Here is a 230,686-nt window from a genome sequence, read left to right on the forward strand (position 1 = left end):
CCGCAGCGGGACTTATGAATTATGCCAAATATAACACTCCCATATACTATGTAGATTTAAACCCTCAAATTCAAAGTAATGAAAATTTGATTGTAATCAAAGAAAGGGCTTCTATTGGTATGCAGCAAATAGCTGATTTATTAAAAAAAAATCAGTAATGATTTACCGATGATGATAAGGTTCGTTTTTTAATATTGTAAAAGCTCTGTAGATTTGTTCAACAAAAAACAAACGTATCATTTGATGAGAAAATGTTAATTTTGAGAGAGATAATTTGCCATTAGCTCTTTGATAAACTTCCTCTGAAAAACCATAAGGTCCTCCTATTACAAATACAATTTGCTTTGTGCCTGTATTCATTTGCTTTTGTAAAAATTCAGAAAAACCAACCGAAGTATACTCTTTACCTCGTTCATCTAATAAAATTAAATGATGAGAATTTTCTATGTTTTTCAAAATTAACTCTCCCTCTTTCGCCTTTTGTTGCTCTTCACTAAGTGATTTGCTATTTTTTATATCCAGAATGATTTGCATCTGAAAGTTTACATAATGCGAGAGTCTTTTTTCGTAATCTGCTATAAGTTGTTGTAATGCAGAATTATCCGTTTTACCTATGGCTATTAGCTTGATATTCATCTAAAAACAATAAAATTTAGGGACTGATATTCTCTCTTACAAAAACATCAATCCCTAAAAAAATTTAACTATTTATAACTAAAAGAAAAATCTTTCTTTTTCTCCTTTTTCATTTAATAATTCTAATGAATTTCGTGTATTTGATGATAAGTTCGACATTATTTCCTTCAATTCATCAACATCTTTTATTGATTTTCCATTTACAGAAAGTAATACTTTACCCACTACCCCAATATTGTTGTGTTCATAAAACTGAGAAGCTCCTGTAATTTTCACTCCTGATTTAGTTTTGAATTTTTTGTAATCATTTTCCGATAAGTTTTTCACTTCCAGACCAAGAGCATTAATTACATACATAGTGTTTTTCTTAAGAGTAATATTTGTCGTTTTTTCTTTTCCTTCACGTACATACAACACTTTCAACGCATCTCCAGGTCGTTTAGAAGCAATGTATCCACTAAGGTCAGAATACTTTTGAATACGCACATTATCAATCTTTTTGATAACATCTCCTTTTTTAATTCCTGCAGAAGCAGCTCCTGAATCTTCATCGACAGCATCTACGTAAAAGCCCTCTGTTTCTTTTATTTTAAGTTTCTCCGCATAGGTTGAATTTAATTCTGTACCTCTAACACCCAAAATTCCTTTTTGAACATTTCCAAACTCTATCAAATCCTCAACTACTTTTTTGGCTATGTTACTTGGAACTGCGAAAGAGTATCCAACATAAGTACCTGTTGTTGAAGTTATTGCAGTATTAATTCCTATCAAATCTCCTTTCAAATTCACCAAAGCTCCACCACTATTTCCTCTGTTTACAGCTGCATCTGTTTGAATAAAGGACTCCACTTTATCACTTGAACGTTCGCTAATATTACGAGCTTTTGCACTTATAATCCCCGCTGTAACGGTTGAATTCAAATTAAACGGATTCCCTACAGCAAGTACCCATTCACCTATTTGCGTATTATCTGAATCAGCGAAGGTTAAGAAAGGTAACTGCTCCCCTGCATCAATTTTAAGCAAGGCTATATCTGATGAAACGTCCGTTCCTACAAGTTTGGCTGTATATGTTTTGTTATTATTCAAAGTAACTTCCAAACTCGTAGCATCAGCAATTACGTGATTGTTTGTAACTATGTAACCATCAGGTGTTATGATAACTCCAGAGCCAGTTCCAATTTGTGTTTGATTACCTCCTCCATTTCCGTAAAGTAAATCAAAAATAGACATTGCTCCACCTTGTACCTTTGCTACATTTTTGATGTGAACAACGCTATTTACCGTTTTATTTGCTGCTTCAACAAAACTATTTTCATTGAATTGAAACTTTGCCTCTGTTATATAATTTGCCTGAACAAAGTTAGGTTTTCCCGCTTCAGCAATAATCGCCTGATTTATCTCTTTTTTGTCAAAAAACAACTTGTATCCACCTAAGGTCAGCATTCCGCCTAAAAAAGCTGCCGAAATTGCACTTACATAATTTTTCATACTGTTTTTCTTAAAATAGTTATACTTAATATATTTTTTTAACATACTATTTTTACAATCATCAATAATTATGCCAAAAAAGAATGAAAATATCTACAAAATAATATTTTAATAAAATATTATTATACCTGATTTTGTATCCTTTAAAAATTTATTGCTCTAAAGAATTGATTATTGCCTTTTTCATCTGTGTATGAACATAATCCTTTACTTCTGCGTATGAAATATTATACTTTCTGTCGATATTTTTCATTTTGTCAGGAAAAGGTTCTAACATTTTATCATAATAGCTATCCAGTCGCTCTTTTGTTGGGAGTTGAAACTCCAATTTGAGCTGAAAACGACGAAGTAAGGCAAAGTCTATAAAATCAATATGATTTGTAGCACAAATAAGCACTCCATCTTTAGGAAAATAATCAAATAACTGAATGATTGTATTTACCAAACGTCGCATTTCCCCTACATCACGCTCATCATCGGTTCGAGTTTTTCCTATTTGGTCAAATTCATCTAAAAACAAAACTGCTTTTTCTCTTTGGGCTTTATCAAAAACGGCTTTCAAGTTTTTGGAAGTTTCTCCTATTCTTGAATTTACTAAATTACTCAAATTCAGAACAAAAGAAGGTTTATTCAATACTTTGGCAATTGCCTTTGCTGTTGTGGTCTTTCCACAACCTGAAGCTCCATAAAACAAGATTTTATTATCAGGATATAATCCATATTTTGAAAGTTCTACAAAATACTTATGTTCTTTAATTACCTGACTTAAAGCACTTTTGTTCTCTTCGGATAAAAAAATATCTTCAAAAGAAATGGATTCTTTATCTTGAATTACAAAATCTGTCGTAATCATAAATCTCTCTGTATTATTTTAATTTTTTTTGTAATCATCCCAATATCACATCTAATGACATCATTATAACAAAGCCTATAAGAAACCCAATTGTGGAAACATCTGTATTCTTATTTTGCTGTGACTCAGGAATTACCTCCTCAACAACAACATAAATCATCGCTCCTGCCGCAAAAGACAACGCATAAGGCAAAATTGGCGTGAAAAACAACACAGCAACTGCCCCTAAAACTCCCGCAATAGGCTCTACTACAGCAGACAATTGCCCATAAAAGAAACTTTTTCTTCGGCTTAATCCCATTGCTCGTAATGGCACAGAAACCGCGATACCCTCAGGGAAGTTTTGTAAACCAATTCCTATTGCCAAAACTACCGCACCTGCAATGGAGGCTTCAGGAACTCCAGCCGCAACACCTCCAAAAAGCACACCCACTGCCAACCCTTCAGGAATATTATGCAAAGTTATTGCTAAAATCAATAAGGTGGTTTTTCTAAATCTTGATTTTATGCCCTCTGTTTGCTTAAAGTTTGCGTGAAAGTGAGGCAACAACTTATCCAAAACGAAAAGAAAAAACGCTCCTAATAAGAACCCCAAAACAGCTGGTATCACTTTGTAAATCCCTTCTCCTGAAGTCATTTCCATAGAAGGAATTAATAAACTCCAAATACTTGCCGCTACCATCACTCCTCCCGTAAATCCGAGCATTCCATCCATAAAAGTTTTATTCATCTGCTTGAAGAAAAAAACTACAGAAGCCCCTAAAGCCGTCACAAACCAAGTAAACAAAGTTGCACAAAGTGCTGCATTCACAGGGTCAATACTCTCTAAATAAGCAATTATTGATTCAACCATAAATTAAAATCTAAAATTATGAAATGCAAAAATAATCATTTATTTTAGATTAATCTAAAAATATTTTTAATCCATCAATAATATTATTTAGATTCATTTTACAAACCTTTATTTTTTCCTGTAATAATCATACATTGCTTCTTGTGACCTTATTATTTGATTATCATTAGTTCGATAGGCGTTATCTTGTTTTTCTGAAATAATCCTTGCTTTCACGTTATCTGCCCAACCAATTTCGAACGTATCAATCAGTTCTTTTTTGATATCAGGGTCGTAAATTGGGCAACCAACTTCTACTCGGTACGATATATTTCTTGTCATAAAATCTGCTGAAGAAATGTAAACTTTCGGATCTCCATCATTTCCGAAAATAAACAAACGAGGATGCTCCAAAAATTTATCCACAATACTGATAACTTCAATGTTCTCACTCATTCCTTTAACGCCAGGTATCAGACAGCAAATTCCACGCACAATCATTTGAATCTTAACTCCTGCCCTACTAGCTTCGTACAATTTATCAATCATTTTATAGCTAGTCAAGCTATTCATTTTCAATTTTATACAAGCCTCTTTACCAGCTTTTGCATTTTGTATCTCTTTATCAATGAGCTTAGTAAGTACTTTCTTCGTATAATGAGGTGAAACTATCAAATGTTTGTAACGCTGAATTACATAACTCGTTTCCAGGAAGTTAAATACTTTATTAACTTCTTTTAGAATGTCCTGATTTGCTGTGAATAAGGTATAGTCAGTATAGATTCTAGCAGTTGATTCATTAAAATTTCCTGTACTAATGAAACCATAACGTTTGATTTCCTTTCCTTCTTCTCGTTCAATCACACATATTTTACTATGCACTTTTAGCCCACGAACACCAAAAATAAGTTTTACTCCTTCTGCCTTTAATAGCTCTGCATATTTTATGTTCGACTCTTCATCAAAACGTGCCTGAAGCTCTATCTGAACCGTAACTTTCTTACCATTTTTGACTGCATTTATCAGTGAATTAACCACTTGTGAATTTTTTGCTAAACGATAAATTGTAATTTTAACAGATTTCACTTTGGGGTCTAATGCAGCTTCACGCAGAAACCAAACAATATTAGAAAATGTATGATATGGAGTGAATTGCAAGTAGTCTTTTTCAGCTATTTTTTTAAGGAGACTGCCTCCTGTGGCAAGTCCTTTAACAGGAAGTGGTTGAATGGGTTGATAGGTTAAATCGTGACGTCCCATACTTGGAAAACTCATATAATCACGACGATTATGATATCTTCCTCCAGGTATAATACTATCTGTTTCAACTATTTCCATTTTATCAAACAGAAATTGCAACGTATCTTTCCCTATTTCTTTATCATATACCAAACGTACGGGTTCTCCACTACGTCTTCCTTCCACGCTTGAAGATATTTTCTCCACAAAACTCTTGCTTAAATCGTCATCAATATCAAGCTCTGCATCACGAGTAATTTTTATCATATGAGCAGTAAGAGACTCATAATCAAATATATTAAAAATTTGATGCATACAAAACCTAATAATATCATCTATCATTATTATGTAGTGCTTGTTGCCAATTTGCGGAAGCTCAACAAAACGATTTAAAGTTGTAGGAAGCTCAATAAGAGCATATTGTATTTTCTCTTTGTAGGCTTTTGATGAAAAAAACTTTTGAACTCCTTTTGTCTTTGTCTCATTTTTGAGTGTCATTTTTATTGCTAAATACGCAACATCATCTTTCAGTTGAGGAAAAGCCTCTAAATCATTTAAGATGATTGTAAACAAAGCTGGACGTACCTTCGACAAGAAGTATGAATTTACAAACTGCTCGTGCTCAGCAAGTAATGTTTTTTCATTTACAATGAAAATATTTTCTTTTTCAAGTTGTTTGGTTACAGAATTAATTATCTGAAGGCTTTTTTCCTGTAAATGAATAACTTCTTTCGTAATTTCTTCAAGTAATTCTTTAGCGTGTACACCAAGTTCATCGTGTGCGTGGTCATTCATCGCTACACGCTTTACTGTCGCATAACGAACTTTAAAAAATTCATCCAAATTGTTTGAAAAAATTCCAGCAAAACGGAGCCTTTCCAATAAGGGGACATTTTCATCAGCAGCTTCTTGAAGAACTCGAGCATTGAATTTCAACCAACTAAGCTCTCTGTTTATATATTTATTTTTATATTTTGTCATTTTTAAATATTCTTTAAGAAATTTCGTGTAAAGGTATGATTTTTTTCTGATAGAAACAAGAGCAGAATAAAGAATATAACATTATATAGTTCTTTGAAAATGTGACAATAAGGTTTCATAATGACTATCAAATTGAGGAATATTATTTTTATTCAAAAATGAAAACTTTTTACAAATAAATTCCATTTTTATTAATTTAAAGAATTTGAATTTCTTTTTTTCTTAAAAATATTTGCTTATTACCAGTATATATTGTAATATTGCAGCAGCTTTTCAGTTCCTTCTATTAAAAACATTCTCTAAACAATTCTTAATGAAGGAAATACCTATCTCAACAACATTCTAAAAACTGAAAAAATCATCATTTTTTTATTTTAATAACAAAAAATTACCAATGTTTGACATTACTGATTTAAAATCTATGAAGCTTCCTGAGTTACAGGAAATAGCTCAGGAGATGAAGGTGCCTAAATTTCGCAGCTTTAACAAAAGTGATTTAATTTATCAAATACTTGACCTTCAAGCATCAAATCCTCCATTACCACAAAAACAAGAAAAAGAGAAAGAAACTTCTGAAAAAAAAGCAAATTCTGTAAAAACTAAAAATAAGAAAAAGGAAACTGTTCAAAAAGTACCTTCTGAAACTAAAGCTCAACAAGCTGATAAAGAGAATACTAATTCAAAAGAGAAAAAACAGGAGCCTACACAAAAACAAGTTGTAAAAAAAGAAAATCCTGTTACAAATAAAGAAAACAAAAAAACAGAAGTTAAAGAAACCTCACCTCAAGATTCTGACGAAGTAAGCAGAGAACCAAAACAATTTAAAAAACAGCAAAACTTCCAGAAGAAAAACAACCAACAAAACACACAAAATCAGCAAAATACACAAAATAACAAATCCAACTTCAATAAGAATGGTAATGGGAATAATCAAAACCATTCAAATAACAACCATTCCGAAAATTTTGACAAGGAAAAGAAAAATCGTTATCGATCACCTGAATTTGAATTTGACGGAATTGTAGAATGTGAAGGAGTTTTGGATATAATGCAAGACGGGTATGGTTTTCTTCGTTCTTCCGATTACAATTATTTAGCCTCACCTGATGATATTTATGTGTCACAATCTCAAATTAGGCTTTTTGGATTACAAACGGGTGATACAGTATTGGGAGCGGTACGTCCTCCGAAAGAAGGAGAAAAATATTTTCCTCTTCTTAAAGTACTGAAAATAAACGGACTTGACCCTCAAATTGTACGTGATCGCGTTTCTTTCGAACATTTAACGCCTCTTTTCCCAGATGAAAAATTTAAGTTAGCAGAAAAGGGAAGTACCATTTCTACCCGAATAATTGACTTGTTCTCACCTATTGGGAAAGGACAAAGAGGAATGATTGTTGCTCAGCCTAAAACTGGTAAAACAATGTTACTCAAAGATATAGCAAATGCTATTTCTAAAAATCATCCCGAAGTATACTTAATGGTATTACTCATTGATGAGCGTCCTGAGGAAGTGACTGATATGCAACGAAGTGTGAAAGGTGAAATTATTGCTTCCACTTTTGACAAAGAGGCTTCAGAGCACGTTCGAATTGCAAATATTGTTTTGGAAAAAGCCAAACGACTCGTAGAATGCGGACACGATGTAGTAATTCTGTTAGATTCAATTACACGATTAGCCAGAGCCTATAATACGGTTCAACCTGCTTCAGGTAAAGTACTTACAGGAGGAGTTGATGCGAATGCACTTCACAAACCAAAACGTTTTTTCGGTGCGGCTCGAAATATTGAAAATGGAGGTTCTCTCTCAATCATTGCTACCGCACTTACTGAAACTGGCTCAAAAATGGATGAAGTTATCTTCGAGGAATTCAAAGGAACAGGAAATATGGAATTACAATTAGATAGACGTATTTCGAACCGCCGTATCTTCCCTGCCATTGACCTTATTTCATCTTCAACACGTCGTGATGATTTGCTACTCGATGAAAAAACACTTCAACGTACTTGGATATTGCGTAAATATTTGGCAGATATGAATCCTGTAGAAGCAATGGAATTTATGGAAACACAAATGAAACAAACTCGTAATAACGAAGAATTTCTTATCACTATGAATAATTAGATTTTAACAATACGAAAAAAGCTATTTCTTTTGGGAAATAGCTTTTTTATTTTAAAAATAGATAAAAATTAATTTTCTTCAATCATATCTAACTCCACACGGAGGTTATTTATGATAAATTCCTGACGATCTGGCGTATTTTTTCCCATATAAAATTCCAAAAGTTGTTCTGTATGAATAGTTTTATCCATCATCACGGGGTCCAAACGCATATCTTCACCAATAAAATATTTAAATTCATCGGGTGAAATTTCTCCCAATCCTTTAAATCGGGTAATTTCAGGTTTTCCCTTAAGTTTCTTAATTGCATTTTGTTTTTCCTCTTCGCTATAACAATAAATAGTTTCCTGTTTATCTCTCACTCGAAAAAGAGGTGTTTGCAAAATGTATACGTGACCTTCCTTTATCAATTCAGGGAAAAATTGTAAAAAGAAAGTAATCAAAAGTAAGCGAATGTGCATTCCGTCCACATCGGCATCTGTTGCGATGACAATATTGTTGTATCGCAAGTCAGAAATAGAATCTTCTATGTTTAATGCGGCTTGTAATAGGTTAAATTCTTCGTTTTCATAAACGATTTTTTTAGTCATTCCGAATGTATTCAGAGGCTTTCCCTTAAGACTGAAAACTGCCTGTGTTTCCACATCACGCGACTTGGTGATAGAACCTGAAGCCGAATCTCCCTCAGTGATAAAAAGCGTAGTCTCCAAATTTCGTTCCTTTTTAGTATCTGTTAAATGAATACGACAATCACGAAGCTTTTTGTTATGCAGACTTACTTTTTTTGCTGCTTCTCTGGCTGATTTTCTGATACCTGCGAGTTCCTTACGTTCACGTTCCGCTTGTTCTATTTTCTTTTTTATTTCATCGGCAACAGCCAAATTTTTATGGAGAAAATCATCTAAATGTTTACCAATGAACTCATTAATATAAGAACGTACCGAAGGCATTCCCTCTCCCATTTCAGTAGAACCCAACTTAGTTTTTGTCTGACTTTCAAAAACAGGTTCCATCACTTTAATGGATATTCCACCAATAATTGACTTACGGATATCGGAAGCATCATACGATTTGTTAAAAAAATCTCGAATAGTTTTCACATAAGCCTCTCTGAAAGCCAACAGATGTGTCCCTCCCTGAGTTGTATTTTGCCCATTGACAAAGGAATAATATTCCTCACTATACTGAGTTCGACTGTGTGTTACTGCTACCTCAATATCCGTTCCTTTCAGATGAATGATAGGATAGAGAAAATCCTCTTCATTGTTATTCTCTGTTAATAAATCTTTCAGACCATTTTCGGAATAATATTTCTCTCCGTTGTAGTGTATCGTAAGTCCAGGGTTCAAGTACACGTAGTTTTTCAACATCCGCTCAATGTACTCATTTCTAAACTTATAATTTTTAAAAATGCTCTCATCAGGAATAAAAACCACATTTGTCCCTCTTCGTTTGGAAGATTCCTCAATAGGAGATTCCTCCAACAAAATACCTTTTTCAAATACAGCAGACTTCGACTGATTATCTCTCACAGATTCTACCTTAAAATACACAGATAACGCATTGACGGCTTTTGTACCTACACCATTGAGTCCCACCGATTTTTTAAATGCTCGAGAATCATACTTTCCTCCCGTATTCATTTTTGAAACCACATCTACCACCTTTCCCAAAGGAATTCCTCGCCCGTAATCCCTTACATCTACTCGATTTTCCGTGATTTTAACTTCAATGGTTTTTCCTGCACCCATAACAAACTCATCAATGCAGTTATCCAAAACCTCTTTCAGAAGAATATAAATTCCATCATCGGGGGAAGAACCGTCACCCAACTTACCAATGTACATTCCTGGTCGCATACGAATATGCTCCCGCCAATCTAATGACTTAATATTATCTTCTGTATATTGTGTATTTTCCATCACTTAAAACATTTTCAAAACTCTGCGAAGATACTAATTTTTTAAAATTTATTTATTTTCGATTTGCTTTTTTATTTCTATCAGACTCTTAAATAACTTTCCGTCAGACACTTGAAGTCCTTGACAGATTAGATTGAATATTTCTAATTTACGATCTTCTACTAATTTCTTTTTCCCTGTGTAAAACTGAACTTTATCGGAATGTATATTTTTCTCAAGCCATTGAAATCCATTTGGAGTTGTCAAATCAACAATTTTATCTGAAACCAACACAGAAATCATCTGGGCATCATTTTCTTGGAAAGAGAAGCAATTAATCGAATCACTATCAATTCTTTCCAAAAACTCAACTTTTTCTAAACTTTTCTCCCAAACCAAATCGCTGAAAATATCAATTTCCTCTTCCGCTATATGAGGTTTTTCCCTTTTTATGGTTTCCCATTCATCAAAAGTAATTTGTTGCGAGGCTAAAAAACGAGCAAAATCATAGTGGAGTTCTTCCAGTTGCTCCTTAGTTAAGCGTGTGTATTTCATTTATTTACAAAAACTAAAAGTTGAGAGTTAAATTGTTTTCACGCTTTAATTCTCAACTGATAAACATATTTTTAATAATGATAATAAAGACAGAAGAATTAACCTTCTAACTACAAGTTTTTCAAAACTTCAATAGCATCATCATACTGACTTTCAAAAACATACATTTCCACCTGCATCGGAATTTCACTTGCAAATCCTGCTAATCTTCCTGATTCTGTGCGGTCTTTTATAATAGGTTCAATTCCAATCTGTTCCAAAGCTAACCTTATAAGATTTGCTTGAATTGAAGAACCTTCGAATATTTTTTCTAATTCTGGCATATTGATTTGTTTTTGATTATTCTAAAAAAGACCATAGAGTAAACCATCAACCTTATTTATTATTTCGCCCAAATCCTCTGGATTATCCACAAAATTGATATTATCTACATCAATAATCAATAACTTTCCTTTGTCGTAATTTTTAATCCATTTTTCGTAGCGTTCATTCAAACGATTGAGATAATCTATTGAAATAGAGCTTTCATAATCTCTGCCTCGTTTATGAATTTGTTTCACCAAATTTGAAATTGTACTTCGTAAATAAATTAACAAATCGGGCGGTTGCACCAGCTTTTCCATCAAAACGAAAAGCGATTTATAATTCTGAAAATCTCTCCCACTCATAAGTCCCATTTCGTGCAAATTGGGGGCAAAAATATGAGCGTCTTCATAAATTGTTCGGTCTTGGATTATATTATTTCCTCTCTCACGAAAATCCAAAACTTGACGAAAACGGCTATTCAAGAAATAGATTTGTAAATTGAAGCTCCAACGTTCCATCTGATGATAAAAATCATCTAAATACGGGTTATCTACAACATCTTCATAATGAGCTTCCCAACCATAATGCTTTGCTAACAAAGCTGTTAATGTTGTTTTCCCTGCTCCAATATTTCCTGCAACGGCTATATGCATTGGTCTTAACTATTTTAGTACTATGTGTTTTATATTTCGTTATTATTTTTCAGTGTGTTGTTGTATTCAAACTCTGCTTCATCACGCAAACATTTTATCATAGATGTATTTTTTATTTCCTTGATTACAAACGAGCTTTGAATATTTGCAATTATTTCCAATTTTGAAATTTTATGTACTACAAATCTTTGGTATTCCTCCATATCGTTCAACACCAACTTGAGCAGAAAATCATAGCCTCCCGCCATATACGAAGCTTCAAGAACCTCATCTAACGTGCTGATATATTGTTCAAACTCTTCAAAAAGTTCTCCCTGATGTCGAAGTAATTTTACTTGACAATATGCTACGAGCTTTTTCCCTAACTGCTTTGGATTCACAACCGCAACATAATTTTCTATTACTCCGCTGGTTTCCATTTTTTTTATCCGCTCGTGAACGGGCGTGATGGAAAGCCCCACTTTTTCTGCTAACTTCTTGATAGATTGCTTACCATCTTGTTGCAATTCATCAAGTAACATAAAATCTATATGGTCTAACATTTGCATAATTATTCAATTATTTTAAAATTATGTGGGTAAAAATATTTTATTTTTTTGAAAAACACAAAAAACAGAAAAAAATTCTGTTTTTTTCTTGAATCAAAATCTTTAAAAAACATTTTGTATCACGTAATTATATTTATCCTAAATGTTTTCCAAATTTATTTTTAACCTCATTTGCTATTTCCTTGATGTCTTGCTCGTTTTGGCGTGGGCAAATCAATAGTACTTCTTCTTTATCTACAACGATATAATCGTTAAGTCCCTCAATTACTACTATTTTCCCTTTTTTAGAACGTATGATATTATTGTTTGAATTTCTCAAAAGAGTTTGAGCATTTATCACTACATTTTGCTTTTCATCTTTTGGAAGTTTTTCATACAAAGAACCCCACGTTCCCAAATCGTTCCAATCAAAACTAGCTGGAAGTACATATATATTGGAAGAAGGCTCTAAAATAGCATAATCAACCGAAATATTATCTGCTTGAGGATAATTCTTTTTAATAAAATCGGATTCTTTTCCTGTGTTATAGAATTCACTTCCTTTATTAAACAACTCATACATAGCAGGTTGGAATATTTTAAAAGCTTTCAATACACTATGTACACTCCAAACAAAAATCCCTGCATTCCATAGAAAATTCCCTGATCGTAGAAATTTTTTAGCAGTTTCATAATCAGGCTTTTCACGAAACTGACTTACTTTTTTTATCTCTTCAGAAGCATTTTTATCATACTGAATATATCCATATCCTGTATTAGGAAATGTAGGAACAATTCCTAAAGTCATCAAAATATCAGCATTTTGAGAAGTACCAAAACATTTCTTCACATTTTCAGAAAAAGCATTTTCATCTTCAATCCAATGGTCACTTGGAGCAACTATCATCAATGCATCAGGATTTCTTTGTTTTATTTTCATTGATACATACAATATACACGGAGCTGTATTTCTCATACAAGGCTCTAAAACAATATTTTGATAATCTATTTCAGGAATTTGCTCTTTAACCAACTCACCATATATTTCATTAGTCAGAACCAAAATATTCTCTTTCTTAATGAATTTATTAAGTCGAGAAAATGTCTTTTGGAGTAACGTTTGTCCCGTTCCTAACATATCGTGAAATTGTTTTGGATAGTTTTCTGTACTAATAGGCCAAAAACGAGAACCAATCCCTCCAGCCATAATTACTGCATAATAGTTATGATTCATAAATGAAATATGATAGTTTTTCGCAAAGATAGAAAATATTTAAATTAAAATCAATCTGAAAAATATATGAAAACCCGTATTAAACCAAATATTGATAAATAATACCTCAAAATAATCTGTAATATATTTTTTTTTAGTATGTTTGTGGGCATTTTCAATTGCATCAAATGTAAAATATTTTTTATAGTACTTAATTTGAGAATCATTACATTAACTACGGATTTTGGAGAGAGAGATTACTCCGTTGGAGCTGTGAAAGGAGCTATTTATAGTAATTTTCCACAGGCTCACGTTGTTGATATTTCACATTTGATTACACCTTTTGATATCTTACAAACAGCTTATATTCTCAAAAATTCTTATGTACATTTTCCAAAAGACACTATTCACATTATTGGGGTAGATTCGGAACGGACACCCGAGAAAAAACATTTGATGATGCATCTAAACGGGCATTATTTTATTGGTGCCGATAACGGAATTTTTCATTTATTATCTGAAAATGAGAAAGATGTTGAAGTTTATGAAATTGGAGAAAATGAACCTGTTACATTGTTTCCTGTACTCGACTTTTTTCCAAAAATAGTATCCAAGATTGGAAATAATATTCCTCTTGATAAAATCGGAAAAAAAACAGATAATTACTTAAAAATAAGCTACTTAAAACCAGAAATTTCAAAAGATAAGTCTTTCATTTATGGAAGCATCATTTACATCGATCACTACGGAAATGCTGTAAGCAACATCAATCGTTCATTGTTTGATGAAATTAGACAAAATCGCACTTTTGAAGTAATTTTCAAAATGTATTCATCTCACAAAATACACAACTTATATACGGACATTATTGACTTTAAAGTTCCAAAAGAAAACAGAGCTCCAGAAGGAAGAAATCTACTTTTATTCAATAGTATTGATTTACTGCAAATTAGTATCTACAAAAGTGACTTAAGCTCTTCAGGAGGAGCTTCAACTCTTTTGGGGATAGAATGTTCTGACAACGTCACTATACATTTCTTACAAGAATAGAACAAACATATTTAATCAGAAAAACATAAGAATATGACATTAATTAAATCTATTTCAGGAATTCGGGGTACTATCGGTGGAAAACCCGAAGACAATTTAACTCCAATTGATGCTGTAAAATTTGCAGCCGCTTACGGAACTTGGTTAAAAACCAATCTTAAAAAAGAAAATATCCGCGTGGTTGTGGGACGTGATGCTCGAATTTCAGGCGAGATGATACAAAATTTAGTAGCTTATACACTCGTAGGCTTAGGCATTGAAGTGATTGATACTGGTTTAAGTACCACTCCTACTGTGGAAGTTGCCGTACCGATAGAAAAAGCTGACGGAGGTATCATTCTGACTGCCAGTCATAATCCAAAACAATGGAACGCATTAAAACTTCTGAACAATAAAGGAGAATTTTTGAGTGGAAAAGATGGTGAAGAAATTCTGAAAATTGCCGAAAAAAATGATTTTGTTTTCTCTCCAGTTGATGATTTAGGAAAAATAATCAAAAACGATACTTATATTGACAAACACATTGACGCTGTCCTAAATTTAAAAGTGCTGGATATTGAGGCAATCAAAAAGAAAAAATTTAAAGTTGTAGTTGATGCCGTAAATTCTACAGGCGGAATAGCCATTCCTAAGCTTTTGAAAAAATTAGGTGTTGAAGTTGTAGAACTTTATTGTGAGCCTACAGGGCATTTCCCTCACAATCCAGAACCTTTAAAAGAACATTTGGGAGATATTTCTGCAAAAGTTATCGCTGAAAAAGCCGATTTTGGAATCGTAGTTGACCCCGATGTAGACAGATTGGCACTCGTTTGTGAAGATGGAGAAATGTTCGGGGAAGAATACACTCTGGTTGCTTGTGCTGATTATATTTTAGGAAAAACGCCTGGAAACACAGCTTCTAATCTTTCCTCATCAAGGGCCTTACGTGATGTTACCGAAAAACACGGAGGGAAATACTTTGCCTCTGCCGTAGGAGAAGTAAATGTGGTTGAGATGATGAAAAAACATAATGTTGTTATTGGTGGTGAAGGAAATGGTGGAGTAATCTATCCTGAATTACACTACGGACGTGATGCTTTAGTAGGCGTTGCAGTATTTTTATCTCTCTTAGCTACAAAAGATTACTCTGTAAAACAACTTCGTGAAAGTTATCCTGCTTATTTTATGAGTAAAAATAAAATTGAGCTTACTCCAGATGTAAATGTAGATAATATTTTGAAAAAAATGGCTGAAAAATATAGTAATGAAAATGTAAATACTATTGATGGAGTAAAAATTGATTTTGCCGAGAGTTGGGCTCACTTAAGAAAATCAAATACAGAACCTATCATTCGTATTTATACAGAAGCTAAAACTCAAAAAGACGCTGATAATTTGGCTTTAAAAATTATTGATGATATTAAAAATATATAAATCATAATATAAAAAATTTATATCTATTAAATAAACTTCACTAAAACAGATTTTAGTGAAGTTTATTTTGCAAAAATCATAATTTCATACAAAAACTTTCAAAATAGAATTTTAAACTTTAACATTTTATTTATATTCATATTTCTTATAAAGTTTACTTTTGCATTATTAACAATTTAATTTATTTAAAAAAGATGAAAAAAATTATTTTATTATTCGGATTGTTTGTGTCTTTTATGACAACGATGTCAGCTCAGGGCTCATTGGAAGTTAATAATTTCCAGGTAAATGGAGGTTTTGGATTTTCAGGCTGGGGCGTTCCTGTTTACGTAGGTATTGATTATGGTGTAGTGGATGATTTCACTGTAGGAGGCGAAATTTCGTTCCGTTCTAGTTCTAAAGAAAACGTAAAATATTCAGGATTAGGAATTATGGCAAATGGCAACTATCACTTCAACAGAATTTTGAGAATTCCCTCAGAATTCGACGTTTACGCTGGTGCAACTATTGGTTATTATCATTGGTCACACAATTACAAACATCCGTATTTAGAACCATATTACTCTTCTGGATTAGGATGGGGATTGCAAGTAGGTGGACGCTACTTTTTTAACGATAACTTCGGGGTAAACCTTGAATTAGGAGGAGGACACGTTGTTAACGGGAAATTCGGAATCACATACATTTTTTAACAAATTAATAAAGGTTCCAAGCTGATGTACATTGAAAATGCATATCGTGGAAAAAGCCCAAAATGGCTGTATATAATCTGTCCTACACTATTTTTTGGTTTAACTGGACTAAGTTTTTTAGCTTTGTCGGTTGTCGACACTAGCGAACTCATCAAAATATCTATTGAAAAGAAAGGAGAATTGCGTTTTTTTGCAGAAAATTTAGCATCTTTCGCTTTTTTCTGTGTAGCTTTACTACTTTGGGTTCGTTATGTACACCAACAACCACTATTGCATTTTCACACATCACGAAGTAAAGTAGATTGGAAACGTTTTTTCTTTTCTTTTTTTCTGTGGGGAGGTATTGTAACAGCGGTTACTTTTGGTAATTATATGGTATATCCACAAGATTTTGAATGGAATTTTCAACTTGAACCGTTCTTGATATTGTGTGCAATTTCCATATTACTCATACCCTTTCAGGCAGGATTTGAGGAATATTTTTTTAGAGGATATTTAATGCAAAGCATAGGTATTTTCGTTAAAAATCGTTGGTTTCCTTTGTTATTTACTTCTGTAACCTTTGGATTAGTCCACGCTGCTAATCCTGAAGTATTCAAATTAGGATACTGGTTGTTAGCGTATTATATCGGAACAGGTTTTTTCCTCGGGATAATTGTTCTGATGGATGAAGGGTTGGAATTGGCATTAGGTTTTCATATTGCGAACAATCTTTTTTCTGCTATTTTAATGACGAGTAGCTGGTCTGTTTTTCAGACCCCCTCACTTTTAAAAGATGTATCAGAACCATCACTCATAGCAACGATGCTATTTCCTTTATTGTTCTATTTTCCGTTAATGCTGTTTATTTTTGCAAAAAAATATGGTTGGAACAATTGGAAAGAAAAATTATTCGGTCGGGTATTATCTGAAAAAGAATTCCTTGAAAATCAACAATAAAAGAGAGCTAAAAGCTCTCTTTTTCCTTTTAAAGATAGCAATAAATATCGTATCCAATTAAAACTTTCAATTCGTACAAATATATCAAAAAAAATTGTAACTTTGTCCTTTGATAACACAAAATAGTTATGACAAATACTACCCAAGAAAATCTAGAAATTGTTAAAAAAGTTTTTACCAAATACTTGGAAGAAAACGGGCACCGAAAAACTCCTGAACGTTACGCAATCGTTCGAGAAATTTATGAAAGTGGTGAGCATTTTGATATTGAAACTCTCTACATCAAAATGAAAAATAAAAAATATCGTGTGAGCCGTGCTACACTCTATAATACTATTGAACTTTTATTGGAATGCGGCTTGGTTCGTAAACATCAGTTTGGACAAAATCAAGCACATTATGAAAAAGCGTATTTTGACCGCCAACACGACCACGTAATTCTTACCGACACTGGTGAAATTATGGAGTTTTGCGACCCTCGTATTCAAGGAATTAAGCAAACTATAGAAGAAATTTTTGATATAAAAATTGACAATCATTCACTATATTTTTACGGAGTGAAAAACAAAAAAGAAAATACAAATAACTCAGAAACAAACAAATAGCTAAAAATGGCAGTAGATTTACTTCTCGGGCTTCAATGGGGCGATGAGGGAAAAGGAAAAATAGTTGATGTTCTAACTCAAAAGTATGATATAATCGCTCGTTTTCAAGGAGGACCAAACGCTGGACACACTCTTGAATTTAATGGAATTAAGCACGTTTTACATACAATTCCTTCTGGAATTTTCCACGAAAGTGCAATAAATATTGTAGGAAATGGCGTTGTTATCGACCCTGTAATCTTCAAAAAGGAAATTGACGCTCTAGAGAAATTCAATATTGACCTGAAGAACAAATTGTTAATATCAAGAAAAGCCCATCTGATTTTACCAACACATCGCTTATTAGATGCAGCTTCTGAAGCTTCAAAAGGAAAAGCTAAAATAGGTTCTACTTTGAAAGGAATAGGTCCTACATATATGGACAAAACAGGAAGAAATGGGCTTCGTGTAGGTGATATTGAGTTAGATGACTTTGAAACCAGATATAAAAGTCTGAGAGACAAACACGAAGAAATGATTTCTCACTATAATATTGAAATTCAATACAACTTATCAGAATTAGAAGCTGAATTTTTTGAGGCTATAAAAACACTAAAGTCTCTACAATTTATTGATAGCGAAGAGTATATACACCAAGCTATCAAAAATGGTAAAAAAATACTAGCTGAAGGAGCTCAAGGTTCATTATTAGATATTGATTTTGGAACGTATCCTTTTGTAACTTCCTCAAATACAACCGCTGCCGGAGCTTGTACAGGATTAGGAGTGGCTCCGACAAAAATTGGTGAAGTTCTTGGGATTTTCAAAGCTTATACAACTCGCGTTGGAAGCGGTCCTTTCCCTACTGAGCTATTTGACGAAGATGGGGAAACAATGGGGCGTGTTGGACGAGAATTTGGTGCAACTACAGGGCGAAAACGCCGTTGTGGTTGGCTTGATTTAGTTGCATTGAAGTATGCTGTTCAAATAAATGGAGTTACACAACTTATGATGATGAAAGCCGATGTGCTTAGCGGTTTTGAAACTCTAAAAGTGTGTACCGCTTATAATTACAAAGGTAAAGAAATTAGTCATTTACCTTATAACATTGAAGAAAAGAATGTAACTCCCATCTACACAAAACTTAAAGGTTGGGCTCAAGATTTAACCTCTATAAAAGATGATAGTCAGTTACCGCAAGAATTACTGAATTACATCGCGTTTTTGGAAAAAGAATTAGAGACTCCCATAACTTTGGTTTCCGTAGGTCCTGACCGAACGCAAACCATTATGAGAAATTAAAAAAATTTGAAAGGAAAGAAATATGTCTGTTGCAAAGAAAGAATACAAACGCGTAACAACAAAGTCGTTGATTGATATGAAATCTCGTGGAGAGAAAATTTCAATGCTAACGGCTTACGATTATACATTTAGCAGAATTATAGACGGAGCAGGAATTGATGTAATTCTTGTTGGTGATTCGGCAAGTAACGTGATGGCTGGACACGAAACAACTCTTCCAATTACTTTAGACCAAATGATTTACCACGCCTCATCGGTAGTTAGAGGTGCAGGGCGTTCCTTGGTTGTAGTTGATTTACCTTTTGGTTCATATCAATCAAATCCGAAAGAAGCTTTGCGTTCGGCTATCCGAATTATGAAGGAAAGTGGTGGACACGCTGTAAAATTAGAAGGAGGAAAAGAAATAAAAGAAAGTATCAAACGCATTTTGAATGCAGGAATTCCCGTTATGGGACACTTGGGTTTAACTCCGCAATCTATTTACAAATTTGGTTCATACACAGTACGAGCTAAAGAAGAAACCGAGGCTCAAAAGCTAAAAGAAGACGCTATTATGTTAGAGAAAATGGGATGTTTTTCTATTGTTTTAGAAAAAGTTCCTGCAACTCTGGCTGAAGAAGTAGCAAAGAGTGTCAGCATTCCAGTTATAGGAATTGGAGCAGGAAGTGGCGTTGATGGTCAAGTTCTTGTACTCCACGATATTTTAGGAATGACAAACGAATTTCATCCAAGATTTTTACGTCGGTACGCGAACTTGTATGATGAAATTACATCGGCAGTTTCCCGTTATGTAGAAGATGTTAAGAACGTTGAGTTCCCTAATAAAGAGGAATCTTATTAAAAAGTAAAAAATCAGATTCAGGAATTTATTTTCTGAATCTGATTTTTTTATAATCAGGTTCATTATAATGTTTCGGCATCAGGGAAAAAATAGAACAGCAAAGAATAATTTACAAATTGCTGTAGTGTTATCATTTGTTGCGGGTATTGTTAATGTTGTTGGTTTTTTGTTCTTAGGAAAGTTAACTACCAATGTAACAGGGCATTTTGCACTTTTCATTTACGATGTTTCCATAATGGAATTTTGGAAAGGTACTATCTATTTTCTATATATTTTCTCATTTCTGGTAGGTTCTTTTACTTCAGGTTGGCTCATCGAAACGGCAAATTATTACAAAAAACACAATATTTTTGTAGCACCTACATTGGTTGAGTGTTTTCTACTATTTAGTGCGATTGTTTTAAATTATTTTTTCACAGACTTCCCAACAGATATTACTGCTTGTATATTACTTTTCGCGATGGGAGTTCAAAATTCTTTTGTGACAAAAATCTCTAATTCTGTGGTAAGAACCACGCACCTTACAGGGCTATTTACCGATTTAGGCATTGAACTTTCCCAATGGATTTACTTAAAAAAGAACAACTTAGAAGTTCTGTTAAAGAAAACTAAATCAAATATCAAGCTACGATTATTTATTATTATTTTCTTCTTTTTAGGAGGATTAAGTGGTGGTTTTTTCTTCATTAAAATGGAAATGGCTTTAAAAACCTTGTTTATTCCTATTATTGTTTTACTTTTGGGGCTATTTTATGACGATTTCCGTTTTGTATATCTTACCAAAAAAAGAAAATATGAAAGTAAAATCCAGCGTAGAAAATCTGCAAATACTTTACGAAGACAATCATCTGATAATCATAAACAAAAGAGCAGGAGATATCGTTCAGGGCGACAAAACAGGCGACTCCCCGCTCAGTGAAATACTAAAAACATACCTAAAACAGAAATACAACAAAGCAGGGGAAGCCTTTCTGGGAGTGGTACATCGTTTGGACCGCCCGACTACAGGTATTGTAGTTTTTGCCAAAACATCGAAGGCTTTATCTCGAATGAATACATTATTTTCTGACAAACAAAATGTTGAAAAAATTTATTGGGCAATTACGGAAAATAGCCCCTCTCCTACCGAAGGCTCTTTAACACATTGGCTGACCAGAAATCAAGAAAAAAATAAATCAACAGCTCATAAAAAAGAAGTGAAAAATAGCAAAAAAGCCATTCTAAACTACAAATTGCTAAAAAAATTGGACAATTACTATCTATTGGAAATTCAGTTAATTACAGGACGACATCATCAAATTAGGTCACAACTCTCTGCCATAGGTTGTGTTATAAAAGGAGATTTAAAATATGGTGCAAAACGTTCCAATCCAGATGGAAGTATTCATCTTCACGCACGAAAATTAAGTTTTACCCACCCTGTTAAAAAAGAAAAAATTGAAATTACAGCTCCCGTTCCGAATGATAAATTATGGAACGCTTCTAATGATTTATCTTGATAGTTTTGTACTAATTTTAACTTCTTTCTAAAAAATAGCTCCAACTCCAAAACTTATACCCGATGCTTTGCTTCCTGCCAGATTAACATACTGATACTTAACTCCTATGTTATAATTTCGGAAATAGAATTTAGGTCCGATTGAAAAATGGTAAACATCGCTATTTCTGAAAGAACTATATTTCAAATCCGTGTATAAAGAAAATGGCTTGATGAAAATTTCATTTCCTAACTCAGTTGCAAAACCAAACTGATTGATTCCGTTAGCAATATAACTTGCTCCAAGCCCCCAATGAAGAGAAACTATCGGAGTTCGTACACGGAAATATTGACCCGTTAATGTGAATATATCCAATTTACTATTCTTGCTTATCAACAATTTTTCCCAAAAATGTAAATATTCAGTTTTTATAGCAAAACGACTCCCTAACCTGATTCTTAAATTCAAGTCATTCATAAAAAATCTACCTTTTTCAGAGAAATAATAATTAGAACCTTCTAATCTCCAAAAAACATAATCGCCTGACTTTATGTACTTATAGTCTCCCTTAGCTCCTGCATAAAACGGATAATGATTTAACGTGGCGTTATACATTCTACCTTGTTGTTCCAGGGGAGTTTCGAAAGCTACATAATATGCTAAAAACACGGTCAAATCTAACAAAATCCCCGCAAACATCTCTCTTCCAAAGGAATATGAGTCGGAGGAAGATGTATAGCTTCCGTCAGAATTTGAAGCTGCTCTACCTTGAATTGGTAATTCTTTAGATAAATTTTCTTTTGCCTCTTCTATTTTACTTTGAGCTGAAATAGAGAAAGTTATCATTGAAAAAAGAATTATATAAACAAATTTCATCGTAGCTAATTTTATTCATTATTTAAAAACGTTACAAAAATACTAAAATTACCTTATCACAGCAGAATATCACTTTTTTTGATTATAAAATTATTCTACCAGAAAAAAACCTACTCCATTATGAAAAAAGTTTGCTCCATCAGAAAAAGCCTTTCCAATGTTTTATAAAAGTATAAATATAGGTAAGTTATTAATAACTATAAATTTTAACACGAATACGCAATTAATATTTTGTCCTATCTCTTTTTTATTGTACATTTGTAACCGAATTAAAAGGAAATAAATATGGCGAGTATCAGAAATTTAAAGAAAGAGATTAATTACGTTTTCGGAGATATTATAGATAGCGTGTTTCATTGGGAATACACAAGCGGAAATACGGGCAAAGGTTCAGAACTTATTCAAGAAATCTTGGTTACTTATGACGATTTGATTGAAAAAATTTATCACCGAGATGTAGAGAAAAGAGGTGCTCATTTAAAACAAGTTAGAAAAGATTTTGAGCAAAAAGCAGGAACTTTTATCGGGAAATTAAATAAATTGGGATAATTTTTTTCATTAAAAGATTTGCAAATTAAAAAAAAGTTGCTACATTTGCACCCGCAATAACGCCGATATAGCTCAGTTGGCCAGAGCACGTGATTTGTAATCTCGGGGTCGTGGGTTCGAATCCCTCTATCGGCTCAAGAACAAAGCCATCTTTATTGAGATGGCTTTTTTTATTGAATTTATCTACAAATTTCATAACTTCATAATGACAAATATTCAGTATATTCAAAATCAGAATAATACCTTTCAGAAAAATCAAATTGAAAACACCCTATTATTGCTTTCCGAAGGTTGTACAATTCCGTTTATTGCCCGTTACAGAAAAGATAAAACGCAAAACTTGGACGAAATAGCCATTGAGCAAATTTCAAAATGGCAAACCGAATATGAAAACATTCTTAAAAGGAAAGAAACCATCTTGGCTGCCATCGAAGAGCAAGGAAAATTATCCGATGATTTGAAACAAAAAATCGAATCCTGTTTTGTTCTAAATGAACTGGAAGACCTTTACTTACCCTACAAAAAGAGAAAGAAAACACGTGCCGACATCGCTAAAGAAAAAGGCTTGGAACCTTTAGCTAAAATCATTATGTCGCAAAAAGTAGGTGATTTAGAGTTTACTGCATCAAAATATATCAGCAAAGAAATTCCCACAGAAAAAGAAGCCTTACAGGGAGCTTCCGACATCATCGCCGAATGGATTAGTGAAAATATTTTTATTCGGAAAACTTTAAGGCGTATGTTTCAACGCAATGCAAACATAACTTCGCAGGTGGTTAAAACGAAATCTGAGGAAGAAGAAGCTCAAAAATTTTCGATGTATTTTGATTGGGAAGAAAATCTTTTAAAAACGCCTTCTCATCGTATTTTAGCAATGCTTCGGGCCGAAAGTGAAGGTTTTGTTCGTTTGAAAATTGAAATTGATCCCCAAGAAGCAATTGATTTTATAGGAAAAACCATAATTAAAACTAAAGGAGAAGTAGCTGGTTTTTTATACGACACGATTGCGGATAGTTACAAACGCCTTTTAGCACCTTCCATATCAAATGAAACTTTACAAGAAGCTAAAGAACAAGCTGATAACAAGGCTATTCAAATATTCGCTGAAAATTTAAAACAATTGCTATTGGCAGATCCTCTGGGAGAAAAAAGAATTTTAGCCATCGACCCTGGATTTAAAACAGGCTGTAAGGTTGTGTGTCTGGACGAAAAAGGAGACTTGTTGTACAATGAAACTATCTTTCCACACCCTCCGCAAAAAGATATTGCTATGGCAACAAAAAAAATTAAATCGATGGTTAATTCCTACAAAATTGAAGCCATTGCTATTGGAAACGGAACTGCTTCACGCGAAACGGAATTGTTCATTAAAAACATAGCTTTTAGCTCTCCTTTACAAGTTTTTGTAGTAAATGAAGCGGGAGCATCGGTGTATTCAGCCTCGAAAATAGCTCGGGAGGAATTTCCAAACTATGATGTTACAGTGCGAGGAGCCGTGTCGATAGGTAGACGCCTTTCAGACCCGTTAGCAGAATTAGTAAAGATTGACCCAAAAGCAATCGGAGTGGGACAATATCAGCACGATGTAAATCAAACAAAACTAAAAGAAAATCTTGATTCTGTAGTAATTAGATGCGTAAACTCGGTAGGAGTAAATCTCAACACTGCAGGAAAATCTCTTCTTTCGTATGTCTCTGGAATTGGGGAAAAAACGGCAGAAAATATTGTAAAATATCGCTCTGAAAAAGGAGCTTTTACAAAAAGAGAAGAACTTTTGAACGTTCCCAGATTGGGTTCCAAAGCCTACCAACAAGCAGTAGCATTTTTGCGTATTCACGAAGGAAAAAATCCTTTAGATAACTCAGCTGTTCACCCAGAGGCTTATCCAATTGTTGAAAAAATGGCAAGTGATTTGGGGATTTCAGCTGAAAAGCTCATCGGTAATAAAGAGGCTATAAACAAAATAAATATCGATAAATACATTAATGATAATATAGGAGTTATCTATTTAAAAGATGTACTTAAAGAATTAGAAAAACCTGGATTAGACCCACGAAAATCTGCTAAAATTTTTGAATTTGACCCTAATGTAAAAACATTTGATGATGTAAAAATTGGAATGATTTTACCTGGGATTGTAAATAACATTACGGCTTTTGGTTGTTTTGTTGATATCGGAATAAAAGAAAGCGGACTTATTCATATCTCTCAACTAAAAGATGGTTACGTAGCTGATGTAAACGATGTGGTAAAAATACACCAACACATAACCGTAAAAGTAATTGATGTTGATAATCAGCGAAGAAGAATTGGATTAAGTTTAGTGAGTTAAGAAAAAATCTGAGAGAAATCATAATTTCTCTCAGATTTTTTATCATTTAGCATTCTTATAATGGTTCATTAATTTTCTGTGAAATTCCTTTTCAGCTTCTTTTAACGAAAGTAATTTTTTTGCTGAAATTATCTTCAAAAGTTCTTTATCTTTTTCCTTAATTACTTGTCGTATTTCATCGCTAAGTTCACTATCTTTTCTTAGAATCTCCAGAGCCTCTTTTTCCGTCAAATTACTCTTTTTATCACAACCTTCCTTTCTGCAAGTTTTTATTTGGCTATGCAAATTATGTAATTTTTCGTTATATTTTTCGTAAACAGGCCAGAAAACTTTTGCTTCATCTGGTGTAAGATTTATTTTGTCAGTAATATATCCTATTTTTAAAGTTTTTATTCTCTCATAATTATCCTCTTTTTGAGAAAAAACAGAAAAACTGACAAAAAAGAACAAAATAATAGTAAAAAATGCTCTCATAATTTTATCTTTTAATAATTTTCATCTAATTTATAATCATATTCTTGTAAATAATCATCAAGATTTTCCATATTCTGACTTTCATTTACAATGGAATTTAAACTTACTGCTTCCAACTCTTCCAAAATTAAATATGTTTTATCTTCTAAATAACTGTCATTCAGATAATCTTGTATCTCTGCTGAAGTTAAATCCGAAAAATAAACATTTTTCGAGGCTTGAGAAGTATATTTCCAAACTACAGAAACAAACAACAAAACCAAAACAGAAGCGACAGCATACCTAACCATTGAGAAATGAAATATTTTTGTTCTTTCTGCAGTTGATTTCAAAATAGATTCCTTTGATTGTTCAAAATAATTCTCTGGAACTTTGAAGCCTTGTTTCTTTTCTATAAACAATTCAGCATCAATAGTTTTTTTCAGATTTTTTTTGAAATCATCAAAGTACGTTTCTGGAACTTTCATTCCTGATTTTATATTTAATTCACTTTGTTTCATACTTCCTCGTTATAAGACGACAAAATCAGTAAAAAGTTTAATGCGTTTCCAAATAATTTTTGATTTTTTGCACTGCGTGATGATATGACGCCTTTAAAGCACCTACCGAAGTATCCAATATTTGAGATATTTGCTCATATTTAAGCTCTTCAAAATATTTCATATTAAATACAAGTTGCTGTTTTTCAGGAAGAGTTGCAATAGCTTTTTGAAATTTGATTTGTATTTCATCTCCTTCAAAGTAAACGTCAGTTTCTAAATGTATACTTCTGTCATATTGCAAATCCTCAATTGAACAGTTCCGCTCGTTGGCTTTTTTCTTCAAAAAATCAAGGGCTTGATTGGTGGCTATTCGGTAAACCCACGAGAATAAAGAACTCTCACCTCTGAATTTATCAATGTTTCGAAAAATTTTAATGAAAGTTTCTTGTAACACGTCATCAGTATCTTCGTGTGAAATAACTATTCTTCGGATATGCCAATAAAGCCTTTTTTGGTAGGTGTCTACCAGATTTTCAAATGCTTTTGAACGTGTTTTTGAATTTTGAAGTAATGTTATGATTTCTTTTTCTTCCAAATTTATGATTCAAAAGATTGCATTTCAACTAATTTTTTATACATACCTTGCTTTAACAAAAGCTCATTGTGTGTTCCTTGCTCCACAATGCGTCCCTTCTGCATAACTACTATCAAATCAGCTTTTTGAATTGTTGAAAGACGATGAGCAATCACAATGGAAGTTCTGTTTTTCATCATATTTTCCAGAGCATTTTGAACCAAACGTTCACTTTCAGTGTCAAGTGCGGAAGTTGCTTCGTCCAAAATCATAATTGGGGGATTTTTTAAAACCGCACGAGCAATACTTAGACGTTGTTTTTGTCCACCACTTAGCTTACTACCTGAATCTCCGATATTTGTATTAAATTGTTCGGGTAAATCCTTGATGAATTCATAAGCATTTGCTACTTTGGTTGCTTCCAAAAGTTCTTGCTCACTCGCATTTGGTTTTCCTATCAGAAGGTTATTTTTAATAGTATCATTAAAGAGAATTGAGTCCTGTGAAACTACTCCTATCAAACGACGTAAAGAGCTTATTGTTAAATCTTTGATATCAATTCCATCAACTTGAATTGTCCCTTTATTTACATCATAAAAACGCGTAATTAGGTTTGCTATAGTACTTTTTCCGCTTCCTGATTGCCCTACTAAGGCAATAGTTTTTCCTTTAGGAATTTCTAAAGAGAAATCTGTTAAAACCTCATTATCACTATATCCAAATGTAATATTTTTCAACACAATTGAAGACTTAAATTCCTGTATATCAACAGCATTTTCCTTTTCTTGAATAGGGCTTTCATAATCCAATATTTCAAATACACGTTCGGCTGCGGCATTTCCTCTTTTTAAGTCATAAGAAGCTTTACTAATAGCTTTCGCTGGAGTTAAAATATTGTAAGCCAACCCCATAAAGGCAATAAAAGCAGCTCCGTCCAAAGTTTTATTAACTAAAACCATTGTTCCACCAAACCAAAGTAGAACAGCAATCATCAGAATTCCAAGAAATTCACTCATTGGTGAAGCTAGATTTTGTCTGTTTGCCAAATTGTTAGCTAATTTAAAAAAACGTGAAGTAGAATCTTCAAATTTGTTTTGAAAAATCTTTTCAGAATTAAAAGCCTTAACAACTCGCAGTCCACCAACAGTTTCTTCTATAAGAGATAAAAATCGCCCTTGTTCTTGCTGTACTTTAGTGGATTGCTTTTTCAAAGATTTTCCAATTTTGGAGATAATCCAACCCGATATTGGAATAAAAACAAAAGTAAAAACGGTTAATTTTACGCTAATTCCCAACATCATAACAATTGAGAAAATAATTGTAAGAGGCTCTCTAACAATCAATTCCAATATTGAAAGAAAAGAATGTTGCACCTCTCCTACATCACCCGCCACACGAGCAATTATATCTCCTTTTCTTTGTTCAGAAAGATAAGAAAGAGGCAAATTCGTTATTTTTTTATAAAGTGCATTTCGTAAGTCTTTCAGTACGCCATTACGCAAATGTGTGATAAAAAATACAGCAGTATAATTGAACGCATTTTTAAGCAAAAAAAGTACAATAACAAGAGTAATGACAATTGTTAAAGCGGCAACGGAATCTTCTCCAACAATATTTGATATTCTATAATTTAGTACATTTTTACCATAACTTACCAAATCTGAAATTTTTCCTGAAAAAACAGGCTCCTCAACGATTTTTTTGGTATCTTTTCCGAATAAAATGTCCAACATCGGGATAAGTGCTACAAACGAAATAGCACTAAATAAAGCATACAAAATATTGAAAAAAATATTCAAAAAAGCATATTTCTTGTAAGGAATTATATAGGGTATAAATTTCTTTAAATACGGACTCATCGGGTTATTAAAATTGAATAAAGCTCAAAATCTTTATTTATATTATTGATTTTGAGCTTTTATGTTTATCCTTTGTATTTCTTTACAGTTTCTTTACGTTGAATTTTTCCGTTACCAGTAAGTTCAAATTTTGGCATAAAATAAATAACTCTGGGAACCTCATATTTTAAAATTTCTTTGTCCACATATAAATCGTGAGATAGACTTGGATAATCTTCTTTATTGCCCTCTACGTAAAGAACAGCCCTTTGTCCAAGTTCCTCATCTTCTTCACCTATAATAAAATAATTATTTTTAATATACTTCTTAATTTTACGTTCAACACTTTCAGGGAATACTTTAAATCCTCCTGAATTGATTACATTGTCCAAGCGACCTAACCAAATAAATTCAGTATCAGAAATTAACTTTACAATATCATTAGTAATAACCTCGTGATCAGATATTTGAGGAGCATTGATTACCAAACACTTTCTTTCATCTTGGCGGAATGTCACACCTGGCAACGCTTTGTAACTATCTTCGTGCGATTCCGTATGATTAACGTGTCTCATTGCAATATGCGAAATAGTTTCCGTCATTCCGTAAGAAGAATACACCTCTGTTGAAACATTTTGTAGTTTGGCTTCCAAATCGTTATCAATTGCAGCTCCTCCGAGAATTAATTTTTTTACACGATGCAAATCATACAATGATTTTGATGCCTGAAGCGGAATCATTGCTGTGAAATCATAGTCTCTGTTCGTTAAAGCCAGTGGCATTGATGAAGGCTGAATGATATCCAAATGCAATCCTAATACAATAGCACGGATTATCATCATTTTTCCAGCAATAAAATCAGCTGGTAAACATAACAATGCTGTGTTTTTAGGGGATAAATTTAAGTATTTTCCCGTAGCCAAAGCCGAATTTACCATATGTTGCTTTTTCAAGCGAATTACTTTGGGAATTCCTGTTGAGCCTGAAGTAACTGCCTCAACATAATCATTATCATCGAGCCAATTCAGTAAAAAATTTCCAATAGATTTTCGGTAAGGTTCACCATCTTTGATGTATTCCATCGCCAAAATAACCAAATTCTCTCTATCAATAGAAAAACCATTGATTTTTAAATGCCTATGTACGAAAGTATAATCTACTTTATCCATTTCTTTTTCTATCATTTTTCCTAAAACTAAAACAAGTCGCAAATGTACAAAAAAGATTTGAAGTCTAATAAAAATTTATATTTTCAAAAACAGAGTTTAATGAATTGTTAGTAATCTTCCGTTAGTTAATTTCTTTGTAGTAGAATTTAATCAATTTTAAAAATCACAAATTTTTGAATAATCAATTAAAAATCAAATGAAAAAATATTGATTCAAAAAAAACACATTGTTTTCTTTTAAATTTAAAAAGAAATTTAGTAGATTCGCAAAAAAAATAAAATTATGGGAAATTTAGATTTTAATTTAACTATAGAAAAAATAAAAGAGAGTCGCATAAATCAAGTAAACTTTTCAAACTTAGCATTTGGTCAAACTTTTTCTGACCATATGTTTGTTTGTCATTACAAAAATGGAAGTTGGCAACAACCTCAAATCAAGCCTTATGCACCTATTTCGTTAGAACCTTCAGCAAGTGTTTTTCATTACGGACAGGCAATTTTTGAGGGAATGAAAGCATACAAAGACGACAATGATAATATTTTTCTTTTCCGTCCGCAGGAAAATTACAAACGTATGAATAAATCAGCTGTGCGTTTAGCTATTCCTGAGTTTCCTGAGATTTGGTTTGACGAAGGGCTAAAAGCATTGTTAAAAGTTGATAGAGATTGGATTAAGAAAGGAGTTGGAAATTCATTGTATATTCGTCCGTTTATTATAGGAACTTCAACAGGAATAATGGCTTCTCCTTCAAAGGAATACATTTTTTTCATTATCACTTCTCCTGTACAGGCTTATTACGGAGGTGATGTGAAAGTGAAAATTGCCGATTATTATAGCCGTGCCGCTAACGGAGGTTTTGGAGCAGCAAAAGCGGCAGGAAACTATGCAGGACAATTCTATCCAACGCAACTAGCTATTCAAGAGGGATATCAGCAAGTTATTTGGACAGACGATACAACTCACGAATTTTTGGAAGAAGCAGGAATGATGAATTTGTTCTTTCGAATAGATGATACGTTAATTACTTGTCCCACTAGCGACCGTATTTTAGATGGTGTTACACGAAAAAGTGTACTTGCTATTGCAGAAAAATTAGGCATCAAAACAGAGGTCCGACCTATAAAAGTACAAGAATTATTACTGGCTACAGAAAACGGTTCTCTTCAAGAAATCTTTGGAAGTGGTACAGCAGCAGTTATCAGTCCAATTTCAGGATTTGGCTACAAAGGAAAAGACTATAAGATTAATCGTCCTGCAGATTTATACGCTTCGAAAATTAAAGAAACCATCTTAAATATTCAATATAACAAATCAGAAGATCCTTTTGGTTGGAGAGTTGAAGTTATTTAGCATACTGAAAATAAGCTATTAGCAAAAAAGTTTATTATTTTTTATAAAAAATATTTGGAGATTTAAAATAAGTTTGTATCTTTGCAACCGATTTAAAAATCAGGCCTCGTAGCTCAACTGAATAGAGCACTTGATTACGGCTCAAGAGGTTTCAGGTTTGAATCCTGACGAGGTCACAAAATACAAAATAACTCTCTGTTTTACAGAGAGTTATTTTTTTGGGGGTAAGCAAAAGGGTAAGTTTTAAATTTCGTAATTAGCTGTTAGCACTTCAATACGTTTTTTACCTGCTGTTTTGCTTGTGCCTAAATGCAAAGTAATTTCCTTTTGATACCAGCCAAACTCGTTTACATATTTCAAAAGGTATTCATTTTGGTAGGAACTCAATAAAAACTTACCTTTAATTTTTGATAACGAACTTAATAATTCGTTAAAATATTCTTGTGTGTAACCGCCGTAATGCCCTTGGTTAGCTCCTACATACGGAGGATCACAATAGATAAACGTATATTCAGTGTCGTGTGAGGCAATCACTGCGCTAGCATCGTTATTTTCAATTTGGACGTATTTTAGCCTTTCGGAATAACTCTCTGAAAATTCTAAAATCTTATTTACTAATAATTTTGAATTTTTGCTTGTTTTGTCGAAACGACAACTCAAAATTTGATTGGAAAAACCGCAATTTGTAGCGTACCAAAATGCCCACGCACGTTGCACTGGTGTAAATACAAAAGGCGAATGATACATTACTAACGCCGATTTATAGGTTTCACGGCTCACGATCGTTTTTTCTACCAATATTTTAAGAGCTTCAAAATCTGTTTTTAATACCTCATAAAAATTGACTACATTCGCATTAAAATCATTGATAATTTCAGATTTTGCGGGTGCTTTTGCCCAAAAAACCGCCCCACCGCCGAAAAATGGTTCTACATATATTTGATGCTCGGGTATCAATGGTAAAATATGCGGAAGCATCGTTTGTTTGCCTCCGTAATAAGATATTGGCGTTCTTTGCCAACTTTTAGACAATCCTTGTTTCATATTTTTAATTATATTTCATATATTTGCATTACCACACCATAAAATAAAAACGCCACAAGGAACAGAAGACATAAGTCCTCCGTAGCCTTGTGGGTTTATTTTAAATGGTGTGGTAACTTTTTAAAAGCGGAGGACATTTTTAACGTCTTGCCTCCTAAAAGACGTTGAATACTACCGTTTACCAGCTTTAACAGCTCCTTTCTTCTTAGTAGCGGATTTTGCTTTCACGATACGTCCGTTTTCGTTGTAGCGGAAGCCTTTTTTCAGTTTGCCGTTGGCTTTCAAGCCCTCTTTTTTTGTTGCCATATTTATAAATATTTAATTGTTACTAATTCTGTTTTACTTGATTGTGAGTAAAATACATTACTTCGTGATATTTAACCACGTGCTTTGATTGGTTTTTCCCTTTCATTTTTGTTTTGCCTTCTACTTTAACAGCGTCCATAAAAATATGCTCGTGATAAATAGGGAAGCCCAACACATCAACTCCTATCTGAAAGGAAACTTTTTCAACATTTGTGATAAATACTTTTGCCATATTTATATTTAATTGAGACGTTTCTTTAAAATATCCTCATAAGTTAACATTACCTTTAATTGTTTTTTTAGTAATGGTTGTTGTGTCTTGTCGATTTCTTTGAATTTTGAACTTTTGACAAAAATTTTTAGTTTCCCAATTCTTTCTGAAAGTTCAGACAATTCTGTTTGAACTCTTTTTTTTACTTCTTTATCCATATTTCAATTTTAAAAATTATCTAAATTTGTTGTTCAATCTCATCAAGTTCTCGTCTAAGAGAATTAATTCTTTCGATTTCTTTTTTTGCTCTTTCAGAAATTATTACTCCACTTATAGCACTGGAAAGTATTGCACCTCCTAATACTCCCGCTATCATAACGCCTTTTTTTTGTTTAGTAGCAAAGGTCAATACACCTCCTACAACTGCCCCTACGAGGCTAAAAACAATTATTCTTTTTTTATCATTTTTAGGGATGACGGTTTTTGTGTGAACTTTCAACTCTAATTCTCTTAAAATTTCTGACTTTCGTTGTTCTAATTGTTGTTTGTTCATATTCTTAATAAATTACATCATATGCTTGTTTTTCAATTACTTGTTCTTCTGTTTCAACAGGTAACAGCCTTTGCTGGAAAATGTTATATTTCAGTTGGTCGGCTGGGATAGGGTTATACCTATTTTTGTCTGGATACACATAATTTTCCTGATAATTCGGAAATTTTTCGGTGAAAAGAATGATGTCTCCATCGTATTGAGAACTACTCCCCCCTTTCATTTTTCCATCTGTTGTCTGTTGATAAATCACTAAAAACAGCTTGCCGTCATATTTTTTTCGTAAGTCTTTATCTACTTCAAATTTTCGGTCTAATTCCCGAAGTTTTTGAAAACTATCTATCACAATTACTTCATTTTCCCGAATGATTTTATCCAATTCAGATATAGAACGAACATCAAAAGCCAATGTATTTCCTTGTGCTTGGCGGTTTAAATATTGATGAATTTTCTCATCGTATAGAAAACTTTCGGGATGTTCCTCGATAGAAATATGCCCTACCTTGTATCGTTGCCCTAAAGCGTTGATAAACTGAAAAGCAAACCGCGTTTTTCCCGAACCTTGCCCTCCCGTGAGCGTAATTACAAGGCTATCTTTTGTTTTTCGCTCTACTTTGCCCAAAAACTGCGACATTTGAGGCTCGTCGATTTGGAAAAAATCCCAATCAGTAGGCTGTGTTGCCAATTTGTCAATTAAAGATCCTTTACGATGATGTGCTACCGCTGGTAATGAATTTACGATTTCGGGTTGTACCTGGCTGGTTTCCGTAAATTCTTCAACAAAAACCTCTGGGTGGTGAGCCACCGCTGGCGTTACCTCTTGGGGAGTTTCTATAAACGAAATAGGAGCCGATAAACCATATTTTTGTTTGATTTTTTGGTTGTTACCTTCTACTTTTTCGACCATTTCATCTATCTTATTTTTGTATTCTAAAATAATTTCCTTACCCTTCGGAGTTAAAGAATACGTAAAATTGTATTTGTCCTTATTATCAATTTTGACCAAATCTTTAAAAGACATTACTTTTTTGTTAGTAGCTCCTCTATTTACAGAAATATGCTCATATAGTTGACCATTTCTTACAAATGCTTCTAAAATATTATACTGAAAATCAAGTCTTTTTTCAATTTTATATTTATCAACCAAACAATCTATAATCTTGCCTTGTTCTTTTCTATATGTTTCATAGTCTCTCTCTTGCCTATCGTATAACATTTTTTGAAGGTCTTGCCTTTTCTTTTGGGTTTTACGGTCTAAGCGATTGATAATAGCACTATACTCTCCTGCATATCTATCCGAAATATAAAACTCCTTGCCATCGGTCAAAAGTCCGTTTTCTTCATAATACCAACCTTTACGTAACTTTCTTTTGTCGGTAAAGGCTTTTTTACGGATTTCATTGGTTAAGGGTAAGCCTAAACCAAAATTTTCAGCTGTTTTTTTGCCAGAAACAGATTTTTTTGTATTTTTGTCTTGTGATTTGGAGTCAAGGTTGGGAATTGTACCCATCGTCTTGAACGCTAAATCACTTTTTTTGTTTATGTACAACAATAAATCTTCTTTTACCCAGTTTTGATAGGTGCTATCATTTTTTCGGCTGTACAAACTCTTTACCTCTATATAATTTCCTTTTGTTACAATATGTAACGGAGCTATTACAGGCTTGTTTTTGGCGTTTATAATTTCGGTAAGCACCACAAAACCTGCCGTTTTACTTTTGAAAATAGCTAACGGATTATTTAGATAATCAGGCAAATTGATAAGATTTTCCCAAGTGATGATATGGCTGTCATCTTTGGTCATCGCTTTTTTTATTGTCGCTTGTGAAATTCTCATTTCTTTATCGCCAACTATTTTTTTTAATTCGCCTTTTGCTTTTCCTAATTTTAAAACTTTATCAGTATTAAAGCCCTCTCTTTTAGCCTTTAAAATTTCTTTATTAAAAGCAATAGTTTCGGAACTTTGAGCGGTTGGAGCTGCTAAACCCGACAAACACGGAGCTGCCAAACCTTGACTTTCTTTAAAATCTTTGTTTTCGGTAGCAGAAATTTGTACCTCATTTACGTTTAATTCCGTTTTTTTCGTCTCAAAAACAGGCATTAGCAAAGCCACATTTTTGTTTTCTTTACTTTTGATTGCCATTATTCTATTATATGCAACACATTCAAAGCTCACTTGTTTTGTGCCATTTACATACAAGCATTGCAAGGACTCAAATAATTTAAGGGTGTTAATATATATTTCCATATTTCCTATGCGGAAAGGAATCGTATAATTATCATTTTTTTGAACATCGAATTTCAGTAAATAGTATGCCTTATAGGCGTGATTTAAAATCGGTTCTATATCTACAAATGGTGTTTTATATTTGTATTGCTTTGGAAAAATATTTTGATAATTAGGAAATACTTCATCAATGTACCTTTTTTTGTCGTTCCATTCTTTCTCAGGCAAGGCATCATCAATATTGTTAAAATTACTCAGATATTTGCTATATTTGGCATTGACATCGTAAATTTTGCCTGTTTTAAGTCCGTCATTTTTAGTTCTTTCAATAACAAGCAATTTATGAGCGTCTGTACCCACATAAAAATCTTTTTCAATAAGCACCCCCGTCAGAGCAGGACGAAGTTCATCTTTTGTTACAATTCTTTCAAAACTCTCAATCCCTTTTTTGCTTGTTTTGGGTGCTTTAAAATCAAACTCGTTGGTATTGATAAAACCGCTTTGAAGACGTAGCATTTTTGAAAGTTTTTTGTCAAAAATATCTTGAATATCCTTTGCCGATTGGTTTTCTTTTTCGGTAGAACTCAAAATAATATTCAATTTTGTAGCACTATCACCAGCAACGGTAAGGGCGTTTGATGATTTTTCAACTATTGAATTTTGTTTACTTTCCGTATTACCACAGGTTTTACACGCAGTTTTTTTTATTTTATCACGGAATTTATCCATTTTTTTCATTGATGCGATAATATCGGCATCGGTATAACTTTTAGGATATTGGAGGCGTATCTCGTGAGTTATTTTATACTCTTTTTCAGTTTCTGTTGCTTTTTTCTCGGTTTTTGTTACTTGTTTCTTGGGTTTTGAAACTTCTTTCTTCTCTTTTTTCTCAACCTTTACTACATTGCCTTTCACGAATTTCCAGCCTTTACGCAAACGTCCGCAGTCGTCTAAGGCTTCACGGTAATCACCCGTGTGCATTGCTCCAGCAAGTCCTTGCGGTGCTGGATATTGCACGATATTTATATCAAAATGCTGAACATTGGGATAATCGTTCAAAATTTTTGAGACACGATACACTATATCGGTTTGATTTTCCGTTTTTGCCTGTTGTAAAATTTCTTCTAAATAGTTACGGCTTACCTCTTTGCCGTTCAAGTTATTAAAGAGTTGTATGCTGGTCATTACAATAAATATTTTAGTCAATAATAATTATTAATTGCTAATCTTTCGATTATTAATCGTTTATTACCATTTTGAGCAAATTTTATCGTTTTGGCGTGTCAGTGCTGAAAGTGGGCAACCACATAATCCACAAACACTTATCTTTGCTCTTATTTTTTTCATAGGACAGATGGCACACACTCTCAAACGTTGTTGTGCTTTTTTTTCAATTATCTCATCTTGACGAAATAATGCATTTTTATAACCTGTGTATATTGGCTTTAGTTTCATTTTTTCAATTTTTTATAGATAAAATAACCTCCCATACTCAAAATCAGGACGACAAAAAAACTACCTGTTACTCTGATTACTTTTTTTTTACGGGAGTAGGTAAACTTGGGTCTATCTGCTTCATAACTAATTGCAATGTGTAAGCATAGTTAGGAGCTGTAGCATAACCCGCTTTTGCAATTTCTTCTGCAAAACGATAGGGATTAGATTTTACCGCCATTGCCTTTGCATATCGGCTTAATTTGCTAAAAAAATCAGCTTGGTACATAAAACTTTCTTCCGGAGATGAAAATTTTCGGAACCAATCTTTCACTTTATACAGAAATTTGCCGTCAGAACGCTTGGTGATAGAAATAATTTGTGGAAATTTTGCGTTTGGATGACTTAAAACTTCCGTTGTAGTTAGCAATTGTTTTTGATGTTCGGGTGTGTTTTTGCTTGCTTTCACACCAAAAAACATATTTCCTGGAGCATTCTTTCCCCAACCACTTTCTAATGCAGCTTGGGCTAAAATAAAACGATAATCAATTCCCGTTTTTTTCTGTACATTTTTTGCAAATACTTGATATTTAGCTATGAATTCTTGTCTTGTCATCTTTTTTGTTTTTAAAATTCTACATTTCCGTTAAACGTAAAAATATTACCAAGTCCTTCAATATCAACTTCATATCTTAGGGTACGAGCAAAAGCAAACCAATCCGTATTTTTTAGTGAATTAAAGGCAACTGCCGGCTTTGTAAAATTTCCAAAACCTCCTGCTTTTTCTGCCAAAATACTGATGAGTGCCGATATAGGAATTTCAACCTGAATGTTTTTGAAAGTATGAAATCCTCCCGCAGGTAAATTCACGCTACTGATGTCATTCAACGCTCCCGAAACCAACAATTCATTATCACGGTACACTCGATACACCTTTCCTTTAATGATACCAGCCAATGAAACTGTAAAATCTTGTGCAGTAGTGTTTTGCATTGTCAAATCTACGTAGAAACGCAACCGACTGAAATTGATACTTGGTTTCCGTATATCACTGATTTTGAGTAACATTTTTTCAAATACTTCTACTGCTTGTGATTTTTTAGCACTGGCAAAACTCATCATAAAAACTGCCAACACGCCAACAGCTCCAATAACTCCATATTTTTTATTGATTTTCATAATTTTTCATTTTATATGAAAGGAATAAATCTTCTGATTATTCTATAATTTTTAATTCCGAAGTAGGTAACGGAAATCCCTCCTATCCAAGCCAATATTTTTACCCAAAAAGGCACGTATTTTTCTGTTTTGTAAATGGTTTTCGTTTCTGATTTTGAACTTTGATTATCCGTATGTTTGCTTTTATATTCGGTAAAAGTGCTGTCTAACTGAGCGTAAGCTACTAACACATTTTTGTAAGCATCGTAATGAAACCCATATTCATTATTGCCCGATTTCTTTTTCGTATTTAGCTGCTTTAATAAGCGTTGTACTTCTCTTTGGCACAGGCTGTCGCATTTTTTATCGTTGGTTTTTGGTGCAGGTACAGACACAAAAACAGTATCTGTTATTTTCTGATTTTTAACGATGTAAATCGTGTCGTTTATTCTAATGATTTGTTTTTCTGTATTTTGTGAGGTTTGCTGAGTACTTTTACAAGATAACAAGCCTATTGCCCACACTGCCAGTAACAATACAATCAAAAAACGATTATCAAAGAGTATTTTTTTCATTGTTTGGCGTATTTTCTTTTTTCTCATTCATATAATCAACCACAGATTTGACAATTTCTCCTAAATCATCACGATTGGTAATAATTTTTCCAACAACCTGTCCGGCACTATCCAAACGAACTTTGTCTTCTGCTTTCTCGTAAATTGATTTTACCTCAATGAGGCATAACATTAAAGCACCTAACAAGGTTACAAACGGAAAGAAAATTATTTTATATTCATAATATTGCTCTGAATACCATACAGCAGACATTTGTAGAGCATCTGCTACTGTTAGAGCAATCAGCAAATTATAATATTGTGATATTTTTGTGATGGTCCTTCTGTATCCATATGAAGTACGAGTTACGTTCATTAATTTTGCCTTACGAATACCACTCCATAAATCTGCTAAAATGGCTATCATTACCAAAAGATAGATACCAAAAACAATCCAAAGTGTTACAAATATTTTTTCCATGAATTAAGTTTATTAAATACCAAGAGAAAATTTCCGAAGCCACAAAAATTCTTGCGGAAATTCATCTCTCTCATAAGTTATTAGTAGATTATATGTTTTTCCTGATTCAATGTATTGATTTTCAGGAAACATAATTTCATTTGTTTGCTTGTTATACTCCCAAAAACCAGAAATCAAGATATTCTTTTTTACAATAGATTGATTTTCATCTATATATCCTTTTATAGAAAAATCTGTTACTTCTCCTAAGTGACGTGGAGGATTTTTAATTCTAAGTGCTGATTTTGAGACTGCTAAAGCGGTAACCATTTCCACATTTTGAGGCAAAATATTTTTTGTATCCCCCACTAATCGACACGTTCCTTTTTCATCAGCAACAAAAAGGCTTGAATTTCGTATTCCATCAGAATATACATAGAATGAACACGGACGTACAATTTTACCCTCATCTTTTAGAAATTCGGTTACATTTTTGTTTATGTTATGCTCATCTTCAAACAGATGAGCGTATTCCTCTACATTTCTATTATCACGGATAAAATCAGTTATCAGTTCATTAGCTTCGTCTAAAGGAATAGGCATTGTTCTGACTATAAATGTTTTGAGTAGCTTTTCCATTTTATGTTATAAGAGAATGAACTCCTTTAAAGTTTGGTTTTTCTTTTGTTTGAATTTGTTTTTCAAGCGTTGCAATTTTTTCAATTTGCTGTTTTTCAGTAGGAGTTAATCCAGATGAACTGCCTCCTTTAACTTCTACCAAAATTTTTTTCTTATTACTTTTTTTCCCTATCATTATACTATTTTATAACATAATTTACATTTGTATCTTTTACCCATTTGTTTATTTTATTCATTTGTTCTTGTGATGCATAGATAGTTGTTAGATTTGGGCATCCTATTATTTTTAACTTTATTAAATTAGGATGTGTTGATACATCAATACTACTACCGAAATTAATACAATTAACAAGCTCAAACTCATATAATCTATTAATTCGACTTAAATTTAAAGATGTTAACTTCTTACAATTATTTAACTTGAAAGTAGTTAAGTTCCAAAAAGTATCATTAAATATATTGGACAAATTCACTAATTCATTGTTATTGTGAATTATTAATTCATTAATACTATTGCAATCTGTTAATCCCTCTAAATTCGATATTTTTAAAGCATTATTGAGGATTAATCTCTTTAATGTTTTTAAGCCACTGACATTTAAAGAAGATAGATTATTCATTTGGAATAACAATAATGCTTCAATTCCATTCGCTTGAGAAAAATCCAGTTCTTTTACTTTATGAGAAGTAGTGGTTGGAATTTCATAAGTGCTAAAGTACTTCATTCCTCTCTGTCTAATAGTTATTGTGCTATCACCAACACTTCCTGTTAAATCAACAGTCTTTTTATCTACTTTTTGTGATAAAAATTTTGGAATGCTTTTACCACCTTCAACCTTAATAACATCAATGTTATTATTTGTCTTATATTCAAATAATCCTGTTGAATCTGTTATTATTTTGATAATAGAATCAGGTTGAATAATTTTCACATTTTCAACTACCATTTTAAAAGGCGAAGTTATCCCGTTAGCTTGTTTTACTTCTTTTAAAAAGGCATTAACAAAATCTGTGTTGTGATTTTCAATGTGAAAATTCACATTGAAAATCTCCACAATCCCAAAAATATTATGCTTATAAAATTGCTTAATTCCTCCTGTCATTTTAAAGCCTAACATATTAAAACCTAAACCGTTGTAGGAGTAATAATTATCCCAATTCTCTAATTTTATTGAGAATTGATATGGATGTTTTTCATTCGTGTCAGACCCGTTTACACGAGTGTAAATATTAAACCCGTTTAGACCGCTTTGCCAAGTTCCGAGATTTTTAAAATGAATATTTTGGAATATTTCATAATAAGATGAAGGTTCTATATCCACTCCACATTTAGGGTCGGTTCTGAATGTGTTTGCCAACAAAACACTCTCAATTTTAGCACCAATACAGGAAGTTATAGAGATTGTATTTCTCCCACAATGGTCTAGAAATGCGTTTTTTAAAATGATGTTTTTGCAAAAACCAACATCTCTTGTACCAATATAAAATCCATCTCCGTAACATTCCCAAACCTTCATTGTGTCTATGGTGATGTTTTCAGAATCGTAGATTCTAAAACCGTGAGCATACTCACCTGTTTGTCCGATTGCGTGAATATTACCCTTCACTTGAACATTATAAAAATTGATGTTTTTACAACTCCAAACGGTGATACCACCTCCACTCAAATCATTTGTATTGTTATCAGATACTTTATTTTTTCCTAAACCTTTGACTCTAATAATTGTGTTTTCTGAAAAATAAATATTTTTATTTTTCAAATCTTTAATTTCCCAACCATTGTTATCAACAGGAATTTCAATGTTAGGCAGCAAGATATTATCATATTGACGTATCTTTGATTGAAGAAATTGAACACAATCATCTAAACCTTGAATTTCTGAAGCTTGAATAATATGAATGTTTTGAGGTAAAACGATTTGTTTATACCCTGTGTAATATTTATTTATTATATCCTGTGGCACAGGTCTATACACCTGATAATTGGTAGGGGTTATAGTACTATTCATAATTAATAATTGTATATGTATATTTTAACATCTTGTTCTCCTCCAATAATTTTAGCATAAGAACCAACTACACCAGTTATTCCTGTAACTTCTTGATTCGGATTAAATCCGTTAAAAAGTTTTATTGATTTAGAATTTGTTTTTGTAAAAATTATTGCACCTCCATCTTGAAAAGTTTTATAAACAAATGTTTCCTCTCCAAAATGTATGTTATCAACATTTAATTCAATATTTGTTCGATAAGCATTGTAGGTAGTATTCCCAAATAAATTAGCATTAGTGAATAAATTTGTAAGACGCTCCGCATTTTGAGGAGTTTCTCCTATACTTTCTCCTATTTTATTAAAAAGAACTGGTAATGCTAACTTCTTGATAGACAAATGCAACATACTTATATCTCCTGCTATAAAATCATCAAAACATATTACAAAACGAGCGTAACGTGTTGATATTGGCGGTTTTGTAACACAATAGGTTATTCCTTTATATTGTGAAGAACTTATATATTGTTTATCATCATCATACCATAATATCTTAAAAAATAAAGTATGTTCTGTGTTGAAGTTAATTTCATACTGAAACTTGTCGGAAAACTCAATTAGCTCAGCAAATTTAGTCCTCCAAAACTTGAAGCCTTCTAATCCTGTGCTGTCATTTTCAAGTTCAGACGCATTCGATGTGTTTACGTTTCCAAGTTCAAATATTTGGTTGTCAATAGTTTGAATAGTATCTTTTATTTCAGAATGTGCTAAATTTGGCGGGATATTTTTTATATCTGAAAAAGAAATGTTGTTAAGTTTCTCTTTTTGTTTATCAATCTCTGTTTTCAAAGATTTAGCTTCGTCAAGAGCTTGTTTTTCTTCTTCGGAAAGTCCTTCTCCTTGCAGTGATTTCAAAAAATCTTGCTCACTTCCTTGATTTCCAGTGTCAAGCCAAACCTGATAAGCTGACTTTCCAACAGCTCCTTGTTCGCCTGGTTGCCCTTGCACGCCTTGAAGTCCCTGTTCACCTCTTTCGCCTTTGAGTTCTGATTTAGAAATAGTTTCGCCGTTAGCAAGTAACACCTTATCTGCGGCTTCGGGGTTCTTTTCGATAAAATTTTCTAACGGAAAGACTTTACTTGGGTCTAATTCAATTGTTATTTTATTTGCACTTCCTATTGCCATTACCGTTTTTTTTCTTTATTCTTGTCTTCTTTTAAAAAATGATATGTGCCGAATGCTGCAAGCCCAAGTATTACCAACCATATCCACGTTTTGTTTCTGCTAACTTTTTGATTTAATGAAGGTTTAACAAGAACTTTCTTTTTAGGGATTACCGTAACCCCTTCAAGTTCGGTAATTTCCTCAATCATATAAACAATTGAAGGAATATCCTTTGCTTTTGCCTTTACTGTTTTAAAACCAATATGAGTTATTTCAATATCATCATTTGGCGATGCTTCAAGCTGATAATAACCATTATCAGCTGCCGTTGTGCCTGTATTTCTCGTTCTGTTAATAATGTGTGTTCCAGGTAATGGAAGTTTTTTGTCGTCGAAAATTTTACCTCTCATTGTGTTATTTTTTTTTGCAAATGGGCAGTGCGAAACGGCACCAGGAGTAACATCCTGTGCAGTTCCTGAAAAACCTAAACCAATAATTCCAGATTTATATTTTTTTAATATTTTACTCATAATTCTTTGTTTTTATAATAATCTTGGAAATTTGTCTTTTAACTCCTGATACTGAGAAGCTGACAATTCTTTTTCAAACCATTCTCTAAGATTCTTTTTTGTACCAGAACCCCACATCGGTTGCCCGTAATAACCATACGGACGCATTCCAAAACGCTTATAAACAATCTCAAATCTTGGCTCATCAAGGTAGGACAATGTTTCTTTTATCTTTTTGAAATCCGTTCCGTTATTTTTCATTGCATCGTGCAAATCCTGAGCTATTTTACTGACCAAAACCCTATCATTAGCAAACGCAGCCAAATCCTTTCCGTACACATCTTTTGGATTTATGGAGTAATTATTTACGGCATCGTTAAAATCTTTGTGATTCTGTGCAGTTTGGTCAGTAGATTGGTTTTTCGTTAGGAAATAAATAATAGTTCCCAACCCAACGACAGCAACCGAACCGATTATGATGTACTTCTTTTTCATAATTCTTTTTCTTTAAAATAGACCTTGACCACCTCCTTGAATAAGAAAACGTAAGTTTTGAAGCTCTGAATTACTGAACTGGTCAGCCATCCATTCTGTAAGCGTCATATGGCTTTTATTACCAAATCCCAATACATCTGTTGCAGGTTTTCTTTTGCCGAAAGCATTGTAAACCAGAACAAAAGCATTTCTATTTAATCCTTTGAGTGCCTCATATACTTGCTTATATCCGTTTCCGACACCTACCATTGCATTGTATAATTTTTGAGCTCTTAGATTTGCCTCAGAAGGCGTTATGTTAGAAGCCCTGTCGTTAGGATTTGTTTTGATTGGAATGAATCTGTTTTTCCAGTATAAATTGTAAAAAGCAAAACCGCCAATACTTGCAATCGTGAGTCCAACAAGCACAAAACCCACATTAACAGCCCTATTTACCATTTTGGGATTTTTGGCAGCGTAACTCGTTACAGCTGCCACAGCTGCCGGATTTCCTAATTTATTAGAACTTCTTTTTTTCATAATTTTTTGTTTTTAGCTCAAATCCCAAAGAATTTTTTAACCGTTACCCATAACAACGGATTGGTTAAATAGTCTTTTGCTTTTTTGCTTTTTGAAAGTGCTACTAATTTTTCAAGTATTTTTTGATCCAAATTTTCAAGTTCTTTGATATATTTTTCTTTCATAGTGTTTTATTGATTTTGTGCAAAAATTAAATTATACCAATGCGTAACTTGTTCATCGGTTACATTGGGGTCAGAAATAATATTGATGAATTGTTGTTTTATTTCTGAAACACTTGGCATAGCCAAAGCAGGAACCATTCCTGTTGCAGGGTTTTGCATCATTCTTTCGGCTACCATTGGCAACACTTGTCCTAATGCTCCCACAATATTGCTACCTGCCTCACTTTCCCAAAAACCTTTTTTATCCAACTCCTGACGCTTTAAATCAACCTGATGCTTTTCTTCCGAAGTATCTAATTTTAAACGCAACGAAAAATTTTCGTCTTTCAGTTGGCGAATTTCACTTTTGGCGTCTTTAAGTTCTTCATCCAGCCTTGCATTTTCCTTTTTCAAATCTTCAAAACGTTCACGAATCACCTCGTTACGCACCAAGTCATTTTGTGTTACCTGAACAAACCCCATAGCCGGAGCCGCCAACATAGGAGGTTGATAAACGGGAGGTGCCGGTTGCTGTGGAATATCTTGTGAAATAGGCATTGTAGGTATGTTTTGTTGTGTTTCTTCTTTTGGTGTAAAATTCAAAGTGATTTCTTCAATGTTTTTGTAAGTTGCAGAAGCTCCAAAACCGTACATTTTACGCAGAGTAATGGTTGTGCCGTTTTGAAAACCTTGCTTGGGCAACTCTTTTAAAAAGTTGTCCAATCCGCCGAAAATATTTTGAATATCAGCAAGAGTAAAAGCATATTTCGGAGCCGTATTTTTAGAAAGCCGGCGGCTTCCTTGCGTAACACTCACTACATTTTGCTTATTTTCAGTTAAAAAACCTTGAAGTTTATCAATCAATGCTGTCATTTTTATTCATTTTTTGTAAAACATTGTTTTTCAACAATGTACCTTATTATTGCTTTGTTAGTGTGATGATTTTCATCCTTTTTGAATCTAATACGAAACATATCATTGACAATCGCAACAGGACTTTCAATAACGAATGTTTCTCCGGGAAGAATTTCTTCCTGAGTAGAGTCATCTAAAACCAAAATCGTATTTCCGGCATTAACCAAAGTGAAATGGATAATCCCTTCTCCATCTGACATTTGTAAAAAGTCAAGATTCGTATTTTTAGTTACCGTTATTGCGTTATAAAGCCCTTTGCGTGTCATATTTATGTTTTTATTGTTCTTCTTTCTCCTCTCTTTTGATAGCAAAAATGAGTTGTCCGTTAAAATCGTTTACTAATTGATTTTCAGAATTAACTGAAATAAAGAAACGATTGTTATTTGTAGGGAAATTTACTTGTTTCATTCCGTTGAAAAATCCTCCTCCTTTGTGGGTATAATCCCTATAATCAGTAGGATTTAATAGCACACCGCCTTGTGGTAATCTGATTTCAATATCAACGGCAAATTCAGGTTCTTCTTTCTTAAAAGGAATGAATACAACCCCAATACAAGTTCCTCTTTCCAAGGAAATGTCTTCTGAAAAAGCAGTATCACCCGATTTCATTTTAACATTCAATCTGCTGTATATTATGCTACTTGTCATATTAAAAATTTTAAGATTTTAAAAAAAGCCCCACCCTCTTAAAAGGTATAGGGCTTTTTAGAATAAAAATGAACGAATTGATTTTAACGAATTTGCGTTTCAAACCCTTTTAACATCACTTTTACAAACGAAGTATCTCCAGAGCTTGGCGTGATAGTACTTCCTACGGGAGATTCTATCAAAATTTCAATTGGCTGATTGGGTTCAAGAAATACCAAAGAATCCAAATCTCTATAAAAACTTTCCAATTGCTTAGCGTTTTCAATAGCTTGAATAGGTAAGTTCACTAAAACCATATTATTTTGACGAATCAACAAGTTTGAAGATTTCAAAATTGCAGGAAGTTTCGTGTCATAAGCAATTTCATATACTTTTTTAGAAGATTCTCCTTCACCGTACATCAATGTTACCCCCTCAATTACAAAGCAACGGTCATTTTCCAATTTGTTACCATCGAAATTAGTAACTCCTACCTCACGGGTAACATTCCCCGTTAAGATATTAGACAAACCTCCAGCAGAGTATTTCGATTGAGCAAACAATTCACTTGCAGTAGGTTTCATTCGGTGAGTAGGAATTTGTATTCCTTTTCTACTGGTTACCTCTCTGATGAAATTTTCAATCAATAGGTATTTTTCTGAGTTTTTGAATGGATAGTTATTCATTTTATTATAATTTTAAAAGTTTGTTATTAATTTTTTTAAGTTACAGCAAATTCCTCTGGAGCCGCTAAGAATTGTTGCTGTTCCTCATACGGATTATCCAAGGTTTCATAATCGTAATAATCTACATCCGAAGGATAAATAGCGATTGGGTTTTCTGGCGTTCCTAATGCAGTTTTCAAAATACCTTCTTGAGGATTAACCATCTCTTTTACAAGCTCCCCTAATTGGGTCGCTGCCATTCCCGCTGCTGCTCCTTGAAGTACTTTTCCAGCGTTATCCTTACCACTAATCATTGCGGCTCCTGCCACTCCGACAACAGCAAGTAATCCACGTTTCAATTTTGAGTTCTTGAGCGGAATTTTGTCCGCTAAAACTCTTGATGTTGCTGAACCGACAACGGCACCTCCAGCAAAAGCCACCGCTTCGGTTACTGTCTCTGAATTTAGTTTATTTGTTTTCATACTGTTTATTTACTTTTTTTTATTATTTGTTACCATAAAAATTAATCCTCCAAGAACCAAAACACCTACTCCTAAACTAACATATAATGCTGTATTATTTTTGGGTTGTTCGGCATTACGTTGATTCATCAAAGCGATGAGCGTAGCCATATCAATATTACTTCCACTTTGTTGTGCTGCCAATGCTTGACTTTCCATAAATGCCATATCTTCAGCCGTAGCACGACGTTGTTCACCAGTGGTTGAATCCTGAATGTAAACCGTTCGACCACCTTTAAATTCATTTACTAATGCCGCTATCCCTGCAACAGTATTGATAACCTGCCCAGAGGCGTTCATTATCGTATCAAAACGTGTCTGCCCGTGTCGCTCTCTGTAAGAGAGTTTTTTAGGAGCAGTTGTTGCTATTACTGGCTTCTTGGCTTCTATATACTTTCTTGAGTTAATGGTATTTCCAGGTATATTATACCCCCTTGTTATTGTAGGTACTACCGTTGTAGGACCTGCCAAACCCATTATTGGTAATATTGCCTCCATAATTTCTTGTTTTTCAATTTATTTTTTTACTAATAATACTATCAATCCCAAAGCGATAACTCCACCCGTGATATACAATATGGTATTATCTTTTTCAGGTTTCGCACCGAAATTGCCAGTTATCACACGTCGCATATCGGCGGCTTCCTGCATCTTCATCGCTCGGTTGTATTGTTGTTGTTTTAACCACTCAGCGTGTTGCTCTTGCTTGATTTTGATTTCTTCAGGTGTAAGTTGGCGTTCTACCACAGTAGTATGATTTACCGTTTGACCGCCTGATGAGTTGTTTTCACCTGATTTTATGGAACTATATACATTCGCTCCAGTATTAACCACATCAAGAGCAGTACTTACCCAACCTAAACCATATTTTCTGTATTTGCTAAGCATTTACTTTCGTTGGTTTATCTTTTCCTTTAAAAAAGTACGCTCCTGCACCTATGGCTGCCAGTACAAGCAATAATGTTGTCATATTACCTTGTGAGGCTTCCTGTTTTGGAGCATTTTTGAGTCTTTCAGCTTCTCGTGCCTGTTGTTCTAATGCCAAACGTTCGGCTTCTTTTCGGGCGTTATAGGTTGCTTTTAAGTTTTCAATTTCAGCTAAAATACTTGCCAATTTTTGCTCTCGTACTTTTACTTCCTGCTCTAACTTTTGAGCTTCTGCACGAATGAGTTGCATATTAGACGGCGAAAACTTCGTTTGTAAAACTGCTAATCTTTCTGTTACAGCGGAAAGCTCTTTTTCCAAAGGCAACGCCCTTTCTTTGTACTCTTTTTCTCTATTGGTATAAGTATCGCAAGAAAAAGCCTTATTCCACAAACGCTTTCCGAACCAGCCTAAGCCAGAACCTGCTGCTACTTCCGGGTTTTGTAACCACATATCACGAGTTATTGTAGCCTTATTGATTTCATTATCAAGTTCCGCAATACGCTTTCTTCTATTGGCTTGTAATTCTTCAAGAGATACATATTCGGCTTGAAGTGTACCTGTTTCCAATGCAGAAATTTTGCTTCTTACTTCACCAATACGCCCTGGCAGAGAATTAAAGTGAGCTTCTGCCTGTCCCGCTCTTGCTCTATGGTTGTCACAACCTCCTAAGCCTACACAGCCATTTAATCCTGTGTTATTAACGTTGTATTGTGTATCAAACATAATTTTTTGTTTTATTTTAATTGCCAAATCATTACACCGCCCAATACGGCTAAAATTCCTAAACTCATATTTTTTTTGTTCAAAATACCTGCTTCAATTTGAGCTTTTTTTCGTTCGATAGTTTGCACATTTTCAAGCCTTCTTTTTTCGTCGGAAAGGCGTTGAGCTCGTATTTTTTTCATTTCTTCCCAAAACGAAACTTGTGTTTTCGCATACGCCTCCAACTTATTTTTTGAGGCCCTAAGAATTTCGTTTTTGTAATTTTGATCATATTTGAGCCATATTTCGTATTGCTCTTTTCTCAACTTGTCTTCTAGGGAAACCCGCGTAAGTACTGGCAGATAAATATTTTTACGAATTGCTGCGATTTTTTCTTTAAATGGCAACATTTCAGCCTTGTACTTTTGTCCTACCTGTGTGCCATATTGCCCTGAAAGAACAGCTACATTGTTGTTAAGCCAGTTGTCAAAACTTTCTTCTGTTCCGTAAGGATAAACGCCTTTTTTCTTATCACGACTTTCAATGCTTAAAACTCGATGTGTAGCTTTAATCGTATTTTTGGCAGCAGGGACGATAAAATACCACATTCTACTGCTGGTACTGCTTTCCCTTTCAATTATGGAAACATTAAAATCTTCACCCAAAGCCACTTTAAGCCCTTCAAGCATCGCATCAATCGATTGCTTTATATTTACAGCAAAATTTTGATACCCTTGTAAAGCGTTTCTACTACATTCATTTTCAAAATGTGTGTTCAGTTCGTGCTGAAAATGTTTGAAACCTAAATCAATTTCTTTCAAAAGTGTATTCAAATCATTGACTGCCAACGGCTGTGTGCTTCCGTCAATGTTTTTCTGCACTCTATCCATTGTTGCTTTGAACTTTTTATAAAAATCCGATTGCAGATTGTTATTTATATAATCTGAAGTGTAAAAAGCTCCTGCACAAGGGTCATAACCAAACATTACCGCCAAAGAAACCAATGCCGTTACTGCTGCTACACAAATACCAACAATCTGACCAGCACCAGGAAATAACGACGCAACTGAAGCTACTGTATTTCCTATTGTATTTACATTACTTGATAATTTTTGCTTTCCTTGTTGTTTTCCTATTTCTGAAAAATAAGTAGCTTCGTTATAGCTGTCGCTTATCAAAGCATCAATATCCAAGGTAGGGGCTGACATTCCTTTAGATGTCTTTATCAAATCGTAACGTTCGCCGTCCAACAGAATAGTAAAGCCGTCAATAAAAAAATGAACATCTGTTCTTTGTTGTTTTGCAAGCAAATACACTTTTCTTTTCAAACGAAGCAAATCCGGATTATCAGGCATCAAACCCTCAAAAACTTCTATTGCCGATACAAACGATTGCCAAGCTCCGTGCTTTCCGCTTTTCATTGTTTCGATTTTCGGAAGTTCGGTAAGTTTGGTTTTATTTTCGGTTTTTTCGGGAACGCCCAAGCCTTTTGCTTTTGGAATAAAAACATCATCTTTAGCTAAAAAAGGAAGTTCGCCAAATTGCCTAATCGTGCCGTCAACAGTGTAATACCCTTCTGATAAATCATTTGTTTTCTGATTTTTAGGAACTACAATATACACGTGTGTAAACGCATCAGGATACACTCCTTGTTGTTTAATTCGCCTCATAAAGTGAGAAATACCTGCATTTTGTAATATGGTACTGGCAAAAATGGAGTAACTTTTACAATCAATACCTTCATTTCGAGTACTCCACGCACAAGCCGGAGAACGCAACATTTGATTAGTACCGTCCAGCTTGTATTGAATATGATTAAACAAAAAGCTATGTATTTCCTTACATAAGTCATTTAATTTCAAAGAACTAAAAAATCGCTTGGTTAATCTTTCGGTATGATGGCGATATTTTAACGCCCATTCCTTCATTTTTGCAATGGAAAAAGACGTATCTCCCTCACCAAGTTTCACAGAGGAGCAGTCGCTGAAAGGCATATAAGCATTGTACCTTATTCCAGAGAGTAAAGGACGATAAAGGAACTTATTTATGCTTTCAGCGTTGCTCATTGCTATTATGCCGTTGTTTTTAAAAATTTTTACACCACAAAGTTACTGTCAAAAAAAAGGGAGGTCGGCAAAATTGGGCGTAATTGGGCATTTTTGGTCATAATTGGGCAAAACTGACCATAATTGGGCGTAATTGGACAAAAAAATAACCGCCCGAAGGGGGCGGTTGCGTTAGGAAAGAAAGGTTATTTTATTTTTTTAGCAGTGTGTAATTTTACGCCTTTAATTTGTTTGAAATGTTATACAGAAAATCAATAAATATAGTGGGTTGATTTTTGAGGTAAGGACTATCAAAATTTATATGTAAACCGTAATCAATAATTCCTGATTTTGGAATGAGTGTGCCATCTATAAATATGTGTCTTATATCGTGTAAATTATCATTCAGAAATAGCCATTGAAAAACATCATTCAACATAATGTCGTGTCCAATAAATTTACATTCTTTTAAATCTTCATCTGTTAAATACCAAAATATCTCTGTATTTACAAACAAATGAACAATACATTCTTCATCAAACTCATAGTTTGATGATAACAATTTAACTTGAGTGTTATTGTTTTCAATGATAAACCCCTCTTTAAATTCCATTAAACGAGGTATATCTTTTCTTATTTGAGCTTCTACGGAAGCTAACATTTCTTGTTTTGCCATCTTCTATTTCGTTTTTTCTGTTTGTATTTCGGTTTGTTTTTTTTGCGGTATTACTCCTCTTTTTGGAAAGTAATCATCTGAAACATATTTGCTTATGTTTGTTATTTCTAAACTGCATCGAAACGGGTCTAAATATTTCATTATTTAATTATCATTTGTTAATTATTCATTTTCAATCGTTTTGCTATTTCTTCTACAACGGGTACGCTTACAGCGTTGCCTAACATTTTATAGCGTTGTGTTTTGGCTATTTCCTTTATTGTGCCGTCGTAATTGCCGTATTTCGTCCAATCATCGGGGAAGCCCTGCAAACGCTCACATTCAATCTCGGTAAGTCTGCGGATGCCCGAAACGAAATTATTTTGCTCGAATGTGTTACTCGATATTGTCGGGCAAATCTCAAAATCATTGCCTTTGTTTTTGCCTCGTGGGAGTTGTTGGATGACTGTCATATCCGAATGCAACCCGCCCGAATGCCCACCGCCAGTTAAACAATTTGCTACTTTGGGAACTTTTATATAAGTATCTTCTGCTCTCATTTTGGCTGATGAAACGGAGATTGTAGAACATACTTGGGCTTGTATTTTCCTTCCTTTTCTTTGTGGTCTAAATAGTTCGTCATTTTCTCCAACAGGAAATATTGGCTTGAAACCTCCTCCATTGGTTGCAAGATGTCCAACAAGGTATATCCGCTCTCTATTTTGGGGGAGAAACCACTTAGTATTGACCACTTGGAACTCAACGGTATAGCCAAGGTCAATAAGTGATTGGTAGATGACGCTAATAGTTCGCCCACCATCGTGGTTAAGTAAGCCTTTAACATTTTCGAGTAGTATGTATTTGGGTTGTAAGTACTTGCAAATCCGTGCGATTTCAAAAAATAATGTGCCTCGTGCGTCTTCAAATCCGCGTCTTTTTCCAGCAATGCTGAAAGCTTGGCACGGAAAACCTGCGGTGAAAATGTCAATTGCTCCAATGTCTTGGGGTCGAATAGTGGTAATATCTCCATAGTTTTTATGATTTGGAAAATGATATTGATAACAAGCTGCTGCATACTTATTTATTTCGGAAAAGCCTACGTTTTTATAATCGTTTCCAAAAATATTTTTAAAGGCACGAGTAAAACCGCCAATTCCCGCAAATGCGTCAAAATGTTTTATTTTCATAACTTTAGGTATTTTTTCAAATGAACCGAAGTAACTCTTTTAGGAGTAATACGGTACTCATCTGCAATTTCATTTCTGAGCTTACTGGCTTCGTGCTTACTGCAATTAAGTAGTTTCATAATGTCTTTAACCGATAAAAACTTTAAATCATCCATAGAGTTCGTTTAGTTTTGGTTGTTTTTTTCGTAAATAGTTCGGTACATTTCGTTTATTTTATCATATATGGCTTGACCGTTATCGTATATATCCTTGCCGATGGTTTCTTTACCTTTTTTGTTTAAACATATTTTTAGCCGACTACCATTGCTCACGTACGGAACAGGATAAATACTTATGCCGTGCTCCCAACACCAGGAACGTATTTTGTGTATCGGCATTTCGGTTATTTCGGTTGTTTTTTTGGCGGTTTTCATACTTAAAAATCTATTCCATCAACATCAATATCTTTGTTTTGGTTACTTGTAACTTGATTACTTGGATTTTGGTTATTTGTAACTTGTGTTTTTACGTTTGCAGGTTGTGTTTTTATGTAAATGCACTCTACAGACCTTCGTTTCATTCCTGTTTCTGTACTTATGTATTCATTTATCAATATACGCCCATCTATACCGCATTTTTCTTTCGGATTCAGCTCATAGCCTTTGTATTTGCAGTAATTCTCCAAATTTTTGCGGAAACGTTGTGCCGTGGTATGCATTCGACCCATAACCCGCTTATAATCTTCATACACGTCTTTTTTGTTCAGATTTGTGTTAAGTTTGTCATCCAAAAAGTAACCATCTGCCCATTCCATAAAGTTATCACCCATTGAAGCCTTGATACTGTTTATCTCCAAGTTGCCCGTTGGCGATAGTAATGGAGTACGTATGTTATTCAGGTACAATTGCAAACACTGCAACATAAAATTGAAAAATAAATACCATTGTGCTTCGTCCCAATCCCTGAATAACTGCCCACCAAAATCATATTCAGGTAAATAGCTTTCTTTGTGTACATCGCTGGTGTAGTGATAGTAATCAGAGAATAAAACAAACAAAATACGCCCCAGGGTACTGTTAGAAGGGTTACGCAATGCGTGGTTATAAGTACCGACCAACTTAGGAGCACGCTCGTAAGGAATATGGTACGAACCTACATTCTTTTGATTGACAACAATACCTTCGGTAATCATTGAATACAAAAAGTCAAAGCCGTGTGTGGTATCGTTATTCAGCATATCATCAAAAAAGATGAGTTTTTGATTTTTGTAGGACCCTAAAAGGTGCGGATCATCAAACATACGTTTGGATTTTCCGTTCACATAAAAGTAAGGAGCCAACATTGAAACGCCTTGAATTAAAAGTCCTTTACCACTTCGCCCGTTGTTTTCGCCCGTTTCTTCCTTTACCTTGTCATCAATCATATACACAAACTTTTCAAAACCACGACGTTTGTAATTATGAAGCAGATAACCAATAGCAAAGCATTTTCCTAAAAAGTGCGATTCTTGCGTAATTTGTTCATCCTCCGATAAAACAGCACTGTTAAGAATGAATTTTTTACGGAACACATCGCCTTGAGCCAAATACTCCTTATCCCAGTGCATACGGCAAGTATTTATAACAAAATTCATAAAATCACAGCCGTTTTCAAGAATATTCACTCGTTTTTGTCCGGTTTCGGTTTCGTAAACCTCAAAGAAAGGCTTAGCCATACGAAACTGATGCGGAATGATATTTTTTTGCCAAACATAATTCTGTAACTCCCTTGAAGGAATGACCTTAATGGCTTCGTCCGTTACTTTTACGGCTGTGTTTTCAAAGAAAAACAATTGATTATTTTCCGTTGCATCTGTGAAGTCTAATTTTTCTTCTAACAATGGAACCGTAGCTAAGTCGGAATTTCGTAGTGCATTACAACCCTTTACCAGCTCCAAAACTTGGGTATTTGTCCCTTTACGTATCAAATAATCCACGCAAAATTCCCTAACTTGCTTTGAGGTAGGTTCTTCTACTTTGAAGCCGTCAATGCGTATTAGGTAATCAGCGGTTTCATTGTGTTTGTCCGAAGCAAAAAATTCAGGAGTGTAGCCAAAAAAGCCTTCGGAGTTTAAAAAATAATGCAAACTCCGAACGTTTACCCGATACTTTTTGTCCTTTTGCGAAACAAAATCACACGAAACAGGAACGTTTATCAGCTTTTTAAATTCCGATGCAATAACCTCTTTCGGAGTGTTTTTCTTGGTAAAATATGATACGTAATCGCGGAAATCCTTGCCTTTTTCGCCCAAGAAATACTTAGGGAGAAAAACAATATCTAGTTTCCAATATTTTTGCGAATATTTGTAGGCGAAGTTTATGCCCGAAGTGTCCACATCCGGCAAATAAAACAACTGTTTGCAATTGGCTTTCAGGTATTCATAAGTCTGATAATCAATAATATCATTCTCTGAATTACCCCAAACCGGAAAGAAATCATCGGAAAGACTGGCAATAGTTAGCCCGTCAGAACCTCCGGAACACAAAACAATGTAAGGGAGTTTATTTTTATCCTTATCTTCCTTTAAATAGTCGCTTTGAGGGGCTGTTTCATCAACAATTAAAAAATCGTATGAATCTTGATTACTTTCCTGCAAAAACGCAATCTGTTTTTTTATGCGTGACAAGCCGTGATAATATTTTTCGGGCTTTTTACCTAAATATCCGTGCTTGAAATTAATTTCCTTGCTTTTTCCGTTTTCATCGGTGATTCTTCGCTTTTTTTCAGCCGGACAATAGATTTTTGCCCATTTTTCCAAATCATCGGAGTAACAAAATATCGGATAATCAGGCGTTGCATTAACACGCATTAGCACCTTTTTCTCTGAGGTTACTTTCTCATAGTATTCTACCTCGTAAACATTGTATTCTTCGCATATTTGTGCCGTTACGAAGTTGGAAAAACGTGTAGGATTTTCGACCTTGTCTTTTACCTTTATGGAGAAATAATCATCGGATTTGTCGCCTTTGTCTGAAAACGTTTTGTTAGGAGCAAAAAAAGTGCTGTTTACCATTACGTTGAACTCATCATACAAGCGTTGCAGTACTTCATAATACTCCAGCCCCGTTTTTTGCATTACAATATCAATGGGGGAAAACGTTTCTTTGCTTCCGTGATCATACACCAACCAGCATTCAGACCCCTTAAAAATACCAGCAGAACCAGTACGTTCATTGCGGAGCTTGAATTTTTTGCCTTTATTTCTTTCGCAACCAACACTATCAGGCAAGTATTTATGTAAAATATCTAATCCGTTATCAGTGGCTTCGTATAGTTTTTCAGGTGTATATTTGTATTCGCTCATAACTTAGGGTAAAAGTTAGTATAGTACTTAGTGATTTTATAAAGTAGCGGGACAAATTCAGGACCGGCATTGCCCCTGCTACTCTACATCCCTAAGTTATTTTTTTCGTGTTCAGCAATGATTTTTTCAATGAATTGAATTTTTGGGATGCTATATGTAGCACCCACGGGATAAGCAATAATTTGCTTGTTTTTTATGGCTGTACGTACTGTATTGATGTGCTTTCCTAAGTATTTGGCACATTCTTCAGGAGTGAAGCATATATCGTGAGTTTTTAAACTATAAAGCAGATTTACAGCCTCTTGTACTACATTAACAGTTTGTGGCTGCACTCCCATCAATTTATGCAAACGTTCTACTTCAAAATGAGGCATTTGCTCTATGATTTGTTTGGCTATTTCGGCAGTCATAATGGCTATTTTTGTTTTTTTGTCAGATATTGTTCTATCAATATCTCATTTAGTTCTTGTGAGATATTGTATTTTAAAACTACGATTTTGTCACGTTGCGTGAAGCTCACATACCAATTAGGAGGTAGGTTTTCTTCTATCTCGTTGAAAACCTCATAATCCTCAAACCAAAACGAAAAGTGAATAGCAAAATTGGTATTGTAATTAAGGATATTCTTAATGCCTACTATATTTTTTAAGGCTTTTTCTATTTCTTGGGCATATGATTCTAAGTGTTTCATAATGTTTCGGTTTTTTATGAAAAGCCCCGCCGAAATGTGAAATAATTGTCTATGCTTATGGTAAAAGAGAAACGGGGCTTTTTGGTTTTATTTTTCGGTTTTTGATTTTCTTTTTGCATAAATAATCGTTACAAATACATATAGTAACGATGTTAGCAAATTAGAAAATATTAAATGATGCCTATCTTCAAGGATGTTAATTACCAAAACGGCAATATTCATAATTAACAGTACAGAAAGTACCGAGATTTTAAATGTAGTATTCATTGTTTTTGCGTTTTTTCGTTATTTTTGTGGGTTAATTAAATTTTGTTATCTATGGAAAATCAACAGAAAAATATAAAACAAAACGATGATAACCATTACATTAATGAATTGCTGAATACGGAAAACATCCGTAATATCCTCGACACTATCAATGCGTTTTCGGAAAAGTGGGAAAAAGTGCAAACCAAAAAAGCTGAAAACATACACGGATATTGGACTAAAATAAGGTTGATTCATTACTTTTTGGTCGCTTTGTTCTTCATTGGTTTGAGTTTTTTGCTCTACTGCGGAAAAATCTCCGATACCATTTTCGCAACACTTATCAGTAGTATTATTGGCTACGTTTTGGGCAATACCGCGAGCCGCACCAAGCAATAACGAAGGTGCTTCGCTTTTGTGGTTCAATGCTTTAACGATTACTGCCGATAGCAATAAGGCTACTGAAATTTCTATTTGGGTTTGCTCTTTCATTGTTTTTTTGGTTTTTGCGGTTTTTGGAATTTATCTTCTTTTGTAGCAATTTTTTCTTCTCTTGATAATTTCCGTTTTTTATCTCTAAGTAATTTTAGCGTTCTATAAACACCTATTGTTATATTTGTAACATATTCATCCATACCCTTCTCATTTTTTTAATTATTAACTTTCTTCAATTTCCACGATTTCGCTTATTGCGGTTTGTGTGATTTCCGAAATGGGTTATTTTAACCCTATGTAATAGTATGTTTTCTTTTTCTTACGAAAGGTTTTTACTTTATATTTTTCAAATAAAAGATTGTCATTTTCTTTTAGAAAATCAAAAAATCGTTTTGCCTCTTTTTTGGTTTTGTATTTTTTGAAAATCTTTTCTTTATTATTTCTCATAAATAAAAAACTATCCCGTAAGTTGGTAATATGTTCAATAAGGGTATTTAGTTTATGCAAATCATTTTCATCATCAGATATTGTTGAATACAATGCTATTGAACTATCATCACCATCAAAAATTTTTATTGAATATGTAATAAATTTGTGATATATATCTAAATCTGTAACAATACACGAATTATTATTGTATCTATCCGTATTTAAAAAGGCTTTTTGTATCATTTTTTTCAATTATTTTAATTATTAATTCTCTTCAATTTCCACGATTGCGGTTATTGCGGTTTGTGTGATTTCCGAAATGGCAAGTAAGATGCCGTACATCGTGAGTTTTTCATCGTTGGCGGTTATCCAACGCTTGAGCGTAGTGATAGGAACGTTTGTTTTTAAAAACAAATGGGCTATCGCTCGTTCGTCTTCTTTGAGCTTTTCCAGCACTTCATTTTTGATTTTTACGACTCTCATTTTTCGTTTGGCTTTAATTTTGATTTCAGATGATTGTTTTTTTTGGTTTCATTTCTGATTGCAAATGTAAGATAAATTCTTGAAATCAAGAAATTTTCTTATAAAAATCAAGAATTTTTCTTTGATAAATATTTTAAAATAATCATAAGTGTTTGTAAATTAGTGTATTATGAGAATAGAAGAAAACAAAGATTTTGATATCATTGCTAAGATAAAAGAAGTCGCAGAATCAGAATGTAAGACAGATGCTGAGTTTGCTAAAAGATGGGGAAAAAGTCCTCAGAATGTTTACGACTTATATAAGAGAAAAAGTATAGATGTAAAAACTCTTCTTGAAATAAGTAAAGTACTTTCTTATAATTTTTTTGAGGATTTGCAACAGCAACTGCCTTTTTATAAGAAAAAAGATGATGTAAAAGAGCCTATCAAGGCTACTTTACAAATAGAACTTAGTCAAGACAAAAAAGACCAAGTTCTAAGGATTGTTTTTGGTGATAATAATTTAAAGATATTAAATGAGTGATAAGAATGATACCCTACAAACATTTAAATAACTTGCTACAATCAGAATTTAGTGGGGTTTTAGGTAATTTGCTGAAATGCACTATTGTTATGCTTATCGCAGCCATTTTATCCTCTGTTTTTATAAATAAAGAATGGATTTTGATTGTAATTTGGATATTTTTTGGAATATCGTTTATAGTGTACATCTCTTTATATATTTACTTTTCTCTAAAAAAACCAGATTATTTAAGGAGCGAAAAACATCAGATTATGACTCAAGCTATTCAGGTTCTCGGCGATAATGAGAAGGCTTTTAATCCTAATATGGAACACATCGCAAATATAATGAGTCCTTATAGCAAATTAAAAGATAAAGAGCAAAATCCTCTACTAAAATGAAAAGATATAAGTTTTACATTATAATCGTGGATAATTCGTATAATTTCGACCATAAAAAATTTAAAAATCAAATTGGAGAAGTTAATGGAATATTAGCTTGGTGGCATTATATGCCAACTGCATACATAGTTAAGGTAAATAGCGGGATAAGTTCGTCAGATATAGCACAATTTCTAAATACATTAGATACTGTTTTTGAAAGCAAATTTTTTGTATCAGAAGTAATACTTGAAAACTCAAATGGTATTTTACCTCCCCAAGCTTGGGAATGGATACAAAAGCAAGTTAAAGATAATAGTCAATTGTTTCATCCTTAATGAAAATGAAGCATAGGAGTTAGTTTAAAAATTTTGAATGTTTAAATAATTGAAGATATGGCAGAATTCTGTAAAAAATGTGCATCCAATTTTGGCTTTGAGCCTGATGCCCCTCCTTTGCTTTGCGAGGGGTGCGGAAGATACATACCCAAGCCACTGCCTTTTTGGAAAAAAGTTTTGCGGTTTTTTATGAAAAAACAAAAAAACAACACGGATTAGAAGAACCTGCCATTAATAGAAGTTGAATTGAAAATTTTGAATGTTTAAATAGTTTAAAGATATGGAGGGGGATTTTTTTAAAAAAGTTGATGAAATTAGATCAAAAACTATCGAAGAAGAGGTAAAAAAGGAAAGAGAGATATTGTCCGCAGAAAATTATGCTGATTATATTTTCTTTAATGAAGTTGTAATCCCTGTTTTTCAAGAAACCTTTGAAAATTATAAAATAGTAAAACAAGAAAGGGGTGTTTTAGAAATAGGCACAACTCGTTTTTTCGGAGAGTATGGCGAATATGACATTGAATATATTTTGAAATTTGAAAGAGATAAAACCATTGTTTTAGAGAACTATACAGCAGGAAAATGCATCAGCCGAAATGTTCCTTTTGATTTTGAATTTTATAGAAATCATCGTGAAAACTCAAAAGAATACTTTAAAGATTATTTAGAAGGTCTGTTTATTGAATTAGCAAAAAGAGGTTATTAGAAAAACGGGGAAAAATTTTGTGTTCACTTTTTTCAAGCTTTTTATCAAAAAAGTGAACACAAAAATACGACTGAACACAAATTTTTTCATTAAAAATATTTTTGTGTTCAGTTTTGTGTTCAATATATTTCATTGATTTTCTTTATATTATATTTATTTTTTATTACTGAACACAAAGAACACAAAAAAAATATAATAAAAAGAGTGTGAAAAAAATATACCAAAAACCCTCCCAAAAGTGTTAAAATTAGCGTTTTCCACACCTCACAGACATCAAGCATAAATAAATGGGAAATTTTTGTGTTCTTTGTGTTCTTTGTGTTCATCAGTACTCAATCATCTGTAAAACAGCGTGTTACATATGAACACAAAACGAACACAAATTTTTGTTCGTAATTTTATATTTTCTTTAGGGGGCGGGGTTTTCTTATATAAGGAAAGTAATCCTTTACCTAATTTGCTTTGAAAATGGCACCGGAAAATGAGGCTGAAAGTTTCTCGGCGTAAAATGCTGAAGATGGAAAGTAAATGAGTTTTATACTCCTAAATTGTCTTTTAAAATATCTATATCGATATTTTCGTATTCTGATTTGTCATAAATAGACACAAAAGAAACGAGCATTTCTTCAATATTCACAATGGTTTCGTAAGTAATGACCCTTGCACCGCCACTCTTACCTTTGTTTTTTGCGGTTATTTTCATTCGTATTTTTTTAAACCCTCCGCCTAAATCAATACCTCCGTCTTTTCCGTTTTCAATGGCAGACATTAATTTTTTCAAATCATCGTTGAGGGTTTTGTATTTTTTTCGCAAAGATTTAAATTCCTTATCGAAATCATCGGTTGTCGTAAATTCATATTTCATTGAGTAAGGCATTTACAGAGTTCCCTTTTCTTTTTCCTTCGGCAATTTCTTTTGCGTGTGTAGCAGAACGGTTAAGTCTTTTCAAAAAGTTTTTTTCCTTTGCAGTCAAAACCTTTTTAGGCTTTGTCTTTACTTTTGTTATTTCAGTAAAATCAAATGTTTTAGCAATTTCCAAAAGAGCCAATGCCTGTTTGCTTTCGCTGTTTATTGTAATGATGTATCCCATAATTGTATAGATTTTCTGCAAAGATATAAAATTATTTCTGACTATAATACGCCTCCCAGTGAGCTAAAAGTTTCTCGGCGTGTTCGGTAGGCGTTACTTTAATGTAGCTCAAAAATGTTTTCTCGCTGGTGTGTCCTGTGATTTTCATTATTGAAATTGTTGGGAAATTCATCTTATATAAATTGGTTGCGAACGAACGCCGGCAAGTGTGTGAGCTTACCAATTGCCATTTCGGATACATAGCCGTCTCCTTACGCTTGGTAAAAGCATTCATCAATGAGCCACGAATAGGCTCTACCAATCCTACAATTTGGCAAACTTCTTTAATGTATAAATTGAACTTAACATCTGAAATACTTTTAGGCATACCACGCTTAGAAATCATTTCTTTGATATGATGATGTAACGGAATAATCACTTTTATTCCGGAACTGTTTTTTGTTTTCTGCGGTTGTACGGTAATGAATTTATCTTCGGGCTTTATTTCTGGTAAGGAAAGGAAGTCAGAAACTCGTAAGCCAGTCCAAAAACCAATAATTGCCAAATCACGGCAATTTTCGAGCCTGGGATTATTGGAAAAATCATAATCGAAGATACGTTGTATTTCATCTTCACTGAGTGCAATACTCACGCTTTCTTCTTTCAGTACGGAAAATTCTTTGTAGTCAGGCAGAACGTTGTACTTCATTTCTTCTGCTTTTTTAAGCAATACTTTTACGTTTTTAACTAAATCACCAACAGTATTTGTAGCATATCGCTTAGAATACAAATAATTGACAAATTTTTCGTAATCGTCAGCAGTGAAATTGTTTATTTTTAATCTTCCGTGCTTTGCTTCATATTCACGCAATCGGTTAGCTGTTTTTTTATAGTGCTTGATTTTTGAAGGTTCGTAATGTTTTTTAGTGCTTTTATTGATAAGGTTAGGAGCTTTCTCGCAAAAATCATCAATGAAGTCTGTAAAATATTCAAATTCCTTTGTCTCCATCGTCTTGTTTTTGAAATGCAAATCAAAAGCATTTTTAAGCCCTTGCACGGTAACGGCAATTCCATTTAGCTCCATATTGTTTATGGTTGTAATTAAAAAATCATTGTAAACGGAAATTTTTGTTTTGATATGGGAATTTGTTAACCCGACCGCACCACGTTTTACCTTAGGGCTTCGAGCATCAAAATCCCATTCTTCCGGAGATATTTTTACGCCAGTAGTGTACTTAAATATTTTTTTATCTACCTTTGAATAATATTGTATAATGATAGGCGTTGGCTTGTCTGACTTTGGTTCTTTTAAATAAAAATACATTGCATAAACGTTTATGCAAATATATAAAAAGGGTAAGAAAAAGGGTAAGTTATTTTGTTATTGTAGTTTATTTTTAATCACACGTACAAACAATCGTTTTATATAAATAACTGAAAATGTTTTCATAACTATACAAATAGTTTAAGTAAATAACTATCCATATAATCCTGACGAGGTCACAAAATAAAAAACAACTCCTTGTTTTACAAGGAGTTGTTTTTTACAAATAAGTATAAAGGAAAATGACATTTTCATTAAGAAAATCCATTTTCAAAAATCGTACTGAATTTTTATACAGATTGCAATAAATTGCTCATCAGCATTACACAATGCCTAATATGTGAAAAATAACTTACTAAAACACAGAAAATAAATCCGTAAAATTTCACATTTTTGGATTGTTTTTTATCAAAAATCAACTGAAAATTCTACTAACGTTTTTCTTTCTTCTTGAAATAATTTTCCCTGAAATTTCTCCCTTGTCGTTTGTACAATTTATCCCGATTCCTTCTATCATTCCAAAAAATAAGTAAAAAAAATACAGGAATAGCCAATAATCCCCATAACCACCACATACATCTATTTTTAAAATTGTTCTTTCCTAAAATCACTATCTATTAATCCGTCACGCAAACGAATAATGCGATGTGCGTGTTGTGCAATATCTTCCTCGTGCGTCACTAATATAACCGTATTTCCTTTCTGATAAATTTCATTAAAAAGAGCCATAATTTCGTATGAAGTTTTCGAATCCAAATTTCCAGTAGGTTCATCTGCCAAAATGATAGAAGGGTGATTCACCAAAGCCCTTGCCACAGCCACTCTCTGCCTTTGACCTCCCGATAACTCGTTAGGTTTATGCATCATTCGATCGCCAAGTCCCACAAGTTCAAGCACTTCTGTAGCTCGTTCTCTTCGTTTACTTCTTTCTATTCCTGCATAAATCATCGGTAAAGCTACATTATCCAATGCTGTAGTTCTGGGCATAAGGTTAAACGTCTGGAAAACAAATCCAATTTCCTTATTACGAATGTCAGCAAGTTCACCATCAGAAAGTTTACTAACATCTCTTCCGTTAAGAATATATTCTCCCGAAGTAGGCGTATCCAAACATCCTAAAATATTCATCAAAGTAGATTTTCCCGAACCCGAAGGTCCCATAAGTGCCACATATTCTCCCTTTTCGATTGATAGCCAAATACCTTTCAAAACGTGAAGAACCTCATTCCCTAATTTAAAATCACGTTTGATATCTCTAATCTCTAACAAACTCATATTTTCACAAATTAAACAGCTGATACTCTCACAAGTTTCCAGCAGATAAAATTCTAACTATTTTTTGCGAATGTACTAAAAATCACTATAACTTGATGTAAAAAACTTCTTTTTTTTGCTCCTTTCGTATAAAAATGTAGCCTTGTGTAAACGTGTTTATACAAGCAGTTGTTTTTGAATGTTTTACCAAGTTTTCCCAATAATTTTTATTCTTCTTTTTATGTATATCATTAATTATCAATGCACTATCATTATGCATTTTTTCTAAGAACGATATAATATTCAAATTTTTAGCATTCTTGTTTATGAAAATGAGGTCGTATTTTTCTGTTACGGAATCGGATAGTTTCTCTGTTTCAACAAAAATATTTTCTTTTGAAAGTTGCAAGATTTTTTTTAACTTCTCATCATCTACAAAAACATATTTTGCATCAAAATATTGAACAAATTGTAACAACAATTGCAATTTTCTTTCAGAAATTTCTATTTCTCTGAAGTTGCATATTTCCTCAATTTGAATTTTATTTTTAGAGCGCAAACAACTGTTAATCAAACTAAAAACAAAAGGAGAATGCACTCCGTGAAGGTGAATTGATTTTACAAAAAATAAAATATAGTCGAATATGAATTTCATTCGTTTTTTGGCAAAAATAGAAAAAACAATTTACAAATTTCTTGTATTCAAAAAAAGTTATATATTGCGAAACTAATTAAAAGTAAAACAATTATTTTCCATTTTTGGTTTATGAAGAAAAATATAAAAATTGCGTTACACTGGCAAATCATTATTGGTATGCTTGCAGGGAGCTTATTAGCCCTGCTGATGTTACAATTTTCGTGGGGGAAAAACTTTGTGTTAGATTATATAAAGCCTTTCGGAAATATTTTCATTAAACTACTTAAAATCATAGCAATACCTCTAATTTTAGCCTCTCTCATCAAGGGAATTTCCGATTTGAAAGATATTTCTAAATTCTCCCGAATTGGTACTCGAACAATTGTTATATATATGTTAACAACCGTTTTAGCTGTTTCCATCGGATTGACAGTCGCAAATATCGTTCAACCAGGAAAAATGCTAAAAGAAGAAACGCGTGTTGAGTTGATGCAAAGCTTTAAATCACAAGCAGATATAAGCATAAGTATTGCCCAAAAACAGAAAGAAGCTCGTCCCTTAGATGCTATCGAAAACTTGGTACCAGATAATCTCATTTTATCAGCAACAAACAATGCGAATATGCTTCAAATTATTTTCTGTGCAATATTATTTGGATTTGCAATGATTTTAATTCCTGAAGAAAAAACTAAACCTGTTAAAGATTTTTTCAATAGTCTTAATGATATTATATTGAAAATCATTGATATGATTATGAAATTTGCTCCCTATGGGGTTTTTGCTCTCATCGCTGGATTAATTGTAGAAGTTCCCAATTCTGAAGTACTTTCTGCTCTGTTAATCTACGCTTTATGTGTGTTTGGTGGTTTAACAATACTGATGTTAGTGTATTGCATTTTGGTGTGGACTTTTACCAAAAGGACTCCCAAATTTTTTCTTGAAAAAATGGCTCCCGTACAGCTACTAGCTTTCTCAACAAGTTCAAGTTCAGCGACAATGCCTTTAACTATGGAACGAGTAGAAGATGAACTAGGTGTGGACGAGGAAGTCGCTAGTTTTGTAATTCCGCTGGGAGCAACCATAAATATGGATGGAACAAGTCTGTATCTGGGAATTGCAACAATTTTCATTGCACAGGCTTCAGGAATGGACCTAAGCTTTGTAGCTCAGCTCGGGATTGTTGTAACGGCAACGTTAGCTTCTATAGGAACGGCTGGTGTTCCTGGTGCTAGTATTTCTATGCTTGTCATTATCTTGGAACAAGCAGGTATTCCCGAAGCAGGATTAGCATTAATTTTCGCCGTCGACCGCCCATTGGATATGATGCGAACTGTTGCAAACGTTACAGGAGATGCTTGTGTGGCAATGATAGTGGGAAAATCAGTCGGAAAACTACACGAGGTGAAAGAAAAAGAATAACCAATATCTATTTTAATTTTATTTATGAGAAATACTATTTCCAGAAGAGTACACGATTTTTTAAAAAAATATCCTCCTTTTGATATTATTGATGAAAATAACTTACTCAATTTATCAAAGGAAGTTGTTGTCATTTATTTAGAAAAGGGTAAAATCCTCTTCAAAGAACACGAAGAAGCTCACCAATATCTCTACATTGTTAAGGAAGGAGCTATCGAAATGAAGCAAACGATAAATGATAATTCAGAAATGGTTGATATTTGTGACGAAGGTGATGTTTTTGGTGTTCGACCGATGATTACAAACACACCTTACCAAATGACTGCCATCGCTCAAGAAGAATCTATCATTTACGGAATTCCAGCAAATGAATTTCGCCCACTTATTGAAAGTGATACAAAAATAGGCTTATATCTTATTGAAATTTTTGCATCGAAAACAAGAAATCCATATTCTGTTGACTATACCAAATTTTTGTATCAAAATTTCGACAGAAATATGCTTCAAAAAGATTTCTTTGAGCTACAACCTGCAATTTATGTTCGGAAAGTAGTGAAAACCAATCCAGATGAAAATATTCAACAAGCTGCTTTTTTAATGACCGAAAAACGTGTTAGTAGTATTGTCGTGGTAGATTCAGAAAAAAAACCTTTAGGTATTGTTACTGATAAAGATTTACGAAAACAGATAGCAACGGGTTGTTTTTCATTAGATATGAAAGTATCGCAGGTAATGAGCAGCCCTGTTAAAACGTATCCGAAAAAGATGACAATCGCACAAGCTCAGTTCGAAATGATTAAAAGTAATATCAATCACCTAATAATCACAGAAGATGGTAGCAATAAAACTCCTGTATGTGGCATAATGACACAACACGATATTGAAACGGTGAAAGGCGATAGCATTCCTGAGCTAATGAAGGCTGTTAAACGTTCGAAAAAATCAAAACACTTAAAGAGAATCCGAAAACAATCACTTAACTTACTGAAAGGATATGTATTACAAAATATTCCATTGGGATTAATTACCGATTCATTCCATCAACTATTCGAAGCAATCATCTCCAAAGCCATTGAAATATGTATCAAACGAATGCCTACTCCTCCACCCGTTCGGTTTGCGTGGGTCAGTTTGGGAAGCCACGCTCGAAAAGAGCAATTTTTGGTAACTGACCAAGATAATGCAATTGTTTTTGAAAATGTTACAGATGAAAATTACGAAAAAACACAGCAATATTTTTTACAATTAGCTGATAAAATCAACACAATGCTCAACAAAATTGGGTATGAGTATTGCCCTGCAGATATGATGGCAAGAAACCCAAATTGGTGCTTGAGTTTAGAAAGATGGGAAGAACAATTTCAGAAATGGATTTCTAACGCTAATGATGCTGACCTTTTGATGTTTTCAATCTTCTATGATATGGCTTTTTCATTTGGAGAACCCACTTTGGTTGATAAATTAAGTGATAAAGTATTTGAATTAACACAGAATAACGAGCGTTTTATGGCTTTGTTAGCAAAAAGTGCATTAGAAAATCCATCTCCTCTTGGTTTCTTCAGAAACTTTATCGTAGAACACGATGGAAAGTATAAAGACCAATTCGATTTAAAAGCCAGAGCTTTGACAACAATTAATGATAGTGCAAGATTGCTTTCATTATCTTACAAAATCAAAGAAATAACCAATACTTCTGAGCGTTTTGAAAAACTGGCTGAATTGGAACCTCAAAATAAAGACATATACTTGGCCGGAGCCTATGCCGCCAAAGCATTGTTAAAATTCCGTATAAAAAGTGGATTAAAAAATGATAACAATGGTAGATATCTGGATTTAAACAGCTTAAGCAAAGAAGAAAAAACAAAATTAAAACGTTGTTTTAAAGCTATTGCAGGAGTACAAGAATTAATAAAGCTACGTTTTAAAGTAAGCCTTACTTACGTTTAAAATTATTGAAATTGATTTTATAAAAACAAAAGAGAGAAAACATTAGATGTTTTCTCTCTTTTTCAGTTTAATATAAACCTCTATTATGAACGTTCTTATTTAAGTGAGAATTCTGTCTCGCCTATAGATTTCAATTTATCATCAAAAACAACAACTCTGTAAGTTCCCTTTTCGAATCTATCACCTGATTTTGAAACGAAATCACACACATCTATATTTTTATTTTCATAGATAAACCTAGTAGCAACACTATAATTAACAGTGTTATCACCTACTGAAGTGGTGCCATTTTCTCCTAAAGTAATACCGTTAGGGTCTACTAATTGTATGTAAAAATGTCTTGTTCCTGATTTAGCAATTCTGTTTGCAGCAACAGTAAAACACACACGAATTTTGTCAGCGGCTTTTGATCTACTTGTTCCAACTAATCTGCCACTTGAACGCTCCTTAACAGCCTCAGTAGTTAATTTATTGATTTGTAGCTCTTCTCCACTTTCAACTACTTTTCTAAGTTTTGTATTTTGCTGTACCAGTGAGTCCGCATATGAAACTGTCGTTTGCAGAGCTCCAGCAACACTATCACGTTCCTGACGAATTAAAGCGTTAGACCTTCTCAATGAATCGTTAATTGCTAATAAACGCTCACGTTCCTTAGTTAAGGTAAAAACTTGATTTCTGTACTTTGTCAGTGATGCCATTGACATTTTCATTGTTTTTAAGGAATCAATGTACATACTTACCTTGTTACGAGCATCAATAAGATCCTGATTAGTAGTTTTGTTCTCTTCAACAGCTTTATCATAGCTTGTTTTCAAAGCACTTAACTCCTTAATTATCTGCTCTTTTTGCTCATTTAACTCAATCTCATTTTTATCCTTCTGCTCACGAAGCGAATAAGCGTGATAGCCAACAAAACCCGTTGTAATAGCCAAGACTCCTATCAAAATCTTAGAAACTATTCCGCCTCCTCTTCTGGGTTCATTTGCGTACCCTTCATCGAATGTAAATTCTTCTTTTTGAGAAGAATCATCAAATTTTTCTGAATTTATCATAGCTTTTTTCTTTTTGTTTGCTGGGCAAATATATATAAAACTTTATTATTCTCATAATATTTTACATTTTTTTATGTTTTTATCACATATTTCATTTTTCTTAAACTATCATAATATACCTTTAACCAAATACTTATAAGAAACATAATTAAATACAGCTTTTCATTTTTTAAATTAGAAAAAATAAATATATTTTCAAAAGCTTCTTCATTTTTGTAAAACGAAGTACCTTTGCAACAAATTTTTTAATATGCTAGTTCGATATTGTGCTATAATTTTTGGTTGTTTAGCCTTGGGAGAACTGATTGTATTTATTACTGAAATACAATTTCCTTCAAGCATCATTGGTATGTTTCTTTTGACATTTTTTTTACAATTAGGTTGGATTAAATTACACTGGGTGAAAGCCATTTCGGATTTGTTATTGGCAAATTTGGGACTTTTTTTTGTTCCTCCAGGTGTCGCAATTTTGGCTCATTTTAACCTAATAGCTACCAACTTTTGGTCTATCGCTGTCACAGTGATTATCAGTACAATTATTGTGATTGTTGTAACAGGACATAGTTATCAAATTTTACGAAAAAAGATTAAAAAACAATGAACACATATTTAGAAAATCCTTTACTACTTTTGGGACTCACTTTCGTTATTTACTATTCGACTCAAATGTTGCAAAAAAGATATAAATCTGCTTTTCTGAGTCCTGTTCTGGTAACAACTGCTATTCTTATAGGATATTTATCTATTTTCAACATATCATATAATAAATATGAAGAAGCGGGAACTTATATTGAATTTTGGCTCAAACCCTCTATCGTTGCACTTGGTGTACCTCTATATTTACAAATTTCGAAAATAAAAAGACAATTAATTCCATTGTTTGTATCTCAGTTTTTTGGTAGTTTAGCGGGTATTTTTTCTGTCTGTTTGGTTGCAAAATTGTTCGGAACGGATAAAGAAATTATATTGTCATTAGTTCCAAAATCAGTAACAACACCTATTGCTATTGAAATTTCAAAAGTTCTTGGAGGAATTCCTCCTCTTACTGTAGCCTCAGTGATAATTACAGGAATACTTGGCAGTATTTTTGGGTTTAAAATTCTTGATTTTTTCAGAGTTAAAAGCCCTATGGGCAAGGCGATTGCTGTAGGAACTGCTTCCCACGGATTAGGTGTGATGGCTGCTTTCGAACTTAGTGAAAAACACGCCGTTTATGCCAGTTTAGGAATGATACTTAATGGTGTTTTTACAGCGATTTTAGCTCCTCCAATAATTCAATTAATTGAACCTTGGTTATAAAAAGCCTTGTAATTTACAAGGCTTTTTTTATTTTATATTCAAAATTTTTAGTCTGCAAAAGCGTGTCTGTATTCTTTAACTTTATTCCAAGCTCCACGTGTAAAATCAGGAATTTCAACTGGTGCACTTCCATTTTCAAGTGAAATTTTTGAAAGAGGTACTAAGCAAGACCATTCTGCCAAATCGTACACATCCATATCCAACGGAAGCCCATTTCTTAAACAATAAACTAATCGGTAATCCATTATGAAATCCATTCCGCCGTGTCCACCTACTTGTTTAGCTTTCTCTTCCAACTCAATATGAATTCGATGTTTGTATTTTTTCATAAGAGCTTCTTTGGCTTCTTTCGGAACAAACCCGTGAGAACTTAAATTCTCGTGATTGGGAACATCATCTTTTGAAACATTCTCAGGTTCTACCGTGTAACCTTCTGTTGGGTATTTATTAGCAAATCCTTTTGTTCCAGTAAGTTGATACATACGTGAATACGGACGAGGAGTCATTACATTATGCTGAATTTGCATTGTTTTTCCCTTCTCTGTTTTAATCATTGTCATCGTATGGTCTCCATTTTGGAAGTTATCTCCGCTCTTGCCTGTAACTTTTTCGTAAAGTTTTTTACCTTTGAAAGGTTTTGTATCGAATGAAACCAAGTAATTCATTTTATCGCCTCGGTGAATATCAAGTGCTTGACAGGCAGGTCCCATTCCGTGTGTTGGATACACATCTCCACGATGTTTAGCGTTATAGTCCAATCTCCAGTTATTCCAATAAGCTGTCCAAAAATCGTCCAATGCGTGTATGTACGAACCTTCAGCGTGAATAATCTCACCAAACAATCCTTGTTGAGCCATATTTAGTGAAGTTAATTCAAAATAATCATATACACAATTTTCAAGCATCATACAATGCAAACGTTTTTTCTCAGCCATATCAATTAACGACCAGATTTCTTCCATAGTCATTGCCCCAGGCACTTCAATAGCTACGTGTTTACCTTTTTCCATAGCATACAAAGCCATAGGAACGTGTGATTTCCAATCAGTTACAATATACACCAAATCTACATCATCGCGTTCACAAAGAGCTTTCCAAGCATCTTCCGAACCACTATAAGTCGCCGCTTTTTCAACTCCTGCTTTTTCCAAAATTGTTTGAGCTTTCTCAACTCGTTCTGGACGGATATCACAAAGAGCTGTTACTTTAGCTCCTGGAATGTGCATAAAACGTTGCACTGCACTAGGGCCACGCATTCCTAATCCGATAAATCCTACTCGAACTGTTTCTAACTTTGGAGTTACTAAGTTTACTACGTCCTTCTGACCAGCGGCACGTTTTGGCGTATGAACCTTAATCGGCTGATACATCGTTGTTTTTTCAGTAACGGGATTATTTGCTTTTTGTACAGAATTACAAGCTGCAAAGCTCAAGCACAATATCCCGCCTAAAAGTACTTGGTTAATTTTTCTTAACATATTATTTATTTGTTTAGAGGTTAATTACAAAATTCCGAGCAAAGGTACTTATTTTAAGATTAATTACAAAAGTATTTATGTTCGAATATTTTAAAAATTTTCACATTATGAAAAGCATTCGTTTAATTTCCTAATCACAAACATTAAAATCTGAAATACTTTTCATAAATTTGCAACTTTGACAAAATTACGAGAATAGCAATTTTACGAGATTAATAAAAATGAGTAAAAACTTAACAAAACGCGGAGAAGATTATTCAAAATGGTATAATGAATTGGTGGTAAAAGCCGAATTAGCAGAAAATTCTGGTGTTCGTGGCTGTATGGTTATAAAACCCTATGGATATGCTATTTGGGAGAAAATGCAAGCAGAACTCGACCAAATGTTCAAAGAAACAGGACACGTTAATGCCTATTTTCCACTTTTCGTACCAAGAAGTTTTTTTGAAGCAGAAGAAAAAAATGCTGAAGGATTTGCCAAAGAATGTGCTGTGGTAACACATTATCGTTTGAAAGCTGACCCTAATGAAAAAGGGAAATTAATGGTTGACCCAGAAGCAAAATTGGAAGAAGAATTGGTTGTTCGACCCACTTCGGAGGCAATCATCTGGAATACATACAAAAATTGGATTCAATCATATCGTGATTTGCCTATTTTGATTAATCAATGGGCAAACGTGGTTCGTTGGGAAATGCGTACTCGTTTGTTTTTACGTACAGCAGAATTTTTATGGCAAGAAGGGCATACCGCACACGCAACCAAAGCAGAAGCCATTGAAGAAGCTGAAAAAATGATGCACGTTTATGCAGAATTTGCTGAAAATTTTATGTGTGTACCTGTCATTAAAGGATTTAAAACTGAATCTGAGCGTTTTGCAGGAGCCGATGAAACCTATTGTATTGAAGCTTTGATGCAAGACGGAAAGGCTCTACAAGCAGGGACTTCACACTTTTTAGGACAGAATTTTGCTAAAGCCTTTGATGTGAAATTTGCTTCAAAAGAGGGAACACTTGACTATGTTTGGGCTACTTCTTGGGGAGTTTCAACCCGACTGATGGGAGCCTTAATTATGACTCACAGCGATGACAATGGATTGGTTCTTCCCCCAAAATTAGCTCCTATTCAAGTAGTTATAATCCCTATTTACAAGGGAGAAGAACAATTAGAAGCCGTAAGACAACGTGTATTACCTTTGATGGATGAACTGAAAAAACAAGGAATTTCGGTAAAATTTGATGACCGAGACACACAAAAACCTGGTTTTAAGTTCAATGAATATGAATTGAAAGGTGTTCCTGTGCGTTTGGCTGTAGGACAACGTGATTTAGAAAATAATACCTTTGAAGTGGCTCGACGTGATACACTTACCAAAGAAACCATTTCAGGAGAAGTGATTGTTGAACATATCGAAAAATTATTGATTGAAATTCAGGAAAATATCTACAAAAAAGCTCTTGATTACCGAAATACACACATTACCGAAGTAAATTCGTACGAGGAGTTTAAAGATGTTTTGGAAAATAAAGGAGGATTTATATCCGCACACTGGGACGGAACTGCTGAAACTGAAGCAAAAATTCAAGAAGAAACCAAAGCAACTATCCGTTGTATTCCGTTGGACTCTAAGGAAGAGCAAGGTGTATGTATTTTTTCAGGAAAGCCTTCAACCAAACGCGTTTTATTTGCTAAAGCGTATTAATATTAATTGATTAACTAGAAATTATGTAAATTGAGACTTGGAACTTCCGTGTGATTTTCAAGTCTCAATTTTTTTATGATAAAAAAGACAAAAAAATATCAAAAAACTATTTTATGTCTACTAAATTTAGTAATTTTGTAGGGCTTAAAAACTTGGAAAAAATTGTTTAATAACATAAAAATAGAATAAAATGAGTTACAGAATTGAAAAAGACACTATGGGCGAAGTGAAAGTTCCTGCCGACAAATATTGGGGGGCTCAAACTGAGCGTTCACGTAACAATTTTAAAATTGGAGCTCCTGCTTCAATGCCAATTGAAATCGTAAGAGGTTTCGCTTATTTGAAAAAAGCAGCTGCGTATGCCAACTGTGATTTGGGTGTACTTTCAACTGAAAAAAGAGATGCAATCGCACAGGTTTGTGATGAAATCTTGGCAGGAAAATTAGATGACCAATTTCCGCTTGTAATTTGGCAAACAGGTTCAGGCACACAATCAAATATGAACGTTAATGAAGTGATTGCCAATCGTGCTCAAGTACTTGCTGGTGGAAAAATAGGTGAAGGAGAACCTGTTTTAAAAGCAAATGATGACGTAAACAAATCGCAATCTTCAAACGATACTTTCCCAACAGGAATGCATATTGCTTGTTATAAAATGGTGGTTGAAAAAACTATTCCAGGAGTAGAGCAGCTTCGTAATACTTTAAAAGCCAAAGCAGAAGCCTTCAAAGATGTAGTAAAAATTGGACGTACTCACCTTATGGACGCCACACCACTTACCTTAGGACAAGAAATTTCAGGATATGCAGCTCAATTAGATTATGGACTCAAAGCCTTGAAAAATACATTGGCTCATCTTTCTGAATTAGCCTTAGGTGGAACTGCTGTAGGAACAGGACTTAACACTCCAAAAGGATATGATGTGAAAGTAGCTGAATACATTGCTAAATTCACTGGACATCCATTTGTTACAGCTCCTAATAAATTCGAAGCATTAGCCTCACACGACGCAATTGTGGAAGCACACGGGGCTCTAAAACAATTAGCAGTTTCATTGAACAAAATTGCGAATGACATTCGTATGTTAGCTTCTGGTCCACGTTCAGGAATTGGAGAAATTTTAATTCCTGAGAATGAGCCAGGTAGTTCAATTATGCCTGGAAAAGTAAATCCTACACAGTGTGAAGCACTTACAATGGTTGCTGCTCAAGTTATGGGTAATGACGTTGCTATTTCCGTTGGAGGAGCTCAAGGTCACTACGAGTTGAATGTCTTCAAACCTTTGATGGCATCAAACTTCTTGCGTTCAGCAGAATTATTAGGAGATGCTTGTGTGTCATTTGACGAACATTGTGCACAAGGAATTGAACCTAATCACAGACGTATCAAAGAGTTAGTCGATAATTCTTTAATGTTGGTTACCGCTTTAAATACAAAAATAGGATATTACAAAGCTGCTGAAATTGCTCAAACAGCACACCGAAACGGAACTACTCTGAAAGAGGAAGCCGTTAGATTAGGTTACGTAGCTCCTGAAGATTTCGATGCTTGGGTAAAACCAGAAGATATGGTTGGAAGTCTAAAATAATGATGTATAATAAAAAAGGCTGTTTTAAAACAGCCTTTTTATTTTTCTATCCTCGAAATGATTATTTTTTCTACTTCTGCAATTTGATTCTGAATATTTTCTGCTTCAATTTTTATTGGCTTGTGAACATAAAAGCTGATTTTATTACCTATGCCTACAGGAAAAGAACCATATTTCAAAATCTTCCAAGAATTGTTTATTGTAATTGGTACAACATAACCACCTGGCATATTTTTTATAATGGCTTCCAATCCCTTTGTTTTAAATGGTTTAGGCGTATTCCCTCTACTTCGAGTTCCTTCCGGAAAAATTAATCCCGAGTCTTTATTCTGTTGCAATGATTTTCCAAATTCTTCTAATTGAGGAATTGCATCTTGAGGTCTGCTACGATCAATCAGAACTGAACCATTATGTCGTAAATTGATGGTTATACTCGGCGTTCCATTTCCCAATTCTTTCTTTCCAACAAAACGAACACTATACTTTCTTAAATACCAAATAAGAGGAGGAATATCATAGATACTTTGATGATTTGCTGCAAAAATCAGAGGAGTGTTTTTAGGAAGAGGAACCTCAAAACTAAACTTCACTCGATTACCCGTAATTAGTAATGATTTAATGATTAAGATATTCAAAAAATCAACTAAATTCTTATGCGTTTTTCTACCCAAAAAATGAATGGAAATCCACTGTAAAGGATGAAAAATCAATAACAAAGAACTCAAAACAACATAGTGAAGTATGCTCAGAGGGTATGCGAGTACTTTCATTGCGATATTTCGTGTGATTAAAAATTTGCCAAAGTATGTGTACTTTGGCAAATTAAAATATTTTAGCAAAATTCGTCATAAGCCTGTTGAAGATTTTCAGCAATAGTTTCTGCGTATCTTCCTTCAATATGATGACGTTCAAGCATATGGACTAACTCTCCATCTTTAAAAAGAGCGATACTAGGAGAAGACGGCGGGAAAGGCAACATAAAACTTCTTGCTTCTTCAGTAGCCTCTCTATCCACACCAGCAAATACCGTTGTTAAATAATCTGGTTTTTTTGCATTTTGAAGGCTCATCAGTACTGCAGGACGTGCATTTCTTGCTGCACAACCACAAACAGAATTCACAACGACTAATGTTGTTCCCGATTTTTTCAGTGCTTCTTGAACTTCTTCAATTGTTTTTAATTCTTGGAAACCAACCTCAGTTAGTTCCTCTATCATAGGTTTTACCAAATCTGGTGGATACATAATATTTTGCGTTTTTAGTTAAGCCACAAAGATAGAAAAAATAATTTAATGAAAAGTAAAATTAGAACTAAACCAATCTTTTTAGAAATTTACAAATATCATTTTTAGTGATAAGAGCCTGAAAATTTGAATTTTCGAAAAAAAAATGTAACTTTGAAACCTATTAAATGCATTCTACAATAATAACTAAATTTTTGAGCATATATGGCTATATACACAACCGCAGAAGAAGCTCTAAAAGTAGTAAAGAGCAACGATTTTATATATATACAGGGAGGGGCTGCAGTTCCAACACATTTAGTAGAAAGCTTAGTTGTACGAGCTCCCGAGCTGAGAAATGTAACTATTGGACATATTCACGTCGAAGGAGATGCTCCTTACGCCGATATTAAATATAAAGATAGTTTTTTCACAAATTCTTTTTTCCTATCGAAAAATGTCCGACACGTAATTTCGGCTGGAAATGGAACTTTCACGCCCGTTTTCCTAAGTGACGTGCCTTTGTTATTTGACAGAAAACACGTATCTGTTGATGTTGCATTAATTCAAGTTTCACCTCCAGACAAAAATGGATGTTGCTCTATGGGGGTATCAGTAGAAGCCTGTAAAGCAGCAATGAGAAATGCAAAATACGTTATAGCACAAGTTAATAAATATATGCCTCGTGTTTTTGGAGATGCAATGCTTCATATAAATGAAATTGATTATTTGGTAGAATATGATAAGCCTCTATTCTCCGTAAACGCGATTACAACCAATGAAACAGAAAATCAAATAGGAAAACACATTGCAGGATTAATCGAAGATGGCAGCACAATACAATTAGGAATAGGTAGTATTCCTGATGCGACCCTCTCACAGATGTTTCATTTAAAAAACTTAGGCGTTCATACAGAGTTACTTACTGATGGCGTTCTGAAATTAATTCAAAAAGGTGTTGTAAATGGTTCTCAAAAAGGAATAGACAAGGGTAAAATTGTTGCTTCTTTTATGATGGGGTCGCAAGAGTTTTACGACTTTGTTAATGATAATCCGTTTGTAGAACTCAGAGAGTGTTCCTACACAAATGAGGTGTCTGTCATACGGCAAAATCCAAAAATGATTTCCATCAACTCGGCTATTGAGGTTGATTTGACGGGACAGGTTTGTGCAGATTCCATTGGAACTCAAATATATTCAGGAGTTGGAGGTCAAGTAGATTTTGTAAGAGGAGCTTCATTAAGCGAAGGAGGAAAATCTATCATTGCTCTTCCTTCTGTAACTAAAAGAGGTGAAAGCAGAATTGTTCCTTTCCTAAAAAAAGGAGGAGGAGTTGTAACAACTCGTTCGCACGTACAATATGTCGTTACGGAATATGGTGTAGCTCAACTACATAGCAAAAATATTCATCAACGAATCAAATCAATGATTGAAATTGCCCACCCTGACCACAGAGAAAACTTGGAAAGGCAATATTTTGAAGAATTTCATAAAAATAGGATTTAATTTTTTAATAAAACCAAGCTAAAAAATGGGAATACAGAAGATTATAGCATACATTTTGGTTTTGATTGCTGTTTCTTTTTTAATTAAAAAGTTTTTTCTAAAAAATAACAAGAAAAAAACCTGCGGAAAGGACGATAACCAATGTAAATGCGGATAAAATAAGAAAAGAGTATTGCAATAACAATACTCTTTTTATTTTATTAACCTGGCAAATATTCAGTATAAAATTTATTGATAAAACTTATTTTACAACCATTCCGTTGGCAATACTTTCATTATCAGGATTCAAGAAAACAAATTTCCCTTCTGAATTTTCAGTCATCAGAATCATTCCGTGACTTTCAACACCTCTCAATTTTCGTGGAGCAAGATTCGCCAGTACAGTAACTTGCTTTCCTACAATATCTTGCGGATTAAAACTTTCTGCAATTCCTGAAACTATGGTTCGAACATCAATTCCCGTATCTACTTTTAAGATAAGTAATTTATCCGCTTTTGGCATTTTTTCGGCTTCCAGAATAGTTCCAATACGAATATCCATTTTCGTAAAATCATCATACAAAATTAGTTCTTTTTGTGGCTTTACCGACATTTTTTCTTCTTTTTTATTCTGAATTTTAGTATTTTCCAATCGTTCTAATTGTTTTTCGATTGCTTTATCTTCTATTTTTTGAAAAAGAAGCTCTGATTTACCTATAATATGCCCTATTGGAAGAATTTCATAACTTTTTTCTATATCATCCCATAGTTTTTTGACTTTTAAATCATCAAACTGAAGCATTTTCTTTAATTTTTCAGAAGTAAAAGGTAAAAAAGGTTCACTAAATATGGCTAATGCTGCTGCAATTTGCAAAGCTACATACATTTGTGTTTTTACTCGTTCAGGGTTTTCTTTGACAATTTTCCAAGGTTCTTCATCAGCCAAATATTTATTACCCAAACGAGCCAAATTCATCAATTCTTGTGAAGCTTCACGGAATCGGTAACGCTCTATTGAATTGGAAATCAATTCAGGAAAAGTTTTCATTTGAGCCAAAGTTTGCAAATCTGTTTCTGTAAACTCGTTAGGCTCTGGAATAACACCATTGTAATATTTATGAGTCAGAACCATTACCCGATTGATAAAATTTCCGAAAATAGCTACCAATTCGTTGTTATTTCGAGCTTGAAAATCTTTCCAAGTGAAGTCATTATCTTTGGTTTCAGGAGCATTCGCTGTCAGAACGTAACGCAATACATCTTGCTGATTTGGAAAATCTTGCAAATATTCGTGCAACCAAACTGCCCAATTTTTGGAGGTTGAAAGTTTATTCCCTTCCAAATTTAAAAATTCATTAGCGGGAACATTATCTGGCAAGATATAACTTCCTTCGGCTTTAAGCATCGACGGAAATATAATGCAATGAAATACAATATTATCCTTTCCTATAAAGTGTACCAATTTGGTATCTTTATCCTTCCAATATGGCTTCCAATCTTTACCTTCACGCTCCGCCCATTCAATAGTTGACGAAATATAACCAATGGGTGCATCGAACCAAACATAAAGTACCTTACCTTCAGCATTTTCCACAGGAACAGGAATTCCCCAATCTAAGTCACGTGTAACAGCACGAGGTTTCAATTCATCATCAAGCCACGATTTTACCTGCCCATAAACATTTGGTTTCCAATCTTTTTTATGTCCTTCTAAAATCCATTCTTCGATAAATTTTTGGTAGCGATTCAAAGGTAAAAACCAATGTTTAGTTTCTTTAAGTGTAGGTTTAGTTCCTGTGATAGTTGATTTTGGATTTACTAAGTCAGTAGCATTCAATGAAGTACCACATTTTTCGCATTGGTCACCATAAGCCTCTGGATTAGAACATTTTGGACAAGTTCCCGTAACAAATCGGTCTGCTAAAAATTGCTGAGCCTGTTCATCATATAATTGCTCAGAAACTTCCTCGATAAAATCACCTTGCTCGTACAATTTTCGGAAGAAATCAGAAGCCGTTTTATGGTGAACAGGAAGTGAAGTTCTCGAATAGTTATCAAACGAAACCCCAAAATCTTCAAATGATTTTTTAATGATTTGGTGATATTTATCAATAATCTCCTGTGGGGTAACTCCTTCTTTTTTAGCCTTTATGGAAATAGCAACACCGTGTTCATCGCTTCCACAGATAAAAGCTACATCGTTGTTTTTCAATCGTTGATAACGAGCATAAATATCCGATGGCACATAAACTCCTGCTAAATGACCAATATGTATGGGTCCGTTAGTATATGGCAAAGCTGCCGTAATGGTATATCTTTTTGACATTTTATGAAAAATAAATGAGTCGCAAAGATAAGGTCTTCTTAGGAAATTTAAAAATTATAAAAGTTGTTTTCCTTTTTAAAAAATCAACAATTTTGTAATCAATACTCTTTTTGATTGAATAATCTCTTCAATAAAAAAACTTAAAATTCTAATAAACAGCAACATAACAATCATAAAACATACTTTTTTAATATAACTCAGTTAAAGTGATACGGAGAAACGTTTACGAATTCTTCTTATCACAAACAATTATATAGATTGACAGACATTGTTTGGCATAAATATTGTGACTTAAAATGTGAGAAGTTTATGGTTAAGAATTTCTCAATTGTGTCATTCTCAAATTTTACAAAAGAGTGAATGCATCTTGAAAAATTAAATTTGAATTTTTAGAATTAAAAAATTATTAGCTATGAAAACGAATAACAAACTCCAACGAAATCTGGCAAAATTTTTAGGAATATTTGCCTTGGTAGCTTTACTTACTTCTTGTGGGTCATACTATGTTTATTATAATGACGGAATTTATGGAGAATTGCCTCCTGAACGTGTCACTATAGTTGAACGTTATGACAATTATCCTTCAAGAAATACTTCCGTTCCACAAAGTAAATACAGAGACTATTTTAGAGAAAAAGCACTACAATATAGTGACACACAAGAGAGTTTTACTCACTTTACTGATGTAGATTCTTACACTTCTGACTTTTACACAAATCCTGAAAGAAAGGCTTATGCTGGTTGGGGTAACAACCCTACTCAAGTAACTGTAAATGTTTACGATAACAATTGGGGATATCCATATCACAGATATAATTCATACTGGGGTTATGGAGCTTGGTATCCTTATGACAACTATTACTATGATTATTATCCTTACCACAGAAATCACTTTAACTGGGGATTTTCAATAGGTTGGGGAAATTACTACAATCCTTACTGGAATTGGTATGACCGTTATGGATATTATGACAGAGGTTATTATCCTTATTATGGATATGGATATTATCCTTACTATGGCTATGGTAGAAGATATTATTCCAGAGATTATTACTATTCTCCCAACAATTCATACAATCGTGGTTACAACAATCAATACTATGACAGAAGGGGTCGTGCAATAGTGAGAGATAATTCAAGAAGGGGTGACGCAAATCGTTACTACAACTATGAAAATTCAAGAAATTCACAAGGATATTATAACCGTGAAACAGCTCCTTCAGGAAGATATGAAAATCGTTCAGGAAACTATAATAATCGCAATAATAACTATAATAACTCAAGAAACGACCTACCTACACGCGGATATGAAAACCGAAATTATAACAACTCTTCAAGAAGTTACGAAAACAGCTCCTCAAGAGGGTATAATAATTCAGGAAGCAGCGGAAATTCGGGAAGTTCAGGAAGCGGAGGAAGTCATCGAAGCTCTAACCGCAGATAATATAAAATATCTATATAAATTGTTGAAAAAAATATGAATAAGTTAATATACTCGTTGATTTTAGGTACTCTGTTAACAACAGGAGTTCAGGCACAAAATTACACTGATGCTTTACGTTATTCTACCGAAGATTTAAATGGTAGTGCTCGTTTTAAGGGAATGAGTGGTGCTTTCGGAGCTTTGGGAGGTGATATGTCTGCAATGAACATAAACCCAGCAGGGAGTGCTATTTTTTCAGGTACGGAATTTTCTTTCTCTGTAAGAGATGACAGACATAAAAAAAATGTTTCGTTTCTAAATCAAGAAACAATCAACAAAGATTCTGATTTTGATTTGAACCAGTTTGGAATTGCTTTTGTTATACCTAATGTTTCAGATAATTGGAAGAAAATAAGTTTTGGATTTAATTTTCAGCAAACTAAAAATCTTGGCAATTCAGGATTCACATACTTTGGAAATAACAATATTGGTATAGATGATTATTTCCGTCACTTTGCACATAATGGAAATGTTAATGGAAGTGGTTTTCCTTTATCTACATTCGCTGACGGAAACCTTCCGATTGTTAATCAAAATGCCATTGGAGAGTTTTACTTAGGATTGAATGATTGGAACGCAAGACGTGCCTATCTTGGGATAAAAACTGAATTAGTTATTCCTGAGTCGCCCAATGCCTCGGAGACAAATTACATAGCAAATGCTGACAGAACTCTGCGACGACAAAAATATGAAGTGATTCAGGATGGACAAATCAATAAATACAACTTCAATTTTGCTTCACAATTCGGGAATAATATTTATTTAGGTGTAAACTTCAATTCACATCCAGTTAATTCTAACTCTCTGTATAGTTTGCGTGATGACAATTTTGAAAGTAGCTCACTGGTAAGATATGCTAATCACCAAGTGAGAGTCAATACCACTGGAAACGGATTTTCTTTTCAGTTAGGAGGTATTGCGAAGATTGGTAATCAGGTTCGTTTAGGATTAAGCTATCAGTCACCAACGTGGTACAAACTTGAAGAACAATCACGAGAGGTTTTGTATTCAACAATTTTCAATAAACAAACAAATAGAAATGAAGATAAAGATGTTGATTTACTAAATCAATATGGTGACGAGATTTGGTTCGAACGAAACTATAAATTCCGAACACCAAGTTCTTGGGTTGGAAGTGTTGCTTATGTTTTTGGTAAAAAAGGTCTAATTAGCTTTGACTACATATACAAGGACTACGAAAATATTTATTTTACTAGTGATAATTTGAAAGGTGAAAATACCATTATTCAAAACACATTGAGTGGTACTTCTTCGATACGTGTAGGTGGAGAATATCGTATAAACGCACTGAGTTTACGGGCTGGTATGCGTTATGAACAAAGTCCCTACAAAGGAAGTTCTAAATACATTGGAGACCTTAACGGATATTCTTTCGGAGCGGGTTATTCTTTTGGAAGTATACGCTTAGATGTATCTTACGATATTGCTAAACAAGATAATATGTTCCAAATGTATGAATCTGTTTTGACAACTCCTGCGAAAATTTCATCTACAAGAAGTAATTTGTTGTTTACTTTATCAGCGAAATTATTCTGACAAATTCTATCTACTAACCTGTACAATTTAGGCTATCCGCTTTAGGGTAGCCTATTTTTTTAGATTTTTATAAAATAATCCGCTATATTTGCAACAATTCTTCTTAACTAAAATTTTTATTCTAATGAAATACAATTCTTTCTACAAAAAGATAGTAAAAGGGAAAACAATAGTTCTATTACACGGATTTTTAGAAAGTTGCGAGGTATGGAATGACGTAGCTCAAGAACTCAAAAAAGATTGCCTATGCATTATTCCTGACCTTCTCGGACACGGAAAAACTCCCGTAATTTCCAAAATTCATACAATGGAAACTATGGCGGAACACATCAATTCCATTCTCGAAACTGAAAAAATTGAGGAATGCATCTTGGTTGGGCATTCAATGGGAGGGTATGTAAGTTTGGCTTTTACAGAAAAATATCCGCAGAAAGTAAAGGGGATTATATTAATGAATTCAACTCCCCTACCCGATTCTGACGAAAAAAAAGCCAATCGGGAACGAGTTGCCAATGCAGTTGATAACGACAAAACGTTTTTTATTCGTAATTCTGTAACTAACTTGTTTAGTGAAGAAAATAAAATATTGATGAAAGAAAAAATTGAAGATGTTATCAAAATTGCCGCTCAAACTCCTAATGAAGGTATCAAAGCAGCCTCTTTAGGAATGAAAGAAAGACCCGACAGAACTCTCATTCTGAAGTCATTATCAGTTCCGAAACACTTCATTCTTGGCAAGAAAGATGCGTTAATACCTTACGAAGAATTAGCTACTTTAGCAAAAGAAATCGGGGCGACATATTCTTTGCTTGAAGGAGGACATATGTCGTACATCGAAAATAAAACAGAAACTATAGCTATCTTAAAGAATTTTTTTGATGAAATTTAAATGTTTTCTTCCTCTATTTCTCTTCTTTCTTACTACTGGTTGTGGTGAAACTCCTTCAAAATCAGAAAAGAAGGAAAACGCTATTCAATCGACTGAAACTCAGAAAAAAATATCTGAAAAAGAAGAAAAGAATGAAAAACCCATTGAAACGCTGAACACGCAAAGCGTCATTCCTTTCTTGTTTGATTATGAAAAAGAAAATAAAGAGCGATACGTTCGTATCATTACTGATTACGGAAATATTGATATTGAACTATTTAACGAAACTCCTTATCATCGGGCAAATTTCATTTTCCTAACGAAACAAAACTATTTTGATGGTTCTGTTTTTCATAGAATTGTTAAAGATTTTATAATTCAAGGAGGTAATTCCGATGGTTGGGATATTCGCAAAAAACGCCAAAAGATTGGCTATTACTTACTTCCTCCCGACACTAAAAAAGGATTTAAACATCATCGAGGGATTGTTTCGATGCCAAGCAGTGATATTGACAACCCACATCAGTTTGCCTCCCCTTATGAGTTTTTTATCGTGGTGCAAAGCCCTGGTGCCTATCATCTGGACGGAAATTATACCGCTTTCGGGAAAGTTATTGCAGGAATGGAGGTCGTCGATAAAATAAATCAGGTAGAAACTGATGAAAAGAGCGAGTGGCCTAAGCGTGATGTAAAGATGAAAGTTGTTCTTCTTGATAGATAATCTTCAAGGCAAAAAGTGACTTTCAACAGAAGTTTAATAACGAAAAAGTTTTTCTCCCAAACACATTATAAAAAAACTGACGTCAAGCCGAAAATTTCTTGACGTCAAGAAATTTATTTTCTCACGGGAAGAAATTATTTTTCTCCCGTCAAGAAATTTTTATACTTCCCTATGAAATTGATTAATCGTTATTACAAATTTTTTGAAGACTACTTATAGCAATTTTTACCACTTGAATTGTATCAAAAATTCGTGTGAATTTCGTGCATACAAATTCAATTGTGATTTTGTAACTCCTTCATAGCCGTACCCCACTCTCACAAAGTATTTCGGAATGGAGAACAACACATACCCTCCCAGAGCATTATCAGTACGATATGTTAATCCTATTTCGCTATTTTTCAGATATACTCCAGCCAAAGTAAAATTAAACGACGGACTTATGTCTTTTGCGAAGCGTACTTGCATCATTGGCTTTAATTCAAATTCGTTGGATAAGCTCCAATGATATCCGCCAAAAGCATAAAAATGAAGCCTTTCAGCCACCGAAGTTACCACATCATCTTTCAGTTTAACCTCTTTGGAAGCCAATAAATTAGGAACGGATATTCCTACATAAAATTTAGGATGCTCGTAAAAAATCCCAGTTCCTATATTTATTTGAAATTTTCCTGAAATTGTTTGCAAATAAGGGTCGTAACGGGTATTATGTGGGGTTGTATAAGTATGAATACGGCTTCCATCTATGTTGAAAAAATCTCCCCCAAATTTTAGTCCCGTATAAATTTTCGTACTATCACTTATCTGTAAGGAATATGAAAAATCGGCATAGATACCCGCTTGTTTCTGTATAAAAACTTTATTGTTAGCTATGGAAAATCCCAAACCGATACGCTCATTAATTTTATGTGTGGTAAAGAACGTTTGAGTTTGAGGAGCGTCAACAACTCCCTGCCACTGATTGCGAATATCCACAGAAATTGTATGTCCTTTTTCTGTTCCTACTGCAGCCGGATTTACTAAGTTTTTATGTTGATTATAAAAGATATAGCTTGGCTCCTGTGCCTTTAATTGACTAAACATCAACAATGCTATTCCTACAAATAAAGTATTATGAATATATTTTTTCATCTCTAATAATTGATAAATATCCAACCTTGTCGTTTGTAAATGTCTGTATTGTCTAATGTAAAAATATAGTAGTAAGACCCCTGTGGAACCTTATTTCCGTTAGAACCTGTTCCGTTCCACTGATTTTTGTATCCTTTCACTTCATAAACCAATTGTCCCAAATGATTAAATACCCGAAATGTGTTTTGGGAATAATTTTCAGCTCGTAAAATTGTAAAATAATCATTTACTCCATCATTATTTGGACTAAAGGCATTGGAAATCAACACATAATCCAATGAATTATCAATTGAATTTTCAATTCCATCGCCATCAATATCATTATCACAAGCATCGCCTATTCCGTCACCATCTAAATTCTCCTGATTAGGATTGTAAACCATTGGGCAATTGTCGTTTTCATTCAAAAGTCCATCTCCGTCCATATCATCATCGCAAACATCTCCTATACCATCTTTATCTATATCAGCTTGGTCAGGATTAGAAATTTTAGGACAATTATCTTTTGTATTAGGTACTCCATCTCCATCTAAATCATCATCACACACATCACCTATACCATCTTTGTCTAAATCAGCTTGGTCAGGATTATGAATTTCAGGACAATTATCATCACTCGATGGAATCCCGTCTCCATCGGTATCCTCATCTTCTTTGATTGTAATTGTACCAGAATTTACGGCTAAAAATATATTTTCATCAGCCTTAACCATATATCTTCCTTGTGTAGTACGAAGTGTTTTAGGAATTGTTATTCTCGCTCTCCCATTGTTATCTATACCTTTTGCTAATACGTGCGGAAAAGTAATTCCTCCATCTGTTGAAAGCAAAACAGTGATTTTCTTAACGTTGATACTTCCTGTGTTGGTATTTGCTGTATCCCAAGTAATTGTTTGTTTTTGACCTGCAAACCAACTGGAATTTTCGGTATGTGATGTTATTTGAAAAGGTCCTGCAGAAGCATCTACAACCACTTGAATTGTTTTGTAAACAGTGCTTCCCATAGCATTTGTTGCTGGTTTCTTATCTAACACCATAAACGACCAATTAAGTGTCCGCCCTATCGTCAGAACAGTTTCCCATTCCGAACCAATGGGAGGGTTACTCTGTGTAAGTTTTCCCGAAACGATACGGCTCAATCTGGGAATATAGCGTTTTGATGAAGTTGAAGGAGGAAGAGAACGTGCTGTAGCTCCGCTTTTTAAGGTGGGTGAAAATAAATAATTTCCCCTTGCCCTGCTATCGGATTGTTCCCAAGTGTACAGTAAATTATCTCCATCAGCATCAGTAGCCGAACCTTCCAACAAATAAGCTGTACTATGTGGAATGGTATAACTTTTCAAATTGTCTATTTCAGGAGGATTATTCGAAGAAGGAAGCATTGTTGCAGGTCTTTTTCCTTTAACTGACTGCATAATATCATACACACTTCTGTGATGAAAATACGGGTCTGTTTTCTTCTGTACATTCTGATTATCAATAACTCCTGCGTATCCCATTATGGTGGAGCCACTACCTGGTTCTACCTGAGAATTTGTTCCCTCATATTCATATGAAAATGTGTGGTATGCCCCCATTTGATGACCAATTTCGTGAGCTAATATGTCTATATCAAAAAAGTCCATATCCATACCTCTTCTAAAACGAACCGAAGAAAAGGCTTTCCCTTTACGTCCTGCCTCGCATACACAGCCTATGCAACCTGCATTTCCTCCTAAATTTCTGTTATGAAATAGATGCCCTATATCATAATTATCTGAACCAACTTTCCTATCCAATGTTCCTTGTAATACACCGGATTCTGACTGAAGCCAATTTTCATAGTTAACATTCGCAAAAGGGTCATCTTTTACATTATCAAATAAAATAGATTTATCTGAAACTATCTGGAACTGAATTGATAATTGAGCTCCATAAACTTGGTTTACCCGATTTATGGTACTAACAACTTGAACGAAAGCCCTATCCTTACCTCCAAAGTATTGTGTATATTGATATGTTGTGGCAATGGCAATTCTGAATGTTCGAACTTGATTATCAGTCTGGTAAGTAGCTCTACGAGTTTTATTATCTTTCTCTGACTTTAATTCTTCTAATGTTTTACATTCAAAATGCTCATTTTCTGAAGATTTGCGTTGATAAACTTTGTACTCCGTTCCTTCATCATTAATCGATTCTATAAAAGAAAGTTCGAAATTTTCTCCCATAATCGCATTCAAACCAAAAGGTGACCACGTAAAACGAATTGTCTTTGAGGGATTTTTAGTTGAAAAACCCACATAGGTTTTTATATCTGTATATTTTTCGGACAAATCTTCTGAAAGTACTTGTATTGGTTCAATCCGATAGTTTTCAATATTTCCCTCACTATCAGGAATTTGAATTGTAGTTTCTCTTTTAGCTACCAAATTTTTTGTAGCCCCCAAAGCCTTTCCAAAAGCTTCTTTATCCAACGTATAGTACTGATAACCTGATTTTTGTTCCTTTTTTTCTGTGAGTTGCGTTTGTTTCCAATAGGTTTGTGCAGATAAAATCCCAAAACTGAAAACAAAAAGCAAAACGTATAACTTTTTCATAGTATTTTTATGCCATATAGTAATTAAAAGCCTTGTAAATCAATTCTTCTTCTATTAAACAATCTAATTTTGGTTTAGCAATATCTTCCAAAAGCACAAAATTAATATTTCCGTGTGAATTTTTTTTATCAAATTTCATCAAATTGATAATTTCCTCTATTTCTTCTTTTTTAAAAGTTTGTTTTTCAAAATATTGAGATAAATTTTCTTTTATTTCAAAGCATTTTTCTTCTGGAAAATCTAATTTTTCAACGGAAAGAAATCCCGCTAAAATCATTCCAATAGCAATTGCTTCTCCGTGTAATAATGTTTGTCTATCAGTATTTTGCAAACAATATGATTCAATGGCGTGACCTAAAGTATGACCGAAATTAAGTGTTTTTCGCAAACCTTTTTCCGTAGGGTCTTGTTCCACTATACGATTTTTAATCAATACTGATTCATAAATCAATTCATCTAAATCATTTAGTGTTAAACTACTCAAATTAAGCATTTTATTCCAATACTCTTCAGACTGAATAATTCCGTGTTTGAACATTTCTGCCATTCCACTACGCAGTTGCTCGGGGGGAAGTGTAGCCAAAAAACGACTATCGATAATTACGCCTAACGGATTGTTAATCAACCCTATTTGGTTTTTCAAAACACCCAAATCTACTCCTGTTTTTCCTCCAACTGATGCGTCGACCATAGCTAAAAGTGTTGTTGGAACATTCACAAAATCAATACCTCGCATATATGTTGAAGCAACAAACCCACCCAAATCAGTCACAACGCCACCTCCCAAATTGATTAACAAACTTTTACGGTCGGCTCCCAATTCTGACAAAGCATACCAAACCTGTGTACAAGTTTCTATGGTTTTAAACTCTTCTCCCACCTCAATTTCAATGATTTCAATAGGAGTTTCTGTCTCTAATTCTGATAAAAATAACGGCAAACAAAGCTGATTGGTATTTTCATCTACCAAAATGAAAATCTTCGAATATTTCTTCTCTCGTAACAAATCGTTAAGAAACGAAAATCCAAATTCCTTGAAATGCACTTGCTTTATACTTTTCATTTATGCTGATTTTGTGTGTGTTTGATTTTGATGTTCATTCTATAAAATTCTCTTCTGAAAAATTCGGGTAAAAATAATTATAAAAAATGAAATACAGACAAAAAAATCTATATATTTGCGAAACCGAAGAACTTATCAAAACTTTCTTTACTTTTCGGTTGTTATAAAAATACTCAGGTTTAACGCTTAATTTTTTTAAAATGGCTACACGATTTAGTGATACAAAAACTGCTTTCGCATTAAAAGACAATTTCGAATTAGGAAGGGCTTATTGGCTTTTCCGCTTCATTGGAAATAATAGTTTAATTAGCATTGGAACTGCACTGACTAACTTTTCCCTAAAACTGCATTTGCCGGTGGAATGGCTCATCAGAAAGACTGTTTTTAATCAATTTTGCGGAGGCGTTTCAGAAGAGGATTGTAAGCCTGTTATTAAAAAAATGTACGAAAAAGGTGTGAGTTCCGTTTTGGATTATTCTGTGGAAGGAAAGGAAGATGAAGCATCATTCGAGGCAACTTTTAGGAAAACGATGGAAATCATTGACTTTGTACATCAAAATCGAAACATCGGAACTCCGTTTGCTGTTTTCAAACCTACAGGATTTGGAAAAATTTCCATATATCAAAAAATTTCTGAGAAACAACCACTTACCGAAGAAGAGCAAAAAGCGTGGGAACGAATCGTTGAACGCTTCGACCAAACCTGTGGCAAAGCAGCTGCCTATAAGCTCCCCATTATGATTGATGCTGAAGAAAGTTGGATGCAGACCGCAGCCGATGATTTAATCGAAAAAATGATGGAAAAATATAACCGAGAAGAAGCCATCGTTTACAATACTTTACAAATGTATCGTCACGACCGATTACCTTACCTAAAAGAACTTCACCAACGTGCCATTATTAACGGATTTTATATCGGAGTAAAAGTTGTTCGTGGAGCATATATGGAAAAAGAAAACAAAAGAGCTATAGAAAAAGGGTATCCTACCCCAATCTGTGCGTCAAAACAGGCAACCGATGATAATTACAATGCTGCAATCAAATACATTCTTGAACATACCGACCGTATTTCACTCTTTGCTGGAACTCATAACGAGAAAAGTTCGGCTTTGGTAATGGACTTAATGAATGAGAAGGGATTGAACCACAATGATAAACGCGTATGGATTGCTCAACTCTATGGAATGAGCGACCATATCAGTTTCAATGCAGCAAAATTGGGATACAACGTAGCTAAATATCTTCCCTTTGGTCCAGTGCGTGAAGTAATGCCTTATCTAATACGCAGAGCTCAAGAAAATACTTCTGTTGCAGGACAAATGGGACGTGAACTTTCCCTGTTGATGCAAGAACACAACAGACGAAAAAAAGAAAAATAACTATCTAATTGATACTGAATTCTAAACACCAGATATTTTACAATCCAAAATATCTGGTTTATTTTTAGCAAAAAGTAAATCTTCAGTTATATTGAGAGTCAAACATTAAAACACAGCATACACAAAACAAATCACACCAAATAGAAACATAGATATCACAAAAAACAAGTGTAATAAAGTCAGGAAGTGGAGCAATTAAACCAATTTCTGATTTATTTTTTGGTACCACTCACTGCTCAAACTCATTAAGTTCCGAACGACAATATATTTTTATATTTTTCGTAAATATATAGCATTAATTTAAGAAATATTCATTATCTTAGCACACAAAAGAACTTAATTTATGGAACTGTTAATTTACATCGAACTTCTCGTGGTATTAGCTGCCATATTTATTGGTGCTAGAGTTGGAGGTATCGGGCTGGGTATCTTCGGTATGATGGGGTTAGCCATTTTAGTTTTTGTCTTCGGGCTGAAACCTGGCAGTGCTCCTATTGATGTTATGCTTATGATTGTTGCCGTAATCACCGCAGCATCAGCGTTACAATCGGCAGGAGGGTTAGATTATTTAGTACAAGTAGCAGAAAAAATCCTGCGAAAAAATCCTTCAATGGTTACTTTCCTCGCCCCTGTGGTATGTTATTTCTTCACATTCTTCTCAGGTACAGGGCACGTGGCATACTCCCTCCTACCTATTATTGCCGAGATTGCTACTGAGAGCAAGGTACGTCCAGAGCGTCCTTTGAGTATATCGGTAATCGCTTCACAACAAGCTATCACTGCAAGTCCCATTTCGGCGGCTACAGCAGCTTTGTTAAGCAAAGACTTACTCGGCTCACACGGAATAGAACTCAGCAATATATTAATGGTGTGTATCCCAGCAACATTAATAGGTGTTATCGTAGGTGCAATTGCTGTTAATTTTGTTGGAGTACCTCTTGAGAAAGACCCTGAATACCAACGTCGGTTAGCAGAGGGATTAATTGGCAATTCGCAAGATGCTAAAAAGGCTCTTACGTCACAGCAACAACGCAAAGCACAAACAGCCGTATGGATTTTCCTATGTGGGGTGCTATCTATCGTACTATTTGGGTCAGTTTCTTCGTTGCGTCCTGTCTTTGCTGATGGCACACAACTGGGAATGCCTGAGATTATAGAAATTGTGATGATGACGGTGGCAGGGCTTATCTTTATCATCACTAAGGCTGATGTTACTAAAGCCGTAAAAGGAAGTGTTTTCTTAGCGGGAATGCAAGCCGTTATCGCTATATTTGGGATTGCTTGGATGGGCGACACCTTCTTTCAAGGCAACTTAGAGTTCTTCAAATCAAGCATTGAGCATATTGTAACTGAATATCCGTTCTTGTTCTCATTGGCTTTGTTTGTGATGTCAATTTTGCTTTTCAGTCAAGCGGCAACTGTACGGACGTTATATCCTCTGGGGATAGCGTTAGGGATTCCTCCTATGACAATGGTTGCAATGTTCCCTGCTGTAAACGGATACTTTTTCATTCCTAACTATCCAACGGTAGTAGCTGCGATAAACTTTGACCGCACTGGAACTACCCGCATCGGGAAGTATGTCTTGAATCACTCGTTTCAAGTACCAGGCTTTGTTGCCACGATTGTTGCTCTCGCTGTAGGATACATTATTGTACTGACAATGGGATAACGTAAGTTCTGGTGTTTATCACTTTATCAATCGAAATAACTTTTAAATAATTAATATATGCAAAAAGCTATTAGCAAAATTGCTTTGACATTGTGCTTATTGATGTCATTAGCAGTCTTCGGGCAGAAACCGAAGATACGTATTATCGCAACGGGAGGTACCATTGCAGGTGTAAGTAAATCATCTACCGAGAGTAACTACAAGGCAGGTGAATTAGGTATTTACCAACTATTACAAGCTGTACCTGAGGTAAAGAACCTCGCAGAGGTAAGCGGAGAGCAACTCGTTAAAATCGGGTCGCAAGATATGAACGATGATGTATGGCTCAAACTGGCAAAACGCATCAACGAACTGCTTAACAAGGAAGGCTACGACGGGGTAGTCATCACACACGGCACTGATACAATGGAGGAAACTGCGTACTTTCTGAACCTTACCGTTCATAGCAACAAGCCTGTGGTGATGGTCGGAGCAATGCGTCCGGCTACGGGAATGAGTGCTGATGGTCCTGCGAACCTCTACAATGCTGTGGCAGTAGCTGCAAGTCCTAATGCTGTAGGCAAAGGAGTGATGGTATGTATGAACGATGTGGTTGTAGGTGCTAAAGATGTGGTTAAAACTAACACTACCGCAGTAGAAACCTTCCAAGGAGCGAACTATGGCAAATTGGCCTACATACATAATGGCAAACCTTACTTCGGTATAGCTCCACAAAGCAAACACACCACGCAATCCGTGTTCAATGTGGATAACCTAAAATCGCTACCGAAAGTAGGCATCGTGTACGGATATGCCAATATGTCCGAGCTACCAATGAAAGCCTTTATGGATGCTAAGTTTGATGGTATCGTATATGCTGGAGTGGGTAATGGTAACTTCTACCACACTTTATTCGATTTAGCTATTAAAGCTCAGGAAAAAGGTATTCAAGTGGTGCGTTCATCTCGTGTACCATTCGGAGCAACCACATTAGATGCAGAGGTAGATGATGCTAAGTATCATTTCGTAGCAGCACAAAACCTCAACCCACAAAAAGCCCGTGTGTTACTGTTACTTGCTCTTACCAAAACAAAAGACTGGAAACAGATACAACAGTACTTTAATGAATATTAGTTCAAAGCAATATATTCAATAGGATATTATTACCAACGTACAGCTGAGAAAGACATCTTTGCACCATACAAACACTATACCTATATAATATATATGGTGTAAACTAATTTCAAACAACAATATTCTAACACTGCAAAGTGTCTTTCACAGAAGTACGACGTGCAAAAAGAAATTATTAACTATTAAAAATACTATGATTATGGGAAAGATGAAAGCTTGGCTTAAGCCTAACCTTTTAACAAAAGGCGATACGACTGATTTTATCGCAGTACCAGTAACAATAGGGAGCGTTTCGATGCAAGACATTATCCAAAGCCTGAAGGAAGAGGGTATGGAGATACGCACAGAAACAGCTCAGGACATTATTAGCCGTTTCAATCGTAAAGTAGCAGAAATGGTCTTAGAGGGTTACAATGTGAATACTGGATTGGTGTATATGCGTCCTACCATACGTGGCGTGTTCCGTGAAAAAGCGTGGAACCCAGAAATACATAATGTGCAGATTAGTATAACACAAGGTGCTGAACTACGCAAGGAAGTAGCACAAACCGCTGTGGAAATACTTGGTGTACAGGCAGACCCAATGACCATACTAAGCATTACCGATAGTGCGACTAAGAAGACTGATGGTTCTATAACGAAAGGAAAGAATGTTGAAATCAAAGGTGCATATCTTAAAATTGCAGGTAGTTCGCCGAACAATGGCGTATACCTACGAAACATCGACACAGGTAAGGAAACAAAACTTCCTGAGGAAGACATAGTGTTCAATGAGCCTTCGAGATTGCTTATTCTTGTCCCTGCAGATTTAGAATCAGGGTCATACGAACTAAGTATAGTCACTCAATTTAGTCAAGGAAAATCACTCCTTAAAGAACCAAGAAAGACTACTTTTGAAGGAACTATCACAGTCGGATAAAGCAAGTAACTCACACTCGTCCGTGTGTTATGCAAACACACAACCAAGCAAGAGCATCACACACAACCGAGTGTAGTTATCTATAATTAATGTTCTACGTTATTTATTTAAGTAGAATAAAAATTAAACACTCTAATAAGCAATATAATATATATGTAAAACCAATCTAATGCACACATATGTAGAATAGCTTTAGGAGTACAACAAACCAATATCATATTTAATTATACTAATTATGAAACATTTATGTACAGCAATGGCTTTCTTGATAGGAAGTGTTGCAATAGCACAACAAGGCTTTCAGGAGCAAATTGATGAGCTGAAAACCAAGTCAGATAAGTTTAATGTGTATTTGAATTTTCAGTCGAGTTTTGATGCTACGACTGCAAAAGATGCAGACACACACTTTAATTTTATGGCACGACAACTTCGGTTGGAGTTTCGAGGAAACATTAACGAACGCATATTCTATCGTCTTCGTCACCGATTAAATCGCTCGAACGGAGGAGCTTCTCTTGATAATCTTGCACGTGCTACCGATATGATGTACGCAGGTTTCCGTTTGAATGAGAAGTGGACACTTACTGCAGGTAAGATGTGTCAAGCGTGGGGCGGATTTGAGTTTGACCTCAACCCGATGAACATCTATGAGTACTCTGACTTTGTAGAGCATATGGATAACTTTATGGTGGGTGGTATGCTTACGTACGCCCCTAATGAAAACCACGAGTTGAACTTTCAGATAACGAACAGCCGAACAAACAAGTTTGATGACCTCTACCCTGAGAATAAGGATGTAAAAGCAACTACCGCACCACTTGCTTATATCTTCAATTGGAACGGCTCAATGTGGGACGGACTCATCAAAACGCGTTGGAGTGTTGGGTACGAGCAAGAAGCTAAAAACCACAGCGGAACTATGGTGATGCTTGGTACGATGTTAAACTTGCCTAAGTTCCAGATGTTCTTCGACTATATGATGGCTAATCAAGACCTCGACCGATTTGGGTATGCTTCTATCTATCCCGAAGCTCTTGGAATAGAACACAAGGGGGCTCTTAAAGGAACCACTTATAATTCCTTTGTTACCAAAGCCGAGTATCAGCCACACGAACACTGGAACATATTTGGAAAGTTTATGTATGAGACAGCTCGTGTAGGTAAGAGCGACCTTCCTGCCAACTTCAAAGACGGTGAACGTAATTCTTTCGGGTATTTCGTAGGGGTTGAGTACCTGCCGTTTAAAGATCAAGACTTACGCTTCTTCGCAACTTATGTCGGTCGTAAGTATACTTATGTAACAGACGCACTGAATACGCACACCAATCGCTTCAGTATTGGAATGATGTACCGAATTAAAGCATTTTAATCGGAGCTTATGAATAAAAAACCTTTACTTTACAACTTTAAAGTGAAGGTTTTTTATCTTTATGCTTGTCAGTTTGAATGGCATACACATTTAGCTTCGGTATAATGATTCTATTTCGTATATTTTTTTATACCTTTGACACCCAAAAAATAATATGTATTATGAATAAGATAATATTCCTTGCTACTTGCTTCCTTGCTGCCTGTAGTTCCAAATCAACAGATACCAACAATCGGCCACCTAATAATTTTGCTGTTCGGGTAATGAACGTCACTACCGATACAGCAACAATTGCTTGGACAGAAGCCACTGACCCAGACGGTGACTATGTTACATATTCTATTTCAGGGGATAATATTGATGTTAGAAACATACAAGCAACTCATTATACGCTCATTAACCTAAAGCCTAACACCACTTATAACATTACTATCACCGCACGTGATGGCAAAGGAGGAGCAACAGACCTTAAGCACCACTTCACCACCGAAAAAGAACCTAATAACAATACGTCCTTTACTATTCCACCCGTGTTGAAGGATTACTATAAGTCAGTAGATTTTACCAAAGCAGGACAAGCTTTATTCAATGAATTGGCTACACTAACCATTGAGAAACACTCTACTTTTCTGGAATATAGTAGCCGACACAAATATTTACCCACAGCAGACCGCTCAGCAAACGATGCTAACAAAGTAGTGTTAATCTACACTGGTGAAGTACGCAGCTCCCGAAGCAATAATGTGAATACGGAACACGTTTACCCACAATCTAAAATTGGTAATACTGCCAAAGGAGACTTGCATCACCTAAGGTATTGCGACTCTAACGTAAACTCAAGACGTGCTAACTATCCGTTCATTAGTGGCAGTGGCGGTGCAAGGTTAGTAAACGGCAACAGCTGGTACCCTGGTGATGAGTGGAAGGGTGATGTAGCCCGAATGGTACTATATCTGAACTTACGCTACAACGAGGATTTAGGAGAAGATATCTCGAGAGAGGGAATTAATTTGTTCCTGAAATGGAATGCCGAAGACCCTGTGTCCGCTATTGAAATCAATCGTAATGAGGTAATTCAACAAGCTCAAGGCAATCGCAATCCGTTTATTGATAATCCTTATTTGGCTACCCTAATATGGGGAAAGGATAAAGCTCAGAATCGTTGGTAGCTATTTCTCAAACAAAGAGTTAGATGAAATGTTTTAAATTTTGGTACAAAGTAGTATCTTTGCCCAACTATTTCCAATAACAAATGAATAGAACTATAGAACAATATAATAATGTTGTCAACACTTGCAAGAGTATGTTTGTCAATAAGATGAAAGATTATGGGAGTGCTTGGCGTATCCTGAGGTTACCCTCACTTACCGACCAAATTTTCATCAAAGCACAACGTATCCGTAGTTTGCAACAAAATGGTATTCGCAAGGTAGATGAAGATGAAATATCCGAATTTATTGGTATTATAAACTACTCTGCCATTGCTTTAATCCAACTTGAATGTGGCGTTGCTCAACAACCTGACTTGGACACAGAACAAGCCGTAGCCCTTTATGAGCAGAAAATTAAAGAAGCTCGTTCGCTAATGGAAAGCAAAAATCACGATTATGGTGAGGCGTGGCGAGATATGCGAGTAAGTTCACTAACTGACCTTATATTACAGAAAGTGTTGCGAGTGAAGCAAATAGAAGATAATCAAGGTAGAACACTCGTTAGTGAAGGCATCGAAGCAAACTACCAAGATATGCTTAATTATGCTGTTTTTGCATTAATCCACTTAACTGAATCATAAAATCACACACACAATCACTATCATTAATTACCATCTGAATATGAGATATATTACACATTTTGTCCGTTTTATCGTAGGCGTACTATTTATCATTAGCGGACTTATCAAACTCAATGACCCTATCGGGTTTTCATTTAAGTTAGAAGAATACTTTAGCGAACCCGTACTAAATTTGCCTTTCTTAGAACCTTTCGCTCTTTGGTTAGCAATTGCTGTTTGTATAATAGAAGTACTTTTAGGGGTGATGTTACTTGTTGGCTACAAAACAAAATTCACACTGTGGTCACTACTTGCTATGCTAATATTCTTTGGTTTCCTCACCTTCTACTCTGCTTATTTTAATAAAGTTACAGATTGTGGCTGCTTTGGCGATGTTATCAAATTCACTCCTTGGCAATCCTTCGGAAAAGATGTGTTTCTATTGGTATTAACTTTAATCCTCTTTATTGGTCAAAAGTATATTACGCCCATCATAAAAGGGAACACTCCTTTGGTTATCAGTGTATTATCTTTAATAGGTTGTATTGCTTTTGTACACCACGTTTATAATCATTTGCCTGTGGGAGACTTCAGAGCTTACAAGATAGGTACAAACATTCCCGAGGGGATGATTGTTCCTGAAGGGGCTCCCCTACCAAAGTATGATTATCACTGGAAATTCAACGTAAACGGAAAAGAGGAAGTATTTATAACGCAAGGTGATTACCCAAAAGTAGATGGGGAGTTCGTTTCTTTTGATACAAAATTAATAGATCCTGGCTATACGCCTCCCATTCACGATTTCTTCATAGAAAAAAATGGTGAAAGTTACTTTGACGAAATGATGGATAAAGAAAAGCTACTTGTAGTGACTTCATATCGTATTGATAAATCTGACAAAGAAGCATTTAAAGCCATCAAAAAAGTAACGGATAAAGCTTTAAAACAGGGATACACCGTAATCGGCTTAACTTCTATCATTGAACAAGCTGAACAAATTAAAAAAGATTACGAGCTAAATTTCGACTTTTATTTTAACGACGAAACTACTTTAAAAACAATGATTCGTTCTAATCCTGGAGTTATTACGCTCAAAAAAGGGAACATCACGGACAAAAAGCACTTTAATGATGTAGATAAATTGCAGTTACATTAATATTTTTGCAAATCACAAACATACAATTTAACACATAAAGGGAAGCAATACAAAATTGTTTCCCTTTCTTATTTTGACCCAAAACACTAATTATAAGATTTTTACACATCAGTCATAACAATCTATTTTAACATATTCGAAAGAAATTTTGTTTATTTTATTTTTAATTCTTAATTTGCGTTGTAATTTTAAATGAAAAGCTATGAATGCTGTTACACGTTTGTTTGACATTCCTTATCACCAATTGAAAAATTCTCCATCAGAAGCGGCTTTCGTTACAAAATACAACGGAAAATGGGAAAAAACTTCAACTCAGGAATATATCGATAAATTCAATAAAATTAGTCGTGGGTTGTTACGTCTGGGTGTCGAAAAAAACGATAAAATTGCTGTCATTTCGTCAAATAATCGTACAGAATGGCACGTTATTGATATGGGAATTCTGCAAATTGGAGCTCAAAATGTTCCTGTTTATCCTACCATTTCTTTAGAAGATTATGAGTATATATTCAATCACGCTGAATGCAAATATTGCTTTGTTTCAGATAAAGAATTGCTTGACAAAATAACTTCAATTCAAGATAAACTTCCAAATCTTAAAGGTATATATACATTTGATGATGTTCCTTATGCTCATAGTTGGAGAGAAATATTAGATTTGGGAGAAGATAGCAGTAATCAAGAGGAAGTAGAAAGACTTAAAACCAGCATTCAACCCAATGATTTAGCGACAATTATTTACACTTCAGGAACTACTGCTCGTCCAAAAGGAGTGATGCTTTCACATAATAATATCATCTCAAATGTAATTGATTGCCAGGATAGACTACCCGTTGCCCAAGGTTCTCGTTGCTTGAGCTTTCTTCCTGTATGTCACATATTTGAGAGAATGCTTACGTACTTCTACCAATACAACTTTATGCGAATTTATTTTGCTGAATCTATTGACAAAATGGGTGAAAATATCAAAGAAGTTAAGCCTCACTTAATGACCGTTGTACCCAGAGTAGTTGAAAAAGTGTATGATAAGATTTACGCTAAGGGAGCAGAATTAAAAGGAATATCTAAACGTTTGTTTTTTTGGGCATTAGAATTAGGGTTGAAATATGAACCATACGGAGTTAATGGCTGGTGGTACAATTTCCAATTAGGAATCGCAAGAAAATTAATTTTCAAAAAATGGAAAGAAGCCCTTGGCGGAGAACTCGAAATGATGGTATCAGGCAGTGCCGCCTTACAACCTCGACTAGCAAGAGTGTTTTCGGCTGCGGAGCTCAATATAATGGAAGGTTACGGGCTTACAGAAACTTCTCCCGTTATCGCTGTTAACAGAAAATCAGGTAAATACTGGAAAATAGGAACTGTTGGCAAACCTATCAATAATATCGAAGTGAAAATAGCTGAAGATGGCGAAATACTATGTAAAGGAGCAAATGTTATGTTAGGGTATTACAAAGACCCTGAGCTCACAAAGGACTCTATTACAGATGGTTTCTTCCATACAGGAGACATAGGCGAACTCGACAGCGACGGGTTTTTAAAAATCACGGATAGAAAAAAAGAAATTTTCAAAACATCAGGAGGAAAATACATTGCCCCACAAACAATTGAAAATCTACTAAAACAATCTCGATTTATTGAACAAGCAATGGTGGTAGGCGAAGGAGAAAAAATGCCAGCAGCCATCATACAACTAAATTTTTCTTTTGTTAAAGAATGGGCAAAAAGACGTAACATCAATTTGGGAGAATCAAACGAAGAAGTCATCAAAAACCCAGAACTTTTCAAAAGAATTGAAAAGGAAGTAGAAAAGGTAAACAATAATTTAGGAAAATGGGAAAAGATAAAACTCTTTGCCTTCACACCTGATGAATGGAGCATTGATACGGGAGAACTTACCCCAACATTAAAGCTTAAACGCCGTAATATCAAGGAAAAATATATTCATATTTATAACTCGTTTTACAATCAGTAGTCGAAACCTTAAACAAAAATTGATTGAGAATTCAACTTTAAAAACGCTTTATTTCATAAATGAAAGAAATTACAGACATCTCTAATTTTACGGCAGAAAAAGGCAGTGTTGTTACTATCGGTACGTTCGATGGAATTCATTTAGGACATCAAAAAATTATAAAGAAACTTATAGAAAATGCAAAAAAACAGGATTTATTAGCTACTATTTTTACTTTTTTTCCACATCCAAGAACGATTATCCAAAAAGATGACAGCTTAAAGTTAATTCACACACTTGAAGAAAAAAAACAAATATTAGAGTCATTAGGAGTTGACCAGTTGATAATTTGTCCTTTCAATGAATCGTTCTCAAAAATGTCTGCAGAAAAGTTTGTAGAAGAACTTTTAGTTAACAGGCTGAAAGCGAAGAAAGTTATTATTGGATATGACCACCGATTTGGAAAAAACAGAAACGCTGACATCAATGATATGAAGCTGTTCGGAAAAAAATTTGGCTTTGAAGTAGAAGAAATTCCTGCACAAGAAATCAACGAAGTATCAGTAAGTTCTACAAAAATAAGACAAGCATTACACAAAGGAGATGTTAAAAAAGCTTGGGAATATCTAGGAACTCCTTTTTGCATCAAAGGAAAAGTGGTACACGGATTGAAAATAGGCAGAACCATCGGATTTCCAACAGCTAATATTCAAGTCAAAGAATCTTACAAAATCATTCCAAAAGATGGGATTTACCTAGTTTATAGCATCTTTAACGAAAAGAAAATTTATGGAATGATGAGCATTGGGAAAAACCCAACCATTGAAGGAAAGGGAGCGACCATAGAAGTATACTACTTTGATTTTAAACAAGATATATACGAAAACAACATAACAATATATTTTTTGGAACATCTTCGTGATGAGCAAAAGTTTGAATCGGTTGAAAAACTTAAAGAACAATTACAAATTGATGAAATCACTTCAAGAAAACTTATAAAAGAAAATTTCTTGAATTAATATAATTCTTTGTAAAAATATCTTTTTGAAAATAAAAAAATAGTTAATAACCCTTTGAATAGTAAGTATTTTTCTATTCGCTAAAAACAAAAGCCTATGAAAACAACTTATGTAGTAAAAGCATATCGCACGGCCGTGGGGAAAGCTCCTCGTGGATTGTTGCGTTTCAAACGCCCCGATGAATTAGCAGCTGAAACCATTGCATATATGATGGCACAACTACCCAATTTCGATAAAACTCTGATTGATGATGTTATCGTAGGAAATGCTATGCCCGAAGCCGAACAAGGATTGAACATTGGTCGTATCATTTCACTTATGGGACTCCAAACTGACCAAGTTCCTGGAGTAACTGTAAACAGGTATTGTGCTTCAGGGTTGGAAACCATTGCTATGGGAATGGCTAAAATCCAATCAGGAATGGCAGATTGCATAATTGCTGGTGGAGTGGAAAGTATGAGTTACATTCCTTTCGGAGGATATCGACCGTCTCCAGATTACAAAGCTGTTAAAGAAGGTAACGAAGATTTTTATTGGGGAATGGGACTTACTGCTGAAAAAGTCGCCAATCAGTTCAAGATTTCACGTGAGGATCAAGATTTTTTTGCCTTTCAGTCACATCAAAAAGCTTTGAAAGCCTTAGCAGAAAATAGATTTGAAAAACAAATTGTTCCCATCGAAATAGAAGAAATATTACTCGAAAACGGAAAACGCACAACCAAAAAGTACACTTTCAAAGTTGATGAAGGTCCTCGTATTGACACTTCACTGGAAGCGTTAGCCAAACTCAAGCCCGTTTTTGCTCAGAACGGAACGGTTACTGCTGGAAATTCATCACAAACTAGCGACGGAGCAGCTTTTTTGCTATTAATGAGTGAAAAAATGGTAAAGAAATTGAATCTTGAACCCATCGCACGACTGATTACTTATGCAGTAGCTGGAGTTCCGCCAAGTATAATGGGCATTGGACCTGTAAAAGCTGTACCTAAAGCATTAAAACAAGCAGGAATGAGCATTAATGACCTCCAACTTATTGAATTAAACGAAGCTTTCGCCTCACAATCCTTAGCTGTTATTCGAGAATTAGACTTAAATTCCGAAATAATCAACGTAAATGGAGGAGCGATAGCTTTGGGACATCCTTTGGGATGCACCGGAGCAAAATTATCAGTACAACTTTTCGATGAGTTAAAGCAGCGTAACCAAAAGTATGGAATGGTAACAATGTGTGTAGGAACGGGACAAGGAGCTGCAGGGATTTACGAAGTGTTCTGACAAAACCAAAATATTACAATACAAAATAGACTCTCGCGGTCTATTTTTTTTACCAAATCAGCAAATGTAAATTTCTCTCTTTAATTGTTAAAAAGATAATAAAAATCATACAATTAAATATTTTTATTTTCAGTATAAAATTTGCTGAAACATATATTGCACAATATTTTTTACGATTTACTCCCTTTTTATCATTAATTTTTTTACTTTTGTTTTTTGAAAATAATTTAATCGTAAAAATATAAAAATGAGGAAACAATTAGTTGTAGGAGCGTTAACAGTTTTCTTTTCGTTTACATCTGCAATAAATGCTCAAGAGCAAAGTTTAGATAGTGTAAATGTTCAAGTTAAGAAAAAACAAAACACACTTAATGAGCAATTTGAAACTTTGGTTGAAAAAGCAAACTCTTGGCAAAGTTACAAAATTATTGACCGAGCTAAATTAGGTAGTTATCAAAGGAATGTTATCGACAGCCTACAAAGTATCAAGTCTAAAATACAAGCTCAACAAGATATTATAAACGGGCACGAAGAAGAAGTCAAAAAGTTAAATGAAAAAATATCTGAATTAGAAAACAACCTTGAAAAAACTCAAAATGAGAAAGATAGTGTAAACTTTTTAGGCTTTTTACTTCCAAAATCAACTTATTCTTTAATGATGTGGAGCTTTTTGTTAGTATTGGCTTGCTTGTTATTCTTCTATGTATATAAATATGTAAACGGAAGTGCAATTACTAAAAAATCACTTCAGGACTTACGTGAACTTCAGGAAGAGTACGAAAATTATAGAAAATCAGCTATAGAAAGAGAGCAAAAAGTACGTCGCCAACTTCAGGACGAAATCAACAAACATAGGTAATTGATGCGTATTGATATTATTTCAGTAGTTCCTGAACTTTTGGAAAGCCCTTTCAATGCTTCAATTATGAAAAGAGCCATTGAAAAAGGATTAGTTGAGGTTCATTTTCATAATTTAAGAGATTATAGTACAGGAAATTATCGACAAGTTGATGATTATCAGTTTGGTGGAGGAGCTGGAATGGTTTTGATGATTGAACCTATTGATAAGTGCATTTCCGAACTAAAGTCGCAACGCCATTATGATGAAATCATTTATATGACACCTGATGGAGAAACTTTCAACCAAAAAACGGCAAATAAAATGTCTCTTCAGGAAAACATAATAATTCTTTGCGGACACTACAAGGGAGTTGATCAGCGCGTCCGTGACCACTTCATTACCAAAGAAATATCAATAGGTGATTATGTTCTTTCAGGAGGCGAATTGGGAGCCTTGATTGTTTGTGATGCAATTATTCGCCTAATCCCTGGAGTTTTAGGAGATGAAACTTCTGCATTGACTGATTCTTTTCAGGATAACTTATTAGCACCTCCCGTTTATACACGCCCTGCTTCCTATAAAGGTTGGGAAGTGCCTGAAATATTACTCAGCGGAAACTTTCCTGAAATAGAACAATGGCGAGAAGATGAAGCCTACAAACATACTAAAAATAGAAGACCCGATTTACTCGAAAATTAATCATATAAAAAGGCTACCTTTTGGTAGCCTTTTCACTTTCTTACTTCGTATTTACTGCATCAGATAACTCAGAACCAGGTTTGAATTTAACCACATTTTTAGCGGCTACTTTAATAATTTCATTGGTACGAGGGTTTCTTGCCTCACGAGCTTCTTTTTTAGCAACTGACCAAGAACCAAAGCCTACAATTGAAACCTTGTCCCCTTTTTTCAGAGTTTTTTCTACATTCGCAAAAAAAGATTCCAATGCTTTCTTTGCATCTACTTTTGTGATTCCTGCATCAGCAGCAATAGCATCAATTAATTCTGTTTTATTCATAGTATTGACCTTAATACAATTAATAAGGACAAAGATAATAATATATTTAAACCACGCAATATACTTTTTAATAAAAAGACTATATTTTAAATAAAAATTAACATATTAATTGTATTTCACTAAAAGATTCATAAAAAACTTCATTTCTCTTTAATACTCATAGCAAATCCTCCGCTAGGGGCTAACCAAATTTTCATCTTTTTCAAATTATTAACCTTCTTTTTACTAATAACATAACTTTGAGGATTGGTTTGCCAATGGGCATCCTTCGCATCGGCATAAATTATTACTTCATACGTTTTACCTGAAGGAAGAAAGCTAAAATCAACGTGTGCTTCACGTGAATTTTCATCAGTGATTCCTCCTACAAACCATTCATTCTTATTTTTAGCTTTCCGAGCAATAGTTACATAATCGCCTGGTTCTGCTTCTAAAATATACGTTTTATCCCAATCTACTGCTACATCTTTTATAAACTGAAAGGCATCAGGAAAACGCTCATAATTCTCAATTAAATCTGCTGCCATTTGCAACGGACTATACATTGTCACATAAAGAGCCAATTGTTTGGTGAGTGTAGTACTCAATTTAGCTTTATTAGAACCATATACGGACAAATCCCCTTGAAAAATTCCTGGTGTATAGTCCATTGGGCCTCCTTTCAGTCGGGTGAAAGGTAATATGGTTGTATGGTCAGGATGATTTCCGTTGAAGGACTCAAATTCTGTACCTCGAGCCGACTCTTGAGCAATCCAATTTGGAAAAGTACGACAAAGCCCCGTCGGACGAACTGCTTCGTGTGAATTGACCATAATTTTATATTCCGAAGCCGTTTTTACGACATAATTATAATGATTCACCATCCATTGTCCATCGTGATATTCGCTTCGTGGAATAATAGGTCCCACATATCCTGTTTTTACTGAATTGTATCCATTGTCTACCATAAACTTGAAAGCCTTATGCAACTGACGTTCATAATCTATTGCAGATGAAGTAGTTTCGTGATGCATTATGATTTTCACTCCTTTACCTTGTGCATAATTTTGCAGTTCCTTAACATCAAAATCAGGATATGGTTTGGTGAAACTATAAATTTTCTCTTTATGATATGCTACATTATCCTCCCAACCTTCATTCCAACCTTCAACTAATACAGCATCAAATCCATTTTTAGAAGCAAAATCAATGTACTTTTTAACGTGACTGGTATTTGCTCCGTGATGCCCATTTGATAGAAGTTTTGAATAATCAGTTTTACCAATAATAATATCTTTAAAATCAGTATAAGCCCAAGAAGACCCACCCCCGATGAAATATTCCCACCAAACACCCAGATATTTCATTGGTTTTATCCAAGAAGTATCTTCAAAATCGCAAGGTTCGTTAAGATTTAGTATCAAGTTAGAAGCTAAAATATCACGAGCATCATCACTGACAATAATTGTACGCCAAGGAGTTGTGTTTCCTGTTTGAAAATAAACTTTATTGCCGTTTTTGTCTGGAGCCAAGTGTGCACTTAAAGAAAAAGATTTTCCGTCAACATTTAAAAACATAGCAGAGTAATTTATCAAAGCTGCTTCGTGAATATTGATATATAAATTATCCTTAGTTTTTAGCATCAGAGGTGTTTGTACAGCTACATTTGGCGAAGGTGCTTTGGCGGCTAATGGTTCCTTACGAACATTTTCTATCAAAGCATCAATTTCGGACAAGTGAGATGTAGTAATTGGAAATTCGTTTGTATCATAATCAGCAGGAATCCAGAAAGTTTTATGATTACCTGTAAGATTGAATTCCGTTAGTTCCTCTTTTATTATGAAATGTCGAAGTTCTTTTTGTGTTGGAAATTCGTAGCGAAACCCAAGTCCGTCATTAAACAATCGAAAACGAATATTTACCTTCCAATTAGTAGTTTTATGTACTAAAAACAACAGTATTTCATTATAATTATCTCGTATTTCACTATTTTCTCCCCATACGGGCTTCCAAATAGTATCCGAAGACGTATTTTCTGTTCTGATTACCGAAAAATTTTCTGAAAAAGACAAAAAATCATTTAGGATAAAGCCCATTTTACTTTCTTCAATTACTTTTTTACCCTTATAATTGAGTTCGTATACTGGCTTTCCTCCTTCTTTTAACACAAAAGAAAGTCTTAAATGTTTATCTGGAGAATAAACTACTTGTGCAAATGCTATTTTTACAAATAAAAAAAGCATAAAAAATATTAATACCCTTTTCATATTTATACATTTATTAAAATCATTCTTCTATTTTTTAATTATATACAAAATTACGATTTTATGTACATTCGCTTACCTCCATTTATAAAAAATTAGGAGAAATGAAATTGTTCATTTCTCCTGCAATATATTAATTTTTGTAGGTACGTATCAAAACAATTATTACCTCACTAATTTTTTATACTTAATTCTGGTTGGGGTAACTTCTTTGCCAAGACGTTTACGCTTATTTTCCTCGTATTCAGAGAAACTTCCTTCAAAGAAATATACTTGGGAATCTCCTTCAAAAGCTAAAATATGCGTACAAATTCTGTCCAAGAACCATCGGTCGTGTGAGATGACCACCGCACAACCTGCAAAGTTTTCCAAGCCTTCCTCCAAAGCGCGTAATGTATTCACATCTAAATCGTTGGTTGGCTCGTCGAGTAAAAGTACGTTACCCTCTTCTTTAAGTGTCATTGCTAAATGCAATCGGTTACGTTCTCCACCTGAAAGCGTAGCTACTTTTTTGTTTTGGTCACTTCCGCTGAAGTTAAAACGACTCAGATAAGCTCTGGAATTCACTTGATGTCCTCCCATCATAATTAAGTCTTGCCCTTCAGAGAAATTCTCCCAAATGGATTTGTTAGGGTCGATATTTTTATGCGTTTGGTCAACATACGCAATTTTAACCGTATCCCCGATGATAAACTCCCCAGCATCAGGTTTTTCCTCTCCCATAATCATACGGAAAATGGTCGATTTACCGGCTCCGTTAGGTCCAATCACTCCGACAATTCCCGCTTGTGGCAATACAAAATTCAAATTATCATACAAGAGTTTATCTCCGAAAGCTTTGGCAACTCCTTTTGCTTCAATTACGTTGGTTCCTAAACGAGGTCCGTTCGGGATATAAATTTCTAACTTTTCATCCAATTGTTTTTGATCTTCATTCAAAAGTCGGTCGTAATTTTGCAAACGTGCTTTTTGCTTGGTTTGACGTCCTTTTGCTCCCTGACGCACCCATTCCAACTCTCTTTCAAGAATTTTACGTCGTTTGGAAGCCGTTTTTTCCTCTTGCTCCAATCGTTTTGCCTTTTGGTCAAGCCAAGAAGAGTAATTTCCTTTCCAAGGAATTCCTTCTCCCCTGTCCAATTCCAAAATCCAACCCGCAACATTATCCAAAAAATATCGGTCGTGAGTGACAGCGATTACAGTTCCTGCGTATTGTTGTAAATGTTGTTCTAACCATAATACAGACTCAGCATCGAGGTGGTTGGTTGGCTCATCAAGTAACAGAACATCAGGTTGTTGCAGAAGTAAACGACACAACGCCACACGACGACGCTCTCCCCCTGATAAAACCTTGATAGGCGTATCTGGTTCTGGCGTTCTGAGGGCGTCCATTGCTATTTCCAGCTTATTGTCTATCTCCCAACCGCCACAAGCATCAATTTTATCTTGTAATTCAGCCTGTTTGTCCATCAATTTTTGCATTTTATCGGGGTCGGAATAAACTTCTTCAAGCCCAAACATATCATTTATCTTGTTGAACTCTTCCAAAATGGCAATTGTTTCAGCAGCTCCCTGGCGAACCACTTCAATTACCGTTTTGTTTTCGTCCAATTGAGGTTCTTGTTTCAGATAACCAACCGTATAGCCAGGAGCGAACACCACATCTCCTTGATGATTTTTATCAACTCCTGCAATTATTTTCAAAAGAGAAGATTTTCCAGAGCCATTAAGCCCTAAAATACCTATTTTAGCCCCATAAAAGAAACTCAAATAAATATCCTTAAGCACTTGTTTATTCGTCGAAGCATAGGTTTTACTCACCTTCGACATCGAAAAAATTACTTTCTTATCGTCTGACATATTTTTAAAACTTTAAGGCTCAAATTTACAGCTAAATATTGAAAAAGAAAAATATAATTTATTTCATAACAGATTATAAAATGTATTTTTATACGAATCAATGATAAATGATAGTTATTAGACCACAAACATTAATAAAATCATTATCTTTGTCATATCAACACAAAATCAAATTACAATGAGATTCTTTTTTATTACAGTACTTTTGGTATTTTCAATTAATATAAACGCTCAGAAAATTAAGGAAATAGCTAACCACACAGCTATAAGTGTAGGATATGATTATCAGGGAAGAAATAGTCTCACCGCTGGGCTTGAATACAACCTACCAATTGATAGTAATAATTGGCACGGATATAACTTCGGCTTGACTGTTCGTTATTTTAAAGGAAAAGATGGTCATCAATATTTTGTCCCAGAAGTGAAATTGACTTATCGGAAAAGTGGACTTATATTTGGTTTTCAGTCTTCTACAAAGAATTTTTCACCCATTGTTGGGTTTAATTTTATGAATGTTTTACACCTTTATAGTGGATATAGCTTTCCTTTTGATAAAACTAATACAAACTTAAAAGGTATAGTTTTTGGGGTTAGAATTTTTATATCTCCTTTTGGGGAAGAATTCTATGATAAGTTAAAAATTGGATTTTGATAATAATGCAATAAAAAAACAGCCAACTTTTAAAAGTTTGGCTGTTTTTTTTATTAACTCTTAACCAATCAATTCTACTACTTCATTGGCTATCTGTAACTCTTCATTGGTAGGAATGATAAGAATTTTCACACGACTTTTATCCCTTTGAATTTCAACAACTCCTTTAGGACGGTTAAGTTCTTTGTTTTTATTCTCATCAATTTCTATTCCTAAAAAATCCATTTCTTGACACGCAAGTAAGCGAATTAAATCATCGTTTTCGCCTAAACCTGCTGTAAAAGTAATACTATCTAATCCGTTCAAAATAGCGGCATATGCACCAATAAATTTCTTAATTCGGTAGGCATACATCTCATAACAAAGGATTGCATTTGCATCTCCTGCAAAATATTTATCTGATACATCTCGTGCATCGGAACTACCTGTAAGTCCGAGCATTCCACTTTTCTTGTTAAGAATTGTACTAATTTCATCGGAAGTTAGGTTCAATCGGTCAGCAAGATAAAAAATTACTCCTGCATCAATATTTCCACAACGTGTTCCCATTACTAATCCGTCAAGAGGTGTAAGCCCCATTGTTGTATCCATACAATTACCTTTCTCATTTACAGCAGCCATACTTGAACCATTTCCTAAATGTATCGTGATATTTTTTATATTTTCATTCAAATATTTACGTGCTTGTGAATCAACATACTTGTGGCTGGTTCCGTGAAATCCGTACGCTCTTACACCATAATCCTTATAATATTCATTAGGAATTGCATAACGGAATGCTTTAGAAGGCATAGTTTGATGAAAAGCAGTATCGAAGACAGCTACGTGATTCGCCTTTTTAAAAATCTTTTCTGCACTACGAATACCTTCCAGACAAGCTGGATTGTGCAAAGGCGACAAAGGAATAAGTTTCTCAATCTCCTTTTTAACTTCTTCATTTATAAGTGTTGGCTGTACAAATTTCTCTCCTCCGTGAACCACACGATGCCCCACAGCTTTAATATCATCTGGGTTACTGATAACTCCAACCTCTACGTCTGTAAGCAAATCGGTCACTTGTTTCATCGCTTCCTCGTGATTACGAATAGGTAATTGTTTCTTTATTTCTGTTTCTTTACCATTTTTCAATGCAACATATTTGATTGTACTTCCATCAATCCCGATTCTATCAACAAGTCCTTTTACTTTTGAAACTCCTTCTTTTGAATCAATTAGTTGATACTTTAATGAAGAGCTTCCTGAGTTTATTATTAATATTTCCATATGTATTTTTATTAAAACGATTACATAAATTAATTCAAAAATTTTTCAGATATTCTTTCTTTCCGTAAACAATCTCTTAGTAAAAGAAAATTCGAAAATAAATCGCAAAGCTACGGAAACTTTTTCATTTAATTACAAATATATTTTTACTTTACAATTAAAAATCATCAACTGAAATCATAGCAAATGCTTCATTGCTGCCTCTTCCTGTCGAATCCGAATCGTTAAAATTACCGCATAAATAGGCAACATAACACAAAGTGTTATATAGGCTTTACACAGAAGAGCGATTCCCACGAGCTCAGGCAGAATGTTTAAAAAATAATTAGGATGTTTTATCCATTTGAATAAGAAAGACTTATTGATTTTATGATTAGGCAATATGTATATTTTTAGCGTCCAAATTTCTTTGAGCTGGTAAATCACATAAAACAACATTAAATAAGCAAAAACAAGTAAAGCAACTCCCATTTTTGAGGTAGAATCCAAAGAAAAATGCTCTTTCCGAATGGCTTCAAACAAACATAGAAAATAAAAGGAAACGTGAGCTAATGTGAGTAACATCGAATTAAATTTTCCGTATTGAATTCCTCCCATTTCCTTAATTCTTTTTTCGTTTCTAATTGAAATCGCCAAGGAAACTAATCTTAATGCAAAAAAACAAACAAAAATAATAATAACTTCTTTCATACAATGAATTATAATTTAAAATTTAAAAATAGTAATTGGTCAAAAAATTTGCCAAAGCTTTTGGACTTTGGCAAAAAACATATTTTTCAAAATTAATTCTATTCCTCCATAACTGACTGAATAGCTGTAATTAACACTGTATTATAAATATCAGGAATGGTCGCCCCTCTACTCAAATCGTTCACAGGTTTTTTAAGCCCTTGTAACATCGGACCAATAGCTAATGCTCCTGTTTCACGTTGTACTGCTTTGTACGTGTTATTTCCAGTATTCAAATCAGGGAAAATAAGTACATTTGCCTGTCCAGCTACTTTTGAATTAGGCATTTTGCTTTTTCCTACTTTAGGGTCAACCGCAGCATCGTACTGAATAGGTCCTTCAACAAGTAATTCAGGATGTTGTGATTTGACAATTTCAGTAGCTTCACGCACTTTATCCACATCAGCACCGCTTCCAGAACTTCCTGATGAATACGAAAGTAGAGCAACTTTTGGCTCAATTCCGAATGCTTTCGCTGACTCAGCTGACGAAATGGCTATTTCAGCCAATTGTGCTGCCGTTGGATTCGGAACAATTGCACAATCTCCATAAACAAGAACTCTGTCATTGAGCAACATAAAGAATACTGAAGAAACTGTATTAACGTTGGGTTTCGTTTTTACAAATTGTAATGAAGGTCGAATTGTGTGTGCCGTTGTGTTTACAGCTCCTGAAACCATTCCGTCTGCATCACCTAAAAAAACCATCATTGTTCCAAAATATGAAACATCAAGCATTAAATCACGTGCTTGTGAAAGTTCCATCCCTTTGGATTTACGAAGTTCGTACAATTTTTCGGCATACAAACTATACTTAGGACTTTCTATTGGGTTGACAATTGATATGCGATTTTCGTCCCAACGCAAACCAAGCTCATTGGCTCGTGCGACTATTTTCTCTGGCTCTCCAAGAATAGTCAGGTAAACCAATTCATCAGAAGCTAATTGTGACGCTGCTGTAAGAATACGATCGTCTGTTCCTTCAGGTAAAACAATGTGTTTTTGTGCATTACGAGCTTTTTGAACCATATTGTATTGGAACATACGCGGCGTGATGGTTTCTGACTTGAAAGAAGAAATTCTTTTGTTTAAATCCTCTACATCAGCGTATTTTTCAAATAATTGCATACACAATTTGATTTTCTCAAAACTTTCAGGATAGATTTTCGATTTAATATTCCCAATACGATTAGCTGTCTCAAAAGTACCTAACTTCGAAACCATAATAGGAATCATCTTTTGTGTTCCATCAAGGATTTTTACAATAGATTTTTCAGGTGTAAGAGCTCCTGAAAGCACTATTCCCGCCACACGTGGATAGTTGGACGAAATATGAGCAGCCAACGTTCCAACAATCAAATCGGAGCGGTCAGCAGGTATTACAGCTAAGCAACTCTCTGACAAATGATTAAGAAAATTATGCAACTGCATTCCACCCACAATAGTTTTTTTGGTAATTATATCCACTTCATCTCCTTTGTAAAGAAAACGAGCTCCTAATTCATCGGCAACCTCCTTCACTGTTGGACGACTCAAATCACCTTCTTTTGGAATAAATGTGAAATGAATATCTTTGTATTCTTGTTGAAGTTTTTGTTTTATTCCATCAACGTAATACTTTGCTTTATTGATAAATACACCCAAGATTTGGACTTCTTGTTCAAGTAAAGAATTTACCTCTATTTGTATGTGATTAATCAGCTCATCTTCCGAAGAGAAATTATCTTTCAACACAATAAGTGCTGGAATATTCAAACTTTGAGCTAAAGAAGCATTGAAATTAATATCAAATACATTGCTTTCCTCCAATAAATCTGTTCCTTCCACAAGTACAAAGTCATACTTGCTTTCCAATGCTTTGTATCTTTTGATAATTGTATCGTAAACCTCGCCTATCTTTCCCTTATTTTTAAGACTTGCCACCTCACTGCGTGAAAAAACATACGCATCATCATATTCCATATCCAACTGAAAATGAGAAAGAATCGTCATTATATGATTATCTTTCTGAGTTTTACTTTCCAAAATTGGTTTGAAATATGCTACTTTGGTTGTGTTTCGCATAATCATCTGCATTACTCCTAAAGTGACTAATGACTTTCCGCTATAGGTGTCAGATGTAATGATATATACCGATTTGTTCATATTTAATTTGTTTATTGATTGAGAAGTTATTATCTAAAAATCATCAGAATTTCTCAAATTCGACCGCACAAAGGTAGGGATTTTTGAAAAAAGAACACAAATTTTCTATTATAAAAAAGGTAAAAATCTCTGGTAGAAATTAATTATAGAAAATCAAATCGTACTATTCCGTCCGAATCAATTTTAGTGAGTTTTACTTTATGCAGTGTATTAACTAATTCAGGGTTCCAAGGGGTTTTTACCTTTACGTAATTTTCTGTAAATCCGTGAATGTATCCTTGTTTGTTTTCACCTTCAAAAAGAACAATTCGTTCTGTTCCCAACTGACTTTGATAAAACGCATTTCTCTTTTTGGCAGAAAGCCCACGCAGCATTTTACTTCGTTTGGCACGAACCACATCAGGCACAACACCTTCCATCAAAACAGCCTCAGTGTTATCCCTTTCCGAATATGTAAAAACGTGCAAATAAGACACCTCCAACTCACTCAAAAAATGATATGTTTCCAAAAAAAGTTCGTCAGTTTCACCAGGAAATCCTACAATAACATCTACACCAATACAAGCGTGAGGCATTGCTTCTTTTATTTTTTCAACCCTACCAACATAAACTTCTCGCAAATAACGACGCTTCATTTTCTTGAGAATTTCATTACTTCCACTTTGCAAAGGCACGTGAAAATGAGGAACAAACGCATTACTTTTTGACACAAAATCAATAATTTCATCTTTTAACAGATTAGGTTCAATAGAAGAAATACGCAAACGCTCAATACCTTCTACCCTATCCAGAGCTTTCACCAAATCAAGGAAAGTATGTTCGTGTTTTTTATTACCAAACTCACCTTTGCCGTAATCACCTATATTTACACCCGTTAAAACAATTTCTTTTATACCCTGTTCCGAAATTTTTTGTGCATTTTTGAGAATATTATCAATCGTATCACTACGTGAAATACCACGAGCCATAGGAATTGTACAGTACGTACATTTATAATCACAACCATCTTGAACCTTCAAAAAGGCACGTGTACGATCACCAATTGAATAACTCCCTACATAAAAATCTGTTTCCGAAATTTCGCAAGAATGTACCTGACCTTCATTATTTTTGGTCAAATCATCAATGTATTGTGTTATATCGAACTTTTCCTTTGCTCCCAATACCAAATCTACACCATCAACAGAAGCCAATTCTTCTGGCTTAAGCTGAGCGTAACACCCCACCGCTGCAATGAAAGCCTTGTCATTGGTTTTCAGAGCTTTGCGAACTATTTGTTTAAACTGCCTATCTGCATTTTCTGTTACAGAACAGGTGTTTATCACGTATATATCAGCAGGTTGCTCAAAATCAACTCGTTCAAATCCTTCCGTTTCAAAACTACGAGCTATGGTTGAAGTTTCTGAAAAATTTAACTTACAACCCAGTGTGTAGAATGCAACCTTTTTTCTTTCTTCTGATGAAGTCATTTTTATCTTTAGTTTTTTGGGTGGCAAAGATATGCTTTTTTTCACAATCTCGGAGAGATAAGCCTCATTACAAGTATTATTCTTCCTGAAAAAAGCCCATATTGTCAAAATACTGAACAATTGCTTCTTTCATTAAAATGGATTGCTCCCCCGCTTTCAAAGCTGGAAGTTGTTCTACCAAAGAATAATGAGGCCAACCATCAGAATCGGTATAATCAAATTTGTAATAACCGTAAGGCTCAAGAAGTTTGCAAATAGCAATGTGCATCAAATTTACCTTTTCGTCCTTCTTATATTTTGATTTTATTTGTCCCAATTCCTGAATACCAACAAGATATATAATCGCTTCCAAATCAAGTTTCTCCCCATCGGCAAAGGTTTTTGATAGTTCTTCCACGACTTTTTCCCACCGAGCTTTTAACACTTCATCTCTTGCCATATTTTTATATTTTAGTCGCAAAAGTATGAAGATTTTTTTATTAATTCTTGGTTAAACTACTCTTTCAGTTTTGTTTAAAGAAATTGAAAGCATTTATCATTTTGTCCGTTATAATCAAAAAAGAACTGAAGAAATACGTATATAAAAATTTTTAGCCTTTATTTTTTTCAACTCAATGAAATTCTTTTAAAATTTAACATAAAAAATTATCTTCTTTGCTTTTATTTTTGTAGCTTTGGCGGAAGTTTTAACCATCTTTTAAATTATAAACTATGGCAGATTCTAGACATTATTCGTTTCAAATCTTGTCGCGTATTCAAAAAGTAGTTGACATACAGCGCAGAATTATTTACTTTTTGCTAAGTGCGATACTGGCTTTTGGGCTTACGTATTGGCTGTACGAACCAGAGCTTAACAGAGCTCAAATTTATGTTCTATTCATTTTGTTTTTAGCCATTGGGCTATGGGTAACGGAGGCAATCCCGCCATTTGCTACGGGACTTTTTATCTTCGGGTTTCTTATTTTTGCCACCAATAGTTATTACTCGGAATTAGACCCTGAAAATGCTAAATCGTACTATCAAGAATACGTAAATACGTGGTCAAATAGTGTGATTTGGTTAATGTTAGGAGGTTTTTTCATTGCCTATGCTATGCAGAAAACACATCTGGACAGAATCGTATTTAAAATGTCCATCTCACGATTTGGAAAAACTCCAGATAAAATCCTTTTAGGGCTGATGCTTACTACGGCTACTTTTTCAATGATTATGTCCAACACGGCAACTACGGCTATGATGGTAGCTTCAGTGGCGGCTTTCCTTAAAACGCTTCCGAAAGATTCTACCTTAAGCAAAGCATTGTTGATTGGTATTGCTGCTGCGGCTTCTTTTGGAGGTATGGGAACGTTAATTGGTTCACCACCAAATGCTATCGCCGTTGATGCTCTTTCTGACAAAGGTATCGGATTTCTTGAGTGGATGTACGTAGGAATGCCTGTTTCCATTATTTTAACAGTAACTTCGTGGTATTTATTAAAAATCAAATACATTAAAGTAAATACGCCTATCCACATACAACTGGACGATGAACTAACTGAAGAGGAAAAACAGGAAAGTCCAGCCATTTTGAAAATGAAAAAAAATGTGGTTCTGGCAATTCTTTCAGTTACGCTTTTGTTGTGGCTTACCGAGAAATTACACAATATACCTGCCGCTATCGTTTCTTTCATTCCTATTATGTTATTAACGATGTTAGGAATTGTTAACGGACACGACGTTCGCAAATTACCTTGGGATACACTGATGCTCGTAGCAGGAGGTTTAGCCTTAGGTATGGCGATTAAAGAAACCGGACTGGCACAGCATTATGTAGATAAACTTCAGCAAGTTAATCTGAATTTTTATGTATTAGTGATTGTTTTTGCTCTACTGACGGTTTTGATGTCAAACGTGATGAGTAATACGGCTACAGCTACCATTTTAATTCCGATTGCGGCTATCTTGACACATCAACATCCTATTGTTTTACCTATCGTTATTGGGCTTAGTGCGTCTACTGCGTTATTTTTACCAATATCCACGCCACCCAATGCCATTGTTTATAGTACGGGTTACTTACAACAGAAAGATTTCAGATATATTGGATTAATTGCTGGAGTTGTAGGTCCTTTGGTTACCTGTCTTATCACGATATTGATATTTATGGTAATTTTCTAACTATCCTTGTAATAAAACAAATCCTCAGGAATGTTAATCATTTGATTTTATTCCTGAGGTTTTGTTTTTTGTTTACCATTATTTAAAAAAAATTTCATCAATATACCGAATGAAAAACACTATCGAAAAATATTTTTTAATGAAATCTCGTTGGGGAAAGTAATCTGAAAATATTTTTAAGTAAAATCTCATTAGGCAAATTAATCGGAAAATATTTTTTTACTAAATCTCGTTGGGCAAAGCAACCAGAAAATATTTTTTAATAAAATCTCGTTGGCGGAAGCAACCAGAAAATATTTTTTAATAAAATCTCGTTGGGCGAAGCAATCGGAAAATATTTTTTAATAAAATCTCATTGGGCGAAGCAATCGGAAAATATTTTCAGCAAAATTTTAAGGCAAAAGAACTGAATAAAAATCTTCGGTATTTATTCAACATTGAAAATTACTCGAACAGACCTAAAATTAGCAATAGACTGAAAGCTGATTTCTGTCCTCAAAATATATTTTTTTACACTTTCAACGGAAATTTCTGGCGGAATTTTCACTAAAATATCCTTTATATACTCATTTCGAATGCGAGAAACTAACGGAAATTCAGGTCCCAACACTTGCAAAAGTTGTTGCTGCGAGAACCCTTGACGTAGTGCCTCTGCAAACCACTGCGCTCCTTCATTTACTTTATTAAAGTCAGAATGTTTGAACGTTATTTTAATTAATCGAACGAAAGGAGGATAATGAAATTCTTTACGTTCCTTAATTTGACTTTGGAACATTTCCTTAAAATTATTGTGTAAAACTTGTTGCAAAACAGGATGTTTCGGACTATACGTCTGAATTAAAACTTTTCCTTTTTTGGAACTACGCCCTGCCCTACCCGATATTTGTACCAATAACTGAAAACTACGCTCATAAGCTCTGAAATCTGGAAAATGAATAAATGAATCGGCATTCATAACACCTACCAACCCAACATTTTCAAAATCTAAACCTTTGCTAATCATTTGTGTTCCTACCAAAATTTGTGTTTCTCGCTGTTCAAACTTTGATAATATTTTTTCATAGCCGTATTTTCCGCTGGTAGTATCTTGATCCATTCTATCAATGGTCACATCAGGGAATAATTCTGTAAGTTCTTTTGCAATTTGCTCTGTTCCAACGCCTTTTGTTATTAAATCTGTACTTCCACAAGCTATACAAACCTCAGGTTTTGCTATAGCATAACCGCAGTAGTGGCATCGCAATTGATTTCTTCCTTGATGATACGTTAAACTAACATCACAATGAGGACATTGAGGTACTGTCGCACACGATCTACATTGAATTACAGGAGCATAGCCTCTCTGATTTTGAAATAATATAACTTGATTTCCCTGTTGAAGTGTCTTCCCAATTTCTTCGATAAGCACATCAGAAAAATGCCCTGTCATTTGTTTTCTAAAATGCTTATCTTTAATATCAATTATTTCGATATCAGGAACTTGAAAGTCACCAAAACGCTTTGAAAGATATACATATCCGTATTTTTCTCGCTTTGCATTGTAAAGACTCTCCAATGAAGGAGTTGCTGACCCCAATAACACGTTGGCTTTATGTATTTTAGACAGAACTATTGCCGCATCACGAGTATGAAAACGCGGAGCTGGTTCAAATTGGCGGTAAGAAGTATCGTGTTCTTCATCAACAATAACTAATCCTAAGTTTGAAAAAGGCAAAAAGACAGATGAACGAACTCCCACAACAAGCTGATTTTTAGTATTTCCGTTCAGGACATTATTCCAGACTTCAACCCGCTCATTAGTTGTATATTTGGAATGATAAACCCCCATTTTATCTCCAAAATATTTCTTTAATCTATTGATTAAATGCACCGTAAGCCCTATTTCAGGAAGCAAGTAAAGAACTTGTTTTCCTGATTTTAACACTTGGTCAATAAGCTCAATGTAAATTTCTGTTTTTCCTGAAGCTGTAACTCCTTGAAAAAGAACAACCTCTTTTTCCTGAAACTGATTTTGAATTTCAAGAAAAGATTCTTGTTGAGCATCACTCAATATTTTTTTTTCGTACAAATCTCCAGTGAAATTGATGCGGTCTTTTTGAATAAAATATTCTTCAAAAATTCCTTTTTCAACCACAGACTTTAAAACACTCGCAGAAACATTTGCTTGTGAAAGTAATTTTTCAGCTTTTAAAACTCCTTTTTCTTTATTAATACAATTGAAATACGCAACGATAAGTTGTTTTTGTTTCGTTGCTTTCGAGAGAATGTCAAAAGCTTTTTTTATTCCTTCATCAGATTGATATTCAGAAGATAATCTAATATACTTCACTAACTTTGGGACATACTTTTCAAATATTTTTTCGGAAATTTTTATTGCATTTTTGTCCACTAGCCCTTTCAGAACTTTCAAGGCTTTTTTATTTCCTACTATCTTAGCAACTTCATTTCCTGTTAATGCAGTTTTAAAATTCAGAGCTTCATAAACCAACAATTCATCATCTGTTAATTCATTAATTTCCAATTCTCTGGAACTCTTTTCGATGATTGTTTCACTTTCCAACAAAAAAGAAGAAGGCATTGCCATTTTAAAAACCTCGCCCAGTGAACACATATAAAATTCGGAAATCCATTGCCAATGCTGTAATTGCAACTGATTTACAACAGGAGTTTCATCTAAGATATATTCAATATCCTTAGTTTGATATGTTGGCTGATTAGTATGTACTTGAAAAACTAAAGCAGTATAAACCTTTGATTTACCGAAAGATACAGCAACTCGCATTCCTGATTTTAAAAAATGTGCCTCATCTTGATTCACACCATAGGTAAACAATTTCCGAAGAGGAATTGGAAGAATTACATCAACAAAATAAGACATTTAGTTTGATTTTTTTAATTGTAATAAAGCAGCATTTAGTTCAAATCCCAACAATAAAATGTTTGAATTAAGCCAAATATAAAACAAAAAAATCAATAAAGCCCCAATAGAACCATAAAGTTGATTGTATTGAGAAAAATTTTCAATGTAAATACCGAAGAAATAAGTAGTTAAACCAAAAAGCAACACCGTAAAGATAGAACCTACTGAGAAAAACCTGCTTTTCTTTCCTTCGTGAGTACCAAAAAAGAAAAGAATTGATGTTCCAAAATACGTTATTATAGAAATAAATCCTATTTTCGACCATTTGATTAGTGTTTCATAATCGTACAAAAGTCCCCATTCTTCCAAATAAGGAAGAAAATAAATTTCATACGAAATGAACATTGCAACAACTACTAATATCAACAATCCCAACACGATAGCTACAATTAAGGATACAATATACTGCTTTATAAAAGTTCGGGTAATTTTAACGTGATATGAAAATTCAAAACCTCCGAAAATAGCTACAACCCCATTGGTCATCAGGAAGATAGACAACAAAAAAACTGAAGAAAGAAGTCCCCCTCTGGGAGTGTCAGCAATATCAAAGAAAATATCTGCAAAAAACTCATTCGTACCAGGAGGCAACAAACTATTTATGAAATTCCAAACATCTATTTGAAAATTATCAATAGGAATATAAGGAATCAAATTCAAAATGAATAACAAAAAAGGGAACATAGCAATGAAAAAACTATAAGAAATAGCACTTGCCCTATGTGTTAAAGCACCTTTTATAATTCCAACAATATAAAGCTCAAGCAAATCATATAAAGAAAAAGCATTACTTGATAATGGAATTTTTTTCAGGAAAGAAACTCCATTACGAATGATAGGAATTTTCTGTAATTTTTCTTCTATAACCGCTGACATAAGCAAAATATTAAAACAAGAAAAGGACCTCTACAAAAGATTTTCTTTCATAGAGACCTAATCAAAATATATTTTTAAAAAGCTACCTGGTATTATTGGCGTTTTGCCTTTCTAGCTTCTCTTTTTTCTTTAAGGGCTTCCATAATAGCTCCACCAACCCAATAAGGAACTACGAAGGTAAGCAAAAAAGCCATCAACCAGAAGCCAATCATCGCAATACCTAAAAATACTAAAAATCCTAAATATTGATCAAATTCAAACATAACTTAAATTTTGCCCAAAGATATATCTTTTTTCTATACTTCTGATTTTCAAAATTATTTTTTTACAACCAGCAAGTTTAATTTATATTCAATTTAAATAACAATTTCCTATTTTTCGACAGGTTTACCCGCCTCCAACCAACGTAAAATTCCTCCATCTAAGTGAATTAAATTCTTATATCCCTTACCTTCAAGTATTTGAACCGCCTTTGTACTTCTCCCTCCACTTTTACAATGGATATAGATGGTATCATTTTTATCAAACTCCTTTTCAAAATTTGAGACAAAATCCTCATCAAAGAAATTTATATTTACAGCATTTTCTAAATGCCCTTCAGAAAATTCCTCAGGAGTTCGGATATCTACAAGAATACCTTCTGAGCTAGGTTCATATTTTTCCATAGCAATATGTTTAGAAGAATCTCCTGATTGACAAGAAGATAACCCCATCATTAAAATAAATACACGCTTCATATTAAATTACATTTTTTATATATCATATTCAATTTTCAATTTGTCTGTCACAGCATACGCCTGACAGGTAAGTATCAATCCTTCCGAGATTTCCTTTTCAACCAAAGTTTCATTTTTCGCCATTCTTGCTTCCCCTTCTGTAATTTTGCCTATACAACTACTACAAACACCATTTAAGCACGAATATGGTACATCTATTCCCTGTGAACGTATTCCTTCTAAAAGTGATTGATTTTTAGGAATTTGAAATACTTTCTCTTCCCCTTTTAAAACACAAGAGACAACAACTTCTCCTTGCAAATGAGAAAAGTTAGTGCTTTCAGATGATGTTACTTCAAAAAGTTCAGTGAAAATATAATCTTGATGTATCCCCTTATTGATAATGTGTTCTTTTACATTGGAAACCATCTGGTTAGGACCACAAAGATAATAATATCCTAAATCAAAGTTACTATATTTTTGAAAAATAAAGTCAACTACTTTATTATCAATTCTTCCCGAAATATGTTCACCCAACACTTGCTGACTAAAAACGTAATGTACCCAAAATCTATTAGGATATCTTTCTCTAAGTTGCTCAATTTCATCAAAAAATAATGAATCTTCTTTCGTTTTATTTCCATAAACGAACACAACATTCACATTTGTTTTGGTCAACGCTGTTTTAGCTATACTCATCATCGGAGTTACACCACTCCCTGCACAAAAAAGTACAATATCCTTATTTTCAAATATATCGTACAGAAAAACGAACCTTCCTTCTGGAGGCATTACTTCGAGGATATCTCCTTTCTTAAGTTTCGTAGTTGCATACGTAGAAAAAATCCCATTCGGAATCTGCTTTACAGCGACACTCAACTCACTTTCATTTACACCTGAACAAATTGAATACGCTCTTCTTATTTTCTGATTATCAATATCTTGTTGTAAGGTAAGATATTGACCCGCTTCATACGAAAATATTTTTTTCAGAAATTCGGGCAAGGCAAAAGTAATCTTAACGGAATCTTCTGTCAATTTTTTTACGTCTGAAACTACTAACCTATAGAACTTACTCATTTCTAAGGACATAGAAAATTATCAACTATTTATACATTTCATTGGCTGCAAAATTGAATGATTTTGAGTGAATGAAACCTTTTGCAGATATTTCCGGTTCGCTCGGCAAACGTTTGTCTGTTATTCCCGTAATAGTTTGAATTGCTTTTGCCAACAAAGGTTCTTTTTCATCACCCAAAACCCCGTAGTTTGCTAAATCTTCCTCCATTTGGAATGTTGGACGTAAGCCACTTGTGTAGTCTCCTTCTCCTTTTGCATTTTCAATTTTCAAAACCAATGGCTGCATTGCCCATTTATGTTTTGGATTTCTATTACTATTATCATCAATCCAATCATAAACCGTTATAGAGCCTTGATTTTTCCCCACAGTTACATCACCAATCTGAACTACATCAATATAGGCTTTTAAACCATTGATTACCAACTCACTTGCCGATGCAGTTCTTTGTGAGGTTAGTATATATATCTTACTCAAATTCAAACTATTAATCGTTAATTTTTCTTTACTTTCTGTAACCATTTCATCTGTAAAGAAATTATCTACACCTCCTCTTTTTTCAGCAATAGGCTGTAGCTTTCTGTTCCAACGTTCTTTAGCAAAAATTTGCCCTTTAAACTGCCCTGTAATCATTGAGGCTAAGTAAATTGCGGAAGAAATACGCCCTCCTCCATTGTAACGTAAGTCCAAAACAAAATCAGTAACTCCCTGACTTTTAAACTCTCCAAATGCTTCGTTGAGTTGTTTGTCAAAATTAGCAACGAATCCGTTGTACATCAAATAACCTATTTTGTGGTTGCCTTTTTCAATTACCTTTTTCACAAGTATCGGATTTTCAGTAATTTCTTTTTTCGCCATCACAACTGATTTATCGGTTTTTTGAATCGTTTTTTGTCCGTTTACATTCTCTAATCTGTAAATATCAATAGCCATTGATGTTTTATCATTGAACAATAAAGTTCTGTAATTGCTGACTGTCAAAGGAGTACCATCTACAGCTAAGAATAAATCTCCTCTTTGTACACCTTTTTGTTCCGCTTCAGAGCCAGGAAGTACATACTGAACAAATCCTAAAACGCCTCCTTCTCTCCCGTACGGTGTCAATTCAAATACCATTCCTGTACTAAGCAAAACTCCTTGAAAACTACGCTCCAATTTAGTGTAATCATCTGTAATGTAACTAAATCGGTCAATAGCTCCTTCTCTTCCGTGTATTCTTTGAGACTTATTCAATAAATTATAAAATAATTCTTCAGGCGTTTTATAATTGCTCAAAAAATTAGTATAAGCAACACTTGTAAAATTGGTCTGTTGCAAACTTGATGCAAAACGTGTATCTGCCAAATTCGGCACATCTGACTGCCACAAGTAGAATGTGTTAAGCCCTTTCCAGACGAAGTCTTTGATTTGTAAATTTAACAATTCTCTATCCTTTACATTGTCTGGTTTTGGAGTGTCATTATTATCTTTTTTACAAGATAAAAAACTAAAAATCAACAAAGTAGGTAATAATATTCTTTTCATAAAATAAAATTTTTCCTACAAATGTAACATTTTTTTCATATATTCGTCTTTTGTATGAAGAAAATTATGATTTTTGTATGACACACAAAGCTTTTTTAGAACATATTCGTCCGTTTCAGGATAAGATTTATCGTTTCGCAAAGCGGTTGCTTATCTCAAAAGATGAAGCTGAAGATACATCGCAAGAAATTCTGCTAAAATTGTGGCAACAAAACCAAAAGATAAAGGATATACAAAATTTAGAAGCCTACACAATGACACTAACCAAAAATCTGTGTTATGATAAATTAAAAGCAAAAAGTTCTGAAAATGTGTCTCTTACGAATATAAAATATGAAACTAAAAATCATATCTCATTACAAAAAGAAATAGAAACAACCGATATGCTGGAAAAAGTAAAAAATATAATCAATGAACTGACTGATCAACAGCGTATGGTTATGCAACTACGTGATATAGAACAATATGAATTTGAAGAAATTGAAAAAATAACTGGAATAAAAGAGGCTACCATTCGAGTAATTCTGTTAAGAGCTAGGAAAGCAGTGCGTGAAAAATTATTAACATTTGAATATTAAAAATAAAAATATGACAAAAAAGATTGAATTATTATTAGAAAAATATTTTGAGGGAGAAACTTCTCTGCAAGAAGAAAAAGAATTGCAAGAATATTTCAATTCCGAAAATGTAGATGCTTCTTTAGAAAAATATAGACCAATGTTTTCATACTTTCAAAAAGCTGGATTAGAAGAATTTAAGCGGAAAGAATTCCCTATAAAAGTTTCTAAAAAAAGAAAATTATTTTGGAAAATTGGAATTGCAGCAACATTTTTGAGTATTTTCTTCGGAGTCAGTTACTATCTCAAGCAACAAAAACAACAACAAGAAGCCGAAGTTGCCTTTGAACAAGTGAAAGAAGCCTTACAAATGATTTCTTTCAATTACAATAAAGGAACAAAAAAAATAGAATACTTAAAAGATTTTGAAACAACAACAAACAAAATAATAAATTTAAACGAATTTTAATAAATAATAATCACAATAAAAGTAAATCATATGAAGACAAAATTAATTCTTTTAGTAAATATCTTTTTGATATCAATGAGTGTAGTCGGACAATCTGCGTTTGACAAATTTGAAGAAAATGATGAGGTAACGACTGTAGTGGTTTCTCAGAAAATGTTTCAAATGCTTTCCAAAATTGACAGCAAAGATTCTGAAGCAAAGGAATTTATGGAAATTGCCAATAAATTAACAGGTTTAAAAGTATTCACTACAGAAAATAAAACCGTAGCTCAGAGTATGAAAAAAGAAGTTCAAAACTATCTGAGTAAATCTACATTAACGGAATTGATGCGAGTGAAAGACAAAGCTACCAACGTTAAGTTTTACGTAAAGCAAGGAAAAAATGCTGATCACGTTTCTGAACTATTAATGTTTATTGAAGATGGAAGAAGTTCAAATAAAGCAGTGATTTTAAGCTTAGTAGGAGACATTGACCTTAATAAAATAGGCGTTTTGACAAAAAATATGAACTTGCCAGAAGAAATTAAAGAAGTAAAAACAAAATAATAATTATTAAAATGCGAATCTTGATTTTATTCGGATTGCTACTTACGTTTGCTTCTTGTCAGCAGGAAAGTATACAGCAGTACATCGTTAAAAATTCAGAAAATCCAAACTTTGTTTCAATGAACATCGCTCCAAAGGATTTTTTAGGAAATGTTCCTACTGAAAAAGAGAACATATTCAACATTATTAACAGAGTTAACTTCCTAATATTTAACAAAAATGATAGTTTAGAGCTTAAAAAAGAATACAAAAAGGTGACTTCAATTTTAAAAGATGGGAAGTATCAAGATTTAATCCGAACTACTAATAAAGGTACTAAATTTCAAATTGATTATGTTGGTACAGAAGAAAATATAAAAGAAGTAATCGTTCTGATAGTTGAAAAAAAGGAAAAAATGGCTCTTATGAGAATTCTTGCTAATGGCTTAGATGTGACTCAACTTTCAAAAATTTCAACTGCTTTGAATGACAATTCTGTTGATGAAGAAGGTTTAAAAAATTTATTAGAAAAAATTTCAACTACTTTAAAACAATAACATACAAGAATGAAAATAGGTATCATAGGATGTGGCTGGTTGGGTTTTCGATTAGCAAACCATTTAAAAACAAACAATACAATCTACGCAACAACTCGAAGTACAGACAAAAACAAGTTTTTAAGCTCCTATTTTCATTCTTTTATTATAGATTTTGATGATTCTAAAGTAAAAAAATGGGAAATTCTCACCGAATTGAACTGTATCATCATAGCAATTCCATTTGGAAGACATCTCGATAGCAATATTTTAAATAAAAGACTAAAAAATATTTGTATTTTCATTGAAAACTTTGAAAAACAATTATTTTTGACCAGTTCCGTAGGAATTTATCCACAAATTAAACAAGAAATAAATGAAAATTTCCCTTGCGAACTATTAGACTCAAAATTACTATCTGTTGAAAATTTTCTGAAAAATCAATTTCCTCAAACGAATATTTTACGATTAGGTGGACTGATGGGAGATGACCGCATATTTAGCAAATACAACGTTTCAGAAACCAGTCAGGTAGTAAATCACATTCATTATCAGGATATTTGTTTGATAATTGAAAAAATGATTTCATTAAATTTACAATCAAAATTGTATAATGTAGTAGCTCCAAAGCACCCTACCAAGCAAGAAATCATTAATCATCAAAAAGGAACAAAAATTGCGATTGATAGAACTCCCTCTGGAAAGATAGTACTTTCAGACAGACTAAAAACAGAATTAAACTACCAATTTCTATATCCTAATCCTATTTACTTCAATTAAAATCAAGCATTTATATATTTTTAGTCATCAATTCAACTAATTTATTATTAGGTAAAAACTCTTTCAAAACCACTTTCAAAACTGTATAGGCTGGTACTGCTATTACCATTCCAACAATTCCTAAAAGACTTCCCGTAATCAATATCACCAAAAATATCTCTAAAGGACTTGATTTCACAGAATTAGAGAATATAAGAGGTTGAGAAAAAACATTATCAATGAATTGCCCTATCAGAAATCCTATCAGAACATAAATCGTAGTAGGAAGCGTAACAGCCATAAAATCACTACTTATATTACTACTCATCGTTAAAAAAGTCATCAAAACAAATCCTATAATAGGTCCTATGTAAGGAATTATGTTCAAAAATGCACATAAAAAAGCAATAATGAAGGCATTTTGTACTCCAAAAATGAGCAATGTAGTTGTATATATTACAAATAAAATGGTAAGTTGTAAAACGAGTCCAACAAAATAACGAGATAGCAAGTCATTGATTTTGTGAACTGAAACTCTTGTTTTTCGAGCATTTTTTGCAGAAACCAATGAAAGTATTGAACCAAACATACTACTTCCATCTTTTATAAAAAAGAATGAAATAAATAAAACCGAAAAAACTCCTGCTCCAAAACTACCTATGAAAGAAATAAACGTATTCAAAAAGTTGGGAATATCAATAAAATTAAGCACTTCGGAAGCACTCATTTCATAATTTTCTTTGTTAATTCCCAAAGTATCAAAAAACTGTGAAGTTAAGCCGTCCAAATTCGCACGTAAAAGTTCTATGTTCAACCCTGATAAATTTTTTCCTTGTGAAATTAGCAATGGAACAAACAAACTAAATGTTCCCAAACTCAAAATAACAAAAATACCCATCGTTATCAAAATTCTGACGGTTTGATTCCTTATTTTCAGTTTTTTTGCAAAAAAATAATTTAATGGTTTGGCTATCAGAGCAACAACTAACGCTAATACTATATAAACTATTATTGACCTTACCAAATATAAGGCATACAGCAACAAAACTACCAACACCATTACCCCAACGGCTCGTAGTATTCCATTGGCTATCATTTTAGAATTCATATTCTTCAATTTCTTGTTGTAATTTTATTTCAAATTGGAACAAATCGCCACAAAATCACAAGCTACAATTCCCGCAGTTTCAGTTCGTAATCGATTGTCTCCAAGTGAAATTGGTTGAAAGTTTTTTTGCAAAGCTACTTTTATCTCTTCTGATGAAAAATCGCCTTCGGGTCCTATCAAAACCATTATTTTTTTAGGAAATGGACTAAGTTTTTCCGAAAACAAATATTTAGTATCCTCCTGACAATGAGCTATAAATTTCACCGAATCATCATTTAATTGCTTAAAAAAATCCATTGAAGATATGGCAGGATTCAACTTGGGTAAATAACATTGTAATGATTGCTTCATTGCTGAATGTATAATTTTTTCAAAACGTTCAGCCTTAATCACAGTTCTTTCGGAATGATGGCAAATTATTGGAGTGATTTCATCTACTCCAATTTCAACTGCTTTCTCCAAAAACCACTCATACCGCTCATTCATTTTTGTTGGAGCTACTACCAAGTGCAAATGGTAAGAACGAGGTGATTTGTGTTCATATTTCAATATCGAAACTTCACACTGCTTTGGAGAAGCAAAAGTGATTTCCGTTTGAAAAAGCAAACCCTTTCCGTTTGTAACATACAGAAAATCACCTTGTTTCTTACGGAGAACTTTTACAATGTGCTGACTCTCCTCCTTATCGAAAAAGAAAGATTTTGAGTTCTCGTCTATCTCAGAATAATAAAAAAGTTGCATTACAGAAAAACGTCAAAAAGCCACAAATTTCCCTACAAGTAATACTATTTTTTTAACCAATTGTTAGAAAATTCACATTTTTTGTACTCTCCATTAACCATAATGTGTGTTTTTTCAATATTTTCACTTATCCACTTGGCTATAACTTTGAGTTGTTTTTCTTTTAAGGCTAAATCCTGAATTTTTACATAATCTTTCACAAAATCGGCTTTATGCTCCTCGTGGCGATTTGTTACTTGATAGATTTTATAGCTCTTTTTCCCTGTTTCATCTTCATCAAGATACGGAACAGAAACCTCTCCATCTTGCAATTTTGCAACTTTGTTATACATAGCTGGTTCCAATCGTGTAAGTTCAAAACGTGAAGAAAGATCTTCTGGATTAACAAGCTGACCTCCATCACCTCGAGTTTCTTTTTCATCAGATAAGCTACGTGCAGCTTCATCAAAAGTAAGTTCGTTATTGACTATTCTTTCACGGATTTTATCAATCTTTTCTCTGGCTTCTACTAATGACTCGCGGGGTACATTAGGCATTAATAAGATATGTCGCACTGTTACTTCTTTCCCCCTAATATCAACCATTTCTATGATATGCCAACCAAAACTTGATTCAAAAGGTTTAGAAATTTCGCCTTCTTGCAAACTGAAAGCTACATCTTTAAATGCTTTATCAAAAAGTGAAGAACGATTGAAAGTAAGCGTTTGCCCACCAGTTGCACGGTCTTTTGAGTAAAGTATTGCTTTAGTAGCAAAACTTACTCCATTTTGCTCCACATCGGCTTTTATTTCATTTAACTGGTCTATTACTTTCTGAATTTCCTCCTTAGGAGCCACAGGATTTATAACAATTTGAGCTATCTCAAGTTCTGTATTAAAAACTGGACGTTCTTCTTCAGGAATAGCATTAAAAAATTGACGCACCTCTTCTGGAGTGACTTCCACTTTTTCAACTACTTTCGAACGCATTTGTTGGGAAAGCATATTCAGTTTAAAAATATCAAAAAGTTCCTCACGCATTGATTGCTCATCTTCTTTCTTATAGAATTCAAGCAACTTTTTCATATCGCCTCCCAGTCTTGATAACAAACCTTCAATTCGCTGATTTACAGCCTCTCGAACTCTACTATCCGCAACCGAAATACTATCTTGAACTGCCTGATGAGCATACAATCTATCCTCCATCAATTTACCTAAAACTTGACAACGAGTGAAGTTCTTTGTATCTACCTCCTGATTTTGCAGCTCAATAAAAGTCTTGTCTATATCCGATTCTAAAATTAAATGGTCGCCAACTACAGCCGCAACTCCATCAACTTTCAAGCGTTTTTGAACTACTTCTTTGCTAGCAACTGTATCATTTTGAGCATATATCCCAAAAGTTAAAAATAACATTCCGACAACGGATACAATTTTTCTATTCATAAATAATTTCAAATTGTTTTTTCTTTATACCTGTGTTTATAATATCTGTTTCGAGTTTTTTAACAAACTCTAATTTCCTCTGATTCAATATAATTTGTTGTAAAGTAGGCAAAACATATTCCATAGGAGCCTGTTCATTTCTTCGCAAAACATCGCAAATCTGCACGAAATAAATTCCAGAAGAATCTCTATGACTGACAAATGATTGCCTGTTATTTTCCATCTCTTTTTCCAAAAAAGGAAGCTTTTTCAATACACTTTCAGCCTTAACCCAAGTGGAATCGTTCAAGTAAACAGACGTAAAATGTAATGATAGAGAATCTAACTCTCTTTTATCAGAATTTTCAAAACGCTTTAATTTTTCTTCAAAAGTATTTATTTTTTTCTTCTTTTCATTCAATGAAACTTGAATATATCTCAATTTCATCAGAATTTCATTCAATTTAAAAACTTCCTTGTTTTTCTCATAAAAGAATTGCATTTCTTTCTCATTAACAACAGTATCTATCGCATTGTTAATCAACCCTTCTTTATAAAAATTAATATACAAATCTGCTCGATAATCACTCACTAAACGTTCAAAATTTTCTTTTTCTTGATCGTTTATGTTCCGTTCAGCGTTTACAAGCATCAGTTCTTTTATAGCCCAGTTATTGATGTATTTTTCAGCTATACTTATGCTATCTTCCTTTGTGTAATCGACTGGCATAATGGCAGCTATATCTTCCTTATAGAGATATTTTTCGCCAACTCGGGCAATGGCATACTGAGGCACTTCCTTTGAAAAATATTCACAAGAAGATATCAAAACCATTATAAAAGATAGATACAAACTATTTTTAATCTGCCTAAGCATTTCTATAACAACATAAATATCAGAAATATAGCACTAAAGAACCTTTCTCCAAAAGAGAAAAATAACAAAAGAGGTGCAATTTACAGATTATTTTTGAATTAAACCGAAAAAATCTTAACTAAACAAAAAAATTGAATATGACATACAACATTTAATTATCTTTTCGCATTCTTGCCATATAAAATCCGTCGTACCCCAATTGACTGGCAAAAATTTTATCTTCCTCCTCAAAAACAAATCCTCTCCCCGCTTCTGATTTTAAAAAATCTTCTATTTGTTTTTGGTTTTCAGACGGAAGAATGGAACAAGTAGCGTATACTAATTTTCCTCCTGATTTCACCAATTTGCTGTAATTTTGCAAAATTTCCTGTTGAGTTTTGCGTATTTGTTCTAAAAATTCGGGTTTTAGTTTCCATTTTGCATCAGGATTTCTCCTCAAAACTCCCAAACCACTACAAGGGGCATCAATTAAAACTCTATCAGCAGTATTTTGCATACGTTTCAGCTGTTTGGAATCAATGACTTTTGTTTCTATATTAAAAACTTCATTACGTCGAGCTCTTCTTTTAAGTTCTTGCAACTTATTTTCATAAATATCCATTGCAATTATCTGTCCTTTGTTCTTCATTAAAGAAGCCAAATGCAGGGTTTTTCCTCCAGCTCCAGCACAAGTGTCCACTACACGCATACCTGAAACCACCTGCAAAAATGGAGCCACTTTTTGCGATGAAGCGTCTTGCACCTCGAAAAAACCATTTGAAAATGCTTTTGTGGAAAAAACATTAACCCGTTCGGAAAGTACCAAAGCATCAGGATAATTTTTTAACAAATTTGCCTCTACACCTTCATCTTCTAACACACTTTTTAATTGTTGTGCAGATATCTTCAGTATGTTAGCTCGTAAAACCACAGGAGCTAATGTATTGAGTGCGTGAATTTCGTCATTCCAAAAAAGTTCTCCTAATTCTTCAACTCCAAGATTATCAAGCCAATCAGGTATAGATTCTCTAAATTTTCTAACTTTTGAAAGTTCATCAAATTTTCCTTTTATACGACGTTGAGGAGTGTTTTCAAAGTATGACCAATTGGGTAAAGAAATGCCTTTCAAAACCGCCCAAACGGCAAACATTCGGCGTAAATCTTGAACAGAAAAAGGTTGTTTTACTTCAGCAATCTCAGCATACAAACGCTTCCAACGGACAATTTCATAAGTAGTTTCGGCGATAAAAGCCCTATCACGAGCTCCCCAACGTTTATCCTTTTTCAGTTGTCTTTCAACTACTTTATCAGCATAATGATTCTCATTGAAAATAAAACTCAATCCTTCAATTACTGCTTCTGTCAAATTTTTATGTAGTCGCATTTTTGCCTTTTCTAAATTTAATCGTTAAACAATTACCCTCCATATCGGAAACCCGCCGCAAAGTAAGAAGAAAGTTTATTATCTCCTATTACGTTATAATAAAATTTGAATGTTTTTTCGTCAAAATATGTATTTCTTGAAAAAGAAACCCCTAATGTAATAGGAATATAAAAATTTTTCCCAACTTTAAATTCAGAACGAACCCCTCCGTGACCAAATTGGGTAACAAAAGAGGCTTCTTTTTCATCTTTATTATAGAGCCCTAAAAGTACTTCTCCCTCAGCTACCAAACTCAATTTGAAGTTTTCAGAGATTTTTCTACTGAATTCAAAATCAAAATAATTATAATAAAAGACACTCAATTTATGTCTGTCATCAATCTTCCAATTTAGCAAAAAGGCGGGTGTAATCATTGCATAATCATACGAATTATTGATAGAAGCCCCTACTCCCCAATCAAACTTTGAGCTTTCTTTCCTCAACATCATCGCTCCTCCTTGTAAAAAAGCAGATTTTCGAGAAAATTTCGGAAAATTCGTTGTAAAAATTCCTCCTCCTGCCATTGCCAGAAGCGACCATTTTTTAGTTATTGGTAATAATTGTCCGAAAGTTAATGAAACATTTGAGATGTCCGAAATAGAATATTCTTTTGATAAAAGCTTGTTATTCAATGATGCATATGTTCCCCAGAGCGATACAAATGTAGCTTTAATAGCCTCATCATTTTCATTTTTTTGCATTGCTAACGGAACACGAATCATTACATCTGCGATTTTTAAGTCTCCACCTTGTTCCAGATTATTACCTTGATTATCTTTCACTTGTGAAACTCCAATATATTCCGACTTAATCTGAATTTGTGCCTTCATCAATCCCGACACTGAAAAAAACAATAAACACAAAGCAATTTTTATCTGATTTAAAAAATAATTTTCTCCCATAATTTATAAGCCAAGTAGTTAGTTCGCAAACCTATACATTTTTAAGCACATACACAAATAAAAATAAATGTTAAGTACGAGAATGACAAAAAAATTAAATTTTCACTTACATACATAAGAATTTTATGTATATTTGCAACATAAATATATAAGATAATGAAAAAACAGAACTCAACTCTTTATAAAGGAAGTCTTAGTACAATAGTAATGAAGCTATTACAAGACAACGGGCGAATGTATGGCTATGAAATTACACAAAAAGTAAAACAACTAACGCAGGGTGAAATTTCCATAACGGAAGGAGCTTTATATCCTACACTTCACAAATTGGAAGCCCAAGGATTGCTCACTCCCGAAATAGAGCAAGTGGATAACCGAATACGAAAATATTACAAAATCACAGAAAGTGGCATTAAAGAGACTGAAAAGCAGATATCTGAAATACAAACTTTTATAGAATCTTTACAACGAATTATAACACCAGAAATAAAATTAACCTAAAACCATTCCTTATATGAAAACCGTAACCCCAAAACAAATCGAACGTCTGTATGAATTTACGCGTCAGCATTACGTGGAATATTACGACGTACAAACTGAACTGGTTGACCATCTGGCAAACGCTATCGAAACGCATTGGCAAGAATTTTCTGACGACGATTTTGAAACGGCTTTGCAAAAAGAATTCCGTAAATTCGGGGTGTTTGGGTTTAATGATATTGTGGAGGAGAAAACAAAACAGATGGAAAAATTGTACAAAAGGGTGCTTTGGAAGAAAAAAATTGAGTTCTTCTCCTTTCCTAAAATACTACTTACTCTTTTTATATCAGCTGTAATACATACATTACTTTCCGCTTTCAATACTATGTGGATACCTTTCTTAGGAATTATCATTGCGTTTTATATTTTCAAAGGTGTCATTTTTATGAAAACTAAATCTATTTACAAAAGAAAATCAAACAAACGATGGCTTTTCAAAAACATCTTTCTGTATCAGGATAATTATCCTTTATTGTTACACTCTTCTATGCACATCATATCTTATTATTGGCTGTTCGTTCAAAAGCAGCATATCCCTATTTTATTTATTGTTGTTGGCTTTACGCTTCAATTTATATACACATACATTATAAGCTATCATATTCCGAAAAATAGTGACCGCTACTTTCTGGAAATGTTCCCCGAATACAAATTTGAACTCTCAAACTAAGTTTCTACTATGAAAAAAGTAACCCCAAAACAAATCGAACGTCTGTACGAATTTACGCGTAAGCATTACGTGGAATATTACGACGTACAAACTGAACTGGTTGACCATCTGGCAAATGCCATCGAAACGCATTGGCAAAAATTTCCTGATGACGATTTTGAAACGGCCTTGCAGAAAGAATTCCGAAAATTCGGGGTGTTTGGATTTATGGATATATTAGAAGAAAAAACCAAACAAATGAGTAAACGTTACAATCGTATTCTTTGGCAAAAAACTAAAGAGTTCTTCACTATCCCAAAAGTACTACTAATCTTGTGCATCGGACTTGCTTTCTATACACTGCTTTCTTTGTTAGGACACGTAAAAATACTTATTCCGTTGATTTTATGTACTATTTTCATTGTTTATGTTATTAGCTTTATCAGAAACAAACGTCTTTTTAAGAAAAGTACCTATAAGAGATGGCTTTTTGAAGATATCATTATACAATCAAACGGATATGGTTTTATAATGTTTTTGCCTTTGCAAATGAGTGTCCAATTTGCAGAGCATCTTCCTGAAAATCAAACGTTCATCGCGTTTTGTTCTGCCTTTTTTGCTTTTTACATTGTCTTGATGTATGTGTCAGCCGTGTACTTACCAAAAAACAGAGATAAATACCTTTCAGAAATTTATCCCCAGTACAATCAGTTCTTACAAGCGTGATATTACAAGTTGTTTGCCTGACGGAAATATAAAAACTTCCTGATTACGAAAAACAAAAAAACTTGCCCAAACTCAAATGTTACAGGCAAGGTTTTTTTATATTTATAGCGATTGACTAATAGTTTATCTGGTAATTTGTAACCATATGCTCTCGGAAAAATACTTTTAATTCAAATTCTTTATAAGTTCGTGTACCATTATTTTCGGTGTAATTAATGGTATGTTTATACACTTTATCCACTAATAAATTTATAAGTTTACCATTAACGTCTTTGGTTACTTTAATAGGTTGTACGATTTCAAATACTTCTTTTCCGTTGGTATCACTTACAAGTTTATACGTGTATCCCTTTTCCGTACCTTGCTGTACACGTTCAGCAAAGCCTTTAAATAACTGCAATTGCGGTTCTCCTTCAGGATAAGAAATTGTATATGAGCCTACATTACTTCCATATGCTTCTTCTTTAATAGCTATTACGTAACCTTCATTATCATAAGTGTAACTGTAATCATTTCTAAAACTCTCTGCCCCATCTGAGAAAAAGACAAGTGATTTTACCAAATTTTTAGTAGCAGTTCCGTAAGGTATCGCTATACGATCACCGAAATATAATCCGTAATTTGCATGTACCAAACCCTCTACATCCCAAAGGAAAAAGTTATTTTTGTTAGGCTTGTCGGTATAATAGGAAAAATGATGCTCTATAATTTGTTTTTCTCCAAATATAAGTTGTTCTCGTTTTACCTTCTGTAAATTTCCATTTTCCCAAGTAAGTTTTTCATCTCGGTGTTCAATCATTTGTCCTTCATCATTAAAGACATATCCTTTTAGTATAGGGTTTCCATTCTTATCGAGTTGAACTTTTTGAGACTCTAACTTTCCTTCGTCATTCTTAAAAGTTAAAGTCATTTCATTTCCTACATATGAAAACTGTTTTACACGGTCTTCTCTACCTTCATATGATTCGGTAAGTTTTGTAATTTTACCTGCTTCGTTGTATTCATAACTTACTTTCGCCGTTTTTAATGTATAGCTTTTGTTTATTTTTTCATTATAGATATCGCTCCAATTTTGAGTGGTGTGCATATTGGTTATCAAGTCAATATTAAGAACATTTTCATCATCTATATAAGCGAAATTCACCTCTTTAATTCTCTTCATTGGCGTTTTATCCTCTGGTGTGATAGGAGCATCGCTATCGCTTTTACCGCACGAAGCTACCCACAAAGTGAGCAATGCTGTCATTGTTAATAGTACATTTCTTTTCATTTTACAATCTTATTATAATTAAACGTTGCAAAGAAACGAAAAATAATTATGCTCCAAATTTTTTAACTTTTACTCTGCTCTAAACTAACAAAACGTTAATTATTTTGCTTTGTTACAGAAAATGAGTACATTTGGTAGCGAAAAGTTACTTTTCAAACAATATTGTTTCACTTAAAAAACATACAACTATGAAGTATCATTTAGTACAGAAAGTAAATCCGCAAGACCGCTCCAAAAAGAAATGGTACGCCAATGCGGTAAACAGCTCCAAGATTGGGCAAAAAGAAATTGCTAAGAACATTTCGTCCAAATCGTCACTCACGGCTGGGGACATCGCCAATGTAATTCAGAATTTACTTGAAGAATTGCCCAAAGAATTGGTAAAAGGAAACAGCGTAAAGCTGGGCGATTTCGGAACATTCCGCATCTCCATTAGCAGTGAAGGTGTGGAAAATGAAAAGGACTTCAACGCCTCGATGATTAAAGATGTACGTATTATCTTTACCCCTGGCGTAGAAATGAAAAAGGCTATTGAAGGAATTTCTTTTGAAAAATCATAAAACAAACTTTGAACCTTACGGCTGTATTTGTTATACAGCCGTTTTTTTTATAGCTTTTGGTACAAAAAATATTTTCTTTCAGTAGAGAGGAAAAAAACTGACGTGAGAAAAAAAATTTCTTGACGTCAAGAAATTTTTTTTCTCACGTCAAGAAATTTTTAAATTGACGGAAATAACAATATTGCAATACTATTCCTCTTAAAAACCAAACAAAAAACAACTATAAATCAATCATTTATAAACAAAAGATAGCACTGAAAACACATTACTTAAAAAAAGGGTTATATTTGCCATACACTTAATAAAAAAAGTATTTTTTAAATATGAAAAAATTACAATTTACCCTATCGAAAAAAAATTATCTAATAGGAGTTATTTTTTGGGGATTACCTTTCTTTACGTACGCTCAATCTGATTTGCAAAGGCAGTTCAGTTTGGAAGCCTCAATAATATCGTTAGGCATTGCCTATGAACAACCTCTTTTAAAAAATACTGAAGCTGAATTGTCCGCAGGAATTATTGATTTTTTTAAATCAGAAATGGGATACTCAATAAATTCACTAACTGAAAAATTTTCACCCTATACCAAAGTTGCTCTTCGTCATTATTACAATCGTAATCATCGTGAACGTAAAGGAAAAGATAATTCCTTTAATAAAGGAAATTTCATTGCCTTTCAAAATAAAATACTATACGGAGCTACTCGTGATAATGACATAAGAATGATTAACGAAGTACATTGGGGCGTACAAACACAACTCATTAAAAAATTACTTTTTACCTTTCATATCGGTATAGGGCATTACTATCGCAAATCGTACATTAAGCAAGAAAGTAATAGTAAATACTGGCTTTTCGCTCCTACTTTGGGGTTAAAATTAAAATATGTTTTGTTTTAAAAAAGTTTTTTAATACTACATAAATTAAAAATACATAGTTAAACATAAAGATTAAAAACTACAAACACACATCACACACACCTATAAAATAAAAACAAAAAAACGATGAAAAAACTCAGTTTAATTGTTACCTTTGTGGCTCTGATAGCGTGTAAACAATCCTATGAACGTAAACAAGCGATGAGTAATAGGTCAGAAAATGAAACCCAAAGCGTAGAAAATGACAGCTTGGCACTGCTTAATCTCACGCGTAATGCCTACAAATGGTTGGAAAAAGAATATTCTTATGAAGATTTTGTGCCTGTTGCCAACCCTAATGATACCTTATATAATGGTATAGATTTCGCTATCCACGATGCACAGATACGCAAACTTGAAAAATCGGGCTTCTTCGGAAGAGATTTTATCAACCTATATAATGAAATAGGTCACAATATAGATTTTGCTTTGCGAGAGCATCACGTAAAATGGGCAGTGGGTGATATTTCTCCGTTTGACAAGGAAACGAACGATTGGTGCCTGTGTCGGGATATTCCTTCATACGATTATTATGAGCGAATGACCATTGAAAACATAAAGATTGAAGAGGATACTGCCAGTTTTCAGTGGCGATGGGCTGAACGTTTTTGGGATACATCTGTTTACAAAGTCCGAGCAAAAAAAGAAGACAGACAATGGAAAATTGCTTGGCTTGAAGGCTTTGATGAAACGAATCAATGGGTTCGCACCTTAGTTCTGAATAGTGAAAATGACGATTTATAAATAATCTGTTATAATTTTCCTACTGAAGTAATAAAAATGAAATGAAGCAATAAATTATTTTGCTCACTAGTAAGAAAGACATTAATTACATAACCAAATACAAAAAATAACTATAAGAGAGAAATTTTTTATTGGGAAGTCATCAAAAAATATAACGTATCAGTATGCTTTATCTATGAGATAAATATATAAAAAATGCTGTGAAAAGTATCGTAACCATTGCAGTTGTCAGACTTCGACTTCGCTCAGTCTGACAATCCTAAAACTTCGATATTACTCAGCTTTACACGGAATTCTTTTCTGTTTCACAGCACATTTTTGTATATATTTACTACCCAATTACTAATTTCTACTGCTTAAATAAAACATTCATATGGAACTAAAACTATCAAAACCGATTTGTTTCTTCGATTTGGAAACCACTGGAACTGACATTACTAAAGACCGCATTGTTGAAATCTCTATACTAAAAGTATATCCCAATGGGAATAAAGAAAGTAAAACGTGGTTGGTAAATCCTACAATTCCGATACCCAAAGGAGCAAGTGATGTACACGGAATTACCAACGAACGCGTAGCCAACGAACCCACTTTCAAGGAACTTGCCAAAACCATTCATAATATGATTAAAGATTCGGACTTGGCGGGTTACAATTCCGACCGCTTCGATATTCCTCTTTTAGCGGAAGAAATGCTCCGTGCCGACGTCGATTTCGATTTAGGAAACCGCGTAACGGTAGATGTACAAACCATCTTCCACAAAATGGAACAACGTACTCTTAGTGCTGCTTATAAGTTCTACTGCGGAAAAACGCTGGACAATGCGCACTCGGCAGCAGCGGACACTAATGCCACCTATGAGATACTAAAATCACAACTCGACCGATACGGCGAACTCGAAAACGATATGAAAAAACTCAGCGAGTTCACCACTCGAAAACAAGCGGTGGACTTTGCCGGATTTATTGCCCTGAACGACAAAAACGAAACCATTTTCACCTTCGGAAAGCACAAAGGCAGAAAAGTAGAAGAAATACTGGAAGAAGAACCTGGTTACTTCGGCTGGATTTTAAATGCTGACTTTCCGCTGTACACCAAAAAGGTACTAACTGCCATCAAACTAAAAGGATTTTCAAAATAATTTAACTGAAATCTTTTCCAAATAAAACGCAAAAATCATTGCGTACGTCCTATAAAAAACCTAAAAATAAACCTACTATGAAAAAATTTATCTTTGGAATGCTCACCGCTGTAGCCGTATTGCTACTTGTTAAGTTCTTTTGGGACAGAAAGGAAGCAAGGGAAACATTGGAGGCAGATTCGGCTCTGATTCAAACACAAATAGCCAATGTTAGCAAACTTGTAGTAACAGAAGGGCATTTTGCTGAGGTGATTTCTTACACTGATAGCCAGAAGTATTTTATGGACTTGCTTTCATTCGATAAAAAGATTCTAATCGTTGTCAATGCAGATGTTACCGTTTCTTACGATTTGCATAAGATAGTTTACGACATTGATGAGGTCAATAAAAAAGTGATTATCAAGTCTATCCCTGATGCCGAACTTAAGATTTATCCCAAGATGAAGTACTACGATGTTAGTCAGAACCCAGTAAATCCGTTCGGAACTGATGATGTTAATAAAATCCAACGCCGAGTGAACGCCGAATTGGAGAAGAAGATTGCACAATCCAACTTAAAGAAAAATGCAGAAAATCGCCTAATTTCAGAATTAGCAAACATTATTTTCTTAACAAAATCTATCGGTTGGACGTTGGAATACAACAGTTTGCCTATCGAAAACGCAAGCGATTTAAAAGTCATCGAAAAGAACTAAACAAAATAAATATCGTAACAAAAACACACATATTAACCTGATAGTATATGAAAATCATCTGTGTAGGAAAAAATTACATCGACCATATTAAAGAATTTGATGGGAAACAACCCGATAATATGGTATTATTCCTAAAACCCGATACTGCTATTCATAATCCTGAAATGCCGTATTACATTCCCGATTTCACCAACGATTTACATCACGAAATTGAGGTAATCCTGAAAATTAATCAGAACGGGAAGCACATTTCGGAGAAGTTCGCACACAAATATTACGATGAAATTGGTTTAGGAATTGACTTTACAGCTCGTGATGTACAAGCACAACTGCGAAAAGAAGGACTTTCGTGGGAAAAAGCCAAAGCATTTGATGGCTCGGCGATTATAGGGAATTTTATCGAAAAGTCACGCTTTCCTGATTTAAATTCACTTGCTTTCCGATTGGAAAAGAACGGACAAAAAGTTCAAGAAAGCAGTACAAATTTAATGATTTGGAAGTTTGACCAAATCATTTCTGAAGCATCAAAATTTTTCACTCTACGCAAAGGTGACATCATCTTCACAGGAACACCCGCTGGAGTGGGCAGTGTAGCTCCCAACGATGTACTTGAAGGATTTTTGGAAAATCAGAAGATGTTTGAAGTTAATATCAAGTAACTTAATAATTAAAAAACCTCGAAACAAAATTTTTCTTCTTAAGAAAAAACTTCATTTCGAGGTTTTCTATATAAAAGACGTACGTCAGAAAATTCCTAACAGAACTTAAAGCTACGTCGCTCAACACTCAATCTTTTTCGTACCATTGAGTCTAATTTTACGAATTTCACTTGCTTTTTGTTCAGATATTTTTGGATTTCCTTATAACGCAAACAGCGATAAAGCGAAAATGGTGTTACCAGCTTCCACTGGCTCCTCCGCCTCCGCCCATTCCACCGCCGAAGCCTCCAAAACCTCCTGAACTTCCTCCACCACCGAAGCCTCCGCCAAAACCGCCAGAGTTTCGCCCCATACTGGAAAGGATTATCATATCAAAAAGGTCAAAACCACCGCCTCCTCGACTATTATTTCCGCCTTTACCTCCTTTTGACAAGGCTATAATCAGTAAAAGCATTGCAATTCCAAAAATAACTATCACCGAGAAGGGTATGCCCTGCGTTGAGGTAACGTCATTCTTGTACGTACCTGAAAGCACCTGCATTATCGAAGTTGTGGCACTATCAAAACCTGCATAATAATTCCCTTGCCTGAAATGAGGAATCATATCTTGCGTAATGATTTGCTTACTCAGTGCATCGGTTAGGTATTCTTCTACCCCATAACCTGTTGATATTGCTACCTTTCGTTGCTCAGAAGCCATTAATATCAGTACGCCATTATCCTTTCCTTTTTGTCCTATTTTCCATTCGGAAAGAATTTCAGCTGCCTGAAAATTAATATCATCATTAGTTGTTGGAACAATTGCAATGACAATTCCTGTGGAAGTAGAATCCGCATAATGAGCTAATTTTGCATTAAGAAGCATTCTTTCTTGGTCGGAAAGTACGTTGGCATAATCCTGCACTGCTTCATTCGGATTCTTTAACTTAGGAACTTGTGCCAAAAGCAATGGCTGAATGGCAAAAAGCAATATGATACAATAATATAATTTCTTCATCAAATTTCTCCTTTTGAAATATCATCAGGAAGCTCATTAACATCTTCTTTCTGATATGGAAAATAACGTTTTAACTCTTCACCAGCTTTAAGAATGCCCTCAATAATTCCCTGACAGAATTGTCCTTTCTGGAAATGCAACCTCATTTGATTTTTTGTAGTCTCCCAAAAATCTGCTGGAACTAATTTGTTAATACCTTCATCTCCATAGATGGCAAATTTCTTATCCTGAACAGCAAAATAGAACAGCACTCCATTACGCTGGGTTGTAGTGTCCATTTTCAATAAATGAAAAACCTCCACAGCTCTTTCGAGAGGTTCTGTGGAAGTTTTAGCTTCTAAATGCACACGTATTTCACCCGAAGTAGTTTTTTCGGCAACACGAATGGCTTCTATAATTTCTTTTTCTTCTTGCGAAGTTAAAAAATCTTCAATTCTTGGCATTTATTTAAAATCAAAGTTAACTTCTGGTGCGTTTTCAGCTCCTTCTTTTGCTTTGAACAAAGGCATTTTTGAACGACCTGTAAATCCTGCAATCAAGCTGTTAGGGAATAACTCAATGTACACATTGTACTCTTTAGCTGAAGCATTAAAACGATTACGAGCCACATTAATTCTGTTCTCAGTACCTTCAATTTGTGATTGTAATTGTAAAAAATTCTGGTTTGCTTTCAAATCAGGATAGCGTTCCACAGTTACTAACAATCGAGACAAAGCTGAAGTAAGCCCCGCTTGTGCTTCCTGAAACTGATTGATGGCTTCAGGAGTTAAATTAGAGGCATCTACATTTACAGAAGTAGCTTTAGAACGAGCTTCAATAACTTGTGTTAATGTTCCTCTTTCAAAATCGGCAGCTCCCTGAACTGTTTTTACCAAATTACCAATAAGGTCAGAACGACGTTGGTATGAACTTTCCACATCTGCCCACTCTTTTTCGGCTTCTCCTTTAAGACGCACCATTTGGTTATTTTTACTAACACCCCAAAATCCCACAATGGCAAGCACTGCCACAATAATAATCCACTTTTTCATATGTTTACAATTTTAAAAGGCAAATCTAATAAATATAATTTACAATCCTAATGATATTCTGTATTTTATTTTAAATTTTCAAAAGAAAATAAACAAAAAACAAATCAGCTCAAAGAATTGATTTATCATTGTTTTATCTTATTTTCATTTGGGCGATAACCTTCTAACAAATCATCGTTTTCAAATATAAATGGAATTGACGTGGGTTGATTCCATTCTACATCGTAACGATGCATCAAAAAATCGTTTAGCTCAGTACGATTGTTAAATTTCACTGCTTGATAAGGCTCTTGGAAAGATAATTTTTCGATAAAAATAAGTTTATTATCCGTTGTTGGAACTAAAACCCCCACGTGACCTACAAATAATTCACTTTCCTCAGGAGTAATCGCCGAATGAAAAAAAACTGAAATGAGTGACGCTTTGGCTCTATCATTTTTATGAGGAAACGTTATGCCTTTCTCTTTCCAAGTTTTTCGTGCATTTTCAATATGCTTTTGAGTATCAGAAACGTACGGAGTCGGGAAATTGGTGTATAAATTCATAAAAACTTCCTTTTCCCTCTCAGAAAATACCCTTTTAGGATTGTTCTCCAGCGCATCATTATCCACAAATAGATTTAAACCAACATCAGTTTTAGGTTCTTTAACCTCCACAAAATCACGTAATAAATCCAAAGAAGTAATTCTGCAGTTGTAGCCAGGGAAATTAGGGTGTTTTTTATCCCAACGTTCTATAACACTAACTTGGTCATACTTAGGAGTTAAGTTATCCGAAGTAGAAAACCCTTGCTGAACCAATCCTACATCGCCCACCAAATTATTAAAATAGTTTACATTTTCAAAGAAAGCTTCAATATTAGCTTGAGCAATTCCAGCATTAGCAAGTGCCTGTTTTACTTCTTCCTGACTGGCTTTATCCACCAAATTGGAATACTCCATTTGCTTTAAAAAAGGCTGATTTTCAACATTTTCTTGTTTGGTGACTGAATTTGTGTTTGTTGTCTGTTTATTTTGTTGATTACAAGCTACAAAAGCAACTGCCAACCCCATAATTAAAATACTTTTTCCTTTCATAATGATTTCCTTAAGATTTAAAGTGCTAATGTAAATTATTTTTTTGATTTTCAAAGCAATGTTTTTGTTATTTCTCACAGATTTCTTAGATATTCACTAATTCCTATTTCATTCAAAACACTACAAAATATACTAATGACAATATTTTAGCTTTCGATGACTATTTTTTAGATTCAGGAAGCAATAATTTAGATTCTGATTAGTATTTTTATTCTTTAATAAAAATATTCCATATCAATTGAAGTCTAATAAATTAATTTGATTGTTTTATTATACTATTTTTTTCATTTCGATTCTTGAAAGTAGAAGGGAAAATTAAAAAAGATTCTATACATTTGTGCTTTCAACAGATAAAAATTGAGTAAAATGAAAAAAAGTGTTTTAAAAATGATTCTTTTAGTAGTGTCATTAGCTACTATTTCTTGTGGAAAGGATACCGATAGTCCAAAACCTAATGAAAATGATTCAACTCCCGTAAAACTTATTAAGTCAATAAAAATCAACGGCGGAGAAGAGAATTTAAAAGATGCTATAATTCATTATACATACAATAATGAAAATAAAATTACTAAAATAGGTGATGTAATTGATATATCTTACTCAAAAAATAAGATTGAGGTTGAAACATTTAAGATATCAGCTACAACTAACGAAAAAGAAAATGTCGTTTCTTTAATAAAAAAAGAAACTTACGATAAAAAATATGAATATAAATACAATGCTGAGAATCAATTGATTCAAGAAATCAACAAAGCAGCCGAAGGAACCATCGATAAAGATGAAATATATAATTATCATTGGGAAAATGGTAATTTTGTAGCTTTAGGGGACAAAAATAATCCTGCTGTAAGAATTGAATATGGAAAAAATGTCAATAAAAACAATTTTTCATTAATTTTAAGTCGTTCCCATTATTATAAAATGTTTTTAATTTATTTACCTTTTCCTGTAGGAAAAAACTCAAAAATGCTTCCTACTAAAGTTTCTTCAGATGTATATACTTACACTTATGAATACGAATTCGATAAGGAAGGCTATGTTACCAAAATTACTGAAAATTACGAAAATACTCGGAATAAAGAAAAATACGTAACTACAATCGAAATCAATTACTAAATAAAATATCAAAGTAGAGAAAAGGTTATCAATTCAGAAAGAATGATAACCTTTTTTCTTTTAGCTTTTTTTAAAATAAAATTGTTTTTAAAGCAATGTTTTAGCTTCCGATGACTAAAATTTAGATTCCAAAGACAATATTTTAGATTCCAGAAGCAATATTTTAGATTCCAGAAGCAATATTTTAGATTCCGATGACTAAATTTTAGGCTCCAGAACCTATTTTTTAGCTTCTTTAAATTCTTTTTTTGCTTTTTTTGACTTTCTTTTAATTTATAAAAAAACTCCGAACACAAAATATGCATTCGGAGTCGTTCATTGTAATTATTTTTTAGCTTCTGAAAGCGTTTATTTTCTTTCGTACATCGTTTTGCGAAGCTCTTGAATGTTTTTATCGTCCATATATTCGTCAAAAGTCATATAACGGTCGATAACTCCGTTGGGAGTAAGCTCAATAATTCGGTTTGCAACGGTTTGAGCAAATTCGTGGTCGTGTGTGGTAAACAAAACATTTCCTTTAAAATTCTTCAACGAGTTGTTGAAAGCCGTGATACTCTCCAAATCCAAATGGTTCGTTGGTTCGTTAAGCATCAGTACGTTAGCACGAAGCATCATCATACGGCTAAGCATACAACGTACCTTTTCTCCTCCCGATAACACCGATGATTTTTTCAAGGCTTCCTCACCGCTGAACAACATTTTACCCAAAAATCCACGTATATAGACTTCCTCGCGTTCCTCTTCCGTTTTTGCCCACTGACGAAGCCAATCCACCAGCGAATAATCGTTATTGAAATATTCCGAATTGTCCACAGGAAGATACGATTGCGATGTGGTTACTCCCCATTGGAATTTTCCGCTATCGGGTTGTTGTTTTTCATTCAGAATTTGATAAAAAGCCGTTGTAGCTCGTGAATCTTTTGAAATAACAGCCACTTTATCGTCTTTTGCCAAGTTAATATCCACTTTTTGGAACAAAATTTCACCATCAATAGAAGCTGAAAGGTTTTCCACGTGCAAAATTTGGTCACCTGCTTCTCGTTCTTTATCAAAAATAATAGCAGGATAACGACGCGATGAAGGTCGAATTTCTTCAATATTCAATTTTTCCAACATCTTTTTACGAGAAGTTGCCTGTTTTGATTTTGCCACATTGGCACTAAAACGAGCAATAAATTCTTGCAACTCTTTGGCTTTTTCCTCTGCCTTTTTGTTTTGTTGTGCACGTTGACGGGCAGCTAATTGGCTACTTTCGTACCAGAAAGTATAGTTTCCGGAATAGTGGTTAATTTTCCCGAAATCAATGTCAGAAATGTGGGTACACACAGCATCTAAAAAGTGTCGGTCGTGCGAAACGACAATTACCGTGTTATCGTAATTTGCCAAGAAGTTTTCCAGCCAACCGATAGTTTCAAAATCGAGGTCGTTGGTAGGCTCGTCCATAATAAGCACGTCAGGATTTCCGAAAAGAGCCTGAGCCAAGAGTACACGAACCTTTAATTTCCCGTCCATTTCGCCCATCAAAGTATAGTGCATATCTTCGGAAATTCCTAAGTTGGAAAGCAAGGCAGCAGCATCACTTTCGGCATTCCAGCCGTTCATTTCATCGAATTGTAGTTGTAGTTCGCCAATTCGGTCGGCATTTTCATCGGAATAATCGGCATAAAGCTCGTCCATTTCTTTTTTTATGGCAGAAAGCACTTTGTTCCCCATAATAACGGTTTCCAAAACCGTAAATTCATCATAAGCATAGTGGTCTTGCTCCAAAACGGACATTCGTTTGCCAGGTTCAAGGATAACACGCCCACTGGTAGGCTCTATTTTTCCAGAAAGGATTTTTAAAAAAGTGGATTTTCCTGCTCCGTTTGCTCCGATAATTCCGTAGCAATTGCCCTGTGTAAAGGTTACATTTACCTCATCGAACAAAACTCTTTTCCCAAACTGAACCGATAAATTTGAAACTGTTAGCATTGTCTTTAAAAATTAAATCGGGGCAAAGATATCATTATTAAATGAAAGAGAAAAGTTTGTACACAAAAAAGCCGACTTACGTAATTGTAAATCGGCTAAAAAGAACGTTTTCATACGTAAATAACCTTTTTTCCTCAAAACTCCATCTCTGTATCCTCCATTGTGTTATCACGTTGATTTTTACGTTCTTTTTGTTGCCCTTTGATATTTCCAAATCGGTACGTAAAATTAAGCATTATTTGACGCTCACGCCATTGCATTTCGGAATGGGTGATGACTCTTGCTGTTTGGGTATCTGCAATCATCTTACGTGAATTAAATAAATCAGTTACATTCAATGAAATATTTCCTTTCTTATTGAATATTTCCTTACTTAAAGCTAAATTTGCTGATAAATTTCCTTCAATTTCAGATTGAGCTGATTTTCTGGGAGCATTGTATGTAACATTTGTTTGAAAATCAATATTATATATCAAAGGTAACTTCGCTGTAAAACGACTTGACCACGAATTAGCTTCCGTATCAAAATTCTGTGTAGTTGTAATATTCTTATAGTTGGTATACGTATAGGAACCACTTGATTTATAATGATAAAAATTCATATTTAGCGAAAAACGCCAATTCTTTTTTGGTGTATAATTAGTGGTAAACTCAACCCCTACCCTATCTTCATCTGAAAGATTAATTGGGCGACGCATCATAACTGGAACCGAAAGCCCGTTTACCGTAATAAAATCACCTGTTTCCAAAGAAATCATTTCAAAAACTTCTGTGGAATGATTGTAATACACAGAAGTATTCAAACTAACTTTATCCCATCTTTTTAAATATGCAACATCAAAGGCATTTGTGTACGTTGGGTCCAAATCGGGATTTCCGCTAAATAAATTTGTATTACTTGAACGAGATACAAACGGATTGATAAAACGTGACCAAGGACGACGCAACCGACGACTATAACTTACACTAAGTTGCTGTTCTTGAGAAAATTCATATCCTAAATAAACCGATGGAAATAAACCAGAATATTTTTTGGAATAGTTTTCATTTGTATCTTTCAACAACGAAATAACTTTAGTATGTTCAAAACGCAAACCTCCCATAAAATTCCATTTGCCTAATTTTGTACCCAATTGCGAATAAAAAGCATTGATGTATTGTTCATAAAAGAAATGATTACTAAAATTTGGATTTCGAATTAAATTTCCTGCAGCATCAAAAATTCCTGCGGTAAAATCAATATCGGTTTCATCAAGTGTTCCTCGATAACCTGCCTCGAACTGCGATTTATTATTTTTACCAAACGGAAATACATAATCTATTTGTGCTAAATGTTTTACACCTTTCTCTTTTCCAATGGTTTGTTCAGTTTCTAAATCTGTATTTGTTGTCAAATTTCTCTCCTTAATAATGGCATTTTCATCTTCTTTTGATGAAGAAAATTGATAATCAGCTGTTAATTTATGTCCATCATTATTGAACTTGTGCTCAAAATTGAGTGAATACTGAAAACGAAAATCATCATCTGATTCTGTATTATTTCTGTAACGTTTTGCTGTAAGTACACGATTAGCATCGTAATTAAAAAAATCAGTATCTGTTGTATTTTTTCCTTTACTTGAGCCTAAAATAAAGCTATTTGTAATTGAAGATTGCTCATTAATACGATATTCTGCTCCAAAATTGAAGTTATAACCATCTCTAAAACGATTTGTTTTACGATTTTCATCTTGAAAATTAGCTATTTTTCCCAAATCATTCAAATTTTGCTGACTAAACTTCGTGTTTCCAGGAGAATTTCTATCGCGATATGATAGATTTGTGAAAAAAGTCCAATCTTTTTTACGCAAACTCAAATTTGTACCAACTTCATACGCTTCCGGATTTCCTACCGAAGCTGTTACCGACCCCATAAATCCTACTGCACTTCCTTTTTTAAGGATAATATTGATGATTCCCGCTGTTCCTTCCGCATCGTATCTCGAAGAAGGATTTGAAATAACTTCCACTCTTTCAATAGATTCTGCAGGAAGCTGACGCAATGCTTCATCATTCACTCCCGACAAGGCAGAAGGCTTTCCGTTAATCAAAATTTGGACACTTTCATTACCTCGAAAACTTACTTTCCCCTCAGTATCAACCGAAACGGAAGGCACATTGTCCAAAACATCAGAAACTGAACCTCCTTTCACGGTCATATCCTGCCCTACATTGTACACTTTTTTATCCAAATGCAACTCCACTGTAGTTCGCTCAACAACAACCTCAACTCCACTTAGTTCCTCCACATCAATCTTTAAAATAATATTTCCTAACTTTTTGTTTTCGTTTAGGTTAAAGTTTTTCACTTCATACGTTTTGAATGAAAAAAACTGAACTTTTAAATGATACATTCCTTTGGGAGCTTTTACATTAAATTCTCCTTTTTCATTAGTTACACCTCCCGTTATTTTGCTGGGATTGTTCAACGACTCCAATACAATGGTAGCATACTCCAAAGGTGTTTTAGTCTCATTATCAATCACTTTTCCTGATATGGAAAACTCTTGTCCCCAAACCGAAAGAGTAATAAAAGTAAATAGAAATACCAATTTCTTCATAATAAATAATTTCACTTTATAAAAATACAACTCATTAGACATCAAAAAAAATAAATGGTTTAATGAAAACAAAAACAATAATTTTTATTTTTTTAAACATTAAATTTAAAGTATTAAAAATCATATATTTATAAATGATTAAATTTTTTAAATAATTTTCATCTATAACTATTTTTTATAAAACTTATTGTTTATTACATTTTTTCATTAGTTTTGCTCAGCAAAATAAAGAAGAAAACTATGGTTACATTTTTAACAAAAGAGCTCATTACTCCTGTAATTGAGCAAGATGCTCGTGATTTATTCTCCCTACTTAGCAAAAGAAAACAACTTCCTCTTTCTGAAGTTTTTAACAATGAAAAAGAAGCTCCTTTTATTGCCTGTTACATTGAAAATGGAAGGCTTTTAGGAATGGCTTCAATGGCAGTTTACAAAGTTATTTCTGGACATAAGGGTTGGATTGAGGACGTGGTTGTCAGTGAATCGCAACGCGGAAAAAAGATAGGCAAACAACTTATTCAAGCTCTTATTGAAAAAGGGAAATCTTTAGATTTAGGAGAAATTCTTCTTTTCACTTCTGCTGATAAAGTTGGAGCTATAAAGCTCTATGAGCAAGAAAAATTCAAAGACAAAGGTGTTTTGGTATATGTGAAAGCACTAAAAGAAATTTATCCAAAACAATAAAAAAAAGCATAGTTAGAATATTTAATTCTAACTATGCTTTTTCTAAATTCTTAACTTTCAAAAACGATTCGTGTTGCTCAATTGCCATTTCTATTTTCTCAACAATTTGTTCAACACTTTCATTCTCATAATCAATCTGTAAGGGTGCCTTTATAACCATTGATTGTTGTACACCTTTCTTTTTAATATTAATCCCTTTCTTATCAAACGAACGGCGAAAACCATCAATAACAATAGGTACAACAACGGGTTTGTATTGTTTTATTAAGTGAGCCGTCCCTTTACGAATGGGTTTCCAAGGTGAAGTTGTTCCTTGCGGAAAAGTAATTACCCAACCATCATTCAGGGCAATGCCTATGTTTTCAACATCGCTTTGTTTGACTTCACGCTGGATTTCTTTGCCTTTTTCACGCCAAGTTCTATCCACAGGAATAGCCCCAACGTAACTCAAAATTTTCGGAAGCAAACCCGACTTCATCGTTTCGGAAGCCGCTATGTAATAAATGTTTAGCTTCGGATTCCACAAATAATCTATGTTCTTAATCGTATTTACTCTCCCTTTCAAACTTGCATTAAAAACGTGAAGCATTGCAGCCACATCAGCAAAGTAAGTTTGATGATTTGAAATAAACAAAACATTTGCCTCAGGAAGATTTCTAATAACGTCCGAACCTTCTATCTTGAGCTGATTAAATCCATTATAACGGCTATGTGTAACAACTCCAAAAATCCTTATTAACCAGCGTTTTATCCACAATATCTGTCCGAAAGGACTTCTTTTAAACAATTTCATCTTTTAATAAATCTTCAATCAAAATAGAAAATACAATTTGAAAGTTTTTCTTATTTAATTCTCTTTTTTAAGATTCTTATAAAATATTTTCTTTTTTCTAAGCAATTACTCCACTGCCAACAAGTTCATCATTATCATACCAAACAGCAAATTGCCCTTCGGTAACAGCACTTTGAGGCTCTTCAAAATGAACAAAAAGCCCATTTTCCGTTTTGTACAAAATAGCTTTTTGCAAAGGCTGACGATAACGAATCCTTACCATAAAGTCCCTCTTTTCACCTACTTGCAAAGCTAAATCTTCACGAACCCAATGTACATCACACTCCTTTATGAAGAGAGCTTTACGAAAGAGACCTCTGTGATTATGCCCCTGTCCTACATAAATAACATTTTGATTTACATCGGTTTCTATTACAAAAAGTGGCTCAGGTGTACCTCCTACGTGCAGTCCTTTTCGTTGTCCTTTTGTAAAGTAATGTGCTCCCTGATGTGTACCTACTTTTTTCCCATCAGAAAACTGATATTTGAATCGTTTTGAAAGATATTTTAATTCATCTTCATAAGTTTCAAAGAGTTTTAAACTATCAAACGAATTGTATCCCTCCCAATCATTTGAAATTTCGATAATATCTCCCATTTTAGGTTGCAATTGTTGTTGTAAAAATTCAGGCAAACGCACTTTCCCTACAAAACAAAGTCCTTGAGAATCTTTCTTTTCAGCAGTAACCAAATTTTGTTGTGCTGCAATGGCTCTAACCTCTGATTTTTGCAGTTCACCTATCGGAAAAAGAGCTTTACTCAATTGTTTTTGTGACAATTGACATAAAAAATAAGATTGGTCTTTATTTGTGTCTTTTCCTGAAAGTAAACGATAGATTTTTTTGCCGTCAACAACAATTTCCTCTTTCCTACAATAATGACCAGTTGCCACGTAATCAGCCCCAAGTGAAAGGGCCAAATTCATAAACACATCAAACTTTATCTCTCTGTTACACAACACATCAGGATTAGGAGTACGACCATTTTCATACTCGCGAAACATATAATCCACAATGCGTTGCTTGTACGGTTCACTCATATCAATAGTTTGAAAAGGAATTCCTAATTTTTCAGCCACCAAAAGAGCGTCATTACTATCTTCCAGCCACGGACATTCATTGGAAATGGTAACCGAATCATCGTGCCAATTCTTCATAAACAAGCCAATTACCTCATAACCTTGTTGTTGCAAAAGATATGCAGCAACACTGCTATCCACACCGCCTGAAAGTCCTACTACTACTTTTTTCATTTTCTCTACGATACTACTTCGTTTATTGAAATAATTAAAGTGCAAAGCTACTATTTTTTTATGATTTATCTGTATTAATAAAATATGTGATTCTCCATTGGGTTAAAATTCATACCTTTGCACACATTTTTTCTTAATTTAACTCACAATAAATTTTTGTGTAAAAGAATATCTAAATCAAAAAATTATGAAAGCAAAATTACTAAAACAAAAACAAGCTATCATTAAGCAGATGGAAGCTGAATTTGAGGCTACTTCCGAAGAAAACAGATATTTTTCAATTGAAAATATTCAAAAATGTGATGATGATTTAACTCAATTTATTGAAAGACTAAGCAATTTAGACAGAAACAAACTTTCACAAACCGATTTTGAACCTATCATATATGAAATCTGTAAAAATTTAGCAACTTTCAACCAAAATTATGAAGAAATCGAGTATTTACACGGATTTTTGTACAACGGTTACACACAAGAACTTAGCAATTTCATTCGTAAAGCCATTTTTAGTTTTGGATATCAGTTGCCTACTCCCATAAGTATTCCAACCAAAGTGTTTTCACTGAAACATTCACCTAAATTTCAATTTGAATATTTTTCGGTATACATTGGAAATGACAGCAAGGAAAGTGTAAGTTTAATCTATAACAATAACAATCAATGTTTTGAGTACGACGAAAATCCGTATGGAGATTGTCATCCTTTGCCTATTTATAATTTCCAAATAAATTCTCAACACACTGAAATTTCTTTCGAAGTACTTTCAGAAGGGCAATACAAAGTTATAAAACTAATCTCCCAACACCCAAAAGATGCAATTTGGTTTAAAACATTAGCTTATTTACATCAAAATAAAATTTTTACGGGAGAAATCCCTCCTTACTTATCCCAAATCACTTTAATAACAAGGCTTGGTAAATTGTACGAATTTTGTAGTTCAAACTACACTGCTGAAGGAGAAATTATTTCGATGTACACAGAAGGTACTGGAACTGATATTTTTGCAGGAAATCTTGATGAAAAAGGAAATGCAAAACACTTCTCATCAATTGAAGAAAATACACCGCAGCGACTTTTTCTGATTCACGCCGTTCCTACTTGGAAACGCTTTGAAGTTGATAATCTGTATTTTAAAGACGATAAACTCGTAGTTATTACCCAAAATAATTATCATTTTTATAAAGAAGAATGGAAACTTGACATACAACTTTCTAAGCCACAAACATTTGAATTTCCAGTAAAAACACTCCCTTTTATGCTTACATTTTTACAGGAAATATTTGCGGAAAAACCTTTTGTAAAAGAAGAAGAATTCACAAATTAATTTATAAATTTAATCAACGAAAAAATTACTATTTTTGCCAAAGTTTGCTTTTTCGGCAAAGATTCGATAACAACGTATGGAAAACAAAATTGAAGTTCAAGGGGCAAGAGCTCACAACCTTAAAAATATAGACATTGACATTCCCAGAGAGCAACTTGTAGTAATTACAGGGCTTTCAGGAAGCGGGAAATCATCACTTGCTTTTGACACCATTTATGCCGAAGGACAACGACGCTATATCGAAACTTTTTCAGCATACGCAAGGCAGTTCTTAGGAGGGCTTGAACGACCTGATGTTGATAAAATCGACGGACTTTCGCCAGTTATCGCCATCGAACAGAAAACAACTTCCAAATCGCCCCGCTCTACTGTGGGAACAATAACCGAAATTTACGACTTTTTGAGGCTTCTTTTTGCTCGTGCATCCGATGCGTACAGCTACAAGACGGGCGAAAAAATGGTAAGTTACAGCGATGCTCAAATTCAAGAACTTATCACAGAAAAATATCACGAAAAGAGGATAAATATTCTCGCTCCAGTGGTGCAATCACGTAAAGGACATTATCGCGAACTTTTCGAACAAATTGCTAAACAAGGATTTGTAAAAGTGCGTACCAATGGCGAAATTCGGGATATTGAAAAAGGAATGAAACTCGACCGCTACAAAACGCACGATATTGAAATAGTGGTCGATAGACTTCTTATCGATTCAAATAAAGACACCCAAAGCCGATTACAGGAATCCATAAAAGTTGCAATGCAATACGGCGACGGAGTGCTGATGGTTTTAGATCAAGAAACGGAAAAAGTTCAGTTTTTCAGTCGTAATTTGATGTGTCCAAGCACGGGAATTTCATATCCGATGCCCGAACCCAACACATTTTCGTTCAATTCACCCAAAGGAATGTGTCCGCATTGCAACGGATTAGGAGAAGTGCAGGAAGTCAATCTTTCTAAAATCATTCCTAATTCAAAAATGTCTATAAAAAATGGGGCTATCGTTGCCATAGGTGAACAAAAAAACACTTGGATATTTAAGCAACTTGAAATTATCCTTCACAAATTCGGTGCAAAACTATCTGATAATGTGGAAGACCTTCCGCAAGAAGCCATCGATATCATTCTATACGGAGCAAAAGAAAAATATGCCGTAAAATCAGACGTTTTAGGAATAACAAGAGAATATGAAATTGATTTTGAAGGAATTGTAAACTTCATAAAGAATCAGCACGACAATTCCGATTCTGTTTCCATCAAAAGATGGGCTTCCGACTTTATGGACACGCTTCCTTGTCCTGAATGTGAAGGAACTCGCATTCGCAAAGAGGCTCTTTTCTTCAAAATAAACGAGAAAAACATCGCCGAGCTTTCCAAAATGGATATTTTAGAGCTTTCGGACTGGTTTGCTGTTCTTCCTGAAAAAATCTCGGAGAAACAACAGAAAATTGCATCGGAAATTATCAAAGAAATAAGCACACGATTGCAATTTCTGATAGATGTAGGTTTGACATATCTTTCCCTTAGCCGAAGTTCAAAATCGTTATCAGGCGGGGAGGCTCAGCGGATTCGTTTGGCTACCCAAATCGGTTCACAACTGACGGGCGTACTTTACATCTTGGACGAACCCAGCATTGGGTTACATCAACGAGATAACAAACGACTTATCAATTCATTAAAAGCTCTTCGAGACATCGGAAACTCAGTTATTGTAGTGGAACACGACGAAGAAATGATTCTGGAAGCTGATTATGTTATTGATATAGGACCAAAAGCGGGAAAAAATGGTGGTGAAATTATCTTTCAAGGCACTCCAAAGCAAATGATGGCTTCAAACACCATTACTGCCGACTATATTAGTGGTCGTAAGCAAATAAATACGTCCAATGAACGCAGAAAAGGTAACGGCAAGGAAATTATTTTGCGTGGCTGTACGGGAAATAACCTCAAAAATGTGTCGGTAACTTTTCCTTTGGGAAAAATGATTGGCGTAACGGGGGTTTCGGGCAGCGGAAAGTCCACTTTGATTAATGAAACACTTTATCCGATTTTAAACGCTCATTTTTTCAATGCGGTAAAGAAACCTATGCCTTATGAAAGTATCGAAGGGCTTGAAAACATTGATAAGGTAATCGCCATAGACCAGTCGCCCATCGGAAGAACACCTCGTTCCAACCCTGCAACCTATACGGGAGTTTTTAGTGAAATCCGCACTCTTTTTACACAGACGCCAGAGGCTATGATACGCGGATACAAACCAGGTAGATTCAGCTTTAACGTGAAAGGCGGTAGATGTGAAACGTGTGAAGGTTCAGGACTGAAAGTTATCGAAATGAACTTTTTACCAGACGTTTATGTGGAGTGCGAAACTTGCAAAGGAAAACGTTTTAACCGAGAAACGCTCGAAGTTCGTTACAAAGGAAAATCTATAGCCGATATTTTGGATATGACTATCTCGGAAAGTGTTGTTTTTTTTGAAAATATTCCTAAAATACATCGAAAATTAAAAACTATTGAAGAAGTAGGACTCGGATACATCACTTTGGGACAACAATCAACCACGCTTTCGGGTGGAGAAGCTCAACGAGTGAAATTAGCCACAGAGCTTTCAAAAAAGGATACTGGAAATACGTTTTATATTCTTGATGAACCTACTACGGGCTTACATTTTGAAGATGTAAAAGTACTTTTAGATGTTTTGGATAAGTTGGTCGATAAAGGAAATACCGTGCTTGTCATCGAACATAATATTGACGTTATTAAAAAAGTAGACTACATCATCGATATAGGCTATGAAGGCGGAAAAGGTGGCGGTGAAGTTGTCGCTTTTGGAACACCTGAAGAAGTAGCAAAAGACAAAAAAAGTTTTACAGCTGAATTTTTGAAAGAAACGAAGATACAGAAATGAACTCTTTGTTCAACAATTCTTAAAAAGAAGAATATCGGTTCTTGTTTTTATATCTTTTTATTTGTACGTTTGCGATATTAATCATAAAATTTAAGTATTAAGTTATGAAAACATATGATGTTGTTGTAATAGGCTCAGGACCTGGAGGATATGTAGCTGCCATTCGTTCAGCACAGTTAGGATTCAAAACGGCTATTATCGAAAAATACGACACTTTGGGCGGCACTTGTTTGAATGTGGGTTGCGTTCCTTCAAAAGCTTTATTAGATTCTTCTCATCATTACGAAGATGCTTTAAAACACTTTGAAACACACGGAATTGAAATTACTGGTGAAGTAAAAGTTAGTCTTAAAAAAATGATTGACCGAAAAAATTCCGTCGTAGAGCAAACTTGTTCAGGAATTAAATTCTTGATGGATAAAAACAAAATTGATGTTTTTCACGGATTGGGAAGTTTCGTAAATTCAACTCGAATCAAAATCACTTCAAAAGATGGTTCTTCTGAAGAAATTGAAGCTCAAAAAACAATCATCGCTACGGGTTCTAAACCTTCCTCTTTACCATTCATAACTATTGATAAAGAACGTATTATAACTTCTACTGAAGCTCTGAAATTGACCGAAATACCAAAACATTTAATCGTTATTGGCGGTGGCGTCATTGGCTTGGAACTTGGGCAAGTTTACAAGCGATTGGGAGCTTCTGTTTCTGTTGTTGAATATATGGACAGCATTCTTCCTACTATGGATAAAGGTTTAGGGAAGGAACTTACAAAAGTGCTTAAAAAACAAGGTTTTAAGTTCTATACAAGTCATCAAGTAAAAGAAGTTTCCCGTAATGGAAATATGGTAATTGTAAAAGCCACTACTCAAAAAGGAGAAGAAGTTGTGCTTGAAGGTGATTATTGCTTGGTTGCCGTAGGAAGAAAACCTTATACTGATGGACTAAATTTGGAAGCTGTTGGCATCAAAACAGATGAACGTGGCAGAATTGAAGTAAACTCACATTTACAAACCAATGTATCAAACATTTATGCAATTGGCGATGTGGTTCGTGGTGCAATGTTAGCTCACAAAGCAGAGGAAGAAGGCGTTTTAATTGCTGAGCAATTAGCTGGACAAAAACCTCATATTGATTACAATCTAATACCTGGAGTTGTCTACACTTGGCCTGAAGTTGCTTCGGTAGGAAAAACAGAAGAACAACTTAAAGAAGAAGGTGTTACGTTCAAATCGGGACAATTCCCAATGCGTGCTTTAGGGCGTTCGAGGGCAAGTATGGATACGGACGGATTTGTAAAAATATTGGCTGATGCTTCTACCGATGAAATCTTAGGAGTTCATATGATTGGTGCCAGAGCTGCTGATATGATAGCCGAAGCCGTAACAGCTATGGAATTCAGAGCAAGTGCTGAGGATATTTCACGTATCAGTCACGCACATCCAACCTTTACCGAAGCCATCAAAGAAGCAGCTTTGGCTGCCACAGATAATCGGGCTTTACATATATAATCTTCACTATCTGGTGATTGTCAAAAATAAAATTTACTTGAATATAAAAAAGGTGATAATTTTTTTAGAATTATCACCTTTTCCTTTTTACAATATTATTTTATATACGCTTGAGTTGTTGTTGCATCATTTTGATTTGTTCTGTCATCATATTCTGTTTATCCAGCTTTTTAGCTTCAGCAAGTAATTCTTGAGCCTCACGCTTTCTGCGTTTTTGTAACATAATACCTGCCAAACTCAACTTTGCCATAGCAACATCGTAGCTCATATTTAACCCTAACTGCAAAGCTTTTCTAAAATATTTCTCAGCTTGAGTAAGATTTATTTGCGAATAAATAATTCCGTGCAAATAATTATAATACCCTTGTTGTTTTTTAATCAATGCCGTTTCAGGTTCAACTATTTTACTCAGCCATTTTTGAGTACCTTCAAAATCTTGTTTTCTCAATCTTAGGAAAGCCAACAAAATAAACTCGTTTCTGAAATACAATATTATGGGAATTGCTGATAATAACATCAAAGCAATTCCATTACCGATATTGCCTTCTGTGAATTGATATATGGCATAAACATTAATCAATACGGCAAGAACAATTTTTACATATTTATTTTGTAAATATTTCATTTTCTTGATTTTTTTTAAAGAAACGCAAAGATAATAAATTAAGTTCTAACTACAAAAAATTATTTCCCGTCTCTATCTACTTTTATACGTTCCGAACGATTAGCAAGTTCCCACGCCAAAGCAAAGATTAATTTGGTACGTTTTGTCATTGCTTCGAAATCTATTTTGTCGTGAGTATCTGTTGGTTGATGATAGTCAGAATGTAATCCATTGAAAAAGAAAACTGAAGGAATTCCGTGTTTTGCAAAATTGTAATGGTCAGAACGATAATAAATTTGCCAAGGGTCATTGCGGTCGTCATATTTATAATCCAATTTTAAATTGACATATTTTCTATTCATTTCTTCATTAATTGTATGCAACTCCGAACTTAATCGGTCTGCACCAATAACATACACATAATTATTGTCCTTATGCAAATTATCAACTCGTCCTATCATATCAATATTTATGTTAGCGACAGTATTTTTTAAAGGATATAACGGATTTTTAGAATAATAATCCGAACCATAAAGTCCTCTTTCTTCACCTGTTACAAGTAAAAACATCACTGAACGTTTAGGAGCGTGTCCTTTTTTCTTCGCTAAATTGAACACTCGTGCCAATTCCATAACAGCAACCGTTCCTGAACCATTGTCATCTGCACCATTGTACACTTCTTCACCTTCCATTCCTACGTGGTCATAATGTGCTGATACTACGATAACTTCCTCTGGTTTTTCACTTCCTTGAACAAAAGCCCAAATATTATCAGAATCATTGAATTTATTTCTGAAAAAAGATTTTGGCACAGTCTGAAACCACCCCGAAGCTTTTGGCGGATACATAATGCCTTCTTTTGTGTATTGCTTCACGATATAATCTGCTGCTTTTTTGATGCCTTCACTTCCTGTGTTTCGTCCTTCCATTTCATCAGAAGCAATTACTTTTAGTGTTTCGTTTAGCCTTTGTTCAGAAATTTCATTCAAAAAAACTGGAAGTACCTTATCTTCAGTTTGAATATCATTCTTTTGAACACTACAACCAAAGGCAAAAATTGTAATTAGGGATAAAAATATTCTTTTCATTTATTATTTCTTTTTATTTTGGCAAATTTAATAAAGAATATTGAATTCGCTCAACCCGAAAAAATTAAATTTTATTTATATATTTGCAACTTGAAAACATTTCAATTAAAATGTTACGCGAACAGCTAAAAAATTTATTTCCCGACCATATTGAAGAAGAAACTCCTGTGGAAAATATTTCAAATATTTGGCTTCAGGACGAGCCCTTGATTTGTAAATATGAAAAACGCAAAGGAAAGCCTGTAACCATCATTGAAGGATATTCAGGAGCAGATAATGATTTCAAAATTCTAGCAAAGGAAATCAAAACTCTTTTAGGCGTTGGGGGTTCTTTCAAAGATGAAAGCATCTTAATTCAAGGGGATTATCGTGATAAAATTATGAAGTTCCTCAAAGAAAAAGGATTCAAAGTAAAGCGTGTTGGCGGATAACATACATTGGGAATATCTTAAAAACATCCAGATAAAATAATAATTTTCAACAATAAAATTTAAACAAAATATGAGACTATTAGAAGGAAAAACTGCAATCATCACAGGAGCAAGTAGAGGAATTGGACGAGGAATTGCCGAAGTTTTCGCTTCGTATGGTGCCAATGTTGCTTTTACGTATAGCTCATCGGTAGAAGCTGCACAAAAATTAGAAGACGAATTAAAAGCTAAAGGAATAAAAGCTAAAGGATATCAAAGTAACGCTGCCGATTATGAGGCTGCCCAGCAATTGGCTGAAGATGTAGTTAAAGAGTTCGGAAGTATTGATATTCTGGTAAATAACGCAGGGATTACAAAAGACAACCTGTTAATGCGAATTTCAGAAGAAGATTTTGATAAAGTAATTGAGGTAAATTTAAAATCTGTCTTCAATATGACAAAAGCCGTGCAACGTACTATGTTAAAACAACGTAGCGGGTCTATCATCAACATTAGTAGTGTTGTGGGAGTAAAGGGAAATGCAGGTCAGTCCAACTATGCAGCTTCAAAAGCAGGTATGTTAGGTTTCACAAAATCTGTAGCTTTGGAATTAGGTTCCAGAAATATCCGTTGCAATGCAATAGCTCCAGGATTTATTGAAACTGAAATGACAGCAATTTTAGATGAAAAAGTAGTACAAGGTTGGCGAGATAATATTCCTTTAAAAAGAGGAGGTCAACCAGAAGATGTCGCCAATGCTTGTGTATTCTTAGCCTCGGATATGGCTGCTTATATCACAGGACAAGTGCTTAATGTAGATGGCGGAATGCTCACATAATTTTGATAAATCATAAAAACTATTTACTTTTGCCGAATGCAAATTAAGAAATACATCGTAATAGGTTTATTTAGTGCAAGTTTATTGAGTTCTTGTGGTGAATATCAGAAAGTGTTAAAGTCTGATGATGCTACACTTAAGTACAATATGGCTGAGCAACTATACAAACGAGGAAAATACAAAAGGTCGATACAATTGTTTGAAAACATTGTAAACCAATACGCAGGAAAACCTCAAGGGGAGCGAGTACTTTATATGTACGCAGATGCCTTTTATAAAACTAAGCAATATAACAAGGCTTCATACCAATTTGAACGTTTCTATAAGTTATACCCAAAAAGTGAAAAAGTAGCTGAAGCTGCTTTTTTAGCAGCCAAATCAATCTATTTAGAAGCTCCTAAGTATAGTGTTGACCAAACACCTACACATCAGGCACTTGAAAAATTGCAACTATTCTTGGACAGATATACCAACACAGAATATGCAAATGAAGCTAATGAGATGACACTGGATTTGCTAACACGGCTTCAGAAAAAAGAGTTTGAAATAGCAAAACAATATAACTTGATTCGTGATTATCAGGCTGCTATGAAGTCTTTAGATAATTTCTTAGCACACAATCCTGGAACTATTTTCAAGGAGGAAGCTCTTTTTGTACGTTTGCATTCGGCTTACGAATGGGCAATCAATAGTGTGGAGCATAAAAAGGAAGAGCGTTTAAGAATTGCCAAAGAAGCATACGAAACTTTGGTAAAATCGTTTCCTGAAACATCATACAAAAAAGAAGCTGAAAGAATGCTTCAAAAAATTGAAACATCATTGAAAATTTACTCATAAAAATTTTATAAAAAAGAACAGAAATATGGATTTTAAAAAGATTGATGCTCCAACTTCTACAATTACCTATAACAGAAGTGCTATTGAAGCTCCCACCGAAAATATTTATGAAGCTATTTCAATTATTGCAAAACGTGCCGTACAGATAAATTCCGAAATTAAAAAAGAATTAATTGAAAAATTGGACGAATTTGCAACTAATAATGATAATTTGGAAGAAATTTTTGAGAATAAAGAACAAATTGAAGTTTCTAAATTCTATGAGAAACTTCCAAAACCACAAGCCATTGCCATTAAAGAATGGTTAGAGAATAAGGTTTATTATCGGGAAGCTTAACAATCAAGTTGTTATATCATTTGTAAAATATAGGTTTTGAGCAGTGAACTTAATGGTTTATTACTTAAAACCTTTTCTAATTTGATACAATCTTATGAACATAATTTTAGGAATTACAGGAGGAATTGCTGCCTACAAAACGCCCCATTTGGTGCGTTTGTTAGTAAAAAAAGGGCATAATGTAAAAGTAATTTTAACAGAAAGTGCCAAAGAGTTTGTTACGCCTTTAACATTGGCTACAGTTTCCAAAAATGAAGTAATTTCTTCTTTTAAAACAACGGATAACAACTGGAACAACCACGTAGAACTGGCTCTTTGGGCAGACCTACTCCTCATAGCTCCTGCAACAGCAAACACTTTAGCAAAAATGGCTAATGGATTGTGTGACAACGTATTATTAGCAACTTATTTTTCTGCAAAAGCTCCTACATTTATAGCTCCAGCTATGGATTTGGATATGTACGCTCACCCAACCGTGAATAATAACTTGGATAGGTTAAAATCATTTGGTAATCAGATAATTCCTGCCGCTTATGGAGAATTAGCAAGTGGACTAGTTGGACAAGGCAGAATGGCAGAACCTGAGGACATTATAAACTTTATAGAAACTAACATTTCTCACAATCTTCCTTTGAAAGGAAAGAAAGTACTAATAACTGCTGGACCTACTTACGAAGCTATTGACCCCGTGCGATTTATAGGCAACTTTTCCACAGGAAAAATGGGAATTGCCTTAGCGAACGAGGCTGTAAAACAAGGTGCCGAAGTACATTTGATTTTAGGACCTTCTGCGGAAACGAATATTCACAATAAAATACATCTACAACGTGTGATTAGTGCATCAGATATGTATGAAGCTACTGTAAATCAATTCAAAACGTCAGATATTGCTATTTTATCAGCGGCTGTAGCTGACTATACTCCAAAAATAAAAGCCCCAGAAAAAATCAAAAAGAAAGAAACTTCATTGAATTTAGAATTGGTTTCTACAATTGATATTCTTGCCTCATTAGGCAAACAAAAGCAACAACAACTTCTCATAGGATTTGCCTTAGAAACTGAAAATGAATCAGAAAATGCAAGAATAAAACTAAACAACAAGAACTTAGATGCTATCGTACTTAATTCACTGAAAGACAAAGGTGCTGGATTTGGAACTGACACCAATAAAATAACACTCATTACTCAAAATAAAGAAACTTCGTTTCCTTTAAAAGATAAAACCGAAGTAGCTAAAGACATCTTAAATGAAATCCTGAAGCTCAAATAACAAATAAGGGCAAAAGTTTTATTTTGCCCTTATTTATTTTCAATATTTAAGCCATTTCCAAATCTCTTTGTAAGTTGCCTTTTTGCCATACATCAAAATTCCTATACGATAAATTTTTGAGGCAAATTTTATCACTAAAAAGAATGTTCCGTAGAGTAATAATATGGAAATGAGTACTTCCCACCAAGGAACACCAAAAGGAATTCTCATTAACATTACCACGGGAGATGTGAGTGGAACATACGAAAGTACGACAGAAACCGTTCCGTGAGGTTCTTCTATCACCGTGAAAAAACCAACATAAACTGCTAAAATCAAAGGCATTAAAATTGGCATTAAGAATTGTTGTGTATCTGTTTCATTATCAACCATCGCTCCAATGGTCGCATAAAAAGAGCTATACAACAAGTATCCTCCCACAAAATACAACAAAAAAGAAGTAAACATTTCCATAAACGGAAACTTGAAAAATGCTAACAAAACCTCTGAAGTGAGCTTATCCATTCCTGATTTATTCATCAAAACTTCATTTGTTGATGAAGGATTTACATCTAAAAAAGAAGTGAGAATTGTCATCAGAAAGCCACCAAAAACCATCCAAATTAAAAACTGAGTAATTCCCGCTAATGAAGTGCCAAAAATTTTACCCAACATTAACTCAAAAGGCTTCACCGATGAAATGATAATTTCGATAATACGATTGGTTTTTTCCTCAATTACACTGCGCATAATTGAATTTCCATAAATGATAATGAACATAAAAATGAGATAACCAGCCATTCCTCCAAGAGCTATTTTGATGATGCTATCCAATTCTGAGCTTTTTTCTCCGCTAAAATTCTGCAAAGAAATATTTACCTTCACTTTGGAATCGTCAATTTGCTTTTTGTCTATCCCTTTTGATGTCAAATTATTCTGAAAAAGAGTTGTTTCTATATTATCCGAAAGTTGATTCAGTAAGGAAATATTGGGCGATTCTTCACTAAAAAATTCAATCCGTTGATGCCAATTTTCATCCTTCACTGGAGGAATATACAATAACCCGTACATACTTTCAGCCAGAATTATCGTTTTTGCTTCGTTCAATGAAGCTTCCTTTAGAAAGAAATATTCCACTGCTGAAGTATTCTCAAAACTATTTGAAAAACGATGACTTTCGTCCAAAACAGCTATTTTTTTTACGCTTCCTGTATTGTTAATATTAGTTAAATACCCTATCAACAAACCAAATATTATTACAACCAGCGGACTCACAAAAGTCATAATAATAAAAGATTTGTTTCGTACTTTATTCAAATATTCCCGTTTTGTTATTATTCCTAAATGTTTCATTATCTATAATAGCTAAAAGTAAAAATGTGAAAAAAATATTGCATTTTAGTTCTTTTTTTCAACAGAACGCATAAATATTTCATCAACAGTAGGTATTTTTTCAACAAAATGTGTGACTTCTGCTTTAGAATTCAAGTATTGCAACAATTCATTAGCTGTTTGATGTTCTTTTTTGTAAATATTGAGTTTTAAACTATCATATAAGCTTTTAAAATTTGCCTTATCTACTGAAAAATGTTCTTGTAATTCAGTCAAAAGCTCCGTTTGCTTGTCTTCGTTTACTTTTAATCCTACTTCAAAAATATTACTTTTAAAAGAGCGTTTAATATCTAACAAATTACCTTCCAGAATTTTTTCCGACTTATTAATCAATGCTATATGGTCACAAAGCTCTTCCACTGATTCCATTCGGTGTGTTGAAAATATAATCGTAGCTCCTTGCTCCCGAAGGTATAAAATCTCATCTTTAATAACATTGGCATTAATAGGGTCAAAACCACTAAAAGGCTCATCAAAAATAAGCAACTTGGGTTCGTGAAGTACCGTTACTACAAACTGAATTTTCTGAGCCATTCCTTTGGAAAGCTCCTGTATTTTCTTATTCCACCAACTGCCAATATCCAAACGTTCAAACCAGAACTTCAAACGTTCCTTTGCTTTTTCCTTTGAAAGTCCCTTAAGCTGAGCCAAATAAATTGCCTGTTCACCTACTTTCATTGTTTTGTAGAGTCCACGTTCTTCCGGCAGATATCCTATCTGTGAAATATGTTGTTGATTAAGAGGCTCTCCGTCGAAAAATATCCTTCCTGAATCAGGATATGTTATTTGGTTAAGTATTCTTATAAAAGAAGTTTTACCTGCTCCGTTAGGTCCTAAAAGTCCAAAAATACTTCCCTTAGGAACTGTGATTGAAACATTATTTAAAGCTGTATAGTTTCCGTATTTCTTGCAAATATTTTCTGTGAGAACCATTATAAAAATTAAATGTTTGAGGGCAAATATAAACAAAAAGGCATTACCCCAAAAAGTTTATTTTGATTATTTTCAGAAACCAAAATCGAAATAATTTCTTAACTTTGCCGCCGAGAGTAAATCGGCTTATCGCTATTTTATAGAGGAAAGTCCGGACACCAAAGAGCAGCATAACGGGTAACGCCCGTCCATCGTGAGATGAGGACAAGTGCAACAGAAAGCAAGTACAGTTCGGCTGTAGTGAAATCAGGTAAACTCTATGTGGTGCAACGCTATGTAAACCAGCTTTTTAGGGTTGCTCGTCCGATGTTGGAGGGTAAGCGGTTCGAATTTGTAAGTAATTACAAATCAAGATAAATGATAAGCATCTTGTTCATCAAGAAACAGAATCCGGCTTATGATTTGCTCTCTTTTTATTTTCTAAACCTTATCTTTCAGCAGAGGAACAAATTGAAAATCACCATATTCTGTTTTGTGAAATTCGCTTTGAGATATTCTTTCAAAGAGTGTCATTACTTGTGTTTCTTCTCCCACAGGAATAACCAACCTTCCTCCCACTGCTAATTGAGCTAGTAAAGCAATTGGTACTTCTGGAGCTCCAGCTGTCACTAAAATGCGGTCGAAAGGTGCTTCATTGGGTAACCCCTTGTAACCATCTCCAAAATACATTTTTGCAAGACGAGGCATTAATTTAGGAAGTAATAATTGTGTTTGTTTGAAGAGTTTTTGTTGTCGTTCTATTGTAAATAAATTCACCCCCAAAAAAAGTAATACACTTGACTGATAGCCACTTCCTGTTCCTATTTCGAGTACTTTTTGTCCAGCAGAAACTTGCAATAGTTGCGTTTGAAAAGCTACAGTATAAGGCTGAGAAATGGTCTGACCTGCCCCAATAGGAAATGCTTTGTCTTGATAGGCGTGAGCCTCAAAACTACTATCCATAAACAAATGTCTGGGAATTGTTCGAATAGCATTCAAAACGTTTGTATCCGTAATTCCTTTTTCTCTTAACAAATCAGCTAATTGATTACGCAATCCTTTGTGTTTCAATGTATCCTTTAGTAGAAGCATTCTTTTCTTTAGAATTTTAAATCATATAAACGGGCACAAAGTTCATCATTTTTTTTGAATTTTAAAAGAGAAAAATTACTTCCATACCCTCATTATTAAGAATCATTTTAAAACACATTTCATATTAGCTATTTTTCGTATACTTTTGAGAGAACTTCTCAAAAATCAATAAAAATATATTTTGTTACAAATTGAACAATTTGGCACAATAGATTCCACAATTAAAATATAATATGTAAATTTGCTGGTCATTTTTTTATTTTAAACATTTATGAGAGTAGCTATTGTGGGTGTTACTGGTATGGTTGGTAACGTAATGCTGGAAGTTTTAAACGAACGAAATTTCCCTGTAACTGAGTTAATTCCTGTTGCTTCAGAAAAGTCTGTAGGAAAGAAAATAACTTTTCAAGGGAAAGAATATTCGGTGGTCGGGTTGCAACAAGCAGTTTCATTAAAACCTGACATTGCATTATTTTCAGCTGGTGGAAGTGTCTCTTTGGAATGGGCTCCAAAATTTGCACAAGTGGGCACGACTGTAGTTGATAATTCTTCCGCTTGGCGTATGGATACAACTAAAAAACTTGTAATTCCTGAAATCAACGCTGATGTTCTCACAAAAGAAGATAAAATCATCGCCAACCCAAATTGCTCTACAATTCAGATGCTAATTGCTTTGGCTCCATTACAAAAAAAATATGGAATCAAACGGGTTGTGGTTTCTACCTATCAATCCATCACTGGTACTGGAGTAAAAGCAGTGAAACAACTTGAAAACGAGTACAAAGGAGAAAAAGGAGATATGGCTTATCACTATCAAATACACCGAAATGCTATTCCACAATGTGATGTATTCGAGGATAATGGCTACACCAAAGAAGAAATGAAACTGGTTCGTGAAACCAAAAAAATTCTCCGCGACGATAGCATTGCTGTCACGGCTACTGCTGTTCGTATTCCTGTTGTTGGCGGACATAGTGAATCCATAAATGTTGAACTTATTAATGATTTCAATTTAGATGAAGTTAGGGATATCTTTTCAAAAACCTCAGGATTAGTCCTTCAAGATGATACCAACACAAATACCTACCCTATGCCTTTATATGCACAAGGGAAAGACGATGTTTTTGTGGGACGTCTACGAAAAGATGAATCTCAACCTAATTCGCTGAATATGTGGGTTGTTTCGGATAATTTAAGAAAAGGAGCTGCAACAAACACAATCCAAATTGCTGAATATTTGATTACAAACAATCTGTTATAATAAAATTTGGTTTAAAACAAAAAGGCTGAAGAATGTAACTATTCTTCAGCCTTTTTACTTATATTAATCTCATTTGTTTAGCTTTATCAAACATAAATTTTTTGGCAGCCTCATAATCATTTGATATCTTTCCGTCCAAAATAGCTTCTTTTATGGCATCTTTTAGCGTTCCTATTTCACGAGAAGGTTTCAAATTAAATGTTTTCATAATTTCTTCTCCCGAAATGGGAGGTTGAAAATTACGAATGTGGTCTTTCTCCTCTACCTCTACTACTTTTTGGCGTACCAGCTGAAAATTATCGTGATATTGTTTGAACTTCTTTGAATTTTTTGTTGTAATATCTGCTTCACAGAGCGTCATCAAATCCTCAAAATCATCTCCAGCATCAAAAACCAAACGCCTTACTGCAGAATCTGTAACGATATCCTCTGCAATAATAATGGGACGAGAACTCATACGAACCATTTTCTGAACATATTTCATTTTATCATTTAAAGGCATTCGCAATCGCTTAAAAATATGAAAAACCATTTTGCTTCCTAAAAATTCGTGTCCGTGAAATGTCCAGCCATTTTTTTTGTCAAAACGCTTTGTCGGAGCTTTTCCAATATCGTGCAACAAAGCTGACCAACGTAGCCACAAATCATCTGTATTCTGAGCGATATTATCAACAACCTCCAATGTATGCCAAAAATTATCTTTATGTCGTTGCCCTTCGTGCTCCTCTACTCCTTGTAATTCAACAAGTTCTGGAAGAATATAATGAAGAAGTTTCGTTTCATACAATAGTTTCAATCCAATGGAAGGTTTGGGTGAAGAAAGTATCTTATTCAGCTCATCTACAATACGTTCGTTCGAAATAATTTTTAATCGGTCTTTATTTTTGGCAATTGCTTGTAATGATTTTTTCTCAATTTCAAAATTCAATTGGGTAGCAAATCGGATAGCCCTCATCATACGCAAAGGATCATCCGAATAGGTTATATCTGGGTCAAGTGGCGTACGTATGATTTTATTTTTGAGGTCAGAAAGTCCATCAAAAGGGTCGATTAATTCTCCGAAATTGTATTCTGAAAGAGATAACGCCATTGCATTGATTGTGAAATCTCTACGATTTTGGTCATCTTGAAGTGTTCCGCTTTCCACATAAGGTTTACGAGAATTGGATTCATAACTTTCTTTCCTTGCTCCCACGAATTCAATATCCAAATTATCTGCTTTTATCATTGCGGTTCCAAAATTCTTAAAAACAGACACTTTAGGATTATTAGGCAATTTTTCAGCTACTTTTTCTGCCAAAGCAATTCCGCTCCCAATAGAAACAATATCAATGTCTTTCGGAAGTTTTTTCTTCAGAAGATAATCCCTGACAAATCCACCAATTACATAACTTTCTAATGAAATTTCATTTGAAACTTTACTTATTAACGAAAAAATTGGATTTGAAAGAGCTTCTTTATGATACATATTATTTTATAAAAGTTTGAAATAATTAGAAAATTAGTAAACTCAAATAAATACTAATTCTCAAATGATAAAATTGTTTGTCTGATTGCTGTTAATCTTGTTAAAAGACCTTCAAGCAAATCAAGATGAAGCATATTAGCCCCATCACTTTTTGCATTTGCAGGGTCAAAATGAGTTTCGATAAACAATCCATCTACGTTATTAACAACAGCTGCACGAGCAATAGTTTCAATCATTTCTGGGCGTCCTCCAGTCACTCCGCTTGTTTGATTGGGTTGTTGTAAAGAATGCGTAACATCCATAATAACAGGAGCATACGAACGCATCACAGGAATTCCTCTAAAATCAACAATTAAATCCTGATAGCCAAACATAGTTCCTCTGTCAGTGATTAAAGCACTATTGTTCCCGCTATCAATCACTTTCTGAACGGCGTGTTTCATACTTTCAGGACTCATAAATTGTCCTTTCTTTAAATTGATTACCTTACCTGTTTTGGCCGCTGCAACTACCAAATCGGTTTGGCGTACTAAAAAAGCTGGAATTTGCAGTACATCAACATATTGAGCAGCCATATCAGCATCACTAACTTCGTGAATATCAGTAACTGTGGGCACACCGAATGTTTTACCTACTTTTTCAAGAATTTTCAAAGCTTTTTCGTCTCCAATACCTGTAAAAGAATCTATCCGACTACGATTTGCCTTCTTAAAACTACCTTTAAAAACATACGGAATGTTTAGTTTATCCGTGATAGAAACTATTCTTTCGGCAATTTGCATCGCCATTTCCTCTCCTTCAATAGCACAAGGACCTGCCAAAAGGAAAAAATTACTTTCTTTGTTAGACACAAGCATAACTCCAGATATTTTTATTTCAATTTTTCTTTAATTCGCCTTGAAAGATAAAAAGCTAAAAGCAACAACAAAGCAATTCCTGCCACACCTGCCGAAATCAAAGCTACAAAACTTCTCCCTTCAAACGGATTTGAAAAATCTATCAAATAGATATTAAATCCGATTATAACTAAAGATAAAACAAATAATATTATAATAAATATTTTCATAAAAAACTAATTTTTAAGCAAATAGACCTTTAGCATTCGTAGCAAATAACTTCACAGCAATGGCAAGTAAAATAACCCCAAATATCTTACGAATTACATTTATTCCTTGTTTGCCCAATATTTTTTCTATTTTCTTGGAAGATTTCAATACGATGTATACAAATATGATATTTATAACAATCCCAACAATGATGTTTTCAAGGTGATATTCTGCTCGTAAAGAAAGGACAGTAGTCATCGAACCTGCTCCCGCAACTAAAGGAAACGCCAACGGAACGATGGAAGCCGTTTGAGGCTCCTCATCTCGATAAAGAGTAATTCCTAAAATCATTTCCAATGCTAAAAAAAATAAAATAAATGCCCCTGCAACTGCAAACGATTCTACCGTCACTCCAAATAGATTAAGAATTTCTTTCCCCAGAAATAAAAACAAGATGAGCAACATTGCCGATACAATAGCTGTTTTCTCGGACTGAATATGCCCCACCTTTTGCCGTAAGTTAATGATTATAGGGATACTACCAACGATATCAATTACAGCAAAAAGTACCATTGTTGTGGATATAATTTCCTTAATGTCAAAATTCATTTTCTGAAAAATTTTTGCAAAAATAGAAAAAAAGTCGGATATAGAAACCAATTTAAGAAATTGCTTGAGTGACCAACTATGTAGAATTTTATTTGCTTTACACTTCTTTTTATTCCGTGTAGAATTTAACTATTTTACGAATAGCACGTTCACAAACAGGACAAAATCCCTTCGGATCGTTGGACTTCATTCGGCAATCCTGTACTGGACTATAAATTCCTTTCGAAACATAGCCTCCTCCTTCAAATACACCAACTTGTTTTTCATATTTTGGAGTTCTTGGTGTAGGAATTGGAGTTGATTTTTTCAGCATATCTTTCCATTTTATATCAAAATTAGCCAAAGAAGTGATATTTTCTTCCCAAGGTTCCACCGAAACGTTGTAAAACGAGTCAAAAGCAGTAGAAGAATCATAGTATTCATCAGCAAGTCCAGCAAAACCGTGTCCAAATTCATGAATAAATACTTTATCGGATAAAAAATGATCAGAAGTTGCCAAATTTAAGTGATTATAAAATCCTCCGCCTCCATAATTTGATGTATTTACCAAAATATAAATTTGATCGTAGGGTACTAATGAAGCTGCGTCAGCGATTGCTTTCATATTATTGGTTGTCAAATATCTATCCATATCAAATGTATAGAAAGAAGCATCAAAAGCGGTTTTCTTATAAATATTCTGACCTGGAACGTCTGTACCTGATTCTTCGGAAGTTACACCAACTGCATATACATTAAAATCTTTTTTAAGGCTATCGAAAGGAGGAATTGTAAACATATAATCAACCATTTTCTTAGCATCTGTATAGAATTTTTCAATCTCACACTCAGTATAACCTTCTGCCAAAATAGCAATATCTACTTTTTGAGAAGAACTACCATTTTCAAGTATTTTCTGTACAGGATAAGACGAAACAGTCTCTTCTTTTATGAAATAATCATTAGGATTAATTTTTTTTTCAAATATTTTCTCGAATTTTCCACTTTTATTACGCTTTGCTATCTGCATTTGTAGCTCTTTAACAGGAAAAGGCACTTGAATTGCGTGAGAAAACAGTCTTTTCTCGGATTTTGCTTGTTCAATATGCTGCCATTCACTCAAAAGAGAATTAAATCCTTTTGAAAAAACAACTTTTTGTGTATTTTCGTCAATCATTTGTAAACGAAATTCACCATAATTCGGAAAAATTAAATTCGTCCTTGAACCTCCCCAGTATGGTTCCTTTTTCATTTGTGTAAGAATTACCTCCGAGGTGTGAGTATCTCCATTCAAATAAAAATCAAATCGGAGGCTTTTGTCAAAATCAAAGATTGCCTCTTGCGAATAAAATGTTCCAGAAACAAAAAAACTAAAAAAAACTAATAAAATACGGTTCATTTTTTGAAAATTTCAATATATTTGTAATCACTTTTTATTATCTATCAAATAGATAGGATAATAAGGAGCCAAAGATAATGAATAAATTTTAACAAATCAATAAAATGAATTTCAAACATATCGCGGTATTTCGCACATCGGCTATGGGTGACGTTGCCATTAGCGTTCCTATTTTAACGGCTTTTGCAGAGCAATACCCCGATGTTAAAATTACCTTAGTAACGAAACCGATGTTTGCTCCAATGTTTTTACATATACCTAATTGTGAAATACTTAAGATTGATTTAAAAGGTAAGCACAAAGGAATTTTAGGATTATACCAATTGTTCAAAGAGCTCAAAAAATTAGAAGTTGAAGCTGTTGCTGATATTCACAACGTATTAAGAACCAACATTATAAAGATTTTTTTTAAATTTTCAAGAATTCCTTTCATTCAAATTGATAAAGGAAGAAAAGAAAAAAAAGATTTAACAAAGGATAAAAATAAGATTTTCAAGCAATTAAAAACATCATATCAACGTTATGCTGATGTTTTCAAAAAATTAGGTTTTCCTATTTCGTTGAATAAAAATTATTTTGCTCCAAAACCTAAATTGTCAAAAGAAATAAAGAATTTACTTTCAGAAGAAAAAAACATTGGAATTGCCCCATTTGCTTCTCATTTGGGAAAGCAATATCCATTCCATAATCTTAAAGAACTAATTTATATATTATCAAATAATTACCCAAAAAATAAAATTTACATTTTTGGCGGCGGAGAACATCAACAAAAAATTGTTGAGGAAGTTGCTCATTTGTCAAACGTAGAAAATATGATTGATCGGTTTTCTTTTGAGGAAGAATTACAACTCATTGCAAATCTTGATGTTATGTTATCTATGGATAGTGGAAATGCTCATTTGGCTGCGATGTATGGAATCCCAACTATTACCATTTGGGGAGTAACGCACCCTTTTGCAGGATTTTATCCTTACGGGCAACCTTTTGAAAATGCTTTATTGGCAGATCGAAACCAATTTCCTCTTATTCCTACATCAGTATACGGAAATAAATACCCAAAAGGCTACGAGAGAGCTATAAAAACCATAAAAATAGAAGAAATTTTAATTAAAATAGAAGAAATCATTATCCCAAACAACAGAAATAATGAAAATAGCAATTATTAACGGACCTAATCTTAATCTTTTAGGTAAAAGAGAGCCAGAAATATACGGAAATCAAACTTTTGAACATTTTTTTTATAATCTACAGAGAAAATACCCAGAAGTTGAACTAATTTATTTCCAAAGTAATATAGAAGGTGAAATTATCAACAAAATTCATGAAATAGGTTTTGATTTTGATGGAATAATCCTCAATGCAGGGGCTTATACACATACATCTATCGCTATTGCTGATGCTATAAAATCAATACAATCACCTGTAATCGAAGTACATATCTCAAACACATTCGCTCGGGAAACTTTCCGACATCAATCCTACATTTCACCTGTTTCTAGTGGCATCATTTTAGGGTTTGGTATAAAAAGTTATGAATTAGCATTGTTGAGCTTTTTGAGGAACTAAATTTTTAAGTCACAAATTTCTTTATTTATCATATTTTCTACAAATTTCTTTCAAAGAATCATCTATGCTTTTATATTGAAAATCAATAAATTCACTTATCTTACTTCCATCGTATGTAATTATACGACCCAATGAGTCTGCACTTCTTGGAGTTAATGTTCTCTTTTTCAGGCAAAGGAAACTCAAAAAACCATCTAAATAGGCAAGTAAGCGAAGTGTTCTGTGACTTATTTTCTTTCGGGGAGATTTCACCGCTAAATAATTAGCAATTTTCTTTAAAATATACTCGTATGTTTGGTTCGAACCACTAAGTACAAATCTCTGATTTTCAACTCCTGAAAATTGAAGAGCAATCATCGATTTGGCTACATCTTCAACATCAACAAAACCTGTTCCACCTGAGGGATAGAAGGTAAGTCCTTTTGCAACTTTTTCAAACAAAAGTCCCGAACCTGAATTCCAAAAATAAGCTCCCAAAACCACAGATGGATTCACTATCACAACCTTTAAACCTTCCTGTGAACCTCGCCAAACCTCCATTTCAGCTCCGTGCTTACTAATCGCGTAATCGTGATTATTATCCTCTGGATTCCAATCACTTGACTCATTTGTAATTTTACCAACTGCCGAAGACAAAGCTGATACAGAACTTACGTGACATAACTTCTTTACTTTAAAATCAATACAGAGATTTACTATGTTAACTGTACCTTCTACATTAATTTTTATAAGTTTTTCAAAATCATTTGGTTGAAATGAGATAAACCCAGCTGCGTGAAACACATAAGAAACATCCCGAAAAACTGTTTCCAGACTCGGGATGTCATTAATATCAGCCTTAACCCATTCTATTTGAGAAAATTGCTTTTCTCCTGTGTGGGATAATTTTTTAAATATATTTTTAATTTTTTCAAACGAACTTGCAGAACGATAAATTGCCCGTATCTTTCTATCCTCTTTTTGAGTAAGATAGAATAATAAATGGCCTCCTATCAGTCCGGTTCCGCCAGTAACTAAAATCATTATGCGTCTTCTAACGGGATGCGTTCATCAATTAATTTTAGAGCCAACGGATTGTCTTTTCCTTCCATAAACTGGAACATATCAAGAATGCTATGTACCAAACGCTCCTCCTCAAGTTGCTCTTCTACAAACCATTGCAAGAAGTTTTCACTCGCATAATCAGCCTCTTGTCGTGCTTTTTGGAAAATAGAAAAAATGGATTTTGTCACTTCAATTTCGTGCTCTAATGTTTTTTCATATACTTCCCTAAGCGACTTGAAATCTTGTTGTACTTTGCCTACTTCAGGAGCGAAAGCCCTTGCCCCATTTTCATTTAAAAAACGGAAAATTTTCATCATATGGTCTCTCTCTTCCACAGCGTGGCAGTAAAAAAATTCAGCACTTCGCGGAAATCCATTGACCTCACACCAAGATGCCATTGCCAAATAAATAGAACTCGCTTCCGCTTCTTTGCTAACTTGCTGATTTAACAAATCAATAATTTCAGGATGTAGACTTGTTTGTAATCGGGTGTATTTTTGCTTTGCCATAGTAATTTTTTATTAATCAGTTCCGCAAATCTATGCTTTTTTTTGTAATAATGCTTTTATATTTTGTTAAAATTATTTTTTTGATAAATAAAAAACTGCCCACAAAAGGCAGTTTTTTACATACTTAATAAGTATTTTAATATTCCTTGTATATAATATTTTTTACGTCATAAATAACAACAGAACCATCTACATTATTGATTGCAAATAACTTATCTTCAGAAAAAGTTAAACAAGTAACATTAATTGGTTTGGATTGAAAACCTGTATATTTTCGTCCTATCATTCCCTTTTCAGTATCAATTCTGGCAAATCCTAATTCACCAAAACTAGCATAAAGATGCCCTCTAAAATGAACCAATTGGTATATTCTCGTTCCAAAATTTATATTTCTAGAGACAGTTTGTTCGTTATTTATGAGCATATTTTCCTGCAAATCATACGTTTCTATCGAAGTACCATTTGATAAATATAACTTTTTACCAATATGAGCCAGTGAAGCATTACTTCTCTGGTAAAAAGCACTTCTTACAGGAGCAGAAATTCTCTTTGAATTTTCTGGTGTAATGTCTGAATTTCTGTAAAAAAGAAGTCTCCGCAAGTCACGAACCAAAAAATAATCTTCCATCGGTAGTAATGCCAAAGCCTGAAACATTCCGTTATTTCTGTAACCCTCTGTACCTGAACCAATAACCGTATGCAGCGAATACGTTTTTCTGTTGAATACCTGTATTGTATTTAATTGTGTAACAAATAAATAATCGTTATTGATTGCCACATCTTTTATTTCTTTCAGATTGGAAATCAATTCCGTAAGTTGTCCCGTTTGTAAATCTAACTTTTGGATAGAATATGTTTTATTTTTTCCATTAATAGCTTCCACTCCCAAAAAAAGCTCATTTTCATACCAATCAATTGTAATGAAACTTTGATTTTGCTTTTTGTTGGTTAAAATTGACTTTTGCTCTTCAAAATAGTATGCAATGGTTGATTCCGACTTAACTTTAGGGTCTACTTTTACTATTTTTTCAACTTTTTTCTCTACAATAACTTCTTCTATCTGCTTTCCACACGAAAACGAAATGATTAATAGAATAAATGCAAATATTTTCTTCATCTGTTGTATAATTTTATTTTTCATAAGGATATTTTAAGAAAGGAAGTTGCCCTTCCAATAATAGTTTCTGATAAACAGCCATTCCTACAGGAACTAATCCTTTGGCGTCTTTTCCTTTATCGTAGAAATATGTCATATTTCCATCGTGACCATAACCTGCTACGTGACCAAATTCGTGAATCCAAACGTTCATAACCAAAGAACTATGCCAAGGAGAATTCAAATCTGATTTTGTATAGTAAGCACTTTTAGGATTATTAATGTACTCACGACGAACCCCAAAGGTAGTGCCTCCGCCTAAGCCCCCCAAACCAGGTTCTACAATTATTCCTAAATTCTGACGAGGAATATTTATAAAACTTTTCATTACGTGTTCCCTATTCAAAGGAACTCCTTTTTTATTCTCAAATTCATACGGGGTTTCTTTAATTGCTTTTTCAAAATCTTCTGAACTAAGCATATACGCCATATTCAACACAACTGGCAGATAATTTCTAGCATCTTCAGCCGTTAATCTCCCCCATTTTGTATCTTTTTCGTAAGGTCTGAAGCAGTAGAAAGTGTTAAGCTTAATTTTTTTCATTTTTTCAAGCATTGGGTCATTGCTTATCAAAGAAAATTTTAAATCAGAAGTAGAAAGATTGTTTATATTTTCTACAGAAATTTTTTGTCCATTGACATCTTCGAAAAATATTTCTCGTGCAGAAAAAGGTAATTCACCAACATACTCGTACAAAGGAGGAAATTCCTCAAAAAAAGCAATTTTCACAGGTGCTTTAAATCCTTCAATATACATTTGAAGTTCAACATTAGTGAAAGTGTGAGGCAAAAAGTTACGAATTCGATACTTATTCCCTTCAATGGCACGTACTTCCAACATTTCATTTACACGGAAAGCTCTTAAATCGTCATCATAAAGAATTACCTTTCCGTCTATTTCTTTATTGTCCTCATCTGTAAACATCTCTTTTCCAGATTCTTGAACTTGTAAAGCTGTCATTGTTGGAACTTTAACTAAGTCAAAATCTTTAACGACTTGTTTTTCAACTTCAACCTCAACGATTTTCTCTTCTTGCTCAGTTTTCGTACACGCAAGGGCAAGTAGCCCTGCTAAAGCAAATAACTTTACTTTCAATCTCTTAGTAGGTATTTTCATTGTTATTCATTATTTTAAGGGGGCAAAAATAGTACTTTTTTAAAACTACAAAAAAATAAAGGTTGTTTTTTCTTTTGAAAACAACCTTTATGGCTAGAATATTTTCCTAAAAAATTTAATTACAACTGATTTGATTTCCTCCAAAGCTGTCGCGCTTTCTGTAAATCTTCTTCAGTGTCAATTCCTATAGTTGGAATATTGGTTTCTGCCAAACGAATTTTAAATCCATTTTCCAAATAACGAAGTTGCTCTAATTTTTCTGTCTTTTCCAAAATAGATTCCCCTAATTGTGTAAACTGCATCAGGGCTTCTTTTCTGTAGGCATAAATACCAATGTGTTTGAAATAAATTCCTTCTGAATTTTCATCTCTTGGGAAAGGAATGAAAGCTCTTGAAAAATAAAGTGCATCGCCTTTTTTGTTAACCACAACTTTTACATTATTAGGATTTGAAATATCTTCAGGATTGTTCAGCCGTTCCATTAAACTAAAAACGCTTATCTGTTTTTCAATGTCTTCCGCAAACGTTTTGAGTAATATTTCAAGATTTTTTCTCTCTGTAAAAGGTTCATCTCCTTGAATATTTACGATTAAGTCTGCTTCGAGATTTTCACAAGCCTCTGCAATTCGGTCACTTCCGCTCTGATGTTCCTTTTTACTGCGAATTACCTTTCCTCCCACCTCTGTAATTGCTTTTTCAATTCGGTCGTCATCAGTAACTACATACACTTGTTCAAAAAGTTTTGTATTAAGAACCGCCTCAAAAGTCCTAACAATCACAGGTTTTCCTTCTAAATCTTTCATCAATTTTCCCGAAAAACGAGAAGCCTCATAACGAGCAGGAATCATTGCTATTATTTTCATAGATAACTTCTTTTTGTAGCAAAGATATATTTTTTAGAAGAAAAATAAAAAATATTAACAGATTTTGAAAAAATAGCTTTTTTCAGGACAAATATAAGCTCTTTTTTTGCTATTTTTGAAAATAAAGCTACCTTTGCATACGTAAAAAGCAATGCTATGTTAGATGCCTATAACCTATCCATCGGGCTACTTCTTCCTATAGAGGCTTACGAGGGAAGCGTTCCAAAAATGGAAAATCAGATACATTTGATACAACTGGCTGAATCTTATGGTTTTGATACCATTTGGGTACGTGATATTCCCCTAAAAGACCCTGATTTTAGAGATGTAGGACAGATTTTTGACCCTTGGGTATATCTTTCGCACATAGCATCTCTCACAAAAACCATCAAAATAGGAATAGCCAGTTTGGTGTTGCCTTTACGTCACCCTCTTCACGTTGCAAAAGCTTCGGCAAGTTTGGACGTACTTTTTCCGAATCGCTTTCATATGGGAGTAGCTTCAGGCGACCGTCCAATAGAGTATCCTGCTTTTAATCAGCCTTTTGGATTGAGAAGTACCCGAGTATTTGAACATATGAAAATGCTTAGAAATATTTGGTCAAAAGAATTTCCTCACTATGACAATGATTATGGCATTCTTATGAACAAATCGGGCGATGTGATTCCAAAACCACTAAAGGGAAATATTCCTATGTACGTTACAGGGCATATTGGCGGAGTTAACTTGGAATGGATTTCAAAAAATTCTGACGGATGGATTTATTATCCTCGTGACTTTGCCCTCACAAAAAAAGTTGTTAAAAATTGGATAGAAACACTAGAGCAGGGAGGAGAAGCTCGAAAACCTTACATTCAACCCATATACATTGACCTTATGGAAGACCCAAACTTTAAACCTGTAAATATTGATTTGGGATTTCGCTTAGGAAGAAACTATTTAATTGATATGTTCTTGACTTTGAGAAAGATAGGTGTTAATCATATAATACTAGTCTTGAAGCATAGTTCACGTCCAGTTGATGTTATTTTGAATGAAATTGGAAGAGAAGTACTTCCTCAATTAAGAAGAGCTTTTTAAAAAATAAAAATTTTCTAACTTAAATAAAAAACTATGACTATTACCCAATTTCAGTACGTTTTAGCCGTTGCAAAATATAAGAATTTTACCACCGCAGCCGAAAATAGCTTTGTTACCCAACCCACTTTGAGTATGCAAATTCAAAAATTGGAGGAAGAATTGGGGGTAATCATTTTCGACAGAAGTAAAAAACCATTACAAATTACTGAAATTGGAGAACAAATCATTAAACAAGCTCAAGTCATTGTTAATGAATCCGATAGAATGAACGATATTGTCGCTCAACAAAAGGGAATCGTTGGAGGAGAATTTCGTATGGGAATTATTTCCACAGTTTCTCCTACATTATTACCTATGTTTTTGGCTAATTTTATTCATAAATACCCAAAAGTTTCTTTAAAAATAGAAGAACAAAATACTGAAAATATCTTACAAAAGATTGAAGAAGGCTCTTATGATGCAGCTATTTTAGCAACTCCTCTAAATCACCCAAATATTATTGAGAAACCACTTTATTATGAGCCTTTTGTAGCATATATTCCTGATAATCATAGGCTACAAGCCAATAAAACCATCTATTCAGAAGACTTGGATATAAACGATATTCTAATGTTAGAAGACGGACATTGTTTCAAAGAAAGCGTTTTAAACATTTGTAATCAAGATATTATCGAATCAAAAAAGTATTTCCAACTAAAAAGTGGAAGTTTTGAAACACTAATCCGATTAGCGAATGAAGGTTTGGGAATGACCCTAATTCCGTACCTGCATTCTTTGGAGTTGAAAGAAAACGAAAAAAAACATATACACCTCTTCGCCGAGCCTTATCCCGCAAGAGAAATCAGCTTAATTTATCATAAAAATGAATTAAAACTACAAACTATAAAAGCTTTATATGAAGTAATTTCAGGTGTTATTCGTGGTGCAATTGCTTTTCAGAACGTGAAAATTATCAGTCCCACCCGACAAAAATAGCAAAGTTTCTTAGCTTTAATTCGTTCTTCTTTTTTATACTTTAAAGAAAAATTTATTTGTAAAAATTTTATTTTTAAGATATTTGATTAAAGCCTGTCTAAACTTTTACTTTTCTAAAAGTTTAAACAGGTTAGCTGTTCTATTCCTCCTACCAAAATTTTAACAATTAAGGAAATATTAATAAGTCAACCGTTTGTACTTGAAACAGAATTTTCGGTCGTGAAATTTATGTATCACTTTCATTTAAAAAAAACGCCTGTGCTGTAATTTCGCATATATAAAAACTATTTTTGCCAGAAAATACAAAAATTGCAATATGAATAAGATTAAAAAAGAAATCCGAAAAACCTATTTTCTAAACGGTAACACCTCCGAAATTACCTATCAAAAACCCAAAAGAATAATCACAGAAGAATACGACCCGCACGGAAACATCACCCTGCACCGTATTGAAGAAGTCATTGACGGAAAGTTCGTTGTCTCTCCAAAAAGCAAATTTTTTGAAAATCAGTACAATATATGGAACAAATTATCCAATGTAAAAGTTTTTCAAAATCATAAAATGATACGACAAGAATCTTTTTTCTATCATCATTTTAGCCAAAAATACATCTCCATCATTTCGGAAGACAATTGTATAGAAAAAGAAGTTTACTGCGACTCAGGAAAAATTATCCGAAAAGAATCCTATACTTTGGGAGAAACAAATGAAGCTAAAATAGTCGAGTATAAATACGATGAGTTACACGATACACTAATAGCTATTGATTACTCTAATAATGGAAATTTAATTGGTTATGAAAACTTTGAGTATGATGACAACAAAAAACTTATTTCGTGGAAAAAAGAATATCGTTCTGCCGAAGATATTACAAAAGAGTTTGCTTATTACGAACAAGGGCAAAAAATAATGCACAAAATAGAGTGTTTGGACAAGGAAAATCACACTCTCTATAAAAAGAGTTTTCACTACTTTAAAAGAGAAGAAAATATTATGGAATGCGTTGAATATGACGACGGAGAAGTGACAAAATATGAACGTACCAAAAATAAAAAAGGAAAAAAAGAAATTAAAAACCGAACCGTTTATATGTGTGTTTCGGATAACGATAATACAAACGAATTTTTCTATTTTTTAGAAAACGTTGACTATGAAAATGGAGTTGTATTTAGACAATGTACTCAAAAATTCGATACTGAAAACCGCCTTGTAGAACGCAAAATTACTGAGCAAAACGGAGATTACTACTTGAAAACCTATCAATACAATAACCCCAGCGGAAATCCGTCGGAACATAAAAGAGCCACCTACAATTCAGACAGACAAATAATTAGCAGCGAAATGATTGAAAAATATCTGGAAACCTACGATGATACAGGAAACTTGATTAAAAAAACGCATATCAAAACCGATGGCATCACCACTTCTATTGAAGAAGAACATATCCAATATTATCCGTAGGAATTGTAATTTTGTTCCACAATCTATATATGTTTTAACATATCTTTAATATTCCTACTATTTTTTATATTTTAGTCCCGTAGAATTATTTTTTTACCTATTTTGATTTGAGGTTTACTAGAATCCAACCAAATGGATAGAGTAAAACAAGATCTGTATTCTTTTTATTTCCAAAAATTCAAAAAGAAATAAATCTATGCCGTGATTTAGCATAACCGCAATTTAATTTTGTACCGAAAAACAACAATAATTTATAACATATAAAATATGAAAGTTTACGCACATTTTTTTAAAGAAAAAGGAGAAAAAGAAGTTCAATATCGTTGGAGAACACTATTGCAATTCGGTGATTCTTGGGAAGTTATCGGGTCGGTGGTGATGAAAAACCCAGGTAGTGCCAAATCAAAGTTAGTAGTCAGCGATGAGAAAATCCTTGAGCAACTAAATAAATTTGACGCCTCCGAAAAATGGCACGAATTTACGGCAGATAACACGATGCAAAACATTGAAAAGTTGTTTAGAGAATATTCAAAGTTCAACAATTCTGATTTTAAAGGTGTTATCCAAATTTTTAATCTGTTTAATGTTAGAGAAGCCGATTTAGATGAAGCCTTAAAAATTGCTCAAAATGTTAAAAATCAACTGTTTTACCAAACTACCGATGACGATTTGAACAACTTAAAAACTCCCATTTATTTGGGCTGGGGAGGTTTAGGAAACGATGAACAATTCAAACCCGTTGCCTTGAAATTCTTTGAAAAAGCAAAGTCATTGAATCAGAATTATTTATATAATGATTTTAATGAAAATAGTTTTTATCATCCGCAATATTTAATGATGTATGGAACAAACGAAGAATATGTTTACAATTTTAAGCAAATGTTTTTCCAAAATACAACAACCCCAACATATATCAGTAAATTTTCAATCAAAAAGAAACTTGAAGAAGCCTTAAAATTAGAAAAATACGAAAATGGTAAAATTACAAATCGATATATTTTTGTTGGAGGTTTACAATTGACAATAACTGCTGAGGGAGATGGTTATGTGGCTATTCGTCATCAGAATTTCGTAGGAGATTACGCCAGAAAAGAATACGCTAATGAGAGTCAATTTGCTGAAATACTGAAAAATAAAGACTATGGTCGTCCATATCCAAAATATTGGCTCGGACAAAAAAATTTCAAAGAATACGGAAAAACAGAAGACCAAATCGTTAAAAGTATTATTTCAGAAATAGAAAGTTTAAAAACTGATTTTGATAAGGTTAAATAACATAAATTAAAAGGCAGAAAAACCAAAATTTCTGTCTTTATTTTTCTAAACCCTAACAATATGCTTTTTGAGTATAAAAACCATAAAATATTTGCTTTTTCCGACACACACGGAATGCATCACAAGTTAGAAATTCCAGAAAACATCGATATTCTGATTTGTGCAGGAGATGGCATCCAAGGATTTTCCGAGAAAGAATTTCCGTATTTTTTAAGATGGTACGCTTCTATTCCTGCCAAATTACGATTGTTTGTAGCTGTAAATCACGAAATTTTCTTCGATTTGTACCCGCAACGAGCCAAAAGTTTTATTCCGCCCGAAATCACATTACTTGAAAATCAAGAAATGGATTTTGATGAAATTCGCTTTTGTTCGGTGGTGGCACGTCCGTATCTGAAAAATGAGATACAAATCTCTGAAAATGTAGATTTTTTAATCACACACGCTCCCGTAAAAGGAATTTTAGATGATGGTATTGGTTGTCCTAATTTGCGTACACTCGTTACTGAATCCGCCCCTAAATATCACATTTCCGGGCATATACATCAACAAGGATTACAACAATGGCAAAGCGAAAAAACAACTTTTTGTAATGTTTCATATTTTAATCATCTGCAAAATTCTTATACTCAATATTTAAAATAAAATGCATTTAATTTCTTTAAAAAATAATTTGCATATGCAATGATTTAGCATAACACAAATGTAATTTTGCCTTTGAAAAAAGAAACAATATGATTACAAACGTATTACAAAATAACAAAATCTTATACATTTATGATGAAGACGACCAAATATCGGCAAAAATAATGCTTGACGAAAATGATTTTTTGGGTGCAGGTGCGAATTTTTTTGTGTTAAAAAAGACCTACGCAATGCTTACCGAAGACAATCAAGTTTACGAAATGTACGACAAATTTGGAAAAACACTTGGTTCGATTCTTTATGAAAAAGCTATTGTTTTCAAATCGGTTGTCGGTACAAACATCAATTTCCAAAGAGCAAATAAAGTGGAAAGTTACGACAAATTTGGAACTTTAAAAAGTGTTAAATATTTTAGCTATATCGAATAATTTTTTTAATCAATTTTAAATTCGATGAAAATAAAATCAGTAAAAGAAATGTTCTACAAAGGCATTGAGAATCAAAGTAAAGTAGAAAAAGGCGAATATACAGGAAGTCAAGAAAGACTTTACAATGAGCAAGGAAATTTGCTCAAAGAGACCTACTATTACCCCCAAAGAAATTATCATTGCGGAATTTATCAGAGAATATTACTAAAAACTACATAAAATGAAAGAAAAAGCAACAGAAAATCAATCAATTGTAAAAGTAATCAGTGTAGGCAATGCAGGCGGTAACATTATTGATTATTTATACAAGCAACAACAAATAAAAGCCCATTTTATAGCTTGTGATACAAATACTGATGACCTTAAAAAGAGAATAATTCCTCACAAGTTTTTGTTAGATAATAACGATTTAAGTGAACTTTTTCAAGGAAATGAAAAAGCTATTATTTTGATTGCAGAATTAGGAGGTAAAGCTAGCTCTAATTATGCTACAAAAATTGCTCAATGCAGTGAAAATAAAAAAATTCCGTTTTATGCAATAGTTAATACTCCTTTTGCTTTTGAGGGGGAAAACGTATATAAAAAAAGTCAAGAAACAATCAATGAGTTAGAAAAATATACACAAAACATTTTTATTATCGATTTAGAGAAAGCAAAACAAGAAAATAAAAATTTATTTATGTCAAGTTTTTTTCATAAAATCAGTGAAGAATTTGGACAAAAAATTCAAGAATTTTTGGAAAATATTTTACCTTCACACGAAAATTAAAATCTTATGAATATACACAAAAATTATTTTGATGTGATTGATTTTGGTAAAATTATCAATTAGCATCAACAATATAAAGAAGAACAAAACAAACGCCAAAAAGAAGGATTAAACTTCAATATATTTGATGTGCTTTGGCGTTCAGGAATTGGTATTGGCGAAACCACTCAAAGTAAATTGCTGAAATTTTTACTCGACCCAACAGAAACTCACGGCTGTGGCAACTTATTTTTGTTAGAATTTTTGAAAATGCTCAACATCGAACAACCTGAAAAAGGAACTTGGGAAATTTCTGCTGAAAAAGGACGAGTAGATATTTTGCTTAAAAGAAATTTTCCGCAATCAGTAATTGTTATAGAAAACAAATCGAACTGGGCTGTTAATCAATGGAATCAATTGTACAGATATTGGTATCAAGAAATATTTTCAAAAACTAAACAAACTGAAAAAACCTTCTATTTAGAGAATAAAAATTGCTATATGGTTGTTTATTTAGCTCCAACTTCTAAAAAAGAGCCCACAGAACAAACTTTAACAAAACCTGAAGATTTTCCTTCTGATTTACCGAAAAAAATCCCTATGGAAATTACTTTAAAAACATTTTATGACGATATTTATCAATGGTTGGAAAATTGCAAATCCAAAATACCCACACATAATCAGAGGGTTATCCAGTATGTAAACCAATATCAAGAATTGTGTAAAAACCTTTAAATAAATAGAATAATGAATAATAATATACTAAAACAAGCCGCAGAATTGTTCGATACTGCTGAAAAATGGAATGCTTTTGTTGAATTAGTTAATCAGCAAGAAAATGTTAAAGAATTATGGTGGAACAAGTTACAAGAATCTGTTTGTAAAAGAGGTACACAACCTAAATGGACAGTTTACAAGTACGATGGGACAGAAAAACTAATCTGGTATTTATCAGATGCCGAGCAAGGAAAGAGTTCAACCTCTATTTATTTCGATGGGCAGTATATTTGCGTTTACTTTTATAGCGGAATTGATCATCAAAAAGCACAAGAATTAGTAAAAAATGTAAAATTTGATAAAATTCTCAATTGCTTTGACAATCCAGAGAAAGGTTCAGGACAATATTTCCTTTGGGAAAATTTCAAATTAAAAATAGACGGCGAAGAAATTTCAAAGCTAGATAAACTCGCTTGGTATACAGGTAACAAAACCGAAGAATTTGCTAATCAACTTCTTGAAAAAATCCAAAAATTACAAACTGTTGAAATAACAGAATTATTTGAAGAAATCAATAAAGAATGTAAAGCACAGTAAATCAAACAAAAAAACTACTCCAATTTTGAAGTAGTTTTTTTGTTTTTATTCTATGCTATAATTTTGCATAGGTTTTTCATACCTTTGTCAAAAAGAAATATGAAACGAACAACAGCAAAAGAGAGTACCTCTCGTCTATTCAAGCGTTATATTTGGCTAATCGACTTAATCGCTCGAAAACAAGGAATTACCTACGAAGAAATCAATAATCGTTGGTTGCATTCTTCTCTTAACGAAGACGAAAAAGAATTTCCGTTGCGTACCTTTCACAATCACCGCGAAGCCATTGCTCAAATGTTTGACATTGATATTGAGTGCGATACCAGAAACGGCTATAAGTATTACATTTCTAATATCACTGATATTAAACAAAATACGCTTCAAAATTGGTTGTTAAATTCCTTCACAGTCGGAAATTTATTACAAGAGCAAAAAAACTTGCATCATCGTATCTTGCTCGAAAATGTGCCTTTAGGACGAGAATTTTTGGGGCAAATCGTTGAAGCAATGAAAGAAAATCTAAAATTGATTATCCATTACCAAGGATTTTTTCACGATTTTGCCACCGAAGCTCAAATACATCCATATTGCCTTAAAATTTTCAAACAACGATGGTATCTTATTGCTTTTAAAGAAGATAGCCACGCAATGCGGATTTACGCCCTTGACCGTATTAAAGATTTGAAAATCGTAAATGAATCTTTTTCATTAGATAACGATTTTGATGCCAAAGACTATTTTGAAAACAGTTTTGGTATTATCGTTGATGAATCTATTTCAGCCGAAAAAGTAACAATTAAGGTTGAAAAATCAAAATCTAATTTTTTGAAATCCCTCCCCTTACATCATTCTCAAAAAGAAATTGAAACGGAAGATAATTACACTTTTTTTGAATATTTTTTGCGTCCGACCTACGATTTCCGTCAAGAAATTCTCTCTCACGGAGCTGAGATTGAAGTGCTTTCACCCAATTGGTTTCGCGAGGAAATGAAAGAAATCGTAAACCAAATGCAGGAGGGGTATAAATAGTTTTTGGGTGTGTTGTAGTTTGGCACAGCGTAGGTTTAATTTTGCCCTTGAAAATAATTAGGGTAAAAATATGACACAAGAATTTAAAGACACCAATTTTGTAAGCATATCGGACATTGGGTTCAAAAAAGCCTTAGTAGCGTTGGGAATTATTGCCGATGAAAAAAGCGAAATCACTCATCTTGAAGCCAAAGCCTATACAGGGAAAATGAATATCAGCGGATTTGACATTGAAAATCTTTCTGAAATAGCGATTTTTGAAAATATAACGGAATTGGATTGCTCTAATAACGCACTCAAAGCGTTGGATTTAAGTCGGAATAAGGCACTGAAAAACTTAGATGTTTCGGATAATGATTTGGAAATGTTAGATTTAACCAATAATCCATTTTTAGAGCGATTGGATTGTTTCGGAAATCTACTGAAAGGCTTGGATTTAAGTCAAAATACCGTCTTAAAGCATTTAGACTGCAGCAATAACAGACTAGAAATATTAGACTTATCAAAAAACACACAATTAGAAAGTTTAGAATGCAGGTGGAACGTATTAAAATACTTGGACTGGAAACACATTCACAGGTTGCAAAATTTTAATTTCGACATCAACCTCCAACGCAAAACAGAGAAACGTAAAGCGAGAATTGGTGAAAGCAAAGTACTTCAATCAGAGGAATTTAGCATCTTTTTAGAAAGTTTGCTAAAAAGCATTAAGCGGATAGACAAAAAAAGCTCGTTATCGTATAATCCCCAAAAAATGATGATTTACAGAGGAGAAATCGCTTGGCTCAATCTAAAAGATACATTTTTTGTCAGATTACTAAACGATGTTTTAAAACGCGATAAGCTAGAAAAACATCTCAAAAAAGTGATAGCTTATACCTTTGAGCAGATGGAAAAATATGAGGTTGATTATACCTTATTTTTTACGAAATCTCGCCGTTATAAGGGGTGTTGTTTTGGTGCAACTAAAAAAATAGCACTTGTATTAACCTACGGAAGGAGTAATTTTTATTACAATTTGGCAGATGTGAAAAATACCATTTTACACGAGATTGCCCACGCTGTTGTAGGGGTCAGATACGGACATCGAAAGGAATGGCAGGACAAAGCACGAGAAATGGGCGTTACTTGGACAAAAAAATATCGTAGGTAACTTTCGGAAGTACTTCCCAAAAAATGGTTCCGCAACGAAATCAAAAAAATTGTAACCCAAATACAAGAGATTTATAAATAATTTTCATCTGTATCACAATTTAATACAACTGTATTTTAATTTTGCTTTCGTTAATGCAGTCTGCGGATTTTTTGAGTGTTATTTTTGATAGTTCTGTTGTTTTTTAGTATTTTAGCCACCACTAACAAGAACGAAAAGCATAAGAAATACAACACATTAAAAATATCGCATAACTTACTGACAATTATTTTATTCGGTTAAATTCGGCAAAAATTAAAACGAGATGAAAAGTAATTGGTAAGTGGTGTTTGCTCCCTTCAAGGGACGCAGGCTGTTTTACCTATTTTCATCTCAGGCTTTTGCCGAAGCCCAACCGAAAAATACGGAAGACAAGTGCTGTGTCCTTTTTTTTGGTGAATCATAAATGAATAACGATTAAAAATAATACGATATGAACGGAACTAAAAGATTAATTGATTTATTTGAAAATGAAGAAAAATTCATTGAATTTTTTATCAAAAATTGTTACTTTATGCCTGTAAAATCAGTGCAGGATAGAGCAACAGAGATGTTAGAAACCATAAAATCGGGAGGTAAATTACCTATTCGATATGGGAAAAAGTTAAATACCAACTACAAAGTAGATGGTGCAAAAGCCTTGGATAAAAAAGATAAAAAAGCTATCACCGAGTTTGCTGATAAGGGAAATCTACGTTTTAATGAGAAAAACATTTTTGTTAGTATAGACCCAACTGGTAATCAAGCTGTTGTAAATGCTATTCACCAAGCAACAAAACAATGAGGATATACAAGAAACAATGAAAGCGATTTGTTACAGATTGTATAATCCAAACGATATTATGAAATCCTATGTTCAAATTAAACAGCCCAAAGAAGAATTTTTAAAACGAGCAGATGAAGCCATCAAGAGGAATTGGATTAACTATCTACCTGAAAATTCAGAAGTTATCTCTGAAACAGAAGAAATCGTAGAGGAAGAAAAAGAACTTACCACTGTTAAAGATTTAAACATTTTTGATGATAACGATTTTGAAAAGAAACTTGATGTAATTAACAATCTGAACAATAAGGAGTTTATTTTCAATCTTTTAAATCTTTCTGTTGAATATGAAATTTTTGATAAATTGTTCCCTATTTTGATTGATGAATATTTGTGTAAGGAATATTTTATGCAAAATTATCCTGTTTTAGTGGATTCTAAAAAGAATATTGATAAACTTCGATATTATAACAAAAACCTATTTGAATATAAAGGAAAAAGCTATTATGTAACGAATGACTGGTACAAAAATACGAGCAAAAATACACGAAAAAACAGAACCCCATTTATTTCAATGATTCGAGAAATGATACAAGAATCTTAATCATATTCACCCCAAAAAACACGGACTTCCCTCCGTGTTTTTTTGTACAAATTCAATATCTGTGTCACAATCTGACACACCTACCTTTTAATTTTGCTCTTGAAATAAAAAGTAACGTATGAAAAAATATGTATTAAACCAAGAGCGAAATACTTTGCTAAAATGGCTTGACCATTCGTCAAATATTGTTGATATGCAAAAAGATACATTCTTGAAAGATATCACTATCATTGGGGAATGTGCCTTTTTAGATTGCATTACATTAGAAGAAGTCATCTTACCCAACAAACTTACCACCATCAAACACGGAGCATTTTTAGGATGCCAAAAACTGACTAAAATTCACATTCCTGATAGCGTTACTCAGTGGGAATTTTCGGCTTTTTTATGTTGTGAAAGTTTAGATTTTTCTACACTTCCTAAGCGAATTATCGAAACAAAATTAAATCAAACTATTGATATGCCTGATTTTATAGAGCGTTTATTATATGAACGAATCAATTTCTAAAAAAAACTTTTTTATGTATCACAATCTGATACACTTGTCCATTAATTTTGCATTTGAAAATAGTAAAAAAATATTTTATGAAATACAAATCGTTAAAAATCAAAATATTATTAAATCATTTGAATTCAAGTAATCAAATGACATTACCTAACTTAATGTTGCAAATCTATATGAAATCAAAAAACTCTGAGTTAAGCGATAAGTTTTTTGAAGAACAAGCTTCTTACATCGATTTTGTATGCAAAAAACTTACTATTTCTCCTGTACAGGCCGTTCTCCTATCCATTTTTATGATAGAGAAAGATAAGGTTAAACTCACTGATATAAGAAATTTTTTAGGATTTTATTTATTTTTTTTCGATGAATTAGATGATTTAATAAATCGAAAATTCATACGTTGCCACAAAACAAATGATGAATATATAGGTATTATCAATTCACAGGCTGAAAAGGCAATCGCTAACGATGAAGCTTTCTCCCCAACAGATTATTCAAATAGTTCATTGCACGACTTTTTCGAACTTCTGAAAATGATATTTACCGAAAGTTACACTTTTGACGAAGCAAACGAAGAAGTAAAACTTTTTATAGAAAACAATTCGCAACTGAATTCTATACAATACCTTAAAAATCAGAATCTTTCAGAAGCGGAACAAATGTTATTCTTGTATTTTGCATATTTTTATCTTACCGAAGACAAAGCTGTTTTTGTTTTGTCTGAGGTGAAAAATCACGAAATTTTTAATTCTTCAATAGATACAATTCTTTTGCTTAGCAATCTTGAAGCAAGCAAATTTGTTAAGAATGAAATGGTTGAAAGAATAGTAGAAAAGCAAATTTACAAAATTAAAAAATCAGTGTTGAAACAGTTTTTGGCGTAATTTTTAACTTGCAAAAGCCAACGAAAGTAGGGATAATTTCCATACTTTTGTTTTTTTTGGGTAAACTCGATTTTTTTTATGAAACAAGATGCATTAAATAAGCAAATTTGGCTGATTGAAACTATTTTACAACAAGATGGAATTACACTCAAAGAGATAAAAGAAAAATGGCTGAAAAGTTATTTAAACGATGAACAAAAAGATTTTGATAGAAGTACTTTCAACCGATACAGAAATACTATTCAAGATATTTTCGGAATTTCAATTATATGTCAAAACAGCAAATATTATATTGATAACAAGGAAGATATACAAAATAATATATTAAAAAAATGGATACTCAACAGCTTCACTATTAGTAACTTTTTACAAGAATGGAAACCTTTATATCATCGAATTTCATTAGAAGATATTCCTTCGGGGCGTGAATATTTAAGGGACATAATGGAGGCGATGAGACAAAATAGGCAAATTTCTATCTCATATCAGCGTTTTCAAAATGATATTGAAAAGCATTATGTATTAGCTCCTTATGGGGTGAAGATTTTTAAGCAACGCTGGTATGTAGTTGGCTTTTGTAGTGAATTAAAAGACATTCGTATCTTTGGTCTTGATCGGATTTTAAAACTACAACGTACTACCGAAAAATTTAAGTTCCCAACAGATTTCAATCTTGAACTTTTTTTCAGTTCAAGTTTTGGCGTCTTTACCGACAAGCAAATTGAAAGAGTTGTCCTAAAAACAAATGAGGAAAAAATGAAATACCTCCAATCCCTCCCCTTACATCATTCTCAAAAAGAAATCAAAACGGAAGATAATTACACCTTTTTTGAATATTTTTTACGACCAACGTATGATTTCCGACAAGAAATTCTCTCTCACGGAGCTGAAATTGAAGTGCTTTCACCCAATTGGTTTCGTGAAGAAATTCAGCAAATTGTAGCTGAAATGCATAAGTTTTACTCATAGTCTATTTCTTAAAAAAAATCGTATTTTTGCAGTTCAGATTTTTACGATTATGTACTTAATTTTCGATACCGAAACCACAGGTTTACCAAAACGTTGGGACGCACCTATCACAGATTCAGATAATTGGCCTCGTGCCGTACAGATTGCTTGGCAGTTGCACGACCGACATGGAAAACTCATCGAACATAAAGATTTTCTCATCACACCTGATGATTTTAACATTCCGTACGATGCTGAAAAAGTACACGGAATATCCACCGAATTAGCTCAACAACAAGGAGTTTCAATTCAAAAAGTATTCGAAGAGTTTAATGAAGCTCTAAAAAAATCAACTTATGTGGTGGGGCAAAATATTGGGTTTGATATCAATATTATGGGTGCCGAATTTCATCGCTATGGTGTTGATAGTCCACTTGTTAATATGCCCGTTTTGGATACTTGTACCGAAATCACAGCAGAACTCTGCAAGATACCTGGGGGACGTGGTGGTCGTTATAAATTACCTACACTCACCGAGTTACACGAATTTCTGTTCAATGTTCCTTTTGCAGAAGCACATAATGCCACTGCCGACGTGGAAGCAACTACCCGTTGTTTCTTTGAATTGATACGCATCGGACAAGGATTTGAAACAAAAGATATTTCAGCTGAATACATTACTGAATTTCAACAACATAACACAACCGAAATTCAACCCTTTGGGCTAAAACACATCAACCTGAAAAAGGCTTCGGAAGAAATTCGTAAAGAAATTCAAAAGCAATCAAGAAGCGGATTAAGTCAGCAAGAGCTTAATGCAAATATCGCCTTGTTGGAAAAAGCTCCGTTTGCTCATTTGCACAATCATACACAATTCTCTGTACTACAAGCCACTACATCTATACAAAGTTTGGTAAAGAAAACCATTCAGGAGAAAATGCCTGCAGTAGCAATGACCGATAGCGGAAATATGATGGGGGCCTTTCATTTCATCAAGGAAGTTTTGGGGCACAACAAATCCGCCAAAGCCAAAAATGATGAAGCTATCGAAAAGGGCGAAACTCCTTCCGAAATCGAAATTAAACCCATTGTAGGTTGCGAATTTAATGTCTGTGAAAATCATTTAGACAAAAGCCATCAAGACAATGGTTACCAAGTTGTTATGTTAGCTAAAAATAAAAATGGCTATCACAATTTGGCAAAAATGGCTTCCATTGCTTATACCGATGGCTATTATTACGTACCGAGAATTGACAGAAATATCATTGAAAAATATAAAAAAAACCTCATCGTATTAACTGGTGGAATGAATGGCGAAGTTCCGTCCAAAGTACTGAATATCGGAGAGAAACAAGCCGAAACAGCATTACTTTGGTGGAAAAATCTTTTCGGTGAAGACCTTTACATCGAACTGATGCGACACAATCAAGAAGATGAAAATCGTGTCAATCAAGTACTTATAGAACTATCCAAAAAACATCAAGTAAAGCTCGTAGCCACGAATAACACATTCTATATCAACCAGAAAGATGCCAACGCACACGATATTTTGCTGTGTGTAAAGGACGGAGAAAAACAGGCAACTCCCATCGGAAGAGGTCGCGGATATCGCTTCGGAATGCCCAATCAGGAATATTATTACAAGTCCGCCGAGCAAATGAAAACTTTGTTTAAGGACGTTCCTGAAGCCATTTTAAATATTCAAGAAATCATCGATAAAATTGAGATTTATAACTTGGCTCGAGAGGTTTTGTTGCCAAAATTTCAAATTCCAGACGAGTTTCTGGTAGAAGATGACCCTGACGGAAAAAAAGGAGAAAACAAATATCTCCGACATCTGACTTATCTCGGAGCAGAAAAACGTTACAAACTTCCTCTTTCTGAAGAAGTTATTGAGCGATTGGATTTTGAATTGATGATTATTGAAAAAACAGGATATCCTGGGTATTTTCTTATTGTTCAGGACTTTATCGCAGCAGCTCGTGAAATGGGTGTTTCTGTAGGACCAGGAAGGGGTTCAGCGGCAGGTTCGGCAGTAGCTTATTGCCTCGGAATCACGAATATAGACCCAATCAAATACGATTTACTTTTTGAGCGTTTTCTCAACCCCGACCGCGTAAGTATGCCCGATATTGATATTGACTTCGATGACGAAGGACGCTCATTAGTAATGGATTATGTTATCAACAAGTACGGAAAAAATCAGGTGGCTCAAATCATAACCTACGGAACGATGGCGGCGAAATCTTCCATTCGGGATACCGCTCGTGTACTGGATTTACCTTTGCACGAGTCCGACAGAATTGCCAAGCTCGTGCCAAATATGAAATTGGCAAAGATTTTCAGTATGGACGACAAACAGCTGAAAGAAAAGCTACGTTCCGACGAGCTACCAAAAGTAAACGAACTCAAACAAATAGCCGAAGGTACGGATTTGGCTGCCGAAACGCTGCAACAAGCTCAAGTTCTGGAAGGTTCTGTTCGCAATACGGGAATTCACGCCTGTGGCGTTATTATCACTCCTGATGATATTACCAATTTTGTGCCTGTTTCAGTCGCTAAAGATTCGGATTTATTTGTTACTCAGTTTGATAACTCCGTTGTGGAAAGTGCTGGACTGCTAAAAATGGACTTTTTAGGGCTTAAAACACTCACCCTGATTAAAGATTCTGTCGAACTTATAAAAAGACGAAATGGCATAGAAATCAATCCTGATGAAATTCCGATTGATGACAAAAAAACGTACGAGCTTTTCCAACGTGGTGAAACTGTGGGGATTTTCCAATACGAGTCGCCTGGAATGCAAAAATATATGCGAGAGCTGAAACCTACTGTTTTTGCTGATTTAATTGCTATGAACGCCCTATACAGACCAGGTCCCTTGGAGTACATTCCGAGTTTTATCAAACGGAAACACGGCACGGAACCCATTGTGTATGACCTTGATGCAATGGAAGAATATCTCAAAGAAACTTACGGAATTACGGTATATCAGGAACAAGTAATGTTACTTTCTCAGAAGTTGGCTGGTTTTTCCAAAGGTGATGCCGATATGCTTCGTAAAGCGATGGGAAAAAAGATTTTCGCCTTGCTTGAAAAACTAAAACCTAAATTTGTGGAAGGGGGCATCAAAAATGGGCATCCTGCGGATATTTTAGAAAAAATTTGGAAGGACTGGGAAGCCTTTGCAAGTTATGCTTTTAACAAATCGCACTCCACTTGTTATGCTTGGATTGCCTACCAAACTGCATATTTGAAAGCCAACTATCCTGCTGAATTTATGGCGGCGGTACTCTCCAATAATATGAACGATATTAAGCAAGTTTCGTTCTTTTTGGAAGAATGTCAACGTATGGGAATCAAAGTGTTAAGCCCTGATGTAAATGAATCGTTTTATAAATTTACCGTAAATAAAGACGGAAACATTCGCTTTGGAATGGGAGCTATCAAAGGGGTTGGAAAAAATGCAGTAGAAACCATTGTTGATAGCCGAAAAGATGGAAATTATACTTCTATTTTTGATGTAACCAGACGCGTAGATTTCAGAAATATTAACAAAAAAGCCTTTGAAAACATAGCTCTGGCAGGTGGATTTGATTCTTTTACCAAAGTGCATCGAGCTCAATATTTTCACGATGAAGGCGATGGGATTGTCTTTTTAGAAAAAGCTATCCGCTATGGCAATAAATATCAAGAAAACAAAAACTCCCCCCAAATGAGTCTATTCGGAGAAAGTTCGGGAGTTGAAATTCCTGAACCTACCATTCCGAATTGTGAAAGTTGGGGAAATTTGGAACAATTACGTCGTGAAAAAGAAGTTGTGGGAATTTACATTTCAGGGCATCCGTTAGATGATTTTAAACATTCATTGGACAATTTCTGCAATTTATCACTTACACAATTACAAGACCTTTCTCCCTTGATTAACAGAGAAATAAGTATTGCTGGAATGATTACCGATGTCCAGCATCGTACCTCTAAAAACGGAAAAGGTTGGGCGTCATTTATTTTGGAAGATTATGAAGGATCGCACGAATTCAGATTATTTAATGATGATTATTTAAAATTTCGTAACTACCTCATTTTAGGCACTTTTCTGTATTGTAAATTTGTAGTCAAAGAAGGTTGGCAGAAGAAAGATAGTAACGAAAAGGCAGAACCTCGCGTTCAGTTTACAATGATAATGCAATTACAAGATGTACTCGCTAGTTTAGCAAAAAAAATCGCTTTACATCTAAATATTAAAGATATTTCAACAGATTTAATTGAAAATTATAAAAATATCATTGAAAAACATCAAGGAAATTATCCAATTACGTTCATTGTACACAATATGGAAGAAAATATACATCTAAATATGGACAATGGACAGCTGAAAGTCGATATTTCAAAAGAATTTCTTGAAGAACTAGACCAAAAATCGGTTTCATACGTCTTGAATGACCGAAAAATGGAGAAATTGATTACCAAAAAGAAAGAGGAAGTCGAAGAAGAAGAACAATTAGAAGTTGAATTAATCGACGAAAATTAAATACTTTCAATCGAAAAAATTGATGAACGCTTTTTACGAAAAATATATTTTAAATTTCAAACATCCGTCGGGAACATCAAGAGGAATACTGACCCAGAAAGAAACCTATTTTTTAGTAATTACCGATGGAGAAAAAAAAGGAATTGGCGAATGTGGTTTGCTAAAAACATTGAGCTTTGATGACCGACCCGACTATGAAAACAAACTGCAGTGGGTCTGCGATAATATTGCATTAGGAGAAACATCTTTACTTAATGAACTTACCGAGTTTCCTTCTATTCAATTTGGTGTAGAACAAGCTTTTAGGTCGTTAAAATCTGATAATAAATATATTTTATTCCCTTCCGATTTTACGCAAGGAAAGTCAAACATTCCCATTAACGGACTGATTTGGATGGGTACTCCCGAATTTATGAAATCGCAAATACGAGAGAAACTCGCACAAGGTTTTCATTGTATCAAAATGAAAATTGGAGCAATTGCCTTTGAACAAGAGTATGAAATTTTGAAAAATCTACAGAAAGAATTTTCGTCACAAGATATTGAAATTCGTGTAGATGCCAATGGAGCATTTGTACCAGAAGAAGCTTTGGAAAAATTAAAACGCTTGAGCGAATTAGAGTTACACTCCATTGAACAGCCAATCAAGGCAAACCAGATTGAACAAATGGCAACTCTTTGTCAAAATACACCTATTCCGATTGCATTAGATGAAGAACTTATTGGAGTGATTCACTTCTCTGACAGAAAAAAGCTCTTGGAAGAAATAAAACCGCAATATATCATCATAAAGCCTTCTCTTTTAGGAGGATATAAAAATTCAGAAGAATGGATTTCCCTTGCAGAGAAACAGAAAATAGGTTGGTGGATAACCAGTGCTTTAGAAAGTAATATCGGACTGAATGCCATTGCCCAATGGACTTTTACACTTAATAATTCAATGCCTCAAGGATTAGGGACAGGAGCTTTATATACCAATAACATTGCCTCCCCCTTGTTGGTAGAGAGGGGTACTTTAAAATATAACCCTAATACGAAATGGAAGGAAATATTTTAAAAAATTATTTATAGAAATAAAAAAGAGGCTACGATAAGCCTCTTTTGTTTTATTGATTATTTTCTTTATTATCTGATTTTTGGTGTCTTTGTTTATTCTCGTTTCTTGGTCTATCATTCTTAGGTTTATCCTCTCTCGGAGGGCGTGGTAACAACGCTTTCCGAGATACTTTCTGTTTACGCGTTTTGGGGTCAATACCAATATATTTCACTTCGATAATATCCCCTTCTTTTATTAAATCCGATGGTTTTTCAGTACGCTCCCAAGCCATTTCAGAAATGTGTAATAGAGAATCTTTACCAGGAACAAACTCAACCACAGCACCGAAATCTAATAGTTTCGTAACTTTTACGCTATATGTTTCTCCTTCAACAGGCTCAAAAATACACGCTTTGATAGCATTGATAGCTTTCTCCATTCCTTCTGGATCTGTTCCCAATACTTCGATAATACCGAAATCTCCTTCTTCTTCGATAACAATAGTAGTTCCAGTTTCTTGTTGAATACCTTGAATATTTTTACCTCCAGAACCAATAACCGCACCGATGTAGTCTTTCGGAATTTCCATAGTGACGATTTTCGGTGCGTGAGGTTTCACTTCTGATTTTGGCTCAGCAATAGTATCAGTAATTTTACCTAAAATGTGCAGACGTCCTTCACGAGCTTGTTCTAAGGCTTTTTCCAGAATTTCATACGTTAATCCTTTGATTTTGATATCCATCTGACAAGCTGTTATACCATCTTTAGTTCCAGTTACTTTGAAATCCATATCCCCCAAATGGTCTTCGTCTCCCAAAATATCAGAAAGCACTGCATATTTTTCACCATCGGTAATCAAGCCCATTGCAATTCCTGATACAGGTTTGGTCATTTGTACACCAGCATCCATAAGCGCCAGAGTTCCAGCACATACCGTAGCCATTGATGAAGAACCATTCGACTCTAAAATTTCAGAAACTACACGAACCGTGTAAGGGCAATCCGCAGGAATCATTCGTTTTAAGGCACGTTGTGCCAAGTTTCCGTGACCAATTTCTCTCCGGGAAGTTCCTCTAAGCGGACGAGCCTCACCTGTTGAAAATGGTGGAAAGTTATAATGTAAGTAGAAACGTTCTTCGCCCTGTTCTGTTGGCAAGTCGATTACATTTGCCTCACGAGAAGTTCCCAAAGTTACTGTTGTAAGTGACTGAGTTTCACCACGTGTAAAAATAGAAGAACCGTGAGCTGATGGTAAATAATCTATCTCGCACCAAATAGGACGAATTTGAGTAGTATTTCGTCCGTCCAAACGGATATTTTCATCTAAAATAAGATTTCTAACCGCCTCTTTTTGAGCTTTTCCAAAATATTTACTGATGAAGGGTGCAAACTCTTCTTGCTCTTCTTCAGAGAATAACGCCAAACACTCCTCTTTTACAGCAGCAAATTTTTCACCACGCTCTTGTTTTGAAGTATTTTCTTTGGCTATAGCATAACATTTTGGATATGCCAAACCATACACTTTTTGCTCAACTTCTTCATTTTCAATCTCTGGCTCATAAGTACGTTTTTCAGTTTTACCTACTTTTTCCGCCAAACGGATTTGAGCATCAATTTGAAGTTTGATGGCTTCGTGAGCAAATTTGATAGCCTCCGCCATATCTTTTTCAGAAACCTCATCCATTTCTCCTTCCACCATTGCCACGAAATCTTTGGAAGCACCTACCATAATATCCATATCAGATTGTGCAAGTTGCTCTCTGTTAGGATTTATGATAAATTTACCATCAATTCGTGCTACACGAACCTCTGAAATTGGTCCGTCAAAAGGAATATCCGACACAGCGATACAAGCCGAAGCCGCCAATCCTGCCAAAGCATCAGGCATTACATTATCATCGTGCGACATTAGCTGAATCATCACTTGAGTTTCAGCGTGATAATCTTTAGGGAATAACGGACGTAACACCCTATCGACCAAACGCATTGTTAGCACTTCTTGGTCACTGGGACGTGCCTCACGCTTGAAAAATCCGCCAGGGAAACGCCCCGCAGCAGCAAATTTTTCGCGATAATCTACCGTTAGTGGTAAAAAATCAGTTTCAGGGTTAATTTCTCTTGCGGAAACCACTGTTGCCAACAACATTGCATTTCCCATACGTACAACAACTGAACCATCTGCCTGTTTCGCTAATTTTCCAGTTTCAATGGAAATGGTTCTTCCGTCGCCTAAATCAATAATTTCTTTTTTAACTTCTGGAATCATTTTGTTATTTTTTAATTAAACATTAGGCGTTGTGTTGTTGTTTGGGCTTCCCAATGGTTGGTTTGTACCAACGGCTTATTAAATAATTTAGTTCAAATTTTCCTAAGAAGAAATACTTTTATTTTTGGTAATAACTAAAAAAAGAGGCAAAAAGCCCCTTTTTGATTATTTTCGAATACCTAATTCTTTGATAATTGCACGATATCTCTCAATATCATTTGTTTTCAGATAGTCTAGTAAACTTCTACGTTTACCTACTAATTTCACCAATGAACGCTCCGTATTGAAATCTTTTCTATTTCTTTTTAAGTGTTCTGTTAAGTGATTAATTCTGAAAGTGAATAAGGCAATTTGCCCTTCTGCTGAACCTGTGTTGGTTTCTGAACCACCGTGTTTTTTAAAAATTTCTGCTTTTACTTCTTTTGTTAAATACATTCCAATATTATTTAATGATTATTATGTACTAGTTTTTGAAGTTGCAAATGTATGGAAAAATATTTAATCAACAAGTTAATATGTAATTTTTTAATTTATTTTCTTTCTGAAATTCAATTAAAATTTTGATTATAAATAAATTAAACTTCTTTTATTTGATAAAATTTATTTTATTTTGTAGCTTTGTAACCAACTTATTTAACTAAAATTGTAAATATCATTGAGATGAGTTTCTTGGCTTTCATTCAAATCGTATACATTATTTTACTAATTGCTGTTTGTCTTCGGATTATTTGGGACACACGTTCAGTAAGCAAAACGTTAGCATATCTGCTTTTAGTTATTTTTATACCTGTTTTAGGTATAGTTTTTTATTTTTCTTTCGGAATTAACTACAGAAGACATAAAATTTATAACAAAAAACTAGAAATAGACCAATTTTTTCGCAGCGAATTAGAAACAAAAATCGAAATTCTTAGAAAAAATCATCTGGAACAGCCTTCTTTGAGTGAGAATATGGAAATTATCCGATTTCTTTCACAAACAGAACAAACTTTTGTAGCTCCAAATAGTTCAATAGAGATTTTAAATAATGGAGAAAATCTTTTCCCTGTGTTACTTCGTGAAATGCGAAATGCAAAATCACACATACATATTGAATATTACATTTATGAAAATGATACAATTGGAAATCAGGTAAAAGAAATATTGATAGAAAAGGCTCGTCAGGGAGTTGAAGTCCGTTTCATTTACGATGATTTTGGAAGCAGAAGCATTCGTAAAAACATTGTTAAAGAACTGAAAGAAAACGGAGTACAAGTATTCCCGTTCCATAAAATTAATTTTATTTATTTTGCTAATAGAATAAACTATCGCAACCACCGGAAAATTGTAGTTATTGATGGAAAAACTTCTTTCGTGGGAGGAATTAATGTTAGTGACAAGTACATCAATTCGGCAAAAAATGAACTTTATTGGCGTGATACTCACTTGATGATAAAAGGAGTTACGTCTCTTTCATTACAGATGGTTTTCTTATCGGATTGGAACTTCTGTAGTAATGAAAACATAACAATACAACCAACATATTTCCCAACTGATTTTTCAAATTTATCAAAAAATTATTATGCTCAAATTGCCTATAGTGGTCCTGATTCTGACTTACCTACAATTCTTTACACAACAATTCAGGCTATCTATTCAGCTAAAGAGGAAATTCTTTTAACTACACCTTATTATATTCCTGATACTTCTCTGCAAGAAGCTCTTATTATAGCCTCACTTAGCGGGATATCAGTTAAATTATTGCTTCCCAAAGAAGGAGATTCCTTCTTAGTGAATATCACTTCTCAGTCATTTCTTGAGGAATTATTAAGAGCAGGAGTGAAAATTTATCTCTACAAAAAAGGATTTGTTCATTCAAAAACTTTTGTAATTGATGGCAAATGGGCTTCAGTGGGTACCGCCAACTTAGACGCACGAAGTTTCGACCTCAATTTCGAAGTATCTGCACTTATTTACAACCAAGATATTGCTCTTCAATTGCGAGAAACTTTTTACGAAGACCTTCTTGACGCTGAAACTCTCACATTGGAAAAATGGGAAAAAAGACCAAAATACAAGCAATTGGCTGAGAAAATATTACGGCTGACTTCTCCTTTTATGTAAATAAAGAAAAAAATCTATTCACTAACGATTTCTAACATATCATACACCTCTGTCATAGCCAACTCATTATCAGAAATAACAATAAGCATATCGTTAGGATTTATTTTAGTTGAACCATTGGGCGTTATATATTTTTCATCTCGTTTTATCATTGCAATAATCGCATTTTTAGGGAACTCAAGTTCAACTATTTTCTTGCCTATAATGTGATTATCGGCAGGTATTAAAATTTCTTGCATCACAGCCTTTGGATGTTCACGAATGATTGCATCAGCAGGATTTTCATCATTTTCAACATCTTGCTGAACAGAAGCTATATTCAACCACTTCGCAACCACCGAAAGTGTTGTTCCCTGAATCAAAACCGAAGTTACAGAAATGAAAAATACAATATTAAAAATGATGTGAGCTTTATCTATTTCTGCCAAAAGCGGGTACGTTGCAAATACAATTGGTACAGCTCCTCGTAGCCCAACCCACGATATATAAGAACGTCGAGCAAAGCACATTCTGAAAGGAATCGTACTTAAAAATACGCTTAAAGGTCGGGCTACCAAAATCAGAAATACTGATATTAAAAGTCCTAAACCAGCTAAAGGAATTATTTCTGTTGGAACGACCAAAAGACCCAAAGTTAAGAACAGAACGATTTGCATTAACCAAGCCAATCCGTCAAATACTTTTAGAACACTTCCTTTGTGTATAAAGTTCTGATTTCCAAGAAAAACCGAACATATGTAAATTGCTAAAAATCCATTTCCGCCAAGTGCTTCAGTTCCTGAAAAAGTTATAAACATCAAAGCGATTGCTAGTACAGGATATAGCCCTTCAAAGCCCAATTGTATTCTATTGAAAATCAACTTACTAAGTTTCCCAAAAACAAAACCAAGAACACCTCCCAAAATAATCTGACGTAAAAACACGAGAATAACCATCCAAACAGATTGCTCGGGAATTTGAACTAGGCCTAAAAATGTGGTTGTCAGTACATAAGCCATCGGGTCGTTACTTCCACTTTCAAACTCCAGAGTTGGACGAAGATTAAACTTTAAATCCAAATTTTTAGAGCGTAATATAGAGAATACAGCTGCTGCATCAGTTGAAGAGACGATTGAACCTAACAAAAGACTTTCAAATAACGTAAAATCAGTAATATACCATACAAAAAGCCCCAAACTGACCGCCGTTAACAAAACGCCTAACGTTGAGAGCATAATCCCTTGAAAAAGAATAGGTTTTACCGACTTCCAACGAGTTTCTAAACCTCCAGAAAACAAGATAAAATTTAGTGAAATAATACCTATAAATTGGGCTAATTTAGGATCATTAAACTGAATTTTTAATATCCCATCAGTACCAGCGAGCATTCCCACTCCTAAGAATAAAATCAATGTTGGAACACCAAATCTGTAAGATGTTTTACCTGCCACTAAACTGACTAACAACAACAAAGAGCCTATTAATAGTATATTTTCTGAAGTTAAGTTCATTGTAAATAGTAATTTGGTGCGAATATAGAAAAAAACGCTGAAACTTCAATTGATTTTTTAATTTTTTAAATGCTAAATTTCACAATTTTTTATATCTTTGGGCGTTAATTTTATAATCAAAATACTCAAAAATATTATGCAAAAATTAGTAGAACGTTTCATAACGTATATAAAAACGGACACACAGTCTGACCCTGAAAGCCAGACTACTCCAAGTACTGATAAACAATGGAATTTGGCTCGTTTATTAGTGGAAGAATTAAAATCTATTGGTTTAGAAGATGTTACAATTGACGAAAATTCATATGTAATGGCTACACTTCCTTCTAATGTTGATTATGAAGTTCCTACCGTCGGATTTATCGCTCACTTTGACACTTCACCTGATTTTTCGGGAGAAAATGTCAATCCACAATTTGTTGAAAATTACGACGGAGGAGACATCGTCCTAAACAAAGAAAAAAACATAATACTTTCTCCTTCTTACTTTGAAGATTTACTTCTGTACAAAGGACAAACCATTATTACCACTGATGGTACAACACTTTTGGGAGCTGATGATAAAGCTGGAATTGCTGAAATTGTTACAGCAATGGAATATTTAATACAACATCCTGAAATTAAGCACGGAAAAATTAGAGTAGGATTTACTCCTGATGAAGAAATAGGTCGTGGAGCACATAAATTTGATGTAGAAAAATTTGGTGCAGATTGGGCTTATACAATGGATGGAAGCCAAATTGGTGAATTAGAATACGAAAGTTTTAATGCTGCGGGTGCTAAAGTACATTTCAAAGGAAAAAGCGTTCACCCTGGTTATGCTAAAAACAAAATGATTAATTCATTACTAATTGCTAATCAATTCATTAGCGCATTACCAGAAAATGAAATTCCGCAACGTACCAGCGGACGCGAAGGCTTCTATCACATCACTGATATCGCAGGAGATATAGAAAACACAGTGGTTCAATTGATTATACGTGATCACGACCGAAAACTATTCGAAAAACGCAAAGAAACTGTACAACAAATTGTAAATGAATTAAATAAAGAATATGCTAATGCAGTTTCGATAGAGGTTAAAGACCAATACTTTAATATGAGAGAAAAAATAGAACCTGTTTTCCATATTGTAGAAGTTGCGGAAAGAGCAATGAAAGAATTAGGTATCAACCCGATTATCAAGCCAATACGAGGTGGAACAGATGGTTCGCAACTAAGTTATATGGGATTACCTTGTCCGAATATTTTTGCAGGTGGGCACAACTTCCACGGAAAGTTTGAATATGTTCCTGTACAAAGTTTAGAAAAAGCCACTCAGGTTATCGTAAAAATTGCAGAATTAGTTGCGGAAAAATAGAAAAAAAATAAATCCCTCTCATAATTAAATGCAATAATAATTTTCTGGGAGGGATTTTGTTTTAAAAAATAGTTTCTTGAAATGACATAAAAGTTCAAACCAAAAATCATTAACAATCATTTTTAAAATAAAATTTTCTTTACCCATTAAGATTATTTTTTACTTTTGCAAAAAAATTAAAAATGATGAAAAGAAAAGTGCTTTTTTTGAGTTTTATTTTAGCTTTATGCCTAATTGCTTGTAACGATGGAGATTTGGAAGTGGAAACCATCTCTTTTGATAATTCCAATGTTTTGTCTTGTACAAGTGATACAACTGCTACATTCCTATTCAAGTACAACTCAAAACAGGCATTAGTTTTAGAACTGCCAAAAGGAGTTCTAAAAAACGAAGAAAATAATCTATCTGGTATTATCTCAAACGATTACAAACTATATTACAGAACTTTTAGTGATGCTGTAAACACCTCGTATTTCTGCGGAAGTTACCCACCTGCATCACCTTCTGTTATATCTCAGTTTGAAGCCACTGGAGGAAAAATATCAATCGTAACCAAACCGATTTTGAATGAAACTACACAAGAAGTGGTTCGTTATGACCATCTTATAACCATTACTGACTTAGTGATATTGAATTCTGAAGGTAATAAGTTGGTAGATTCTAATTTTGTTTTTGGAACATACCAAACTAAAAAGTAAATTTCTTACTTTGTTAATTCTGTAAATAATTGTTCCAAAGTTTTATGCCTATAATTGATTTGCAATATTTTAAGTCCATTTTCTTTTGCAAAATCAAATACAGCAGGACGCATATCTGTTTCTGTATCAAATGAAATATTGTACAAAAACTCAAATTCGTTAACAACTGACTTTACATTTGGAATTTGCTTCAAAAGACGTTCTTCTACTCTGAAATCGAATGCTACCTCTATAACTTGCTCTTTTCCTTGAAGTTCCGACATCTTTTTGTCTAAAACGATATTTCCTTTGTTCAAAACAATAACCCTATCACAAATTGCTTGAACCTCTTGCATAATATGCGATGAAAGTAAAACTATTTTATTTCGCCCTAATTCTTTTATAATACTCCTAATTTCAACCAGTTGATTGGGGTCAAGTCCCGTAGTTGGTTCATCGAGAATTAAAATTTCTGGGTCGTGAATTAATGCAGAAGCAAGTCCCACACGTTGGCGATAACCTTTCGAAAGTTGCTCAATTTTTTTATTACTTTCAGGCGTAAGTCCTGTGATTTCAATCACTTTCTCTACTCTACTTCGGGGGATCTTCCCGTACAAATCAGCCATAAAGGATAGATATTCACGCACATACATTTCCAAATACAACGGATTATGTTCTGGCAGATATCCTATTTTTTTCTGAGCCAATATAGGTGTTTTCAGCATATTAACCCCATCAATTGTTATTTCTCCTTTTGTTGGGATTAACGAACCTGTAATCATTTTCATTGTTGTAGATTTTCCAGCTCCGTTTGGTCCTAAAAAACCTGTTATTTCTCCTTTCTTCAAATTAAAACTGATTTGATTTACAGCAATTTGACTTCCATATTGTCGTGTTAATTCCCTTACTTCAACTGACATATTTTGAAAATTTTTGTCCAAAAGTACAGATTTTGAATGAAATGGCAAACTTTTAACAAAAAAGCACAACCCTCTTGATTCCTTTGCAGGAAAAAATCACTCTTCAAAATAAGCATCTAATAATCAGAAGATTGATAATGAACTTTTCAAAAAGATATTTCTTAACTAATTCAGCAAAAAAGACTTATCAACTTATTTATCTGATTATATGCAAAAAATTGATTTTTTTTACGTAAGTTTGCCTCTTTAATTAAATGTGGCATTGATTTTGCTTTCAAAATCCATATTTTTTTATTAAAAATAGTGATTATTATTTAATGTATCAATCTTTAAAGTATTTATTTCACAATGAGAAATTTTTCAATATCACTTACACTATTATTTGTCTCCTTTGCTTCGTGCAGTTTCGTGAGCAAAAAATTCGATGACCCAGAAAAGGACAAACTTCTGGTGGAAATTATCCAACACATTCTTACAAACAAACATTTCAATCCTATTGATGTTAATGATGACTTTTCCAAACAAATGTACAAAAATTACATTGAGCATTTGGATAGCCAAAAACGTTATTTTTTACAATCAGATATTAACGAATTCAAAAAATATGAAACTCGTTTGGACGATGATTTAAAAAATGATGACCTTACATTCTTTAACCTGACTTACAACAGACTAACACAAAGAATGAAAGAAGCTCAGGATATTACAAAAGATATTTTCAAAAAGCCTTTCAACTTTTCATCAAAGGAAACTATCAATACTGATTTTGAGAAGATTCCATATGTGAAAAATAAGGCTGAACTACAAAAACGTTGGGAACAAATTATCACGTTTTCAATTCTTTCTAATTACATAACAAAAGAAAAAGAGGAAAAAAACAAAAAAGAAAAAGATGCCAACTACAAAGTAAAGTCAGAAAAAGAATTACAAAAAGAAGCTATTGAAACTTCTGAAAAAACACTTCTTGAACTTTTTTCTTTCCTCAATGACACGGTTAAGGAAGAATGGTTCAGTGTTTATGTTAATTCAATGACTGAAACTTTCGACCCACATACTACTTATATGGCTCCTGATATCAAAGATAATTTCGACCGTGATATGTCAGGAAAATTTGAAGGTATTGGAGCTCAACTACAAAAGAAAGCAGATGGTATTCGCATCACAGGGATAATGCTTGGTGGTCCAGTTTGGAAAGGAAAACTTTTGGAAGTTGGCGACCATATTTTAAAAGTAGCACAAGGAGATGAAGAACCTGTGGATATTGTAGGTATGCGATTAGATGATGCTATAAAATTGATAAAAGGTCCTAAAGGGACTGAGGTTCGCCTTACTGTGAAGCGTGTTGATGGAACCATTGAAGTTGTACCAATCGTTCGTGATATGGTAGAATTAGAAGAAACATTTGCAAAAGCCGCAATCATTGAAGATGGTGACAAAAAATATGGTATTATTAATTTGCCTAAGTTTTACATTGATTTCAAAAACCATAAGGAAAGAAATGCAGCTTCAGATGTGGCTTTAGAAATTGAAAAACTTAAAAAAGAAAATATTGATGGCTTAATTATTGACCTGAGAAACAACGGAGGAGGTTCATTAAAAGCCGTGGTTGAACTCGGTGGTTTATTCATCAAAAATGGACCTATTGTTCAGGTGAAATCACCTCGTGGTCGTATTGATGTTTTATCAGACACAGACTCTCGTATCCAATGGAATGGGTCACTAGTTATTCTTGTTAATGAATTGTCAGCTTCAGCTTCTGAAATTTTGGCAGCTGCTATGCAAGATTACAAAAGAGCTATCGTAATCGGAGGAAAACAAACATTCGGAAAAGGTACCGTTCAGAGTTTTGAAGATTTGAATAATTATGTTCGTCAAAATTCATTTGGAGATTTAGGAGCCTTAAAGTACACAATTCAAAAGTTCTATCGTATCAACGGAGGTTCTACTCAATTGGAAGGAGTTAAAAGTGACATTGTTGTTCCAGATAAATACAAATACATTGATGTTGGAGAACGCGACCTAACTAATGCAATGAAATGGGATAAAATTGATGCAGTTAAATTTGAATCTTGGGAAAATCAAAAAAACTTCGAGAAAGCTATCCAAAATAGTAACAAAAGAATCAGTGAAAATGCTCATTTAAAACTCATTGATGAAAATGCTAAATGGGTAAAACAACAACAAGATAAAAATATTTTCCCTCTAAATCACGAAGCTTATAAAAAAATTATTGAAAAAGATGAGGAAGAAGCTAAACGATTTAAAGCCATTTCAGATTACAAGTCAAATCTAAAATTTGTGTCTCTTCCTTCAGAAGAAGCCAAAATTCAAGGAAATGAAGATTTAAAATTACGTCGTGACCGTTGGCACGAAACCTTACAGCAAGATGTTTACATTGATGAAGCTGTGAATGTTTTAAAAGATTTGAATGCAAATAACTAAGTAACAGAGTTTATATTTTTTGAGACAATTTAGAAACGAAATCACAAATCTTCATTTCTAAATTGTCTCTTTTTTAGATATTTACAAAACTAAGATTAAATATCAAAAAGTATTTAATCATCAATTTTTATAACTTCCTATTGCATTTTCCTAACTTTTTTATACCTTTACGGAATTATTTTGAAAAATATTAGAAATTGGCACAATCAATCGAAAAATTTAACAGACGAAGATTAATAACTTCTTATTTTTCAGTGATAATAAGTATCACTTTGGTATTATTTTTATTAGGTACTTTAGGATTTTTAATTTTGAGTTCAAAACGATTGGCAAATTACTTTAAGGAGCAAGTTTCTATGACAATTTTTTTGAAAGACGATGCTAAAGAGGCTGATATTGAACAATTACAAAAAACGCTTTCCATCACAGAATATGTTAAATCATTGAAATTCATACCAAAAGAAATTGCTGCAGAAACTTTTAGTGAAGAAATTGGCGAAGATTTTGTTACTTTTATTGGTGATAATCCGCTACAAAATTCCATTGATTTAAGCTTAAAAGCCGAATTTGCAGAACCTGAAAGAATGAAAGAACTCGAAAAAGAATTATCTCAAAATTCGTTTGTTTCTGAGGTAGTTTACGACAAATCTTTGATTACACTTATTCACGAGAATGTAAACAGAATTGGAATAATACTTCTGATTTTCAGCAGTTTGTTCACTTTTATAGCCATTCTCCTTATAAATTCTTCTATTCGTTTGTCGATATATTCCAAACGATTCATTATCAAAACGATGCAACTTGTAGGAGCTACTCGCGGATTTATCCGAAGACCTTTCATTTTAACAAACATCCGTTTAGGAATTTTAAGTGCAATTCTTGCCATACTACTTCTTTATGGTTGTTTAACATACATTGGTTCAATATCCGCTGAATTTGAGATATTTTCAAGTACTAATGATATGATTATTGTTTTTTCAATTATCTTCATCATAGGGATATTGATTAGTTGGATAAGTACCTTTTTTGCTGCCCAACGATTCCTAAATTTGAATACTAACGACCTTTATTACTGATAAAATAAAACATACTAAATCGTTATGAATAAACATCATTCGACATTAATTTTTGGAAGGAAAAATTACATTTTTATGCTTATTGGATTAGCTATCATTGCATTAGGATTTATATTGATGAGTGGAGGAGGAAGCGATGATCCCAATGTTTTTGATGCTTCTATCTTTAGTTTCAGACGCATTCATTTAGCTCCTACCCTAGTTCTGTTGGGTTTTGCTGTTGAAGTTTATGCCATCTTATTAAATCCTAATAAATCTAAAAAATAATGAACACAATTGAAGCTATCATAATTGCTATTATTGAGGGACTTACAGAATACTTACCAATTTCTTCTACTGCTCATATGGGTTTTACAGCCTCTTTACTTGGCATTGAAGAATCTGAATTTCTGAAAATGTTTCAAGTTTCCATTCAGTTTGGGGCTATTCTTTCGGTAGTTGTGTTGTATTGGAAGAAATTTTTTGATTTTTCAAACTTAAATTTTTACATTAAGCTAATTTGTGCCGTAATCCCTGCACTTATACTAGGAAAATTGTTTGATGACAAGATAGAAGCTGTTCTTGGTAATCAAATTGCAATTTCAATCGTATTAATTTTAGGAGGTATAATTCTCCTTTTTGCTGACAATTGGTTTAAAAATCCTAAAATAACTAATGAAAAAGAAATTTCAATAAAGAAATCAGTCATCATTGGATTTTGGCAATGTTTAGCTATGATGCCAGGTACTTCACGCTCAGCTGCATCAATCATTGGTGGTATGACACAAGGATTAAGCCGAAAAGCTGCTGCTGAATTTTCTTTTTTCCTTGCCGTACCTACGATGCTTGCTGTCACGGTTTATTCCATTTTTCTTAAAGATTGGGGAACTGAAACCATAAAACAAAAAGGTTACGAAATGATTTTAGCTTCTGAACAAAATATTTTAATTTTCATCATTGGAAACCTTGTTGCCTTCATTGTTGCAATGATCGCCGTCAAATCTTTCATACATTTACTAACTAAATATGGATTTAAAATTTGGGGGTATTACAGGATTATCATTGGTATAATTTTGCTCGTATATTTTATGAGTAAATAATATTGAAAAACATAAAAAAATCCGAAGCTTTAACTTCGGATTTTTCATTTTAATATGTTGTCTTCTCTATCGAACTCTTTGCCAATATTGTGTTCTCCCTATGAGAGAAATTCCCAAATATCCCCTCACTTTCAATTTGTCAGAATTTTCTAATGCCATATTGCATTTGTATTCTTTTCCTGTTTTGGGATCTAAAATTTTTCCTCCACTCCATTCATCTCCATCTTTCTTCAAACCAGTAATAATAACTAATCCTAAATAAGGTTTATTTTTGTTACTTCCTGAACAAGCTGAACAGATAGCATTTTTATTTTTTTCTTCCAGAAGTTCTACAAGTTTACCGTAAACCAAACCATTTTTCTCGTAAATCTCAACTATTGATTTTTCTTTACCTGTCTCATCATCAATGGTTTTCCAACGACCAACAACACTCTGTGCCTTTAGTGCAGAAACAAAAACAAACAAGAAAAAACAAACAAGAAAAAACAAGCTAATACACATTTTTTCATACTTCTAATTTTAAATTATTAAAGAACAAATATAAAAAAAACAAAAAAATCACTTATTTTCTTCTGAATTTTTATTTCTCATAAAACCCCATTTGGTCTATATATTGCCAAACTTTTGGAGCCAATAACGGACGTACATTTCTTTTTTCCTTAATTTCATTTCGGATAAAGGTTGCCGATAACTCAATTATGGGAGCATTTATTTTTATTATATTTGAATGATTTTCAAACTCTTCTGGAATATTTCCTTCAGAAATACGGGGATACACAAAAATAGAGTAATTTCTCAAAATATGCTCATAATTCTTCCATTTATGAAAACTTTTGAGATTATCCTCCCCCATTATCAAAGCAAAATCGAATGTAGGATATTTTTCCTCGAGATAAGCTAATGTATTTACCGTGTAATTAGGTTGAGACAAATGAAATTCTATATCAGAAGGACGCAACTTTTCATACTCCTCAACAGCCCTATGAACCATCTCAAAACGACTGTAATTATCTAATAATGAATGTTTCTCTTTAAAAGGATTTTGAGGAGTAACCACAAACCAAAGTTCATCCATCGTGCTGTGTTCTACTAAGTGATTTGCGATGATTAAATGACCAATATGAATCGGATTAAAAGACCCAAAAAACAATCCTACTTGTTTTTTACCCATTGCAGTCTATGTTGATTTTAAAAATTCACTTACCACGTTTTCAGCCTCTTGTAAGGCTTTCTGCAAGTCATCATTTTCGATTATTACATCAAACTTTTCAGCCTGAGCCAATTCCTGTGAAGCCTTATCCAATCTCATTTTTATTTTATCTTCACTTTCAGTTTGCCGATTTCGTAATCTTTTCTCCAGTTCTTCAATACTTGGTGGTTTTACAAAAATAGCCAAACTCCGATCGGGAAATTCCTCTTTAATTCGCAATCCTCCAACCACATCAATATCAAAAACAACGGCTTTACCTAACGACCATAATCGTTCTACCTCTGTTTTCAAAGTTCCATAAAAATTTCCTGCATAAACTTCCTCCCACTCCAAAAAATCACCCGAAGCGATGCGTTCTTTAAATTCATCTATAGAAAGAAAATAATACTCTTTCCCATGTTGTTCCTTTCCTCTGGGAGCTCTTGAAGTAGCTGATATAGAGAATGCTAAGTTTAATTTTTCGAGTGATAATAAATGTTGTACAATGGTCGATTTACCACTACCAGAGGGAGCAGAAAATATGATTAATTTATTCATCTTAATAGAAAATTGTAAAATATAATGCTAAATTACAGAACGTTGGAAACTTGCTCTTTAATCTTTTCGAGTTCATCCTTCATTTGTACAACAACCTGTTGCATCGGTGAAAAATTAGCTTTTGAACCTAATGTATTTACTTCTCTTCCAATCTCTTGAGCAATAAAACTTAATTTTCGTCCATTGGATTCTCCTGAATTTAGTGTTTCAATAAAATAATTCAGATGATTTTTCAATCGAATTTTTTCCTCCGTAATATCCAATTTTTCCAGATAAAAAATTAACTCTTGCTCAAAACGATTAGCATCTACATTGCGAATTTCAGCAATGGCTTTCTCCAAACGCTCACGAACGAGTATCAAACGTTCTGAATCTAAGGCCTCTACATCTTTAAGTAAGTCTCGAATGTTTTGTATTCTGAGAGTAAAATCCTCTTTAAGCACAAAGCCTTCTTCAGTTCTGAATTTTTTCAAATCATTGATTGCCAACAAAATATGCTTAAATATAGTTTCAAACTCATCAGAAGAAATATTCTCAACGGAAGTTTGCAAAGCATCTGGCATACGTACAGCCATTTTCAGGAGTTCTGTTGTGTCACCATCAACTATATTTTTCATCTGTGCAATGTATGATTTCACAACATTTTCATTAATTTTAACAGAAGTCTGGGAGTTCGTATTCTCAACAAAAATACTAAAATCCACCTTGCCTCGTTGCAATTCATCTGCAAGGATTTTACGAAACTCAAGCTCTTTCTCTCTGTATATCAAAGGAATACGAGTATTAATATCTATACTCTTGCTATTCAATGACTTAATTTCTATACTTACGTGCTTATCGGCAAGTGAAACAACACTTTTACCAAAGCCAGTCATAGATTGTATCATAAAAATTTTTATTTAGTAGTTCAAAAAACAAAAAAATAATATTTACTAATTTCTTTTGTTTTTCAGTTATTTATAATTCTCAAGTGTTTATCTTACATTTTTTATCCAAGGTTTCAAAAGCATATTACTTACTTCTCCAAATCCAATACGAAGATTGTGTTTTTGGCAGTAACCTTTTATTGTAATTATGTCATTATCTTTAAGATACGTACGTTCAACACCATTATTCAGTACATTTTTTTTAGTTCCTCCCTGTGTAATTTCGAGCAAGGAACTACCACTTTCATCTGTGTTTCCAGAAATAGCTCCGCTTGACATCAAGTCACCACTATTCACCTTACAACCGCTGATGGTATGATGTGTAAGTTGTTGTTCCATCGTCCAAAAAGTGTTCAGATAATTTGTTTTTGAAATCATCGTTGTACTTCCTTCCGAAGTTGTCAAAAACACCTCTAAATGAATGTCATACGTATAATTTTTCTCCTTTTGAAGATATGGAAGAGGCTCAGGAATTTGTTTTTCCTTTCTAACTTTGAATGGAGCCAAAGCATCTATTGTAACTATCCAAGGAGAAATAGACGAAGCAAAATTTTTCGCTAAAAATGAAGAAGTTGGCTGTGTTCGTTCCCATTTCTGAATATCTCTCGCACTCCAATTATTAAAAATTACCATCCCAAAGATATATTCATCAGCCTCCTCAATAGGAATGCTTTCTCCCAAAACGTTTGCATCTGTGGTTATGAATGCCATTTCCAGCTCAAAATCAACTTCATTCGATGGCAAAAGCTCTAATTTCGAAGCATCTTTTGGAAGAATTTGCCCGTATGGACGATGAATTGGAATTCCTGAAGGCACGATGGAAGAGCTTCTGCCGTGGTATCCCAAAGGAAAACTAAGTGGAGAAACTAAAAAATCTTCATATTGATTAATTTTTTTCAAATTCTCCATATAAGACATCTGATTCTCGCTCGAATAAAAGTTCGTATAATCCCCTATTCGCACAGGTAACTGCATTTCAATTTCATCTAAATTGAATAAAATTATCTTGCGATGCCTTTCGTTATCTCTTAAGGAAGGATTGTTCACATCGAATATTTCAGCAATACGATTTCTGACCAAACGCCAAGTTTTCTTTCCATCTGAGATAAAATCATTCAAACAATCTTGAGAGAAAATATCATCAGCTAAGGCAATTCCTTTGAAATATCCCAAACGATGCATTGCTCCCAAATCAACTGCTGTGTTGCCTATCCTCGTCCCAATGGTAACAACATCATCAGGGGTTAAAAAAACTCCAAAAGGAATATTTTGAATTGGAAAATCAGAGTCTTCCGAAACATCAATCCAAGTTTGAAGCACTGGTGAAACTGAACTCTCAAACATATATCTTACAATTTATAGCTACCACAATTGAGGAAACAAATATATTATTTTGCAGAATATAAATAAAATTTTTGATGAAAATATTTCAAAAATGAAACTACAAATAATTTATTTCTTTATAAATCATACAAGTAAAATAACTGAGAAAACTTTTCCTAAAAAACACATCAAAATATTACAAAAAAGACTACCTTTGGGGGATAATATAAACAATTTGAGACCATATGTTACGAGACAAACACATTTTTGAATTAATTGAAGACGAAAAAGAAAGACAACTACGTGGAATTGAGCTTATTGCTTCTGAAAACTTTGTAAGCCCACAAGTAATGGAAGCTGCAGGTTCCGTTCTAACAAACAAATATGCCGAAGGATATCCAGGTCGTCGCTATTATGGTGGCTGTGAAGTAGTTGACGAAGTAGAACAACTTGCTATCGACAGAGCTAAAATACTCTTTGGTGCAGAATATGCCAATGTACAACCTCACAGCGGCTCACAAGCTAATGCTGCTGTTTACTCTGCCTGTTTGCAACCCGATGATACTATTTTAGGATTAGACCTTGCTCACGGAGGGCATTTAACACACGGCTCTCCTGTGAACTTTTCTGGGAAAATATTCCGTGCTGTATCTTACGGAGTTGAGAAAGAAACAGGTATGCTCAATTACGATAAAATTGCAGAAATTGCTCAAAAAGAAAAACCTAAAATGATTGTTGCCGGATATTCTGCTTATTCGAGAAATATTGATTTTAAACGATTTAGAGAGATTGCAGATAGTGTTGGAGCATTTCTTTTAGCTGATATTGCTCACCCTGCAGGGCTTATCGCAAAAGGTCTGCTAAACGACCCTATTCCTCATTGCCATTTCGTAACAACTACCACGCACAAAACCTTACGTGGACCTCGTGGTGGACTTATCTTAATGGGTGAAGATTTTGAAAATCCATTCGGATTAAAAACTCCAAAAGGAGAAACTAGAATGATGTCATCTTTAGTAGATTTGGCAGTTTTCCCAGGAAATCAGGGTGGTCCGTTAATGCACATAATTGCTGCGAAAGCAGTTGCCTTTGGTGAAGCTCTTTCCGATGAGTTTCTTCATTACACCATCCAAGTACAAAAAAATGCGAAAGCTTTAGCAAAAGCCTTAATCGAAAAAGGTTATGATATTGTTTCTGGAGGAACAGATAATCATTTAATTCTCATTGATTTAAGAAATAAAAATATAAGCGGAAAAGATGCTGAAAAAGCACTTGTAAAAGCTGATATTACAGCAAATAAGAATATGGTTCCGTTTGATGATAAAAGTCCGTTTGTAACTTCAGGAATTCGCCTTGGAGTTGCTGCTGTTACCACACGTGGTTTGAAAGAAGATGATATGCAAATCATTGCAGACCTTTTTGATGAAGTTATTAAAAATCACCACAACGATGAACATTTAGAAGAAATCGCAGAAAAAGTAAATGACTTTATGGAAGATAGACCATTGTTTACTTATTAATAAAAAAACAAAAAAATAGTCCTGAAAATCAGGACTATTTTTTATCTATAATGTAATTAGCTATTAGGCAAAACTACCCATTCTCCTTTTTCGATAAGAGGTAAGGCTTGTTTGTATTTCATTTCTTTACGCTCTCCTGTTCGGATATTTTGAATGGTAACTCGTTCATTTCTATTAATTTTAGGTTGCTCACGAACGATGGTTTCAACCACTTGCGGACGTTGTTGTGTCTGCTCCATTGCTTGTCGATGGCGACTTGCTATTTCATCACTATTTAAAACTTCCTCTTTTGAAGTTTGATAATTTTCAGGCTCTTGAGAAATCCTTGCTTCTTCCACAGGTTGTGTTTGTTGTGGTAACTCTGCTTTAAACAAGAACGAAACGATTTCTTTATTTACCTTATCAATCATCGTTTTAAAAAGTTCAAAGGCTTCAAATTTATAGATTAACAGCGGATCTTTCTGCTCGTGAACTGCCAACTGAACTGATTGTTTCAACTCATCCATTCGGCGTAAGTGCATTTTCCATTCCTCATCGATAATCGCTAAAGTAATATTCTTTTCAAAATCATTAATTAATTGTTTACCATTGGTTTCGTAAGCTTCTTTTAAGTCCGTAACGATATTAAGTGCTTTTTGACCATCTGTAAAAGGAACTACAATACGCTCATACGTATTCGATGGATTTTCATAAACATTTTTTATCACAGGGAAAGCTATTTCTGCACTTTTCTCTGTTCTTTGATGATAATGAGCCAATACTTCTTTATATAGTTTGAAAACCAAATCATTAGCTGAAGTTTTTGCAAACTCTGACTCAGTAATTTGTGTTTTCAAGGAAAAATATTTAATCAACTCATACTCAAAGTTTTTGTAGTTATTTCCACCTTTATTCCCCTGTACTATTACCTCACAAGTATCAAAAATCATATTTGCCAAGTCTACTTTGAGGCGTTCTCCTTCCAAAGCATGACGACGACGTTTGTAAATCACTTCCCTTTGAGCATTCATCACATCGTCATATTCCAGCAAACGTTTACGAATTCCAAAGTTATTTTCCTCTACTTTTTTCTGTGCGGCTTCAATACGTTTGGTCATAATAGAATGTTGAATCACATCGCCTTCCTTATGTCCCAAATTATCCATCAATTTAGCAATACGCTCAGAACCAAATAGTCGCATCAGATTATCTTCCAAAGAAACATAGAAGAGCGAACTTCCTGGGTCTCCTTGACGACCTGAACGCCCTCTAAGCTGTCTGTCCACTCGACGTGAATCGTGGCGTTCCGTTCCGATAATTGCCAAACCTCCAGCAGCCTTTACTTCAGGCGTAAGTTTAATATCTGTTCCACGACCAGCCATATTCGTTGCAATTGTTACCACACCAGGTTGCCCTGCTTCTGCCACAATGTCAGCCTCTTTTTTATGTAACTTAGCATTCAATACGTTATGCTTAATCTTACGCATTGTAAGCATTCGGCTTAGCAATTCAGAAACCTCCACCGATGTTGTACCAATAAGCACAGGACGACCCGCTTCTGACAAACGCACAACTTCCTCAATTACAGCATTATATTTTTCACGCTTTGTTTTGTAAATCAAATCGTTTTGGTCTTTACGTGCAATTGGTCGGTTTGTTGGAATTTCCATTACATCTAATTTGTAAATTTCCCAAAACTCCCCAGCTTCCGTAATTGCAGTACCTGTCATTCCCGAAAGTTTGTTGTACATACGGAAATAATTTTGCAACGTAATTGTAGCGTAAGTTTGTGTTGCTGCCTCAATTTTTACATTTTCCTTAGCTTCAATGGCTTGATGTAATCCATCAGAATAACGGCGACCATCCATAATACGTCCCGTTTGTTCATCAACAATCAAAACTTTATTGTCAATTACCACATATTCAACATCTTTTTCAAATAATGTATATGCTTTCAACAATTGATTAAGTGTATGAATACGCTCACTTTTCACACTAAATTCTTGGAAAAGTTTTTCTTTCAAAGCAGCTTCTTCCTCAATTGGAAGGTTTTGCTTTTCAATATTCGTTATTTCGATACTAACGTCAGGAAGTACAAAGAAATTTTTATCTCCATCGAAAGAAATATCAGCAAACCCCTTGTCTGTCAGCTCAATTTGATTATTTTTTTCATCAATCACGAAATAAAGTTCTTCATCAACTTTTGGCATTTCGCGATTGTTATCCTGCATATAATAATTTTCAGTTTTTTGAAGAAGTTGCTTCACTCCTTCTTCACTTAAAAACTTGATAAGTGCCTTATTCTTAGGCAATCCACGATGCACACGAAGCAACAAGAAACCTCCGTCTTTTGTATTTCCTTCTGCGATGAGTTTACGTGCATCAGCAAGAACTTTTGTTAAATATTGTCTTTGTTTTGAAACTAAATCAGAAACAATTGGTTTTAACTCGTTAAACTCGTGATATTCTCCCTTAGGTGTTGGTCCTGAAATGATTAACGGAGTACGTGCATCATCAACTAACACAGAATCCACCTCATCGACAATGGCATAATTATGAGCACGTTGAACCAAATCAGCGGAAGTATGTGCCATATTGTCACGTAAATAGTCGAAACCAAATTCGTTATTTGTTCCGTAAGTGATATCAGCATTGTATGCTCTACGTCTTTCTTCGGAATTAGGTCGGTGATTATCAATACAATCTACGCGCATTCCGTGAAACTCAAACAACGGAGCCATCCACGCACTATCCCTTCTTGCTAAGTAATCATTCACAGTAACTAAGTGAACTCCATTTCCTGTTAAAGCATTCAAATATACAGGCAATGTTGCTACAAGTGTCTTACCCTCACCTGTTTGCATTTCCGCGATCTTTCCTTGATGCAAAGCAATTCCTCCGATAAGTTGCACATCGTAATGCACCATATCCCACGTAACTTCCTTACCTGCTGCGTCCCACGAATTTTTCCAAATGGCTTTATCTTCATCAAGGCTCACATAACTTTTTGTTGCAGAAAGTTCTCTATCATAGGGAGTTGCAGTCACAGTAAGCGTCTGATTATTAGCGAATCGTTTTGAAGTTTCCTTAACAACAGCAAAAGCTTCCGGCAAAATTTCATTGAGTGTTTTCTCTGAAACTTCGTATGCTTCGGTATTTAACTTATCTATTTCAGTATACAAATCTTCCTTTTTATCAATATCTTCAGTTTGATTTGCTTGTTGCTGTAAATCAAAGATTTTGGCATCTATTTCTGCCCTTGCTCCTTTGATTTTTTCTTTAAATTCAATAGTTTTTGCACGAAGCTCATCGTTAGAAATATTCTCTAACTGACTGGCGTAAGCCTTTATTTTCTCAACAATAGGCTGAATTGTCTTTAAGTCTTTCTTTGCCTTATCACCTACAAAAATTTTTATTAGTGAATTTACAATATTCATATATATTTAATTAAAAACGAAATTATTAATAATCTACATTTATTTTTGAATCTCTGCCAGAATTTCCCAATAAGTGTACCATATTTATGAAAACTGACAAAAATTCAGGATTTTAATAAAAACAAAAAAGTCTCTTATCTTTCAAGAGACTTTTCCTTTATATTCAAAACGCATTAATATTCATCTTCATTCCAAAAGTAATCCTCATCAGAAGGATAATCTGGCCAAATTTCTTCAATTGACTCATACATATCGCCTTCATCTTCAAGAGATTGAAGATTTTCAACAACTTCCATTGGAGCTCCAGTTCTGATTGCATAATCAATTAATTCATCTTTGGTTGCAGGCCAAGGTGCATCGCTCAAATATGATGCAAGTTCTAATGTCCAATACATAATTCCTCTGGTATTAATTTTTTGTTCTATTGAATTTTTTTGCAAAAGTAATTTTATTTTTCAATTATACAAACATTTTAAGTTTTTTATTTTCACATACTGATAAAAATTAAAAATTAATATCTAATATCTCGATTTACGTAAAAATATTTCTTAAATAACTACTCTGTATTGATAAATTTGATATTTTTGCAACATAATTAATAAATATATGATTGTAAGCCAAATCCCGTTGAAACAAACTCACTTTTTTTCTTCTCTTATGAGTGACTATGTACTTGAAAAAGAGGAGTTACGTAGCTTTTATAATCACTTTCCGAGCGTTTCGAACTTCAAAAAACAAATTGAAGAAAAGCAAAATAGCTTTAGCGATGAAGCAAGAGTTCGGTTGGTAAATTCCATAAAAGAGCAGTATTCTGAAATGAAAACCTCTTCAAAAGTAGTAGAAAATATTGAGCTTTTAGGCAAAAAAAATACATTTACAATTACAACGGGACATCAATTGAGTCTTTTTACTGGGCATCTTTATTTCATTTACAAGATTGTCTCCACAATCAATACAGCCAAAATTCTTTCTGAAAAATATCCTGATTTTAATTTTGTTCCAATATACTGGATGGCTACTGAAGACCACGACTTTGAAGAAATTAATCATTTTCATTTACAAAACCGAAGCTTGTACTGGAATAGCTCAGAAAAAGGAATGACGGGAGCATTCAAAACCGATTCCTTAGAAAAAGTTTTTGAGGTATTTGAAAGTTCAATTGGTGTTGGAAAAAATGCTGATTTCCTAAAAAATCTATTCAAATCCAGTTATTTAGAACATAATAATCTTGCTTGTGCCACTCGTTTTTTAGTAAACGCTCTGTTTGAACAATATGGCGTAGTAGTTGTAGATGGAAATCATCACGAACTTAAAAAATCTTTTATTCCTTACATTAAAAACGATTTATTCAAAAACACTGCTTATCAAGAAGTTACAAAAACTATTTCAGAACTTGAAAATACAAACAAAACGTATCCTGTACAGGTAAATCCACGTGAAATCAATCTATTTTACCTTACTGATAATGGTAGAAATCGCATTGTTGCCTCTGAAAATGGATTTGAGGTTCATCAAACAGACATTTTTTTTAGTAAAAGTGAAATTCTTGAGGAATTAGAAAATTATCCTGAACGTTTTTCTCCAAATGTAATTATACGACCTCTGTATCAGGAAGTTATCTTACCTAATTTAGCTTATATCGGCGGAGGTGGAGAAATTGCTTACTGGCTGGAACTCAAACGTTTTTTTGATACAGAAAAAGTTCCTTTTCCAATATTGATGCTTCGAAATTCAGCTTTATTAATATCTAAAAATCAGCACAATAAAATAAAAAAACTGAACATATCTATAACGGACTTATTTCTGAAAACGGAAGATTTGAAAAATAAAAAAGTTAAAGAACTTAGTAATTTTCCAATTGATTTCACTCAGCAGAAGAACGCTTTACAAAAACAATTTTCAGACTTGTATTTAATTGCTGAAAAAACAGATGCTTCTTTTAAAAATGCCGTCAAAGCCCAAGAAGTAAAGCAACTAAAAGGGTTAGAAAATCTTGAAAAACGATTACTTAAAGCCCAAAAGCGAAAATTTTCTGATGAAATACAACGCACCATTCTTCTGAAAAATGAGCTATTTCCAAATAACTCATTACAGGAACGTTATTGTAATTTCTCAGATTTTTACATACAACAAGGTACAGATTTTATCCCTAATTTGATTGAAAACTTCAATCCGTTTGAATTTGAGTTTTTGGTAATGACCTACTAATCAATTTTTTGTGTCTTTCTTGTAACAAAATGGAACATATACTTGCAAAATATCTACCTGAAAATGCGGTTTTACCTTGTTTTGAACTCATCAAACTACATAAAATACATCTAAAAATTGTAAATGAACGAAAAACAAGGCACGGAGATTACAGACAACTACCTAACGGACAACATCTTATAACCATAAACACTAATAGCAACAAATATCGCTTTTTAATCACACTTATTCACGAAATTGCTCATTTAGTAGCTTTTGAAAAATTTAGTAAACAAATAAAACCCCACGGAAACGAGTGGAAATACACTTTTCGTATGTTAATGCTGCCTTTCATTTCTCCTGATATTTTTCCACAGAAACTATTAGGAATTGTTGCCAATCATTTTAAAAATCCGTCCGCAAGTAGTGATATTGACCCCGTTTTATCAATTGCTCTAAAAGATTTTGATGGCAAAGAGGAAATGGAAAATTTTGTATTTGAATTACCTATGGGAGCCATATTTCGCACACAAGATGGAAGGGTTTTTCAAAAAGGCAAAAAAAGAATTAAATGTTATGAATGTATGGAAATACAGACGAGAAAAATTTATATTTTTCAGCCTCACGCTATAATAGAACCTTTAAAATCATAGCTTGTTGCTATATTTATTCTGAAAAATAGAAATTAAAATATAGAAAACAATAATTATAGGAACAGCAATAAGTTTAAAAGACAACAAGCCTAATATACTTATTATCAAATATATATATCTTATCTTATTATTCTGAAATGAATAATCTTCAAATTTCAATGCAAATAATGGAACTTCAGCATTCAGCATATAACTACTCAAGAGAGTAATCCCAACCAAAATCCACGTATTTTGCAAAATATTTTCAAGAAAATCAGTAGAATGATGTTGTAAAATTATTGGTAAAGATAGGATAAACAACGCATTAGCAGGGGTTGGTAAACCTATAAAACCAGTTGTTTGGCGGGTATCAATATTAAATTTTGCCAATCTGTAAGCCGAAGCCAAAGTAATGAAAAACCCAAAATAAGGAAATATTTCTGCAAACAAACCATTATTCTGAAGCACAAAATTACTCTTTGAAAGAAGTTGAAACATTCCCACACCAGGAACCACTCCTGAAGTTACCATATCCGCCAAAGAGTCCAACTGCAATCCTAAATCAGATTTTACATTCAGAAGACGTGCAAAAAATCCATCAAAAAAATCAAAAAATATACCTAAAGCCACAAAAAAGAAAGCCCAATCCAGTTTGTTCTGAACAGCCAAAACAACAGCTATTGTGCCACAAAGCAAATTTAATAGCGTAATAATGTTAGGAATTTGTTTTCTCATTTCTAAAAAAGAACACATAAGACAAAGAGGCTAAACTCTCATCTTATGTGTTTTTTATATTCTACTTTTTTATTTACACTTGTCTTTATCCAAATAATCTGGGATGCCATCTTTATCGCAGTCTGGCAATGTAACTATCCCATAATCATCACGTTTGATTTCCTTAATAGAAGGAATATTATCTCCGTCGTGGTCTGCATTTCTGGTTTTTATTAAATGTATTGTAAATATCAACGGAGAATATGCAGGAATTTTTGAAGTTGCCGAACTAAAATAAGCTACACCCGATGGTATAAAGAAGACCCCTACTCCACCATCTTTTGGGACGTTTAGTGTTCCATCAGCGTTTGGAATTACCCCTGATTTTGAATCTTTTAACAATGAAACCGCCTCTCTAAATCCCATAACACTTCCATTATTTCTTTCACTTCTGGTGCCAAGCAAATCCCACCAGTTGGATCTTGTATAACCTATCGTTCTATCGAATTCCTTTCCGTTTAGCAATTGTCCTCTGTAAGTTATGAAAACAGAATCTGCAACGGTTGATTTTTGTCCACTGCCCTCTTGTACAAGCAAATAATACAACTTATGGCGTACTTTATTGTTATTTACATCATAAACATCAAGCTCTATGTTTCTAACTTTCTCAAACAAAGAAGCCTCTTTTGCATTCTTCCCTGCAATGGTGTCTAATATAACTTCATTATTTTCAAACTTATAGAAATGTGTTTTTAGATACGACACGATTGAAGCCTCGTTTTCGTCTCGTACCTCCGTTACATCACGAGGAGGAGTTATCTTTTTCTCATTATCATCGTCTTTTTTACAAGAAACTGCCATCAATACTGATAACAAACTGATACTTAATATAGTTTTTCTTATCATACAAAAATTATATTTTTTTGAGGGTGCAAGATACGAAATTATATTATTTTTGCACCATACTTTATAAATATTTAATACCAAAGATTTTTATGAGGATTGACAAATTCTTGTGGTGTGTACGTTATTTTAAAACACGAAATATCGCTACCGAAGCCTGTAAAAAAGGACATATACGAGTTAATGGAGAGGCTGTTAAACCATCACGAGAGGTTTTCGTTGGGGATAAAATTGTTGTTCGTAAAAATCAAATTAACTATGAGTTAAAAGTTTTGGATATTCCCCTTTCAAGAGTTGGAGCAAAATTAGTAGATTTATACCGACACGATTTAACTCCCCCAGAAGCCTTTGAACAAGCTGAAATACAAAAACTCGCACAAGAATATTACCGACAAAAAGGCGAAGGACGACCCACTAAAAAAGACCGCCGTGCCATTGACAATCTCCTCAATGAAATTGATGACGACGATGATTTTTTTGATGAGTAAATAAAAACACCTCCAAAAGTTATACAATTTGGAGGCAATGATTTTACTAATCCCTTCTATATTCAGGCTGTATATTACGTATATCGTACGGGATTGGCACTCCCTTTTTTACTAAATCCTTTGGGGACTCGTTTTCTTAAATATAGATTTTGTACCTCTTTGGAAGCCCTTTCGCCAACGAACCCAACTCTGTCAGGGACTTCGTGATCAAAATCAGGAAAGTTTTCTCTGGTAGCCTCTCTCCACTCCAAAGGCTTAAAAACACCTATAATAATACCATTCTTCACAGCTAAAACATACTCTGATTTTCTAGCTCTTTTAATACTCAGTTTCCAAGAAAAACGAACTTTTTGGTAAATATCATCTACTTCATGGTTATAATTATTAATAGTTATCAATATCATATTATGCTTAAAAACAGCCTCTTCAGCAGTGTATTTTTCTTCTATTTGTTCGGATGTCATCATTCCAAAATCATCACTCTTATGACCTCTTACTAAATTGGTTAATTCACCATCTTCACCATAAGCATCAATCAAAGCACTTTCCACTTCAAAAGCTGTATTTTCGCTCATTCCGTGACGATGAATAATGTGCTTTACCTGAAATTTTGCTTTTTGAATTTCCCTAATTTTATCATATTTCAAACTAACAGCGTCATCCCCTTTTTCATTAAATGATAAAGCTGTTTTTATGTGATTAAAAACACGGTTTCCTTTACCTTTCCCCACATAGAATGTTTTGCTATTACGAGGGTCAATAAGCCGATAGACATAGTAATTTAAGTTTTCTACTACTTCTGGTTTAAATTCTGTTACATTCATCATTTCTTACATTTTAGTTGTTTTTCTACTTCATCCAAAAATTCCTTTTCCTTAGGAGCTAAATCTCTATCTACATTAGCCAAGTAATTCAGCCTTTCTAAAACCTCTTTTATTTTCTCTTCACTGCTAAAAATAAAATCCCTTTCCGTAAGGTCAGGTAATACTGGAGTATTTAATAGATGAAATAATCTCTTACGCTGTTTGTTGGTAAAATCGGATATTCCTCCTATAATTTCTGTAAAATAAGTCTTTTCTTCTTCTACTATTTTTTGGTCAACTTTGGCCAAATAGATAAGAAGGACTACTTCTTTAAATTTATCATCTCTATTCTTGAATTTTTTCGTATTAAATAGTCTCCCAAACAAATTTTGCGTAGTTTTTATAATATTTCCTACACTTTGTTTTACTTTTTCTGGGTCATCTTCAAGAATAATCTCGGGGTTTTCAAAAAAATCAACAATAGTTAATTGATGCATTTCATTTGTCAGTATGTGAATATAATTAACTCTCACACAAGGAACTATTTGATAATAAACTTCCTCTTGGGTTACAAGAGGGAATCTATCTTTATGGAGACCTATCTCCCTTCTAAAAACATCTGTATATTCCTTACTGTACTGGTCGTAGCTTACTCTAATATCGTTATTGATATTAATAAAGTGCTTTTCTAACTGATAAACCTTGGGAATATGATTTCGAATAATATCTGCAGATACACCAAGTGAATTATTTTTCACAATAACTTTTTCCTCATTTGCTGTATTCACTGTTGTTTGAACAAAAACAATCTGAGCAACTTTACCTTGAGCATCACATTGCGGACAATCTATCTTACCTCTCCTTTGGACATCTGCATAGCAATGGGAGCAAGTAATCTTTCCTGTAGTATCACATTTAATACATTCTATTTTTCCAAAACCATTACAAACACTACAATCAACCTCACCTTTACCCATACACTTTGGACATCTCATTTTACCTCTTCCCCTGCAATTCTGGCACTTTTTATCTCCATTGTTTCCACTTCCAAAGCAAGTATCACATTGAACAAAACCCGATTTATTACACTTTCTACACCTCTCTTTTTTGTCTCCTTTACATTTTTCACAACGGACTTCTCCTTTGCCCTTACACTCAGAACAAGTCCATTCGTGCCTACCTTTACACGTTTCGTCCAAGCATCGAATATATTTTTCTCCCGAACAATGCTGACAAAAACTATGATAAGTTTGTTCTGGAACATAACGAGAATATTGTAAATCCATAATCTTATTTTCCCCATTTATAGAGGAGACATCAAGTGGAAAATCAAAAACTCTTTCATTTACGTTAAAATTTTCGGGTGTTATTCGAAAATCATTTTTGAGTATTCGTAATATTTCCTCTAAAACAGTGTCTGATTGTTGTCCAAATTGAGCTTTCCTTTCTTCTAAGAAAGAAAATATTCGTTGTATTACAGGATAAAAAGGAAAACGAACTATTTTGGCTTGTCGGTCAATTCTTTGATATTTGTAATTAATAAAAACATAATTACAGCGTTTTAGTTTTTCATCATCTGAAATAATAATCTTTTCAAACTGTTGTGGATTACTTTTCGATAGAAACTTCTTTATATCTATAGCTGAAATAGCTTGAAATTGTTTGTTAGCTTTCTCTTTCATCATAACTTTTATACTCAAAAAGCATTCATTATATCATTTGTGACGTACTTATTTAGACAATTTTATTAAAATACTGAAAACTCCAGTTCTAAAAATCTTATCTAATAACTCAACATCTCTAAATTTACAGTTTCGAACCATATTTAGCCACTTAACAACTGTATTTACTCTCTCAAATAACCTCTAAATTATGGTCACAAACTCTTTTTTTCGGTTCAGAACCTCAATTTACCAGTTCAGAACCTCTTTTTGTTGCTCCAAAACCTCAAATTACCAGCTCAGAACCGCATTTTATAGCTCCAAAAACCCTATTTTGGCAGTTATATTATTTAGTTGTGCGTTTTCCAGACCTGAAAAACTGACTTAAAGCCTCCCAAATGGATTTAATCCCTGGGATATTCTCCTTACTTAAAAACCGAATGTTTCGGTAAAAACTAAGCGAATTGAAATAATTATCGTGGTCAAGCAACACTTTGGTATCCGAAAGCTGTTCAACAAGGTTTTCAAGTCGCTGTAAACGAGTTTCAATCTGCGTACGAGCCAGAAAATCACGGTCATATTCTTCCTTATCCAAAAAACTCGGCACATATTGTGGGTACTGCTCCATCAACTCCTTACATTTGTTTACAAAAAGTTTGTTCTGTTCAGCGATACTGCCATACTGCCTACGCTCATCGGAGGTTAGGTTCACCGTTTTGCCTTTCAGCACAGTTTCAATAGTTTGAAGAGCTGCATCAATCTTACCAAGTTCCTCATCAGTAAAAGATAACTGAATTAAATTTTCAAAAGCCATATCTTATAGATTTTACATTATTATAGTTCGAAGAAAATAAAAATCCGCTCAACAGAGATTCCTCTCCATCAAGCGGATAAATGTTATGAAAAAATTATAATTTAGGTTATTTAAATCCTGTGCTAAAGCACTTAAAAATATGCTGATTTTATGTGAATTACACAAATTTTTCATAGTATTTTTATGCTTCCAATTGAGTTAATATGCGAAGCAAATGTATAAAAATTAACATTAAAACAAAATATTTCAAGTAAATTTAACAAAAAAAAATAAAAGTGATTGGATATCACATCGTAAGTAAATATTTCATTTTCATATCCTTTTCTTTTTATTTAAAAAATATTGAAACACATAAAATAAGTTATCTTTTTGAAAAACAGATATAAAATCACAAATAAAATAGCTTTAAAACAATATGTTTATTTTTATAACAAACCCTGTTTTGTAAAATAGATTATAAAAGTTACTTTTGCCAATATTTTTATTCTTTATAATCATCAAAAATGCAAGTACATTTCATATTTAATGAAGATATTTTGTTACAGAATTTAATGTCTGAACTTTCAAAAACAGATATAGTTACATCAAAAAATGAGGAAATAAACTCAAAAATTGACCTTGTTGTTGTAAGTACAGGACTACCAGAAATCCACCCAGATATATTAAAAGCCAATAGTTTAGGGTTAAAAACTATCTTTTACCCTGAGTTTATTCGT

The 230,686-nt window shown here is 33.8% G+C and carries 232 protein-coding genes, 2 tRNA genes and 1 other RNA gene (2 of these 235 cut by a window edge); 105 read left to right on the forward strand and 130 right to left on the reverse strand.

The genetic code is table 11. The features are described from left to right. Positions 1 to 158: the final stretch of an SIR2 family NAD-dependent protein deacylase gene (locus CGC48_RS00505; RefSeq protein ID WP_098029714.1), read on the forward strand. 529 nt of this gene lie to the left of the window's left edge; the window shows 158 of its 687 coding nt (coding positions 530–687); its start codon lies beyond the left edge, outside the window; its stop codon occupies positions 156 to 158. Between the two features lie 4 nt (positions 159 to 162). Here the strand turns inward: CGC48_RS00505 and rlmH are convergent, their stop codons facing one another. From rlmH to ppk1, 5 genes are all read right to left on the reverse strand, one after another. Beyond that, positions 163 to 636, reverse strand: a complete 474-nt coding sequence (gene rlmH / locus CGC48_RS00510) for a 23S rRNA (pseudouridine(1915)-N(3))-methyltransferase RlmH (RefSeq protein WP_095897342.1) — start codon at positions 634 to 636, stop codon at positions 163 to 165. A 78-nt stretch (positions 637 to 714) separates the two neighbouring features. Continuing rightward, positions 715 to 2,127 (reverse strand): S1C family serine protease, encoded by a 1,413-nt coding sequence (locus CGC48_RS00515; protein ID WP_098029715.1) that lies wholly within the window; start codon positions 2,125 to 2,127, stop codon positions 715 to 717. A 151-nt stretch (positions 2,128 to 2,278) separates the two neighbouring features. Next, positions 2,279 to 2,980 (reverse strand): AAA family ATPase, encoded by a 702-nt coding sequence (locus tag CGC48_RS00520; protein ID WP_095897343.1) that lies wholly within the window; start codon positions 2,978 to 2,980, stop codon positions 2,279 to 2,281. Positions 2,981 to 3,014: 34 nt separating this feature from the next. Next, entirely contained in the window at positions 3,015 to 3,833 is an 819-nt protein-coding gene (locus CGC48_RS00525) for a ZIP family metal transporter (RefSeq protein WP_095897344.1), read from the reverse strand. A gap of 108 nt (positions 3,834 to 3,941) precedes the next feature. Then, entirely contained in the window at positions 3,942 to 6,032 is a 2,091-nt protein-coding gene (gene ppk1 / locus CGC48_RS00530) for a polyphosphate kinase 1 (RefSeq protein ID WP_095897345.1), read from the reverse strand. Positions 6,033 to 6,426: 394 nt separating this feature from the next. Here ppk1 and rho point away from each other — a divergent pair, with 394 nt between their 5' ends. Next, positions 6,427 to 8,157 (forward strand): transcription termination factor Rho, encoded by a 1,731-nt coding sequence (rho, locus tag CGC48_RS00535; protein ID WP_095897346.1) that lies wholly within the window; start codon positions 6,427 to 6,429, stop codon positions 8,155 to 8,157. 68 nt (positions 8,158 to 8,225) lie between these two features. Here rho and CGC48_RS00540 read toward each other — a convergent pair whose 3' ends face one another. The 6 genes from CGC48_RS00540 to CGC48_RS00565 form a co-directional block, all read right to left on the reverse strand. After that, positions 8,226 to 10,079, reverse strand: a complete 1,854-nt coding sequence (locus CGC48_RS00540) for a DNA topoisomerase IV subunit B (protein WP_041993147.1) — start codon at positions 10,077 to 10,079, stop codon at positions 8,226 to 8,228. A gap of 48 nt (positions 10,080 to 10,127) precedes the next feature. Next, the gene (locus CGC48_RS00545) at positions 10,128 to 10,613 is read right to left on the reverse strand and encodes a DUF6495 family protein (RefSeq protein WP_095897347.1); all 486 of its coding nucleotides are present in this window, start codon (positions 10,611 to 10,613) and stop codon (positions 10,128 to 10,130) included. A gap of 110 nt (positions 10,614 to 10,723) precedes the next feature. Continuing rightward, complete coding sequence (locus tag CGC48_RS00550) at positions 10,724 to 10,936, reverse strand: putative signal transducing protein (RefSeq protein WP_095897348.1); 213 nt, start codon at positions 10,934 to 10,936, stop codon at positions 10,724 to 10,726. A gap of 21 nt (positions 10,937 to 10,957) precedes the next feature. Beyond that, complete coding sequence (locus CGC48_RS00555) at positions 10,958 to 11,572, reverse strand: deoxynucleoside kinase (RefSeq protein ID WP_095897349.1); 615 nt, start codon at positions 11,570 to 11,572, stop codon at positions 10,958 to 10,960. Positions 11,573 to 11,601: 29 nt separating this feature from the next. Then, the gene (locus tag CGC48_RS00560) at positions 11,602 to 12,120 is read right to left on the reverse strand and encodes an Lrp/AsnC family transcriptional regulator (RefSeq protein ID WP_041993136.1); all 519 of its coding nucleotides are present in this window, start codon (positions 12,118 to 12,120) and stop codon (positions 11,602 to 11,604) included. A gap of 133 nt (positions 12,121 to 12,253) precedes the next feature. Continuing rightward, complete coding sequence (locus CGC48_RS00565) at positions 12,254 to 13,333, reverse strand: mannose-1-phosphate guanylyltransferase (protein ID WP_095897350.1); 1,080 nt, start codon at positions 13,331 to 13,333, stop codon at positions 12,254 to 12,256. A gap of 195 nt (positions 13,334 to 13,528) precedes the next feature. On the opposite strand from CGC48_RS00565, the gene CGC48_RS00570 reads away from it, so the two are divergent. From CGC48_RS00570 to CGC48_RS00610, 9 genes are all read left to right on the forward strand, one after another. Further along, positions 13,529 to 14,362, forward strand: coding sequence for an SAM hydrolase/SAM-dependent halogenase family protein (locus CGC48_RS00570; RefSeq protein ID WP_098029716.1), 834 nt, complete (start codon positions 13,529 to 13,531; stop codon positions 14,360 to 14,362). A 33-nt stretch (positions 14,363 to 14,395) separates the two neighbouring features. Beyond that, positions 14,396 to 15,775, forward strand: a complete 1,380-nt coding sequence (gene glmM, locus CGC48_RS00575; protein ID WP_095897351.1) for a phosphoglucosamine mutase — start codon at positions 14,396 to 14,398, stop codon at positions 15,773 to 15,775. A 194-nt stretch (positions 15,776 to 15,969) separates the two neighbouring features. After that, positions 15,970 to 16,467, forward strand: coding sequence for an outer membrane beta-barrel protein (locus tag CGC48_RS00580; RefSeq protein ID WP_095897352.1), 498 nt, complete (start codon positions 15,970 to 15,972; stop codon positions 16,465 to 16,467). Between the two features lie 24 nt (positions 16,468 to 16,491). Next, positions 16,492 to 17,406, forward strand: a complete 915-nt coding sequence (locus CGC48_RS00585; RefSeq protein WP_095897353.1) for a CPBP family intramembrane glutamic endopeptidase — start codon at positions 16,492 to 16,494, stop codon at positions 17,404 to 17,406. A 128-nt stretch (positions 17,407 to 17,534) separates the two neighbouring features. Then, positions 17,535 to 18,011 (forward strand): Fur family transcriptional regulator, encoded by a 477-nt coding sequence (locus CGC48_RS00590; RefSeq protein WP_018278337.1) that lies wholly within the window; start codon positions 17,535 to 17,537, stop codon positions 18,009 to 18,011. Between the two features lie 6 nt (positions 18,012 to 18,017). Then, on the forward strand, positions 18,018 to 19,292 hold the full coding sequence (locus CGC48_RS00595; protein ID WP_095897354.1) for an adenylosuccinate synthase: 1,275 nt from the start codon (positions 18,018 to 18,020) through the stop codon (positions 19,290 to 19,292). Positions 19,293 to 19,314: 22 nt separating this feature from the next. Further along, positions 19,315 to 20,133, forward strand: a complete 819-nt coding sequence (panB, locus tag CGC48_RS00600; protein WP_095897355.1) for a 3-methyl-2-oxobutanoate hydroxymethyltransferase — start codon at positions 19,315 to 19,317, stop codon at positions 20,131 to 20,133. 67 nt (positions 20,134 to 20,200) lie between these two features. After that, positions 20,201 to 21,052 carry a YoaK family protein gene (locus tag CGC48_RS00605; RefSeq protein WP_095897356.1) on the forward strand — a complete coding sequence of 284 codons (852 nt, stop codon included), beginning with the start codon at positions 20,201 to 20,203 and terminating at the stop codon, positions 21,050 to 21,052. Next, positions 20,961 to 21,632 carry an RluA family pseudouridine synthase gene (locus CGC48_RS00610; RefSeq protein ID WP_098029717.1) on the forward strand — a complete coding sequence of 224 codons (672 nt, stop codon included), beginning with the start codon at positions 20,961 to 20,963 and terminating at the stop codon, positions 21,630 to 21,632. Before CGC48_RS00605 ends, CGC48_RS00610 begins: the two co-directional genes overlap by 92 nt. A gap of 27 nt (positions 21,633 to 21,659) precedes the next feature. Here the strand turns inward: CGC48_RS00610 and CGC48_RS00615 are convergent, their stop codons facing one another. Continuing rightward, the gene (locus CGC48_RS00615) at positions 21,660 to 22,487 is read right to left on the reverse strand and encodes a hypothetical protein (protein WP_095897357.1); all 828 of its coding nucleotides are present in this window, start codon (positions 22,485 to 22,487) and stop codon (positions 21,660 to 21,662) included. Between the two features lie 285 nt (positions 22,488 to 22,772). Here CGC48_RS00615 and CGC48_RS00620 point away from each other — a divergent pair, with 285 nt between their 5' ends. From CGC48_RS00620 to CGC48_RS00630, 3 genes are all read left to right on the forward strand, one after another. Then, positions 22,773 to 23,036 (forward strand): hypothetical protein, encoded by a 264-nt coding sequence (locus CGC48_RS00620; protein WP_095897358.1) that lies wholly within the window; start codon positions 22,773 to 22,775, stop codon positions 23,034 to 23,036. A gap of 61 nt (positions 23,037 to 23,097) precedes the next feature. After that, positions 23,098 to 23,171 (forward strand) — tRNA-Thr (locus CGC48_RS00625). A gap of 70 nt (positions 23,172 to 23,241) precedes the next feature. Further along, positions 23,242 to 25,368 carry a Tex family protein gene (locus CGC48_RS00630; RefSeq protein WP_095897359.1) on the forward strand — a complete coding sequence of 709 codons (2,127 nt, stop codon included), beginning with the start codon at positions 23,242 to 23,244 and terminating at the stop codon, positions 25,366 to 25,368. Positions 25,369 to 25,410: 42 nt separating this feature from the next. On the opposite strand, the gene CGC48_RS00635 is transcribed toward CGC48_RS00630, so the two are convergent. The 5 genes from CGC48_RS00635 to CGC48_RS00655 form a co-directional block, all read right to left on the reverse strand. Then, positions 25,411 to 25,842: a hypothetical protein gene (locus tag CGC48_RS00635; protein ID WP_095897360.1), complete on the reverse strand. Its 432-nt coding sequence runs from the start codon at positions 25,840 to 25,842 to the stop codon at positions 25,411 to 25,413. Between the two features lie 11 nt (positions 25,843 to 25,853). Then, positions 25,854 to 26,342, reverse strand: a complete 489-nt coding sequence (locus tag CGC48_RS00640) for a hypothetical protein (protein WP_095897361.1) — start codon at positions 26,340 to 26,342, stop codon at positions 25,854 to 25,856. Between the two features lie 37 nt (positions 26,343 to 26,379). Beyond that, the gene (locus CGC48_RS00645) at positions 26,380 to 26,919 is read right to left on the reverse strand and encodes an RNA polymerase sigma factor (protein ID WP_095897362.1); all 540 of its coding nucleotides are present in this window, start codon (positions 26,917 to 26,919) and stop codon (positions 26,380 to 26,382) included. A 2-nt stretch (positions 26,920 to 26,921) separates the two neighbouring features. Beyond that, a complete protein-coding gene (locus CGC48_RS00650) occupies positions 26,922 to 28,757 on the reverse strand; it encodes an ABC transporter ATP-binding protein (RefSeq protein WP_095897363.1) in 1,836 nt (611 codons plus the stop codon). 65 nt (positions 28,758 to 28,822) lie between these two features. Then, positions 28,823 to 29,905, reverse strand: a complete 1,083-nt coding sequence (locus CGC48_RS00655; protein WP_098029718.1) for an AMP-binding protein — start codon at positions 29,903 to 29,905, stop codon at positions 28,823 to 28,825. Between the two features lie 282 nt (positions 29,906 to 30,187). Here CGC48_RS00655 and CGC48_RS00660 point away from each other — a divergent pair, with 282 nt between their 5' ends. Both CGC48_RS00660 and CGC48_RS00665 read left to right on the forward strand, forming a co-directional pair. Further along, on the forward strand, positions 30,188 to 31,255 hold the full coding sequence (locus CGC48_RS00660) for a branched-chain amino acid aminotransferase (RefSeq protein ID WP_095897364.1): 1,068 nt from the start codon (positions 30,188 to 30,190) through the stop codon (positions 31,253 to 31,255). 102 nt (positions 31,256 to 31,357) lie between these two features. Further along, a tRNA-Arg gene (locus CGC48_RS00665) sits at positions 31,358 to 31,431 on the forward strand. A 67-nt stretch (positions 31,432 to 31,498) separates the two neighbouring features. On the opposite strand, the gene CGC48_RS00670 is transcribed toward CGC48_RS00665, so the two are convergent. The 40 genes from CGC48_RS00670 to CGC48_RS00835 form a co-directional block, all read right to left on the reverse strand. Then, a complete protein-coding gene (locus tag CGC48_RS00670) occupies positions 31,499 to 32,299 on the reverse strand; it encodes a DNA adenine methylase (RefSeq protein WP_095897365.1) in 801 nt (266 codons plus the stop codon). A gap of 171 nt (positions 32,300 to 32,470) precedes the next feature. Further along, on the reverse strand, positions 32,471 to 32,605 hold the full coding sequence (locus CGC48_RS11890; RefSeq protein ID WP_255317780.1) for a hypothetical protein: 135 nt from the start codon (positions 32,603 to 32,605) through the stop codon (positions 32,471 to 32,473). 22 nt (positions 32,606 to 32,627) lie between these two features. Further along, positions 32,628 to 32,837 carry a glutamyl-tRNA amidotransferase gene (locus CGC48_RS00675; RefSeq protein ID WP_095897366.1) on the reverse strand — a complete coding sequence of 70 codons (210 nt, stop codon included), beginning with the start codon at positions 32,835 to 32,837 and terminating at the stop codon, positions 32,628 to 32,630. Positions 32,838 to 32,845: 8 nt separating this feature from the next. Continuing rightward, positions 32,846 to 33,034, reverse strand: a complete 189-nt coding sequence (locus CGC48_RS00680; RefSeq protein WP_095897367.1) for a crAss001_48 related protein — start codon at positions 33,032 to 33,034, stop codon at positions 32,846 to 32,848. A gap of 20 nt (positions 33,035 to 33,054) precedes the next feature. Beyond that, complete coding sequence (locus tag CGC48_RS00685) at positions 33,055 to 33,369, reverse strand: hypothetical protein (protein ID WP_095897368.1); 315 nt, start codon at positions 33,367 to 33,369, stop codon at positions 33,055 to 33,057. A gap of 4 nt (positions 33,370 to 33,373) precedes the next feature. Next, positions 33,374 to 36,778, reverse strand: coding sequence for a MuF-C-terminal domain-containing protein (locus CGC48_RS00690; RefSeq protein ID WP_095897369.1), 3,405 nt, complete (start codon positions 36,776 to 36,778; stop codon positions 33,374 to 33,376). Positions 36,779 to 36,841: 63 nt separating this feature from the next. Beyond that, on the reverse strand, positions 36,842 to 37,048 hold the full coding sequence (locus CGC48_RS00695; protein WP_095897370.1) for a hypothetical protein: 207 nt from the start codon (positions 37,046 to 37,048) through the stop codon (positions 36,842 to 36,844). Between the two features lie 76 nt (positions 37,049 to 37,124). Beyond that, on the reverse strand, positions 37,125 to 37,643 hold the full coding sequence (locus tag CGC48_RS00700; protein ID WP_095897371.1) for a glycoside hydrolase family 73 protein: 519 nt from the start codon (positions 37,641 to 37,643) through the stop codon (positions 37,125 to 37,127). Positions 37,644 to 37,654: 11 nt separating this feature from the next. Continuing rightward, positions 37,655 to 38,206, reverse strand: coding sequence for a hypothetical protein (locus CGC48_RS00705; protein WP_095897372.1), 552 nt, complete (start codon positions 38,204 to 38,206; stop codon positions 37,655 to 37,657). Positions 38,207 to 38,217: 11 nt separating this feature from the next. After that, positions 38,218 to 38,760 (reverse strand): hypothetical protein, encoded by a 543-nt coding sequence (locus CGC48_RS00710; RefSeq protein WP_157909831.1) that lies wholly within the window; start codon positions 38,758 to 38,760, stop codon positions 38,218 to 38,220. After that, the gene (locus tag CGC48_RS00715) at positions 38,741 to 39,220 is read right to left on the reverse strand and encodes a hypothetical protein (protein ID WP_095897374.1); all 480 of its coding nucleotides are present in this window, start codon (positions 39,218 to 39,220) and stop codon (positions 38,741 to 38,743) included. The genes CGC48_RS00710 and CGC48_RS00715 overlap by 20 nt, the downstream gene beginning before the upstream one ends. Positions 39,221 to 39,232: 12 nt before the next feature. Next, a complete protein-coding gene (locus CGC48_RS00720; RefSeq protein WP_095897375.1) occupies positions 39,233 to 39,838 on the reverse strand; it encodes a hypothetical protein in 606 nt (201 codons plus the stop codon). Position 39,839: 1 nt separating this feature from the next. Beyond that, positions 39,840 to 40,013, reverse strand: coding sequence for a hypothetical protein (locus CGC48_RS11670; RefSeq protein ID WP_157909832.1), 174 nt, complete (start codon positions 40,011 to 40,013; stop codon positions 39,840 to 39,842). Positions 40,014 to 40,017: 4 nt separating this feature from the next. Further along, entirely contained in the window at positions 40,018 to 41,847 is a 1,830-nt protein-coding gene (locus tag CGC48_RS00725; RefSeq protein WP_095897376.1) for a hypothetical protein, read from the reverse strand. A 2-nt stretch (positions 41,848 to 41,849) separates the two neighbouring features. Then, a complete protein-coding gene (locus CGC48_RS00730) occupies positions 41,850 to 43,013 on the reverse strand; it encodes a hypothetical protein (protein WP_095897377.1) in 1,164 nt (387 codons plus the stop codon). Next, entirely contained in the window at positions 43,013 to 43,522 is a 510-nt protein-coding gene (locus CGC48_RS00735) for a carboxypeptidase-like regulatory domain-containing protein (protein WP_095897378.1), read from the reverse strand. The genes CGC48_RS00730 and CGC48_RS00735 overlap by 1 nt, the downstream gene beginning before the upstream one ends. A 12-nt stretch (positions 43,523 to 43,534) precedes the next feature. Next, complete coding sequence (locus CGC48_RS00740) at positions 43,535 to 43,996, reverse strand: hypothetical protein (protein ID WP_095897379.1); 462 nt, start codon at positions 43,994 to 43,996, stop codon at positions 43,535 to 43,537. Positions 43,997 to 44,008: 12 nt separating this feature from the next. Next, entirely contained in the window at positions 44,009 to 44,515 is a 507-nt protein-coding gene (locus CGC48_RS00745) for a hypothetical protein (RefSeq protein WP_095897380.1), read from the reverse strand. Positions 44,516 to 44,532: 17 nt separating this feature from the next. Then, complete coding sequence (locus tag CGC48_RS11675) at positions 44,533 to 44,679, reverse strand: hypothetical protein (protein WP_157909833.1); 147 nt, start codon at positions 44,677 to 44,679, stop codon at positions 44,533 to 44,535. Positions 44,680 to 44,685: 6 nt separating this feature from the next. Then, complete coding sequence (locus CGC48_RS00750; RefSeq protein ID WP_095897381.1) at positions 44,686 to 45,531, reverse strand: hypothetical protein; 846 nt, start codon at positions 45,529 to 45,531, stop codon at positions 44,686 to 44,688. Between the two features lie 2 nt (positions 45,532 to 45,533). Next, positions 45,534 to 45,839 (reverse strand): hypothetical protein, encoded by a 306-nt coding sequence (locus tag CGC48_RS00755; protein WP_157909834.1) that lies wholly within the window; start codon positions 45,837 to 45,839, stop codon positions 45,534 to 45,536. 10 nt (positions 45,840 to 45,849) lie between these two features. Further along, positions 45,850 to 46,221, reverse strand: coding sequence for a hypothetical protein (locus CGC48_RS00760; RefSeq protein ID WP_095897383.1), 372 nt, complete (start codon positions 46,219 to 46,221; stop codon positions 45,850 to 45,852). 83 nt (positions 46,222 to 46,304) lie between these two features. Then, complete coding sequence (locus tag CGC48_RS00765) at positions 46,305 to 46,886, reverse strand: hypothetical protein (protein ID WP_095897384.1); 582 nt, start codon at positions 46,884 to 46,886, stop codon at positions 46,305 to 46,307. A 35-nt stretch (positions 46,887 to 46,921) separates the two neighbouring features. Further along, positions 46,922 to 47,347 carry a hypothetical protein gene (locus CGC48_RS00770; RefSeq protein ID WP_095897385.1) on the reverse strand — a complete coding sequence of 142 codons (426 nt, stop codon included), beginning with the start codon at positions 47,345 to 47,347 and terminating at the stop codon, positions 46,922 to 46,924. 9 nt (positions 47,348 to 47,356) lie between these two features. Continuing rightward, entirely contained in the window at positions 47,357 to 47,884 is a 528-nt protein-coding gene (locus CGC48_RS00775; protein WP_157909835.1) for a hypothetical protein, read from the reverse strand. A gap of 18 nt (positions 47,885 to 47,902) precedes the next feature. Beyond that, a complete protein-coding gene (locus CGC48_RS00780) occupies positions 47,903 to 48,274 on the reverse strand; it encodes a hypothetical protein (RefSeq protein ID WP_095897387.1) in 372 nt (123 codons plus the stop codon). Further along, positions 48,267 to 49,037, reverse strand: coding sequence for a GumC domain-containing protein (locus CGC48_RS00785; RefSeq protein ID WP_157909836.1), 771 nt, complete (start codon positions 49,035 to 49,037; stop codon positions 48,267 to 48,269). Before CGC48_RS00785 ends, CGC48_RS00780 begins: the two co-directional genes overlap by 8 nt. Positions 49,038 to 49,048: 11 nt before the next feature. Further along, a complete protein-coding gene (locus CGC48_RS00790) occupies positions 49,049 to 51,082 on the reverse strand; it encodes a hypothetical protein (RefSeq protein WP_095897389.1) in 2,034 nt (677 codons plus the stop codon). A gap of 214 nt (positions 51,083 to 51,296) precedes the next feature. Continuing rightward, positions 51,297 to 51,737: a hypothetical protein gene (locus CGC48_RS00795; RefSeq protein ID WP_095897390.1), complete on the reverse strand. Its 441-nt coding sequence runs from the start codon at positions 51,735 to 51,737 to the stop codon at positions 51,297 to 51,299. A gap of 158 nt (positions 51,738 to 51,895) precedes the next feature. Further along, positions 51,896 to 52,903, reverse strand: coding sequence for a DNA (cytosine-5-)-methyltransferase (dcm, locus tag CGC48_RS00800; protein WP_095897391.1), 1,008 nt, complete (start codon positions 52,901 to 52,903; stop codon positions 51,896 to 51,898). Beyond that, entirely contained in the window at positions 52,900 to 53,058 is a 159-nt protein-coding gene (locus CGC48_RS11680; RefSeq protein WP_156127720.1) for a hypothetical protein, read from the reverse strand. The genes dcm and CGC48_RS11680 overlap by 4 nt, the downstream gene beginning before the upstream one ends. A 9-nt stretch (positions 53,059 to 53,067) precedes the next feature. Continuing rightward, complete coding sequence (locus CGC48_RS00805; RefSeq protein ID WP_095897392.1) at positions 53,068 to 53,316, reverse strand: hypothetical protein; 249 nt, start codon at positions 53,314 to 53,316, stop codon at positions 53,068 to 53,070. Positions 53,317 to 53,318: 2 nt separating this feature from the next. Further along, positions 53,319 to 56,225, reverse strand: coding sequence for a hypothetical protein (locus CGC48_RS00810; protein WP_095897393.1), 2,907 nt, complete (start codon positions 56,223 to 56,225; stop codon positions 53,319 to 53,321). An 83-nt stretch (positions 56,226 to 56,308) separates the two neighbouring features. Further along, entirely contained in the window at positions 56,309 to 56,635 is a 327-nt protein-coding gene (locus CGC48_RS00815) for a helix-turn-helix domain-containing protein (RefSeq protein ID WP_095897394.1), read from the reverse strand. Between the two features lie 5 nt (positions 56,636 to 56,640). Further along, positions 56,641 to 56,916, reverse strand: a complete 276-nt coding sequence (locus CGC48_RS00820) for a hypothetical protein (protein ID WP_095897395.1) — start codon at positions 56,914 to 56,916, stop codon at positions 56,641 to 56,643. An 87-nt stretch (positions 56,917 to 57,003) separates the two neighbouring features. Next, positions 57,004 to 57,183, reverse strand: coding sequence for a hypothetical protein (locus CGC48_RS11760; protein WP_198537143.1), 180 nt, complete (start codon positions 57,181 to 57,183; stop codon positions 57,004 to 57,006). 45 nt (positions 57,184 to 57,228) lie between these two features. Next, a complete protein-coding gene (locus tag CGC48_RS00825; RefSeq protein WP_095897396.1) occupies positions 57,229 to 57,654 on the reverse strand; it encodes a hypothetical protein in 426 nt (141 codons plus the stop codon). Beyond that, a complete protein-coding gene (locus tag CGC48_RS11685) occupies positions 57,651 to 57,797 on the reverse strand; it encodes a hypothetical protein (protein ID WP_157909837.1) in 147 nt (48 codons plus the stop codon). Before CGC48_RS11685 ends, CGC48_RS00825 begins: the two co-directional genes overlap by 4 nt. Before the next feature lie 82 nt (positions 57,798 to 57,879). Further along, entirely contained in the window at positions 57,880 to 58,269 is a 390-nt protein-coding gene (locus tag CGC48_RS00830) for a hypothetical protein (protein WP_095897397.1), read from the reverse strand. A 21-nt stretch (positions 58,270 to 58,290) separates the two neighbouring features. Further along, on the reverse strand, positions 58,291 to 58,509 hold the full coding sequence (locus tag CGC48_RS00835) for a hypothetical protein (RefSeq protein ID WP_095897398.1): 219 nt from the start codon (positions 58,507 to 58,509) through the stop codon (positions 58,291 to 58,293). Between the two features lie 169 nt (positions 58,510 to 58,678). On the opposite strand from CGC48_RS00835, the gene CGC48_RS00840 reads away from it, so the two are divergent. From CGC48_RS00840 to CGC48_RS00855, 4 genes are all read left to right on the forward strand, one after another. Beyond that, on the forward strand, positions 58,679 to 59,032 hold the full coding sequence (locus CGC48_RS00840) for a hypothetical protein (protein WP_095897399.1): 354 nt from the start codon (positions 58,679 to 58,681) through the stop codon (positions 59,030 to 59,032). 5 nt (positions 59,033 to 59,037) lie between these two features. After that, positions 59,038 to 59,412, forward strand: a complete 375-nt coding sequence (locus tag CGC48_RS00845; RefSeq protein WP_157909838.1) for a hypothetical protein — start codon at positions 59,038 to 59,040, stop codon at positions 59,410 to 59,412. Continuing rightward, on the forward strand, positions 59,409 to 59,729 hold the full coding sequence (locus tag CGC48_RS00850) for a hypothetical protein (protein WP_095897401.1): 321 nt from the start codon (positions 59,409 to 59,411) through the stop codon (positions 59,727 to 59,729). Before CGC48_RS00845 ends, CGC48_RS00850 begins: the two co-directional genes overlap by 4 nt. 280 nt (positions 59,730 to 60,009) lie before the next feature. Next, positions 60,010 to 60,435 carry a hypothetical protein gene (locus CGC48_RS00855; RefSeq protein WP_095897402.1) on the forward strand — a complete coding sequence of 142 codons (426 nt, stop codon included), beginning with the start codon at positions 60,010 to 60,012 and terminating at the stop codon, positions 60,433 to 60,435. Between the two features lie 535 nt (positions 60,436 to 60,970). Here CGC48_RS00855 and CGC48_RS00865 read toward each other — a convergent pair. From CGC48_RS00865 to CGC48_RS00890, 5 genes are all read right to left on the reverse strand, one after another. Beyond that, a complete protein-coding gene (locus CGC48_RS00865; protein WP_098029719.1) occupies positions 60,971 to 61,300 on the reverse strand; it encodes a type II toxin-antitoxin system RelE/ParE family toxin in 330 nt (109 codons plus the stop codon). Beyond that, positions 61,290 to 61,526 carry a hypothetical protein gene (locus CGC48_RS00870; RefSeq protein WP_095897404.1) on the reverse strand — a complete coding sequence of 79 codons (237 nt, stop codon included), beginning with the start codon at positions 61,524 to 61,526 and terminating at the stop codon, positions 61,290 to 61,292. The genes CGC48_RS00865 and CGC48_RS00870 overlap by 11 nt, the downstream gene beginning before the upstream one ends. Before the next feature lie 31 nt (positions 61,527 to 61,557). Beyond that, positions 61,558 to 62,829 (reverse strand): tyrosine-type recombinase/integrase, encoded by a 1,272-nt coding sequence (locus tag CGC48_RS00875; RefSeq protein WP_098028072.1) that lies wholly within the window; start codon positions 62,827 to 62,829, stop codon positions 61,558 to 61,560. Between the two features lie 585 nt (positions 62,830 to 63,414). Then, positions 63,415 to 64,104 (reverse strand): ABC transporter ATP-binding protein, encoded by a 690-nt coding sequence (locus CGC48_RS00885; protein WP_098028074.1) that lies wholly within the window; start codon positions 64,102 to 64,104, stop codon positions 63,415 to 63,417. Between the two features lie 85 nt (positions 64,105 to 64,189). Beyond that, a complete protein-coding gene (locus CGC48_RS00890) occupies positions 64,190 to 64,738 on the reverse strand; it encodes a hypothetical protein (RefSeq protein WP_098028075.1) in 549 nt (182 codons plus the stop codon). Between the two features lie 111 nt (positions 64,739 to 64,849). On the opposite strand from CGC48_RS00890, the gene CGC48_RS00895 reads away from it, so the two are divergent. After that, positions 64,850 to 66,139, forward strand: coding sequence for a dicarboxylate/amino acid:cation symporter (locus CGC48_RS00895; protein ID WP_098028076.1), 1,290 nt, complete (start codon positions 64,850 to 64,852; stop codon positions 66,137 to 66,139). A 24-nt stretch (positions 66,140 to 66,163) separates the two neighbouring features. Beyond that, complete coding sequence (locus tag CGC48_RS00900) at positions 66,164 to 68,086, forward strand: DUF294 nucleotidyltransferase-like domain-containing protein (protein WP_098028077.1); 1,923 nt, start codon at positions 66,164 to 66,166, stop codon at positions 68,084 to 68,086. Positions 68,087 to 68,181: 95 nt separating this feature from the next. Here CGC48_RS00900 and CGC48_RS00905 read toward each other — a convergent pair whose 3' ends face one another. Continuing rightward, the gene (locus tag CGC48_RS00905) at positions 68,182 to 69,138 is read right to left on the reverse strand and encodes a hypothetical protein (protein ID WP_098028078.1); all 957 of its coding nucleotides are present in this window, start codon (positions 69,136 to 69,138) and stop codon (positions 68,182 to 68,184) included. Positions 69,139 to 69,388: 250 nt separating this feature from the next. Between CGC48_RS00905 and CGC48_RS00910 the strand changes: the two genes are divergently transcribed. Together CGC48_RS00910 and CGC48_RS00915 are read left to right on the forward strand one after the other, a co-directional pair. Next, positions 69,389 to 69,739 (forward strand): CidA/LrgA family protein, encoded by a 351-nt coding sequence (locus CGC48_RS00910; RefSeq protein WP_098028079.1) that lies wholly within the window; start codon positions 69,389 to 69,391, stop codon positions 69,737 to 69,739. Then, entirely contained in the window at positions 69,736 to 70,437 is a 702-nt protein-coding gene (locus tag CGC48_RS00915; protein ID WP_098028080.1) for an LrgB family protein, read from the forward strand. Before CGC48_RS00910 ends, CGC48_RS00915 begins: the two co-directional genes overlap by 4 nt. Positions 70,438 to 70,484: 47 nt before the next feature. On the opposite strand, the gene CGC48_RS00920 is transcribed toward CGC48_RS00915, so the two are convergent. Beyond that, positions 70,485 to 71,915, reverse strand: a complete 1,431-nt coding sequence (locus CGC48_RS00920) for a Gfo/Idh/MocA family protein (RefSeq protein ID WP_098028081.1) — start codon at positions 71,913 to 71,915, stop codon at positions 70,485 to 70,487. A gap of 221 nt (positions 71,916 to 72,136) precedes the next feature. On the opposite strand from CGC48_RS00920, the gene proS reads away from it, so the two are divergent. Continuing rightward, complete coding sequence (gene proS / locus CGC48_RS00925) at positions 72,137 to 73,615, forward strand: proline--tRNA ligase (protein ID WP_098028082.1); 1,479 nt, start codon at positions 72,137 to 72,139, stop codon at positions 73,613 to 73,615. A 190-nt stretch (positions 73,616 to 73,805) separates the two neighbouring features. Continuing rightward, the gene (gene fumC / locus CGC48_RS00930) at positions 73,806 to 75,203 is read left to right on the forward strand and encodes a class II fumarate hydratase (RefSeq protein WP_098028083.1); all 1,398 of its coding nucleotides are present in this window, start codon (positions 73,806 to 73,808) and stop codon (positions 75,201 to 75,203) included. Between the two features lie 38 nt (positions 75,204 to 75,241). Here the strand turns inward: fumC and CGC48_RS00935 are convergent, their stop codons facing one another. Continuing rightward, on the reverse strand, positions 75,242 to 75,973 hold the full coding sequence (locus CGC48_RS00935; RefSeq protein WP_098028084.1) for a lysophospholipid acyltransferase family protein: 732 nt from the start codon (positions 75,971 to 75,973) through the stop codon (positions 75,242 to 75,244). 62 nt (positions 75,974 to 76,035) lie between these two features. After that, positions 76,036 to 76,446, reverse strand: coding sequence for a BrxA/BrxB family bacilliredoxin (locus CGC48_RS00940; RefSeq protein WP_041993067.1), 411 nt, complete (start codon positions 76,444 to 76,446; stop codon positions 76,036 to 76,038). A gap of 204 nt (positions 76,447 to 76,650) precedes the next feature. Here CGC48_RS00940 and CGC48_RS00945 point away from each other — a divergent pair, with 204 nt between their 5' ends. Then, positions 76,651 to 77,931 carry an acetyl-CoA hydrolase/transferase family protein gene (locus CGC48_RS00945; RefSeq protein ID WP_098028085.1) on the forward strand — a complete coding sequence of 427 codons (1,281 nt, stop codon included), beginning with the start codon at positions 76,651 to 76,653 and terminating at the stop codon, positions 77,929 to 77,931. Between the two features lie 241 nt (positions 77,932 to 78,172). On the opposite strand, the gene metG is transcribed toward CGC48_RS00945, so the two are convergent. Beyond that, the gene (gene metG, locus CGC48_RS00955; RefSeq protein ID WP_098028087.1) at positions 78,173 to 80,236 is read right to left on the reverse strand and encodes a methionine--tRNA ligase; all 2,064 of its coding nucleotides are present in this window, start codon (positions 80,234 to 80,236) and stop codon (positions 78,173 to 78,175) included. A gap of 412 nt (positions 80,237 to 80,648) precedes the next feature. On the opposite strand from metG, the gene CGC48_RS00960 reads away from it, so the two are divergent. The 4 genes from CGC48_RS00960 (at position 80,649) to CGC48_RS00975 (ending at position 84,865) form a co-directional block, all read left to right on the forward strand. Next, positions 80,649 to 81,680 carry a hypothetical protein gene (locus tag CGC48_RS00960; protein ID WP_098028088.1) on the forward strand — a complete coding sequence of 344 codons (1,032 nt, stop codon included), beginning with the start codon at positions 80,649 to 80,651 and terminating at the stop codon, positions 81,678 to 81,680. Between the two features lie 33 nt (positions 81,681 to 81,713). Next, positions 81,714 to 83,276: an OmpP1/FadL family transporter gene (locus CGC48_RS00965; protein ID WP_098028089.1), complete on the forward strand. Its 1,563-nt coding sequence runs from the start codon at positions 81,714 to 81,716 to the stop codon at positions 83,274 to 83,276. 124 nt (positions 83,277 to 83,400) lie between these two features. Next, entirely contained in the window at positions 83,401 to 84,165 is a 765-nt protein-coding gene (locus CGC48_RS00970) for an alpha/beta fold hydrolase (protein WP_098028090.1), read from the forward strand. Then, positions 84,155 to 84,865 (forward strand): peptidylprolyl isomerase, encoded by a 711-nt coding sequence (locus CGC48_RS00975; protein WP_098028091.1) that lies wholly within the window; start codon positions 84,155 to 84,157, stop codon positions 84,863 to 84,865. Before CGC48_RS00970 ends, CGC48_RS00975 begins: the two co-directional genes overlap by 11 nt. Before the next feature lie 225 nt (positions 84,866 to 85,090). Here CGC48_RS00975 and CGC48_RS00980 read toward each other — a convergent pair whose 3' ends face one another. The 3 genes from CGC48_RS00980 to aroB are packed head-to-tail and all read right to left on the reverse strand — an operon-like array spanning position 85,091 to position 89,635. Further along, on the reverse strand, positions 85,091 to 85,996 hold the full coding sequence (locus CGC48_RS00980) for a PorP/SprF family type IX secretion system membrane protein (protein WP_098029720.1): 906 nt from the start codon (positions 85,994 to 85,996) through the stop codon (positions 85,091 to 85,093). A 2-nt stretch (positions 85,997 to 85,998) separates the two neighbouring features. Beyond that, entirely contained in the window at positions 85,999 to 88,572 is a 2,574-nt protein-coding gene (locus CGC48_RS00985; protein WP_098028092.1) for a reprolysin-like metallopeptidase, read from the reverse strand. Positions 88,573 to 88,579: 7 nt separating this feature from the next. Beyond that, positions 88,580 to 89,635: a 3-dehydroquinate synthase gene (gene aroB / locus CGC48_RS00990; protein WP_098028093.1), complete on the reverse strand. Its 1,056-nt coding sequence runs from the start codon at positions 89,633 to 89,635 to the stop codon at positions 88,580 to 88,582. A 200-nt stretch (positions 89,636 to 89,835) separates the two neighbouring features. Between aroB and CGC48_RS00995 the strand changes: the two genes are divergently transcribed. The 13 genes from CGC48_RS00995 to trmD all read left to right on the forward strand — a co-directional run bounded on the left by CGC48_RS00995 (position 89,836) and on the right by trmD (position 104,802). After that, the gene (locus CGC48_RS00995) at positions 89,836 to 91,014 is read left to right on the forward strand and encodes a proline dehydrogenase family protein (RefSeq protein WP_098028094.1); all 1,179 of its coding nucleotides are present in this window, start codon (positions 89,836 to 89,838) and stop codon (positions 91,012 to 91,014) included. A 343-nt stretch (positions 91,015 to 91,357) separates the two neighbouring features. After that, positions 91,358 to 92,686 (forward strand): anaerobic C4-dicarboxylate transporter family protein, encoded by a 1,329-nt coding sequence (locus tag CGC48_RS01000; RefSeq protein ID WP_098028095.1) that lies wholly within the window; start codon positions 91,358 to 91,360, stop codon positions 92,684 to 92,686. 57 nt (positions 92,687 to 92,743) lie between these two features. After that, complete coding sequence (gene ansB / locus CGC48_RS01005) at positions 92,744 to 93,799, forward strand: L-asparaginase 2 (RefSeq protein ID WP_098028096.1); 1,056 nt, start codon at positions 92,744 to 92,746, stop codon at positions 93,797 to 93,799. A 199-nt stretch (positions 93,800 to 93,998) separates the two neighbouring features. Further along, positions 93,999 to 94,718: a DNA-binding domain-containing protein gene (locus CGC48_RS01010; RefSeq protein ID WP_041993032.1), complete on the forward strand. Its 720-nt coding sequence runs from the start codon at positions 93,999 to 94,001 to the stop codon at positions 94,716 to 94,718. A 235-nt stretch (positions 94,719 to 94,953) separates the two neighbouring features. Then, positions 94,954 to 96,087 carry a porin gene (locus CGC48_RS01015; RefSeq protein ID WP_098028097.1) on the forward strand — a complete coding sequence of 378 codons (1,134 nt, stop codon included), beginning with the start codon at positions 94,954 to 94,956 and terminating at the stop codon, positions 96,085 to 96,087. A gap of 161 nt (positions 96,088 to 96,248) precedes the next feature. Then, on the forward strand, positions 96,249 to 97,256 hold the full coding sequence (locus tag CGC48_RS01020; RefSeq protein ID WP_041993026.1) for an endonuclease: 1,008 nt from the start codon (positions 96,249 to 96,251) through the stop codon (positions 97,254 to 97,256). Positions 97,257 to 97,339: 83 nt separating this feature from the next. Continuing rightward, complete coding sequence (locus CGC48_RS01025; RefSeq protein ID WP_098028098.1) at positions 97,340 to 97,879, forward strand: DUF1599 domain-containing protein; 540 nt, start codon at positions 97,340 to 97,342, stop codon at positions 97,877 to 97,879. A 40-nt stretch (positions 97,880 to 97,919) separates the two neighbouring features. Continuing rightward, positions 97,920 to 99,014, forward strand: coding sequence for a BT_3928 family protein (locus CGC48_RS01030; RefSeq protein ID WP_098028099.1), 1,095 nt, complete (start codon positions 97,920 to 97,922; stop codon positions 99,012 to 99,014). A gap of 202 nt (positions 99,015 to 99,216) precedes the next feature. Further along, a complete protein-coding gene (locus tag CGC48_RS01035; protein ID WP_098028100.1) occupies positions 99,217 to 100,989 on the forward strand; it encodes an AMP-dependent synthetase/ligase in 1,773 nt (590 codons plus the stop codon). 59 nt (positions 100,990 to 101,048) lie between these two features. Then, a complete protein-coding gene (locus CGC48_RS01040; RefSeq protein WP_098028101.1) occupies positions 101,049 to 101,987 on the forward strand; it encodes a bifunctional riboflavin kinase/FAD synthetase in 939 nt (312 codons plus the stop codon). A gap of 96 nt (positions 101,988 to 102,083) precedes the next feature. Further along, the gene (locus CGC48_RS01045) at positions 102,084 to 103,262 is read left to right on the forward strand and encodes an acetyl-CoA C-acyltransferase (RefSeq protein ID WP_098028102.1); all 1,179 of its coding nucleotides are present in this window, start codon (positions 102,084 to 102,086) and stop codon (positions 103,260 to 103,262) included. A gap of 247 nt (positions 103,263 to 103,509) precedes the next feature. Further along, entirely contained in the window at positions 103,510 to 104,121 is a 612-nt protein-coding gene (locus CGC48_RS01050) for a V-type ATP synthase subunit I domain-containing protein (protein ID WP_098028103.1), read from the forward strand. A gap of 3 nt (positions 104,122 to 104,124) precedes the next feature. Further along, entirely contained in the window at positions 104,125 to 104,802 is a 678-nt protein-coding gene (gene trmD / locus CGC48_RS01055) for a tRNA (guanosine(37)-N1)-methyltransferase TrmD (protein ID WP_098028104.1), read from the forward strand. A 40-nt stretch (positions 104,803 to 104,842) separates the two neighbouring features. On the opposite strand, the gene CGC48_RS01060 is transcribed toward trmD, so the two are convergent. From CGC48_RS01060 to ettA, 3 genes are all read right to left on the reverse strand, one after another. Next, complete coding sequence (locus CGC48_RS01060; RefSeq protein ID WP_255317870.1) at positions 104,843 to 105,136, reverse strand: HU family DNA-binding protein; 294 nt, start codon at positions 105,134 to 105,136, stop codon at positions 104,843 to 104,845. Between the two features lie 125 nt (positions 105,137 to 105,261). Continuing rightward, complete coding sequence (locus tag CGC48_RS01065; RefSeq protein ID WP_098028105.1) at positions 105,262 to 107,367, reverse strand: glycoside hydrolase family 97 protein; 2,106 nt, start codon at positions 107,365 to 107,367, stop codon at positions 105,262 to 105,264. A 162-nt stretch (positions 107,368 to 107,529) separates the two neighbouring features. Beyond that, entirely contained in the window at positions 107,530 to 109,221 is a 1,692-nt protein-coding gene (gene ettA / locus CGC48_RS01070) for an energy-dependent translational throttle protein EttA (RefSeq protein ID WP_098028106.1), read from the reverse strand. 178 nt (positions 109,222 to 109,399) lie between these two features. On the opposite strand from ettA, the gene CGC48_RS01075 reads away from it, so the two are divergent. After that, positions 109,400 to 109,873, forward strand: a complete 474-nt coding sequence (locus tag CGC48_RS01075) for a hypothetical protein (protein ID WP_098028107.1) — start codon at positions 109,400 to 109,402, stop codon at positions 109,871 to 109,873. 60 nt (positions 109,874 to 109,933) lie between these two features. Here the strand turns inward: CGC48_RS01075 and CGC48_RS01080 are convergent, their stop codons facing one another. The 5 genes from CGC48_RS01080 to CGC48_RS01100 all read right to left on the reverse strand — a co-directional run bounded on the left by CGC48_RS01080 (position 109,934) and on the right by CGC48_RS01100 (position 115,917). Further along, positions 109,934 to 111,136: an acetate/propionate family kinase gene (locus CGC48_RS01080; protein WP_098028108.1), complete on the reverse strand. Its 1,203-nt coding sequence runs from the start codon at positions 111,134 to 111,136 to the stop codon at positions 109,934 to 109,936. Positions 111,137 to 111,313: 177 nt separating this feature from the next. Continuing rightward, positions 111,314 to 111,826: an isoprenylcysteine carboxyl methyltransferase family protein gene (locus CGC48_RS01085; protein ID WP_098028109.1), complete on the reverse strand. Its 513-nt coding sequence runs from the start codon at positions 111,824 to 111,826 to the stop codon at positions 111,314 to 111,316. Between the two features lie 98 nt (positions 111,827 to 111,924). Continuing rightward, positions 111,925 to 114,009, reverse strand: coding sequence for a phosphate acetyltransferase (pta, locus tag CGC48_RS01090; RefSeq protein ID WP_098028110.1), 2,085 nt, complete (start codon positions 114,007 to 114,009; stop codon positions 111,925 to 111,927). Positions 114,010 to 114,152: 143 nt separating this feature from the next. Beyond that, positions 114,153 to 115,478: a tRNA (N(6)-L-threonylcarbamoyladenosine(37)-C(2))-methylthiotransferase MtaB gene (gene mtaB, locus CGC48_RS01095; protein ID WP_098028111.1), complete on the reverse strand. Its 1,326-nt coding sequence runs from the start codon at positions 115,476 to 115,478 to the stop codon at positions 114,153 to 114,155. A 76-nt stretch (positions 115,479 to 115,554) separates the two neighbouring features. Beyond that, complete coding sequence (locus CGC48_RS01100) at positions 115,555 to 115,917, reverse strand: hypothetical protein (protein WP_041992984.1); 363 nt, start codon at positions 115,915 to 115,917, stop codon at positions 115,555 to 115,557. A 272-nt stretch (positions 115,918 to 116,189) separates the two neighbouring features. On the opposite strand from CGC48_RS01100, the gene CGC48_RS01105 reads away from it, so the two are divergent. Then, entirely contained in the window at positions 116,190 to 117,635 is a 1,446-nt protein-coding gene (locus CGC48_RS01105) for an SLC13 family permease (RefSeq protein ID WP_098028112.1), read from the forward strand. A gap of 427 nt (positions 117,636 to 118,062) precedes the next feature. Here CGC48_RS01105 and priA read toward each other — a convergent pair whose 3' ends face one another. The 6 genes from priA to CGC48_RS01135 all read right to left on the reverse strand — a co-directional run bounded on the left by priA (position 118,063) and on the right by CGC48_RS01135 (position 124,749). Next, positions 118,063 to 120,513, reverse strand: a complete 2,451-nt coding sequence (priA, locus tag CGC48_RS01110) for a replication restart helicase PriA (protein WP_098028113.1) — start codon at positions 120,511 to 120,513, stop codon at positions 118,063 to 118,065. Continuing rightward, positions 120,514 to 121,431, reverse strand: coding sequence for a YihY/virulence factor BrkB family protein (locus CGC48_RS01115; RefSeq protein WP_018278412.1), 918 nt, complete (start codon positions 121,429 to 121,431; stop codon positions 120,514 to 120,516). It abuts the gene before it with no gap. A 92-nt stretch (positions 121,432 to 121,523) separates the two neighbouring features. After that, entirely contained in the window at positions 121,524 to 121,694 is a 171-nt protein-coding gene (locus tag CGC48_RS11765) for a hypothetical protein (protein WP_098028114.1), read from the reverse strand. A 108-nt stretch (positions 121,695 to 121,802) separates the two neighbouring features. Then, positions 121,803 to 122,168, reverse strand: a complete 366-nt coding sequence (locus CGC48_RS01125) for a rhodanese-like domain-containing protein (RefSeq protein ID WP_041997549.1) — start codon at positions 122,166 to 122,168, stop codon at positions 121,803 to 121,805. 15 nt (positions 122,169 to 122,183) lie between these two features. Continuing rightward, entirely contained in the window at positions 122,184 to 123,227 is a 1,044-nt protein-coding gene (locus CGC48_RS01130) for a 2Fe-2S iron-sulfur cluster-binding protein (protein ID WP_098029721.1), read from the reverse strand. Positions 123,228 to 123,252: 25 nt separating this feature from the next. Continuing rightward, positions 123,253 to 124,749, reverse strand: coding sequence for a S41 family peptidase (locus tag CGC48_RS01135; RefSeq protein WP_098028115.1), 1,497 nt, complete (start codon positions 124,747 to 124,749; stop codon positions 123,253 to 123,255). Between the two features lie 77 nt (positions 124,750 to 124,826). Here CGC48_RS01135 and CGC48_RS01140 point away from each other — a divergent pair, with 77 nt between their 5' ends. The 5 genes from CGC48_RS01140 to CGC48_RS01160 are packed head-to-tail and all read left to right on the forward strand — an operon-like array spanning position 124,827 to position 127,616. Then, on the forward strand, positions 124,827 to 125,327 hold the full coding sequence (locus CGC48_RS01140; RefSeq protein WP_098028116.1) for an RNA polymerase sigma factor: 501 nt from the start codon (positions 124,827 to 124,829) through the stop codon (positions 125,325 to 125,327). Between the two features lie 10 nt (positions 125,328 to 125,337). Continuing rightward, complete coding sequence (locus CGC48_RS01145; protein WP_098028117.1) at positions 125,338 to 125,775, forward strand: hypothetical protein; 438 nt, start codon at positions 125,338 to 125,340, stop codon at positions 125,773 to 125,775. A 30-nt stretch (positions 125,776 to 125,805) separates the two neighbouring features. Next, entirely contained in the window at positions 125,806 to 126,321 is a 516-nt protein-coding gene (locus tag CGC48_RS01150; RefSeq protein WP_098028118.1) for a DUF4252 domain-containing protein, read from the forward strand. 11 nt (positions 126,322 to 126,332) lie between these two features. After that, positions 126,333 to 126,857: a DUF4252 domain-containing protein gene (locus CGC48_RS01155; RefSeq protein WP_098028119.1), complete on the forward strand. Its 525-nt coding sequence runs from the start codon at positions 126,333 to 126,335 to the stop codon at positions 126,855 to 126,857. A 9-nt stretch (positions 126,858 to 126,866) separates the two neighbouring features. Continuing rightward, a complete protein-coding gene (locus CGC48_RS01160; RefSeq protein WP_098028120.1) occupies positions 126,867 to 127,616 on the forward strand; it encodes a Rossmann-fold NAD(P)-binding domain-containing protein in 750 nt (249 codons plus the stop codon). A gap of 10 nt (positions 127,617 to 127,626) precedes the next feature. Here CGC48_RS01160 and CGC48_RS01165 read toward each other — a convergent pair whose 3' ends face one another. From CGC48_RS01165 to CGC48_RS01190, 6 genes are all read right to left on the reverse strand, one after another. Further along, the gene (locus tag CGC48_RS01165) at positions 127,627 to 128,703 is read right to left on the reverse strand and encodes an AI-2E family transporter (protein WP_098028121.1); all 1,077 of its coding nucleotides are present in this window, start codon (positions 128,701 to 128,703) and stop codon (positions 127,627 to 127,629) included. Positions 128,704 to 128,727: 24 nt separating this feature from the next. After that, complete coding sequence (locus CGC48_RS01170) at positions 128,728 to 129,444, reverse strand: 16S rRNA (uracil(1498)-N(3))-methyltransferase (RefSeq protein ID WP_098028122.1); 717 nt, start codon at positions 129,442 to 129,444, stop codon at positions 128,728 to 128,730. Between the two features lie 44 nt (positions 129,445 to 129,488). After that, entirely contained in the window at positions 129,489 to 130,868 is a 1,380-nt protein-coding gene (locus tag CGC48_RS01175; RefSeq protein ID WP_098028123.1) for a peptidylprolyl isomerase, read from the reverse strand. Further along, positions 130,861 to 131,724: a peptidyl-prolyl cis-trans isomerase gene (locus CGC48_RS01180; RefSeq protein WP_232780520.1), complete on the reverse strand. Its 864-nt coding sequence runs from the start codon at positions 131,722 to 131,724 to the stop codon at positions 130,861 to 130,863. The genes CGC48_RS01175 and CGC48_RS01180 overlap by 8 nt, the downstream gene beginning before the upstream one ends. Positions 131,725 to 131,875: 151 nt before the next feature. Then, positions 131,876 to 133,087 carry an RsmB/NOP family class I SAM-dependent RNA methyltransferase gene (locus CGC48_RS01185; RefSeq protein ID WP_098028125.1) on the reverse strand — a complete coding sequence of 404 codons (1,212 nt, stop codon included), beginning with the start codon at positions 133,085 to 133,087 and terminating at the stop codon, positions 131,876 to 131,878. A gap of 32 nt (positions 133,088 to 133,119) precedes the next feature. Beyond that, the gene (locus CGC48_RS01190; protein ID WP_098028126.1) at positions 133,120 to 134,028 is read right to left on the reverse strand and encodes a DUF6268 family outer membrane beta-barrel protein; all 909 of its coding nucleotides are present in this window, start codon (positions 134,026 to 134,028) and stop codon (positions 133,120 to 133,122) included. Positions 134,029 to 134,184: 156 nt separating this feature from the next. Here CGC48_RS01190 and CGC48_RS01195 point away from each other — a divergent pair, with 156 nt between their 5' ends. The 3 genes from CGC48_RS01195 to CGC48_RS01205 are packed head-to-tail and all read left to right on the forward strand — an operon-like array spanning position 134,185 to position 135,943. Beyond that, positions 134,185 to 134,529: a PadR family transcriptional regulator gene (locus CGC48_RS01195; protein WP_098028127.1), complete on the forward strand. Its 345-nt coding sequence runs from the start codon at positions 134,185 to 134,187 to the stop codon at positions 134,527 to 134,529. A gap of 13 nt (positions 134,530 to 134,542) precedes the next feature. Beyond that, on the forward strand, positions 134,543 to 135,238 hold the full coding sequence (locus CGC48_RS01200) for a hypothetical protein (RefSeq protein ID WP_098028128.1): 696 nt from the start codon (positions 134,543 to 134,545) through the stop codon (positions 135,236 to 135,238). Between the two features lie 9 nt (positions 135,239 to 135,247). Then, complete coding sequence (locus tag CGC48_RS01205; RefSeq protein ID WP_098028129.1) at positions 135,248 to 135,943, forward strand: hypothetical protein; 696 nt, start codon at positions 135,248 to 135,250, stop codon at positions 135,941 to 135,943. A 115-nt stretch (positions 135,944 to 136,058) separates the two neighbouring features. Here CGC48_RS01205 and CGC48_RS01210 read toward each other — a convergent pair whose 3' ends face one another. Continuing rightward, complete coding sequence (locus CGC48_RS01210; RefSeq protein WP_098028130.1) at positions 136,059 to 137,213, reverse strand: hypothetical protein; 1,155 nt, start codon at positions 137,211 to 137,213, stop codon at positions 136,059 to 136,061. Between the two features lie 188 nt (positions 137,214 to 137,401). Between CGC48_RS01210 and CGC48_RS01215 the strand changes: the two genes are divergently transcribed. The 6 genes from CGC48_RS01215 (at position 137,402) to CGC48_RS01240 (ending at position 141,929) form a co-directional block, all read left to right on the forward strand. Then, positions 137,402 to 137,773: an HU family DNA-binding protein gene (locus tag CGC48_RS01215; protein ID WP_098029722.1), complete on the forward strand. Its 372-nt coding sequence runs from the start codon at positions 137,402 to 137,404 to the stop codon at positions 137,771 to 137,773. A 323-nt stretch (positions 137,774 to 138,096) separates the two neighbouring features. Next, positions 138,097 to 138,672 (forward strand): hypothetical protein, encoded by a 576-nt coding sequence (locus CGC48_RS01220; RefSeq protein WP_098028131.1) that lies wholly within the window; start codon positions 138,097 to 138,099, stop codon positions 138,670 to 138,672. Between the two features lie 105 nt (positions 138,673 to 138,777). Then, positions 138,778 to 139,434 (forward strand): hypothetical protein, encoded by a 657-nt coding sequence (locus CGC48_RS01225; protein ID WP_098028132.1) that lies wholly within the window; start codon positions 138,778 to 138,780, stop codon positions 139,432 to 139,434. Positions 139,435 to 139,807: 373 nt separating this feature from the next. Next, on the forward strand, positions 139,808 to 140,575 hold the full coding sequence (locus tag CGC48_RS01230; RefSeq protein WP_098028133.1) for a 3'-5' exonuclease: 768 nt from the start codon (positions 139,808 to 139,810) through the stop codon (positions 140,573 to 140,575). A gap of 77 nt (positions 140,576 to 140,652) precedes the next feature. Beyond that, positions 140,653 to 141,270 (forward strand): DUF4230 domain-containing protein, encoded by a 618-nt coding sequence (locus CGC48_RS01235; RefSeq protein WP_041997527.1) that lies wholly within the window; start codon positions 140,653 to 140,655, stop codon positions 141,268 to 141,270. 47 nt (positions 141,271 to 141,317) lie between these two features. Continuing rightward, on the forward strand, positions 141,318 to 141,929 hold the full coding sequence (locus tag CGC48_RS01240) for a fumarylacetoacetate hydrolase family protein (RefSeq protein WP_018278439.1): 612 nt from the start codon (positions 141,318 to 141,320) through the stop codon (positions 141,927 to 141,929). Positions 141,930 to 142,164: 235 nt separating this feature from the next. Here the strand turns inward: CGC48_RS01240 and CGC48_RS01245 are convergent, their stop codons facing one another. From CGC48_RS01245 to CGC48_RS01260, 4 genes are all read right to left on the reverse strand, one after another. Beyond that, positions 142,165 to 142,926, reverse strand: coding sequence for a TPM domain-containing protein (locus CGC48_RS01245; protein ID WP_098028134.1), 762 nt, complete (start codon positions 142,924 to 142,926; stop codon positions 142,165 to 142,167). Further along, positions 142,926 to 143,369, reverse strand: coding sequence for a TPM domain-containing protein (locus CGC48_RS01250; protein WP_098028135.1), 444 nt, complete (start codon positions 143,367 to 143,369; stop codon positions 142,926 to 142,928). The genes CGC48_RS01245 and CGC48_RS01250 overlap by 1 nt, the downstream gene beginning before the upstream one ends. After that, positions 143,370 to 143,957, reverse strand: a complete 588-nt coding sequence (locus tag CGC48_RS01255) for a LemA family protein (RefSeq protein WP_098028136.1) — start codon at positions 143,955 to 143,957, stop codon at positions 143,370 to 143,372. 125 nt (positions 143,958 to 144,082) lie between these two features. Beyond that, positions 144,083 to 145,033 carry a DUF4300 family protein gene (locus tag CGC48_RS01260; protein ID WP_098029723.1) on the reverse strand — a complete coding sequence of 317 codons (951 nt, stop codon included), beginning with the start codon at positions 145,031 to 145,033 and terminating at the stop codon, positions 144,083 to 144,085. 366 nt (positions 145,034 to 145,399) lie between these two features. Between CGC48_RS01260 and CGC48_RS01265 the strand changes: the two genes are divergently transcribed. Further along, entirely contained in the window at positions 145,400 to 146,149 is a 750-nt protein-coding gene (locus CGC48_RS01265) for a hypothetical protein (RefSeq protein WP_098028137.1), read from the forward strand. Between the two features lie 348 nt (positions 146,150 to 146,497). On the opposite strand, the gene CGC48_RS01275 is transcribed toward CGC48_RS01265, so the two are convergent. Both CGC48_RS01275 and CGC48_RS01280 read right to left on the reverse strand, forming a co-directional pair. Continuing rightward, positions 146,498 to 148,120: an ABC-F family ATP-binding cassette domain-containing protein gene (locus tag CGC48_RS01275; protein ID WP_013997117.1), complete on the reverse strand. Its 1,623-nt coding sequence runs from the start codon at positions 148,118 to 148,120 to the stop codon at positions 146,498 to 146,500. 134 nt (positions 148,121 to 148,254) lie between these two features. Further along, complete coding sequence (locus tag CGC48_RS01280) at positions 148,255 to 150,720, reverse strand: outer membrane beta-barrel family protein (protein ID WP_232780522.1); 2,466 nt, start codon at positions 150,718 to 150,720, stop codon at positions 148,255 to 148,257. A gap of 240 nt (positions 150,721 to 150,960) precedes the next feature. On the opposite strand from CGC48_RS01280, the gene CGC48_RS01285 reads away from it, so the two are divergent. After that, positions 150,961 to 151,404 carry a GNAT family N-acetyltransferase gene (locus CGC48_RS01285; RefSeq protein ID WP_098028140.1) on the forward strand — a complete coding sequence of 148 codons (444 nt, stop codon included), beginning with the start codon at positions 150,961 to 150,963 and terminating at the stop codon, positions 151,402 to 151,404. A gap of 31 nt (positions 151,405 to 151,435) precedes the next feature. Here CGC48_RS01285 and CGC48_RS01290 read toward each other — a convergent pair whose 3' ends face one another. Then, positions 151,436 to 152,197: a lysophospholipid acyltransferase family protein gene (locus tag CGC48_RS01290; RefSeq protein ID WP_098028141.1), complete on the reverse strand. Its 762-nt coding sequence runs from the start codon at positions 152,195 to 152,197 to the stop codon at positions 151,436 to 151,438. 97 nt (positions 152,198 to 152,294) lie between these two features. Then, positions 152,295 to 153,488: a tRNA 2-thiouridine(34) synthase MnmA gene (gene mnmA, locus CGC48_RS01295; RefSeq protein ID WP_098028142.1), complete on the reverse strand. Its 1,194-nt coding sequence runs from the start codon at positions 153,486 to 153,488 to the stop codon at positions 152,295 to 152,297. A gap of 187 nt (positions 153,489 to 153,675) precedes the next feature. Here mnmA and CGC48_RS01300 point away from each other — a divergent pair, with 187 nt between their 5' ends. The 3 genes from CGC48_RS01300 (at position 153,676) to lpdA (ending at position 159,228) form a co-directional block, all read left to right on the forward strand. Beyond that, the gene (locus CGC48_RS01300) at positions 153,676 to 154,812 is read left to right on the forward strand and encodes a hypothetical protein (protein ID WP_098028143.1); all 1,137 of its coding nucleotides are present in this window, start codon (positions 153,676 to 153,678) and stop codon (positions 154,810 to 154,812) included. 76 nt (positions 154,813 to 154,888) lie between these two features. Continuing rightward, positions 154,889 to 157,717 (forward strand): excinuclease ABC subunit UvrA, encoded by a 2,829-nt coding sequence (gene uvrA, locus CGC48_RS01305; protein WP_098028144.1) that lies wholly within the window; start codon positions 154,889 to 154,891, stop codon positions 157,715 to 157,717. Between the two features lie 104 nt (positions 157,718 to 157,821). Further along, the gene (lpdA, locus tag CGC48_RS01310; protein ID WP_098028145.1) at positions 157,822 to 159,228 is read left to right on the forward strand and encodes a dihydrolipoyl dehydrogenase; all 1,407 of its coding nucleotides are present in this window, start codon (positions 157,822 to 157,824) and stop codon (positions 159,226 to 159,228) included. A gap of 100 nt (positions 159,229 to 159,328) precedes the next feature. Here lpdA and CGC48_RS01315 read toward each other — a convergent pair whose 3' ends face one another. Further along, positions 159,329 to 159,853 (reverse strand): hypothetical protein, encoded by a 525-nt coding sequence (locus tag CGC48_RS01315; protein ID WP_098028146.1) that lies wholly within the window; start codon positions 159,851 to 159,853, stop codon positions 159,329 to 159,331. Between the two features lie 59 nt (positions 159,854 to 159,912). Then, positions 159,913 to 160,920, reverse strand: a complete 1,008-nt coding sequence (locus CGC48_RS01320; RefSeq protein WP_098028147.1) for a M28 family metallopeptidase — start codon at positions 160,918 to 160,920, stop codon at positions 159,913 to 159,915. 110 nt (positions 160,921 to 161,030) lie between these two features. Here CGC48_RS01320 and CGC48_RS01325 point away from each other — a divergent pair, with 110 nt between their 5' ends. The 5 genes from CGC48_RS01325 to coaBC all read left to right on the forward strand — a co-directional run bounded on the left by CGC48_RS01325 (position 161,031) and on the right by coaBC (position 164,612). Continuing rightward, complete coding sequence (locus tag CGC48_RS01325; RefSeq protein ID WP_041994730.1) at positions 161,031 to 161,351, forward strand: translation initiation factor; 321 nt, start codon at positions 161,031 to 161,033, stop codon at positions 161,349 to 161,351. Between the two features lie 70 nt (positions 161,352 to 161,421). Beyond that, complete coding sequence (gene fabG, locus CGC48_RS01330) at positions 161,422 to 162,168, forward strand: 3-oxoacyl-[acyl-carrier-protein] reductase (RefSeq protein WP_041994734.1); 747 nt, start codon at positions 161,422 to 161,424, stop codon at positions 162,166 to 162,168. A gap of 36 nt (positions 162,169 to 162,204) precedes the next feature. Next, positions 162,205 to 163,005: an outer membrane protein assembly factor BamD gene (locus tag CGC48_RS01335; RefSeq protein WP_098028148.1), complete on the forward strand. Its 801-nt coding sequence runs from the start codon at positions 162,205 to 162,207 to the stop codon at positions 163,003 to 163,005. A gap of 25 nt (positions 163,006 to 163,030) precedes the next feature. Then, on the forward strand, positions 163,031 to 163,342 hold the full coding sequence (locus CGC48_RS01340; protein ID WP_018278458.1) for a DNA-directed RNA polymerase subunit omega: 312 nt from the start codon (positions 163,031 to 163,033) through the stop codon (positions 163,340 to 163,342). A 94-nt stretch (positions 163,343 to 163,436) separates the two neighbouring features. Then, positions 163,437 to 164,612, forward strand: coding sequence for a bifunctional phosphopantothenoylcysteine decarboxylase/phosphopantothenate--cysteine ligase CoaBC (gene coaBC, locus CGC48_RS01345; protein WP_098028149.1), 1,176 nt, complete (start codon positions 163,437 to 163,439; stop codon positions 164,610 to 164,612). A gap of 39 nt (positions 164,613 to 164,651) precedes the next feature. Here coaBC and CGC48_RS01350 read toward each other — a convergent pair whose 3' ends face one another. Together CGC48_RS01350 and CGC48_RS01355 are read right to left on the reverse strand one after the other, a co-directional pair. After that, on the reverse strand, positions 164,652 to 165,944 hold the full coding sequence (locus CGC48_RS01350; RefSeq protein ID WP_098028150.1) for an ABC transporter permease: 1,293 nt from the start codon (positions 165,942 to 165,944) through the stop codon (positions 164,652 to 164,654). Positions 165,945 to 165,989: 45 nt separating this feature from the next. Further along, positions 165,990 to 166,916, reverse strand: a complete 927-nt coding sequence (locus CGC48_RS01355) for an ABC transporter ATP-binding protein (protein ID WP_098028151.1) — start codon at positions 166,914 to 166,916, stop codon at positions 165,990 to 165,992. A gap of 113 nt (positions 166,917 to 167,029) precedes the next feature. Between CGC48_RS01355 and rnpB the strand changes: the two genes are divergently transcribed. Further along, positions 167,030 to 167,329: RNase P RNA component class A (gene rnpB, locus CGC48_RS01360), an RNA gene on the forward strand. 7 nt (positions 167,330 to 167,336) lie between these two features. Here the strand turns inward: rnpB and CGC48_RS01365 are convergent. After that, on the reverse strand, positions 167,337 to 167,987 hold the full coding sequence (locus tag CGC48_RS01365; protein ID WP_098028152.1) for a protein-L-isoaspartate(D-aspartate) O-methyltransferase: 651 nt from the start codon (positions 167,985 to 167,987) through the stop codon (positions 167,337 to 167,339). Between the two features lie 271 nt (positions 167,988 to 168,258). On the opposite strand from CGC48_RS01365, the gene CGC48_RS01370 reads away from it, so the two are divergent. Next, positions 168,259 to 169,248, forward strand: coding sequence for an aspartate-semialdehyde dehydrogenase (locus CGC48_RS01370; RefSeq protein WP_018278463.1), 990 nt, complete (start codon positions 168,259 to 168,261; stop codon positions 169,246 to 169,248). A 58-nt stretch (positions 169,249 to 169,306) separates the two neighbouring features. On the opposite strand, the gene CGC48_RS01375 is transcribed toward CGC48_RS01370, so the two are convergent. From CGC48_RS01375 to CGC48_RS01395, 5 genes are all read right to left on the reverse strand, one after another. Further along, entirely contained in the window at positions 169,307 to 170,716 is a 1,410-nt protein-coding gene (locus CGC48_RS01375; protein WP_098028153.1) for a CCA tRNA nucleotidyltransferase, read from the reverse strand. 53 nt (positions 170,717 to 170,769) lie between these two features. Then, positions 170,770 to 171,567 carry a 3-deoxy-8-phosphooctulonate synthase gene (gene kdsA / locus CGC48_RS01380; protein WP_041994860.1) on the reverse strand — a complete coding sequence of 266 codons (798 nt, stop codon included), beginning with the start codon at positions 171,565 to 171,567 and terminating at the stop codon, positions 170,770 to 170,772. Between the two features lie 20 nt (positions 171,568 to 171,587). Then, on the reverse strand, positions 171,588 to 171,782 hold the full coding sequence (locus tag CGC48_RS01385; protein ID WP_018278466.1) for a hypothetical protein: 195 nt from the start codon (positions 171,780 to 171,782) through the stop codon (positions 171,588 to 171,590). Positions 171,783 to 171,795: 13 nt separating this feature from the next. Beyond that, positions 171,796 to 172,371: a MarC family protein gene (locus CGC48_RS01390; RefSeq protein ID WP_098028154.1), complete on the reverse strand. Its 576-nt coding sequence runs from the start codon at positions 172,369 to 172,371 to the stop codon at positions 171,796 to 171,798. 109 nt (positions 172,372 to 172,480) lie between these two features. Next, complete coding sequence (locus tag CGC48_RS01395; protein ID WP_198537144.1) at positions 172,481 to 173,749, reverse strand: M64 family metallopeptidase; 1,269 nt, start codon at positions 173,747 to 173,749, stop codon at positions 172,481 to 172,483. Between the two features lie 104 nt (positions 173,750 to 173,853). Here CGC48_RS01395 and CGC48_RS01400 point away from each other — a divergent pair, with 104 nt between their 5' ends. Both CGC48_RS01400 and aroQ read left to right on the forward strand, forming a co-directional pair. Continuing rightward, entirely contained in the window at positions 173,854 to 174,915 is a 1,062-nt protein-coding gene (locus CGC48_RS01400; protein WP_098028155.1) for a glycosyltransferase family 9 protein, read from the forward strand. Then, positions 174,896 to 175,315 carry a type II 3-dehydroquinate dehydratase gene (gene aroQ, locus CGC48_RS01405; RefSeq protein ID WP_098028156.1) on the forward strand — a complete coding sequence of 140 codons (420 nt, stop codon included), beginning with the start codon at positions 174,896 to 174,898 and terminating at the stop codon, positions 175,313 to 175,315. The genes CGC48_RS01400 and aroQ overlap by 20 nt, the downstream gene beginning before the upstream one ends. 21 nt (positions 175,316 to 175,336) lie before the next feature. Here the strand turns inward: aroQ and CGC48_RS01410 are convergent, their stop codons facing one another. From CGC48_RS01410 to kdsB, 5 genes are all read right to left on the reverse strand, one after another. Continuing rightward, positions 175,337 to 176,338, reverse strand: a complete 1,002-nt coding sequence (locus tag CGC48_RS01410) for an NAD-dependent epimerase/dehydratase family protein (RefSeq protein ID WP_098028157.1) — start codon at positions 176,336 to 176,338, stop codon at positions 175,337 to 175,339. Then, positions 176,338 to 176,868, reverse strand: coding sequence for a ferritin (locus tag CGC48_RS01415; RefSeq protein ID WP_018278472.1), 531 nt, complete (start codon positions 176,866 to 176,868; stop codon positions 176,338 to 176,340). The genes CGC48_RS01410 and CGC48_RS01415 overlap by 1 nt, the downstream gene beginning before the upstream one ends. A gap of 136 nt (positions 176,869 to 177,004) precedes the next feature. Continuing rightward, entirely contained in the window at positions 177,005 to 177,985 is a 981-nt protein-coding gene (locus CGC48_RS01420) for a hypothetical protein (protein WP_157909839.1), read from the reverse strand. A 13-nt stretch (positions 177,986 to 177,998) separates the two neighbouring features. Next, positions 177,999 to 179,141: a hypothetical protein gene (locus CGC48_RS01425; RefSeq protein WP_098028159.1), complete on the reverse strand. Its 1,143-nt coding sequence runs from the start codon at positions 179,139 to 179,141 to the stop codon at positions 177,999 to 178,001. 119 nt (positions 179,142 to 179,260) lie between these two features. Next, positions 179,261 to 180,004 carry a 3-deoxy-manno-octulosonate cytidylyltransferase gene (gene kdsB / locus CGC48_RS01430; protein WP_098028160.1) on the reverse strand — a complete coding sequence of 248 codons (744 nt, stop codon included), beginning with the start codon at positions 180,002 to 180,004 and terminating at the stop codon, positions 179,261 to 179,263. 156 nt (positions 180,005 to 180,160) lie between these two features. Between kdsB and CGC48_RS01435 the strand changes: the two genes are divergently transcribed. The 19 genes from CGC48_RS01435 to CGC48_RS01525 all read left to right on the forward strand — a co-directional run bounded on the left by CGC48_RS01435 (position 180,161) and on the right by CGC48_RS01525 (position 199,444). Then, on the forward strand, positions 180,161 to 181,084 hold the full coding sequence (locus CGC48_RS01435) for a TIGR03571 family LLM class oxidoreductase (protein ID WP_018278495.1): 924 nt from the start codon (positions 180,161 to 180,163) through the stop codon (positions 181,082 to 181,084). A 33-nt stretch (positions 181,085 to 181,117) separates the two neighbouring features. Beyond that, entirely contained in the window at positions 181,118 to 182,059 is a 942-nt protein-coding gene (locus CGC48_RS01440; protein ID WP_098028161.1) for a hydrogen peroxide-inducible genes activator, read from the forward strand. 316 nt (positions 182,060 to 182,375) lie between these two features. After that, positions 182,376 to 183,521, forward strand: coding sequence for a hypothetical protein (locus CGC48_RS01445; protein ID WP_098028162.1), 1,146 nt, complete (start codon positions 182,376 to 182,378; stop codon positions 183,519 to 183,521). A gap of 267 nt (positions 183,522 to 183,788) precedes the next feature. Next, a complete protein-coding gene (locus CGC48_RS01450; RefSeq protein ID WP_098028163.1) occupies positions 183,789 to 184,796 on the forward strand; it encodes a hypothetical protein in 1,008 nt (335 codons plus the stop codon). A 60-nt stretch (positions 184,797 to 184,856) separates the two neighbouring features. After that, a complete protein-coding gene (locus CGC48_RS01455) occupies positions 184,857 to 185,441 on the forward strand; it encodes a metallophosphoesterase family protein (protein WP_098028164.1) in 585 nt (194 codons plus the stop codon). Between the two features lie 89 nt (positions 185,442 to 185,530). Next, the gene (locus CGC48_RS01460; protein WP_098028165.1) at positions 185,531 to 185,869 is read left to right on the forward strand and encodes a hypothetical protein; all 339 of its coding nucleotides are present in this window, start codon (positions 185,531 to 185,533) and stop codon (positions 185,867 to 185,869) included. 24 nt (positions 185,870 to 185,893) lie between these two features. After that, positions 185,894 to 186,088 (forward strand): hypothetical protein, encoded by a 195-nt coding sequence (locus CGC48_RS01465; RefSeq protein ID WP_098028166.1) that lies wholly within the window; start codon positions 185,894 to 185,896, stop codon positions 186,086 to 186,088. A 1-nt stretch (position 186,089) separates the two neighbouring features. Then, on the forward strand, positions 186,090 to 186,638 hold the full coding sequence (locus CGC48_RS01470) for an FtsZ/tubulin family protein (protein WP_098028167.1): 549 nt from the start codon (positions 186,090 to 186,092) through the stop codon (positions 186,636 to 186,638). 120 nt (positions 186,639 to 186,758) lie between these two features. Beyond that, a complete protein-coding gene (locus CGC48_RS01475) occupies positions 186,759 to 187,352 on the forward strand; it encodes a PD-(D/E)XK nuclease family protein (protein WP_098028168.1) in 594 nt (197 codons plus the stop codon). 12 nt (positions 187,353 to 187,364) lie between these two features. Further along, positions 187,365 to 187,931, forward strand: coding sequence for a hypothetical protein (locus CGC48_RS01480; RefSeq protein WP_098028169.1), 567 nt, complete (start codon positions 187,365 to 187,367; stop codon positions 187,929 to 187,931). A gap of 99 nt (positions 187,932 to 188,030) precedes the next feature. Continuing rightward, a complete protein-coding gene (locus CGC48_RS01485; RefSeq protein ID WP_098028170.1) occupies positions 188,031 to 188,960 on the forward strand; it encodes a WYL domain-containing protein in 930 nt (309 codons plus the stop codon). Between the two features lie 70 nt (positions 188,961 to 189,030). After that, positions 189,031 to 190,113 carry a hypothetical protein gene (locus CGC48_RS01490; protein ID WP_098028171.1) on the forward strand — a complete coding sequence of 361 codons (1,083 nt, stop codon included), beginning with the start codon at positions 189,031 to 189,033 and terminating at the stop codon, positions 190,111 to 190,113. Between the two features lie 472 nt (positions 190,114 to 190,585). Beyond that, the gene (locus CGC48_RS01495; protein WP_098028172.1) at positions 190,586 to 190,936 is read left to right on the forward strand and encodes a hypothetical protein; all 351 of its coding nucleotides are present in this window, start codon (positions 190,586 to 190,588) and stop codon (positions 190,934 to 190,936) included. 16 nt (positions 190,937 to 190,952) lie between these two features. Continuing rightward, positions 190,953 to 191,519: a hypothetical protein gene (locus CGC48_RS01500; protein ID WP_157909841.1), complete on the forward strand. Its 567-nt coding sequence runs from the start codon at positions 190,953 to 190,955 to the stop codon at positions 191,517 to 191,519. A 118-nt stretch (positions 191,520 to 191,637) separates the two neighbouring features. Continuing rightward, the gene (locus CGC48_RS01505) at positions 191,638 to 192,027 is read left to right on the forward strand and encodes a leucine-rich repeat domain-containing protein (RefSeq protein ID WP_098028174.1); all 390 of its coding nucleotides are present in this window, start codon (positions 191,638 to 191,640) and stop codon (positions 192,025 to 192,027) included. A gap of 77 nt (positions 192,028 to 192,104) precedes the next feature. Then, positions 192,105 to 192,908, forward strand: a complete 804-nt coding sequence (locus CGC48_RS01510) for a hypothetical protein (protein WP_098028175.1) — start codon at positions 192,105 to 192,107, stop codon at positions 192,906 to 192,908. Positions 192,909 to 192,986: 78 nt separating this feature from the next. Further along, the gene (locus CGC48_RS01515; protein WP_098028176.1) at positions 192,987 to 193,877 is read left to right on the forward strand and encodes a helix-turn-helix transcriptional regulator; all 891 of its coding nucleotides are present in this window, start codon (positions 192,987 to 192,989) and stop codon (positions 193,875 to 193,877) included. Between the two features lie 49 nt (positions 193,878 to 193,926). Beyond that, positions 193,927 to 198,387: a DNA polymerase III subunit alpha gene (dnaE, locus tag CGC48_RS01520; RefSeq protein WP_098028177.1), complete on the forward strand. Its 4,461-nt coding sequence runs from the start codon at positions 193,927 to 193,929 to the stop codon at positions 198,385 to 198,387. A 22-nt stretch (positions 198,388 to 198,409) separates the two neighbouring features. Continuing rightward, positions 198,410 to 199,444, forward strand: a complete 1,035-nt coding sequence (locus tag CGC48_RS01525) for an o-succinylbenzoate synthase (protein WP_098028178.1) — start codon at positions 198,410 to 198,412, stop codon at positions 199,442 to 199,444. A gap of 49 nt (positions 199,445 to 199,493) precedes the next feature. Here CGC48_RS01525 and CGC48_RS01530 read toward each other — a convergent pair whose 3' ends face one another. After that, positions 199,494 to 201,689 carry a polyribonucleotide nucleotidyltransferase gene (locus tag CGC48_RS01530; protein WP_098028179.1) on the reverse strand — a complete coding sequence of 732 codons (2,196 nt, stop codon included), beginning with the start codon at positions 201,687 to 201,689 and terminating at the stop codon, positions 199,494 to 199,496. 165 nt (positions 201,690 to 201,854) lie between these two features. After that, a complete protein-coding gene (gene rpsO / locus CGC48_RS01535; RefSeq protein WP_018278506.1) occupies positions 201,855 to 202,124 on the reverse strand; it encodes a 30S ribosomal protein S15 in 270 nt (89 codons plus the stop codon). Positions 202,125 to 202,349: 225 nt separating this feature from the next. On the opposite strand from rpsO, the gene cls reads away from it, so the two are divergent. Beyond that, positions 202,350 to 203,792, forward strand: a complete 1,443-nt coding sequence (gene cls / locus CGC48_RS01540; protein ID WP_098028180.1) for a cardiolipin synthase — start codon at positions 202,350 to 202,352, stop codon at positions 203,790 to 203,792. A gap of 14 nt (positions 203,793 to 203,806) precedes the next feature. On the opposite strand, the gene CGC48_RS01545 is transcribed toward cls, so the two are convergent. Beyond that, on the reverse strand, positions 203,807 to 205,282 hold the full coding sequence (locus CGC48_RS01545) for a potassium/proton antiporter (RefSeq protein ID WP_018278508.1): 1,476 nt from the start codon (positions 205,280 to 205,282) through the stop codon (positions 203,807 to 203,809). Between the two features lie 136 nt (positions 205,283 to 205,418). On the opposite strand from CGC48_RS01545, the gene pepT reads away from it, so the two are divergent. Then, positions 205,419 to 206,642 (forward strand): peptidase T, encoded by a 1,224-nt coding sequence (gene pepT / locus CGC48_RS01550; RefSeq protein WP_098028181.1) that lies wholly within the window; start codon positions 205,419 to 205,421, stop codon positions 206,640 to 206,642. A gap of 185 nt (positions 206,643 to 206,827) precedes the next feature. Then, complete coding sequence (locus CGC48_RS01555) at positions 206,828 to 207,340, forward strand: hypothetical protein (protein ID WP_098028182.1); 513 nt, start codon at positions 206,828 to 206,830, stop codon at positions 207,338 to 207,340. A 5-nt stretch (positions 207,341 to 207,345) separates the two neighbouring features. On the opposite strand, the gene gldA is transcribed toward CGC48_RS01555, so the two are convergent. Continuing rightward, entirely contained in the window at positions 207,346 to 208,239 is an 894-nt protein-coding gene (gene gldA / locus CGC48_RS01560) for a gliding motility-associated ABC transporter ATP-binding subunit GldA (protein ID WP_098029725.1), read from the reverse strand. Positions 208,240 to 208,587: 348 nt separating this feature from the next. Here gldA and CGC48_RS01565 point away from each other — a divergent pair, with 348 nt between their 5' ends. From CGC48_RS01565 to CGC48_RS01580, 4 genes are all read left to right on the forward strand, one after another. After that, complete coding sequence (locus tag CGC48_RS01565; RefSeq protein WP_098028183.1) at positions 208,588 to 210,681, forward strand: carboxy terminal-processing peptidase; 2,094 nt, start codon at positions 208,588 to 208,590, stop codon at positions 210,679 to 210,681. A 197-nt stretch (positions 210,682 to 210,878) separates the two neighbouring features. After that, positions 210,879 to 211,757, forward strand: coding sequence for a cell division protein FtsX (locus tag CGC48_RS01570; RefSeq protein WP_098028184.1), 879 nt, complete (start codon positions 210,879 to 210,881; stop codon positions 211,755 to 211,757). 24 nt (positions 211,758 to 211,781) lie between these two features. Then, on the forward strand, positions 211,782 to 212,024 hold the full coding sequence (locus CGC48_RS01575) for a DUF3098 domain-containing protein (RefSeq protein ID WP_098028185.1): 243 nt from the start codon (positions 211,782 to 211,784) through the stop codon (positions 212,022 to 212,024). After that, the gene (locus tag CGC48_RS01580) at positions 212,024 to 212,836 is read left to right on the forward strand and encodes an undecaprenyl-diphosphate phosphatase (protein ID WP_098028186.1); all 813 of its coding nucleotides are present in this window, start codon (positions 212,024 to 212,026) and stop codon (positions 212,834 to 212,836) included. The genes CGC48_RS01575 and CGC48_RS01580 overlap by 1 nt, the downstream gene beginning before the upstream one ends. Before the next feature lie 66 nt (positions 212,837 to 212,902). Here CGC48_RS01580 and CGC48_RS01585 read toward each other — a convergent pair whose 3' ends face one another. From CGC48_RS01585 to fahA, 5 genes are all read right to left on the reverse strand, one after another. Next, positions 212,903 to 213,337 carry a DUF2147 domain-containing protein gene (locus CGC48_RS01585; RefSeq protein ID WP_098028187.1) on the reverse strand — a complete coding sequence of 145 codons (435 nt, stop codon included), beginning with the start codon at positions 213,335 to 213,337 and terminating at the stop codon, positions 212,903 to 212,905. A gap of 79 nt (positions 213,338 to 213,416) precedes the next feature. Further along, positions 213,417 to 214,007 (reverse strand): nicotinate (nicotinamide) nucleotide adenylyltransferase, encoded by a 591-nt coding sequence (gene nadD / locus CGC48_RS01590; RefSeq protein ID WP_018278518.1) that lies wholly within the window; start codon positions 214,005 to 214,007, stop codon positions 213,417 to 213,419. Positions 214,008 to 214,013: 6 nt separating this feature from the next. Then, positions 214,014 to 214,583, reverse strand: a complete 570-nt coding sequence (gmk, locus tag CGC48_RS01595) for a guanylate kinase (RefSeq protein ID WP_098028188.1) — start codon at positions 214,581 to 214,583, stop codon at positions 214,014 to 214,016. Positions 214,584 to 214,615: 32 nt separating this feature from the next. Then, positions 214,616 to 215,470 (reverse strand): YicC/YloC family endoribonuclease, encoded by an 855-nt coding sequence (locus tag CGC48_RS01600; protein ID WP_098028189.1) that lies wholly within the window; start codon positions 215,468 to 215,470, stop codon positions 214,616 to 214,618. An 87-nt stretch (positions 215,471 to 215,557) separates the two neighbouring features. Then, positions 215,558 to 216,853, reverse strand: coding sequence for a fumarylacetoacetase (fahA, locus tag CGC48_RS01605; RefSeq protein ID WP_098028190.1), 1,296 nt, complete (start codon positions 216,851 to 216,853; stop codon positions 215,558 to 215,560). Between the two features lie 224 nt (positions 216,854 to 217,077). On the opposite strand from fahA, the gene glyA reads away from it, so the two are divergent. Beyond that, positions 217,078 to 218,352: a serine hydroxymethyltransferase gene (gene glyA, locus CGC48_RS01610; RefSeq protein WP_098028191.1), complete on the forward strand. Its 1,275-nt coding sequence runs from the start codon at positions 217,078 to 217,080 to the stop codon at positions 218,350 to 218,352. 56 nt (positions 218,353 to 218,408) lie between these two features. On the opposite strand, the gene secA is transcribed toward glyA, so the two are convergent. After that, complete coding sequence (gene secA, locus CGC48_RS01615) at positions 218,409 to 221,768, reverse strand: preprotein translocase subunit SecA (RefSeq protein ID WP_098028192.1); 3,360 nt, start codon at positions 221,766 to 221,768, stop codon at positions 218,409 to 218,411. 173 nt (positions 221,769 to 221,941) lie between these two features. After that, positions 221,942 to 222,163 (reverse strand): DUF2795 domain-containing protein, encoded by a 222-nt coding sequence (locus tag CGC48_RS01620; RefSeq protein WP_026193747.1) that lies wholly within the window; start codon positions 222,161 to 222,163, stop codon positions 221,942 to 221,944. Positions 222,164 to 222,374: 211 nt separating this feature from the next. Between CGC48_RS01620 and bshC the strand changes: the two genes are divergently transcribed. Together bshC and CGC48_RS01630 are read left to right on the forward strand one after the other, a co-directional pair. Then, positions 222,375 to 223,976, forward strand: coding sequence for a bacillithiol biosynthesis cysteine-adding enzyme BshC (gene bshC, locus CGC48_RS01625; protein WP_098028193.1), 1,602 nt, complete (start codon positions 222,375 to 222,377; stop codon positions 223,974 to 223,976). Between the two features lie 29 nt (positions 223,977 to 224,005). Next, positions 224,006 to 224,608, forward strand: coding sequence for a SprT-like domain-containing protein (locus CGC48_RS01630; protein ID WP_098028194.1), 603 nt, complete (start codon positions 224,006 to 224,008; stop codon positions 224,606 to 224,608). On the opposite strand, the gene CGC48_RS01635 is transcribed toward CGC48_RS01630, so the two are convergent. Together CGC48_RS01635 and CGC48_RS01640 are read right to left on the reverse strand one after the other, a co-directional pair. After that, positions 224,603 to 225,322 carry a CDP-alcohol phosphatidyltransferase family protein gene (locus tag CGC48_RS01635; RefSeq protein WP_098029726.1) on the reverse strand — a complete coding sequence of 240 codons (720 nt, stop codon included), beginning with the start codon at positions 225,320 to 225,322 and terminating at the stop codon, positions 224,603 to 224,605. The genes CGC48_RS01630 and CGC48_RS01635 overlap by 6 nt on opposite strands. A gap of 69 nt (positions 225,323 to 225,391) precedes the next feature. Continuing rightward, on the reverse strand, positions 225,392 to 226,207 hold the full coding sequence (locus CGC48_RS01640) for an FKBP-type peptidyl-prolyl cis-trans isomerase (protein ID WP_098028195.1): 816 nt from the start codon (positions 226,205 to 226,207) through the stop codon (positions 225,392 to 225,394). Between the two features lie 89 nt (positions 226,208 to 226,296). On the opposite strand from CGC48_RS01640, the gene CGC48_RS01645 reads away from it, so the two are divergent. Further along, the gene (locus CGC48_RS01645) at positions 226,297 to 226,692 is read left to right on the forward strand and encodes an RNA-binding S4 domain-containing protein (protein WP_098028196.1); all 396 of its coding nucleotides are present in this window, start codon (positions 226,297 to 226,299) and stop codon (positions 226,690 to 226,692) included. A 74-nt stretch (positions 226,693 to 226,766) separates the two neighbouring features. Here the strand turns inward: CGC48_RS01645 and CGC48_RS01650 are convergent, their stop codons facing one another. From CGC48_RS01650 to CGC48_RS01660, 3 genes are all read right to left on the reverse strand, one after another. Beyond that, the gene (locus tag CGC48_RS01650) at positions 226,767 to 227,519 is read right to left on the reverse strand and encodes an LEM-3-like GIY-YIG domain-containing protein (RefSeq protein WP_198537145.1); all 753 of its coding nucleotides are present in this window, start codon (positions 227,517 to 227,519) and stop codon (positions 226,767 to 226,769) included. Then, on the reverse strand, positions 227,516 to 229,180 hold the full coding sequence (locus CGC48_RS01655; protein ID WP_098028197.1) for a hypothetical protein: 1,665 nt from the start codon (positions 229,178 to 229,180) through the stop codon (positions 227,516 to 227,518). Before CGC48_RS01655 ends, CGC48_RS01650 begins: the two co-directional genes overlap by 4 nt. A 322-nt stretch (positions 229,181 to 229,502) precedes the next feature. After that, positions 229,503 to 229,970 carry a hypothetical protein gene (locus CGC48_RS01660; protein ID WP_098028198.1) on the reverse strand — a complete coding sequence of 156 codons (468 nt, stop codon included), beginning with the start codon at positions 229,968 to 229,970 and terminating at the stop codon, positions 229,503 to 229,505. A gap of 503 nt (positions 229,971 to 230,473) precedes the next feature. On the opposite strand from CGC48_RS01660, the gene CGC48_RS01665 reads away from it, so the two are divergent. Beyond that, positions 230,474 to 230,686, forward strand: partial view of a Mur ligase domain-containing protein gene (locus tag CGC48_RS01665; RefSeq protein WP_098028199.1) — the 5' end (the start) only. It continues 585 nt past the right edge of the window; the window shows 213 of its 798 coding nt (coding positions 1–213); the start codon lies at positions 230,474 to 230,476; its stop codon lies beyond the right edge, outside the window.

It is taken from the genome of Capnocytophaga cynodegmi (assembly GCF_002302475.1).
Classification (GTDB): Bacteria; Bacteroidota; Bacteroidia; order Flavobacteriales; family Flavobacteriaceae; genus Capnocytophaga; species Capnocytophaga cynodegmi.

Bases quoted from the DNA above. Each gene is read 5' to 3' on its own strand.
- CGC48_RS00620 (WP_095897358.1), top strand. From the start codon at position 22,773: ATGGCGAGTATCAGAAATTTAAAGAAAGAGATTAATTACGTTTTCGGA.
- CGC48_RS00905 (WP_098028078.1), bottom strand. From the start codon at position 69,138: ATGATAAATTCAGAAAAATTTGATGATTCTTCTCAAAAAGAAGAATTT.
- CGC48_RS01600 (WP_098028189.1), bottom strand. From the start codon at position 215,470: ATGATACAATCTATGACTGGCTTTGGTAAAAGTGTTGTTTCACTTGCC.
- CGC48_RS01445 (WP_098028162.1), top strand. From the start codon at position 182,376: ATGAATAAGATTAAAAAAGAAATCCGAAAAACCTATTTTCTAAACGGT.
- CGC48_RS01230 (WP_098028133.1), top strand. From the start codon at position 139,808: ATGGAACTAAAACTATCAAAACCGATTTGTTTCTTCGATTTGGAAACC.
- CGC48_RS01275 (WP_013997117.1), bottom strand. From the start codon at position 148,120: ATGCTAACAGTTTCAAATTTATCGGTTCAGTTTGGGAAAAGAGTTTTG.
- CGC48_RS01040 (WP_098028101.1), top strand. From the start codon at position 101,049: ATGAAAGAAATTACAGACATCTCTAATTTTACGGCAGAAAAAGGCAGT.
- proS (WP_098028082.1), top strand. From the start codon at position 72,137: ATGAGTAAAAACTTAACAAAACGCGGAGAAGATTATTCAAAATGGTAT.
- fahA (WP_098028190.1), bottom strand. From the start codon at position 216,853: ATGTTTGAGAGTTCAGTTTCACCAGTGCTTCAAACTTGGATTGATGTT.
- metG (WP_098028087.1), bottom strand. From the start codon at position 80,236: ATGTCAAAAAGATATACCATTACGGCAGCTTTGCCATATACTAACGGA.
- priA (WP_098028113.1), bottom strand. From the start codon at position 120,513: ATGTCTTATTTTGTTGATGTAATTCTTCCAATTCCTCTTCGGAAATTG.
- CGC48_RS00715 (WP_095897374.1), bottom strand. From the start codon at position 39,220: ATGGAAAAAATATTTGTAACACTTTGGATTGTTTTTGGTATCTATCTT.
- CGC48_RS01205 (WP_098028129.1), top strand. From the start codon at position 135,248: ATGAAAAAAGTAACCCCAAAACAAATCGAACGTCTGTACGAATTTACG.
- CGC48_RS01385 (WP_018278466.1), bottom strand. From the start codon at position 171,782: ATGAAAATATTTATTATAATATTATTTGTTTTATCTTTAGTTATAATC.
- CGC48_RS00845 (WP_157909838.1), top strand. From the start codon at position 59,038: ATGATACCCTACAAACATTTAAATAACTTGCTACAATCAGAATTTAGT.
- CGC48_RS01340 (WP_018278458.1), top strand. From the start codon at position 163,031: ATGGATTTTAAAAAGATTGATGCTCCAACTTCTACAATTACCTATAAC.
- CGC48_RS00605 (WP_095897356.1), top strand. From the start codon at position 20,201: ATGTTTCGGCATCAGGGAAAAAATAGAACAGCAAAGAATAATTTACAA.
- CGC48_RS00580 (WP_095897352.1), top strand. From the start codon at position 15,970: ATGAAAAAAATTATTTTATTATTCGGATTGTTTGTGTCTTTTATGACA.
- CGC48_RS00785 (WP_157909836.1), bottom strand. From the start codon at position 49,037: ATGTTTGATACACAATACAACGTTAATAACACAGGATTAAATGGCTGT.
- CGC48_RS00695 (WP_095897370.1), bottom strand. From the start codon at position 37,048: ATGAAACTAAAGCCAATATACACAGGTTATAAAAATGCATTATTTCGT.
- CGC48_RS01235 (WP_041997527.1), top strand. From the start codon at position 140,653: ATGAAAAAATTTATCTTTGGAATGCTCACCGCTGTAGCCGTATTGCTA.
- CGC48_RS01245 (WP_098028134.1), bottom strand. From the start codon at position 142,926: ATGAAGAAATTATATTATTGTATCATATTGCTTTTTGCCATTCAGCCA.
- CGC48_RS00760 (WP_095897383.1), bottom strand. From the start codon at position 46,221: ATGACAAGTAGCATAATATACAGCAGATTGAATGTTAAAATGAAATCG.
- CGC48_RS01210 (WP_098028130.1), bottom strand. From the start codon at position 137,213: ATGAAAAGAAATGTACTATTAACAATGACAGCATTGCTCACTTTGTGG.
- CGC48_RS00670 (WP_095897365.1), bottom strand. From the start codon at position 32,299: ATGAAACAAGGATTGTCTAAAAGTTGGCAAAGAACGCCAATATCTTAT.
- CGC48_RS01580 (WP_098028186.1), top strand. From the start codon at position 212,024: ATGAACACAATTGAAGCTATCATAATTGCTATTATTGAGGGACTTACA.
- CGC48_RS01470 (WP_098028167.1), top strand. From the start codon at position 186,090: ATGAAAGAAAAAGCAACAGAAAATCAATCAATTGTAAAAGTAATCAGT.
- CGC48_RS01575 (WP_098028185.1), top strand. From the start codon at position 211,782: ATGAATAAACATCATTCGACATTAATTTTTGGAAGGAAAAATTACATT.
- CGC48_RS00725 (WP_095897376.1), bottom strand. From the start codon at position 41,847: ATGAATAGTACTATAACCCCTACCAATTATCAGGTGTATAGACCTGTG.
- CGC48_RS00765 (WP_095897384.1), bottom strand. From the start codon at position 46,886: ATGAATAACTATCCATTCAAAAACTCAGAAAAATACCTATTGATTGAA.
- dnaE (WP_098028177.1), top strand. From the start codon at position 193,927: ATGTACTTAATTTTCGATACCGAAACCACAGGTTTACCAAAACGTTGG.
- CGC48_RS01145 (WP_098028117.1), top strand. From the start codon at position 125,338: ATGACAAAAAAGATTGAATTATTATTAGAAAAATATTTTGAGGGAGAA.
- CGC48_RS01010 (WP_041993032.1), top strand. From the start codon at position 93,999: ATGGGAAAGATGAAAGCTTGGCTTAAGCCTAACCTTTTAACAAAAGGC.
- CGC48_RS01050 (WP_098028103.1), top strand. From the start codon at position 103,510: ATGAGGAAACAATTAGTTGTAGGAGCGTTAACAGTTTTCTTTTCGTTT.
- trmD (WP_098028104.1), top strand. From the start codon at position 104,125: ATGCGTATTGATATTATTTCAGTAGTTCCTGAACTTTTGGAAAGCCCT.
- CGC48_RS00815 (WP_095897394.1), bottom strand. From the start codon at position 56,635: ATGACTGCCGAAATAGCCAAACAAATCATAGAGCAAATGCCTCATTTT.
- CGC48_RS00590 (WP_018278337.1), top strand. From the start codon at position 17,535: ATGACAAATACTACCCAAGAAAATCTAGAAATTGTTAAAAAAGTTTTT.
- CGC48_RS01300 (WP_098028143.1), top strand. From the start codon at position 153,676: ATGAAAGCAAAATTACTAAAACAAAAACAAGCTATCATTAAGCAGATG.
- CGC48_RS01565 (WP_098028183.1), top strand. From the start codon at position 208,588: ATGAGAAATTTTTCAATATCACTTACACTATTATTTGTCTCCTTTGCT.
- CGC48_RS00640 (WP_095897361.1), bottom strand. From the start codon at position 26,342: ATGAAACAAAGTGAATTAAATATAAAATCAGGAATGAAAGTTCCAGAA.
- CGC48_RS01640 (WP_098028195.1), bottom strand. From the start codon at position 226,207: ATGATAAGAAAAACTATATTAAGTATCAGTTTGTTATCAGTATTGATG.
- CGC48_RS00555 (WP_095897349.1), bottom strand. From the start codon at position 11,572: ATGCATATAGCCGTTGCAGGAAATATTGGAGCAGGGAAAACAACATTA.
- CGC48_RS01000 (WP_098028095.1), top strand. From the start codon at position 91,358: ATGGAACTGTTAATTTACATCGAACTTCTCGTGGTATTAGCTGCCATA.
- CGC48_RS01185 (WP_098028125.1), bottom strand. From the start codon at position 133,087: ATGCGACTACATAAAAATTTGACAGAAGCAGTAATTGAAGGATTGAGT.
- CGC48_RS00675 (WP_095897366.1), bottom strand. From the start codon at position 32,837: ATGGCAAAAGTATTTATCACAAATGTTGAAAAAGTTTCCTTTCAGATA.
- CGC48_RS01280 (WP_232780522.1), bottom strand. From the start codon at position 150,720: ATGAAGAAATTGGTATTTCTATTTACTTTTATTACTCTTTCGGTTTGG.
- CGC48_RS00825 (WP_095897396.1), bottom strand. From the start codon at position 57,654: ATGAAAGAGCAAACCCAAATAGAAATTTCAGTAGCCTTATTGCTATCG.
- uvrA (WP_098028144.1), top strand. From the start codon at position 154,889: ATGGAAAACAAAATTGAAGTTCAAGGGGCAAGAGCTCACAACCTTAAA.
- dcm (WP_095897391.1), bottom strand. From the start codon at position 52,903: ATGAAAATAAAACATTTTGACGCATTTGCGGGAATTGGCGGTTTTACT.
- CGC48_RS01645 (WP_098028196.1), top strand. From the start codon at position 226,297: ATGAGGATTGACAAATTCTTGTGGTGTGTACGTTATTTTAAAACACGA.
- CGC48_RS01455 (WP_098028164.1), top strand. From the start codon at position 184,857: ATGCTTTTTGAGTATAAAAACCATAAAATATTTGCTTTTTCCGACACA.
- CGC48_RS00525 (WP_095897344.1), bottom strand. From the start codon at position 3,833: ATGGTTGAATCAATAATTGCTTATTTAGAGAGTATTGACCCTGTGAAT.
- CGC48_RS01515 (WP_098028176.1), top strand. From the start codon at position 192,987: ATGAAACAAGATGCATTAAATAAGCAAATTTGGCTGATTGAAACTATT.
- CGC48_RS00790 (WP_095897389.1), bottom strand. From the start codon at position 51,082: ATGAGCAACGCTGAAAGCATAAATAAGTTCCTTTATCGTCCTTTACTC.
- CGC48_RS00915 (WP_098028080.1), top strand. From the start codon at position 69,736: ATGAACACATATTTAGAAAATCCTTTACTACTTTTGGGACTCACTTTC.
- CGC48_RS01650 (WP_198537145.1), bottom strand. From the start codon at position 227,519: ATGATGAATGTAACAGAATTTAAACCAGAAGTAGTAGAAAACTTAAAT.
- CGC48_RS01290 (WP_098028141.1), bottom strand. From the start codon at position 152,197: ATGAAATTGTTTAAAAGAAGTCCTTTCGGACAGATATTGTGGATAAAA.
- CGC48_RS01035 (WP_098028100.1), top strand. From the start codon at position 99,217: ATGAATGCTGTTACACGTTTGTTTGACATTCCTTATCACCAATTGAAA.
- CGC48_RS01140 (WP_098028116.1), top strand. From the start codon at position 124,827: ATGACACACAAAGCTTTTTTAGAACATATTCGTCCGTTTCAGGATAAG.
- CGC48_RS00870 (WP_095897404.1), bottom strand. From the start codon at position 61,526: ATGGGATACATCATTACAATAAACAGCGAAAGCAAACAGGCATTGGCT.
- CGC48_RS01400 (WP_098028155.1), top strand. From the start codon at position 173,854: ATGAATTTCAAACATATCGCGGTATTTCGCACATCGGCTATGGGTGAC.
- CGC48_RS00745 (WP_095897380.1), bottom strand. From the start codon at position 44,515: ATGAAAAAAAGAAGTTCTAATAAATTAGGAAATCCGGCAGCTGTGGCA.
- CGC48_RS01105 (WP_098028112.1), top strand. From the start codon at position 116,190: ATGGCAGATTCTAGACATTATTCGTTTCAAATCTTGTCGCGTATTCAA.
- CGC48_RS00885 (WP_098028074.1), bottom strand. From the start codon at position 64,104: ATGAGTTTGTTAGAGATTAGAGATATCAAACGTGATTTTAAATTAGGG.
- CGC48_RS01170 (WP_098028122.1), bottom strand. From the start codon at position 129,444: ATGCAACTTTTTTATTATTCTGAGATAGACGAGAACTCAAAATCTTTC.
- CGC48_RS11890 (WP_255317780.1), bottom strand. From the start codon at position 32,605: ATGGCAACAAAAAAAGAGGGCTTGAAAGCCAACGGCAAACTGAAAAAA.
- CGC48_RS01660 (WP_098028198.1), bottom strand. From the start codon at position 229,970: ATGGCTTTTGAAAATTTAATTCAGTTATCTTTTACTGATGAGGAACTT.
- CGC48_RS00920 (WP_098028081.1), bottom strand. From the start codon at position 71,915: ATGTTAAGAAAAATTAACCAAGTACTTTTAGGCGGGATATTGTGCTTG.
- CGC48_RS01250 (WP_098028135.1), bottom strand. From the start codon at position 143,369: ATGCCAAGAATTGAAGATTTTTTAACTTCGCAAGAAGAAAAAGAAATT.
- CGC48_RS01255 (WP_098028136.1), bottom strand. From the start codon at position 143,957: ATGAAAAAGTGGATTATTATTGTGGCAGTGCTTGCCATTGTGGGATTT.
- CGC48_RS01425 (WP_098028159.1), bottom strand. From the start codon at position 179,141: ATGAAAATACCTACTAAGAGATTGAAAGTAAAGTTATTTGCTTTAGCA.
- nadD (WP_018278518.1), bottom strand. From the start codon at position 214,007: ATGGGTAAAAAACAAGTAGGATTGTTTTTTGGGTCTTTTAATCCGATT.
- CGC48_RS01065 (WP_098028105.1), bottom strand. From the start codon at position 107,367: ATGAAAAGGGTATTAATATTTTTTATGCTTTTTTTATTTGTAAAAATA.
- CGC48_RS01285 (WP_098028140.1), top strand. From the start codon at position 150,961: ATGGTTACATTTTTAACAAAAGAGCTCATTACTCCTGTAATTGAGCAA.
- CGC48_RS01415 (WP_018278472.1), bottom strand. From the start codon at position 176,868: ATGGCAAAGCAAAAATACACCCGATTACAAACAAGTCTACATCCTGAA.
- kdsB (WP_098028160.1), bottom strand. From the start codon at position 180,004: ATGAAAATAATAGCAATGATTCCTGCTCGTTATGAGGCTTCTCGTTTT.
- CGC48_RS00650 (WP_095897363.1), bottom strand. From the start codon at position 28,757: ATGAGTCCGTATTTAAAGAAATTTATACCCTATATAATTCCTTACAAG.
- ppk1 (WP_095897345.1), bottom strand. From the start codon at position 6,032: ATGACAAAATATAAAAATAAATATATAAACAGAGAGCTTAGTTGGTTG.
- CGC48_RS00970 (WP_098028090.1), top strand. From the start codon at position 83,401: ATGAAATACAATTCTTTCTACAAAAAGATAGTAAAAGGGAAAACAATA.
- CGC48_RS00635 (WP_095897360.1), bottom strand. From the start codon at position 25,842: ATGAGAGCATTTTTTACTATTATTTTGTTCTTTTTTGTCAGTTTTTCT.
- aroB (WP_098028093.1), bottom strand. From the start codon at position 89,635: ATGAAAAGTATAAAGCAAGTGCATTTCAAGGAATTTGGATTTTCGTTT.
- CGC48_RS11680 (WP_156127720.1), bottom strand. From the start codon at position 53,058: ATGGATGATTTAAAGTTTTTATCGGTTAAAGACATTATGAAACTACTT.
- rho (WP_095897346.1), top strand. From the start codon at position 6,427: ATGTTTGACATTACTGATTTAAAATCTATGAAGCTTCCTGAGTTACAG.
- CGC48_RS00795 (WP_095897390.1), bottom strand. From the start codon at position 51,737: ATGGCAAAACAAGAAATGTTAGCTTCCGTAGAAGCTCAAATAAGAAAA.
- CGC48_RS01175 (WP_098028123.1), bottom strand. From the start codon at position 130,868: ATGAATAGAAAAATTGTATCCGTTGTCGGAATGTTATTTTTAACTTTT.
- CGC48_RS01530 (WP_098028179.1), bottom strand. From the start codon at position 201,689: ATGATTCCAGAAGTTAAAAAAGAAATTATTGATTTAGGCGACGGAAGA.
- CGC48_RS11685 (WP_157909837.1), bottom strand. From the start codon at position 57,797: ATGGATGAATATGTTACAAATATAACAATAGGTGTTTATAGAACGCTA.
- CGC48_RS00700 (WP_095897371.1), bottom strand. From the start codon at position 37,643: ATGACAAGACAAGAATTCATAGCTAAATATCAAGTATTTGCAAAAAAT.
- panB (WP_095897355.1), top strand. From the start codon at position 19,315: ATGTCTGTTGCAAAGAAAGAATACAAACGCGTAACAACAAAGTCGTTG.
- CGC48_RS01395 (WP_198537144.1), bottom strand. From the start codon at position 173,749: ATGAACCGTATTTTATTAGTTTTTTTTAGTTTTTTTGTTTCTGGAACA.
- CGC48_RS00560 (WP_041993136.1), bottom strand. From the start codon at position 12,120: ATGCAAATGTTAGACCATATAGATTTTATGTTACTTGATGAATTGCAA.
- CGC48_RS01030 (WP_098028099.1), top strand. From the start codon at position 97,920: ATGAGATATATTACACATTTTGTCCGTTTTATCGTAGGCGTACTATTT.
- CGC48_RS00805 (WP_095897392.1), bottom strand. From the start codon at position 53,316: ATGAAAACCGCCAAAAAAACAACCGAAATAACCGAAATGCCGATACAC.
- CGC48_RS01025 (WP_098028098.1), top strand. From the start codon at position 97,340: ATGAATAGAACTATAGAACAATATAATAATGTTGTCAACACTTGCAAG.
- secA (WP_098028192.1), bottom strand. From the start codon at position 221,768: ATGAATATTGTAAATTCACTAATAAAAATTTTTGTAGGTGATAAGGCA.
- rlmH (WP_095897342.1), bottom strand. From the start codon at position 636: ATGAATATCAAGCTAATAGCCATAGGTAAAACGGATAATTCTGCATTA.
- CGC48_RS01335 (WP_098028148.1), top strand. From the start codon at position 162,205: ATGCAAATTAAGAAATACATCGTAATAGGTTTATTTAGTGCAAGTTTA.
- CGC48_RS01630 (WP_098028194.1), top strand. From the start codon at position 224,006: ATGGAACATATACTTGCAAAATATCTACCTGAAAATGCGGTTTTACCT.
- CGC48_RS01545 (WP_018278508.1), bottom strand. From the start codon at position 205,282: ATGAACTTAACTTCAGAAAATATACTATTAATAGGCTCTTTGTTGTTG.
- CGC48_RS01585 (WP_098028187.1), bottom strand. From the start codon at position 213,337: ATGTGTATTAGCTTGTTTTTTCTTGTTTGTTTTTTCTTGTTTGTTTTT.
- ettA (WP_098028106.1), bottom strand. From the start codon at position 109,221: ATGTCAGACGATAAGAAAGTAATTTTTTCGATGTCGAAGGTGAGTAAA.
- CGC48_RS01165 (WP_098028121.1), bottom strand. From the start codon at position 128,703: ATGAATTCTAAAATGATAGCCAATGGAATACTACGAGCCGTTGGGGTA.
- fabG (WP_041994734.1), top strand. From the start codon at position 161,422: ATGAGACTATTAGAAGGAAAAACTGCAATCATCACAGGAGCAAGTAGA.
- CGC48_RS01420 (WP_157909839.1), bottom strand. From the start codon at position 177,985: ATGAAGAAAATATTTGCATTTATTCTATTAATCATTTCGTTTTCGTGT.
- CGC48_RS01225 (WP_098028132.1), top strand. From the start codon at position 138,778: ATGAAAAAACTCAGTTTAATTGTTACCTTTGTGGCTCTGATAGCGTGT.
- CGC48_RS01375 (WP_098028153.1), bottom strand. From the start codon at position 170,716: ATGTATCATAAAGAAGCTCTTTCAAATCCAATTTTTTCGTTAATAAGT.
- CGC48_RS01620 (WP_026193747.1), bottom strand. From the start codon at position 222,163: ATGTATTGGACATTAGAACTTGCATCATATTTGAGCGATGCACCTTGG.
- gldA (WP_098029725.1), bottom strand. From the start codon at position 208,239: ATGTCAGTTGAAGTAAGGGAATTAACACGACAATATGGAAGTCAAATT.
- CGC48_RS01325 (WP_041994730.1), top strand. From the start codon at position 161,031: ATGTTACGCGAACAGCTAAAAAATTTATTTCCCGACCATATTGAAGAA.
- CGC48_RS01260 (WP_098029723.1), bottom strand. From the start codon at position 145,033: ATGAAAGGAAAAAGTATTTTAATTATGGGGTTGGCAGTTGCTTTTGTA.
- fumC (WP_098028083.1), top strand. From the start codon at position 73,806: ATGAGTTACAGAATTGAAAAAGACACTATGGGCGAAGTGAAAGTTCCT.
- mtaB (WP_098028111.1), bottom strand. From the start codon at position 115,478: ATGACTTCATCAGAAGAAAGAAAAAAGGTTGCATTCTACACACTGGGT.
- CGC48_RS01485 (WP_098028170.1), top strand. From the start codon at position 188,031: ATGAAACGAACAACAGCAAAAGAGAGTACCTCTCGTCTATTCAAGCGT.
- CGC48_RS01195 (WP_098028127.1), top strand. From the start codon at position 134,185: ATGAAAAAACAGAACTCAACTCTTTATAAAGGAAGTCTTAGTACAATA.
- CGC48_RS01080 (WP_098028108.1), bottom strand. From the start codon at position 111,136: ATGGAAATATTAATAATAAACTCAGGAAGCTCTTCATTAAAGTATCAA.
- CGC48_RS00945 (WP_098028085.1), top strand. From the start codon at position 76,651: ATGGCTATATACACAACCGCAGAAGAAGCTCTAAAAGTAGTAAAGAGC.
- CGC48_RS01350 (WP_098028150.1), bottom strand. From the start codon at position 165,944: ATGAAACATTTAGGAATAATAACAAAACGGGAATATTTGAATAAAGTA.
- CGC48_RS00875 (WP_098028072.1), bottom strand. From the start codon at position 62,829: ATGTATTTTTATTTAAAAGAACCAAAGTCAGACAAGCCAACGCCTATC.
- CGC48_RS00910 (WP_098028079.1), top strand. From the start codon at position 69,389: ATGCTAGTTCGATATTGTGCTATAATTTTTGGTTGTTTAGCCTTGGGA.
- CGC48_RS01440 (WP_098028161.1), top strand. From the start codon at position 181,118: ATGACTATTACCCAATTTCAGTACGTTTTAGCCGTTGCAAAATATAAG.
- CGC48_RS01215 (WP_098029722.1), top strand. From the start codon at position 137,402: ATGAAGTATCATTTAGTACAGAAAGTAAATCCGCAAGACCGCTCCAAA.
- CGC48_RS00865 (WP_098029719.1), bottom strand. From the start codon at position 61,300: ATGAAATATGAATTTACGACAACCGATGATTTCGATAAGGAATTTAAA.
- CGC48_RS00690 (WP_095897369.1), bottom strand. From the start codon at position 36,778: ATGACCAGCATACAACTCTTTAATAACTTGAACGGCAAAGAGGTAAGC.
- CGC48_RS00840 (WP_095897399.1), top strand. From the start codon at position 58,679: ATGAGAATAGAAGAAAACAAAGATTTTGATATCATTGCTAAGATAAAA.
- CGC48_RS00680 (WP_095897367.1), bottom strand. From the start codon at position 33,034: ATGGATAAAGAAGTAAAAAAAAGAGTTCAAACAGAATTGTCTGAACTT.
- CGC48_RS00775 (WP_157909835.1), bottom strand. From the start codon at position 47,884: ATGGAGGCAATATTACCAATAATGGGTTTGGCAGGTCCTACAACGGTA.
- bshC (WP_098028193.1), top strand. From the start codon at position 222,375: ATGATTGTAAGCCAAATCCCGTTGAAACAAACTCACTTTTTTTCTTCT.
- CGC48_RS01390 (WP_098028154.1), bottom strand. From the start codon at position 172,371: ATGAATTTTGACATTAAGGAAATTATATCCACAACAATGGTACTTTTT.
- gmk (WP_098028188.1), bottom strand. From the start codon at position 214,583: ATGAATAAATTAATCATATTTTCTGCTCCCTCTGGTAGTGGTAAATCG.
- CGC48_RS00965 (WP_098028089.1), top strand. From the start codon at position 81,714: ATGAATAAGTTAATATACTCGTTGATTTTAGGTACTCTGTTAACAACA.
- CGC48_RS01465 (WP_098028166.1), top strand. From the start codon at position 185,894: ATGAAAATAAAATCAGTAAAAGAAATGTTCTACAAAGGCATTGAGAAT.
- CGC48_RS00850 (WP_095897401.1), top strand. From the start codon at position 59,409: ATGAAAAGATATAAGTTTTACATTATAATCGTGGATAATTCGTATAAT.
- CGC48_RS11760 (WP_198537143.1), bottom strand. From the start codon at position 57,183: ATGAATACTACATTTAAAATCTCGGTACTTTCTGTACTGTTAATTATG.
- cls (WP_098028180.1), top strand. From the start codon at position 202,350: ATGAGTTTCTTGGCTTTCATTCAAATCGTATACATTATTTTACTAATT.
- CGC48_RS01315 (WP_098028146.1), bottom strand. From the start codon at position 159,853: ATGAAATATTTACAAAATAAATATGTAAAAATTGTTCTTGCCGTATTG.
- CGC48_RS11675 (WP_157909833.1), bottom strand. From the start codon at position 44,679: ATGAAAGAAAAATATATCAAAGAACTTGAAAATTTGGATCAAAAAATA.
- CGC48_RS00835 (WP_095897398.1), bottom strand. From the start codon at position 58,509: ATGAGAGTCGTAAAAATCAAAAATGAAGTGCTGGAAAAGCTCAAAGAA.
- CGC48_RS00890 (WP_098028075.1), bottom strand. From the start codon at position 64,738: ATGAAATTCATATTCGACTATATTTTATTTTTTGTAAAATCAATTCAC.
- CGC48_RS01555 (WP_098028182.1), top strand. From the start codon at position 206,828: ATGAAAAGAAAAGTGCTTTTTTTGAGTTTTATTTTAGCTTTATGCCTA.
- CGC48_RS01460 (WP_098028165.1), top strand. From the start codon at position 185,531: ATGATTACAAACGTATTACAAAATAACAAAATCTTATACATTTATGAT.
- CGC48_RS01180 (WP_232780520.1), bottom strand. From the start codon at position 131,724: ATGCTTAGGCAGATTAAAAATAGTTTGTATCTATCTTTTATAATGGTT.
- CGC48_RS01190 (WP_098028126.1), bottom strand. From the start codon at position 134,028: ATGGGAGAAAATTATTTTTTAAATCAGATAAAAATTGCTTTGTGTTTA.
- rpsO (WP_018278506.1), bottom strand. From the start codon at position 202,124: ATGTATTTAACAAAAGAAGTAAAAGCAGAAATTTTTAAAAAACACGGT.
- CGC48_RS01075 (WP_098028107.1), top strand. From the start codon at position 109,400: ATGAGATTCTTTTTTATTACAGTACTTTTGGTATTTTCAATTAATATA.
- CGC48_RS00710 (WP_157909831.1), bottom strand. From the start codon at position 38,760: ATGAAAAAAATACTCTTTGATAATCGTTTTTTGATTGTATTGTTACTG.
- CGC48_RS00685 (WP_095897368.1), bottom strand. From the start codon at position 33,369: ATGAACAAACAACAATTAGAACAACGAAAGTCAGAAATTTTAAGAGAA.
- CGC48_RS00895 (WP_098028076.1), top strand. From the start codon at position 64,850: ATGAAGAAAAATATAAAAATTGCGTTACACTGGCAAATCATTATTGGT.
- CGC48_RS01100 (WP_041992984.1), bottom strand. From the start codon at position 115,917: ATGGCAAGAGATGAAGTGTTAAAAGCTCGGTGGGAAAAAGTCGTGGAA.
- CGC48_RS01160 (WP_098028120.1), top strand. From the start codon at position 126,867: ATGAAAATAGGTATCATAGGATGTGGCTGGTTGGGTTTTCGATTAGCA.
- CGC48_RS00940 (WP_041993067.1), bottom strand. From the start codon at position 76,446: ATGTATCCACCAGATTTGGTAAAACCTATGATAGAGGAACTAACTGAG.
- CGC48_RS01370 (WP_018278463.1), top strand. From the start codon at position 168,259: ATGAGAGTAGCTATTGTGGGTGTTACTGGTATGGTTGGTAACGTAATG.
- CGC48_RS01480 (WP_098028169.1), top strand. From the start codon at position 187,365: ATGAATAATAATATACTAAAACAAGCCGCAGAATTGTTCGATACTGCT.
- CGC48_RS01490 (WP_098028171.1), top strand. From the start codon at position 189,031: ATGACACAAGAATTTAAAGACACCAATTTTGTAAGCATATCGGACATT.
- lpdA (WP_098028145.1), top strand. From the start codon at position 157,822: ATGAAAACATATGATGTTGTTGTAATAGGCTCAGGACCTGGAGGATAT.
- CGC48_RS11765 (WP_098028114.1), bottom strand. From the start codon at position 121,694: ATGTTTGAATTTGATCAATATTTAGGATTTTTAGTATTTTTAGGTATT.
- CGC48_RS01150 (WP_098028118.1), top strand. From the start codon at position 125,806: ATGAAGACAAAATTAATTCTTTTAGTAAATATCTTTTTGATATCAATG.
- CGC48_RS01200 (WP_098028128.1), top strand. From the start codon at position 134,543: ATGAAAACCGTAACCCCAAAACAAATCGAACGTCTGTATGAATTTACG.
- aroQ (WP_098028156.1), top strand. From the start codon at position 174,896: ATGAAAATAGCAATTATTAACGGACCTAATCTTAATCTTTTAGGTAAA.
- CGC48_RS00720 (WP_095897375.1), bottom strand. From the start codon at position 39,838: ATGGAAAAGCTACTCAAAACATTTATAGTCAGAACAATGCCTATTCCT.
- CGC48_RS01355 (WP_098028151.1), bottom strand. From the start codon at position 166,916: ATGGTTCTCACAGAAAATATTTGCAAGAAATACGGAAACTATACAGCT.
- CGC48_RS00770 (WP_095897385.1), bottom strand. From the start codon at position 47,347: ATGAAAACAAATAAACTAAATTCAGAGACAGTAACCGAAGCGGTGGCT.
- CGC48_RS01510 (WP_098028175.1), top strand. From the start codon at position 192,105: ATGAAATACAAATCGTTAAAAATCAAAATATTATTAAATCATTTGAAT.
- CGC48_RS00520 (WP_095897343.1), bottom strand. From the start codon at position 2,980: ATGATTACGACAGATTTTGTAATTCAAGATAAAGAATCCATTTCTTTT.
- CGC48_RS01085 (WP_098028109.1), bottom strand. From the start codon at position 111,826: ATGAAAGAAGTTATTATTATTTTTGTTTGTTTTTTTGCATTAAGATTA.
- CGC48_RS01635 (WP_098029726.1), bottom strand. From the start codon at position 225,322: ATGAGAAAACAAATTCCTAACATTATTACGCTATTAAATTTGCTTTGT.
- CGC48_RS01450 (WP_098028163.1), top strand. From the start codon at position 183,789: ATGAAAGTTTACGCACATTTTTTTAAAGAAAAAGGAGAAAAAGAAGTT.
- CGC48_RS01265 (WP_098028137.1), top strand. From the start codon at position 145,400: ATGAAAAAAAGTGTTTTAAAAATGATTCTTTTAGTAGTGTCATTAGCT.
- CGC48_RS00855 (WP_095897402.1), top strand. From the start codon at position 60,010: ATGGAGGGGGATTTTTTTAAAAAAGTTGATGAAATTAGATCAAAAACT.
- CGC48_RS01015 (WP_098028097.1), top strand. From the start codon at position 94,954: ATGAAACATTTATGTACAGCAATGGCTTTCTTGATAGGAAGTGTTGCA.
- CGC48_RS11670 (WP_157909832.1), bottom strand. From the start codon at position 40,013: ATGATAGGGAAAAAAAGTAATAAGAAAAAAATTTTGGTAGAAGTTAAA.
- CGC48_RS01435 (WP_018278495.1), top strand. From the start codon at position 180,161: ATGTTAGATGCCTATAACCTATCCATCGGGCTACTTCTTCCTATAGAG.
- CGC48_RS00960 (WP_098028088.1), top strand. From the start codon at position 80,649: ATGAAAACGAATAACAAACTCCAACGAAATCTGGCAAAATTTTTAGGA.
- CGC48_RS00900 (WP_098028077.1), top strand. From the start codon at position 66,164: ATGAGAAATACTATTTCCAGAAGAGTACACGATTTTTTAAAAAAATAT.
- CGC48_RS00705 (WP_095897372.1), bottom strand. From the start codon at position 38,206: ATGAAAATCAATAAAAAATATGGAGTTATTGGAGCTGTTGGCGTGTTG.
- CGC48_RS00750 (WP_095897381.1), bottom strand. From the start codon at position 45,531: ATGACAGCATTGATTGATAAACTTCAAGGTTTTTTAACTGAAAATAAG.
- CGC48_RS00975 (WP_098028091.1), top strand. From the start codon at position 84,155: ATGAAATTTAAATGTTTTCTTCCTCTATTTCTCTTCTTTCTTACTACT.
- CGC48_RS01125 (WP_041997549.1), bottom strand. From the start codon at position 122,168: ATGAAGCGTGTATTTATTTTAATGATGGGGTTATCTTCTTGTCAATCA.
- CGC48_RS01495 (WP_098028172.1), top strand. From the start codon at position 190,586: ATGAACGGAACTAAAAGATTAATTGATTTATTTGAAAATGAAGAAAAA.
- CGC48_RS01525 (WP_098028178.1), top strand. From the start codon at position 198,410: ATGAACGCTTTTTACGAAAAATATATTTTAAATTTCAAACATCCGTCG.
- CGC48_RS00830 (WP_095897397.1), bottom strand. From the start codon at position 58,269: ATGATACAAAAAGCCTTTTTAAATACGGATAGATACAATAATAATTCG.
- pta (WP_098028110.1), bottom strand. From the start codon at position 114,009: ATGAACAAATCGGTATATATCATTACATCTGACACCTATAGCGGAAAG.
- CGC48_RS00755 (WP_157909834.1), bottom strand. From the start codon at position 45,839: ATGACACGCAAAGGGCTTTATAACGCAATAACGGTAACTAAAAATACG.
- mnmA (WP_098028142.1), bottom strand. From the start codon at position 153,488: ATGAAAAAAGTAGTAGTAGGACTTTCAGGCGGTGTGGATAGCAGTGTT.
- CGC48_RS00655 (WP_098029718.1), bottom strand. From the start codon at position 29,905: ATGGATAAAGTAGATTATACTTTCGTACATAGGCATTTAAAAATCAAT.
- CGC48_RS00595 (WP_095897354.1), top strand. From the start codon at position 18,018: ATGGCAGTAGATTTACTTCTCGGGCTTCAATGGGGCGATGAGGGAAAA.
- CGC48_RS00995 (WP_098028094.1), top strand. From the start codon at position 89,836: ATGGCTACACGATTTAGTGATACAAAAACTGCTTTCGCATTAAAAGAC.
- CGC48_RS01135 (WP_098028115.1), bottom strand. From the start codon at position 124,749: ATGAAAAGAATATTATTACCTACTTTGTTGATTTTTAGTTTTTTATCT.
- CGC48_RS00515 (WP_098029715.1), bottom strand. From the start codon at position 2,127: ATGAAAAATTATGTAAGTGCAATTTCGGCAGCTTTTTTAGGCGGAATG.
- CGC48_RS00565 (WP_095897350.1), bottom strand. From the start codon at position 13,333: ATGAATCATAACTATTATGCAGTAATTATGGCTGGAGGGATTGGTTCT.
- CGC48_RS01130 (WP_098029721.1), bottom strand. From the start codon at position 123,227: ATGAGTAAGTTCTATAGGTTAGTAGTTTCAGACGTAAAAAAATTGACA.
- pepT (WP_098028181.1), top strand. From the start codon at position 205,419: ATGCAAAAATTAGTAGAACGTTTCATAACGTATATAAAAACGGACACA.
- CGC48_RS00545 (WP_095897347.1), bottom strand. From the start codon at position 10,613: ATGAAATACACACGCTTAACTAAGGAGCAACTGGAAGAACTCCACTAT.
- CGC48_RS01115 (WP_018278412.1), bottom strand. From the start codon at position 121,431: ATGTCAGCGGTTATAGAAGAAAAATTACAGAAAATTCCTATCATTCGT.
- CGC48_RS01505 (WP_098028174.1), top strand. From the start codon at position 191,638: ATGAAAAAATATGTATTAAACCAAGAGCGAAATACTTTGCTAAAATGG.
- CGC48_RS00810 (WP_095897393.1), bottom strand. From the start codon at position 56,225: ATGAGCGAATACAAATATACACCTGAAAAACTATACGAAGCCACTGAT.
- CGC48_RS00780 (WP_095897387.1), bottom strand. From the start codon at position 48,274: ATGCTTAGCAAATACAGAAAATATGGTTTAGGTTGGGTAAGTACTGCT.
- CGC48_RS01500 (WP_157909841.1), top strand. From the start codon at position 190,953: ATGAAAGCGATTTGTTACAGATTGTATAATCCAAACGATATTATGAAA.
- CGC48_RS01020 (WP_041993026.1), top strand. From the start codon at position 96,249: ATGAATAAGATAATATTCCTTGCTACTTGCTTCCTTGCTGCCTGTAGT.
- CGC48_RS00740 (WP_095897379.1), bottom strand. From the start codon at position 43,996: ATGAAAAAGAAGTACATCATAATCGGTTCGGTTGCTGTCGTTGGGTTG.
- CGC48_RS00660 (WP_095897364.1), top strand. From the start codon at position 30,188: ATGGGAAATTTAGATTTTAATTTAACTATAGAAAAAATAAAAGAGAGT.
- CGC48_RS00550 (WP_095897348.1), bottom strand. From the start codon at position 10,936: ATGCCAGAATTAGAAAAAATATTCGAAGGTTCTTCAATTCAAGCAAAT.
- CGC48_RS01410 (WP_098028157.1), bottom strand. From the start codon at position 176,338: ATGATTTTAGTTACTGGCGGAACCGGACTGATAGGAGGCCATTTATTA.
- CGC48_RS00735 (WP_095897378.1), bottom strand. From the start codon at position 43,522: ATGAGTAAAATATTAAAAAAATATAAATCTGGAATTATTGGTTTAGGT.
- CGC48_RS01045 (WP_098028102.1), top strand. From the start codon at position 102,084: ATGAAAACAACTTATGTAGTAAAAGCATATCGCACGGCCGTGGGGAAA.
- CGC48_RS00630 (WP_095897359.1), top strand. From the start codon at position 23,242: ATGACAAATATTCAGTATATTCAAAATCAGAATAATACCTTTCAGAAA.
- CGC48_RS01155 (WP_098028119.1), top strand. From the start codon at position 126,333: ATGCGAATCTTGATTTTATTCGGATTGCTACTTACGTTTGCTTCTTGT.
- CGC48_RS01365 (WP_098028152.1), bottom strand. From the start codon at position 167,987: ATGCTTCTACTAAAGGATACATTGAAACACAAAGGATTGCGTAATCAA.
- CGC48_RS00820 (WP_095897395.1), bottom strand. From the start codon at position 56,916: ATGAAACACTTAGAATCATATGCCCAAGAAATAGAAAAAGCCTTAAAA.
- CGC48_RS01240 (WP_018278439.1), top strand. From the start codon at position 141,318: ATGAAAATCATCTGTGTAGGAAAAAATTACATCGACCATATTAAAGAA.
- CGC48_RS00540 (WP_041993147.1), bottom strand. From the start codon at position 10,079: ATGGAAAATACACAATATACAGAAGATAATATTAAGTCATTAGATTGG.
- CGC48_RS01220 (WP_098028131.1), top strand. From the start codon at position 138,097: ATGAAAAAATTACAATTTACCCTATCGAAAAAAAATTATCTAATAGGA.
- CGC48_RS01320 (WP_098028147.1), bottom strand. From the start codon at position 160,920: ATGAAAAGAATATTTTTATCCCTAATTACAATTTTTGCCTTTGGTTGT.
- CGC48_RS00985 (WP_098028092.1), bottom strand. From the start codon at position 88,572: ATGAAAAAGTTATACGTTTTGCTTTTTGTTTTCAGTTTTGGGATTTTA.
- CGC48_RS00615 (WP_095897357.1), bottom strand. From the start codon at position 22,487: ATGAAATTTGTTTATATAATTCTTTTTTCAATGATAACTTTCTCTATT.
- CGC48_RS01655 (WP_098028197.1), bottom strand. From the start codon at position 229,180: ATGATGAAAGAGAAAGCTAACAAACAATTTCAAGCTATTTCAGCTATA.
- coaBC (WP_098028149.1), top strand. From the start codon at position 163,437: ATGAACATAATTTTAGGAATTACAGGAGGAATTGCTGCCTACAAAACG.
- glmM (WP_095897351.1), top strand. From the start codon at position 14,396: ATGACATTAATTAAATCTATTTCAGGAATTCGGGGTACTATCGGTGGA.
- CGC48_RS00730 (WP_095897377.1), bottom strand. From the start codon at position 43,013: ATGGCAATAGGAAGTGCAAATAAAATAACAATTGAATTAGACCCAAGT.
- glyA (WP_098028191.1), top strand. From the start codon at position 217,078: ATGTTACGAGACAAACACATTTTTGAATTAATTGAAGACGAAAAAGAA.
- CGC48_RS00585 (WP_095897353.1), top strand. From the start codon at position 16,492: ATGTACATTGAAAATGCATATCGTGGAAAAAGCCCAAAATGGCTGTAT.
- CGC48_RS00935 (WP_098028084.1), bottom strand. From the start codon at position 75,973: ATGAAAGTACTCGCATACCCTCTGAGCATACTTCACTATGTTGTTTTG.
- ansB (WP_098028096.1), top strand. From the start codon at position 92,744: ATGCAAAAAGCTATTAGCAAAATTGCTTTGACATTGTGCTTATTGATG.
- CGC48_RS00980 (WP_098029720.1), bottom strand. From the start codon at position 85,996: ATGAAAAAATATATTCATAATACTTTATTTGTAGGAATAGCATTGTTG.